We start from the raw sequence: 229143 nt of genomic DNA on the forward strand, positions 1-229143 counted from the left end.
GGTTAGCCGAGCCTTTCCTTGCTGGCGGGGTCGGATGAATGGGCGTAGATTCTGCGCTGTCGAAAAGTAGAACTCGTCCAAAGTTAGCTTTGGCTAAGCTATCCGGGGGCCCGCATGGCCATCATCGAAACCCAGGCCGCGCTGCACGAGGCGCACCGTGACAACCACACGCACCGCGACGTCAACGGCGGCTGGCTGCGCCCCGCCGTCTTCGGCGCGATGGACGGCCTCGTCTCCAACCTCGCCCTGCTGACCGGCGTGGCCGGCGGATCCGCCGGCCATCAGACCATCGTCATCACCGGGCTCGCGGGTCTCGCCGCCGGCGCCTTCTCGATGGCCGCCGGCGAGTACACCTCCGTGGCCTCCCAGCGCGAGCTGGTCGAGGCCGAACTCGATGTCGAGCGCCGTGAGCTGCGCAAGCACCCGCAGGACGAGGAGGACGAGCTGGCAGCACTGTACGTGGCCCGGGGCGTCGAGCCCGAGCTGGCCCGTGAAGTCGCCCGGCAGCTGTCCAGGGATCCCGAGCAGGCGCTGGAGATCCACGCCAGGGAGGAGCTGGGGATCGATCCGGGCGACCTGCCGTCGCCGCTGGTCGCCGCCGTCTCCTCCTTCGGGTCCTTCGCCCTCGGCGCGCTGCTGCCCGTGCTCCCCTTCCTGCTCGGTGCGGCCGCGCTGTGGCCCGCCCTGCTGCTGGCCCTCGTGGGACTCTTCGGCTGTGGTGCCGTCGTGGCCAAGGTGACCGCGCGGAGCTGGTGGTACAGCGGCCTCAGGCAGCTCGCGCTCGGCGGTGCGGCGGCCGGTGTGACGTACGCCCTGGGCGGCCTGTTCGGAACGGCCGTAGGATAGTGCGACCGGTACCTATGCGTTGGGCCGCATAAGTAGCCGTTACTCGCTGGTTTCGAATGCTTAACCACCGGGCATGAGCCGTAAGCGCTGCGGGCAATGACGCCTGCCGTACCCCCATGGGGCGAGTGAAGACGCTCTCCCCGCCCCCCTTGGGCCGACGGACGCCGATCCGACCGATCTTGTCCGCGACGGTCCCCGCATATGTCGCCGCCGCGTGCGGCACCCGCCGTCATCGCGCGGCACCCCGCCGTGACCTCGCGGCACCCTCGCCGTCTCGTGCGGCACCGTTGCCATGTACCCCGTGGCGTCCGCATGTTGGAACGCGGTATCCGGTTCCCGAGAATCGCTCCATCATGTAACCTGCACGAAATTTTGATCACACGCAGAGGGCCAACGTCGTCCCTCGGCACCTGCCACATGCCACATGACGACGACGGGAGAGCCGATGCGTACGCCGCGCCAGCCGTCCCAGCACTCCGCGAATGGCCGGAACTGGTCCTTCATGGATGCTCGCCCTGCTGCGCAGGGTATGTACGACCCCCGCAACGAGCGCGACGCCTGTGGCGTCGGCTTTGTCGCCACTCTCACCGGCGAGGCATCCCACACGCTGGTCGAACAGGCCCTCACCGTCCTGCGCAACCTCGAGCACCGCGGTGCCACCGGCTCCGAGCCCGACTCGGGCGACGGCGCCGGCATCCTCTCGCAGGTGCCCGACGCCTTCTTCCGTGAGGTGGCCGGATTCGACCTTCCCGCGGCGGGCTCCTACGCGGTAGGAATCGCCTTCCTGCCGGAGGAGGGGACCGACGACGCCGTCTCGCGGATCGAGACGATCGCCGAGGAGGAGGGCCTCACCGTCCTCGGCTGGCGTGAGGTTCCGGTCGCGCCCGAGCTGCTGGGTGCCACCGCCCGCTCGACCATGCCGGCCTTCCGGCAGATCTTCGTCACCGACAACGCCAGCGAGGGCATCGCGCTGGACCGCAAGGCCTTCGTGCTGCGCAAGCGCGCCGAGCGGGAGGCAGGTGTCTACTTCCCGTCCCTGTCCGCGCGCACGATCGTCTACAAGGGCATGCTGACCACCGGCCAGCTCGAGCCCTTCTTCCCGGACCTGTCCGACCGCCGCTTCGGCTCCGCGGTCGCGCTCGTCCACTCACGCTTCTCCACGAACACCTTCCCGTCGTGGCCGCTCGCGCACCCGTACCGCTTCGTCGCGCACAACGGTGAGATCAACACCGTCAAGGGCAACCGCAACTGGATGCGCGCCCGCGAGTCCCAGCTGGTCTCCGACCTGTTCGGCGACAAGAAGCTGGACCGGATCTTCCCCGTCTGTACGCCGGACGCCTCCGACTCCGCCTCCTTCGACGAGGTGCTGGAGCTGCTGCACCTGGGCGGCCGCTCGCTGCCGCACTCCGTGCTGATGATGATCCCGGAGGCGTGGGAGAACCACGACTCGATGGACGCGGCCCGGCGCGCCTTCTACGGCTTCCACTCCACGATGATGGAGCCCTGGGACGGCCCGGCCTGTGTCACCTTCACCGACGGCACCCAGGTCGGCGCTGTGCTCGACCGCAACGGTCTGCGTCCCGGCCGCTACTGGGTCACCGACGACGGCCTCGTCGTCCTCGGCTCCGAGGTCGGCGTCCTCGACATCGACCCGGCCAAGGTCGTCCGCAAGGGCCGGCTGCAGCCCGGCAAGATGTTCCTCGTCGACACCGCCGAGCACCGCATCATCGAGGACGACGAGATCAAGGCGACCCTCGCCGCCGAGCAGCCGTACGCCGAGTGGCTGGAGGCCGGCGAGATCGAGCTGGGCGACCTGCCCGAGCGCGAGCACATCGTCCACACCCACGCCTCGGTCACCCGCCGCCAGCAGACCTTCGGCTACACCGAGGAGGAGCTGCGCGTCATCCTCGCGCCGATGGCCCGCACCGGCGCCGAGCCGATCGGCTCCATGGGCACGGACTCGCCGATCGCGGCCCTCTCCGAGCGCCCGCGCCTGCTCTTCGACTACTTCACCCAGCTGTTCGCGCAGGTCACCAACCCGCCGCTGGACGCGATCCGCGAGGAGCTGGTCACCTCGCTGCGCTCCTCGCTGGGCCCGCAGGGCAACCTGCTCGACCCGACCGCCGCCTCCTGCCGGTCCGTCGTGCTGCCCTTCCCGGTGATCGACAACGACGAGCTGGCCAAGCTCATCCACATCAACGCCGACGGCGACATGCCCGGCTTCAAGGCCGCGACCCTCTCCGGCCTCTACCGGGTCTCCGGCGGCGGTGACTCCCTCGCCGCGCGCATCGCCGAGATCTGCGCCGAGGCCGACGCCGCCATAGACAACGGCGCCCGCCTGATCGTCCTCTCCGACCGGCACTCCGACGCCGAGCACGCGCCGATCCCGTCGCTGCTGCTCACCGCGGCCGTCCACCACCACCTCATCCGCACCAAGCAGCGCACCCACGTGGGCCTGCTGGTCGAGGCCGGTGACGTCCGCGAGGTCCACCACGTCGCCCTCCTCATCGGCTTCGGCGCCGCGGCCGTCAACCCGTACCTGGCGATGGAGTCGGTCGAGGACCTGCTGCGCGCCGGCACCTTCCTGGACGGCATCGAGCCGGAGAAGGCCATCAAGAACCTGATCTACGCCCTCGGCAAGGGCGTGCTGAAGGTCATGTCGAAGATGGGCATCTCCACCGTCGCCTCCTACCGCGGCGCCCAGGTCTTCGAGGCCGTCGGCCTGGACGAGGCCTTCGTCGAGAAGTACTTCAACGGCACCGCCACCAAGATCGGCGGCGTCGGCATCGACGTCATCGCCCAGGAGGTCGCCGCCCGCCACGCCAAGGCCTACCCGGCCTCCGGCATCGCTCCCGCGCACCGCGCGCTGGAGATCGGCGGCGAGTACCAGTGGCGCCGCGAGGGCGAGCCGCACCTGTTCGACCCGGAGACGGTCTTCCGCCTCCAGCACTCCACGCGCACGGCCCGCTACGACATCTTCAAGAAGTACACGGACCGGGTGAACGAGCAGTCCGAGCGGCTCATGACGCTCCGCGGGCTCTTCGGCTTCAAGTCCGACCGCGCGCCGGTCTCCATCGACGAGGTCGAGCCGGTCAGCGAGATCGTCAAGCGCTTCTCGACGGGCGCGATGTCGTACGGCTCCATCTCCAAGGAGGCGCACGAGACCCTCGCCATCGCCATGAACCAGCTGGGCGGCAAGTCCAACACCGGTGAGGGCGGCGAGGACCCGGAGCGCCTGTACGACCCCGCGCGCCGCTCGGCGATCAAGCAGGTGGCCTCCGGCCGCTTCGGCGTCACCTCCGAGTACCTGGTCAACGCGGACGACATCCAGATCAAGATGGCCCAGGGCGCCAAGCCCGGCGAGGGCGGCCAGCTGCCCGGCCACAAGGTCTACCCGTGGGTCGCCAAGACGCGTCACTCGACGCCGGGCGTCGGCCTGATCTCCCCGCCGCCGCACCACGACATCTACTCCATCGAGGACCTGGCCCAGCTGATCCACGACCTGAAGAACGCGAACCCGCAGGCGCGGATTCACGTCAAGCTGGTCTCCGAGGTCGGCGTCGGCACGGTCGCCGCGGGCGTCTCCAAGGCGCACGCGGACGTGGTCCTGATCTCCGGCCACGACGGTGGCACCGGTGCCTCCCCGCTGACCTCGCTGAAGCACGCCGGCGGCCCCTGGGAGCTGGGCCTGGCCGAGACCCAGCAGACCCTGCTGCTCAACGGCCTGCGCGACCGGATCGTCGTCCAGACCGACGGCCAGCTGAAGACCGGCCGTGACGTGGTCATCGCCGCGCTGCTCGGTGCCGAGGAGTTCGGTTTCGCGACCGCTCCGCTCGTCGTCTCCGGCTGCGTGATGATGCGCGTCTGCCACCTGGACACCTGCCCGGTCGGCATCGCCACCCAGAACCCGGTCCTGCGCGACCGCTTCGCCGGCAAGGCCGAGTACATCGTGAACTTCTTCCGGTTCATCGCCGAGGAGGTCCGCGAACTGCTCGCCGAGCTGGGCTTCCGCTCCATCGAGGAGGCCGTCGGCCACGCCGAGATGCTGGACGTCGAGCGCGCGGTCGACCACTGGAAGGCGCAGGGCCTGGACCTGGAGCCGCTGTTCCACGTGCCGTCGCTGCCCGAGGGCGCCGTCCGCCACCGGATCGTCGCCCAGGACCACGGCCTGGAGAAGGCGCTCGACAACGAGCTGATCAGGCTCGCCGCCGACGCGCTCGCCGCCGACGACGCCACCGAGGCCCAGCCGGTGCGCGCCCAGGTCGCCATCCGCAACATCAACCGCACGGTCGGCACCATGCTCGGCCACGAGGTGACGAAGAAGTTCGGCGGTGCGGGCCTGCCCGACGACACCATCGACATCACCTTCACCGGCTCGGCCGGCCAGTCCTTCGGCGCGTTCCTGCCGCGCGGTGTCACGCTGCGCCTGGAGGGCGACGCCAACGACTACGTCGGCAAGGGCCTGTCCGGCGGCCGGGTCGTCGTCCGCCCGGACCGCGCGGCCGACCACCTCGCCGAGTACTCGACCATCGCGGGCAACACCATCGGCTACGGCGCCACCGGCGGCGAGCTGTACCTGCGCGGCCGCACCGGTGAGCGGTTCTGCGTGCGCAACTCCGGCGCGCTGGTCGTCTCCGAGGGCGTGGGCGACCACGGCTGCGAGTACATGACCGGCGGTCACGCGGTCGTCCTCGGCCCGACCGGCCGCAACTTCGCGGCGGGCATGTCCGGCGGTGTCGCCTACGTCATCGACCTCGACCGCGACAACGTCAACGCCGGCAACGCCGACGCCGTCGAGGCGCTGGACGAGGCGGACAAGCAGTGGCTGCACGACGTGGTGCGCCGCCACGCCGAGGAGACCGGCTCCACGGTCGCCGGGAAGCTGCTCGCCGACTGGGACACGGCCGCGGCCCGGTTCAGCAAGATCATCCCCAGCACGTACAAGGCAGTGCTCGCCGCCAAGGACGCCGCCGAGCGAGCCGGTCTGACCGAGACCGAGATCACCGAGAAGATGATGGAGGCGGCGATCAATGGCTGACCCGAAGGGCTTCCTGAACCACGGCCGCGAGGTCGCCAAGACCCGTCCCGTCGGTGAGCGCGTCAAGGACTGGAACGAGGTCTACGTCCCCGGCTCCCTGCTGCCGATCATCAGCAAGCAGGCCAGCCGCTGCATGGACTGCGGCATCCCGTTCTGTCACAACGGCTGCCCGCTGGGGAACCTGATCCCCGAGTGGAACGACTACGCCTACCGCGAGGACTGGGGCGCCGCCTCCGAGCGCCTGCACGCCACGAACAACTTCCCGGAGTTCACGGGCCGCCTGTGCCCCGCTCCCTGCGAGTCGGCGTGCGTCCTCGGCATCAACCAGGCGCCGGTCACCATCAAGAACGTCGAGGTCTCGATCATCGACAAGGCGTGGGAGACCGGGGACGTCGCCCCGCAGATCCCCGAGCGCCTGTCCGGCAAGACGGTCGCGGTCATCGGCTCGGGCCCCTCGGGTCTCGCCGCCGCCCAGCAGCTGACCCGGGCCGGCCACACGGTCGCCGTCTACGAGCGCGCGGACCGCATCGGCGGCCTCCTGCGCTACGGCATCCCCGAGTTCAAGATGGAGAAGCGGCACATCAACCGCCGTATCGAGCAGATGCGCGCGGAGGGCACCCGCTTCCGCACCGGTGTCGAGGTCGGGCGCGACATCAACGCGCGCGACCTGAAGAAGCGCTACGACGCGATCGTGATCGCCGCCGGTGCGACCATGGCCCGCGACCTGCCGGTCCCCGGCCGCGAACTCAACGGCATCTACCAGGCGATGGAGTACCTGCCCCTGGCGAACAAGGTCCAGGAGGGCGACTACGTCACCACCCCGATCTCGGCCGAGGGCAAGCACGTCGTCGTCATCGGCGGCGGCGACACCGGCGCGGACTGCGTCGGCACCGCCCACCGGCAGGGCGCGGCCTCCGTCACCCAGCTGGAGATCATGCCCCGTCCGAACGACGACCGGCACCCGACCGACCAGCCCTGGCCGACCTTCCCGATCCTGTACAAGGTCACCTCGGCCCACGAGGAGGGCGGCGAGCGGATCTACTCCGCCTCCACCACCCACTTCGAGGGCGACGAGGACGGCAACGTGCAGTGGCTGCACCTGGCCGAAGTGGAGTTCGTCGACGGCAAGCTGACCTCCAAGCCGGGCACCGAGCGCAAGATCCCGGCCCAGCTGGTCACCCTCGCCATGGGCTTCACCGGCACCGACCGGGAGAACGGCCTGGTGGAGCAGTTCGGCCTGGAACTCGACGCACGCGGTAACATCGCCCGCGACGCCGACTTCCAGACCAACGTGCCGGGTGTGTTCGTCGCCGGTGACGCCGGCCGCGGGCAGTCCCTCATCGTGTGGGCGATCGCGGAGGGCCGCTCGGCCGCCCGCGGTGTCGACCGCCACCTGACCGGTGCCAGCGACCTGCCGGCCCCGATCCGCCCGACGGACCGCGCACTGGCGGTCTGACGGCGCGACCCGAGACGTCCCGTACAACGGCGTACGGAACACTGACGACGCCTGCCCGACTGTCCCCGACCGGACGCAGGGCAGGCGTCGTTGCATGTCCGCACAGCCGAGGGGGAAGCATGGCCGCGATCAGTCTGCGCAAGGTGGAGGAGACCGCGCCCGCGCTGGTCAGCCTGTACAAGAGCGCCGGGGCGTCTCTGCGCAGGCACGGGCTGGAGGAGGTGCGCGCCGCCGTCTACCTCGTGGTGGACCACTCCGGCTCGATGAAGCCGTACTACGAGGACGGCAGTGTGCAGACGCTCGCCGACCGGGTGCTGGGCCTGTCCGCGCACCTGGACGACGACGGGCGGGTGCCGGCGGTGTTCTTCTCGACAGACGTCGACGCGGTCACCGACATCGCCCTCGACAGCCATGCGGGCAGCGTCGAGCGGATCGTGGCCGGGCTCGGACACATGGGCAGGACCAGCTACCACCTGGCGATGGACGCCGTCATCGACCACTACCTCGACAGCGGCGCCACCGCCCCCGCCCTGGTCGTCTTCCAGACCGACGGCGGCCCGGTCAGCAGGCCCGCCGCCGAGCGCTATCTGTGCAAGGCGGCGAAACTCCCGCTGTTCTGGCAGTTCGTCGGCTTCGGCGACCCGGACAGCCGGCAGTTCGACTTCCTGCGCAAACTGGACGAGCTGGCCGTGCCCGGCAAGCGGATCGTGGACAACGCCGGCTTCTTCCACGCAGGTGAGGACCCCCGGTGCATATCCGACACCGAGCTGTACGACCGGCTCGTCGGCGAGTTCACCCAGTGGCTCGCCGCCGCCCGCGCCGCCGGGATCGTACGGCCGACCGCCGCCTGAACCGGCCGCCGGTCAGGGCGAGTCCGAGGGCGCCGACGTCTTGAGCGCGTCCTCCAGAAACACCTCCCGGCACTGTTCGGGCGTGCCCCACGCGGTCCGCAGGGCAAGGGCCTTGGTCAGCCACAGCGACAGGTCGTACTCCGCGGTGTAGCCGATCGCGCCGTGCAGCTGCAGCGCCGTACGGGCCGTGCGGTACGCCGCCTCGCACGCCTTGAGCTTGGCGGCGGCCACGTCCGCGGGCCGGAGCGACACCGCCGCGCCGAGGACCAGCGGGCGCGCGAACTCCAGCGCGGTCCTGGCGTCGGCGAGGCGGTGCTTGACCGCCTGGAAGGAGCCGACGGGGACACCGAACTGGGTGCGCCGGCGGACGTATACGACCGTGCGGTCGAGGAGCGCGAGCCCGACACCGAGCGCCTGGGCGGCGGTGGCCAGGCGGGCCCAGGTGAGGGCGAGGCCGTACGGGGCGTGGGGAGTGAGGAGTTCGCCGTCCGGGGTGAGGGGGGTCAGGCGGCGGGCGGGGTCCAGGGACGGGCGCGCCGTCCCTGCGGCGCGGGCCAGGCGGAGTCCGTCGGGGGCGAGCGCGAGGCGCAGGGAGGCCGCGTCGGCGTCGAGCGCGAGGAGCGCCGCATCGCTGTCGAGTGCGGGCCCCGCGACCGTCACGAGGTCCGTCCCCGCCAGGAGTCCCGGCAGGAACCGGCCGGCCGGCCCGGGCACCGCGTTCCGGGGCACCGCCGCGGGGGGCGCGCCGAGCAGGACGGCCGCGACCACCGTCTCCACCAGCGGACCCGGCACCGCGTGGCGCCCCAGCTCCTCGAAGGCGAGCGCCAGTTCCACCGGATGCCGGCCGAGCCCGCCGCACTCCTCGGGCACCGCCAGGCCGAACACCCCCGCCCCGGCGATCCGCGCCCACAGCGCGCGTCCGCTCACGCGGTCGCCGTCGCTCCAGTCCCGGATCACCGCCGGGGTGTCCGCGGCCGACAGCATCGCGTGCAGCGAGCCCGCGAAGGCGCGCTGCTCGGCATCGGGCAGGAAGCGCATCAGCGGCGTCCCTTCGGCAGGCCGAGCAGCCGCTCGGCGACGATGTCCCGCTGGATCTCGTTGGTGCCCGCGTAGATCGGCCCGGCCAGCGCGAACACATACCCCTCGGACCAGAGCGAGTCCGTCAACTCGCCCTCCTCGCCCAGCAGATCGAGTGCCGTCTCGTGCAGCGCGAGGTCCAGCTCGGACCAGAACACCTTGTTCATGCTGGACTCGGGGCCGAGCCGCTCGCCCTCCAGGAAGCGGGAGGCGGCCGCGTAGGTGAACAGCTGGTAGGCGCGGGCGTCGATGAGGGCGTCGGCCACGCGGGCGCGTGCGTGGTCCGGGCAGCCGCGCTCCCGCCACAGCCCGGCGAGCCGGTGCGCCGAGGCGAGGAAGCGGCCCGGTGAACGCAGGGTGAGCCCGCGTTCGTTGCCGGCCGTGGACATCGCGATCCGCCAGCCCTGGCCGGGCTCGCCGAGCACGTCCTCGTCCGGCACGAACACGTCGTCCAGGAACAGCTCCGCGAAGGCCGGTCTGCCGTCCAGGCGCCCGATCGGGCGGACGGTGACACCGGGGGCCCGCAGGTCGAACATCAGGTACGTGAGCCCCTGGTGCGGTTTCGGCGCCCCGGGATCGCTGCGGAACAGGCCGAAGGCCCGGTCGGCGAAGGCCGCCCGCGAGGACCAGGTCTTCTGGCCGCTGAGCAGCCAGCCGCCGTCCGTCCTGACCGCCCGGGAGGTGAGCGAGGCCAGGTCGGAGCCCGCCTCCGGCTCGGACCAGGCCTGCGCCCAGACCACCTCGCCGGTCGCCATCGGGGGCAGTACACGCGCGCGCTGCTCCTGCGTGCCGTGGTCGAAGAGCGTCGGCGCGAGCAGGCTGACGCCGTTCTGCCCGACCCGGCCCGGCGCGCCCGCCGCCCAGTACTCCTCCTCGAAGACCAGCCAGCGCAGCAGACCGGCGTCCCGGCCGCCGTACCGCTGCGGCCAGGAGACCACCGACCAGCGGTCCGCGGCCAGTTCGGCCTCCCACGCGCGGTGGGCCGCGAAGCCCTCCGCCGTTTCCAGAGACGGCAGCGGCGTGCGCGGCACATGCGCCTCGAGCCAGGCGCGGGCCTCGGCGCGGAACTCCTCGTCGGCTTCGGAGTGGGTCAGGTCCACGGTCGCCGCCGCCCCCTTCTTCCGTTGGCCTTCCCTAACAAGTGTTTGGTAGGTTAGCGTGGCCCTATGACAGGCGTCGAGAGCCCGGCCTACGTCACCGGGCACGGACTGCTCAGGGGCCGCACCGCCGTCATCACCGCGGCGGCCGGCGCCGGCATCGGCGGAGCGACGGCGCACCGCTTCCTGGAGGAGGGCGCGCGCGTGCTGATCAGCGACGCGCACACGCGCCGGCTCAAGGAGCACGAGGCGGAACTGGGCCGCAAGTTCCCGGGCCGGGTGGCGGCGGTGCCGTGCGACGTGACCGACGAGGCACAGGTGCACACCCTGTTCGAGACGGCCGTCCGGGAGCACGGCAGGATCGACATCGTCGTCAACAACGCGGGACTGGGCGGCACTTCGCACCTCGTCGACATGACCGACGAACAGTGGTCCCGCGTCCTCGACGTCACCCTGAACGGCACCTTCCGCTGCACCCGCGCCGCCCTGCGGGCCATGCGGGAGACCGGCGGCGGGGTGATCGTCAACAACGCCTCCGTCGTCGGCTGGCGCGCCCAGGCCGGGCAGGCGCACTACGCCGCCGCCAAGGCCGGGGTGATGGCGCTGACCCGGTGCGCGGCGGTCGAGGCCGCCGCCTACGGCGTCCGGGTCAACGCGGTGGCCCCCAGCCTCGCCATGCATCCGCATCTGGTGAAGGTCACCTCGGCCGAACTGCTGGAGCAGCTGACCGAGCGGGAGGCCTTCGGGCGGTACGCCGAGCCCTGGGAAGTGGCCAACGTGATCGTGTTCCTGGCGTCCGGCTACTCCTCGTACATGACCGGCGAGGTCGTCGCCGTCAGCAGCCAGCATGCCTAGGCCGGCCTGGCCGGGGACCAGAATGGATCCGTGCCGACCAAGAAGAAGCCCCAGGTGACCCCGGCAGCGGCCCGGCGCGGCGAACTCCTGACCACCGCCGCCGAGGTCTTCGCCGAGCACGGCTACAACGCCACCACCGTCCGCAAGATCGCCGACCACGCCGGGATGCTCGCGGGCAGCCTCTACTACCACTTCGACTCCAAGGAGTCGATGCTCGAGGAGATCCTGCGGACCTTCCTCGACGAGCTGTGGGACGGCTACGACACCGTCCTGGCCTCCGGGCTCGGGCCCCGCGAGACGCTGGAGGCGCTGGTGACCGAGTCCTTCCGGGAGATCGACCGGCACCGCGCGGCCGTCGCGATCTACCAGAAGGAGAGCCGGCAGCTCGTCGCCCAGGACCGGTTCGCGTTTCTCGCCGAGTCCCAGCGCCGCTTCGAGAAGGCCTGGCTGTCCACGCTGGAGCGCGGGGTCGCCGAGCATGTCTTCCGCGCCGACCTGGACGTCCGCCTCACCTACCGGTTCGTCCGCGACACCGTCTGGGTCGCCGCCTCCTGGTACCGGCCCGGCGGACAGCACAGCCCCGAGGAGATCGCCCGCCAGTACCTGTCGATGGTGCTGGACGGGATCGCCGTACGCGAGTGACACCGTACGCATAACGCCCCTTTCCTGTGAGGGAGTTGCCATGGCCGAGGCCTATGTCGTCGAAGCGGTCCGCACGCCCGTCGGGCGGCGCGGGGGAGGGCTCAGCGCGGTCCACCCGGCCGACCTGGGCGCGCATGTGCTGACCGCGCTGGTGCAGCGGGCCGGGATCGACCCGGCCGCCGTGGAGGACGTGGTCTTCGGCTGCCTGGACGCGGTCGGGCCGCAGGCCGGGGACATCGCCCGCACCTGCTGGCTGGCCGCGGGCCTGCCCGAGGAGGTGCCGGGCGTGACCGTCGACCGGCAGTGCGGCTCCTCCCAGCAGGCCGTGCACTTCGCGGCGCAGGCCGTGCTCTCCGGCACCCAGGACCTGGTGATCGCCGGCGGTGTGCAGAACATGTCCCAGATCCCCATCGCCTTCGCCTCCCGGCAGGCTGCCGCCCCCCTCGGCCTGACCGACGGACCCTTCCTCGGCAGCATCGGCTGGCGCGCCCGCTACGGCGACCAGCCCGTCAACCAGTTCGCCGGCGCCGAGATGATCGCCGCCAAGTGGGGCATCAGCCGGGAGGACCAGGAGGAGTTCGCCCTGCGCTCGCACCGGCGTGCCCTGCGGGCCCTCGACACCGGCCGTTTCGAGCGCGAGACCGTCCCCTGCGGCGAGGCCGCCGTCGACGAGGGCCCCCGCCGCGACACCTCGCTGGAGAAGATGGCCACGCTGAAACCCGTCCTCGACGGCGGCACCATCACCGCCGCCTGCTCCTCCCAGGTCTCCGACGGCGCCGCGGCCATGCTGCTCGCCTCGGAGCGGGCCGTACGCGACCACGGACTGCGCCCCCGCGCCCGCGTCCACCACCTCTCCGTGCGCGGCGAGGACCCCATCCGCATGCTCTCCGCGCCCATCCCGGCCACCGCACACGCCCTGAGGAAGACCGGCCTGACCATCGATGCCATCGACCTCGTGGAGATCAACGAGGCCTTCGCGCCGGTCGTCCTGGCCTGGCTGAAGGAGACCGGCGCCGACCCCGGCAAGGTCAACGTCAACGGTGGCGCGATCGCCCTCGGCCACCCCCTGGGCGCGACCGGCGTCCGCCTGATGACGACCCTCCTGCACGAACTGGAGCGCACCGGCGGCCGCTACGGCCTCCAGACGATGTGCGAGGGCGGCGGTCAGGCCAACGTGACGATCATCGAGCGTCTCTGAGTCCCGCCAGGTGGGTCAGCACCTCCTCCGCCTCCTTCACGATCCGTTCCACCAGCTCCGCGCACGACGGCAGGTCGTCGATCACCCCGGCGACCTGTCCGGACGCCATCACCCCGAGATCCGTACGACCGTCCACCATCGCGGACTTCAGCAGCATCGGCGTGTTCGCCGCCAGCAGCACCTGGCTCCAGGTCAGCTCCTTTCCGCGCTTCATGGCCAGGCCGTCCCGGACCATCGCCCGCCAGCTGAGCCCCGACAGCCGCCGGAATCCGGCCGCCTTCCGCACCGCGTGGGCCAGGACCCGGATCCGGCCCGACCGCTCCAGCGCGTCGACCAGGTCCGTGCGCAGCATCCGGTGCGGCAGGCCGTCCACCGCCCGGGTGACTGTGACATCCCGGACCGTCGCGGCCAGATACCGGGCCTTCACCGCGTCCGGCACGGTCGAGTCGGAAGTGAGCAGGAACCGCGTGCCCATCGCCACTCCGGCCGCCCCGAACGCCAGCGCCGTCACCAGACCGCGCCCGTCGAAGAACCCGCCCGCCGCCACCACCGGTATGTCCACCGCGTCCACCACCTGCGGCAGCAGCACGCTCGTCGCCACCTCGCCGGTGTGCCCGCCGCCCTCGCCGCCCTGCACGATCACCGCGTCCGCGCCCCACGCGGCCACCTTCTCGGCATGTCTGCGCGCCCCGACGGACGGGATGACGACCACACCCTCCTCCTTGAGCCGGGCGATCAGCCCGGGCGAGGGGGCAAGCGCGAAGCTGGCCACGCGGACGCCCTCCGCCAGCATGATCTCCACCCGGTCGGCCGCGTCGCCCGCGTCGGCGCGCAGGTTCACTCCGAACGGCGCGTCGGTGCGCGAACGCACCTCCCGTATCGCCTCGCGCAGCCGGTCCGGTGTCATCGTCGCGGAGGCCAGGATGCCGAGCGCCCCCGCGTTCGCCGCCGCCGAGACCAGCCGTGGGCCGGCCACCCAGCCCATCCCCGTCTGCACGATCGGCTGCCGCGTGCCGACCAGCCGGGTCAGCGCCGTCTCCATCACGCCCTCACCTCCTCGCCGCCCCGGGCACTTCACGGTCCCGTGCCCCGTCCGGGTCCAGCACCTCACGGATCAGCCGCAGCTCCGCCGGATCGGGGTCCCGGGTGCGGGGCACCCCGTCCGGTACGGCGAGCGCGAAGCCCGTCGCCTCCCGCACCTGCTCCGCGCTCACCCCGGGATGCAGCGAGGCCGGCCGCATCGAGTGGTCCGGGGTCGCGAAGTCGAAGACGCCGAGGTCGGAGACCACCCGGGCGAGGTGGTGGAAGCGGGCCGTGCTCCCCAGCCCGGCCGCCCGGTCGTACCCCACCCCGCACACCACGTCCACCCGCTCCACGAACACCCGCCGGGAGTGTCTCGGGATCCAGTAACTCGTCGGGTTGTTGAGCGTGTTGAGCGGTGCACCGCGCATCCCGAGCAGCTGGCGGCGGGGGTGCGCCCAGTCGCCGATGCAGGAGATGTTCTGGTTGCCGAACCGGTCGATCTGGCTGGCGCCCATCATCACGTGCCGGCGTCCGCCCGCCACCAGCTCCAGGTGCTGCCGGTAGGGCAGCCAGCCCTCGGGCGTACCGTCCGGGCCGATGAGCAGCGCCTCACCGTCGGTCAGCAGCAGGTCCGGCGCGAAGGTGAGCCGGGCCAGCCGCGCACCCAGCGAGGGGATCAGACCCATCGGGCTCGCCAGGATCTCCCCGGCCCCGCGCCAGGCGTCGGCACAGGCGATCACGCAGTACTCGGCGCGGGTGGGCGGGGGAAGAGGGGCCCGCGTGACCGCCTTCTCCGGTGTGCTCATCCCGCCTGCTCCTTCCGCCACTCCCGCACCGCCGACCGATAGGCCTCCTCGCCCCCGCCCAGGAACCTGCCGGCGAACTCTGGCCAGGGCGTGGACGCGTAGAGCCGCTGGAACGCCTCCTCCCTGCCGTAGTCCGGGGCGCAGGAGGTGAAGTGCGCGCCGTTCGGGGCCTCCACCACACCGGTCACCGCGAGGCGTTTGAGCAGGAGTGACTGCGCGGGAGCCTCCTTCGTCAGCTCGGCCGTGTCCACGATCCGCTCGCAGGAGACGTAGGCAGCGTCCGCCGCCGCGCAGAACAGGTCGTCGAAGTACGGGTCCGGGCCCAGGCACTGCCCGTTGCCCAGCCGGTCGGCGCGGTTCACGTGGACCAGGGCCGCGTCCAGCCGCAGGGCCGGCATCGCCACGAGGGTCTCCGCGTCCTCGTACGGCGAAGTGACCGTTCTCAGGCCGGGGTTGATCCGCATGACGTCGGAGCCGAGGCCCGCCCGGACCGGCAGGAACGGCAGCCGGTGCGCCGCCGCGCGCAGGCCCGACAGGAACATCCCCTCGTCGACCTCCGTCAGCTCGAACGCGGCCCGCTCGCGCGCCGACCGGTAGTGCGGCTCCAGCGGGATCGAGTCGAGGGTGACGAAGGCGGTGACCAGCTTGCGGATCCGGCCGGCCGCGGCCAGCATCCCGACGTCCGGGCCGCCGTACGACACGACCGTCAGGTCCGTGATGCCCGTCTGCAGCAGGGCTCTGACCAGCGCCATCGGCTTGCGCCTCGAACCCCAGCCGCCGATGCCGAGGGTCATGCCGCTCCGCAGCCGGGAGGCCACCTCGTCGGCGGTCATCGTCTTGCCGCCCATCTACGCCCCCTCCTTGCCCGAGGTGTCGTCCTTCCCGGACGTGTCGTCCTTCCCGGACGTGTCGTCCTTCCCGGACGTGTCGTCCTTCCCGGACGTGTCGTACTTCCCGAACGTGTCGCGGACCCGGTCCGCCAGTCCGCTGAGGTTGGCCTCGAAGGTGAAGCCCTGCTCGAAGCGGTAGCTGCGGCGCACGTCGATGGGGTCGATGCCGTTGATCGCGGCCTTCGCCATGCGCAGCAGCCGGCCGTCCTTCACGGCGATCTCGTGCGCCAGCTCCAGTGCCGCGTCTCTCAGTTCCGCACGCGGCACCACCCGCCACACCGAGCCGTGGCGGTGCAGTTCGGCGGCGCTCGCCGTGCGTCCCGTGTAGTAGAGGGCGCGCATCAGGTGCTGGGGGACCAGCCGGGCCAGATGGGTCGCGGCGCCCAGCGCGCCCCGGTCCAGCTCGGGCAGGCCGAAGACGGCGTCCTCGCTCGCCACGATCGCGTCCGCGTTGCCCACCAGGCCTATCCCGCCGCCCAGGCAGAAGCCCTGTACCGCCGCGACGACGGGGACCGCGCACTCGTACACCGCCGCGAAGGCCTCCGCGCAGCCGTGGTTGGCGCCGATCAGGGCGCCCTGCCCGGCCGCCTGTATCTCCTTGATGTCCACGCCCGCGTTGAACCCGCGGCCCTCGGCGGCCAGCACGACGCACCGGACGCCGGTGTCGCGGCCGGACTCACGCACCGCGTCGGCCAGGTCGGACCAGCCGCGAACCGGGAGCGCGTTCACCGGTGGAAAGTCAACGGTGATGACGGAAATCCCTTTTTCCGGGGACGAACGGGAGACACCCATGGGCGCATCAGCTACCTTTCCACCAAACATTTGTTAGGTGTGAGGCTTCGAAGCTAGCAGTCGGCGCAGACAAGCGGGAGGGCCTGTGGATAACTTGCCGCGCGACACCACCGTGGTCGTCACCGGCGGCACCCGGGGCGTCGGAGCGGGGATCGCCCGGGCGTTCGCCGAGGCCGGGGCCCGTGTCCTGGCCTGTGCCCGACGGCCGCCCGAACACCCCCTCGACGGCGTGGAGTTCGCCTCACTCGACCTGCGTGACCCGCCCGCCGTACGGGACTTCTTCGCCGCGCTGCCCCGGCTCGACGTGCTCGTCAACAACGCCGGCGGCACGCCGTACCGGCTGCTCGCCGGCGCCGACGCCGAACGGCACGCCAAGGTCGTCGAGCTGAACCTGATCACCCCGCTGACCGCGTCCCTCGCCGCGTACGAGCACCTGCGGCGCAGCCGGGGCTGCGTCGTGATGGTCGGCAGCGTCAGTGGCGCCCGACCCTCGCCCGGCTCGGCCGCGTACGGGGCCGCCAAGGCGGGCCTGGCCAGTCTGGCCGCCTCCATGGCCGTGGAGTGGGCGCCCGAGGTCCGCGTCAACACCCTCGTGGTCGGCATGGTCCGCACCGAACTGTCCCACCTGCACTACGGCGGTCCGGACGGCGTCGCCGCCGTCTCCCGCACCGTCCCGCTCGGCCGGCTCGCGGCCCCCGCCGACATCGGCGCCGCGGCCGTCTTCCTGGCCTCCGACGCGGCCTCCTACATCAGCGGGGCGAGCCTGCACGTGCACGGCGGCGGGGAGCGGCCCGCCTTCCTCGACGCCGCGACAGCCAACCGGGAGAAGTGAGATGAGCGCACTCTGCGACGGCCGGGTCGTCGTCGTCACCGGCGCCGGCCGCGGGCTCGGCCGTGCCCATGCCCTCGCCTTCGCGGCCGAGGGCGCCCGGGTCGTCGTCAACGACCTGGGCGTGGGGCTGGACGGAGCCCCCGACGCCAGGAACCCGGCCGAAACCGTCGTCGCGCAGATCCGGGCCGCCGGCGGCGAGGCGGTCGCACACGGCGGGGACATCGCCACGGCCGAGGGCGCCGCGTCCCTGATCCGGGCGGCCGTGGAGACGTACGGCCGGCTCGACTCGCTCGTCAGCAACGCCGGGTTCCTGCGCGACCGCATGCTGGTCAATCTCGACGAGGACGACTGGGACGCCGTGATCCGCGTCCACCTCAAGGGGCACTTCCTGCCCCTGAAGCACGCCGCCGCGCACTGGCGGGCCGAGGCCAAGGCCGGGCGCACGCCGGTGGCTCGGGTCGTCCACACCAGCAGCGGGGCCGGTCTGCTGGGCTCGGTGGGACAGGGCAACTACAGCGCCGCCAAGGCCGGGATCGTGGGGCTGACCCTGGTCGCGGCGGCCGAGCTGGCCCGTTACGGCGTCCAGGTCAACGCCGTCGCGCCCGCCGCCCGCACCCGCATGACCGAACGTGCCTTCGCCGAGACGATGGCGGCCCCGGCCACCGGCTTCGACGCCATGGCGCCGGAGAACGTCTCCCCGCTCGTGGTCTGGCTGGGCTCGGCCGCGAGCGCGGGCGTGACGGGCCGGGTGTTCGAGGCGGAGGGCGGGCGGATCACCGTCATGGAGGGCTGGCGGCCCGGCCCCACCGCCGACAAGGGGGCGCGCCGGACTCCGGCCGAGGCGGGGGAGACGGCACGTGAACTGCTGACGGCCGCGGAGCCGCCGGGCGCGGTCTACGGGGCCTAGGTGTGCCGACCGTGCTCACCGGACAGGGCCTGGTGGTACGGGAGTTCAGCCGGCGAGCCGGGCCGCGACGCCGGGACGATCCGAACACACCCCCTAGGTGTCGCACTCCAGCACCGTGCGGCACAGCCCGCACCGCGCCCGGACGCGCCCCCGCACCGGCACCCGGATCCGCTGGTGGCAGGTGGGGCAGGGGAAGGTGACACGGAGGTGGCCGGCGGGGTCGGGGGTGAAGGCGTAGGGTGCTCCCGGCAGGACGGCGGACGCGTGCCGGCGGTCGTGGGCGTAGCGGCGCCGGCCCGCCCAGCCCGCGCCGGTCAGCGGCGGCTGCTGCTCGTCCCGGCGGGCCCGGGCCATGCCCTTGGCGTAGGCGGTGTAGGCCTGCGGGCTGGTGAACCACACGGACGGGTCCTCCTGGAAGAGCAGCGCCCGCTTGGCCAGGACGTAGCCGAATTCCTCGGGGGTGAGATAGCCGAGCTTCTGGGAGGAGACGCTGTCCTCCCGGTAGGCGTCCAGCAGCAGCCAGCCCGCGCCCAGGTAGGCCGTCACCGTGTCCGTGAGGATCTCGTTCTCCGCCGTGGTGGGGAAGGCGAGGTCCAGACGGTGCAGATAGACGTGCGCCACCTCGTGCGCGAGCGCCGCGCCGATGTCCCGGCGATGGGTGCGGAAACGGTCGTTCAGTTCGACGAAGTACTCGGGGCCCGCCGCTAGTTCGACGTTCGCCGCGTGGCTCATCTCCCGGAAGCCGACGATCAGCCGCGCGTCCGGCAGCCGGAAGTGCCGCACGATCTCGCGGGCCACGCGCTGCGCGCCCAGGTGGAGGTCGTCGGTGTCGCAGAAGGCCACGTCGGCGGGGGCCAGGCTGGTCGAGAACGTCTGCACCGTGTCGCGGGACAGACGCCTGTACAGCGCGTTGACCGCGTCCCGCACCGTGTCCAGGTGCGGGAAGCCGTGCTCGACGGGTCCGCCGTTCGCCACGTTCGCACCCCCAATGACGCCGGAACTCCTCTCCACTGTAGGCGCGCGGGGCCGCCGGTCACACGGGCAGCAGGCGGGGCGCCGGCCGGTGCGGGCCGGTCTCCTCCAGTTCCAGCACCCACAGCTCGTTCCCGCCCTCCCGCAGCACCGGGCCGGGGACGTACAGGGACCGCTGGGGGCCCGCCGTCCAGTAGCGGCCCAGGCCGAATCCGTTGATCCAGACGAAGCCGCGGGTCCAGCCGGGCAGCTCGAGCCGGGCGTCCCCGGCCCCGAGCACGGTGAGCGTGCCCCGGTACAGCCCCGGGGCGTCCTGCCGGGGCGGCGCGCCGAAGGGCACCGCGTCCACGCCGGCGTCGAAGGCGTCCAGATCCAGCCCACGCGCGCGTACCCCGTGCAGATACTGCCGCTCGTGCAGGACGCCACCGGTGACGCCCTTCGTCTCGCCGAGGCGCGGCCCGTAGTTGACCCGCCCCAGGGACTCCACCCACAGCTCCACGCGCGCGGGGCCCGCGACGGGCTCCGTCAGCTCCGGCTCCTCCTCGGTGAGCACCCCGGCCCGTACGCCGTCGACGTACACCACCGCCAGATCGCGCAGCCCGCGCACGCGCAGCGGATACGGCTGCCGCGGCCCCGGCACCTCCACCTCGTAGCGCACCAGCCCCCGGGTGACCCCCAGCTCCTCGAAGGCGGGCGGCACCGGCGTCACGGTCTCCTCGCCGCCCAACGCCGCCAGTACGTCGCCCAGGGGCGCCCAGCCGGTGAGCGCCGCCTCGGCCGGGGCGCCCAACACGGCGGGCCGCGGCGGCGGTTCGGGCAGCGGCCCCCGGTGGTACTCGGAAAGGACCTCGCGAAAGCGCCGGAACTTCTCCGTGGGGCGGCCCTGTTCGTCCACGGGCGCGTCGTAGTCGTACGAGGTCACGTCCGGCTCCAGCGGACCCTCGTGCAGGGCGCCGCCGGCCCGGTTGGCGCCCGCCCAGCCCCCGAAACTCGTGCCGCCGTGCGCCATGTACAGATTCACCGACGCCCCGGACTCCAGGATCTCGCGCAGCGTCCCCGCGGCTTCACCGGCGTCCCGTACGACGTGCTCGCCGGCCCAGTGGTCGAACCAGCCGCACCAGAACTCCATGCACATCAGCGGGCCCTTGCGGCGGTGCCGGCGCAGCGTCTCGAAGGCCACGCGCGCGCGGGAGCCGAAGTTCACCGTGGCGAGCACCCCGGGCAGCGAACCGCCGGTCAGCATGTGGTCCTCGGGCCCGTCCGAGGTGAACAGCGGGACCGTGATCCCCCCGGCACGCAGCACACCGGCCAGCTCCGTCAGATAGCCGGTGTCACTGCCGTAGCTGCCGTACTCGTTCTCGACCTGCACCATGAGCACCGGCCCGCCGCGGTCGATCTGCCGGGGCACGATCTCCTGCAGCAGGTGGTGGAACCAGGCGCGCACATGACCCAGGTAGCGTTCGTCGCGGGTACGCGCGCGCGTGCCCAGCTCGTGCGTCAGCCACGCCGGCAGACCGCCGTTCTCCCACTCGGCGCAGATGTAGGGACCCGGCCGCACGATCGCCCACAGGCCCGCCTCCCGGACCGCGTCCAGGAACCGGCCGACGGCCTGCACGTCCCGGGCGGCGCCGGGGCGCGGCTGGTGCAGATTCCACGGGACGTACGTCTCCACGCAGTTCAGGCCCATCGCCCGCAGCATCGCCAGCCGGTGCCGCCACTGCGCCTCGTGCACCCGGAAGTAGTGCAGCGCCCCGGACAGCAGGCGCACCTGCCGCCCGTCCAGCAGGAAGTCGGATTCCCCCACCGTGAACTCGCTCATGCGGCCCAGCCTCGCCCCTTCCGGTGATCAGTGCCATGGACGAAGATCGGCGTTGCTTGGACAAAAGTCGGCGGGCGACGGCGCCGGGAGGAGTGCCGATGTACCAGACCTGGATGCGGTTCTTCAGCCCCCATCCCGTCCACCACCGCCTCGGCCTGGTCTGCCTCGGCGTCGGCCTCCAGCACGGCGCGCTGCCCACGGTCGGCCCGCGCGTCCTCGACCACCACGTGGCCGTCGTGATCAGCTCGGGCGGCGGCTGGTACCGGGGCGCCGACGGCCGCCGTACGGCCGTCACCGCGCCCGCGCTGCTCTGGCTCACCCCCGGAGTGCCCCACCACTACGCGCCCGACGCGGACACCGGCTGGGACGAGGGCTTCGTCGACTTCGCCGGGCCCGCCGCCGCCACCTACGCCGAACTCGGCTACATCGAACCCGAGCGGCCCGTCGTCCCGCTCTCCGACGCCTCCGGACCCCGCGCGGTGATCGCCCGCATCGTCCGCGCCGCCCGCCGGGGCAACCCGCTGCTGGAGGTGGAGACCGGCGCCGCCGTGCACGAGCTGCTGGTCGCCCTGCGCCGGGCCCGCGCCGACCTCGCCCCGGACGGCGACCATGTGCTCGAGGCCCTCGCCCGGGACGCCTGCGCCCCGATGAGCGTCGCCGACCACGCGCGCGTGCACGGCATGACCCCCGCCGAACTGCGCAGCGCCGTCCGCCGGGCCGCCGGATGCAGCCCCAAGGACTATCTGCTCGGCATCCGTCTGGCCCGCGCCAAGGAACTCCTCGCCGCCACCGAGCTGCCCGTCGCGGCCGTCGCCCGCCGGGTCGGCTACGACGACCCCGCCTACTTCTCCCGGCTGTTCACGCGCCGTGTGGGCCTCGCCCCGGTCCGCTTCCGCGCCCAGCAGGGCCGCAGCGTCCCCGGCGGCTGGAGCGACCGGGTCCCGGACCCCGACGATCCCCCGGTGATCCACTCTCCGGACACCCCGTGGACGTGGCCCGCCGACCGCATAGGGTTGACGGCCATGACCACCAGCAATACCGGCACCGGTGACATGGAGCCCCAGGTCCGCCAGGAACTGGAGCGGCTGCGCGAGAGCATCGACAACATCGACGCGGCCGTCGTCCATCTGCTCGCCGAGCGTTTCAAGGCCACCCAGCAGGTCGGCCGGCTCAAGGCGGTGCACCAGCTGCCGCCCGCCGACCCGGCCCGCGAGGCACGCCAGATCGAGCGGCTGCGCCGCCTCGCCGAGAACGCCAAGCTCGACCCGGCCTTCGCCGAGAAGTTCCTGAACTTCATCATCGCCGAAGTCATCAGGCACCATGAACGGATCGCGGACGAGGCTCTGACCGGCGACGGAACCTCGGACGCTTGATGCGTCCCGATCAGTAACCGATCGGTCAGCAGAGACCTGGGGAGCGGACGGGGCGACGGGGAAGCGGGCGCGCGCCGGATCAAAGATCCGGACATAAGCCGTGAAACCGTCCACCCCCTGTGCGCTGTCAGTGCGATCGGGCAGCATGGCCTGCATGTCCGTACTCACGCGCGACGAAGCGCAGCTCCGAGCACAGCTCCTCGACGTCCACCGCTACACGGTCGAACTGGACCTCACCACCGGGGACGAGACCTTCGACTCCCGTACCGAGATCCGCTTCACCGCGCGTTCGGCCGGGGACACGTTCGTCGAGCTGAAGCCCGCCGAACTGCGCGCGGTCACGCTCGACGGACAGCCGCTCGACCCGGAGTCGCTCGACGACGGCCGGCTCGCCCTGCGGAACCTCACCGCGGGCGAGCACGAGCTGCGCGTGGACGCCGCCATGCGCTACTCCCGCACCGGCGAGGGCATGCACCGCTTCACCGACCCCGGCGACGGCGAAACCTACGTCTACACGCAGATGTTCCTCGACGACGTCCAGCGTGTCTTCGCCGCCTTCGACCAGCCCGACCTGAAGGCCGTCTTCGAGGTCCGCGTCAGGGCGCCCGAGGACTGGACCGTCCTCGCCAACGGCGTCACCGAGCAGCGCGCCGACGGCGTCTGGCAGGCCGCGCCCACCCCGCTGATCTCCACGTACCTCGTCGCCGTGGCCGCCGGCCCCTGGTACTCCGTGCGCACCGAGCACCGCGGACTGCCCTTCGGCATCCACTGCCGCCGCTCCCTCGCGCCGCACCTCGAGGCGGACGCCGAGGAGATCCTCGACGTCACGCGCGCGTGCTTCGACCGCTACCACGAGAAGTTCGAGGAGCCGTACCCCTTCGACTCCTACGACCAGGCGTTCGTCCCCGAGTTCAACGCGGGCGCCATGGAGAACCCGGGCCTGGTCACCTTCCGCGACGAGTACGTCTTCCGGTCCGCCGTCACCGAGGCCGAGCGCCAGGAGCGCGCCCTGGTCATCGCGCACGAGATGGCCCACATGTGGTTCGGCGACCTCGTCACCCTCAAGTGGTGGGACGACATCTGGCTGAACGAGTCCTTCGCCGAGTACATGGGCTACCAGACCCTCCTCGAGGCGACCCGCTTCACCGATCCCTGGGTCGAGTTCGGCGTCGACCGCAAGGCCTGGGGCTACGACGCGGACCAGCGGCCCACCACCCACCCGATCGCCCCCGAATCCATCGCGGACACGGCCGTCGCCCTGCTCAACATGGACGGCATCACCTACGCCAAGGGCGCCTCCGCACTGCGCCAGCTGGCCGCCTGGCTCGGCGAGAAGGACTTCCTCGCGGGCATCAACGCCCACTTCGCCCGGCACAGGTTCGGCAACGCCACCCTCGCCGACTTCCTCGACTCCCTCGCCTCGGCCACCGAACGGGACGTGCACGCCTGGGCGCACAGCTGGCTGGGCACTACCGGTGTCGACACCCTCACGCCCAAGATCGCCGCCGCCGACGGCGCCTGCACCCTGACCGTCGACCGCGCGGGCAGCCGCCCGCACCGCCTCACCATCGGCCTGTACGACCACGACGTCGCCGACGAGGGCCGTCTCGTGCTCCGCGAGCGCCTCGGCCTCGACGTCCCGCAGACCGGCCCGCAGCCCATCGGCAAGCGCCCCGCGCTGCTCCTGCTCAACGACGGCGACCTCACCTACGCCAAGGTCCGCTTCGACGCCGGGTCCTTCGAGGCGGTGCACACCAAACTGTCCAGGCTGCCCGACCCGCTCACCCGCGCGGTCGTCTGGAACGCCCTGCGGGACGCCGTACGCGACGGCGAACTGCCGCCCGCCGCCTACCTGGAGACGGCCCGCGCCCATCTCCCGCGCGAGACCGACCTGGCCATCGCCCAGGGCGTCCTCGGCTTCGCCTCCGGCCAGCTCGCCGACCAGTACCTGACACCGCAGGGCCGCACGGCCGCCCTGTCGACGCTCACCTCCCTCTGCCGCGACCTGCTGCGCCGTACCGAGGACGGCGACCAGCCCGGCCTGCGCCTGATCGCCGTACGCCACCTGATCGGGGCCGCCGCCCACCCCGACACCATCGCCGCCTGGCTCGCCGACGGCACGGTGCCCGGCGGGCCGGAACTCGACCCCGAGCTGCGCTGGCGCATACTCGCCCGGCTCGCCGTGCTCGGCGCGACGGACGAGGCCGCCATCGCCGCCGAGCTGGAGCGCGACGTCAGCGCCACCGGCCAGGAGGGCGCCGCCCGCTGCCGCGCCGCCCTGCCCGACCCCGAGGCCAAGCGGGCGGCCTGGGACGCGATGTTCACCGGCGACGACCTGTCCAACTACCTCTTCACGGCCACCGCGCAGGGCTTCTGGCAGCCCGAACAGGCCGATCTGGTACGGCACTACGTGCCGCGCTTCTACCCGGACGCGGTCGCCGTCAGCGCCCGCCGCGGCCCCGCCATCGCGCGCGCCGCCGGCCGCTCGGCCTTCCCGGCCCACGCCGTCGACCCGGAGAACCTGCGGCTCGGCGAGGCCTGTCTGCGCGAGGCCGACCCGACCCCGGCCCTGCGCCGCGCCCTCGCCGACCGCCTGGACGACCTGTCCCGGGCCCTGCGCGTGCGCGGCGGGCAGGACGCGCCCGAGGAGGTGCGGGAGGCGTAGGACGCAAGACGCAGGACTAGGGCGGGCGACGTAGGACGCGGATGCTGCTTGCCGACGATGCGGCGCGCAGGCCCCCTTCCTAGGCTCGGTCACGAGTGTTCGACCGAGTCTTCGAAAGGCGGCATCGTGATCGTAGTGACCGGCGCGACCGGCAACGTCGGCCGTGCCCTAGTCGACCGTCTCCTCGCCGCGGGACGGCCCGTGCGGGCGCTGACCCGTGACCCGCAGCGGGCCGTACTGCCCGAGGGCGCCGAGGTGGTGCGGTTCCAGCCGGACGACCCGGCCGCCCTGTTCGACGGGGCGAGCGCCCTCTACCTGTACGCCCAGGCCACCACGCCCGCGCTGCTGGAGGCGGCCCGCACGCACGGGGTGCGGCATGTCGTCCTGCTCTCCAGCAGCATCATCCAGGAGGGCGCCGACGAGACCCACCCCATCCACGTCATGCACGCCACCGCGGAACGGCAGATCCGCGACAGCGGGCTCGCCTGGACCTTCCTGCGCCCAGGCGCCTTCGCCACCAACGCCCTCGCGTGGGCCCCGCAGATCCGCGCCGGGAACACCGTCCGCGGCATCTACCCGGACGGTCTGTCCGCACCCATCCACGAGGACGACATCGCGGCCGTCGCCGAACGGGCCCTGCTCGACGCCGGCCACGAGGGCGCCGTCCATCGGCTGACCGGACCCGCGGCGACCAGCAACGCCGAGCAGGTCGCGGCCATCGGGGCGGCCGTGGGCCGGGAGCTGGCCTTCGTGGAGGGGGACCCGCGCGAGGTGGCCCCGGAGCTGTTCCCGGACCTGCCGCCACAGATGCTCCAGCGGCTGCTGCAGACCTTCGCGGACACCGTCGGCGTGCCCCCGGAGATCACCGACACGGTGGGCAAGCTGACCGGTGCCCCGGCCCGCACCTTCGCCGAGTGGGCCCGCGACCACGTCGGGGACTTCGGCGGACAGGCATAATCCCAACGCATTTTCCCCGCACGGCAGTACCCACTTTCGGGTTCTGATCGTCGGTCTTTCGGGACACACGGGCTGCTTCCCGTACAAGCTGGATGTCCACCCATAAGCCGGAAGCACACCGGTGCCGGACACGCCCGAAGGGCAGCCCATGAGCGGAGGACAGCCGATGCGCGGTGCCGACCCGCTGCCCGTCCCGCCCCTCGCCTCGGGCCCCGGCGGCCCCCGCGCCGCCGGGGCCCTCGCCCCCCTGCTCGACACCGTCCTCGACGCGCTCGCGGCCGGCGGCCGGGCGCGCGGCGGGCCGCCGCCCGCCGGGGCCCCGGGTCGATCGCCGCGCGCGTCGCCGACGTACTGGGCGACGTCCTGCCCGACCACGGCGACCCGGACGCCCTGCGCGCCCTCGTGCACGCCCTCGCCGAGGGCGCCGCAGACCCCGCGGACCCGCTCTGCGCGGCCCATCTGCACTGCCCGCCGCTCGCCGTGGCCGCCGCCGCCGACCTCGCGGTGAGCGTCCTCAACCCGTCCCTGGACTCCTGGGACCAGGCCCCGGCCGCCTCCGCCCTGGAGGCCGCGGTCACCCGCGCGCTCGCCCACGCCGCCGGTCTCGCCGACGCCCTGGTCACCACCGGTGGCACCGAGTCCAACCAACTCGCCCTGCTGCTCGCCCGCGAGACCCGCGGCGCCGGCGTCCGGCTGGTCTGCGGGGCGAACGCCCACCACTCGCTGACGCGCGCCGCCTGGCTGCTCGGCCTGCCCGACCCGGTCGTCGTCCCCGCCCCGAGCGGCATCCTCGACCCGGCCGTCCTGGACGAGGCCCTCACCACGCTCCCCGGTCCGCTGCTCGTCGCCGCCACCGCCGGCACCACCGACGCCGGCCTCATCGACCCGCTGCCCGAGATCGCGGGCCTGTGCGCCGCCCACGGCGCCCGGCTGCACATCGACGCCGCCTACGGCGGAGGCCTGCTGTTCAGCGACCGCCACCGCGAGCGGCTCGCCGGACTCGAGGCCGCCCACACCGTCACCCTCGACCTGCACAAGCTCGGCTGGCAGCCGGTCGCCGCCGGCCTCCTCGCCGTCGCCCGCCCCGCCGAACTCGCCGTACTCCACCACGGCGCCGACTACCTGAACGCCGACGACGACACCGAGGCCGGATTCCCCGACCTGCTCGGCCGCTCCCTGCGCACCACGCGCCGCCCCGACATCCTCAAGATCGCCGTCACCCTGAAGACCCTGGGCCGCACCGGACTCGGCGCCCTGGTCGACCGGGTCTGCGCCCACGCGCGCGAGTTCGCCGCCCTGGTCGACGGGCATCCCGGTTTCGAGCTGTACGACCGGCCCGTGATCAGCACGGTGCTGTTCCGGCCCGCGGGCGCCGGCGACGACGCCGTGGCCGCCGTACGCCGCCGGCTGCTGCACGAGGGCCGGGCCGTCCTCGGGCGGGCCCGGCCCGACGGCCGGCTCTGGCTCAAGGCCACCCTCCTGAACCCCCACATCCGGCCGGACGACCTGGCCCGGCTGCTGAAACTCGCAGAAGAAGGCACCCCCGTATGACCAACCCCGCGCAGCACGAGTCCGCGTCCCCCCGCGACCTGGTCGGTATCGGCATCGGACCGTGCAACCTCTCCCTGGCCGCCCTCGCCGACCCGCTCGCCGAACTCGACGCCGTCTTCTACGAACAGCGCCCCGGTTTCGACTGGCACCCCGGCCTGCTCATCAAGGGCGCCACCATCCAGGTGCCCTTCCTCGCCGACCTGGTGACCCTCGCCGATCCGACCAGCCCCTGGAGCTTCCCGAACTACCTGAGGACCCGCGAGCGGCTCTTCCCCTTCTACTTCGCCGAGCGCTTCCACATCCAGCGCGCCGAGTACGACGCCTACTGCCGCTGGGTCGCCCAGAGCCTGCCCGGGCTGCACTTCCACCACCAGGTCGACTCGGTGCGCTGGAACCCCGAACAGGACGTGTTCGAGGTCGACTTCACCCAGCTCGACGCCGACGGCGAGGTCCAGGCCCTGGGCCGTACCCACACCCGCAACATCGTCCTCGGCGTCGGCACCGCCCCCCATGTCCCCGACCCGCTCAGGCCCCTGGTGGACGCGCCCGGCGTGCCCGTCATCCACGCCGCCGACTATCTCGACCACCGCGACAGCCTGCTCGCCGCCGAGCACGTCACGGTCGTGGGCTCCGGGCAGTCCGGCGCCGAGGTCTTCCTCGACCTGCTCCGCCACCGCCCGGAAGGCCGCGAGAGGCTGCACTGGATCGGCCGCAGCGAGGCGTTCTCGCCGATGGAGTACTCCAAGCTCGGCCTGGAGCACTTCACCCCCGACTACACGCGCTATTTCCACGCCCTCGCCGAGCCCGTCCGCGACCGGCTGACCGCCGCCCAGTGGCAGCTGCACAAGGGCATCGACGCGGGCACCCTGGCCGCCATCCACGACGAGCTGTACCGGCGCGCTCTCGGCGGCTGGCCCGACGCCGTCCTCACCCCCGGCGTCCGGGTCCGCACGGCCGGCCGGATCGCCACCACCAAGGTCGAACTGCACCTGGAGCACCTCCAGCAGGGCAGCCGCTCCCGGCTCACCACCAGCGCCGTCGTCCTCGCCACCGGCTACCGCGAGCGCCCGCTCGACCGCATCCTCGCCGGGCTCGACCCCTACATGCGCCGCGACAGCAGCGAACGCCCGCGCATCGACGAGGAGTTCCGGCTCGTCCTCGACCCCTCGGTCATCGGCTCGGTCTACGTCCAGAACGCTGAGCTGCACACTCATGGCGTCGGCGCCCCCGACCTCGGCCTCGCCGCCTGGCGCAGCGCCACCATCCTCAACTCGCTCACGGGGAAGAGCCCTTACCCGCTGCCCGCCCGGACCGCCTTCACCACCTTCGGACTTCAGGACGCCCTGCCCCTGGTTCGGCCGGCCCGCCAGGCTCCCCGGCAGCTGACGCCTCTCGCCGACGGACGGTGAGAAGCGTGCAAGGCCGGAAGAACCGCGCCGTCGGCAGTGTTGGCGCATTCCATGACCACGACTTGGATCGCCGCCCACCGCACCGCCGTCATCGACCCCCACGAGGCCTTCGCCCTGTTCCCGAGCCGGGGTTTCGCCGATCAGACCGTACGGCAGACCCTGCGGCTGGCCGGCGGGGGTGAGGCGGTACGGATCACCCTCAGCAACCGATATGGCAAGGAGCCCCTGGAGATCGGCGGCGCGCACCTGCGCACCGACGAGGCCGGCACCCCGCTCACCTTCGACGGCGCCGCCCACGTCATCGTCCCCGCCGGCGGCGAACTGATCTCCGACCCGGTCGAGCGGCCCGTCACCGCGGGCCAGGTGCTCACGGTGAGCCTCTACCTGCCGGGTGACACCGGCCTGACCACCTTCTCCGCGGTGCCGTACGACATCGGCCACGCGGCCCCCGGCGACCAGCTGACCGCGGCGACCCTGCGGGACGCCGAGGAGGTGCCCACCGGCCACTTCGGGATCGGAGCCGACGTCCGCGCGCCCGAGGACACCCGGATCACGGTCGCCTTCGGGGACTCCTGGATCGAGGGCGCGGCCACCACGCCGGGCCTCGACAACAGTTTCCCCGCCCAGCTCGGCCGCCGTCTGGACCGCGGCTGGATCGTCAACCAGGGCATCTCCGGCAACCGCCTGCTCACCGACGAGATCGGCGAACGCCTCCTCGCCCGCGTCGACCGGGACGTCCTCGCGGTGCCGGGCGTCAGCCACGTCCTGATCCACATCGGCCTCAACGACCTCGGTCTGCCCGGCCACATCGCCTTCCCCGAGCCCGGAGAGCCGCCCACGGCCGATGCGTTCATCGCCGGGCTCACGGCTCTCGCCGACCGGCTGCACGCCGCCGGACTGACCGTCGTCGGCTCCACCATCGGCCCGTACCGCGGCACGGTCTACGACGGCTACGACAGCGAGTCCGGGCAGGCCGTACGGAGCGCGGTGAACGCCTGGCTGCTGAGCGGCGAGCACCCCTTCGACGGCATCGTGGACGTCGCGGCGGCCGTCGCGGATCCGGCCGAACCCAGCCGGATCCGAGAGGAGTTCAACAGCGGCGACGGCCTGCACGTCAACGACGCCGGCGCGAAGGCCATCGCCGACGCCGTCGACCTGTCACTGCTGGCCATCAGCCGATGACACGCGTAGATTCCGGCCTGACCACGCATGTCTCGTTCCGCCGGGCTTTCCGGGAGGGGAATTCGCTCATCGGAGCGAGTGACCGCACAATTCAACACTTGTCAACAACCCTTTACTCAAAGGTTGTTGAGTGGTCATGTGAGGCCGATTCTCTACCGGCGGGTAAGGCCTAGGCTCGACGTATGCGCCGAGCAAAGATCGTCTGTACTCTGGGGCCCGCCACCGACTCGTACGACCAGATCAAGGCACTGGTCGACGCCGGAATGGACGTCGCCCGGTTCAATCTCAGCCACGGCACTCATGCCGAACACGAGGAGCGTTACCGGCGGGTGCGCAAGGCCGCCGATGAAACCGGCCGCAGCGTCGGCATTCTCGCCGACCTTCAAGGTCCGAAGATCCGGCTCGGCCACTTCGGCGAAGGCCCCGTACTCCTTGAACGCGGTGACGAGTTCACCATCACCGTCGAGGAGGGCGTCGAGGGCGACCGCCACCGGTGCGGCACCACCTACGCCGGCCTCGCCGCCGACGTCACCCCCGGTGAGCGCGTCCTCGTGGACGACGGCAAGGTCTGTCTGGAGGTCACCGCCGTCGACGGCCCGCGTGTGCACACCCGGGTGGTCGAGGGCGGCATGATCTCCGACCACAAGGGCCTGAACCTCCCAGGTGTGGCCGTCTCCGTCCCCGCCCTGTCCGAGAAGGACGAGGACGACCTGCGCTGGGCCCTGCGCACCGGCTTCGACGTCATCGCCCTGTCCTTCGTGCGCAGCGGCAAGGACGCGGAGGACGTGCGGCGCATCATGGCCGAGGAGGGCCGCCGCCTGCCGGTGATCGCCAAGGTCGAGAAGCCGCAGGCCGTGGAGAACCTGGACGGCATCGTGGCCGCCTTCGACGGCATCATGGTCGCGCGCGGCGACCTGGGCGTGGAGATGCCGCTGGAGCAGGTGCCGATCGTGCAGAAGCGCGCGGTCAAGCTCGCCAGGCGCAACGCCAAGCCGGTCATCGTCGCCACCCAGATGCTGGACTCGATGATCGAGAACTCCCGCCCGACCCGCGCCGAGGCCTCCGACGTGGCCAACGCGGTCCTCGACGGCACGGACGCGGTGATGCTCTCCGGCGAGACCAGCGTCGGCAAGTACCCGGTCGAGACCGTGCGCACCATGGCGAAGATCGTCGAGGCGGCCGAGGAGGGCATGCTCGCCGCGGGCCTGCCCCCGCTGACCGAGCGGAACAAGCCCCGCACCCAGGGCGGCGCGGTCGCCCGGGCCGCCGCCGAGATGGGAGACTTCCTCGGCGCCAGGTTCCTGGTGGCCTTCACCCAGTCGGGAGACACCGCCCGCCGGCTCTCCCGCTACCGCTCGCCGATCCCGCTGCTCGCCTTCACCCCGGAGCAGGCCACCCGCTCCCAGCTCAGCCTCACCTGGGGTGCTGAGACCTTCCTCGGTCCGCACGTGGACTCCACCGACGCCATGGTCGACCAGGTGGACGAGCTGCTGCTGAAGTATGGCCGCTGCGAGAAGGGCGACGTCGTGGTGATCACGGCCGGCTCCCCGCCCGGGGTCTCCGGCTCGACCAACATGGTCCGGGTGCACCACATCGGCGAGGACGACAGCCCGAAGTAATCAGAACAGGGCCCCTCAGCGCGAGGGGCCCCTTTTGCATACTTCTCTTTTGCGTGTCTTTGGTGACCTTGGATTACAAGGAAAAGTGCCCCGGGTCGGACTCGAACCGACACTGTACGGGTTTTGAATCCGTTGCCTGCTGCCAATTGGGCTACCGGGGCTCGCAGAATCCAAGGTTTCCCCCGACCCTCCGCGCGTCCACCATACCGTAGCTAGGTAGGCTCTTGTCAGCAGTACCCCTGCCCTGAACGAGGAGCCCCCGTGACCGCCGAGTCGCCCCAGCCCGTAGACGCGCCCGACGACGACAAGTCGCACGTGCCTCCGCTGACGACCCGTGTCGTCATCGCCGAGGACGAGGCCCTGATCCGGCTCGACCTGAAAGAGATGCTGGAGGAAGAGGGGTACACGGTCGTCGGCGAGGCCGGGGACGGCGAGCAGGCCGTCGAGCTGGCCCGCGAGCACAAGCCGGACCTGGTCATCCTGGACGTGAAGATGCCCAAGCTGGACGGCATCTCCGCGGCCGAGAAGATCGCCGAGGAGTCCATCGCCCCGGTCCTGATGCTCACCGCCTTCTCCCAGCGCGACCTCGTGGAGCGTGCCCGGGACGCCGGTGCCATGGCGTACCTGGTGAAGCCGTTCAGCAAGAGCGACGTCGTCCCGGCCATCGAGATGGCCGTCTCCCGCTTCACCGAGCTGAAGCAGCTGGAGCAGGAGGTCGCCGACCTCACCCAGCGTCTGGAGACCCGCAAGCTGGTCGACCGGGCGAAGTCCATCCTCCAGACCGAGTACGGCCTGACCGAGCCGGCCGCCTTCCGCTGGATCCAGAAGACCTCCATGGACCGCCGCATGTCGATGCAGCAGGTCGCCGAGGCGGTCATCGCGGACAGCGAGGAGAAGAAGGCGGGCAAGAAGGGCTGAGCGTTCCCGCGCCCCGCAAGGGGCGCGGGAAACCCCCTCGGTTCAGTCCTCGCCCAGGTACGCCTTGCGCACGGACTCGTCGTGCAGCAGGTTCTGCCCCGTGCCGGACAGGGCGATCGTGCCGACCTCCATGACATGCCCCTGGTCGGCCAGTGACAGCGCGGCCTGGGCGTTCTGCTCGACCAGCAGGATCGTCGTGCCCTGGGACTTCAGCTCGGCGATCGTCGCCATGATCTTCTGCATCATGATCGGCGACAGACCCATCGACGGCTCGTCCAGCATCAGCAGCTTCGGCTGGGACATCAGCGCCCTGCCCATCGCCAGCATCTGCTGCTCACCGCCGGAGAGGGTGCCCGCGGCCTGCTTCCTGCGCTCCCCGAGGATGGGGAAGAGGTCGTAGGCGCGCTGGATGTCCTTCTCGATGCCCGGCTTGTCGCTGCGCAGGAACGCCCCGAGGCGCAGATTGTCCTCGATGGTCATGCGCGGGAAGATGTGCCGCCCCTCGGGGGAGTGGGCGAGCCCCAGCGCGACGATCTGGTGGGCCGGGACCTTCTTCAGCGACTTGCCGCCGAACCGGATCTGCCCGCCGACCGGCTTCAGCAGACCGGACAGCGTGCGCAGGGTGGTGGTCTTGCCGGCCCCGTTGGTGCCGATGAGGGTGACCACCTGACCGGCCTCGACCGTGAAGGAGATGCCCTTGACGGCCTCGATCTTGCCGTAGGCGACCCTCAGGTCCTCGACTTCGAGCAGTGCGGTCATCGGTCGTTCTCCTTGCCGGGCGCGGCGTCGGTCGTGTTCTCGGTGTCCGCCTCGGCCGCCTCTGCCTGTGCCTCGGCGGCCTCGACCTCGGCCACCTCCTCGTCGCCGGGCGCGTCCTCGAAGGGTTCGCCGAGGTAGGCCGCGATCACACGCTCGTCGCCCTGGACGGTCGCGCTGTCGCCCTCGACCAGCTTCTCGCCCTGCACCAGGACGGCCACCCGGTCGCAGAGGTTGAAGATGAAGCGCATGTCGTGCTCGATGACGAGGACGGCGATCCCCTGGTCCCGGATGGCGAAGACCAGTTCCTCGGTGGCCCGGGTCTCCTGCGGGTTCATGCCGGCCGTCGGCTCGTCGAGCAGCAGCAGACCGGGCTCGCTGGCCAGGGCGCGGGCGATCTCCAGCTTGCGCTGCTCGCCGTAGGGGAGGTTGCGGGCGAGGTGCTCGGCCTTGCTCTCCAGGCCCACGAACCGCAGCAGTTCCAGGGCCCGTTCGCGGGAGGCCGCCTCGGCGCGGTGGAATCCCGGGCCGCGCAGCAGCGCCGACCACAGGCCCTCCTTGGTGCGGGTGTGCCGGCCGACGAGGACGTTCTCCAGCACGGTCATGTTCGCGAACAGCCGGATGTTCTGGAAGGTCCGGGCGATGCCGGCCGCGGTGACCTTGAAGGACTTCGGCGGCAGCACCTGGCCCTGGTAGCGGACCTCGCCTTCGGTGGGCACGTACAGGCCGGTCAGGCAGTTGAAGAAGGTCGTCTTCCCGGCGCCGTTGGGGCCGATCAGGCCGACGATCTCGCCGCTGTTCACGGTCAGGTCCACATTGCGTACGGCGGTCAGGCCGCCGAAGCGCATGGTCACGCCGCGGGCGTCGAGGACGGCCTCGCCGGGGGCGGAGGCGCCGGGGGCGGTGCCCTGGGTGGTGGTGTCGGTGGTCATCGTGGTCAGGCCCCTGCCTTGGTGAGGACGGCGGGCGCGTCGGCCTCTTCGTGGAACTCGAGCTGGCGGCGCCGGTTGGGGATGAGACCCTCCGGGCGGAAGCGCATCAGCAGGATGAGGGTGACGCCGAAGGCGAAGAGCTGGTAGTCGCCCAGGAACTGGAGCTTGGCCGGGATCAGGTACAGCAGGGACGCGCCGACCAGCGGACCGGAGATGGTGCCCATGCCGCCGAGGACCACCGCGGCCAGCAGGAAGGCCGAGTTGGGCGGCACGGCGTAGGCGAACTGGTACTGCTCCGGGGTCACCGTGTAGGTGACGTGGCCCTGGACGGAGCCGGAGAGCCCGGCCAGGCAGGCGCCGAGCGCGAAGGCGATGAGCTTGACCCGGAAGCCGTTGATGCCCATGGCGAGCGCGGCGGTCTCGTCCTCGCGGATGGCGACCCAGGCGCGGCCGATGCGCGAGTCGCTGCTGCGCCGGAACACGACGACCACGATGAGCGTGATGACCAGCATCAGCAGCAGGTAGTTGGCGAACCTGCCGATGGTGGAGCCGAGGATCTGGTGCTCCTGGCCGAAGTCGAAGCCGAGGATGTTCAGGTTCGGGATCGAGGAGATGCCGTTGGAGCCGTTGGTGACGTCCGGGCCCGAGGTGCCGTCCATGTTGAGGACGGTGATCCGGAAGATCTCACCGAAGCCGAGCGTCACGATGGCCAGGTAGTCGCCGCGCAGCCGCAGGGTCGGGGCGCCGATGATGACGCCGAAGACCATGGCGACGACCGCGCCGAGCAGCGCCGAGGCCCAGAACGGCCAGTGCACGTGCAGCGGCGAGGACGGCGAGCCGGAGACCAGGGCCGCGGTGTAGGCGCCGACACCGAGGAAGGCGACGTATCCGAGGTCGAGGAGGCCGGCGAGGCCGACGACGATGTTCAGGCCCAGCGCGACGGTCGCGAAGATCAGGATGTAGACGCCGATCGTCGCGTACTGGTCGTTGGACTGGGTGAACGGGAAGGCCGCGGCGGCGACGAAGGCGCCGGTCATGGTGATGTTCCGGTGCTTCGTGGTGATTGCCGAGACGCGGGCCACGAGTCCGGCCTTGGAGAGCGCGGCGAAACCGAAGCCGGCGATGATCAGGAAGCCGACGAACAGTTCGTCGTACGGCGTGCCGACGCCGTAGCTGAAGACGATCAGGCCCACGGCCATGGCCGCGATGATGACGAGGATCTCGGCCCAGGAGGGCAGCGGGCGGGCCGGCGCCGGGGCCTCGCTCGCGAAGGCCGCGCGGAACGTGTTCCAGTTCTGCCGGGCGTTGTGCCTGAACAGCTCCCAGCCGGTGTCGTCCGGGTCGACCGGGTCCGGCTCCGGCCGCGTGAACGGCAGGGCCAGCGCGCCGAGCAGGGCGACGAGCGTGGCGACGGCGACGACGAAGCCGCCCGGGTCCAGGTTCACCAGGCCGCCCAGCTCCGCGCTGATGGCGATGACGGTGTACCAGGCGGTGCCGAAGGTGCCGAGTGCGGCCATCTTCAGCGCGGCGTCCGCGTTGCCGGGCGTCAGGTGGCCGAGGCCCTTGACGCCGTAGGAGGCGAGGCCGAACAAGGTGGTGAGGACGCCGCCGATCAGCACCAGGACCTGCAGGCCGCCCGGGTAGCCGTAGACCGTGAGGTCGCCGGGGAAGTTGGTGGTCCAGGTCCAGGACATGAACGTGGAGACGATGGCGAGGACGCCGCCGCCGGTGGCGAGGGCCCGCCCGAGCGGGGCCGGCAGGCCGATCAGGCCGCGCGGAGCGGCCGCGGGGGTGCTCGAAGCCGCCGTCGTCCCGGGCGACTTGGGGGACTCGGACGGTGTGGTCTGTGTGGTCATCGCTGTCACGCCCTGTCCGCCACGCGCTCGCCGAGCAGGCCCTGCGGCCTGAACAGCAGCACGAGGATGAGGAGTACGAACGCCCAGACGTCTGCCCAGGACTGGCTGCCGAACTTGTCCATGCCGGGGATGTCCGAGATGTAGGCGGTGGACAGGGCCTCGGCCACACCGAGGACGAGACCGCCGAGCATGGCGCCGTAGATGTTGCCGATGCCGCCGAGGACGGCCGCGGTGAAGGCCTTCAGCCCGAGGAGGAAGCCGATCTTGAAGTCGATCTGGCCGTACTTGAGACCGTAGGCGACACCTCCGACGGCCGCGAAGGCGGCACCGAGGGCGAACGCGATCACGATGATGCGGTCGGTGTTGACGCCCATCAGCTTCGCGGTGTCCGGATCCTGGGCGGTGGCCTGCATGCCGCGGCCGGTACGGGTGCGCATCACGAAGTAGGCGAGGAACGCCATGCTGAGCGGGGCCGCGGCCACCAGGAAGATGTCACCGGTCTGGATCGTGACGTTGCCTATGGTGAAGGGGCCGCCCGGAATGGTCGGGAACGTGCGGGCGGACTTCGCCTGCGGGTACCAGGCCCACACCGCCTGCTGCAGCGCCAGGGACAGACCGATGGCGGTGATGAGGGGCGCGAGGCGCGGGGCGGTGCGCAGCGGGCGGTAGGCGAACCGTTCCGCTCCGACGGCGACGGTGACGGAGACGAGGATCGCGCCGATCAGCATCAGCGGCAGGGCGACCCACATCGAGGTGCCGTCGGGAAGGATGTACGCGTAGACCGTGAGTGCGCCGAAGGCGCCGGTCATGAAGATCTCGCCGTGGGCGAAGTTGATGAGCTGGACGATGCCGTAGACCATTGTGTAGCCGATGGCGACCAGCCCGTACATGGATCCTAGGAGCAGGCCGTTGACCAGCTGCTGCGGCAGTTCGTTCACCGCATGTCCTCCGAGATGTTCGGAACGTTCGACGGATGGGGCCGGATGCGAGTCCGCGCGGGGCGCCAGTGGAACAGCGCCCCGCGCGGCTCGGCTGGTGCGGGTGGGGTGGGGTCAGCCGCCGTTGTAGGTGCCGGACTCCACGGCCTTCCAGGCGCCGCTCGTCACGGAGTAGACAGTGAGCTGCTTGTTGGTCGCGTCACCGTACTGGTCGAAGGAGACCTTGCCGGTCACACCGTCGAAGGACACGTTCTGCACCGCGGCGGTGACCTTCGCGCGGGCGTCGGACGGCAGCTTGCCGCCGTTGTCGTCGACGACCTTCTTCACGGCCTCGATGATCGCCCAGGCCGAGTCGTAGGAGTAGCCGCCGTAGGCCGCGTAGTCGTCCTTGTAGCCCCCCGCCTTGTAGTTGGCGACGAAGTCCTTGGCGGAGGCCAGGGTCTCGACCGGCGCGCCGACCGAGGTCGCGAAGTCACCGGTGGCGGCGGGGCCGGCCAGCTTGATGAAGGTGGGGTCGTAGATGCCGTCGCCGCCGATCAGCGGGATGTTGGCGCCGGCGGACTTGATCTGCTTGCTGAGCGGGCCGGCCTGCGGGTACTCGCCGCCGTAATAGACCACCTCGGCACCGGAGTTCTTGACCTTGGTGGCGACCGCGGAGAAGTCCTTGGTGTCGGGGTTGATGTGCTCGGTGCCGACCACCTTTCCGCCGAGTTTCGTGAACTCGTTGGTGAAGGTCTTGGCGAGACCGGCGCCGTAGGTCTTCTTGTCGTCGATGACGAAGACCTTGGTCTTCTTGGCCTTGTTGTAGATGTACTGGGCGGCGAACGGGCCCTGGATGGCGTCCGTGGTCGCGGTGCGGAAGTACGACTTGTACGGGCGCTGCTTGCTGGTCTGCCAGTTGGTGCCCTGGGTCAGGTCCGGGCTGGTGTTGGCGGGTGAGACCTCCACCAGTTTGTTGTCGTCGAAGACCTTCTGCATCGACTGCGCGACGGAGGAGTTCAGCGGGCCGACGACGCCGAGGACGGAGGAGTCGGAGACGAACGCGGAGGCGTTCTGCTGGCCGGAAGAGGGCTGCGCCTGGTCGTCCTTGGCCGAGATCTTGAACGTGATGCCCTTGACGAAGTTCTGCTTGTTGGCCGTGTTCACGGCCAGGTCCACCGAGTTCTTGATACCCAGGCCGAGCGCGGACAGGTCGCCGGTCAGCGGGGCGTCGACACCGATGACGACGGTGTTGCCGCCACCCTTGTCGGAGCCGGAACCCTTGTCGCCGCTGTCGCGCGAGCCGCAGGCGGTGAGGGTGAGTGCTCCCGCTGCCAGCGCGGCGGTGATGGCGATGAGCGAACGTTGACGCACGATCAGTCCTTTCCCCTGGACGACCGTCTCCCGCTGGAAACGGTCGAGCCGCGCGCCTGCCCGAAGTGACAAGCCCAAAAGACAATCCGTCGGCGCGGTGACTGGCGGTGACTCTAAGCGTGTGCAGGGAACGTGGAGGAGACTCTGACCGAGGCTGTGACGCTCTTGTTATGACACGACGTAATGCAGAGCGGTACGCCCTGGGGGGAAGGTCGGAATTCCGCCCGATTCGCTCCGTCCGCATGATGAGAACCCGCAGGATTCACCATGATCAATTCAGGCGTCTCGAGGGTTTTGGTGATGTCATGATCTTGTTGCCGCAGGCGGCTTTCAGTGCCTGGGAGAGGTGTTGCGCGTAGCGCGCGCCGAGGATGTAGCTCTGAATCTGCATTGCACGCGTATTACGCAGAGTTACGTCCAGGAAAGGAAGTCCGGCGTCCTTAGGTACTTTTCCGCATTCCGTCACGTGCATGGTTATGGTGATCTTGCGGTCGGATCCCGCCTTTGTCCGGAAGGGGGTTCGCGGGTCCGTCACCAGCGACAGTCCCGCGTACGGCTGGGTCACCCGGGTCACGGTGACCGGCGGCCCGGACTCCACGCTCAGTAGCACCGCGAAGCTGAAGCTGCGCGGCGGAGCACCGGCCGCGGTGGGCCGTCCGCCCGCGTAGGCGACGTCCACCGCCTGGGCGGGATACGGCGTCGGGGGCGGCGGAGGCGACGGCGGCCGCTGGGGCCGGGTGGCGTAGAGGTAGCCGCCCGCGCCGAGGAGTGCGGCGGCCGTGGCGAGGGCGAGGCTGGCACGGCGGTGGCGGGCGTAACGGGTCACCAGTGCCGTGCGGATCCGCTCTGTGCGGTGGGCAGTTGGGGGTGCCTCCCCGGTGTCCCACGCGTGCGTGCCCTCGCCGGGCTCCAGGGGGCCGATGCCGCTCACTGCCAGGGGCTTTCGCTCGGAGCCCCGTGCCGGTAGCGCCCGTCGCAGGCGGCACTGGCCCGACGGACGATCAACTCATCGGCGGCACTGGTCCCTTGACGCCGTCTCACGGGCCGCGCCGCGTCCACGACGCCCCGCAGGATCTCGTACTCCCCGTTGGACAGCCCCATCGACTGGTAGTCGCCGTAGGTGGTGCCGTCGAGCACCTCGCGCGACCAGTGTGCGACGAGCCGGGCGCACAGGCCGGCGGGGGAAGTGGGGGCGGGGGAGGGCGGGGTGGCGTGAGGGGGGTCCGGGGCGGCGTGGTGTCCGGTGCCGCCGGGCGCGCCGCAGGCCGTTGTCAGCACGAGCGCGCACATCGCCGGCCCGAGCAGCAGGAACCTCGCCCCCGGCCGGGGGTCCCCTCGCCGTCCCATGTCCCGAAGCTAAGGGCCGGGACGGCAGGGGGCAACGGCCCGGGACGAGCCGGTCAGCCCGCGGCGGGCGGCACCTGCGCCGCGCCGCCGGACGGCACGTCCCGCAACAGGCAGGTCAGCCGGGCGCTGCACACCCGGCGGCCCTCCTCGTCGCTGATCACGATCTCGTACGTCGCCGTCGACCGCCCCCGGTGCACGGGCGTGGCCACACCCGTCACCAGGCCCGAGCGGACCCCGCGGTGGTGTGTGCAGTTGAGGTCCACACCGACGGCGATCTTCGAGCTGCCGCCGTGCAGCATGGAGCCCACCGAGCCCAGGGTTTCCGCCAGCACCGCGGAGGCGCCGCCGTGCAGCAGCCCGTACGGCTGGGTGTTGCCCTCCACCGGCATGGTCCCGACGACCTTGTCCGCCGAGGCCTCAAGGATCTGCACACCCATCCGCGTGCCCAGGTGGCCGGCCGAGAACAGCGCGGGCAGGTCGACACCGAGCGCCGCGTACTCGTCGATGACGTCCTGCGGGAACTTCACTTGCTGCTGCTCGCCCATGGGCCCGGCTCCTTCGTCGTACCACTGTCTCCTCGCTGAGCAAACGCTCAGTCGGTCGCCGATTGTTCCAGACGGTCCGCCCTGCTCCCCGTGTGATCTTCGAGACGTACGACGACGGACTTGCTGGCCGGGGTGTTGCTGGTGTCGGCGGTCGCGTCGAGCGGGACCAGGACGTTCGTCTCGGGGTAGTAGGCCGCCGCGCAGCCCCGGGCCGTCGGGTAGTGCACGATCCGGAAGCCGGGCGCCCGCCGCTCCACGCCGTCCTTCCACTCGCTGACCAGGTCGACGTACGCCCCCTCGGTGAACCCGAGCGCCCGGGCGTCCTCGGGGTGCACCAGCACCACCCGGCGGCCGCCCGTGATGCCCCGGTAGCGGTCGTCGAGGCCGTAGATCGTGGTGTTGTACTGGTCGTGCGAGCGCAGGGTCTGCAGCAGCAGCCGGCCCTCGGGCAGGTCCGGGTATTCCACTGGCGCCGCCGTGAAGTTCGCCTTGCCGGTGGCGGTCGGGAAGCGGCGCTCGTCGCGCGGGGCATGCGGCAGCGCGAAGCCGCCGGGGTGCGCCACGCGCGCGTTGAAGTCCTGGAAACCGGGGACCACACGCGCGATGCGGTCACGGATCGTCGCGTAGTCCTTCTCGAACTCCTCCCAGGGCACGACGCTCCTCTCGCCGAGCACCCGGCGCGCCAGGCCGCAGATGATCGCGGGCTCGGAGCGCAGCCGCGGGCTCGCCGGCGCGAGCCGCCCGCGCGAGGCGTGCACCATGCCCATCGAGTCCTCCACGGTCACGAACTGCTCGCCGGAGGCCTGCACGTCCCGCTCGGTGCGGCCCAGCGTGGGCAGGATCAGCGCCCGCGCGCCGGTGACCACGTGCGAGCGGTTGAGCTTGGTCGACACATGCACGGTCAGCCGCGCCCGCCGCATCGCGGCCTCGGTGACCTCGGTGTCGGGGGAGGCGGAGACGAAGTTGCCGCCCATGGCGAAGAACACCTTCGCCTCCCCGTCGCGCAGCGCCCGGATGGCCCGTACGACGTCGAAGCCGTGCTCGCGCGGCGGGGCGAACCCGAACTCCTTCTCCAGCGCGTCCAGGAAGGCCGGGGCCGGCCGCTCGAAGATGCCCATCGTGCGGTCGCCCTGCACGTTGGAGTGGCCGCGCACCGGACACACGCCCGCGCCCGGCCGGCCGATGTTGCCGCGCAGCAGCAGGAAGTTGACCACCTCGCGGATGGTCGGCACCGCGTGCTTGTGCTGGGTGAGGCCCATCGCCCAGCAGACGATCGTGCGCTTCGAGGCGAGCGCCATGCCCAGCGCCTGCTCGATCTCCGCGCGCGTGAGGCCCGTCGCGGCCAGCGTCCCGGCCCAGTCGGCGGCGCGGGCGGCCTCGGCGAACTCCTCGAAGCCGTGGGTGTGTTCGCGGACGAACTCCTCGTCGACCGCGCCCTGCGTCTCGAGGATCAGCTTGTTGAGGAGCCGGAAGAGCGCCTGGTCGCCGCCGATGCGGATCTGCAGGAACAGGTCGGTGAGGGCGGCGCCCTTCAGCAGCCCCTGGGCGGTCTGCGGGTTCTTGAACCGCTCCAGGCCGGCCTCGGGCAGCGGATTGACGCTGATGATCTTCGCGCCGTTCGCCTTGGCCCGCTCCAGCGCGGAGAGCATGCGGGGATGGTTTGTGCCCGGGTTCTGGCCGGCGACGATGATCAGGTCGGCCTTGTACAGGTCCTCCAGCAGGACGCTGCCCTTGCCGATGCCGATGGTCTCGCTGAGCGCCGACCCGGACGACTCGTGGCACATGTTGGAGCAGTCGGGCAGGTTGTTCGTGCCCAGCTCGCGCGCGAAGAGCTGGTACAGGAACGCGGCCTCGTTGCTGGTGCGGCCCGAGGTGTAGAAGACGGCCTCGTCGGGGGAGCCGAGGGCCGCGATCTCCTCGGCGACGATGCCGAAGGCGCGCTCCCAGGTGACCGGCTCGTAGTGCGTGCCGCCCTCGGGGAGATACATGGGGTGCGTGAGCCGGCCCTGCTGGCCCAGCCAGTAACCGCTCCTGGTGGCCAGGTCGGCCACCGGGTGCGCGGCGAAGAACTCCGGTGCGACCCGGCGCAGGGTGGCCTCCTCGGCGACCGCCTTCGCGCCGTTCTCGCAGAACTCCAGGGTGTGCCGGTGGTCCGGCTCCGGCCAGGCGCAGCCCGGGCAGTCGAAGCCCTTCTTCTGGTTCACCTGCAGCAGCGTCAGGGTGGTGCGCCGCACACCCATCTGCTGCTGGGCCATGCGCAGGCTGTGGCCGATGGCCGGCAGCCCCGCGGCCGCGTGCTTCGGCTCCGCGATCTGCGGCGCATCCTGGACCGGATCACCCTTCGGCGGCTTCGTCGCCATCGCACGCTCCCCTTCGACTGCGTGTGCCCGCTGGACGGTCGATCCTCCCACGGCCCGGTGACAACGCCACCGTCGCCCGTGTGCTTCTCACCTTCACTCCGCCCTTCACCCCGCCCGCCTTCCTCCGCCGCGTCACCACCGGCACGTCGCGTGACCGGGCGACGACCCTCGGCGCCCCGGACCGGAGTGTCAGTGCGGCGTGGCAGGATCGGGGACGTGGCAGAGACAGCATCGAAGAAGACCGACAAGACCCCCGGCGGCACCCGTCCCCGGCTGATGCTCATGGACGGGCACTCGCTGGCCTACCGCGCGTTCTTCGCGCTGCCCGCGGAGAACTTCACGACCGCGACCGGCCAGCCGACGAACGCGATCTACGGCTTCGCGTCGATGCTGGCCAACACCCTGCGTGACGAGGAGCCCACGCACTTCGCGGTGGCCTTCGACGTCTCGCGCAAGACCTGGCGCTCCGAGCGGTTCACCGAGTACAAGGCGAACCGCTCCAAGACCCCGGACGAGTTCAAGGGCCAGGTCGAGCTGATCGGCGAGCTGCTCGACGCGATGCACGCCCCGCGCTTCGCCGTCGAGGGCTTCGAGGCGGACGACGTCATCGCCACGCTCGCCACCCAGGCCGAGGCCGCGGGCTTCGAGGTCCTGATCGTCACCGGCGACCGCGACTCCTTCCAGCTGGTCACCGAGAACATCACAGTGCTCTACCCGACGAAGGGCGTCTCGGAGCTGACCCGGTTCACCCCGGAGAAGGTTTCCGAGAAGTACGGCTTGACGCCCGCCCAGTACCCCGACTTCGCGGCCCTGCGCGGCGACCCGTCCGACAACCTCCCCGGCATCCCCGGCGTCGGCGAGAAGACCGCCGCGAAGTGGATCAACCAGTTCGGCTCGTTCGCCGAGCTGGTCGAGCGGGCCGACGAGGTCAAGGGCAAGGCCGGGCAGAACCTGCGCGACCACCTGGAATCGGTCAAGCTCAACCGCGTCCTGACCGAGCTGGAGCGCCAGGTCGAGCTGCCCAAGACGGTCGCCGAGCTGCAGCGGGGCCCGTACGACCGCAAGGCCGTCGCGATGGTCCTGGACACCCTGGAGATCCGCAACCCGTCCCTGCGCGAGCGTCTCTACGCCGTCGACCCGGGCGCGGAGGAGGCCGAGACCACGCCGATCGCCGCCGAGGGCGTGGCGATCGACGGCACGGTCCTGGGCACCGGCGAGCTGGCCCCCTGGCTCGCCGAGCACGCCGGCCAGGCCCTGGGCGTCGCCACCGTCGACACCTGGGCGCTGGGCACCGGCTCGGTCGCCGAGGTCGCCCTCGCCGCGGCCGGGGGAGCGGCCGCCTGGTTCGACCCGGCCGAGCTGGACGAGGCCGACGAGAACGCGTTCGCCGCCTGGCTGGCCGACGCCGCCCGCCCCAAGGTGTTCCACAACGCCAAGGGCGCCATGCGCGTCCTCGCCGAGCACGGCTGGAGCGTCGAGGGCGTGACCATGGACACCGCGCTCGCCGCCTACCTGGTCAAGCCGGGCCGCCGCTCCTTCGACCTGGACACGCTGTCCCTGGAGTACCTGCACCGCGAGCTGGCGCCCGCCGCCGCGGCCGACGGCCAGCTCGCCTTCGGCGCGGACGACGGCGCCGAGGCCGAGGCCCTGATGATCCAGGCCCGCGCGGTCCTCGACCTGGGCGAGGCCTTCGAGGCCCGCCTCGAGGAGGTGGGTGCGGCGGACCTCCTGCGTGACATGGAGCTGCCCACCTCCACCCTGCTCGCCCGTATGGAGCGGCACGGCATCGCGGCCGACCGCGCGCATCTGGAGGCGATGGAGCAGACGTTCGCGGGCGCGGTGCAGCAGGCCGTGAAGGAGGCCCACGCCGCCGCCGGGCACGAGTTCAACCTGGGCTCGCCCAAGCAGCTCCAGGAGGTCCTCTTCGGCGAACTGGCCCTGCCCAAGACCAAGAAGACCAAGACCGGCTACACCACGGACGCCGACGCCCTCGCCTGGCTCGCCACCCAGACCGACAACGAACTGCCGGTCATCATGCTCCGCCACCGCGAGCAGGCGAAGCTGCGCGTCACCGTCGAGGGCCTGATCAAGACGATCGCGGGCGACGGCCGGATCCACACCACGTTCAACCAGACGGTGGCCGCGACCGGCCGCCTGTCCTCCACGGACCCGAACCTGCAGAACATCCCGGTGCGTACGGACGAGGGCCGGGCGATCCGCCGTGGCTTCGTGGTCGGCGAGGGCTTCGAGTCGCTGATGACCGCCGACTACAGCCAGATCGAGCTGCGCGTGATGGCCCACCTCTCCGAGGACGAGGGCCTGATCGAGGCGTTCACCTCCGGCGAGGACCTGCACACCACGGTCGCCTCCCAGGTCTTCGCGGTCGAGCGGGACGCCGTGGACGCGGAGATGCGCCGCAAGATCAAGGCGATGTCGTACGGCCTCGCCTACGGCCTGTCCGCATTCGGCCTCTCCCAGCAGCTGAACATCGACGCGGGAGAGGCACGCGCCCTCATGGACACCTACTTCGAGCGCTTCGGCGGGGTCCGGGACTATCTGCGCCGCGCGGTCGACGAGGCCCGGGCGACGGGCTACACAGCGACGCTCTTCGGCCGCCGCCGCTATCTGCCCGACCTCAACAGCGACAACCGCCAGCGCCGCGAGGCGGCCGAGCGCATGGCCCTCAACGCGCCCATCCAGGGCACGGCGGCCGACATCGTCAAGATCGCCATGCTCAAGGTGGACAGCGCGCTGCGGGCGGCGGACCTGAAGTCCCGCATGCTCCTGCAGGTCCACGACGAAATCGTCCTGGAGATCGCCCCCGGCGAGCGCCGGGCCACGGAGGAGATCGTCCGCCGCGAGATGGCGGGCGCCGTCCAGCTCAGGGCCCCCCTGGACGTCTCGGTGGGCGCGGGCCCGGACTGGGAGTCCGCGGCGCACTGACCCGCGGTGCGCAGACGAGGGGGCGCTGCCGGCGAAGGCCGAGGACAGCGCCCCCGCGACGCGGACCGGCGGTGCCCGCCCCCCACGGCCCGCCCCGACCCCCACGGCCCGCCCCGACCCATCACGGCACCCCACCCCACCCCACGGCACCCCGCCCCACCAGCACACCGAACCGGCGTCCGCGACTGAACGCGGGCCGCGCCCCCGCAGGGCCCGTCACTCACGTGGCCCCCGTCAAAACGCCCCGCACCCCCCGCAGCCGCAACACTGCGGGCATGGGTATACGCACGCTTCACCGCCGGACGCCCGAGGCAGACACCCGGGCCTGGGCGGACACCGCCTCGGCGCAGGCCCTGCCGGCCTCGCCGGTCCCGGCCCTCGCGGCCGACGCAAGCACCGCCCGCATCCCCGCCGACCTGGCCGAAACCGTACGCACGGCCGCCACGGTCCTGCGGCGCAGACTCACCGGCCCGGCCGCCCGCACGGACCACGTCCCGGACTGGCGCCAGTGGGCCGACCTGGCCCGCGGCTATCTCGCCCTCGCGCTCACACTGATTCCGAGATCGCGCCCCCGGCCCACCCTCACGGTCTTCGTCGCGTCCCTCACCGAGCGGCCGGCCGCTCCCGACCCGCAGAGACCGCCTCACCGGGACCTCCGGGACCGCCGGGACCTCCAGGACCGTCCGGCGCCGGGCCCCGACGCAACACCCTGACCCCGCCGGCGTACAGCAGCAGCCCCGGGACCAGCCCCGCGCCCGCCCCGAAGCACAGCGCAGGCACCAGCTCCCACACCCGGGCCGACGCGCCCCCGCCCGGCCACTCCCGCGCCACCCGCTGCACCGCCCCGGCCACGGCGCACCCGCCGATGACCGCCATGGCCCGCCACCGGTCCCGCGCGGACAGCGCCGGCACCCCCACCGGTGCCCCGGCCGGCAGCCGCCGTAGCGCCCGCGCGGCGAACACCGCGAGCACGGCCGCGCCCGCCACGGACGAGCCGTACTGCAGCCACGAGAACAGCGGCACACCCATCGGACGGTCGCGTTCGACGGCCGGAACCAGCCGCGTCCCCCACCGGCCGTCGTGTGTGAACGCGTCCCACACCACATGCGTCAGCCCGCCCAGTACCGCGGAGACGTACCACCACCCCGCCTCGGCGGCCCGCACACGCGCGCGTGTCGCACCGCAGCGCAGCAGGGCGGCCGGCCGGCCCTGCCGGGAGGGGGGCAGCAGCGCGAGCAACGGCTCCCGGACCAGCAGCCAGAGCCCCACCAGCGCCCAGGCGATCAGCACATCGACCGTCACGACCCCGGCGAACGCGTGCGTGACCGCGCCGAATTCCATGCCGCCGGGCAGGACATTCGCCGCGTAGAAGGTCGTATCGGGCGCGAACGACCCCGCGACGAGCACCGCCGGCACCAGCGGCCCGCGGCCGGTTCCGTCCCGGCGGATGGCGGGCGGCATGGCCGCCGCGTGGCTGAGTGTGAACGGCAACGGGGCCCCCTCGGACGGTCGTCGGGCGGACCGCCGGAAGCCGGTGATCAGGCCCGTTCAGTATGCGAGGCCGGAGCGGGGCGCCAGGGCCGACGACGAAAGTCGGCCAACCGGTGAAAATCGGACGGGAACGGGTGCCCGGGTCAAGCAAGTTGCCGTAGGGTCACCTGCGGCGCCGGGCCGGCGCACGGTCGCACACGCGTTGCACAGAGGGAACTGCGCAACAGATGCAACCTGTGCACCGGGTCAACCGTCACACCAGAGCGAGGCAGGCGGACGGAGAGGGACGCAGGGGCGTCCACAGGAGGGGTTCACTCTATGGCGGCGCATTTCGGCAGGCGGCTGCGCAAGGGGGCGGCGACCACCGCCGTGGCCGCGGCAGCGGTCGCGGCTCTGTCCGCGTCCCAGGCTCCGGGAGCGACCGGCAAGGAACACGGCAGACAGGCGGCGGCCGGCGCCTCCGTCCCCGTACCGGGCACGGCCTCCGGCGGCAACGCCACCGGCAACTCGCCGTACTACACGGACCTCCCGCCGCTGAACAGCCCCAACCCCGGCCCGGGCCCCAGCTCTTCGCCGAGCGCCGGAACCCCGGTCGCCCAGGGGGACGGTGAGGCCGGTATACCGGCGACGGTCCTCGACGCCTACAAGAAGGCCGAGGCCGAACTGCGTTCCTCCAAGCCCGGCTGCAACCTGCCCTGGCAACTGCTCGCAGCCATCGGCGAGGTCGAGTCGGGCCAGGCCGACGGCGGCCGGGTCGACGCCGACGGCACCACGCTGACCCCGATCCTGGGCCCGGTGCTCGACGGCAACGGCTTCGCGCTCATCAAGGACACCGATCACGGGGTCTACGACGGCAGCTCCGAGTACGACCGGGCCGTCGGCCCGATGCAGTTCATCCCGTCGACCTGGGCCTGGGCCGGCCGCGACGGCAACGGCGACGGCAAGAAGGACCCCAACAACGTCTACGACGCCGCCCTCGCCGCCGGCCACTACCTGTGCCGCAACGGCTGGGACCTCTCCCGCGAGGACGGCCTGCACAGCGCGATCCTCAGCTACAACAACTCGCAGGACTACCTGAACACGGTCCTTAGCTGGCTGGAGTACTACCGCAAGGGCACCCACTCCGTGCCCGACGGCAGCGGCAGCGTGCCGGGCCACCGCAGCGACGACGGCACCCGGCACACCCAGTCCCCGACGCCGACGCCGTCGGATCCGCCGAAGACCAGGCCCACCCCGAAGCCGGACCCGAAGCCCAGCAAGCCCGGTACGCCCGGCGGCGGGAGCCCGAGCCCGACCCCGCCGAAGCCGCCCGTCCCGACGCCCACGCCCACCGACACGGTGGACCACCTCCAGGACGCGGGCACCACCCAGCTCACCGCGATGGCGGGCGACACCTTCACCGAGCGGATCTCCACCCGCGCCGAGACCAAGGCCGGCAAGTCCGTCGCCAAGGTGCGGATCCGGTTCATGATCAGCGATGACACCGACGCCACCTTCACCGGCGGCGAGAGCGTGGCCACGGTCGTCACCGACGCCCAGGGCATCGCGCACGCCCCCGCGCTCCAGGCGGGCGAGAAGACCGGCGACTTCAAGGTCACCGCGGCCGTCGTGGGCCGCTCGGCCAGGGGCGTCGCCTACACGGCCACCGTCACCCCCCGCGCCGCCGACACTCTGGCCCGCACCAGCGACACCCCGCTGACCTGTACCCCGGGCGGCGAGTTCGCCGACCAGGTCCAGGTGAAGGCGACGTACAAGGGCGCCGTCGCGGACAAGGTCGCGGCCACCGCCACCCTGATCAAGTCGTCCCTCGACCCCAGCGAGAACGACCAGGGCCCCTACTTCAAGGACAAGGACGGCAAGCCCGTACGCACGCTCACCGGTCTCCAGACCGACGCCAAGGGCCTGCTCACGCTGCCGAAGCTGTACGCCGACGATACGACCGGCACCTTCCTGCTCCGGATCACCACCACCGGCGGCGCGACGCTCACCGTCGAGCTGAAGGTCGCCGCCGACACCTCGGCGAGCCCGTCGCCGAGCCCGTCCCCGTCTTCCTGACACCACACGGTCCGGCAGGGCGCCCTTCCCGCAGCGGCGGGGAGGGCGCCCTCGTTCGTGCGTGCACCGCTGTTCTCATCTCGCCCGCCCGTTGCTACGGTGCCGAACCTGACGATCCATCAGGAACTGGCGGGGCAACGACCGTCAGGAACCGTGCCGTCCGCCGGGAGGCCCCGATGCGCGCCCTGATCGCCGCCGCGACCGGTCTCGCCCTCGCGTTCGCCCTGGTCCTCACGATCAGCGCGGTGGGCTCGCCGTCGGGCCGCACGTCCCCCAAGCCGCTGCTGACGACGGTGCCCGTGCACCCGTAGCCGCGCCCGTCCGGGAGGGAGGCCTCGAATGCGCCGCAAGGCAAGCCTGGTCCTGCTCGCCTGCGCCGTCTTCTGCGCGGCGCTGTCCCCGCTGATGCGCTGGTACGCCTTCCCGCGCCTGGCCAGGATCCCCGCGAACCAGTACCAGGACATGGTCCTGGAGGCCAGGGACGCCACCCTCCTCGACTACGGCACCATGCAGGCCAAGAAGGTCCCCAGGGTCACCATCGTGCAGACCCTCAAGGGCGACGTGGCGGCCGCGGAGAAGATCGAGAAGACGGCGGGGCGGCCGGTCGTCGTCTGGGACAGCCTGTCCTACGTCCAGGGCCCCGACGGCAAGATGGTCTCCAAGGTCCCCGAGCGCTACATCTTCGACGCCCACACCCAGGACCCCGTGCACGCCACCGGCGAGATGGTCGACGGCGACCCGGTCACCCGCCAGGGCATCGAGTTCAAGTGGCCCTTCCTGACGCAGAAGCGCGACTACGAGTACTTCGACGCCCAGACCCGCACCACCAGCCCCATCCACTACAAGGGCACCCAGACCTTCCGCGGCCTGAAGGTCTACTACTTCGAGCAGACCGTCCCCTGGACCAGGGTCCCCATGCCGAAGACCATGCCCGTCCAGGGCATCACCCCGGAGTCGGTCGCGAGGACGGGCACGACCCGCTGGTACAGCACGGTCCGTAAATTCTGGGTCGAACCGGTCACCGGCGCGCCCGTCTACGGCGAGGAACTCCACCAGGAGGAACTGCGCGGCGGCACCCTGCTCGGCGGCCGCGCCCGGGTCACGGCGTTCGCCGGGGACGTGAAGATGCGCGAGGACTACATCGAGCACACCGTCGCCCTGGTCAAGCACAACCGCACCCTGGTCCTGATGCTCACCTCGTACGTCCCCTGGGGCTCGCTGATCCTCGGCCTGCTGCTCCTGGCCCTCTCCCTCGGCCTGGAGGCCCGCTCCCGCCATCCCCAGGACCCGGCCCCCGCCCAGCCGGCGGAACCGGAACCGGTCACCGCCTGAGCCGCGCGTTGGTGTGCCGGGTGGGCTCGGCGGCCACCGGGTCCTCGGGCCACGGATGCTTCGGATACCGCCCGCGCAGCTCCGCCCGTACGCCCTTGTAGCCGTCCTTCCAGAAGGAGGCGAGGTCGGCCGTGACGGCGGCGGGCCGTCCGGCGGGGGAGAGCAGATGCACCAGCAGCGGCACCCCCGCCACGGCCGGCGTCTCCTCCAGCCCGAACATCTCCTGCAGCTTGACGGCGAGCACCGGCCGCTCCGGATCGTCGTAGTCGATTCGAATACTGGACCCGCTGGGTACGACGATCCGCTGCGGCGCCAGCTCGTCCAGCCGGCCGGCCTCCCCGCTCGCCCACGGCAGCAGCCGGGTGAGCGCCTGCCCGGCGTCGATCCGCGCGAGATCGGCCCGCCGGCGGGCCCGGCCCAGCTCCGGCTCCAGCCACTCGTCCACGCGCGCGTGCAGCGCGTCGTCGGACACGTCCGGCCACGGCTCCCCGAGATGCGCCCGCACGAAGGCCAGCCGCTGCCGCAGCGCCTTCGCCTCCGGCGACCAGCGCAGCAGCCCGAACCCCTCCCGGCGCAGCCCTTCCAGAAGAGCGCCGCGTACGAGCCCGGGACCGACGTCCCGCAACGGCCGTACGACCAGCTCGACGGCCCCCAGCCGCTCGACCCGCCGGGCGACGACGTCCCCGTCGGCCCAGTGCACCTCGTCCTGCTCGCTCAGCAGGGACCCGGCAGCGGCGAGTGCCACGTCCTGCGTCACGGCGGCCCCGAGCCGCACGCGCGCGTGCCCCTTGCCGGCGGGCCGGTCGGCAACGGCGACGACGATCCAGGGAGCACCCCGCAGAGCGGACCCCTCGGCCAGCTCGGCCCGGGTCCCGGAGGCCATGAGATACGACCCGCCGTCGAGCCTGGCGACCCGCTCGGGGAAGGCGAGCGCCGCGACGGCCCCGGCGAGCCGGTCGTCACCGGTGCCCTGCTCGGCCTCAGGGGCACCTTCTGGCCGGCAGTCATGGGCGGGCCGGTGGGAAGACTCCGTGGAGACGGCCCGCAGGCGCCGTACTTCCGCGGCCCATCGCGCCGCGTAGGCGTCACCCCCACGCCGGGCACGCCGCAAAGCACCGCCGAGATCATCCCCGTAGTCCCGGGGAACCTCTTCGGAGAGCAGCGCGACCACGTCCGCCCCCTGCCCGGCCGTGTCCAGCAGCGCCCGCCCCAGCCGAGGGTGCACACCCAGCCGGGCCAACCGCACACCGGCCTTTGTGGCCCTACCGGCGCGGTCCACCGCCCCCACGGCCGTCAGCGCGGAGCGCGCCGCCGCCATCGCCCCGCCCGGCGGCGGATCCAGCAACGCCAGCCCGGAGGCGTCCGGATCGCCCCAGCAGGCCGCCTGAAGGGCGAAGGCGGTCAGATCGGCCAGTCTTATCTCCGGCGCCGGAAAGGCGGGCAGACGTCCGTCCTCGGCCTCCGTCCAGCACCGGTACACCGCACCCGGCGCCTCACGCCCCGCGCGACCCGCCCGCTGCCGCCCGGCCGCCCGCGACGCCCGTACGGTGGTGAGCCCGCTCAGCCCGCGCGCGTGGTCCACCCGCGGTTCCCGCGCCAGCCCGGAGTCGACCACCACCCGCACCCCGGGCACGGTCAGCGAAGACTCGGCGACGGACGTGGCCAGCACCACACGGCGCCGCTCCCCGCCCGCCAGCACCGCGTCCTGCACGGCGGCCGGCGCGCGACCGTGCACCTGGAGCACCTCGACGTCGCCCAGATCCCCGAGCTGCCCGGCCACGCGCGCGATCTCGCCGACGCCGGGCAGGAAGCACAGCACGTCGCCCGCACGCTCGGCCAGGGCCCGCCGCACCACCGACGCCACATGCGCCAGCAGCGCCGGATCGACCCGCATCCCGTGCGGCGGCCGTACCGGGCGCGCCGGGGGCGCCCACACCGCCTCCACCGGATGGGCGACACCCGCCGCCTCGACCACCGGCGCCCCGCCGAGCAGCCGCGCCCAGCCCTGCGCGTCCGTCGTCGCCGACGCGGCCACGAGCCGCAGCTCCGGCCGCAGCGTCTGGCGCACGTCCCACAGGAAGGCGGCCGCAGTGTCGGCGTCCAGATGCCGCTCATGGCACTCGTCGAGCACCACGACATCGACGCCCGGCAGCTCCTGGTCCCGTTGCAGCCGCTGCAGCAGCACACCGGTCGTGACGACCTCCACGCGCGTGCGCCGTCCCACGGACCGTTCGCCGCGCACGGTGAAACCCACGCTCTCGCCGGGCTTCTCGCCCAGCAGCCACGCCATCCGGCGGGCCGCCGCCCGTGCGGCGATCCGCCGCGGTTCGGCCACCACGACCCGCCGCGCCGCACCGTCGCCGACCAGCCCGGCCAGCACCAACGGCACCAGAGTCGTCTTGCCGGTGCCGGGCGGCGCCACCAGGACGGCCGTGCCGTCACCCTCCAGGGCGTCGGTCAGGGCAGGCAGGGCGGAGCGCACGGGCAGCGCGTCCAGGGCGGCGTAACGGATCACGTCCCCAGTGTCGTACGACGGAAGACGCACCCCACGCGCGCGGGCGCCGACGCAATGCCGCCTACGCGCGCGTAGGCGGCAGGCAGGTCAGTCCCGCTCGCACACGAAGATGGCCGTGCCCGGGATCAGGTTTCCGCGCAGCGGGGACCAGCCGCCCCACTCCGAGGTGTTCCAGGCCGGCCACTCCGGCTCCACCAGGTCCACCAGCCGGAAACCGGAGGCCGCGACGTCCCGGACACGGTCGCCGAGCGTCCTGTGGTGCTCCACGTAGACCGCGCGGCCCTCCTCGTCCTGCTCCACATAGGGCGTGCGGTCGAAGTACGAAGCGGACACCGACAGGCCCTCGGGGCCCGGCTCGTCCGGGAACGCCCAGCGGATGGGATGCGTCACCGAGAAGACGAACCGGCCGCCGGGCCGCAGCACCCGGCGTACCTCGCGCAGCACCAGCCGCGGGTCGGCGACGAACGGCAGCGCCCCGTACGCGGAGCACGCGAGATCGAAGGAGCCGTCCGCGAAGGGCAGCGCCCCGGCGTCCGCGCAGACGAGGGGAAACGATCCGCCGATCCGCACGGCGTGCTGGAGCTGGCGGTGTGAGAGGTCCAGCGCGACCGGCCATGCCCCCCGGGCGGCCAGCCAGCGCGAACACTGGCCCGCACCCGCACCGATCTCCAGGACCGCCCTGCCCTTGAGTTCCTCCGGCGGACCGAGCAGCTCGGCCTCCACCTCGTCCAGCCCCTCCGGGCCCCACACGAAGCGGTCGTCGCCGAGGAACCTGCCGTGCTCGATCTGGTACTCGTCCGCGTTGCGGTCCCACCAGCCCCGGTTGGCCCGTGCGCTCTCCGCGACACCGGCGTCACGCCGCGTGGCTTCCGAGGTGGAATCCACGGCGTTGCCGGGGTCGTACGGTTCCGGCTCTTGGATGATCGGCTCCCTCGTCGTACTCTTCCGTCCAACCCGCCAGGGGTCCGACACGGAAGGGGACCTCCAGGCGTGCGTCGCCTTGCGGGACGTTTCTTCTGCCGGGAATGCGGTGAACCGCCCCCGGTGTGCGCGTTCGCGCATTGACCCTTTCCGGCTGCCCCCGTATGCTACAAGTTGCGCTGCGGGCCTGCGCACCTCAGACGTAGCAGGCTGCGCTCGCATCTGTTGTATGTCCCCTCGGTTGTCGAGGCGCCACCAGCGGTTTTGTGTGGCGCTTCCTTGGCTGTCCGGCTTCATCAGAGCGAAACGGGCTCCCGGCGTAAGCAGTACCTACGACTTCAATGTCCGTACCGGAGCCCTTTCCCACATGACGAGCAGCACCGAGACCACCGCCACCACCCCGCAGGTAGCGGTCAACGACATCGGTAACGAGGAAGCCTTCCTCGCAGCGATCGACGAGACGATCAAGTACTTCAACGACGGCGACATCGTCGACGGCGTCATCGTGAAGGTCGACCGGGACGAGGTCCTGCTCGACATCGGTTACAAGACCGAAGGTGTCATCCCGAGCCGCGAACTGTCGATCAAGCACGACGTCGACCCGAACGAGGTCGTCGCCGTCGGCGACGAGATCGAGGCCCTGGTCCTCCAGAAGGAGGACAAGGAAGGCCGCCTGATCCTCTCGAAGAAGCGCGCCCAGTACGAGCGTGCCTGGGGCACCATCGAGAAGATCAAGGAAGAGGACGGCATCGTCACCGGTACCGTCATCGAGGTCGTCAAGGGTGGTCTCATCCTCGACATCGGCCTCCGTGGCTTCCTCCCGGCCTCCCTGGTGGAGATGCGCCGCGTCCGTGACCTCCAGCCGTACGTCGGCAAGGAGCTCGAGGCCAAGATCATCGAGCTGGACAAGAACCGCAACAACGTGGTCCTGTCCCGCCGTGCCTGGCTCGAGCAGACCCAGTCCGAGGTCCGCCAGACGTTCCTCACGACCCTCCAGAAGGGTCAGGTCCGCTCCGGTGTGGTCTCCTCGATCGTCAACTTCGGTGCCTTCGTGGACCTGGGTGGCGTCGACGGTCTGGTCCACGTCTCCGAGCTGTCCTGGAAGCACATCGACCACCCCTCCGAGGTCGTCGAGGTCGGCCAGGAGGTCACCGTCGAGGTCCTCGACGTCGACATGGACCGCGAGCGCGTCTCCCTGTCGCTGAAGGCGACCCAGGAAGACCCGTGGCAGCAGTTCGCCCGCACCCACCAGATCGGCCAGGTCGTGCCCGGTAAGGTCACGAAGCTGGTTCCGTTCGGTGCGTTCGTCCGCGTGGACGAGGGCATCGAGGGTCTGGTCCACATCTCCGAGCTGGCCGAGCGCCACGTGGAGATCCCGGAGCAGGTCGTCCAGGTCAACGACGAGATCTTCGTCAAGGTCATCGACATCGACCTCGAGCGTCGTCGCATCAGCCTCTCGCTGAAGCAGGCCAACGAGTCCTTCGGTGCCGACCCGGCCTCGGTCGAGTTCGACCCGACCCTGTACGGCATGGCCGCGTCCTACGACGACCAGGGCAACTACATCTACCCCGAGGGCTTCGACCCCGAGACCAACGACTGGCTCGAGGGCTACGAGAAGCAGCGCGAGGAGTGGGAGCGCCAGTACGCCGAGGCGCAGCAGCGCTTCGAGCAGCACCAGCAGCAGGTCATCAAGTCCCGCGAGGCCGACGCCGCTGCCGCGGCCGAGGGCGGCGAGGCTGCGGCTCCGGCCGCGACCGGTGGCTCGTACTCCTCCGAGGGCGCCGACACCTCCGGCGCGCTGGCCTCGGACGAGGCGCTGGCCGCGCTGCGCGAGAAGCTGGCCGGTGGCCAGAGCTGATCGCCGCCGCTGAGGCTTAGCCGATAGCAGGCTGAGGGGCCGTACCTTTCGGGTACGGCCCCTCAGACGTGTGCAGGGACCAGCTCTCCCCTGAGATCCCTGATCAGCGGCGTGTCGCGGGAATGCCCGTGTTCCAGGGGGCGTTGTCCATGAGGAACACGAGGAGGAGCGGTCACAGTGCTTGATCCGCAGGGTTTGTACGCATGGGAGCCGAAGGGCCTGGCCGTCGTCGACATGGCGCTCGCCCAGGAGTCGGCCGGACTTGTCATGCTCTACCACTTCGACGGATACATCGACGCGGGCGAGACCGGCGACCAGATCGTCGACCGGCTGCTCGACTCACTGCCCCACCAGCTCGTCGCCCGTTTCGACCACGACCGGCTCGTGGACTACCGGGCCCGCCGGCCCCTGCTGACCTTCAAGCGGGACCGCTGGACCGACTACGAGATCCCGGCGATCGAGGTGCGCCTCGTCCAGGACACCACGGGCGCCCCCTTCCTGCTGCTGTCCGGACCCGAGCCGGACGTGGAGTGGGAGCGGTTCGCGGCGGCCGTACGACAGATCGTGGAGCGGCTCGGCGTGCGCCTGTCCGTGAACTTCCACGGCATCCCCATGGGCGTCCCGCACACCCGCCCGGTCGGCCTCACCCCGCACGGCAACCGCACCGATCTCGTCCCCGGCCACCGCAGCCCCTTCGAGGAGGCCCAGGTCCCCGGCAGCGCCGAGTCACTGGTGGAGTACCGCCTCGGCGAGGCCGGGCACGACGTCCTGGGCGTCGCCGCGCACGTCCCGCACTACATCGCCCGCTCCACGTACCCGGACGCCGCTCTGACCGTCCTGGAGGCCATCACGGCCGCCACCGGGCTCGTCCTGCCGGGCGTGGCGCACTCGCTGCGCACGGACGCCCACCGCACGCAGACGGAGATCGACCGCCAGATCCAGGAGGGCGACGAGGAACTCACCGCGCTCGTCCAGGGCCTTGAGCACCAGTACGACGCCGCGGCGGGCGCCGAGAGCCGGGGCAACATGCTCGCCGAGCCGGTGGAGATTCCCTCCGCCGACGAGATCGGGCTGGAGTTCGAGCGGTTCTTGGCGGAGCGCGAGGGCGAGAATTGACCTCGGCCGGTCGCGCTGTCAGTGGCAGGGCCTAAGCTTCCGGTCATGCTGAAAGTGGGCCTGACCGGTGGCATCGGCGCCGGCAAGAGCGAGGTGTCGCGGCTGCTCGTGGAGCACGGGGCCGTGCTGATCGACGCGGACCGCATCGCGCGCGAGGTCGTGGCCCCGGGCACCCCCGGCCTCGCGGCCGTGGTGGAGGCCTTCGGCGAGGGCGTGCTGGCCGCCGACGGCAGCCTGGACCGGCCCCGGCTCGGCTCGGTCGTCTTCGCCGACCCCGAAAAGCTCGCCGTACTGAACTCGATCGTGCATCCCCTGGTGGGCGCCCGCTCCCGCGAACTGGAGGAGGCCGCGGCAAAGGACGCCGTCGTGATCCACGACGTACCCCTCCTCGCCGAGAACGGCCTGGCGCCGCTGTACGACCTCGTGATCGTCGTGGACGCGAGCCCGAAGACCCAGCTCGACCGGCTGACACGGCTGCGCGGGATGACCGAGCAGGACGCACGCGCGCGCATGGCCGCGCAGGCCACGCGCGAACAGCGCCGCGAGATCGCGGACATCCTGATCGACAACGACATACCCCTGGACGCGCTGCACAAGCGCGTCACCGAGGTCTGGGACGACCTCGTACGCCGGGCACGCGAGGCGTCCGCGGAATAGCGGCCCCCCGGCCGGGCGTTGAACTGCCCGAGTGAGGGAAGGACTCTGCCGTGCCCGAGACCAGCGGTTCCACCGGACGTACGCCGGAGACGCATGTCATCGACTTCCGTGCAGCCGAGCATCTGCTCAACTCACGGGACCCGCGGGGCGCGGTGAAACTGCTCGACGGAGTCATCGCCGCACACCCGGAGAACACCGCAGCCCGACTTCTGCGCGCGCGTGCCTTCTTCGCCGCGGCGCAACTGCGGCCCGCCGAGCTGGAGTTCACCATCGTGCTGGAGCGTGAGCCGGACAACGCGTTCGCGCACTTCGCACTGGCCCGCACCTACGAACGTCAAGGCCGCTCCGACCAGGCCAAACGCCATTTCCGGCTGGCGGCCGCGCTCGATCCCAACCCGCACTACCTGAAGGCGGCGCGCTTCGACGACTGAGCGGTCGCCGGGGCCCGGGTGCGTCGGCCGCCCCGGTGCCGTGCGTGACGCGCTCACGGATGCCGTCGTCCCGGCGGGCGCAGGCCGCTCACGGATGCCGGTGTCCCGGCCGGTGGGGGTACGGCGGTCGGGCCGCCGGGGGCCGGTACGGCGGCCCGTCCTCCGGCGGCGGGTACGGCGGTACGTCACGGCCCGGCTGGTAGTGCGGGCCCTGCCGCATGTGTCTGAGGATCATGGTCATGTCGACGGTGACCACCAGCCACAGCACCCCGCAGGCCGCCGCCCAGCCGGGACGCCCGGCGAGCGCGAACGCGGCCGTGCCGAAGATCGCCCAGACCAGCCCCCACAGGCTCAGCCAGAAGCGCGCCCGCAGAGCACTGCGCGCGGTCGACGGTTCACTGCCCGTACGCATGGGACACCACTCCTTCCAGCAACGTACTCTTCGGTGACGCCGTCCACCAACGGCGCCCGCCTCTCGCCTGCGCCTCTCCTGCCTGTGGTGTGCCCGTCCTTCGTCCGATCTCACTCAGGGGGACCCGTTGCTGCCGGACGCCGACGATCTGCCCGGGCTGCTCCTCGACCTGGCCGTGCCGCACGAGGACATCAACGGCCTGGTGGCACAGCGGCGCAGGATCACCGGCGATCCGGGCCTGCTGCGGCTCGTCGAGGAGTGCGTCGAGGAACTGTTCCGCGGCCCGGAGGGGACCGGCCACCCGCCCGACCTCGCCGAACTCTTCGCCGCGGCGCCTGCCGACCTGGGCCGCACCTTCCCCGTGTACGTCTTCGTCGCCGCGGTCCCGCGCACCCTCGACCGGTACCGGGAACGCGGCATCCCGCCCGAGATCTCCCGGCGCACCCTGGCCGACCTGGGCCGGCACATGGCGGCGCACCGCAGACGGCACGGCGCGACCGGCCTGCGGACGGGGCGCTGGCTCGTCCGGCACTTCCGTGGTGAGCTGTTCCAGCTGGGCCGGCTGCAGTTCGAGCGGGCGCGGCTGGGGCAGCGCTCGGCACCGGTGCTCGCGGCGGCCGGAGTGGACGCGGTGCCCGGCACACCCTGCCTGAACCTGCACATCCCCGACTTCCACGGCCCGTTGACCCCGTCCGCCTGCGACCGTTCCCTGACGTGGGCCCGGGAGTTCTTCGCCCGGTACTTCCCCGAGGAACGGCCGGTGGCGGCGCTGTGCCACTCCTGGCTGCTCGACCCTCAGCTGAGGCGGTATCTGCCGGCCGACTCCAACATCATCCGTTTCCAGGACCGGTTCCGCACGGCCCGCGAGGACACCGAACCGGCCGACACCGAGCCCGTCCAGTTCGTCTTCGGCAACCCCGATCTCCCGGTGGCGGAGCTGCCACGGCGCACGTCAGTGGAGCGTGCGGTGGGGGACCACCTGAGGACGGGCGGTCACTGGTACATCGGGCACGGATGGTTCCCGTTCCAGGTCCGGTGAGCGCCGGTCTACCAGCCAGGCGTAACTCGAACGGGTGAACCAGCGGGGTACGGGAACGCCCGTGCGGGCACGGGCCGTTGTTCGGGCATGACGGCGGATATGCGTGAGGGACACGAGGGCACGGGACCCGGAGCGATCACCCCGGACGGCTGCGCGGTCGAGGTGTACGAGCGGCTGCCGGTGGGCGACGAGCCGGACATCATCGCCGCGGCCGTACCGGCCGGGGCACACATCCTGGAGCTGGGCAGCGGAGTGGGCAGGATGACCCACCCCCTGCTCGAACGGGGCTTCACGGTCACGGCGGTGGACGAGTCAGCGGAGATGCTGGCCCGGGTCCGCGGCGCGCGCACGATATGCAGCCCGATCGAGGAACTGGACCTGGGCGGCGAGAAGTTCGACGTGGTGATGCTGGCCTCGTTCCTGGTGCACGCCGGTGACGAGGAGGTGCGCAGGGGCCTGCTGCGCGCTTGTGCCCGGCATGTGGCGGAGGGCGGCTGCGTGCTCATCCAGCGGGAGGGCGAGGACTACCACACGAACGTGCCCAGGGAGCGGGTCGACCCGAGCGGATTCACGGTACGGATCGCGTCGGTCGAGCCCGTCGGAGAGGGCGTGAACGCGATCCGCGCCGAGTACGAATTCCCCGACGCGTTGTGGACCCAGACCTTCCTGGCCCGGCCCCTGACGAAGGAGCAGTTCGAGGCGGCACTGGCGGAAGCGGGACTGGAGGTGGACACGTATCTGACACCGGACCGGATATGGGTGCGGGCGGTGCCGAAGGGCATTTGACGGCAGGGCTTAGCGGGCACCCGGTCGGGCCGGATCGCCGCAGAGCGATGAGTTTCCGGGTCATGCACGGTCTACCTCGGTGAAAGCAAACCGCACCGCTTCCCCCAGGAGACCCTCATGTCCCAGACCACCGCTCCCGTCAGCTCCACGACGTCCGCGGCCTCCGCCGGTCCGCACACCGGCCGGACGCGGTGGGCCCGGGGCGCACTGCGCTCGGTGCAGGTGCTGCTCGCCCTGTTCTACGGCATCGCGAGTGCCCTGCCCAAGCTCATCGCGCACCCTTCGGCCGTCGAGTCCTTCGACAGGATCGGCTGGGGCAGCGGGGCCATGTACACCATCGGCACGCTCGAACTCGCCGGAGCAATCGCCCTGTTGATACCGCTGCTCCAGTCCGTGGCGGCGATCGCGCTCAGCGCACTCATGGTGGGCGCGTTCATCGTCCAGCTCACTGCCTTCGACGGTCAGAACGCGGCGACTCCGCTGATCCTGATGGTGCCGCTCATCGCGATCGCCTGGGCGCGCCGCGGGTCCAACGGGGAGTTGCTGCGGCTGGTGCGGCGGGGGTGAGCCTGGGCTGTGGCTGTGGCTGTGGCTGTGGCTGTGGCTGTGGCGCCGGCCGGGCGCGGGGGCCCGGCCGGGACCGTCGGGTGCGTGCCTGTGGGGGGCATCTCGCCCTCGGAGTCACCGACCTCGGGGACGGCCACCGGTCCCGTCGGACCCGGATCCACTGCGCCTGCCGGAACGGCCGGAGCCACCGGAACCGCCGGAATCGCCGGATCCACCGCGCCCACCGGACCCGCCGCGCTCGTGCGGCCCGGAACCACTCCGGCCCCCGGGACCACTCCGGCCCCCGGAACCACTCCGGCCCCCGGATCCACCGGGGCCGCCGAGTCCGGCGAAGCCGCTGGTGGCTCCGGTGCCCGCGGTGCCGCCGAAGGCACCGAAGCCGCCCGGGACGCCCGGACCCGCGAGGCCGCGAAGGCGTTCCATGTCGCGGCGGTCCCGCTTGGTGGGGCGGCCGGTGCCGCGGTCGCGGAGACCGGCGGGGGCAGCCGCCTCGCGGGGCGGGGGCGGAGGGGAGTTGTCGATGTAGCACTGGGCGGCCACGGGCGCGCCGACCCGCTTGCGGATCAGGCGCTTGACGACCACGATCCGTTCCCGGCCCTCGTTCCGCAGGCGCACCTCGTCGCCGATGTGCAGGGCGTAGGCGGGCTTGACCCGCTCACCGTTCACGTGCACATGACCGCCCCGGCAGGCGGTGGCACCAAGGGAACGCGTCTTGATCAGGCGCACGGCCCAGATCCAGCTGTCGATCCGGACCGTTTCGCCGGTCGCGGGCCCCGCGGCCTCGGCGGCGGCCACCGCGGCGGCGATCTTCGGATCGGGCGGCGACTGGCCGGCAGAGGTGCCGGAGCCGTCGGTGTCCCGGTCGGGGCTCGCTCCGTGGGGCCCGCCGGGGCCACGGTTCACGTTGTCGTCCGCATCCTCGGAAGCCATGCTCCGACCTTAACTCCCGGGGCCGGTCGAGTCGGACGCGTTTTCCGGGGCACCGAGCCGGCCGACATCGCCACCGTGTCCACGGCGAAGGGGGCATACGGTGGGCGTATGGACGACAGCAGCGCCCTCGCCCGGCTCGACCGGCGCGTCGCGGACTGCCGGGCCTGCCCCCGGTTGGTCGAGTGGCGCGAGGAGGTGGCGCGGACCAAGCGGGCCGCGTTCGCCGACTGGACGTACTGGGGGCGCCCGGTGCCCGGCTTCGGTCCGGCCGACGCCCGGCTGCTGATCATCGGGCTGGCCCCGGCGGCACACGGCGGCAACCGCACCGGCCGTATGTTCACCGGCGACCGCTCCGGAGACGTGCTCTACCAGGCGCTGTACGACGTGGGGCTGGCCTCGCAGCCCACTTCCGTCAGTGCCGACGACGGACTGGAGCTGTACGGCGTCCGCGTCAGCGCGCCGGTGCACTGCGCCCCGCCCGCCAACAGGCCGACCCCCGGTGAGCGTGACACCTGCCGTCCCTGGCTGGTCCAGGAGCTGAAGCTGCTGCGTCCGACGCTGAGGGCCGCCGTCGTCCTCGGATCCTTCGGCTGGCAGGCCGCGCTGCCCGCGTTCGCCGAGGCAGGCTGGACCGTGCCCCGGCCCCGCCCGGCCTTCGGCCACGGCACCCGGGTCGCGTTCGACGGACTGGACCTCTTCGGCTGCTTCCACGTCAGCCAGCGCAACACCTTCACCGGCCGGCTCACCCCCGGGATGCTCCGCGAGGTGCTGCGCACTGCGGCGACGGCGGCCGGGCTGCCGTAGCGCGCGTGGTCAGAGGGCGTCCTCCCCGAACAGGTGCCGAACCGTCGAGCGGTAGTTGGCGCGGACGTGGCCGAGGGCGTGGGCACGGGCGCGCTCGGGGTCGCCGGAGGCGATCGCGTCGTACAACTCACGGTGTTCGGAGAGGAGTTGGGGCCACTCCTCGTTCCGCCTGGTGAGCCAGCGCAGGCGGCCGTCGACCGGCTCCATGACCGAGATCAGCAGGCTGTTGCCGGCCAGGGCGCGGATGCGGTCGTGGAAGCGGGTGTTGATGTCCGTGATCGCCTCGGCATCGCCCTCCTTCGTCGCCCGCGCCGCCTGCTCCAGCAGCTCTCGAAGCTCCGCCAGGGCCTCGGAGGTCACCCGGGACGCCGCCAGTCCCGCCGCGTACACCTCCAACGCCTCGCGCAGCTCGAAGAGTTCCCGGACATCGGTCGGGGTCAGCCGGCGTACGACCGTGCGGCGCGCCGACTCGAACAGGACGAAGCCCTCGGCGACCAGCGCGCGGATCGCCTCCCGCACCGGTACCCGCGAGACGCCGAACCGCTCGGCCAGCTCCCGCTCGACGAGCCGGTCACCGGGTGCCAGGCGCCCGGCGATGATGTCCTCCCGCAGGCTCGCCAGCACTCGCTCGCGCACCGCGCCCAGGGGTTCGATCTTCGTCATGGGCCCATCTTCGCCGACGCGAGGCGACTTTTACGGGGCCGTAACGGCAACGACATCGGTCCGAACGCTTGACGACGGCACCATGTCGGCAGTTTGGTATACCAAACGCGGCCGCATCGCCGGCTTTCGGCCAGCGGTACGCCCGAGTTCTCGCATGAGCTGCGGTATGGCCCCTTCGTCCCCCTGTCCAGGAGGCCCCGTGTCCCTCGCCGACCGCGCCGAAGCCACCGGCGCCCCCGCGTTCGTCCCCGACCCCCGCCTCGTCAACGAGGACCTCGCCCCCGCCGAGCAGCGGAACTGGAAGGTCTTCGATCTGTTCGCCATGTGGATGTCCGACGTCCACAACCTCGGCAACTACACCTTCGCCGCCGGTCTGCTGGTCCTCGGCATGAACGTCTGGCAGGTCTTCACGGCCCTGCTCGCCGGCTTCGTGCTCATCTACGCCGGCATGAACCGGATGGGGAAGGTCGGCCAGCGCCACGGCGTGCCGTTCCCCGTGGTCAGCCGCATCAGCTTCGGCGTCTGGGGCGCCAACATCCCGGCGCTGATCCGGGCCGTGATCGCCATCATGTGGTACGGCATCCAGACCTATCTGGCCTCCGTCGCCGTCAATGTGATGCTGCTGGCCGCCTGGCCGGGCCTGAAGTCGCTCACCCACCACTCCTTCCTCGGTCTCGACGCGCTCGGCTGGATCTCCTTCCTCTCCCTCTGGCTGATCCAGGCGCTGATCATCAGTCAGGGCATGGAGTCCGTGCGCAGGTTCCAGGACTTCTGCGGTCCCGCGATCTGGCTGGTGATGATCGCGCTGGCGCTCTGGGTCCTGGCGAAGGCCCACTGGAGCATCTCGCTCACCTCGACCCCGCACCCGGTGAGCACGGGCGAGCAGTGGCGCCAGTGGTTCGGCGCGATCGGCCTGATCCTCGCCACCTACGGCACGCTGATGCTCAACTTCTGCGACTTCTCCCGCTTCGCGCCCGACTACAAGACCGTCCGGCGCGGCAACTTCTGGGGCCTGCCCATCAACTCCACCGCCTTCGTCGTCGTGTCGGTGATCGTCACGGCCGGCTCGCTGAAGGCGTTCGGACAGGCCATCACCGATCCGGCGGAACTGGTCGCCAAGGTCGGCAACACCTGGGTACTCGTCATCGCCGCGTTCACGTTCGCGGTCGCCACCATGGGCGTCAACATCGTCGCCAACTTCGTCTCACCGGCGTACGACCTCGCCAATGTCTGGCCGCAGAAGATCACCTTCAAGGTAGGCGGCCTGATCAGCACGGTGGCCGCACTCGCCGTCACCCCCTGGAACCTCTTCTCCAACCCGACCGTGGTCAACTACTTCCTCGGCGGCCTCGGCGCCTTCCTGGGCCCGCTGTTCGGCGTGATCATGATCGACTACTACTGGGTCAAGCGCGGCAGGATCGATGCCGACGCCCTCTTCGACGCCCGGCCGGGCAGCCCGTACCACTACCGCAAGGGCGTCAACCCCAGGGCGCTGTGGGCGTTCCTGCCCTCCGCCGCGGTCGCCGCCGTGCTGGCGCTGGTGAAGAGCTTCAGCGACGTGGCGCCGTACTCCTGGTTCATCGGTACGGCGCTCGCCGCCGCCCTGTACGCCGTGCTCAACCGCCGCGACCGCGCGGTCGGTACGGCGGAGGAGGTCTGACGGCCGTGCGGATCGTCGTCACCAACTGCAACACCACGCAGGAGATGACCGAGGAGATCGTCCAAGGCGCCCGGGCCGCCGCGGGCCCGGGCACCGCCGTGGCCGGCCTGACCCCCGCCTGGGGTCCTGTGTCCGCCGAGGGCTGGCTCGACAGCTACCTCTCGGCGGCCGCCGTCCTGGACGCGCTGCGCACCTACGACGGGCCGCCGTACGACGCCGTCGTGCTCGCCGGATTCGGCGAGCACGGCCGGGAAGGCGTACGGGAGTTGGTCGACGTCCCGGTCGTGGACATCACCGAGGCCGCCGCGCACCTCGCCTGCCTGCTCGGCCGCCGCTACGGCGTCGTCACCACCCTCGACCGCTCCCGTGGCCAGATCGAGGACAGCCTGGAGACCGCCGGCGTGGCGCGCAACTGCGCCGCCGTCGTCGGCACCGGCCTCGGTGTCCTCGACCTCGCCGACGACCCCGGGCGCACGGAGGCCGCGTTCCTGACGGCGGCCGAGCGGGCCCGGGACGCCGGCGCGGAGGTCCTCGTCCTGGGCTGCGCCGGGATGACGGGCCTGCAGCGCACGGTGGGCGAGAAGCTCGGGCTGCCGGTGGTGGACGGTGTGGCGGCGGCGGTCCGGCTCGCCGAGTCCCTGGTGGCCCTGGGCCTGACGACCAGCCGGGCAGGCAGCTACGACAAGCCGCTGCCGAAGGACAGGAGGTGGGGGCGGCAGCCGCGGTGACCCGGCAGCAAGGACGACCGGGTGTCAGTCCCGGGGCCGCCAGACGTAGCGCACATCCGGCTCCCGCTCCTCGTTGCCGCTCCCGTCGGTGAACTCGACGGCCGTGAAGCCGTGCCGCTCGTAGAACCGGTGGGCGGGCTTGTTGACCTGGAAGGTCCACAGGGCCAGCCCGCCCGGGCTGCGCTCCTTGGCCAGCGCTACGAACCGGTCGCCTATGCCCCGTCCCCGCCAGGCGGGATCCAGGTACAGCTGGGACAGCTCCTCCTCGTGCAGGACCATCACCCCGACGATCCCGCCGTCGGCCGCCTGAGCCACCCAGGTCTCCCGCGACGGCACCACGACGTCCCGGAAGTAGTCCCGGACGTCGTCGTCGGAGTGCGGCCGGACGACGCCGGGCAGCGCGGCGGCGAAGGAGCGCAGCCAGACGTCGGCGGCGGACCGGGCGTCCGCCCCCACGGCCCGCCGGAGCACGACCCCGGTCCCGTCCGGCCCGCCCGCCTGCGGCACCACTGCCGTGGCCGTGATCTCCACCAGCTGCCCGGGGTACCCGAGGCAGGAGACCCCGAGCAGCGTGGACGAGTGCGGTCCCGCGCTCAGCCCGGAGGCCTCCACGACGTCCCACACCGCCGACAGGTCGGCCGTCTCGCTGCTGACGACGTACACATCCGTCACGATCACATGCGCCAAGTCGCTTCCGACGGCGTGCAGTTGCTCGCGCAGATTGTCGATCACCCGCTCGGCCTGCCGCACGGGATCGCCCGGGCCGACGATCCTCCCGTCCGCGTCCAGCGGCACGGACCCGGCGAGAAAGGCAAGCCTGGTGCCCGCCTCCACCACCGAGGCGTGCGCATAGGTGGGCGGTGGGAAGAGACCGGGGGTGTTCACTCGGCGGATCACGGCGGCTCCTGGAGGGGCGGGAATCGGCAACTTCCGATCATCTGCGGCCAGTACGCCCCCGCGCATCCGGATTTCCGTCGTCCCCGCGTATCCGGACCCATGTCGTCCCCGTGCATCCGGACCCTTTGCCGTCCCCGTGCATCCGGACCCCTGCCGTCCCGCACGCATGTGCCCATGCGCCGCGCCGGCTTGCCGAGTCGCCGCACCCGCCGATCGGGCGAGGGCCCGTTTATCGTGTCGCCCCGCGTCCCGTCCGCGCCCTACGCTGCCTGCGCCCCGCCCCGCCCCGCCCCGCCCCGCCCCGCCCGCGCCCGCGCGCACGCCCGTGCTCCGCCCTCCCTCGCCCCGTCACCGTCCCCGTCCTCGCCCGCGCCGACCGGAAGTGCCGCTTCATGCCCAGCCTGCCCGACCCCGAGTTCCTCGCCGCCACCGCCGGCCGTCTCGCCGCCCTGCCCACCGTCCAGGCCGTCGCCCTCGGCGGTTCCCGGGCTCAGGGCACTCATCGCCCCGACAGCGACTGGGACTTGGCGATCTACTACCGCGGCCCCTTCGACCCCGACGACCTGCGAGCCGTCGGCTGGGAGGGCGAGGTGTCCGAGGTCGGCGGCTGGGGCGGCGGGGTGTTCAACGGCGGAGCCTGGCTGACCGTCGACGGGCACCGGGTCGATGTGCACTACCGCGACCTCGACGTGGTCGAACACGAGCTGGCGGAGGCGGAGGAGGGGCGGTTCCGGGTGGAGCCGCTGCTCTTCCACCTCGCCGGGATTCCCACGTACCTGATCGTCGCCGAACTCGCCGTCAACCACGTGCTCAGGGGCACCCTCCCGCGCCCGGCGGGCTACCCGGCCAAGTTGCGCGTGACCGCCGCCGAGCGGTGGCACGGCACCGCCGCCGTCACGCTCGCCTACGCCAAGGCCAACCACGCCCCGCACGGCCGCCTCACCGAGACCGCCGGGGCCATTGCCACGGCCGCCGCCCAGGCCGCGCACGGGGTGCTCGCGGCGCGCGGGGAGTGGGTGACCAACGAGAAGCGGCTGCTGGAGCGGGCCGGGCTGCGCGGGATCGACGCGGTGGTGAGTGCGCTGCGGGCCGAGCCCGAAGCGCTGATCCGTGCCGTCACCGAAGCCGAGCGGATCGTCGGGACATCGCGTTCGCATTGCGTTCATAAAGAAACCGGCCGCTCCGGGCACCTTTCATCTCCCTGAAACGTGATCGCCCCGATTGTCCGGCCGCCCCGCCCTACCGTGGAGGCGCGGTCCGCCGGCCACCGTCGTCCGAAGGCCCACCCCGCCGTCGTACGAACAGGAGTCCCGTGTCCCGGCCCGCTGTACCTCTCTGGCTCGCCCACGCCCTGCGCGCCCAGCGCGGTCCCGTTCCCTGGAGCGCGGTGACCCGGGGTGCGCTCGCCGCCGGGCCGCTGCTGCTCGCCGGTGTGCTGGCGGACCGGCTGCCCACGGGTGTCCTCGCCGCCATCGCCGCGATGCTCGCCGGCATCAACGACCGGCCCGGCAGCCGCCGTGCCAGCGTCAGGCGGCTCGGGGTGCCCGCGCTGGCCGGGGCGTTCGGGCTGCTCACGGGCACGTACGCCGGGCAGGCGATGGCCGCCGTACCGCTGACCGTGACGCTCACCCTGCTCGGGCTGGTCGCCGGTGGCATCAGCGCGGTCGGACCGGTCGCCTCCGCCGCCGGAACGCAGCTCCTCGTCGGTGCCGCGCTCGGTGCCGGGATGCCCGCGGCCGAGAGCGGCTGGCAGCGGGCGCTCGCCTTCCTCGCCGGGGCCGGCTGGCTGATCCTGCTGCGGCTCGCGCTGCCCACGCCCGGTTCGCTCGCCGGGGACTTCCGGTTCGACGGGGAGCGGCAGGCGGTCGCCGAGGTGTACGACGCCGTCGCCGGCCTCCTCGATGCCGTGGGCGGTGAGCAGGCGGCGGGGCGGCGCGCCGCGCTCACCGCCGCCCTCGACCACGCGCAGGACGCCCTGGCCGGACCCCGGCTGCGCTGGTACGCCGGCTCCGCCGCCGAGCGTCGGCTGCACGCCCAGTACGCGGCCGCGCTGCCCCTGGCCGAGGCCGCCACCGCCCTGTACTGGGCAGGGGAGCCCGTCTCCGTGCGGGCGGCGGAAGCGCCCCGGCGGCTCGCCGCCGCCGTCCGCGGCAACACCGGCACCGGCCCGCTGCCCGCCCCCAGCCGGTCCGTTCCCGCGCTGCGTGCCCTGGACGACGCCCTGCTGCGAGCCGCCGAGGCCTTCGACCGGGCCGACAGCGGTGACCACCGGCTGCCGGCCCGGCGGCGGAGCACGAAGGACGCGGCCCGGGCCGCGGTCGGCACCGGCGGACGCGAGTACGGGCTGCGCGTGGCCCTCTGCTTCGGGGCCAGCGCCGCCATCGCCCAGGCGCTGCACCACACCCGCTGGTACGGCCACCACCAGCACTGGTACTGGCTGCCCGCCACGGCCGTCTTCCTCGTCAAACCCGACCTCGGCCCGCTCGCCTCCCGCGTGCTGTGCCGGGCCGCCGGTACCGTGCTCGGCGCCCTGGTGTTCGCCGGACTCGCCGCGCTGCTGCCGCGCCCGGCGGGGCTGATCGCGCTGGTCGCGGTCTGCGGGGCGCTCGTCCCCGTCGCCACCCGGCACTTCGCCGCGCTGACCGCCGTCGTCACCGTGCTCGTCCTCGCCCTGATCATGGTCGGCGGCGAACCGCAGGCCTCGCTCAGCCGGATCGGCGAGACGCTGCTCGCGTGCGCGCTCGTGCTGGTCGTCGGGCATCTGCCGATGCCGGGGGAGCGCGGCGGCGGGGTACGGGCCCGGCTCGAGGCGGCCGGGAGCGCCGCGCAGGCCTACCTCGCGCATGTCCTCGGCGAGTTCGGCGAGTCCGGTCAGTGTGGCGAGCGCGGCAGGTCCGGCGAGTTCGGCGAGCGCGCGGAGCGCTGGGTGCTGCGCCGGGAGGCCTACCGCACCCTCGCCGAGGCCCGCACCGCCATCGCCCTCGCCGCCGCCGAACTGCCCGCTCTGGCCCGGCACACCGCGGGCACGGACGCGGTCGCGGACGTCCTGGAGCGACTTGTCGACGCGACCACCGCGTGCGCCGTCCACCTCGACGACACCGGTCGCCCGGCACCCCGGCACATGGACCAACTCGCCGAGCTGCTGGCCGAGTTGGAGAAGGGCCGGGAGCGGGCGGCGATACGGCTGCCCGCCCTGCCCCTTGCCGGGTGAGCCGGTCGGGCCGGTCGGGTTGGTCCAGCTGGTCGGGCTGGTCCAGCCGATCGGTGCGGCCGCCGGCGTTCCCGCGGACTGTGACCCACCTGCGGGTCAGCCGGGATCAACCCACCGCGGCGTTTCTGCGTCCGTGAGAAAGGTCCATGTTCCCCGCTCGGAGGAGAGGTTCATGCCCCGACTCACCCGACTCACCCGTCTCAGATGCGCGACCGGCGTCGTCACGGCCGTCGTGGCCGCCGGTGTCCTCATGGCGTCACCCGCGTCCGCCGGTGAACCAACCGTGTCCCAGCCGCACATCATCGCCCACTTCGACCTGGCGACAGGACAGTCGCCGGAGAACATCACGGTCGAGCCCGACGGCTCCGCCGACCTGACCTTCGCCTCCGCACGGCAGGTCGCCCACGTCGCCCCCGACGGGCACTACACGATCCGCGCGACCCTGCCCGACGAACCGAACGCGAACACCCCCAACCTGAAGGCCGCGACCGTCTTCGGCATCGTCCGCGCCCACGACGGCACGCTCTACGTCAACTACGCCACCGGCACGGAGAAGACCGGCATCTGGCGCATCGCCCCCGACGGAGGCGCGCCCCAGCAGATCGCGGAACTGCCGGCCACCGCACTGCCCAACGGTCTCGCCCTCGACGAGCGCCACGGAGTGCTCTACGCCGCCGACTCGGTGCAGGGGATCGTGTGGCGGGTCCCGCAGGCAGGAGGCACGCCGACCGTGTGGGCGCGGGACACCGCCCTCGACCCGGTCCCCGTCACGGGCGCCGGCTTCGGCGCCAACGGCGTCAAGATCCACGGCGGCGCCGTATGGGTGTCGAACAGCGACCGGGGGACCCTGCTGCGCATTCCCGTACGGCCGAACGGCTCCGCGGGGCCTGTCGAGACCCGGGCCACCGGGCTCGACCACGTCGACGACTTCACGTTCGCCGCACCGGACGGCGACACCGTCCTCGCGGCTCTGATCGGCGACGACGAGGTCGTCGAGGTGCACCCCGACGGCACCCGCACCGCGGTGCTCACGCGGGAGGACGGGCTGTCCAACCCGACCTCCCTGGCCGTGCAGGACGGGACGGTCTACGTCGACAGCGCCGCGTACTTCACCAAGAAGGACCCGAATCTGCTGCTGGCCCGCCTGAACTGCGAACCCGGGCACTGACAGGGCGGGCGGCGGGGCGCGTCCAGGCACTCGCCCCGCCCCGCCGCCCCTCCCCGCCCGACGGTCGTTCCGAAGAGGCGCCGAAAAATCTTCGCGCGCGGCGATGAGTTCCGCTCCCGCCGACGGTCACCACCCCGAACCGACCGGCGGACAGGAGGACCCATGGCGCTTCCGGAGATCGTCTCGCGTGAGCAGTGGCGCGCGGCGCGCGAGGAGTTGCTGCGCAAGGAAGAGGCGGTCAGGCGGGCGCGCGAGGAACTGGGCGCGCGGCGGCGGCAGCTTCCCATGGTCGAGGTCGACACGGAGTACGTCTTCGAGGGCGGTGACGGCAAGGCCACCCTCCTCGACCTGTTCGAGGAGCGCGCCCAGCTCGTCGTCCACCACTTCATGTTCGCGCCGGAGTGGGAGACCGGCTGTCCGTGCTGCGCGGCTTTCCTGGACCAGCTCGGTCACCTCGCCCATCTGAGTGCCCGCAACACCTCGTTCGCGTCCGTCTCCCGGGCCCCGTTCACGAGGATCCTGCCGTTCAAGGCGCGCATGGGCTGGGCGGTGCCCTGGTACTCCTCGTCCCACGGCGACTTCAACCGCGACTTCGAAGCCACCGTGGAGTCGGACAAGGGCCTGGTCGAGCGCCCGGGCATCAGCTGCTTCCTGCGCGACCACGACCGGGTCTTCCACACCTACTCGGCCTACGACGACGGGCTGGACGGGGCCTGTACCCTCGCGGGCCTGCTCGACCTCACCGCGCTGGGCCGCCAGCCGGACGACAGCGAAGGGCTCCGTCTTCACGACGAGTACGACAATTGACACAGAGTGTGCGGATGATGTCACAAGGTAAACGGATCCTTACGATCCACGCCGAACGGGTGTAGGTAATGTCTCAGTCCTGTCACTGAGCGAGGCGTTTCCCTTCTCCAGGGCGTTAACTCCTAAAAGAGCGAAGCTTTCTGGAGGTGCGAGATGGTGAACGGGCGAACGGTGCTCGAGCGCTTTCCCGCCGGTGGCCCGCGGGGCTCCTGGCCCGCGGAGGAGTTCGCACGCGCGCGGCGTCTGGAAGGCCTGCCCGCCGAGGTCGTCATGGACCTCGCGACGGACACGTTCCTGGTGATCGTGCGCGGCGGCGACGCCACGGAGTGAGCGGCTCCGGGCCCGCACGGAGCGAGCGGGCCCGGAGCCGCACGCGGTGAACTGCTCCAGGGCTGCGACGCGGGTGCGGTGCGGTGCGATGCGGCCCGGGGTCCGGGGCCCGACCGGTGGTGCTGCGGCCCGGATTACGCCGAGACCGCCCGTGACCAGTCCGGGGCCGTTCCGGTCGCCCGGCACAGGGCCAGGTACAGCGGGATCGGCGGAGTGTACGGGGCCGTGCCCTCGGGGCGGTGGATGAGCCGCGCGGTGCCGGCGACCAGCGCGCCAGGGGCGTACTGGGCGGGGGACGGCCAGGGAAGGGCGTAGTCGGAGTCCGACGGAACGATCCACCACCAACGCGTGCCGTCGGTGTACACGCAGCCCAGCCGGGGGAGCCGGGGGACGACGAGCGGGCCGAGGCGGTCCGGTACGGCCACGGCGTCACGGCCGAGCGGAGCCGTCATGCCCTCCGGCAGCGGCAGCCTGCGCGGCGCCTGAGGGGCGGGCCGGCGGCGCTGCAGGCGCACGAGGGTGTCGAGACCGATCGGGCGGTCGGGGCTGTGGGCAGGGACGGGGGTGGCGGCGAGGGTGCGGGCAGGGACGGGAGCCTGGGGAGCGCCGGCCGGGCCGGGTACGTCAGGACCGGTGCCGTAGTGGCGGCTGGCGCCATTGCCGCCTGCGCTCGCACCGGTGATGTCGTATCGGCTGGTCACGGGCGCTCTCCGGCACGGCGCTGCTCGGGGGCCCGGTGCAGCGGCTGGTGCCAGGGGCGGTCCGGGAGCCGGGGCCGATGGGGCTCCGGTCCGGTGGGGCGGTACGGCTCGGGTATTGCGTGGCGCAGCTGCTCGGACGCCAGGTGCGCGGGCTGCTCCGGCGTGGCGTACCGGTGCTGCCGCTCGGGCACCTGAGGCGGTGCCTGCCCCGGGACTTCGCGACGCACCTGCTTCGGAGCCCTGCGACCGTCGTCGTCCCGCACCGGAGCCCCGTGGGCGCAGGCCTGCTCCGTGCCCTCGTGGCTGGCCTCGGCCGACTCGTCCTCGTCGGAGGGGTCCGAGCGGCCCGGCTTGGGGCGGGCGCCCCACCCGAGGTCACCGCGCGGCTCGGCGGTGTCATGGGCCGGGTCGCTCTGCCGGTCCAGGTCGGCCCACACCAGCAGGCCGGGACCGTGCTCCTGTGTACCCCAGGCCCGGCACAGCGCGTCGACGAGAAACAATCCCCTCCCGTGCTCCTCGTCCGGTCGCTGCGGGGACGGGTGAGGCTCGCCGGGGGCACAGCCCTCGTCGCGGACGGCTATGCGCACGATGTCGTCGTGGTCGAGCAGCTCGCACACGACGTGGCTGCTCGCGGTGTGCACGATCGCGTTCGTGACCAGCTCGGATATGACCAGAGTCGCGCTGTCGCAGGTGTCCGCGCACACCGACCAGGCGGTCAGCCGGGCATGCGCCAGGCGTCTTGCCTGGGCGACGGAACCCGGATGTGCGGCCAGCTCGAAGCGGAACCGGCGCTCGGCAGCGCCCCACCGAGGAGCTGCTCCCTGCGCGGCACCGAGACCGGAACGGTCTGCGGCGGCGGCTGTTCCTAAGGGCGCGGACGGAATCACGCTTGCCACTATCTCCCCGCCGTGAACACTTGGCAAGTGTCACTCTGAAAATTGCAGAGTGCTGTGTGACTCGGTCAAAGGCCGTGGCACACTGCTCGCAACAGCACGTCGAGCGGCGCCAATTGGGGGCATCGGAGATCCGCCCCGGTCTTCGAATGAGTCTTCGAATGGCGCCGCAGGGCTGTCGGCAAGCAGTGCGGCAGAGGTTGTCCGGTAGGGGTTTTCGGTGGAGGTGGCAGCGTGAGCGAGCCGCGGTCCGCGCCGACGGTGGGCCAGGTGGTCCTCGGCCGGCGCCTGCTGGACCTGCGGGAACGCGCCGGGCTGAAGCGCGAGGAGGCCGCCCACGTCCTGCGCGTCGCCCCCGCCACCATCCGCCGTATGGAGATGGCCGAGGTCGCCCTCAAGGTCCCGTATCTGCAACTTCTGCTGAAGGCCTACGGCGTTCCCGACGACGAGGCCGACATGTTCGTCCAGCTCGCCGAGGAGGCCAACAGGCCCGGCTGGTGGCAACGGTTCCACGACATCCTGCCGGGCTGGTTCTCGATGTACGTGAGCCTGGAGGGCGCGGCCGCCCTGATCCGCTCGTACGAGCCGCACTTCGTCCCCGGCCTGCTCCAGACCGAGGACTACGCGCGCGGTGTGCTCAAGTCCGGCGCCGTCGGCCAGACCAGTCCGGACGACATCGAACGGCACGTCGCGCTGCGCATGCAACGTCAGGAACTGCTCACCCGTACCGACTCCCCCCGCTTCTGGGCGGTGATGGACGAGACCGCCCTGCGCCGCCAGGTCGGCGGACCGGAGGTGATGCGCGCGCAGATCGACAAGTTGCTGGAGGCCACGAAGCTGCCCCATGTGACGCTCCAGGTGGCCCCGTTCGCCAATGGGCCGCATCCGGGGACGTACGGGCCCTTCGTGCTGTTCCGATTTGCCATGTCAGAACTGCCGGACATGGTCTACAGCGAGTACCTGACCGGCGCCGTCTACCTGGACGCGCGCAATGAGGTGGCGACCCACCTCGAGGTCATGGACCGCATGGCGGCGCAGGCCGCTACGGCACAACGCACGAAGGAGATCCTCCAGGATCTCCGCAAGGAGCTGTGAATGGATCGCATCAAGCCGCGCGGACACGTCTACAACGGCATGCCCGCGCGGGAGCTGGGCAGCGAGGGGTGGCACAAGCCCTGGAGCGGCGGCAACGGCGGTAACTGCCTGGAGGCGATGAAGCTGGCCGACGGCCGTATCGCCGTGCGCCAGTCCACCGACCCGGACGGGCCGGCGCTGATCTACACCATGGACGAGATGACCGCGTTCATCGAGGGCGCCAAGGCGGGGGAGGCCGACTTCCTGCTGTCCTGAGTCCGCGCCTGCGCCTGCATCTGCGTTTGCGCCTGCGTCTGCTCATGTTTCTGCTTCTTGGCTGTCGCCCAACTCCCTGGTACTGGTGCCGGTCTTCGTCACCGCCGCCGGGCCCCATGCCGAGCCTCGCCCTCACCCCGGCGGCAGTACCCCGCACAGGGCCTCCAGTGCCGCGCCGTAGGCGTGCTCGGCAGGAGCCGCGTATCCGACCACCAGTCCGTCGCCCGATCCGCCACCCAGTCCGTCACCCAGCCCGGCGCCCGACGTCGTTCCGGCCTCCGGATGCCGGAACGCGGCCAGTCCGTCGAGGGCGATGCCCTGCCACGCGGCGGCCTTCACCGTGGACCGCTCGGTGCCCGGCGGCAGCCGCAGCACCGCGTGCAGCCCGGCCGCGAGACCCGTCACCGCGACGTGCGGCGCGTGCGCGGCGAGCGCGGCGACGAGCCGGTCACGCCGGTGCCGGTAGCGCTGCCGCATGCGCCGCACATGACGGTCGTACGACCCGGAGACGATGAACTCCGCGAGCGCCAGCTGGTCCAGGACGCTCGCCCAGCCCTCCCGTTCGCCCTTCGCCTCGAGCACGGGCCCGACATACCGCTGCGGCAGGAGCATCCAGCCCAGCCGCAGCGCCGGTGACAGGCTCTTGCTGACCGAACCGATGTAAATCACCCGCTCCGGATCGAGGCCCTGAAGCGCGCCCACGGGCCTGCGGTCGTACCGGAACTCGCCGTCATAGTCGTCCTCCAGCACCACCGCCCCGCGCGCGCGTGCCCAGTCGATCACGGCCGCCCGGCGCTCCGGGTGCAGCGGGCCGCCGGTCGGGAACTGGTGCGCGGGCGTGAGCAGTACGGCCCGCTCCCGCCCGAGCACGTCCACGCGCGCCCCGTCCCCGTCCAGCGGCAGTGGCACCGTGCGCACCCCGGCCGTCGCGAGCAGTCCTCGGTGGAAGCCCAGCCCGTACGCCTCCACGCCGAGCGGACCGCGCAGCACCCCGCCCGCGCCCTGGCCGAACAACAGCCGCAGCGCGTGCGCGAAGCCCGAGCAGACGATGATCCGGTCGGGCCCTGTCCGCACGCCACGCGCGCGTGCCAGATAGGCCGTCAGCGCCTCCCGCAGCTCCCGGCGCCCGGCCGGGTCTCCCGGCCCGAACGCCTCGCTCGGCGCCGCCTGCAGTGCCCGCCGGTAAGCCGCAGCCCAGGCGGCCCGCGGGAACGCCGAGGCGTCCGGCGTGCCCTGCCGCAGATCGTGCCGCGGCCCACGCGCGCGTGCGGGCGCCTTCAGCGGCGTCCGTACGGCATCCCGCAGTGGCGCCGTCCTTTCGGCCACCCGGGTGCCCGAGCCCTGGCGGGCGGTCAGCCAGCCCTCCGCGACCAGCTCCGCGTACGCGTCGGCCACCGTGTTGCGGGCCACGCCCAGATCGGCGGCGAGCGAACGGTACGGCGGCAGGCGTGTGCCGGGGGCCAGCCGTCCGCTGCGCGCGGCCTCCCGCAGCGCCCGGATCAGCGCGGCCCGCCGCCCGCCCGGACCCGACAGCTCCAGATGCAGGTCGGCCCCGATCCGCTCGGCGGAATTGACCCATGATTCCGTCATGGAAATGCACCCTACAACCGGTCTTTCCGGCCCGTAGGTTGAAGCCATGACGACGAACACGATCACCGCGGAAGCCGACGTCAACACCGCGATCAGCGACGCCGAGGCAGCCCGCACCCGACTCGATTTCGCCAAGTCCGCGCCGAAGGTCTTCCGCGCCATCGTCGGCTTCGACGCCGCCGCCCGCGAGGGCCTCGACCCCGCGCTGGTGGAGCTGATCCAGATCCGCGCCTCGCACCTCAACCACTGCGCCTACTGCCTCCACATGCACACCAACGACGCCCGCAAGGCCGGCGAGAGCGAGGACCGGCTCCACATGGTCGCCCTCTGGCGCGAGGCCCGGCACTTCTTCACCCCGAAGGAACAGGCCGCGCTCGCGCTGACGGAGGCAGTGACCCTGGTGGCCGACGGAGGCGTCCCCGACACCGTCTACGCCGAGGCCACCGCGCACTTCGACGATGAGGAACTGGCCCATGTCCTCGCCCTGATCCTCACGATCAACACCTGGAACCGGGTCGCCCTGTCGACAGGGAAGGTCGCGGGCACGGACGAACGCAACGGCTGACCGATCGCCCTCATGGCGTTGGCCGTCAGCCGTCAGCCGTCAGCCGTCGGACGTCCAAGGTCGACGGATGGCCGAAGGCGTCGGACGTTCAAGAGCTGACGGACGTCCAAGGCCGTCGGACGTTCAAGTGCTGACGGACGTTCAAGACTGACGGACGGCCACGCCACCCGTCGGCCGGTGGTTACACCCTCATCGGCCGATCCCTCGGAGAGACAGGCGCGGGCAGTTGTGAACTCCCCGTCAGATAGCGGTCGACGGCCGACGCCACCGCCCGTCCCTCCGCGATCGCCCAGACGATGAGTGACTGTCCGCGTGCCGCGTCCCCGGCCGCGAACACCCCGGGGACGTTGGTCGCGAAACCGTCGTCCCGGGCGATCGTGCCGCGCGACTCGAGCGCCAGCCCCAACTGCCCGATCAACCCGTCCTCCTGGTCCGGCCCGGAGAACCCGAGGGCGAGCAGCACCAGGTCGGCCGGGAGTGTCCGCCCGGTGCCCGCCACCGGCTGCCGCCGTTCGTCCACCTCCACCAGGTGCAGCGACCGCACATGCCCGCTGTCGTCCCCGGCGAAGTGGAGCGTGGACGCCGCGAACAGCCGCGCGTCTGCGTCCGCCGCCGGTGCCGTACGCAGGTCCCGCGCCTCCTCGTGTGCGGCCGACAACCGGTAGATCTTCGGGTACGTCGGCCACGGCTCGGTGTCCTCGTCCCGCTCGCCGCCCGGCTGTGCGTAGATGTCCAGCTGGGTCACGGACGCCGCCCCCTCGCGCACCGCCGTCCCCAGGCAGTCCGCGCCGGTGTCCCCACCGCCGATGATCACCACGTGCCGGCCGGCCGCCGACAGTGGCGAAACCTCCAGATCCCCCTCACACACCCGATTGGCCAGCGGCAGATACTCCATTGCCTGGTGTATCCCGTCCAACGCCCGGCCCGGCACCGGAAGTTCCCGCCACGCCGTCGCACCCGTGGCGACGACCACGGCGTCGTACCGTCCGCGTAGCTCCGCCGCCCCGACGTCCCGCCCGACCGTCGTCGACGTACGGAACTTCGTCCCCTCGGCCCGCATCTGCCCGATCCGCCGCTCCAGATGGTGCTTCTCCATCTTGAACTCGGGGATGCCGTACCGCATCAGCCCGCCGAGCCGGTCGTCCCTCTCGTACACGGCGACCGTGTGCCCGGCCCGGGTCAGCTGCTGGGCCGCCGCGAGCCCGGTGGGCCCGGAGCCGATGACGGCGACCGTCTTCCCCGACAGCCGCTCGGGGGGCCGTGCCGAGGTGAAACCTTCCTCCCAGGCCCGGTCGGCTATCGCGCACTCGACGTTCTTGATGGTCACGGCCGGCTGGTTGATCGCGAGCACGCACCCTGCCTCGCACGGCGCCGGGCACAACCGCCCGGTGAACTCGGGGAAGTTGTTCGTCGCGTGCAGCCGGTCGCTCGCTGCCCGCCAGTCCTCCCGCGAGACCAGGTCGTTCCACTCGGGAATCAGATTGCCCAGCGGGCAGGCCTCGTGGCAGAACGGCACGCCGCAGTCCATGCAGCGGTCGGCCTGTTTGCTGATGATGGGCAGCAGGGCTCCGGGGACATACACCTCGTCCCAGTCCCGCACCCGTTCCTCGACGGGCCGCCGCGGCCACTCCTGGCGCGGCGTGGTCATGAAACCCTTGGGATCGGCCATGATCGTCGCCACTCTTCCGGCACTCTTCCGGCCACGATACGTCCGTGGCGCCGACTGCGCAGAGTGGCGGACAGCGCTTTCTGGTGGGCTCCGGCAGGGGCGGGAGGGGCCAGAAGGATCAGAGGGGTCAGAGGGGTCAGAGGGGTCGGAGAGGCAGAGGGTCAGACGGTCACACGGTCAGAGGGGTCAGGTGAGGGCCAGGACGTAGACGACGGTGGCCGCTGCGGAGGAGACGGCGCGGACGTGGTTCCAGAACGTCCACTCGCGCACATACACCGGCCAGTACACCACCGCCTCCAACGTGCCCGGGCCCAGCCGGGCCAGCTTTTCGTTGCGAGGAACGTTCGTGACGACCGTCAGCCCGAACGAACCGACCAGATACAGCGCGCTGCCCAGCAGCAGCTCGGCCGCCCCGTCGTCCGGCCACACCACGAACGTCACCACCGCGATCATCGCGCTGAGCACAGCCGCGCCGGTGAACACCGTCATGAAGGCCGGCCGTAGCGCGGCGCCGTTGATCGCGTTCATCGCCGCGACACCCTGCGCGGGCGGCAGCGCGGCGAGCCCCCGCATCACGAAGACCGAGAAGGCACAGAAGACCCCGGCCATCAGCCCGGTGCCGAGCACTCCCGTCACGACCAGCACGAAGAACGGCCCGTCGATCATCTCCACGCCTCATCTCATCCCGCCCACCCGGGCCGGGCCCGGCGCCACCGCCAGTCCCAGTCCATGCCCAGGGCGGCGCGCCGACCATGACCGATTCACCTGACGCCCTGCGCCGGCGCCTGTTTCGCCCCCTGTCCCTTTACCTTCCCGTACGCTGTTCCCCCGCCCGGCTTCCGCTCAGCCGACATCCGCCCCGGCGCCCTGCCAGGCCCGCAGCACGCCCTCCACGGCCGGGGCGATCCGCCGCCGTGCCTCGTACCGCGGAACCCCGCTCATCAGCAGCTGGTCGTACGGCGTGTCGACATGCCGTACGGCCGCCACGACCGCCGAGGTCACCGCCCCCTCCGCCAGCCCCCGACCAGCCGCGCTGCGCCCCACGCGCCCGCTGCCCCGCACGGACGCGTGCGCCGCGATCGCCCGGGCCCGCTCGGCCGGGCAGCCGGGGAACAGCCGGACGACCTCGGCCGCGAACGCCGCCACGAACCGCTCGTCCTCCGCCGCCCTGCGCCGCGCGTCCCGCGCCCGCCGCCGACGCCGTGCCTCCGCGTCCGCCAGACAGCGCGCTTCGGCCCGGGCCAGCGCTGCCTCCTCCACGAGCACGCCCTGCCGCTCGTAGCGGCCCTTGCGCCGGTTGAAGCGCACGACCACCGCTGACAGTGTGCTCTCCTCCCGCGATCTGCGGGTCAGAGCCGTGTCACCGCGCGGCAGGAACACCAGGTGGCCGAGGTCGGCACAGTGCAGGCAGCGCGGTGCCCCCTCCTCCAGCACGAGCAGCGACAGCGGCCCGCGCCGACAAGCGGCACACCGCTTGCGCTTCGCACTCTGGACGACGACAAGCCGTCCGGGAACATGGGGAGTTGGCGCCACGGAAAGGGTCATACGCGGTACTTTCCCCACCACCGCCCGCTCCTCCCACGCCCCCTGCTCCTTCTCGGTGCCGCACCGGAGCCCGGATCCAGTCCACCTCCGCCACCGCGAGATCGGCGTACGGCAGAGGCCCGGCATGCCACCGCCGCGGCCGCCCTTGCGCCGGCCGGAGCGGACCCCGTCTCCGGCCGTAGCGGACCCCGTCTCCGGCCGTAGGGCACCCCATCTCCAGTCGTAGTGCACCTAGTCTGTGCTCCGGGCAACCCCTGTCTCTGACCTTGCTGCACCGGGTCTGGCCTGGGCACACCTTGTCCCTGGCTGCGGTGCACCTTGCCTGTGGCTCGGGCGGACCTTGTCTCTGGCCGCGGTGCACCTCGCCAATGGCCCGGGCGGGATCCCGTCTCCGGCCGCGGTGCACCTTGTCCGCGGCTCGGGCGCGACCCCCTGTCCCTGGCCGTAGCACACCTCGTGTGTCGCCGGAGCGGGCCTCGTCCCAGGCGCAGTCGGCCCTGCCCTCCCCGGCAGCCGCCGTCTTCGCACGCTCTCCCACCCGGCATCATGGGCCGTGTGCGACTCGAAGCGATCACCTGGGGCCGGCTCGCGGAACACTTGGCCGACCGGCTGGCCGGTCTGGAGCCGGCCGACGGGAGCGCCTGGCCGCGCGTTGGTTTCGACGGGGCCCCGGCCGCCCGTCCCAAAGACCTCGCCGAGCGGATCGCGGAGGCACTGCGCGTGCGCGGCCGGCCCTCTCTCGTGGTCGGCGCCGAGGGCTTCCTGCGTCCCGCCTCGCTGCGTCTCGAACACGGGCGGCGGGACGCGGAGTCGTACTACGGCGGATGGTTCGACACGGGCGCCCTGTGGCGGGAGGTCTTCGGCCCGCTCGACCCCGGAGGCAGCGGGCGCGTCCTGCCCGACCTGTGGGACCCGGCCACCGACCGCGCCACCCGCAGCCCCTACGTCCAACTCCCGCCCGGCGGAATCCTGTTGCTCCACGGCCCCCTCCTGCTGCGTCACTGGTTCCCCTTCGACCTGACCGTGCACCTCCAGCTGTCCCCGGCCGCTCTGCGCCGCCGTACCCCCGAGGCCGACCAGTGGACGCTCCCCGCCTTCGAGCGCTACGCGTCCGAGACCGACCCCGCCGGCACGGCGGACGTCCTCGTACGCACCGACGACCCACGCCATCCCGCCTGGAGCGGCTGACCGAACGCCCCGTCGACGGACGGGCCCGTTCTTGCAGGCGCCCGCCGAGACCTCCCCGCCCGGATCTCCCCGTCGAGACCTCTCTGCCGAGACCTCTCTGCTCAGGCCCGCTCGCTCAGACTTCTCCGCTCCGACTTCCCCGCCCAGCCCTCCCCGTTCAGAGCCACCCGTTGCGCCGGAAGCCCCGGTACAGCGCCAGGCACGCCACCGCCATGACGGTCATGACCAGCGGATATCCGAACCGCCAGTGCAGCTCCGGCATGTGGTCGAAGTTCATGCCGTACACCCCGCACACCATCGTCGGCACGGCGATCACCGCGGCCCAGGCCGTGATCTTCCGCATGTCCTCGTTCTGCGCGACGGTCACCTGCGCGAGGTGGGCCTGGAGGATGGAGTTGAGCAGCTCGTCGAAGGCGGAGATCTGCTCCTTGGCCCGGATCAGATGGTCGAGCACATCGCGGAAGTACGCCTGTATCTCCGGGGGGACGGCCCTGATGGGCCGGGTGGCCAGGTCCTCCACCGGGCGGCCCAGTGGCACCACCGCCCGCTTCAGCTCCAGCAGTTCACGCTTCATCTGGTAGATACGGCCGGGGTCGAGCCGTGCACCGTTCTCCGAGAACACGTCCGTCTCGACCTGGTCGATATCGGCCTGCACCGCGTCCGTGACGTTCAGATAGTCGTCCACGACGTGGTCGGCGATCGCGTGCAGCACCGCTGCCGGCCCCTTCGACAGCTGGTGCGGACGCGCCTCCAGTTCCTCGCGCAGCGGGCCCAGCGAGCCGTGCCGGCCGTGGCGCACCGTGATGACGAAGTCCTCACCGACGAACACCATGATCTCGCCGGTGTTCACCACCTCGCTGGTCGCCGTCAGCCGTTCGTGCTCCACGTAGCAGACGGTCTTGAACACCGCGAAGAGCGTGTTGCCGTAGTGCTCCAGCTTTGGGCGCTGGTGCGCCTCGACCGCGTCCTCCACCGCCAGCGGATGCAGGTCGAACAGCTCGGCGATGCCCGCGAACTCACGGTCCGTCGGCTCGTGCAGCCCCAGCCAGACGAATCCCTCTCCCGTCTTGCGCACCATCTTCACGGCGTCCACGAGGTCGGTGCAGGTCGGCACGCGCACACCGTCCTGATAGGTCACGCAGTTGACCACCGAGGATCCCAGCGGTGACCTGGCGGGATGACTCAGGTCAACACGCGGCCGCCGCCGGGCCAACTGCGCCACCTTGCGCAGGCCGCCGACCTTGCCCAGTCCGGTGACCTTCCGCAGATTCCCTGCCATGGACATCTGGGTCTCCTCGCATGGATCTCCTCGCGTGACGCTTCCGCGCCTTGCCCGGCAAGTCTGCCAGCCGAGGGCGAAACGCGGGCAAGCCTGTGGGAACGGGAAGTTCCGTTTGGTTCCCGCCTGTGGATAGAGCCCCTGACGCCCGGTCCTCTCCCGGCCCCCGGCCTCGCCAGGGTCCGGAGCGTCGGCCGATCCGGACCGATCGGGTGGCTGAGATGATCCCCACATGACGCGATCCGACGGGTACCTCCTGGCCAACCGGCAGAACGAGGCGGGCCGGCGCTTCGACGCCTTCGCCACCCTCTTCGATCCCGTGACCTTCCGGCACCTCGAGGGGCTTGGCATCGGGCCCGGCTGGCGCTGCTGGGAAGTCGGGGCGGGCGGCACCTCGGTGGTGTCCTGGCTCGCCGAGAAAGTCGGTCCCACCGGCGAGGTCGTCGCGACCGACATCGACACCTCGCTGCTCGGCACCACGCCCCATCCGCGGGTGGAGGTCCGCATCCACGACGTGGGTACCGAGGAACCGCCGGGCGAGGGATTCGACCTGGTCCACGCCCGGCTCGTCCTCGTCCATGTCCCGGACCGGGAACAGGCGTTGCGGTCCATGATCCGGGCGCTGCGGCCCGGCGGAGGGCTGCTCGTCGAGGACGCCGATCCCGCGCTCCAGCCGCTGATCTGTCCCGACGAGCACGGTCCCGAGCAACGGCTCGCCAACCGGCTGCGCCACGGCTTTCGCAAGCTGCTCGCCGAACGAGGCGCCGATCTGTCGTACGGCCGCAAGCTTCCGCGCCTGCTCCGTGAGGCCGGGCTGCACGAGGTGGAGGCGGACGCCTACTTCCCGATGACATCACCCGCCTGCACCGTGCTGGAGGCCGCGACGGTCCGCCAGATCCGCGCCCGCCTCGTCGCCGCCGGACTCGCCACCGACGAGGAGATCGACCAGCACCTGGCCAACGTCGAGGCCGGTTCGATGGACCTCGCCACCGCACCGATGATCTCGGCGTGGGGGAAGAAGGCCTGAGCGCCCACGATCAGGCACGCGGAACGGACGCGGAGGGCGCACCCGGTCCGCGCGGGCGGGTGCCACGCGAGGCATCCGCCGGGCGGGTGGGGCGCCCGGCACTCGAGCGCTGTCGCCGCGCGGCCGCTCACGGTGCCCGGCGCCTGACGGCGCCTGGCCGGGTGGTTGCGCTGCCTGGCTGCCGACGGCGATCGGCCTCGGCGTGTACTAGTGCTAGTGCCCCGGCAGGCAAGATCGCCCCGTCGCGACGCCCGACACATTCCCCAGAGGGCCCCACTCGCCGCACCGCCCGAAAGCCCAAGTGCGTCCAGTACGAGCGCATCCGGCCGGGGGACCCCCAAAGCACGCACCGGACGCCGCTCATTGAAAGGCAAACGCTGCTTGCCGGGGCACTAGCCGTCGCTCCCCGGACGCGGCGGTCTGGCGCCCACCCGTCGTACCGCCTGCGCGCCCGCCCGGCAGCCCTGGGCCGCCGCTTCCTCCGGATCCGCACCCCTGAGCAGCGCGGCGAGAAACGCACCGGTGAACGCGTCACCGGCGCCCGTGGTGTCCCGGGGGGCGGCAGGCGCCGCCGGGATCCGGGTCGGCGCCGCGCCGGAACGCGCCACCAGCGCCCCGTCCGCGCCCGCCTTGGCCACCACCAGCGGCACGAGACGGCTCAACTTGGCCGCCGCGTCCGCCGGATCCGGCAGCCCGGTCAGCAGACATGCCTCGTCGCGGCTGGGCAGCAGCACGTCCAGCCCCTCGGCGAACGCGAGGAAGCGGTCCACCCCGAACCGCACCAGGAAGCCCGCCGAAGCCGGATCCAGACTGACCGGAACACCACGCGCGCGTGCCGCCACGAGTGCCGTGCGCGCCAGCGCCCGGCTCGGCTCCGTGAACAGCAGATAGCCCGACAGATGCAGTCGGGCGACCCCATCGAGCAAGGCGTCCGACCAGTCGGCGGGCTCGAGCCGCAGGGACGCCCCGCTGTCCGTGAGGAACGTGCGCTCGGCCGCCGCCCCCGTGTCGACGAGACAGACCACCGTCCCGGTCGCCGCCTCCGGATCGACCACCAGCCGGGGTCGCACCCCGGCCGCGACCAGCTCCCGCTCGTGCCACGCTGCCGTGTCCGAGCCCACCCGCCCGAGCAGCCGTACGTCCGCACAGCCCGCGTGGGCTGCCCAGCAGGCCACGTTCGCTCCCGCGCCGCCGGGCAGCGTCCGGATCGCGGCGGCCGTGTCGGTACCGGCCGCGAGCGGCCCCCGGTGCCGGGCGACCACATCCGTGACCACGTCCCCCACGACCAGCAGGCCCCCGTCCAGGCCCCCGGTCACCCCCTGGTCCACGCCGTGGCGATCCGGGCCGCCAGCCGTACGTTGCCACGCACGGCCGCCAGATTGGCGCTCAGGGAGGCGCCGTCCGTGTGCCGGACCAGGTAGCCCAGCAGGAACGGCGTCACCGCCTGCCCGGTGACGCCCTGCTCCGCGCAGGCGCGCAGCGCGTCGGCGAGCACGCGTGCGTGCAGCTCGGGATCGAGCTGTTCCGCCTGCGGGACGGGGTTGGCGACGATCAGCGTCGACTCCGGGCCGCCGAGCCGGTCCTGCGCCCTCATGACCTGGGCAACCTGTTCCGGACTGTGCAGCGTCCAGTCGACGGGATGCCCCGAGTCGGACAGATAGAAGCCGGGGAACCGGTCCGTGCCGTACCCGGCTACGGCCACGCCCAGTGTCTCCAGCCGCTGCAGCGTCGCCGGCACGTCCAGGATCGACTTCACGCCCGCGCAGACCACCGTGATCCGGGTGCGCGCCAGCAGGCCCAGGTCGGCCGACTCGTCCTGCGTCACCGTCCACTCCCGGTGCACACCGCCCAGCCCGCCCGTGGCGAACACCCGGATGCCCGCGAGCGCGGCCAGCTGTGCCGTCGCCGACACCGTGGTCGCCCCGCTCACCCCCGCGGCCACGGCGAGCGGCAGATCGCGGTGGCCCAGCTTGCGGATGCCGTCCTCGTTCGCGATCCGCTCCAGCTGTTCCTTGTCCAGCCCGGCCCGGGGGCGGCCGTCCAGGACGGCGATGGTCGCCGGGACCGCGCCCTCCCGCCGCACCGCGTCCTCCAGCTCCAGCGCCACCTGCAGATTGCGCGGGCGGGGCAGGCCGTGCGCGATGATCGTGGACTCCAGCGCCACCACCGGCCGCCGTGCGTCGATCGCTTCCCGGACCTCTTCCGACACCACGAGCACCACGCGCACCGCCTCCTGTCCGTCGGCCGTTCCCGTCTCTGGATCTCTGGCGGGCGCCGGCCGCGGCTAAACGCTTGCGGCCTGTGGGGGACGCCACCAGCCTGGGCCGCATGACGAAGAAAAGCATGCGTCTCGACCACGTCGTCCTGTGGGTGTCCGATCCGGTGGCCGCGGCCCGCTTCTACACGGAGGCCGTCGGTCTGGAGCCCGTGAGGGTCGCCGAGTTCGTCGAGGAGAAAGTGGCGTTCCCTTCCGTGCGCGTCAACGAGGAGACCATCCTGGACCTCGCTCCGCACACCCTCGCGGAACGCATGAGGATGCTGCCGGGCGCGGCCGACAGCGCCGGCCACCCGGTCAACCACGTCTGCCTCTCCCTGCCCGCCGACGCCTTCGACGCCCTGCGCGCCCGGCTGGAGCACCACGGCGTGCCCTTGTCCGACATCGGCCACGACTCCTTCGGCGCCCGTGGCAACGCCCCGCGCACGTTCTACTTCCGGGACCCCGACGGCAATGTCTTCGAGGCCCGGCACTACGACGAGTAGCCCCAGGGCCGCTCAGAACAACGGCTCGGGCAGTACGCCCTCCAGCGCGAGCAACTGCCGCTTGGTCTCCAGTCCGCCCCCGAAGCCGCCGATACCGCCGTCGCTCTCCACCACGCGGTGACAGGGCACGACCACCGGCAGCGGATTGGCGCCCATCGCCGCGCCGACCGCCTGCGCCCCGCCGGGCTGTCCGACCCGCCCCGCGAGATCGCCGTACCCCACCACTGTGCCGTACGGCACCCCGGAGGCCAGCTCGCGCAGCACCTGGCGGTTGAACCCGGAGATCAGCGACCAGTCCAGCGGCAGGTCGAAGTCGTGCCGCTCGCCCGCGAAGTACGCGCGCAGCTGCCGTATCGCCTCGGCCAGCAGCGGCGAGTCCGGATCCTCGACGGGTGTGCCGCCGAGCCGGGACGCCAGCCGCTCCAGGGCGCGGTCGCGCACCGCGTCCGTGGCATGGAAGACGACGTTGACCAGGCCGTCGTGGGTCGCGGCCAGCATCAGCGGGCCGATGCCGCTGTCGACGAGGGCCCACACGACCCGCTGCTCATCCTGCCCTTGGCTGTCCATGCGACCACGGTACGGCCCGCCACTGACAACGCCTGCCCGGCTCAGTCCGAGCGCAGTGCCGCCCGCACCATGTCGGGCTTGTTGCTGATGATCCCGTCGACGCCGCGGTCCGCGAGCGCGCGGGCGGTGGCCGCGTCGTTCACCGTCCAGGCGAACACCCCGAGCCGCCTGCCGTGCGGCCCGTCGACGGTGTGTACGGCCGCGACGTAGCCCAGGGAGAGCGACCCGTACGAGGGATTGATGAGATCGGTGTAGCGCGCGTACCTGGGCAGCTGGGCCACCTTCGGCGAGCCCAGCAGAGCCGTTGTGACAGCGGGCTTCAGTTCGTGGACGGTCCGGATGCTGTCGGCGCTGAAGCTCTGCACGATCAGCCGCTCCAGATGGCCGGGATCCAGCCAGCCCTCGTTGCCGAGGAGCTTCAGGGTCTGCTGCTCGATGCCCGGGTACAGCTCGGGGTTCTTGATCTCCAGGAGCAGTTTCTCGTGGTTGTGCTCGATCCGGCGCATGTACTGCGCGAGCGTCGGCACGCGCGTGCCCGCGTAAGCGGGGGAGTACCAGCTGCCCGCGTCCAGCCGGGCGATCTCGGCCGCCGTGAAGTCCTTCACCTTCCAAGGAGCCCGGTCGGGGAAGACCTGCGCGACGTTCGTGGTGCGCTTCAGGCTGTCGTCGTGGATGACGACCAGCTCGCCGTCCTTGGTGCGCTGGACGTCGTTCTCGACCCAGGTGATGCCCAGCTGCGCGGCCTTGTCGATCGAGGGCAGCGTGTTCTCGGGGGCGTAGGCGGCGGCACCCCGGTGACCGATCACCGTCGGCTCGTCGGCCCCGCCGGCCCGGGCGTCGGAGGTGGGACTCAGCAGGACCGCCGCGATACCCAGGACTGCTACGGCCGTGGTGGCCACTACGCGCGCGTGCATGCAGACTCCTCGCGTCGAGCGAATACCGACTGCCACCAGACTGACAGCAGACGGCAAACGGCACGCGGGCGCACGACGGCCACAGACAGCAGGCAGATGTCCAAGTCCGCTCACCGGGAACGCACAAGTGCGGCAAGGCCGTGTTTCTTTGCCGGAAAATCGTTCGACCATTCCGGTGGGAGTCATACTCTCTGCGACAACCCTGACCGCCCGCGCGGTCCTGGGGATGGGGGAACATTTCGGAATTCCGGGACGCAAGAGGGCGGAAGGGCAGCCGCGGATGCAAGGCACGGTCGACGGATTCAGCTACGGGGCCGTCACCCCATTGGTGGCCTATCTGATGGCCTGCCTGGGCGGTGCTCTCGGCCTGCGCTGCACCACGCGGGCGCTGCTGGTCACACACTCCCGGCGGCCCGCCTGGCTGGCCCTCGGCGCCGCCGCGATCGGCTCCGGCATCTGGACCATGCACTTCGTCGCCATGATGGGCTTCGCCATCAAGGAGACGCCGATCCACTACGACAAGCCGATCACCTACGCGAGCCTCGGCCTCGCCGTCGTGATGGTCGGCATCGGCATCTTCATCGTCGGCTACCGCGGTGCCACCGGCACCGCGCTCTTCACCGGCGGCACGATCACCGGGCTGGGTGTCGCCTCGATGCACTACCTCGGCATGGCCGGCGTCCGCTTCCACGGGCGATTCACCTACAGCACGCTCACCGTGGCCGCCTCCGTCGTCATAGCGGTCGTCGCCGCCACCGCTGCCCTGTGGGCCGCCGGACGCGTCCAGGGCTTCCTGTGGAGCGTGGGTGCGAGCCTCGTCATGGGGCTCGCGGTCAGCGGTATGCATTACGTGGGCATGGCGGCCCTGGGCGTCCACCTCGACGGCCACTCCCACGCCGCCGGCGGCGCTCCGGAGCCGTCCGTGCTCGCGCCCATGCTGATCGGCCCGCTCGCCTTCCTGCTCCTCGCGGCCGTCGTCGTGGTCTTCGACCCGATGATGATCATGGGTCGGCCCGTCCGCATGCCCGTCGAACACAAACCGGGTGTCCCGGCCGCCGCGGTCCCCTCCCACCTGGACCGCCGTCCCGAGCACCACGGCTCCCGGACCCGGTAAAACCACTGATCCGGGCCCGTTGTCAGTGGGGGGTCGTACGGTTGATGGCATGCGGCCCGTTTCCCACATCGAACGCACGGTGGCGCCCTTCGAGGTCGTCAGCCCCTACCAGCCCAGCGGCGACCAGCCGGCGGCCATCACCGAGCTGGCCAAGCGCATCGAGGCCGGTGAGAAGGACGTCGTCCTGCTGGGCGCGACCGGCACCGGCAAGTCCGCCACCACGGCGTGGATGATCGAGAAGCTCCAGCGCCCCACGCTCGTCATGGCGCCGAACAAGACGCTGGCCGCCCAGCTGGCCAACGAGTTCCGCGAACTGCTGCCGAACAACGCGGTCGAGTACTTCGTCTCGTACTACGACTACTACCAGCCAGAGGCCTACGTCCCGCAGTCGGACACCTACATCGAGAAGGACTCCTCGATCAACGAGGAGGTCGAGCGCCTGCGCCACTCGGCGACGAACTCACTGCTCACCCGCCGTGACGTCGTCGTGGTCGCCTCGGTGTCCTGCATCTACGGCCTCGGTACTCCGCAGGAGTACGTGGACCGGATGGTTTCCCTGAAGGTCGGCGACGAGATCGACCGGGACGAGCTGCTGCGCCGCTTCGTCGACATCCAGTACACACGCAACGACATGGCCTTCTCCCGCGGCACCTTCCGCGTGCGCGGCGACACCATCGAGATCTTCCCGGTCTACGAGGAGCTGGCCGTCCGCATCGAGATGTTCGGTGACGAGATCGAGGCGCTGTCCACGCTGCACCCGCTCACCGGCGAGATCATCAGCGACGACCAGCAGCTGTATGTCTTCCCCGCCTCCCACTACGTCGCCGGCCCCGAGCGCTTGGAGCGGGCCGTCAACGACATCGAGAAGGAGCTGGGCGAGCGCCTGGCCGAGCTGGAGAAGCAGGGCAAGCTCCTGGAGGCCCAGCGCCTGCGGATGCGCACCACGTACGACATCGAGATGCTCCGCCAGATCGGCAGCTGCTCCGGCGTGGAGAACTACTCGATGCACTTCGACGGCCGCTCGCCCGGCTCCCCGCCCAACACCCTGTTGGACTACTTCCCGGACGACTTCCTGCTCGTCATCGACGAGTCGCACGTCACCGTCCCGCAGATCGGCGCCATGTACGAGGGCGACGCCTCCCGCAAGCGCACCCTGGTGGACCACGGCTTCCGCCTCCCGTCCGCCCTGGACAACCGTCCCCTGAGGTGGGAGGAGTTCCAGGAGCGCATCGGCCAGACCGTCTACCTGTCGGCCACCCCGGGCCCGTACGAGCTGTCCCGCTCCGACGGCGCCGTCGAGCAGATCATCCGCCCCACCGGCCTCGTCGACCCGGAGGTCGTCGTCAAGCCCACCGAGGGCCAGATCGACGACCTGGTGCACGAGATCCGCAAGCGCACCGAGAAGGACGAGCGCGTCCTCGTCACCACGCTCACCAAGAAGATGGCCGAGGACCTCACCGACTACTTCCTGGAACTGGGCATCCAGGTGCGCTATCTGCACAGCGATGTCGACACCCTGCGCCGCGTCGAGCTGCTGCGCGAGCTGCGCAGCGGCGAGTTCGACGTCCTGGTCGGCATCAACCTGCTCCGCGAAGGCCTCGACCTGCCCGAGGTGTCCCTGGTGGCGATCCTGGACGCCGACAAGGAGGGCTTCCTGCGCTCCGGCACCTCGCTGATCCAGACCATCGGCCGCGCGGCGCGCAACGTCTCCGGCCAGGTCCACATGTACGCCGACAAGATCACCCCGGCGATGGAGAAGGCCATCGAGGAGACCAACCGCCGTCGGGAGAAGCAGGTCGCGTACAACAAGGCGAACGGCATCGACCCGCAGCCGCTGCGCAAGAAGATCAACGACATCGTCGCGCAGATCGCCCGCGAGGAGGTCGACACCGAACAGCTCCTCGGTACCGGCTACCGCGCGTCCAAGGACGGCAAGGGCGCCAAGGCCCCCGTCCCGTCGCTCGGCGACAAGGCGGCCAAGGGCGCGAAGGCCAAGAAGGCAGCAAAGTCCGCCAAGGGCCAGGCGGTGCCCACGGACCGCCCGGCGGCCGAACTCGCCGAGCAGATCGAGGAGATGACCGAGCGGATGCGTGCCGCTGCCGCGGAGCTTCAGTTCGAGATCGCGGCCCGGCTGCGCGACGAGGTCTCGGAGATGAAGAAGGAGCTGCGCCAGATGCGCGAGGCGGGCCTCGCCTGAGCCCCCGACACCCCACCGGACCTCGGCATACGCGCCAAGTGTTGCAACACCGACACAAAGCGCGGGCCGGGGTTCGGCACTGTCGGTGCCCCTGCGTAGGGTTTTGGGCAACCGCGCATTGCGTGGCAACAGGGGACCATCGAGAGGGGAATTCAGCGGTGTCCGTCAACTTGAGCAAGGGTCAGGCCATCAGCCTGGAGAAGAAGGACGGGGCCACCCTGACCGCGGTCCGCATGGGGCTCGGCTGGCAGGCGGCGAAGCGGCGCGGCCTGTTCGGCTCCCGCACCCGCGAGATCGACCTGGACGCCTCGGCGGTCCTCTTCGCCGAGAAGCAGCCGGTCGACGTCGTCTTCTTCCGCCACCTGGTGAGCGACGACGGATCCGTCCGCCACACCGGTGACAACCTCGTCGGCGGCGCCGGACAGGGCGGGGACGACGAGGCGATCCTGGTGGACCTCCAGCGCGTTCCGGTCCACATCGACCAGATCGTCTTCACCGTGAACTCCTTCACGGGGCAGACCTTCCAGGAAGTGCAGAACGCGTTCTGCCGCCTCGTGGACGAGACCAACGGCCAGGAACTCGCCCGCTACACGCTGGACGGCGGCGGCGACTACACCGCCCAGATCATGGCCAAGGTGCACCGCGCGGGCTCGGGCTGGACGATGACCGCCCTGGGCTCCCCGGCCAACGGCCGCACTTTCCAGGACCTGATGCCGGCGATCCTGCCGCACCTGTAGGACAACCCGCTCAACCGGCGGGGCGCGCACGACACGACAACACGGGGGGCGACGGCGATGACGGCCGAGCTGGTGCGGGGGCAGAACCACCCGCTGTCCCAGGTCCGGCTGACGATCCGGATCTCGGCCGGGGTGCCGGTCCTGGCCGGAGCCACACTCGGCGACGAGAACGGCACGGTGCCCGGTTCCCAGTGGGTGGCCCATCCCGGCGCTGCCGCCCTGCCCGGCGTCGAGGTGTCCCGGCGGGCCGCCGCCGAACACCGGCTGGCCGTCGACCTGGACGCCCTGCCGCAGGCCGTGCACCGCGTCGATGTGTTCCTCGCGTTGCCCACCGGGTCCGCAGGCCCGCCTCGGTTCGGTGCCGTCGCCGCCCCGCACACCACGGTCGAGGGCCCCGACGGCGCCGAACTCGCCTGCTACACCCTGACCGGCCTGGACGCCGAGACGGCCGTGATCGCCCTGGAGCTGTACTGCAGACAGGGCGCCTGGAAGGTCCGCGCGATGGGCCAGGGCTACGCGGCCGGTCTTCCGGCTCTCCTGGCCGACCAGGGGCTGCGCGACGCGGGCGGGCTGGCGGCCGCCATCCAGCACACGACGGCCTCCGCACCGGCGCCTTCGTCCCTGCGGCCGTCGCCCGACGGCCCCGCGTCCCAGGACACCCCGGGCCACGGCACGGCTGAACCGACGCGCTCGTACGCCCCGGAGCACAGGGAGCATCCGGAACCGGCGCCCTCGTACGACGTGCAGGACCTGTACGACGCCCAGGCGCCCGGCGCCGCTTCCGCCGGCGCCCCGGTGGACTACACGCACCCCCGGCGCGCGCATACCGCCCCGCAACCGCCGTCCCCGGTTCCTCCGGCCGTCGACGACAGCCCCGCGCAGCCGGTCGCGGGCGACGCCGTGGGCTGGTCGATGGAGGAACGGCTGTTCAACCAGGTCTGGGGCATGTTCGAGGACCTGGCCCGCACCACGGCCGCGTACCGCAGCGCCGTCGAATTCGCCGACTCCCGCCTGGAGAAGGAGCTGGACCAACTCCTCGCCGACCCCCGTGACCGGCTCGGCGCGGAGGGCGGCGCCGCCCGCGAGGCGGCCCACGCCCGCCGGACGCAACTGGTCGACCAGGCGCGCGCGGCTTTCGACCGCGACCTCGCCCAGCTCGCCGCCGAGTCCGACGTGGTGGAGCCCGCGCTCCCACCCGCGTACGCCCGCTGGGACAACCCCGTTTGGCACGGCTACCGGGTGCCAGCCGAGCCGCCGATGGCCCTGCGGCTCGGTGATCTCCATCTGCCCGAGAGCGCGCCGCTGCGCATCCCCATGCTGGTCAGACTGCCGCTGGAACAGGGGCTGTGGTTCGACAGCGGCCCGGCGGCGTCAGCCGACGGCTTCCCGGACTCCGCCGAGCTGCGGCACCTGGCCATGGAGGCGGCGGTCGCACTCGCGGCGCGGCTGCTCGCCGTGCATCCACCGGGTGACCTCGCCCTGCAGGTCATGGATCCGGCCGGAGCCGGCGCCACCGCGCTCGGTGTGCTGACCCGCACCGGGGCGCTCGCCGCGCCGCCCGCGACGGGAGCGGCGGGCGTGGCGGAGGTACTGGAGAGGCTCACGCGGCGGGTCGACCTGGTGCAGATGGCGCTGCGCGGCGGCACCCCCGACGCGCTCCCGGCCGATGTCGACACCGCGCGACAGCTGTTGATCATCAACGACTTCCCGCACGGTTTCGACGAGCGCGCGGTGACGCGGCTGCGCTATCTCGCCGACGAGGGGCCCGCCGTGGGCGTGCACCTTCTGCTGGTGGCGGACCGGGAGGACGCCGCCGCCTACGGCCCCTTGCTCGATCCGCTGTGGCGTTCGCTGGTGCGACTCACGCCCGTCCCCGACGACCATCTCGCCGACCCCTGGGTCGGACACGCCTGGACCTACGAACCCTCGCTGGTACCGCCCGGCAGCCACATCGTGGAGCACGTCCTCACCGAGGCGACCAAGGCCAGGACCAAGCATAGGTAAAGGCGGTCCGACCAGTGAATTTGGAACGTTCTTTACTTCGCACTTTACCTTTCCTTGGGGATTGGGTATCGTCTTCCGCACGGAGGGGAGTACTCCCCGCCTGCGGCGCACTCGTCAGTACGGACCGGTTCCGGTCCCGGGGCGTCGGCCCCCGAGCGGGTGGAAGAGACCTCCGGCAGCGACAACGCTGAAAGTGTTTGCCGTTACGTAATGCCGGAGGTGCAATGGACGTTTCCGTGACCCTGTGGGTCCTGACCATCGTTGGCCTGTCCGCCCTCATCGCCGTCGACTTCTTCATCGGCCGCAAGCCGCATGAGGTGTCGATCAGGGAAGCCGGTATCTGGACCGTCGTCTGGATCGTTCTGGCCGGGCTCTTCGGCCTCGGCCTCCTCGTCTTCGGCGGCGGGCAGCCGGCCGGTGAGTTCTTCGCCGGATACATCACCGAGAAGTCGCTGAGCGTCGACAACCTCTTCGTCTTCGTCCTGATCATGGCGAGGTTCGCGGTGCCCAGCCAGTACCAGCAGCGCGTCCTGCTCATCGGCGTGCTCATGGCCCTGGTGCTCCGGGCGATCTTCATCGCTGCGGGAGCTGCCATCCTCGCCAGCTTCTCCTGGGTGTTCTACCTCTTCGGCGCCTTCCTGATCTGGACCGCCTGGAAGCTCATTCGGGAGGCCCGCGCGGACGAGGAGGACGAGGAGTTCGAGGAGAACAAGCTGCTGAAGGCCGCTGAACGCAGGTTCGGCGTGGCCGACCGCTATCACGGCACCAAGCTGTGGATCCAGGAGAACGGCAAGCGGGTCATGACCCCGATGCTCGTCGTGATGCTCGCCATCGGCACCACGGACGTCCTGTTCGCCCTGGACTCCATCCCTGCGATCTTCGGTCTCACCCAGGACACGTACATCGTCTTCACCGCCAACGCCTTCGCTCTGATGGGTCTGCGCCAGCTTTACTTCCTCATCGGCGGCCTGCTGAAGAAGCTGGTCCACCTCTCGTACGGCCTGTCGATCATCCTCGGTTTCATCGGCGTCAAGCTGGTGCTGCACGCCCTGCACGAATCCGGGGTCCACGTGCCCGAGATCAGCATCCCGGTCTCGCTCGGTGTGATCTGCGCCGTCCTGGCCGTCACCACCGTCACCAGCCTGATGGCGAGCAAGAAGCAGGCGGCGGGCATCGGCGGCGAAGGCACCGCGAAGGACAGCGTCGACGCCTGACCCGGCCGCAGGCGGAGCGACCCGGGCGGGAGCGCAACTGCGTGGAGCGGTTCCCGCTCCTGTCGGTGCGTGAGCGCAACGGAGAGGACAGGAAGGGCAAGCAGAAAGGACAAGAGGCATCCGAAAAGAGCAGAATGCGAATCCTGTACGTCTCTGCGACCATCACCGCATGATCACTAGGCTTCGGTCGCTCGCCTGGCAATGGACGGCACTCGTGCCGGTGCTCGCGATCGTCCTCCTGATCTTCACCTGGGGCCGTGGCCTGCCGGGTGCGGTCGTCGCCCTGGTCACCCTCGTGCTCGCCGGTTCCGTCCTCGCGGCGGTCCACCACGCCGAGGTCGTCGCCCACCGCGTCGGCGAGCCCTTCGGCTCCCTCGTGCTGGCCATCGCCGTCACGGTCATCGAGGTGGCCCTGATCGTCACCCTCATGGCCGACGGTGGCGCCAAGAGTTCCACCCTGGCACGCGACACCGTCTTCGCCGCCGTGATGATCACCTGCAACGGCATCGTCGGGCTCTGCCTGCTCGTCGCCTCCCTGCGGCACGGCACCGCGATCTTCAACCCCGAGGGCACCGGCGCCGCCCTGGCGACCGTGGCGACGCTGGCCACGCTCAGCCTGGTGCTGCCGACCTTCACCACCAGCAAGCCCGGACCCGAGTTCTCCCCGGTGCAGCTGACATTCGCCGCGCTGTCCTCACTGATCCTGTACGGCCTGTTCGTGGCCACGCAGACCGTGCGGCACCGCGACTACTTCCTGCCGATCACCCGGCAGGGCGAGGTCATCACCACCGACGGCCACGCCGAGCCCCCGTCCGTGCGCACCGCCGGGATCAGCCTCGGCCTGCTGGGGCTGGCCCTGATCGGCGTGGTCGGCCTGGCCAAGGGTGTGTCGCCCGCCATCGAGTCCGGTGTGGAGGCTGCCGGCCTGCATCACGCGGTCGTCGGTGTGATCATCGCCTTGCTGGTGCTGCTCCCCGAGACGATCGCCGCGCTGCGCTCCGCCCGCCGTGACCGGGTCCAGACCAGCCTCAACCTCGCGCTCGGCTCGGCCATGGCCAGCATCGGCCTGACCATTCCCGCCGTCGCCCTCGCCTCGGTCTGGCTGTCCGGCCCACTCGTCCTCGGCCTCGGCGCGACCCACATGCTGCTGCTCGCGCTGACCGTGGTGGTCAGCTCCCTGACGGTGGTGCCGGGCCGGGCCACAGCGCTGCAGGGCGGTGTCCATCTGGTGCTCTTCGCGGCCTACCTGGAGCTGGCGGTCAACCCGTAGCCGGCTCCACCACGGGCACGGGCACCGGGCGGGTCTCGGGCAGCAGTGAGAAGCACACCAGACTGAGCAGGGCGACACCCGTGAGGTACACGCCCACGCCCCAAGGGACCCGCCCGCCGCGCTCCGCGAGCGCAGTGGCCACGATCGGGGTGAGGGCGCCGCCCAGGACTCCGCCGAGGTTGTAGCCCACCGCGGCGCCCGTGCAGCGCACCCTCGCTTCGTACAGCTCCGGCAGGTAGGCGGCGATCACCGCGAACATGGTGATGAAGGAGATCAGGGCGCCCAGGATGCCGAGGAACATCAGCAGCGGCCGGCCGGTGCCCAGCAGCGCGACCATCGGCAGCATCCACAGCCCGCAGGCCGTGCACCCGGTGAGGCACATCGTGCGGCGCCCGTAGCGGTCGGCGAGCAGCGCCATGAACGGCGTGAGGGACGCCTTCACCAGCACCGCGGCCATGACACAGGTCAGCATGACCGTCCTGCTCACCCCGAGCCGCTGCGTCGCGTACGCCAGTGACCAGGTCGTCACCGCGTAGAAGACCGCGTATCCCGCGGCCAGCGCCCCCGCCGTCAGCAGCACCAGCCGCCCGTGATGCCGTACGACCTCGACGAACGGCACGCGCGCGTGGTCGTCGATCTCCAGGAAACGGGGGCTCTCGGCGAGCGACGAGCGCAGCCACAGCCCGCCCAGTGCCAGTGCACCGGCCGCCCAGAACGGCACCCGCCACCCCCACCGCGCGAACTCCGCGTCGGACAGCGTCGCCGACAGCGCGAGCACCACACCGTTGGCGAGCACAAAGTCCAGCGCGGGCCCCACCTGCGGAAAGCTCGACCACAGGGCGCGCCGGCCGGGTGGCGCGTGCTCGGCGGTCAGCAGCACCGCCCCGCCCCACTCCCCGCCGAGCCCCAGACCCTGCAGGAAACGCAGGACGAGCAGCAGCACGGGCGCGGCGACGCCGATCGTCCCGTACGCCGGCACACAGCCCACCGCGACCGTCGAGGCGCCCGTGAGCAGCAGCGAGAGGACCAGCACCGGCCGCCGCCCGCGCCGGTCGCCGAGATGCCCGAACAGCACCGAACCCAACGGCCGGGCGAGGAACCCCGCCCCGAACGTCCCGAACGCCGCCAGCGTCCCCGCGAGCGGCGAGAACGTCGGGAAGAACAGCGGGCCCAGGATCAGGGCCGCCGCCGTCCCGTAGACGAAGAAGTCGTAGAACTCGATCGCGGTGCCCGCCAGCGAGGCCGCCGCGAGCCGCAGCATCGAAGGTGTGCTTACGGTGCGTACAAGGTGCATGCCGCGTCAACTACCCATGGTGATCAAGGGTTACGGGGGCGCACGGGGGTGGCCGGGTGACCGGTGTGTGCGCCGAGGCGACGGCGTACACGGCTCATCGTCCGCTCCGGGCACCGTGATAGACCGGGTGGGAGCGGCGGTCGTCGACGCACCGCCCCGAACGGACCGGAGGAAACGTGCCCCGCACCCTGGCCAACGCCCCGATCATGATCCTCAACGGGCCCAACCTGAACCTGCTCGGCCAGCGCCAGCCCGAGATCTACGGCAAGGACACACTGGCCGACGTGGAGGCGCTGTGTGCCAAGGCGGCGGCCGCGCACGGCGGCACGGTGGACCTCCGGCAGTCCAACCACGAGGGCGAACTGGTCGACTGGATCCACGAGGCGCGCTTGAACCACTGTGGGATCGTCATCAATCCCGGTGCCTACTCGCACACGTCGGTCGCGATTCTGGACGCACTCAACACCTGCGACGGCATGCCCGTGCTGGAGGTGCACATCTCCAACATCCACCAGCGCGAGGCGTTCCGGCACCACTCCTACGTCTCGCTGCGTGCCGACGGGGTGATCGCGGGCTGTGGCGTGCAGGGTTACGTCTTCGGCGTCGAGCGGGTCGCGGCCCTGCTCGGGGCCGCGCAGACCGAGGCCTAAATCGTCGCGGACGTGCGGGGCGGTCACCCGCCCCGCACCAGGCTTCACAGGCGGCCGGCCTCCACGATCCGCCGCAGGAAGCGCCGTGTGCGCTCCTGCTGCGGATCGCCGAAGACCTGCCCGGCGGTGCCGCGCTCCAGCACCACGCCACCGTCCAGAAAACAAACCTGGTCGGCGACGTCCCGCGCGAAGCCCATCTCGTGCGTCGCGAGCACCATGGTCATGCCGTCGTCCTTGAGTCCACGCACCACTTCCAGCACCTCGCCCACGAGTTCGGGGTCGAGCGCCGCCGTGATCTCGTCCAGCAACAACAGCCGGGGCCGCACGGCGAGCGCCCGTACGATCGCCACACGCTGCTGCTGACCGCCGCTGAGCCGGTCCGGGTAGGTGTTTGTCTTGGTCCCCAGTCCCAGGCGCTCCAGCAGCTCCCTGGCGCGCTCCTCGGCCTCGTCGCGGGAGACTCCGTGCACCCGCCGCGGTGCCAGCGTCACGTTGTCCAGCACGGTCATGTGCGGGAAGAGGTTGTAGGACTGGAAGACGACGCCGATCCTGCGCCGCACCGCGTCCTGGTCGGCGCGGGGATCGGTGATCTCCTCGTCGTCCAGCCAGATCGCGCCGTCGTCGATCTCCTCCAGCAGGTTGGCACAGCGCAGCAGCGTCGACTTGCCCGAGCCGGAGGCGCCGATCAGCGCTGTCACCGTGTGCGGGGCGACCTCCAGGCTGACATCGCGCAGGACCACGGAGCCCGCGAAGGTCTTGCGGACGGACTCCATGCGCAGCACGGGCGCGTCGCTCATAGGGATCCTCCCTGGGCCTGCCGCCGGTCCATCCGGGCCGTCACCCAGTCCGTGAAGCGGGTCATCGGAATGGTCAGTGCCACGAACACCAGCCCGGCGACGATGTACGGCGTGTAGTTCAGACTCCGGCCCACGATGATGTCGGCCGCGCGCACGGCATCCACCGCGCCGCCGATCGACACCAGACCGGTGTCCTTCTGCAACGACACCAGGTCGTTGAGCAGCGGCGGCACCTGACGTCGCACCGCCTGCGGCAGCACGACGTAGCGCAGCGCCTGCCGGTTGGTCAGGCCCAGCGAGCGGGCCGCGGCGCGCTGCGAGGGGTGCACGGACTCGATACCGGCCCGGAACACCTCGGCCACGTACGCCGAGTACGTCAGCGTCAGCGCCGTACCGCCGAGCAGCACCGGATCGACCGTCACGCCCTGCAGCCGCAGCGCCGGCACGCCCAGGACGACGATCATCAGGTTGATGATCAGCGGAAGGCCGCGGAAGAAGTCGGTGTACGCCGCCGCGAGCACGCGCAGCGGGAAGAACACCGGGCCGCGCAAGGTGCGCGCGATGGCGATCAGCATGCCGAGGACGAGGACGGCGGCGCCGCAGATCACCAGCAGGCGGACGTTCAGCCACAGACCTTCGAGGACCTTCGGGAACGCCTCGCGCGCGTACTGCGCGCTGAAGAACGTCTCCTTGGTGCGCGGCCAGCCCGGCGCGCTGACGACGACCAGGTAGAGCACGACGGCCGTGACGAGCGTCGAGAGCGCCGCGACGGCCATGGCGCGACGGGCACGCGCGCGCTTGAGGCGTTCGCGCTCCAGCCGCCGTTCGGAGGGCACGTAGCCGTCGTCGGCGCCGCCGGTCATGTCTCCTTCGCCGCCGGCTCCCTCCGGGACCGACTCGCCCTTGGTGACCGTCACTTGAGCACCGGGGCGTCGACGGCGTCCGAGAGCCACTGCTTCTCGAGCCGGGCCAGTGTGCCGTCCTTGCGCAGGGCGTCGACGGCACCGCTCACGCACGGCGTCAGCGCGCTGCCCTTGTCCAGCACCAGCCCGAACTGCTCTGGTGTACCGCCCCTGTTCTCGAACTGGCCGACGATCTTCGCCTCCGTCACCTCGGCCCCGGTGATGTAGAACGCGGTCGGCAGATCGACGACGATGGCATCGACCTGTCCGTTCTTCAGCGCGGACTTGGCCTGGTCGTTCTTGGCGAACGCGGCTGCCTCCTGCTTCGGCTTCACCACGTCGGTGATGTAGTCGAGGCTCGTGGTGCCGACCTGGGCACCCAGCTTGAGGCCCTTCAGATCCCCGACGCTCGTCGCCTTGGCCGCCTTGCTGCCCTTCAGGGCCACCACGGCCTGGCGCACGTCGTAGTAACCGGAGGAGAAGTCCACGGCCTTTTTGCGCTCGTCGCTGATCGACACCTGGTTGATGTCGAAGTCGAAGGTCTTCACGCCGGGCGCGAACGCCTTGTTGAACGGCACGCTCTGCCACACCACCGCGCTCTCGCCGTACCCCAGTTGCTTGGCCACGGCGTAGGCGACCGCCGACTCGAAGCCCTTGCCGTTGGCGGGCTTGTCGTCCTTGAACCAGGGCTCGTACGCCGGTTCGTCCGTCGCGATCGTGAGCTTTCCGGAGGCCTTGGTGGCCAACTTGCCCCGGGCACAGCTCTTCCCGGCGGTGCCGGACGGAGCGTCCGACGCCTTCCCGTCGGGCTGCGGAGCGCAGCCGACAGCGGTGGCGAGCAGAGCGATGGTGGCGGCGGCTACCGCGCGGCGCAGGGTGCGAGGGGCAGGGTACATGGCGGGAGATTGGCAGCGAACCCTCCGTTTGTCCAGGTCAGAGCAGTAACTGTCTGCATGCTGGGAACGGGTGTTGCGGGTGCGTGAACAACTTCCGGACCGTGCGCCGCCGGCCCGGGCCGCCGGCCGAGGGCGGGGTGGGAAGACCGGCGGCCCCTGCGCACAGGAGCCGTCATCCCGTGCGGGGCTGTCACCAGTTGACTGCGCGACGGCGACGGTCGGGAGCGTGCGCGGGGGACCGGCGCGTGTGAAGCGTTCACACGGGGCGCGCGCAATGCAACGCGCGCCGGGCGCACGGGGAAAGCGTGCGCGCGGCGCGCGGAATCCTGACTACGGGTCGTCCGGCCTCTCACCACTTCCGCGAACGCCGACGACGCCCGCGTGCGTCCTCACCACCCGCGCGCGTGCCACTCCGGAAGTTGCGGCCGCTCCGCGCCCAGCGTGGTGTCGTTGCCGTGCCCGGGATACACCCAGGTCTCGTCGGCCAGCACGTCGAAGATCTTCGTCTCCACGTCGTGGATGAGGCTGGCGAACGCCGCAGGATCGTGGTGCGTGTTGCCGACGCCGCCCGGGAACAGGCAGTCGCCGGTGAACACGTGCGGGTGGCCGTGCGGGTCGTCGTAGATCAGCGCGATCGAACCCGGAGTGTGCCCGACCAGGTGGCGCGCGGTGAGTTCCACGTGCCCCACCCTGATGACGTCGCCGTCGTTCACGAGGACGTCGGTGGGGACCGGGATGCCGGACGCGTCCTCCCGGCCGGCGTACGTACGCGCGCCTGTGGCCGCGACCACCTCGGCGAGCGCCTGCCAGTGATCACCGTGCCGGTGTGTGGTGACGACGGACGCGATGCCGTCGCCACCGATCATGCCGAGGAGCGTCTCCGCCTCGTTGGCGGCGTCGATCAGTAGCTGCTCGTCGGTGGCGCGGCAGCGCAGCAGATAGGCGTTGTTGTCCATCGGGCCGACCGCGATCTTGGTGATCATCAGGTCTTTCAGCTCGTGCACGTCCGCCGGTCCGCCGACCTTGACCTCTCCGGTGTACGTCATGGTGATCAGCCTATAGCGGGGCCGGGGCCGGCGGGCCGCCGTCGGCCTACAACGGAGGCAGCTTCGGCAGAGCGCCGTTCACGGTCAGGCCGGAGCCGTCGCGCCGCCCGGCGAGCCAGCCCAGCAGGTCGGCGGGCGTACCCTCGGCCGCGACCGGTGCGCCCTGTGCACCACCGCCCGTGGTCCAGGCCCGGCCGTCGCCGGCGGACAATCCGGTCGGAGGCACCGCCTCGTGCCCGGCGAAGCGCTGCGCCAGGAAGTCGATCTCCCGTTCCGTGAACTCCGCCGGAAGATCCTCCAGCTCGTACCCGATCCCGAGGTCCACGTGGTGCAGCTCCACCTCGGCCCACCGGCGGAACGGCACCCGGGACGCGGAGTCCGTGACACCGTTGCGCAGCTCTACGGTGCGCGACCAGTCCGCGGGCGCCTCCCCCAGCGCCTGGAAGCGGGCCGCGCTCTCGCGCAGGTCGGCGGCCTGGGTCTCGATGTCGCGCGGGGCGTCGCGCTCGATGTCGGCGTTGCGCGCCTCGGCGCTCGAGTACATGGGCCGGCCTTCGAGAACGTTCACGAGCGCGTCGGCGTTGCGGGCGAGGTGGGCGAGGACGTGACCGCGGCTCCAGCCCGGAAGCCGTGACGGCTCGGCGAGCGACGCGTTGTCCAGTTCGGCGACCGCGTCGAGGAGTCGTTCGGTCGCGTCACGTACACATGCCAGGTCATGAGCGTGATCATTCATGAGGCCGACCCTAGCCCCGCCACACGTTCGGGTGAAGCTGGTGAACCTCGCCCGCAAATCGAAAGTGAGTGCTATATCGTCGAGGGTGGCGTCGGGCATGCTGGATGGCCGGGGGTTGTTATGCAACCGGGAAATCCGACCGGCGTTGTCAGTGGCTCCCCCTAGTCTGAAGAAGCACGGGGGCCCCGCCCCTGTCACTTCTCTCAAGAAAGGTGCGGACCGGCGTGGCCGACCGTCTCATCGTCCGTGGCGCGCGCGAGCACAACCTCAAGAATGTCTCGCTCGACCTGCCTCGTGACTCGCTCATCGTCTTCACGGGCCTGTCCGGGTCGGGCAAGTCCTCCCTGGCCTTCGACACGATCTTCGCGGAGGGCCAGCGTCGCTACGTGGAGTCGCTCTCCTCGTACGCCCGGCAGTTCCTCGGCCAGATGGACAAGCCGGACGTCGACTTCATCGAGGGCCTGTCCCCGGCGGTCTCCATCGACCAGAAGTCGACCTCGCGCAACCCGCGCTCGACGGTCGGCACCATCACCGAGGTCTACGACTACCTGCGTCTGCTCTTCGCGCGCATCGGCAAGCCGCACTGCCCCGAGTGCGGCCGCCCGATCTCGCGCCAGTCGCCGCAGGCCATCGTGGACAAGGTCCTGGAGCTGCCGGAGGGGAGCCGCTTCCAGGTGCTGTCGCCGCTGGTGCGTGAGCGCAAGGGCGAGTTCGCCGACCTCTTCGCCGACCTCCAGACCAAGGGCTACTCCCGCGCGCGTGTGGACGGCGAGACGATCCAGCTCTCCGACCCGCCCGCACTGAAGAAGCAGGAGAAGCACACCATCGAGGTGGTCGTCGACCGCCTCACGGTCAAGGACTCCGCCAAGCGGCGCCTCACCGACTCCGTGGAGACCGCCCTCGGTCTGTCCGGCGGCATGATCGTGCTCGACTTCGTCGACCTCCCCGAGGACGACCCCGAGCGCGAGCGCATGTACTCGGAGCACCTGTACTGCCCGTACGACGACCTGTCCTTCGAGGAGCTGGAGCCCCGCTCCTTCTCCTTCAACTCGCCCTTCGGCGCCTGCCCCGAGTGCACCGGCATCGGCACGCGCATGGAGGTCGACCCCGAGCTGCTCGTCCCGGACCCGGACAAGTCCCTGGACGAGGGCGCCATCCACCCTTGGTCGCACGGGCACACCAAGGACTACTTCGGCCGCCTGATCGGCGCCCTCGCCGACGCGCTCGGCTTCCGCACGGACATCCCCTTCGCGGGCCTGCCCCAGCGCGCGAAGAAGGCCCTGCTCTACGGCCACAAGACCCAGATCGAGGTGCGTTACCGCAACCGGTACGGCCGCGAGCGCGTGTACACCACGCCCTTCGAGGGCGCGGTGCCCTTCGTCAAGCGCCGGCACAGCGAGGCCGAGAGCGACGCCAGCCGCGAGCGCTTCGAGGGCTATATGCGCGAGGTGCCCTGCCCCTCCTGTGAGGGCACGCGTCTGAAGCCGATCGTCCTCGCGGTCACGATCATGGAGAAGTCGATCGCCGAGGTCTCCGCGATGTCGATCAGCGACTGCGCGGACTTCCTGGGCGAGCTGAAGCTGAACGCCCGCGACAAGAAGATCGCCGAGCGGGTGCTGAAGGAGGTCAACGAGCGGCTGCGGTTCCTGGTCGACGTCGGCCTGGACTACCTCTCGCTCAACCGTGCGGCCGGCACCCTCTCCGGCGGCGAGGCCCAGCGCATCCGTCTGGCCACCCAGATCGGCTCCGGCCTCGTCGGCGTGCTCTACGTCCTCGACGAGCCGTCCATCGGCTTGCACCAGCGGGACAACCACCGCTTGATCGAGACCCTGGTCCGGCTGCGCGACATGGGCAACACGCTCATCGTCGTGGAGCACGACGAGGACACCATCAAGGTTGCCGACTGGGTCGTGGACATCGGTCCCGGCGCGGGTGAGCACGGCGGCAAGGTCGTGCACAGCGGCTCCCTGAAGGAACTGCTCGAGAACGCCGAGTCGCAGACCGGCGCGTATCTCTCGGGCCGCAAGTCGATCCCGCTGCCCGACATCCGCCGTCCCCTCGACCCGTCCCGCCAGCTCACCGTGCACGGCGCCCGTGAGAACAACCTGCAGGACATCGACGTGTCCTTCCCGCTGGGTGTGTTCACGGCCGTCACGGGCGTGTCCGGCTCCGGCAAGTCGACGCTGGTCAACGACATCCTGTACACGCACCTGGCCCGCGAGCTGAACGGCGCGCGGAACGTCCCCGGACGGCACACGCGCGTGGACGGCGACGACCTGGTCGACAAGGTCGTGCACGTCGACCAGTCGCCGATCGGCCGCACCCCGCGGTCCAACCCGGCGACGTACACCGGAGTCTTCGACCACATCCGCAAACTGTTCGCCGAGACCACCGAGGCGAAGGTCCGCGGCTACCAGCCCGGCCGCTTCTCCTTCAACGTCAAGGGCGGCCGCTGCGAGAACTGCGCGGGCGACGGCACGATCAAGATCGAGATGAACTTCCTCCCGGACGTCTACGTCCCGTGCGAGGTCTGCCACGGCGCCCGGTACAACCGGGAGACCCTGGAGGTCCACTACAAGGGCAAGTCCATCGCCGACGTGCTGAACATGCCGATCGAGGAGGCCACCGACTTCTTCGAGGCAGTCCCGGCCATCTCCCGGCACCTGAGGACTCTGAAGGACGTCGGTCTCGGCTACGTCCGCCTCGGTCAGTCCGCCACGACTCTCTCCGGCGGTGAGGCCCAGCGGGTGAAGCTGGCCAGCGAGCTGCAGAAGCGGTCCACCGGACGCACGGTCTACGTCCTGGACGAGCCGACCACTGGTCTGCACTTCGAGGACATCAGCAAGCTGCTGAAGGTCCTCGGCGGCCTGGTCGACAAGGGCAACACGGTCATCGTCATCGAGCACAACCTCGACGTGATCAAGACCGCAGACTGGATCGTGGACATGGGCCCGGAGGGTGGCGCCGGCGGTGGCCTCGTGGTCGCCGAGGGCACTCCCGAGGAGGTCGCCGGGGTTCCGGCCAGCCACACCGGCAAGTTCCTGCGTGAGATCCTCGGTGCCGACCGCATCAGCGACGCGGAACCGGTGAAGGCCCCACGCGCCACCACGACCCGGAAGACGGCAGCGGCCAAGTCGGCGGCGAAGAAGACGGTGACGGCCAGGGCCAACAACACGGCGACCAAGAAGGCCGCCACGGTCACGAAGAAGGCCACACCGGCGAAGAAAACGACACGGGCCCGCAAGGCCTGACACAACATCGAAAAAACGGCGCCCCGCGGGAACTTCCCGCGGGGCGCCGCTCGTTCCACCAACAGCCCGCCCGGTTCAGCGTTCGGACGAGTCCCCGGGCACACCGCAGTTCCGGCTGTACCTTGTCAACAGCACAGGGAAGAAAGACCGTTCACCACTCACCCAGCTCGGCCGCGTACGGCGGCTCCGCCCCCGCCCGCGAGCAGGTGATCGCCGCGGCGCGTGCCGCGAAGCGCAGCAGCCGTGTCCAGCCCTCTGTCCCGAGGGAGGCGAGCGCTTCGGCGGACAGCGCATCCTGTGCGGACAGACCGTGCAGCAAGGCCGCGTTCACCGTGTCACCGGCGCCGATGGTGTCCACCACGGCGACCTTCTCACCTGGCACGGAGTGCTCCGCGCCATCCCCGGTGAACACGGTCAGACCGTCCCCGCCCCGGGTCACCACGACGGCCGACGGTCCCGAGGCCAGCCACTCCCGCGGGGTGCCACCCAGCCACTCCGCGTCCTCCGCGGAGAGCTTCAACAGCGCCACCGAGGGCAGCCAGCTCTTGAAACGCGCCCGGTAGGCGTCCGCGTCCGGGATCAGACCCGCCCGGATATTGGGGTCGAGCGCGGTGAACAGCCCCTGCCCGGCCGCCGTGCGCATCAGCTCCTCATACGCGCTCGCCCCCGGTTCCAGGACGAGCGAGCAGGTGCCGAAGGACACTGCGCGCGTGCCGGACGGGAGAGCGGCGGGAGGGGTGAACAGGCGGTCGGCGGTGCCGTCGACATAGAAGGAGTAGGCGGCGGAGCCGCCGGTGTCGAGTGTGGCCACCGCGAGGGTCGTCGGCTCCGGCCCGCGCTGAACGCCGGACACATCGACCCCTGCTCGCCGCAGCCCGTCGAGCAGGGCCTCGCCGAAGGCGTCGTCCGAGGTCCGGGAGCAGAACGCGGTGCGGGAGCCGAGTCGGCCCAGCGCCAAGGCGGTGTTGTACGGGCCGCCGCCGAGCGCCGGCTTCAGGTCTGCGAGGGCGCCGGGGCCCTGCGGTACCAGGTCGATCAGTGCTTCACCGGCGACGACGATCACGAGACGGGTCCCTTCTCGGACAGCGTGGATGGTTCGGGGTGCTCGGGCCGCTCGGCCCCGCCCGGCTCCTCGGGACAGCCGCAGGACGTGCGATGCACGAAAGCGCACGGCAGGCGCACCGTCCGGGCCGGCCGCCGCGGCTGGCCCAGCCGGTCGAGGAGGACGCGGACGGCCTGCGCGCCCAGCTCCCTGCTGGGCTGGGCGATGGCGGTGAGCCGGGGCGAGAACAGATCGGCCCAGGCGAAGTCGTCGAAGCAGCACAGGGCGACGTCGTCCGGGATGGACAGACCCCGTCGGCGCAGAGTGCGCAGGGCGCCGATCGTCATCGCGTTGTTGGCGGTGACGAGGGCCGTGGGCGGGTCGGGCAGTGCGAGCAGGGTCGCCGTGGCCTGCTCGGCGCCGGCGGACTCGGAGCTGCCCGAGACGACGAGCCGTTCGTCGTGGGCCAGACCGGCGGCGGTGAGGCCGTCCAGATAGCCAAGAACGCGTTCCTCGGTGGTGCTGAGCCCGGGCAGGCCCGCGACCATGCCGATCCGACGGTGGCCCAGCGCGGCGAGATGGGTGACGAGAAGGGCGGTCGGTGCGACGCTCCCGGTACAAACCTGGTCGCACCACGGCGCGTCCCCGCCGGCAGCGGCACCCCCTTCACCGGCCACCGGGGTGCCGGCCAGCACGCGCGCGTCGATCACCCGGTCCAGGAACACGGTGGGTACGGCGTGGCGGCGCAGGTAGCCGACGAGGTCCTGCGGACGCGCCGAGGGGGCGACGATCATGCCGTCCACCCGGCGCTCATGGAGGAGCTGTGCGACCTTGCGTTCGTGCCCGGGGTCGTCGTGCGGATCGGCGATCAGCAGGCTGTACCCCGCCTCCAGGGCGGCGGCCTCGACGCCCTGGAGGATCTCCGTGAAGTACGGGTTGCTGATCGCCGACACCGCGAGCCCGATGGAGCGGGTGCGGGAGGTCACCAGGGAGCGGGCCAGGGTGTTGGGCGTGTAACCGAGGGTGTCGATGGCGTCCAGTACGGCCTGGCGGGTGTGGGGCAGTACCGGGCGAGTGCCGTTGAGGACGTGGGAGACGGTCGCCACGGAGACGCCTGCGCTCCGGGCCACGTCCGCCATGGTGGCCATCGCGTTCCCCTCCCTGAGCCGACGAGGCCGGTCCCCGCGGAGGCTCCGGCCGGGAACGTATCTCATCGACCACCCTCGCGTAAACGCTTACGCAAACGTTTACGCCACGGCCTCGGCCCACCTCCCGCTGCATGGGCCCCCTCCGCCACCCAGCCCGCCCACTTCCCGGGCCTTCTCCGCGGCCTCCCGTCCGCCCCGACCCGCGGCCCCCGCCGCCACGCCCTCCGTCCTCCTGTGCGGCCGCCGCCCCCGCCGCGGGGCCTGTCCTTCTGCCCGGGTATGGTCGCCCTGCACAGCCCTTGACCAGTGGAGTCCCAGATGCCCGACCGACCCTCCGCGAGCCGTCGTACCGTCCTTCGAGGGGCCGCCGTGGCCCCGGTCGCCGGGCTCGGCCTGGCCGCGTGCTCGGCGCCGGGCGGTGCCTCCGCCGCGGCGACCCCGACCGCGCCGGTCGACCTCGGTGCCGAGAGTGAGGTCGCGAAGGGCGGCGCCAAGCTCTACCGCGATCACAACGTGGTCGTCAGCCGCGACAAGAACGGCGCGCTGAAGGCGTACAGCACGATCTGCACGCACGCGGGGTGCCCGATCAACAAGTTGCAGGGGACGACCCTGATCTGCCCCTGCCACGGCAGCCAGTTCGACGCCACGACGGGCAAGGTGGTCCAGCAGCCGGCCACCGAGCCCCTCGCTGAGCTGCCGGTGAAGACGGCGGGCGGCAGGATCATCGCCGGCCCGGGCGCCTGAGCGGATAGCCGGCCGGCATCGTTCCGGCCGACGTCAACGGGCCGGCACCGACGGGAACTTCACTCCCAGTCCCATGCGATCCCGACGATACCGGGCCGGATCCGTGGCTCGACCACGTGGACGCAGTGGTGCGGCCCGGTGAGCGGCAGTGCCTGCCGGCCGCTGCGCGGCGCCGCCTCCGAGGGCTGGGCGAAACGGTGGCAGCGGACCGGGAGCGCGGCTGTGTTGAAGCGCACCTGGAGCGCGTACTGGCCGCCGGGGGTGCAGAAGCGATGGAGGTGTTCACGGGAGGGGCCGGCCGTGCCGTCCTCGATGCCGTAGCGGAAGAGGAAGGTGTCGCCGGAGCGCAGCCGGGTGCCGAAGAGCAGCTCGGCCACCAGTACCCCGGTGTCCTGGTCCCAGCGGACGCGTCCCGCCTGGCAGTTCTCCAGCGCTCGCACCCTGATGTCCTGCGGGCGGCAGCCGGGGTCGCCGTGGTGCACGGCGAGGAAGCGGTCGACGCCGTCGCGGTGGGCGCGCACGATGTGGTGGGCCTCACGGCTCGCCAGTTCACGCCGGGCGCCGATCCGGACGTATTCGTGGTGGCCGAGGGTGTGCAGCCCGCCGTCGGGGGACCGGCCCAGGTCGGCCCGGAGCCGGTCCAGGACGTCCGAGGCCGCGACCAGCGAGCGGTAGGAGCGGGTCGCCGGATGGCCGCTCACCGTGTGCTCCTGGGACTCGGCGAGCAGCCGGATCAGCGACTCGTCCGGCAGCTGGAGGATCTCCTCCAGCGCCCGCACGGCACGCAGCGACTCGGGGCGCTGAGGGCGACGGGCGCCCTGCTGCCAGTAACTCAGGCTGGTCACGCCGACCTTGACCCCGTGCCGGGACAGATGGTGCTGGACGCGCTGGAGCGGCAGCCCGCGCGCGGCGATCGCGGCGCGCAGCGCCACATGGAAGGGGCCGCCCCGCAGGGCCGTGTCCAGTTCCGCGGTGGGGACATCCGCGTGCTCGGTGGCATGCCGCATGCCGAGGCGCCTTTCTATGAGGTGTCGCTACGGTTGGTCAGACCGTCTGCGCTGGTGTGCGGGGCCACCCCCGTGGACGCTGTGGACGCCCCTGACTGAGCACACCGCGTCCCGTATGCGGGCGTGCCCGGCCCCGAGTTCCCCCGCATTGAAGCGTGTTGACCAGACCCCGACAACACCCCGAACCCGCCATGGCCCCGGTCCGCCGGTCCACGGCGCGACGCCGGCACCCTCGCTCACGGGAACGGTCTCGGCGTCCGCCAGGCACATGGGGAGGATCCGCGTGCGACGCAGACCTGGGAGTTCGCCGGTGACGACACCGCCGTACCGCCCGAGGAAGCGGTCGCCCGGCTGCGGCGGCGGATCGCCGAGGAGTGTCCGGAGGCCTGGTTCACCAGCTCCGCCGGGCGCCGGCTGAGCGTGCTGGGCAACACCGAGCGAGCGCTGGTGATGCTCCTCGACGGGGACGGCGATCCGGGCGGGCAGGCGGTCACCGCCGGAGCCGGGGCCCTGAGCGGGGGCTTCGCGCTCGCGCACGGGCAGTGCGACACGTATCCCGACGAGGACACCGCGCCGTTCGACGAGGCGCTCCGGATCGTCCGGCACCTGATCGCCACCGGCGTGCCGCCGGCCGACGCCGGATGGTGCGGGGGCGGGTGAGCGGCGCGGGCGTGGGCGTTGTCCACAGGCCCGACGCGGTGTCGGTGCTCGCCAGTAGGGTGTGAGACATGGCCGACCCCTCCAGCTACCGCCCCAGGCCGGGTGAGATCCCGGACTCTGCGGGGGTGTACAGGTTCCGTGACGAGCACCGCCGGGTGATCTACGTCGGAAAGGCGAAAAGCCTGCGCCAGCGCCTGGCGAACTACTTCCAGGACCTGTCGAACCTGCACCCGCGCACCCGGACGATGGTGACCACCGCCGCGTCCGTGGAGTGGACCGTGGTGTCCACGGAGGTCGAGGCGCTCCAGCTGGAGTACTCCTGGATCAAGGAGTACGACCCCCGGTTCAATGTCAAGTACCGCGACGACAAGAGCTACCCGTACCTCGCGGTGACGATGAACGAGGAGTTCCCGCGCGTGCAGGTGATGCGCGGTCACAAGAAGAAGGGCGTGCGGTACTTCGGGCCGTACGGACACGCGTGGGCCATCCGGGACACGGTCGACCTGCTGCTGCGCGTCTTCCCGGTGCGTACCTGCTCGGCCGGCGTGTTCAAGAACGCCGCCCGCACTGGCCGCCCCTGCCTGCTCGGCTACATCGGCAAGTGCTCGGCCCCTTGCGTCGGCCGGGTCAGCCCCGAAGAGCACCAGGAGCTGGCCGAGGAGTTCTGCGACTTCATGGCCGGCCGCACCGGCACCTACCTCCGCCGTCTGGAGAAGCAGATGATGACGGCGGCCGAGGAGATGGAGTACGAGCGGGCCGCCCGGCTGCGTGACGACATCGAGGCCCTGAAGAAGGCGATGGAGAAGAACGCGGTCGTGCTCGCCGACGCGACCGACGCCGACCTCATCGCCGTCGCCGAGGACGAGCTGGAGGCGGCCGTCCAGATCTTCCACGTGCGTGGCGGCCGGGTGCGCGGCCAGCGCGGCTGGGTGACCGACAAGGTCGAGGACATCACCACCGGGGCACTGGTCGAGCACGCGCTCCAGCAGCTGTACGGCGAGGAGAGCGGGGACGCGGTCCCCAAGGAGGTCCTGGTTCCGGCCCTGCCCGAGCCGGTCGAGCCGGTCCAGGAGTGGCTGACCGGCCGCCGCGGCTCGAACGTGTCGCTGCGCATCCCGCAGCGCGGCGACAAGAAGGCGCTCATGGAGACCGTGCAGCGCAACGCCCAGCAGGCCCTGGCCCTGCACAAGACCAAGCGCGCCTCCGACCTGACCACGCGCTCGCGTGCCCTTGAGGAGATCGCCGAGGCCCTCGACCTGGACAGCGCCCCGCTGAGGATCGAGTGCTACGACATCTCTCACCTGCAGGGGGACGACGTGGTCGCCTCCATGGTCGTCTTCGAGGACGGCCTGCAGCGCAAGAGCGAGTACCGCCGCTTCCAGATCAAGGGCTTCGCGGGTCAGGACGACGTCCGCTCCATGCACGAGGTGATCAGCCGCCGCTTCAGGCGCTATCTCGCCGAGAAGGAGAAGACGGGGGAGTGGGCCGACGGCGAGGACGCCGCCGCCGGCGGCGAGTCCGTCGTCACGGGTGGCGAGTCCGTCCTCACCGGCACGGACGAGATCACCAACTCCCTCAAGGACGACGACGGCCGTCCCAGGAAGTTCGCCTACCCGCCGCAGCTCGTCGTGGTCGACGGCGGTCAGCCGCAGGTCGCGGCGGCCCGGCGCGCCCTGGACGAGCTGGGCATCGACGACATCGCCGTCTGCGGCCTCGCCAAACGCCTGGAGGAGGTCTGGGTGCCCGGCGAGGACGACCCGGTGGTCCTGCCACGCACCAGCGAGGGTCTCTATCTGCTCCAGCGCGTGCGGGACGAGGCCCACCGCTTCGCGATCACCTACCAGCGCACCAAGCGGGCCAAGCGTTTCCGCGCCGGCCCCCTGGACGAAGTCCCCGGCCTCGGCGAGACCCGCAGACAAGCACTCATCAAGCATTTCGGCTCGGTGAAAAAGCTCCGGTCCGCCACAATCGAACAGATCCAGGAGGTGCCCGGGATAGGCCGGAAGACGGCCGAGACCATCGCCGCGGCCCTCGCCCAGGCGGCTCCGGCCGCACCCGCCGTGAACACGGCGACCGGAGAGATCATTGAAGACGAGGAACCCGATACGACGGGCGGTTCCTCGGGGGAGCCCGTGACCGCGGGTCTCCCGGACGAACGACGGGGGCAGGAGAGATGACCGAGCACGAGACACAGCCCACAGCAGAGCGAGATCCGGCGCACGAGGAAGCGGGCCGGGACCGGCCCCAGCCCGCGGCCGGCGATCAGCAAGCGGTCCAGGAAAACGGAGCACAGGTGAGTACGGACGTCACGGCGGCCGCGGCCCCCGAAGCGGCCATCCCCGAGCTGGTGATCATCTCCGGCATGTCCGGAGCGGGCCGTTCGACGGCGGCGAAGTGTCTGGAGGACCTCGGCTGGTTCGTCGTGGACAACCTCCCGCCCGCCCTCATCCCCACCATGGTCGAGCTGGGCGCCCGCTCGCAGGGCAACGTGGCGCGGATCGCCGTCGTCGTGGACGTGCGCGGCCGCCGTTTCTTCGACAACCTCCGGGAGTCCCTCGCCGACCTGGACACCCGGGGCGTCACCCGGCGGATCGTCTTCCTGGAGTCCTCCGACGAGGCGCTGGTGCGCCGCTTCGAGTCGGTGCGCCGTCCGCACCCGCTGCAGGGCGACGGCCGCATCGTGGACGGCATCGCCGCCGAGCGCGAGCTGCTGCGCGAGCTGCGCGGGGACGCCGATCTGGTGATCGACACCTCCAGCCTCAATGTGCACGAGCTGCGCGCCAAGATGGACGCCCAGTTCGCCGGCGAGGAGGAGCCCGAGCTGCGGGCCACCGTGATGTCCTTCGGCTTCAAGTACGGCCTGCCGGTCGACGCCGACCTGGTCGCGGACATGCGGTTCCTGCCCAACCCGCACTGGGTGCCGGAGCTGCGTCCGTACTCCGGCCTCAACGAGGAGGTCGCCGCCTATGTCTTCAACCAGCCCGGCGCCAAGGAGTTCCTCGACCGGTACGCCGAGCTGCTGCGCCTCATCGCGGCCGGCTATCGCCGTGAGGGCAAGCGGTATGTGACCATCGCCATCGGCTGTACCGGCGGCAAGCACCGCTCGGTGGCGATGTCGGAGAAGCTCGCCGCGCGCCTCGCGGCCGAGGGTGTGGAGACGGTGGTCGTGCACCGGGACATGGGACGGGAATGACGGAACGTACACCGCGGCTGAGCAGGCTGCGCCGGATGGTGCCCGAGTCGCGTGCCGGGCGCCCGGCCGAGCCCCGTGGCGGCCGGCCCCGCCGCCGGGGCACGCAGCCCAAGGTCGTCGCGCTCGGCGGCGGCATGGGCCTGTCCGCCTCGCTCGCCGCGCTGCGCCGGATCACCGGCGACCTCACCGCCGTCGTCACGGTGGCCGACGACGGCGGTTCCAGCGGCCGGCTACGGGACGAGCTGGGCGTGCTGCCGCCCGGCGACCTGCGCAAGGCGCTGGCCGCGCTCTGCGGTGACGACGACTGGGGCCAGACCTGGGCCCGGGTCATCCAGCACCGCTTCCAGTCCAAGGGCGACCTGCACGAGCACGCGGTCGGCAATTTGCTGATCGTCGCCCTGTGGGAGCAGCTCGGCGACCATGTGCAGGCCCTGGACCTGGTCGGCAAGCTGCTCGGCGCGCACGGCCGTGTGCTGCCCATGTCGGCCGTGCCGCTGGAGCTGCAGGCCCTGGTCAAGGGGCACGATCCCGAGCGTCCCGACGAGGTGGACACCGTGCGCGGACAGGCCACGGTCGCCCTCACGCCGGGCGAGGTGCAGTCGGTGCACCTCGTGCCGAACGACCCGCCGGCCGTCCCGGAGGCCGTAGCCGCGGTGCTGGACGCGGACTGGGTGGTGCTCGGCCCCGGCTCGTGGTTCTCCTCGGTGATCCCGCACCTGCTCGTCCCCGAGCTGCTGGACGCCCTCACCGAGACCAAGGCGCGCAAGGTGCTGTCCCTGAACCTCGCCCCGCAGCCGGGAGAAACCGAGGGCTTCTCCCCGCAGCGTCATTTGGAGGTTTTGGGCCGACACGCCCCTAAACTCGCCCTGGACGTGGTGCTGGCCGACGTGGCCGCCGTGCCCGACCGCGACTCGCTCACCGAGGCCGCCGAGCGGCTGGGAGCCGCGGTCGAGCTGGCGCCGGTGGCCCGGACCGACGGTTCCCCGCGGCACGACCCGGAGCTGTTGGCCGCCGCGTACGACCGTATTTTTCGGATGCATGGAAGGATCGGCCCATGGCGATGACGGCAGCGGTGAAGGACGAGATCTCCCGGCTCCCCGTCACCCGGACCTGCTGCAGGAAGGCGGAGGTCTCCGCCATTCTGCGGTTCGCCGGCGGCCTTCACCTGGTGAGCGGGCGCATCGTGATCGAGGCGGAGCTGGACACGGCGATGGCGGCCCGCCGTCTCAAGCGGGACATCCTGGAGATCTTCGGCCACAGCTCCGAGCTGATCGTGATGGCGCCCGGCGGGCTGCGACGCGGCTCGCGCTATGTCGTGCGGGTCGTTGCGGGCGGGGACCAGCTGGCCCGCCAGACGGGTCTCGTGGACGGCCGGGGCCGCCCGATCCGGGGCCTGCCCCCGCAGGTGGTCTCCGGGGCCACCTGTGACGCGGAGGCGGCCTGGCGCGGGGCCTTCCTGGCGCACGGCTCGCTGACCGAGCCCGGCCGCTCCTCCTCCCTGGAGGTGACCTGCCCGGGCCCGGAGGCCGCGCTCGCGCTGGTCGGCGCCGCCCGCCGGCTGTCGATCGCCGCGAAGGCCCGTGAGGTGCGGGGCGTGGACCGGGTGGTCGTCCGTGACGGCGACGCGATCGGCGCCCTGCTGACCCGGCTCGGCGCGCACGAGTCGGTGCTGGCCTGGGAGGAGCGCCGGATGCGCCGCGAGGTGCGGGCCACGGCCAACCGGCTCGCCAACTTCGACGACGCCAACCTGCGCCGCTCCGCCCGCGCGGCCGTGGCCGCAGGCGCCCGGGTCCAGCGCGCGCTGGAGATCCTCGCCGACGAGGTCCCCGAGCACCTCGCGGCGGCCGGCCGGCTGCGCATGGAGCACAAGCAGGCCTCGCTGGAGGAGCTGGGCGCCCTCGCCGACCCGCCGCTGACCAAGGACGCGGTCGCGGGCCGGATCCGCCGTCTGCTGGCGATGGCCGACAAGCGCGCCGCCGACCTGGGCATCCCGGGTACGGAGGCCAACCTCACCGAGGAGCTGGCGGAGAACCTGGCCGGCTGACCGCGTGACGCCAACGACCCGGTGCCGAGGCCCAGTTGAGGCTTCGGCACCGGCTTTCGTGTGCCTTCCGTATGCCTGACGGGCATTCATTTGCGTGGCCATGAAGCGCTCTTGACTCGATCAAGAAGTGACATGAACCTGGCCAAGCGTTCGCCGCTGCGGCGAACCACCGCTAGGGGGGTTCATGAGACACAGAGCGAGATCGATCCTCGCTGTCGGCGCGCTCCTGATCGGCGGAGCGAGCCTCGCACCCGTAGCCCAGGCACAGGGCGGAAATCCGGCGAAGTCCACCCCGGACGAGATCAGGGTCTTCCGCGCCGACGTCACCAAGGCGCAGATTCCCCTGCTCCTCAAGGCCGGCCAGGACGGTGACGAACTCGGCGGGCAGATCACCGGAAGCGGAAAGTCCGAGGTCGAGGTCTATCTCACCGGACAGCAGGCCGCGAAACTCCGCAAACAGGGCGTCACCCTCACCGAGCACACCGTGTCGGCCAAGGCTCAGGCACGCGTGGAGAAGGCGTCCCAGGGCGTGTTCCGCCCCTACGGCGGAAGCGGCGGACTCAAGGAGGAGATTCTCCGGACCGCCCAGGCCAACCCCGGCCTGACCAAGGTCGAGTCGATCGGGAAGACGGTCGACGGCCAGGACATCCTCGCCCTCAAACTGACCAGGAACGCCAGGAAGACGCAGGACGGATCCAGGCCGCCCGTGCTGTATCTGTCGAACCAGCACGCACGCGAGTGGATCACCCCGGAGATGACCCGGCGTCTGATGCACTACTACCTGGACCGCTACAAGTCCGACAAGCGCATCCGGAAGATCGTCGACTCGACCGAGCTGTGGTTCGTCATCTCGGCCAACCCCGACGGCTACGACTACACGTTCAAGAACTCCGAGACCCGCCTGTGGCGCAAGAACCTGCGGGACGTCAACGGCGACGGCGTCATCGGCGCCGGCGACGGCGTCGACCTCAACCGCAACTTCCCCTACAAGTGGGGCTACGACGACGAGGGTTCGTCCCCGAACCCCATCAGCGAGACCTACCGCGGCGCGAGCCCCGAGTCCGAGCCCGAGACCAGGGCGCTGGACGGCTTCGAGAAGCGTGTCGGGTTCAGGTACGCCATCAACTACCACTCGGCCGCCGAACTCCTCCTGTACGGCGTGGGCTGGCAGGTCGCGACCCCCACGCCCGACGACGTCCTCTACAAGGCCCTCGCCGGGACCCCGGACAACCCGGCCGTCCCCGGCTACCGTTCGCAGGTCTCCTCGGAGCTGTACACCACCAACGGTGAGGCGGACGGGCACGCGTCGAACGTCAACGGCATCGCGATGTTCACCCCCGAGATGTCGACCTGCCAGACGGCGTCGAACGTCGACCCGAACGACGCGTGGAAGCCCGAGGACTGCCAGTCGGTCTTCAACTTCCCCGACGACGAGAAGCTGATCCAGCAGGAGTTCACCAAGAACATCCCGTTCGCGCTCTCCGTCGCCGAGACCGCCGTACACCCGGACCGGCCGGTCTCCTCGGTCGGGCTGAGCGCCGCCGACTTCACCCCGGCCACGTTCTCCACGTCGTACTCCCGGGGCGCCGGCCAGGAGGTGTCCGTCGTCGTGCGCAGGGCGATCCGGGACAAGGAGCTGAAGTACCGCGTCAACGGCGGCCGCGTCCTCGACCAGACGCTGCGGCCCTGGAAGGGCGGCAGGACCTACGGCGGCAAGGACGACCTGTATTTCGACGAGTACCGGGCCATGGTGCAGGGCGGCGAGCCGGGCGACAGGGTCGAGGTGTGGTTCACCGGCGAGACGGACAGCGGCAGGAAGGTGTCCAGCCCGCACTTCACGTACACGGTCGCCGAGCGGCCCAAGGCCGACACGCTCGTCGTCGCCGAGGAGGGCACGGCCGCCGCACAGGCGCAGAAGTACGCGGACGCGGTCAGGGCGGCCGGGCACAGGGCGCTCGTGTGGGACGTCGCCACCCAGGGTGCCCCGGACGCGCTCGGCGTGCTGAAGCACTTCCGGACCGTCGTGCACTACTCCGGCGCGAACGGCCCCGGCAACGCCACCCAACTGCAGCTGCGCGCCTATCTGAACGAGGGCGGCAGGCTGATCGAGGCCGGTGAACTGGCCGGCGGCAGCGTCGACCTCGGCGACGGCACTCTCTCGGACGACTTCAGCCAGTACTACCTGGGTGCCTACAGCCGTACGTCGACCACGGGAGCCACCGGCTTCACCGGTTCCGGCGCCCTGGACGGCTACGGCGGCGCCCTCGGCGACGCGCCCGGCAACCCGCTGGACAAGGCCGGCACCTACGCCGTCACCTCCGACGAACTGCCCGTGGCCGCCTACCCGCAGTTCAAGAGCGCGGGCGCGGGCCGGTTCGCCGGGACCGTCAACCCGTACGGGCCGTACTCGGGCTCGTACATGGCCGCCGCCGTGCACACCGACGACGCCTACAAGCGCCTCACCCGCACCATCGACCTGAGCGGTGTCAGCGCCGCCGACAAGCCGGCCCTCAGCACCCGGCTGCTGTGGGACACCGAGCCGGGCTACGACCACGCGGTGATCGAGGCGCACACCGTGGGCGCCGACGACTGGACGACCCTGCCGGAAGCCGGCGGCGCCACGAGGACGGCCGTACCGGCGGACTGCGGCCAGGGGTTCCTGATCGCCGAGCACCCGTGGCTGAAGCACTATCTGACGCTCGCGGACAACGCCTGCAGCGCGACCGGTACGACCGGCTCCTGGAACAGTCTCACCGGCAGCTCGGGCGGCTGGCGGCAGGTCACCTTCGACCTGAGCGCGTACGCCGGCAAGTCCGTCGAGGTCTCGATCAGCTACGTCACCGACCCGGGCACCGGCGGACACGGTGTCCTCGCCGACGACGCCTCGCTCGTCGTGGGCGGCGTGGCGAAGGAGACCGAGGGATTCGAGTCGTCCCTGGGCGCCTGGCACGTGACCGGACCGCCCGCGGGCAGCCCGCCCGTGCTGAAGGACTGGGCGCGCACCGGGACGCTGTTCCAGACCTATGGAGCGGTCACCACGGACGACACCGTGCTGCTCGGTTTCGGTCTGGAACAGGTGCCGTCGGCGGCCGATCGGGGGGCCCTGCTGCGGAAGGCGTTCGCGGCGCTCGGTGCGTGAGGGCCGACACGTTGACAGATCCCGCTCACCTTGTTCCAACAGGTGAGCGGGAGCCCTCTCAACGGTGCGCGAAAGGGGCCCTGATCAAGTGAGCCGACCCGCTCACGAACGAGTGAAGAAGGCGCCAAAAGTGCCTGGCATTCAGTAGTAAATACGGGTGAATCCACTGCCGATCCGGGACGGTCCGTACCTCTACTGGTGGGTAAGGAACGCCTGCCCGTGTATGGGCCATCTCGATGTCACCCCGGGGCTCGCAGAGAGGTAGGGTCGGTGGTGGTCGGGGACATCCCAAATAGAGCTCGCCGGCACCGCATGGCCGGCGTACCAACGAGGAGATCGGTTCGTGACGATCCGCGTAGGCATCAACGGCTTCGGCCGCATCGGTCGTAACTACTTCCGCGCGCTGCTGGAGCAGGGTGCTGACATCGAGGTCGTGGCTGTCAACGACCTGGGTGACACCGCGACCACCGCGCATCTGCTCAAGTACGACACGATCCTGGGCCGCCTCAAGCAGGAGGTCTCCCACACCGCCGACACCATCACCGTGGACGGCCACACCATCAAGGTGCTCTCCGAGCGCAACCCGGCCGACATCCCCTGGGGCGAGCTGGGCGTCGACATCGTCATCGAGTCGACCGGCATCTTCACCAAGAAGGAAGACGCCGCCAAGCACATCGCCGGTGGCGCGAAGAAGGTCCTCATCTCGGCTCCGGCCAAGGACGAGGACATCACCATCGTGATGGGCGTCAACCAGGACAAGTACGACGCGGCCAGCCATCACGTCATCTCCAACGCCTCCTGCACCACCAACTGTGTGGCGCCGATGGCGAAGGTCCTCGACGAGAACTTCGGCATCGTCAAGGGTCTGATGACCACGGTGCACGCGTACACCAACGACCAGCGCATCCTGGACTTCCCGCACAAGGACCTGCGCCGCGCCCGCGCCGCCGCCGAGAACATCATCCCGACCACCACCGGTGCCGCCAAGGCCACCGCCCTGGTGCTCCCGCAGCTCAAGGGCAAGCTGGACGGCATCGCCATGCGCGTCCCGGTCCCCACCGGCTCGGTCACCGACCTGGTCGTGGAACTCGGCCGCGAGGTCACCAAGGAAGAGGTCAACGCCGCCTTCCAGAAGGCCGCCGAGGGCGAGCTGAAGGGCCTCCTCGACTACACCGAGGACCCGATCGTCTCCTCCGACATCGTCAACGCCCCGGCGTCCTGCACCTTCGACTCCTCCCTGACCATGGTCCAGGAGGGCAAGAACGTGAAGGTCATCGGCTGGTACGACAACGAGTGGGGCTACTCCAACCGCCTCGTGGACCTCACGGTCTTCGTCGGCAACCAGCTCTGATCGCCGAAGCAGGACCTTGAAGTGAGAGCAGGGCTCGGGCAGCGCAGCGTCGCGCTGTCCGGGCCCTGTCTCGCGTACGGACCACGTCCTCTTACGATCAGGTGCACCACGAGCCCTCCCTTGGAGTCCACTCAATGAAGACGATCGACGAACTTCTCGCCGCCGGCGTGAGCGGCAAGCGGGTCTTCGTCCGCGCCGACCTCAACGTGCCGCTGGACGGCGCCACCATCACCGACGACGGCCGTATCCGCGCCGTCCTGCCCACCGTCAAGGCCCTCGCGGAGGCGGGCGCCAAGGTGGTCGTCGCCTCGCACCTGGGCCGCCCCAAGGGCGCCCCGGATCCCGCTTTCTCGCTGCTGCCCGCGGCCGAGCGCCTCGGCGAGCTGCTCGGCGCCCCGGTCGCCTTCGCCCAGGACACCGTCGGCCCCGCCGCGCACGAGGCCGTCGACGGCCTGCAGCCCGGCCAGGTCGCGGTCATCGAGAACCTGCGCTTCAACGCCGGCGAGACCTCCAAGGACGACACCGAGCGGGGCGAGTTCGCCGACCGGCTGGCCGCCCTCGCCGACGTCTACGTCGGTGACGGCTTCGGTGCGGTGCACCGCAAGCACGCCTCGGTCTACGACCTGCCCAAGAAGCTGCCGCACTACGCCGGCCACCTCATCGCCACCGAGGTCGGCGTCCTGAAGAAGCTCACCGAGGACGTCAAGCGCCCCTACGTGGTCGCGCTCGGCGGCGCCAAAGTCTCCGACAAGCTCGCCGTCATCGACGAGCTGCTCGGCAAGGCCGACCGCCTGCTCATCGGCGGCGGCATGGCCTACACCTTCCTCAAGGCCAAGGGCCACGAGGTCGGCATCTCCCTCCTGCAGGAGGACCAGATCCCGGCCGTCACCGAGTACATGGAGCGTGCGGAGAAGAACGGCGTCGAGCTGGTGCTCCCCGTCGACGTCCTTGTCTCCACGCAGTTCCCGGACCTGAAGACCAAGGCCCCCGCGAACCCCACGACCGTCGCCGCGGACAAGATCCCCGCCGACCAGGAGGGCCTGGACATCGGTCCGGAGACCCGCAAGCTGTACGCCTCGAAGCTCGCCGACGCGGCCACCGTCTTCTGGAACGGCCCCATGGGCGTCTTCGAGCACCCCGACTACGCCGAAGGCACCCGGGCCGTCGCCCAGGCCCTCGTCCAGTCGGACGGCTTCACCGTCGTCGGCGGCGGTGACTCCGCCGCGGCCGTGCGCACGCTCGGCTTCGACGAGAACGCGTTCGGACACATCTCGACCGGTGGCGGCGCCTCCCTCGAATACCTCGAGGGCAAGACGCTCCCCGGCCTCGCCGCACTGGAGGACTGACCCCGTATGACCACCCGCACGCCGCTGATGGCGGGCAACTGGAAGATGAACCTCAACCACCTCGAGGCCATCGCCCACGTCCAGAAGCTCGCCTTCGCCCTGGCCGACAAGGACTACGAGGCCGTCGAGGTCGCCGTCCTGCCGCCCTTCACCGACCTGCGCTCCGTGCAGACCCTGGTCGACGGCGACAAGCTCAAGATCAAGTACGGTGCCCAGGACATCTCGCAGCACGACTCCGGTGCCTACACCGGCGAGATCTCCGGCCCGATGCTGGCCAAGCTGAAGTGCACGTACGTGGTCATCGGCCACTCCGAGCGCCGCCAGTACCACGACGAGACCGACGAGCTGATCAACGCCAAGGTCAAGGCCGCCTACAAGCACGGCCTCACCCCGATCCTGTGCATCGGCGAGGAACTGGAGGTCCGCGAGGCGGGCAACCACGTCTCCCACACCCTCGCCCAGCTCGAGGGCGGTCTGAAGGACCTCCCGGCCGAGCAGGCCGAGACCGTCGTGATCGCCTACGAACCCGTATGGGCCATCGGCACCGGCAAGGTCTGCGGTTCCGGGGACGCCCAGGAGGTCTGCGCCGCGATCCGCGCCAAGCTCGCCGAGCTGTACTCGCAGGACGTGGCCGACAAGATCCGCATCCAGTACGGCGGCTCCGTGAAGTCGGGCAACGTCGCCGAGATCATGGCGCAGGCCGACATCGACGGCGCCCTGGTCGGCGGTGCCTCGCTGGACGCCGACGAGTTCGTCAAGATCGTGCGTTTCCGCGATCAGTGACGCACGCTGTGAGTAGGCGGTAGCGACGATACGTCGTACCCTTGCGGGGGCACAGCCGGTGTGCTGTGCCCCCGTCGTCCATCCGAATCCGAGGAAGTTGGTCCAGCCGTGGTTTTGGGGTTCTCGATCGCCCTGATCATCTTCAGCCTGCTGCTGATGCTGCTGGTGCTGATGCACAAGGGAAAGGGCGGCGGCCTCTCCGACATGTTCGGTGGCGGCATGCAGTCCTCCGTCGGCGGCTCCTCGGTCGCCGAGCGCAACCTCGACCGGATCACCATCGTGATCGGCCTGCTGTGGTTCGCGTGCATCATCGTTCTCGGCATCCTGATGAAGTCGAACGGCTGAGACTCCCGCACAGCACGCACATCACGCATATTCGGTACGTAAGGCCCCATGTTCGGTACGCGCTCCTGAGCGCGGCCTATCATGGGGCTTGCGTCTGGGTGTGAGGGCTTGTAACTCCAATCACTGGACGCGCGTTGGGCCTTACGTAGACTGAGGCGCTCGCAGCGAAGCGGAACGCCGACTCGCTTCGCGGCACCATCACGCAGGGAGTTACGACCGTGGCAAGTGGCAACGCGATCCGAGGAAGCCGGGTCGGGGCGGGGCCGATGGGCGAGGCCGAGCGTGGCGAGTCCGCGCCGCGTCTGCGCATCTCCTTCTGGTGCTCCAACGGGCACGAGACGCAGCCGAGCTTCGCCAGCGACGCTCAGGTTCCGGACACTTGGGACTGCCCGCGCTGCGGCTTCCCGGCCGGCCAGGACCGGGACAACCCGCCGGACCCGCCGCGCACCGAGCCCTACAAGACGCACCTCGCCTATGTGCGGGAGCGGCGCAGCGACGCGGACGGCGAGGCGATCCTCGCTGAGGCGCTCGCCAAACTGCGGGGCGAGATCTAGGGATTGTGACCGGCCGGGCGCCTCAGGGTGCCGGGCCGGAGCCATTTCCGCCCGCGCGCACGACCCGTTGTCAGTGGTGCCCTCTACGGTTGTGTGCATCAGGCGGTGCGCCGATGCACCGGTGCATCGTGAGGGGGGGGCGGATGGCTGCGATCGGGGCGGTGAGCGCGGGGGCACCCGCGTGGCGCGGGGGATTCGGCCGGCTGTGGACGGCCGCCGTGGTCTCCCGGTTCGGGGACGCGTTGCGCGCGGCCGCACTTCCGCTGCTCGCCGTGCGGCTCACCGACGACCCACTGGTCATCGCTTCGGTGACGGCCTGCGGCTACGTGCCCTGGCTGCTGTTCGGGCTGCTCGGCGGAGCCGTGGCCGACCGCGTGGACCAGCGGCGGGCGATGTGGGCCGTGGACACCGTGCGCGGGCTGCTCGTCGCCTCGTTCGCCCTCCTGGTGGGGGTGGGCCTCGCCTCGGTTCCCCTGCTGCTCGCTCTGGCCTTCGCTCTCACCACGCTCCAGACGCTGTTCGACAACGCCGCGACGGCCCTGCTGCCGTCGCTGGTGCGGCGCGAGGCCCTCGGCGGGGCCAACGCCAGGCTGATGACCGGCCAGCAGCTCGCGGGCGGGCTGCTGGCGGGCCCCTTCGTGCCCCTGCTGCTGTCCGTCGGCGTGTTCCTGCCCTTCGTCGCCGACGCCGGCACCTTCGTCCTGGCCGCCGCCCTGGTCGCCTCCTTGCGGATACGGCCTGTGGACCGGGAGCCCCGTCCGGCCGGCGGCACCCTGCGCGCCGAGATCGGAGCCGGTCTGCGCGCCCTGTGGCGAGACCGCGTGCTGCGGGCCGTGTGCCTGGCCACCCTGCTCTGCAACATCGGCATGGGCGCCCTGATCGGCACCCTGGTGCTGCATGTGACGCGCTGGCTGCACGGCGGCGACGGGGCCTACGCGGCAGCCATGACGGCCTACGCGGCCGGCAGCCTGACCGGCGGTTTCCTCGCCCAGCGCATCGCGCGCCGCACCGGGCGGGCCCGCGCCCTCCTGGTCGCCGGGACCGTCCAGACGGCCTCGCTGATCCTCATCGGCTCGCTGCGGCACCTGGCCGCCCTGCTCGCCGGCATGCTGCTGCTCGGCGCGATGAACATGGTCTGGAACGTCAACCAGGTCACGCTGATGCAGGAGCGCAGCCCCGCCGCCATGGTGGGCCGCGTCTCCGCCGCCTTCCGCACCTCCTCCACCTCCGGCGTCCCGCTCGGCGCGCTCCTCGGCGGCGCGGTGGCCGGCGCCGTGGGGCTGAACGGCCCGGCCCTGCTCGCCGCCGCCCTGTTCACCCTGGCGGTCACCTCGCTGATACCGGCCCGTCAGCCGGACGTACCTGTTGTTGCGCCGCACGACGACGCCGCGACGGCTCGCACCGCGCGGTGATCAATTAGGTTGGAACAGCTGGGACAGGCACGAAAGAAGGCGGAAGTCGGAAATGAACGCAGACGGCCGTACCAGGCTCAACCAGACGCCCGAATGGGCCGCTCTCGCCAAGCACCGCGAAGAGCTGGCCGACACCCATCTGAGGGAACTGTTCGCCGCCGATCCCGGGCGCGGTGAGGGGTACACGCTCCAGGTCGGTGACCTGTACATCGACTACTCGAAGCACCTGGTCACCGACGAGACGCTGCGGCTGCTGCGCGAGCTGGCCGCCGCCACGGACGTGTTCGCGCTGCGCGACGCCATGTTCCGCGGCGAGAAGATCAACGTCACCGAGAACCGCGCGGTGCTGCACACCGCGCTGCGCGCCCCGCGCGACGCGGTGATCGAGGTCGACGGCGAGAACGTCGTCCCGAAGGTGCACGCCGTGCTCGACAGGATGAGTGACTTCGCCGACCGCGTCCGCTCCGGCGCCTGGACCGGCCACACCGGCAAGCGCATCAAGAACGTGATCAACGTCGGCATCGGCGGCTCCGACCTGGGTCCCGCGATGGCCTACGAGGTGCTGCGCAGCTTCACCGACCGAGGGCTGACGGTCCGCTTCGTCTCCAACGTGGACGGCGCCGACCTGCACGAGGCCACCCGGGACCTGGACCCGGCCGAGACGCTGTTCATCATCGCCTCCAAGACCTTCACCACCATTGAGACGATCACCAACGCCACCTCCGCGCGCTCATGGCTGCTGGACGCGCTGGGTGACGATTCCGCGGTCGCCAAGCACTTCGTGGCCCTGTCTACCAACGCCGGGAAGGTGGCCGAGTTCGGCATCGACACGGCAAACATGTTCGAGTTCTGGGACTGGGTCGGCGGCCGGTACTCGTACGACTCCGCGATCGGCCTGTCCCTGATGATCGCCATCGGCCCGGACCGCTTCCGCGAGATGCTCGACGGCTTCCGGCTGGTCGACGAGCACTTCCGCACCGCGCCCGCCGAGGCCAACGTCCCGCTGCTGCTCGGCCTGTTGGGCATCTGGTACGGCAACTTCCACGACGCCCAGTCGCACGCCGTCCTGCCCTACAGCCACTACCTCTCCCGGTTCACCGCCTACCTCCAGCAGCTGGACATGGAGTCCAACGGCAAGTACGTGGCGCGCGACGGCAAGCAGGCCGACTGGCAGACCGGCCCGGTGGTGTGGGGCACGCCGGGCACCAACGGGCAGCACGCCTACTACCAGTTGATCCACCAGGGCACCAAACTCATCCCGGCGGACTTCATCGGCTTCGCCGAGCCGGTGGCCGAGCTGAGCGGTGGACTCAAGGCGCAGCACGACCTGTTGATGGCGAACTTCTTCGCCCAGACCCAGGCCCTCGCCTTCGGCAAGAGTGCCGAGGAGGTCCGCGCGGAGGGTGTCGCCGAGGAACTGGTCGCGCACAAGACCTTCCAGGGCAACCGGCCCACGACGACCATCCTGGCGAAGGAACTCACCCCGTCCGTCCTCGGCCAGCTGGTCGCCCTCTACGAACACAAGGTGTTCGTGCAGGGCGCCGTGTGGAACATCGACTCCTTCGACCAGTGGGGCGTCGAGCTGGGCAAGGTCCTCGCCAAGCGGGTGGAGCCCGCGCTGACCGAGGGAGCGCAGGTGCCCGGCCTGGACGAGTCGACCAGGGCGCTGGTCGCCAAGTACCGGGAGCTGCGCGGCCGTAGCTGAGCGGGCCCCCGCGGGAGCCGGGTACGGCCCGGCCGTCCGGCTCCCGCGCAGGCCGGCCGTCCGGCTCCCGCGCATGCCCGGTGCTCACGGGTGCCCCGCACGGCAGGGCCCCGGCTCAGGCCACCGCGCTCAGCGTGTCCGCGAGCCGTCTGCGTGCCGCGCGGGCAGCGGGCAGCGCGGCGAGCGCGGCCGCTCCCAGCACGGCGGCCGAGCCCAGCACAAGCAGCAGCCCGGGCGAGGGGGACTGGGCGATCCCCGCGCCGATGCCGCTGGAGGCGCCCTGGGCGTCGATGAGCCGGCGGGCCAGCGGCAGGCCGAGCACCGTGGCGGCAAGTGCCGCGGCCAGCGCCGTACAGCTCGTGGCCGTGACGGTGATCGCGGTGATCTGCCGCGGGGACATGCCGATCGCCCTGAGGGCGAGCACGTCCCGCTCGCCCTCGCGGACGCTCCCGCCGATCGCGGTCAGCAGCTCGACCAGCCCGATCAGGGCGAGCACCGCGATCAGGCCGGCGACGACCGCGCGCAGCGGGGACAGCCCGTCGGCCGGGTTCGGCACGGCGTGCACGTCCAGATGGCCCCGGCCGGCCGCGGTGAGCGCGGCGGACACGCGGTGCGGGTCGGCGCCCGGGCGCAGTCGCAGCTCGTAGAAGGCCGGGGCGAGCTGCGGGTCGTTCTCGCGGAGGGTGTCCAGGGAGGTCGTCACCACCCGGCCGGCGTTCTGCGGTTCGATGCTGCGGCCGACGATGTGGAGGATCTGCGGCCGGTCGCCGACCATCATCCGTACCCAGTCGCCGACCCGCGCGTGCAGCAGGTCCAGCAGCCCCTGCCCGGCCACCGCCTCGTCCGGTCCGCGCGCGGCCCGGCCCTCGGCGAGGGCACAGGGGTAGGGCCGGGCGTCGGTGCCGAGGCCGCGCAGGGCGATGGTCCCGGTCTGCCCGGGCACCAGCGCGGCCAGCTCGACTCCCGGATAGGCGGCGGCCACGCGGGAGTCGCCGGTCAGCAGGGACCGTAGGTCCGCCGGGGACGGTTGGCCGTCGGTGCGGACCGTGAGCGAGGTGGGCAGACCGACCCGGGCCGGGCTGGTGTGGAAGCGGTCGATCGTGGTCCAGGCGCTGAGCGCCACCACGATCAGCAGCATCGGCAGGGCCAGCCGGGCCACGGTGGCCACCGAGCGTCCGCGCCCCGTGACCACTTTGTGGCAGCCGAGGACCAGCGCGGCCGGCAGCCGCAGCCCGAGCGCCCGCCGGGCCGCGCCGGTGAGCCGTCCGCCGGCCGCCGCGGCCGGGCGCGGCACCGGAACCGGCGGCACCCGGCCGGCCCGCCAGGCCGCGAGGCCCGTGGTCAGGCCGATGAACAGCACCGCTCCCGTGGGCACCGCCAGCAGTGCCACGGTGTGCCCCGGCAGGCCCTGCCACACACCGACGGCGTCACCGAGCCGCCCCGGGACCCGGCTGCCCAGGGTCTGGGTGAGCGCGGCGGTGGCCACGGCTCCGAGCAGGGCGTAGGCGAGGTGCTGGAGCAGGAAGATCCGTACGACCTGGCCGGGGGTGAAGCCGATCGCCTTCAGCACCGACAGGTCCCGCAGATGGCCGCGGATCCGGGTGGCGATCGCCCCGTGCACGGCGAACCCGGCCGCGATCAGCGCGCCGAGACCGAACAGCCCGAGCACCTGCCCGAGCAGCCGGTTGTCGCCCTGTGCCTGGGCGCGCGCCTGCTGCCAGGTGGAGACCTCGCCGACCGCGCCCGCGCCGAGCACGGTGACGGCGCGCTGCACCGCGTAGTCGGTGTCCGCCGGTTCGCGCAGCCGCAGCCCGATGACCTGGCCGCCCGGCGCCCGGACCGCGGCCGGCAGGGCCCAGACCAGCCCCGGCTGTTCACCGGGGCTGTAGGCGGGTTCGGCGCTGTCCGCGATGCCCTCGACGGTCAGGGTGCGGGCGGTGCCGGGCAGTGTCAGGGTGTCTCCGGGCTCGGCCAGCAGGGCGCGGGCCAGGCCGCTCTCCAGCACCACCCCGTCCGGCTCGGCCGGATCCAGCCAGTGCCCGGCGGTGAGCAGCGGGCGGCCGACGGAGGGCAGGTGCGCGGTGCCGCGCAGTTCCACGGAGGCACGGGTGCCGCGTGCGGCGACGGTGGCGGACTCGGTGCGATAGGGACCGGCGACGGACGTGACGCCGTCCAGCCCGGCGAGCCTTGCGGTGTCCGCGGACTGTGCCGTGTGGATCCACACGTGGGCCCCGCGCGCCTCGGCGAAGGTCCGCTGCCAGGGATTGGTCGCATAGCCGAACAGGGCGGTGGCCAGCAGCAGTGAGGCGACGATGCCGGCGGTGGCCAGCACGAGGAACAGCGCCTCGCCGCGATGCGTGCGCAGATCGGAGTGCGCCCAGCGCAGGGTGGCCCGCACGGTCAGTCCTTCAGCTCCAGCACACCGGAGATGCCGGCCCGGCGCGGCGGCGCACCGTCCAGCACGGCATCGTCCGCTATCCGGCCGTCGAAGAAGCTGATCACCCGGTCCGCGGCGCTGGCCAGCCGGGCGTCATGCGTGACGAGCACGATCGTCTGGCCGCGTCCGTGGAAGCGGGACAGCAGCCGCATCACCTCGCGGGTGCCCTTGCTGTCGAGACTGCCCGCGGGCTCGTCCGCGAGCAGCAGCGGCGGATGGTTGACCAGGGCTCGGGCGAGGGCGACCCGCTGCTGCTCACCACCGGACAGTTCACCGGGCAGGCTGCGCTCCTTGCCCTGAAGACCCAGCTCGGCCAGGAGCGCCTCGCGCTCGGCACGGGCCTTCTTCGGGGGTGCACCGGCCAGCAGGGCGGGCAGTTCGACGTTGTCGGCGACGGACAGGCTGGACACCAGGTTGAAGAACTGGAAGACGATGCCGATGGCCCGGCGGCGCTCCACCGCCCAGCGTGCCTCGCTGAAGGAGTCCGTGCAGCGGCCGTCCAGCCAGATGCTGCCCGCGTCCGGTCGCTGCAGTCCGCCCAGCAGGTGCAGCAGCGTCGACTTGCCGGCGCCGGACGGGCCGGTGATCGCGACGAACTCGCCCCGGGCGACGCTCAGGTCCACCCCGCGGACGGCGTGCGCGGGCGCGCCCTCGCCGTGGTGGGTCTTCACCAGCCCCTCGGCGCGGAGCACCGGAACACGGTCCTCGCTCATTCCAGTTCCTCCTGGCACCGCTCCAGCCAGTCGAGGTCGGCCTGCAGGTGCAGCATCGCGCCCTCGATCAGCAGGTGGGCGATTCGGTTGTCCCGGTTCTCGGCCGCGGCCAGTTTCGACAGGCTGCGCATGGTGTTGAGGTACTGGCGCCGCTGCTTGTTGATGAGGGCGATCTGGTCGGCGAGACCGGTCTGCGGGGCGAGGGCCAGCTTCATGAAGAACTCGTCCCGCACCCGCGGCTCGTCCTCGGTCTCCTCGAACCAGGCGTGCAGCGCCTCCCGCCCGGCGTCGGTGAGGTGGTAGACCTTCTTGTTGGGCCGGCTGGACTGCTCGACGTCCTCGCCCTCGATCAGCCCGGACTTCTCCAGGCGGCCGAGAGTGACGTAGATCTGGCCGACGTTCGGCTGAGGGTACGCGGAGCCCAGCAGTTGCTCAAGGTCCTGCTTCAGCTCGTAGCCGTGGGCGGGGCCGCGGGCCAGGAGTGCCAGGAGGGCAAGGCGCACTCGTGCTGTCCTCCTGTCTGCTCACAATGTGCTCCAGGCCCTAGTATCGCCCATACCTAACAGGTATACATGGCCCTGACTCCCGGGGCGAGGGCGCCCGGAGCCGTGTGTACGTGTTCAAGGAGGAACCTATGCGGTGGATACGCGCCGCCGGTAGGGGCCTCCTCGTTCTGGTCGTGATCATCGCCGGGTACGTCACCTCCGGCGCCCGCGCCGAGGAGGGTACGGGCGGTGGGCGCGGCCCGCTCACCCTGGCCACCGCCGGCGACCTCACCGGCTATCTCGGCCCGCTGCTCCAGGGCTGGAACCGCACCCACCCCGGCGAGAAGGTCACCCTCGTCGAGCTGCCGGACTCCTCCGACGAGACGTACGCGCAGATGACGACCGACCTGCGCGGCGGCGACCGGAGCCGCTTCGACGTCCTCAACATCGACGTCAACTGGACCTCTCAGTTCGCGGCGGCCGGCTGGATCCGCCCGCTGCCCCCGGGGCGCTTCCCGCTGAAGAGCTTCCTGCCGCCGGTCGTGGACACGGCCACCTACGACGGGCGGCTGTACGCGGTGCCGTACGTCACGAACGCGGGTCTGCTGCTGTACCGCAAGGACGTCCTCGCCAGGGCGGGCGTGCCGCCGCCGCGCACCTGGGCCGAGCTGGAGCGTGCTGCCAGGACCATCGCGCCCAGGTACGGACTGGGCGGTTACGCCGGTCAGTTCCTGCCGTACGAGGGCCTCACCGTCAACGCGGCCGAGGCCGTGTACTCGGCGGGCGGCAGCATCCTCGGCGACGAGGGCACCCGGGTCACCGTCGACTCGGCCGCCGCCCGTGAGGGCATCGGCTTCCTCGCCCGCGGTGTCCGCGAGGGCTGGATCCCGAAGGCGGCGCTGACGTGGAAGGAGGAGGAGTCCAAGCAGGCCTTCCAGGACGGCAGACTGCTCTTCCTGCGCAACTGGCCCTACGCCTACGCCGTCGCCTCCGCCAGGGGCTCCAAGGTCGCCGGCCGGATCGGCGCCGTACCGCTGCCCGGACCCGACGGACCGGGGACGAGCGTCCTCGGCGGCTCCAACCTCGCGGTCAACACCCATGCCCGGCACCCCGATTCCGCCGCGCGCCTGATCGCCTACCTCACCAGCGAGCAGGTCCAGCGCCAGGTGCTCACCCGGGGCGCGCTGCCGCCCGTACGCGCCGCGCTCTACCGGGATCCCGCACTCGTCCGGCAGTTCCCCTATCTGCCGACCCTGCGCACCGCCGTGCTCACCGCCGCGCCGCGCCCCAAGAGCGCGCACTACGACCAGGTCAGCCTGGTGGTGCAGGCGGTGGTGTACGGCGCGCTGACCGGGCGCGAGACGCCCGAGCAGGCGGTGCGACGACTGGCGCGCGAACTCGACGCCATCGCCCGTCGATAGTCTCCGGATCCTCCCGACAGCCGCCTCTCTAGTTACATGTTAGGTAACGCGGACATCTCATCTCAGTTCGCGATGTCCTATTAGTTCCTGGTTTGCTCACTCAACTCCTCGGTAGCTTCCGTTCTTTTCGTTGACACCTTCGCGATACGCCTACCTAACATGCATGCATGTTGAGTAAGCACGGCTGGTGGCGTGACGCGGTGATCTACCAGGTCTACGTCCGCAGTTTCCTGGACAGCACCGGCGACGGCATCGGCGATCTCGCCGGGGTCCGCGCGGGGCTGCCGTATCTGAAGAAGCTCGGCGTCGACGGGATCTGGCTGAGCCCGTTCTACCCCTCGCCGCAGCACGACCACGGCTACGACGTGGCCGACTACTGCGGAGTCGACCCCCTCTTCGGCGACCTCGCCGAGTTCGACCTGCTGATGGCGGCCGCCCGCCGGCTCGGCATCAAGGTGCTCCTCGACATCGTCCCCAACCACTGCTCCAGCGAACACCCCTGGTTCCGCGAGGCCCTGCGCGGCGCACCCGGCAGCCCGGCCCGCGCCCGCTTCCACTTCGCCGACGGCCGTGGCCCGGACGGCGCCGAGCCGCCCAACAACTGGCACGCCATGTTCGGCGGCCCGGCCTGGACCAGGGTCGGCGACGGCCAGTGGTACCTGCACATGTTCACGTCGGAACAGCCCGACTGGAACTGGCGCGACCCCGAGATCCCCGCCGAGTTCGACCGCGTCCTGCGCTTCTGGCTGGACCGCGGCGTGGACGGCTTCCGCATCGACGTCGCCGCCGGCCTGTTCAAGCACCCCGAACTGCCCGACTCCGACGACCCCGAGGCCGACGCCCGCACCCGCGACTCGGTCAACCCGCTCGCCTGGAACCAGCCCGAGGTGCACGAGGTGTGGCGGCGCTGGCGCTCCATATGCGAGGAGTACCAAGAGCGCGACGGCCGCGAACGCCTCCTCGTCGGCGAGGTCTCCGTCCCCACCGCCCGCGAACACGCCCTGTACGTCCGCCCGGACGAACTCCACCAGGCCTTCTTCTTCGACCTGCTCGGCGCCCCCTGGGACGCCGACGCCTTCCGCAAGGTCATCTCCGAGGCCATGCAGGACATCGCCGGCACCGGCTCCACGGTCACCTGGGTCCTCAACAACCACGACCAGGTCCGCACCGTCACCCGCTACGGCGAACCCGCCACCGAGGGCAGCGGTCTCGGCGCCGTCCGCGCCCGCGCCGCCGCGCTGCTGATGCTGGCGCTGCCCGGCGCCGCGTACATCTACCAGGGCGAGGAGCTGGGGCTGCCCGAGGTCGTCGACCTGCCCGACGACGTCCTCACCGACCCGATCTTCCACCGCACCGGCAGCCGCGCCCGCATCCGCGACGGCTGCCGGGTGCCGCTGCCCTGGTCCGGCCAGGCCTCCCCGTTCGGCTTCACCTCCGGCGCCGAGGGGGCCAAGCCCTGGCTGCCGCAGCCGGAGTACTTCGCCGAGTACGCCACCGACCGCGCCCTCGCCGACACCCGCTCCTTCTGGCACCTGTACCGCGATGGCCTCCAACTGCGCCAGTCATTGCCCCAGTTGGGCGAGGGAACGCTGCGCTGGCTGGACAGCCCGCCCGGTGTCCTCGCCTTCGCCCGCGGCGACGGCCTGGTCTGCGCCGTCAACTTCACCACGGCCCCCACTCCCGCGCCGGTCTCCGGCACCCCCCTGCTCTCCAGCGGCCCCTGCCCGCCCGGCGTCCTGCCCGGCTCCACGGCCGCCTGGTGGCTGAACGACCTCTGAACCCCCGCCCAACCACCTCCACGAAAGGCCCGTCAGCGATGATGAGACGACGTACCACCCTGCTCACCGGCTGCACCGCCCTCGCCCTCGCGCTCGGCGCCACCGCCTGCGGCGGCGGACCGGTCTCGGCCGGCGGCGGCGACAAGTCGCTCAGCGGCCAGACCGTCACCGTGGCCGGTGTCTGGTCCGGCAGCGAGCAGAAGAACTTCCAGAAGGTGCTGGACGCGTTCACCGCGAAGACCGGCGCCAAGACCCAGTTCGTGTCGACCGGCGACAACGTCTCCACCGTCGTCGGCAGCAAGATCGAGGGCGGCAACGCCCCCGACGTCGTGATGGTCCCGCAGGTCGGCGTCCTCGACCAGTTCGCGAAGAAGGGCTGGCTCAAGCCGCTCTCGCCGACCGCCGAGCAGACGATCACCGCCGGCTACGCGCCCGTGTGGAAGAAGTACGGCAGCGTCGACGGCACCCTGTACGGCCTCTACTTCAAGGCCGCCCACAAGTCGACCGTCTGGTACAGCCCCGCCGCGCTCGCCCAGGCCGGGGTCAAGCCGCCTAAGACGTACGACGAGATGCTGAAGGACGGGCACACCGTCTCCGACTCCGGGCTCGCCGCCTTCGCCGTCGGCGGTGAGGACGGCTGGACCCTCACCGACTGGTTCGAGAACATCTACCTCTCCCAGGCCGGACCCCAGAAGTACGACGCCCTCGCCGCCCACAAGCTCAAGTGGACCGACCCCTCCGTCGTCAAGGCGCTCACCACCCTCGGCAAGCTGTTCAAGGACAAGCAACTCCTCGCGGGCGGCCAGAAGGAGGCCCTGAACACCGACTTCCCCGGCTCGGTGGAGAAGGTGTTCGGGCCCAAGCCCGAGGCCGGCATGGTCTACGAGGGCGACTTCGTGGCCGGCGTCGCCCACGACCAGTTCGGCAGGACCATCGGCAAGGACGCGAACTTCTTCCCCTTCCCGGCGGTCGACGGCGGCACGGCACCGGTGGTCAGCGGCGGCGACGCGGCGGTCGTCCTCAAGGACGGCAAGAACGCCACGGCCGGCATGAAGCTCCTGGAGTACCTGGCCACCCCCGAGGCGGCGGCCGTGTGGGCGAAGGCCGGCGGCTTCCTGTCCCCGAACAAGAAGCTGGACCTCGCCTCGTACGGCGACGACGTCACCCGCGCCACCGCCAAGTCCCTCATCGACGCGGGCGACTCGGTCCGCTTCGACATGTCCGACCAGGCCCCCGCCGCGTTCGGCGGCACCAAGGGCGCGGGCGAGTGGAAGCTGCTCCAGGACTTCCTGCGCGACCCCTCGGACCCGAAGGGGACCGCGGCCCAGCTCGAAGCCGCGGCCGCCAAGGCCTACCAGAACTGAGCCGCAGCACCATGACCGCCACCACTCTTGTGAAACAGCAGGCGGGCCCGCGGGCCGCCGGCACGGCGCGCGGGCGCCGCGGCCGGCGGCGCGCCCGGCTGATCGCCCTGCTCTTCGTCTTCCCGGCGCTGCTCCTGCTCGGCGCGCTCGTCGTCTACCCCGTGCTGTTCTCCGTCGGCCGCAGCTTCTTCGACGCCTCCGGCAGCCGGTTCGTCGGCGCCGGCAACTACACGGAGATGTTCCGCGACCCGGCCACCCTGAAGGCCATCCGCAACACCGCCATCTGGGTGGTCGTGGCCCCGGCGCTGCTGACCGGTCTCGGCCTGATCCTGGCCGTGCTCGTGGAGAAGGTCCGCTGGGCCACGGCCTTCAAGCTGCTGCTCTTCATGCCGATGGCCGTGTCCTTCCTCGCCGCCGGCATCATCTTTCGCCTCGCCTACGACGAGGACCCGAACAAGGGCGTGCTGAACGCGGCCGTCGTCTCCGTCCACGACGCCTTCCAGGGCACGTCGGCGTACCCGACGGCCCGGGGGCGCGCGGGCCTGCTGACCGAGGACCGGGACGGCTCCTGGCGCACGACGGCCCGGGCGGGCCAGTCGGTGACCCTCCCCATGGTCGGCGTCCTGCCGGGGGACCTGCCGAAGAACGCCTCGCCCGCCTACCCGGCCGCCGCGCGCAGGGCCGCCCCCGGCGAACTGCGCGGAGTCGTCTACCTGGACTTCACTCCCGGCGGGGGCGGCAGACAGGGCAAGGTCGACCCGACGGAGAGCGGCCTGCCCGGCATGACGGTCCAGGCGGTGCGCGACGGGAGGACGGCCGGGAGCACGACCACCGCGGCCGACGGCTCCTTCCGCTTCTCGGGGCTGTCCGCCGGTTCGTACACGGTGAAGCTGCCGCAGTCCAACTTCGCCCAGCCCTACCAGGGCGTCTCCTGGCTCGGCCCGGCCCTCGTCACGCCGGCGATCATCGGCGCGTACCTGTGGATCTGGACGGGCTTCGCGATGGTGCTCATCGGCGCGGGGCTCTCCACCCTGCCCCGGGACGCGCTGGAGGCGGCCCGGATGGACGGCGCGAACGAGTGGCAGATCTTCCGCCGCATCACCGTCCCGCTGCTGGCCCCCGTGCTGACGGTCGTCTTCGTGACCCTCGTGATCAACGTGATGAAGGTCTTCGACCTCGTCTACATCATCGCGCCCGGGCCGGTGCAGGAGGACGCCACCGTCCTCGCGACCCAGATGTGGCTGGTGTCCTTCGGCGGCGGCAACAACCAGGGCCTCGGCAGCGCCCTCGGCGTCCTGCTCCTGCTTCTGGTGATCCCCGCGATGGTCTTCAACGTCCGCCGCTTCCGCAGCAGTCAACGATGAGGAGTCAGCGATGAACGTGATCAGACGCGGCCTGGGCAACGGTCTCGTCCAGGCGTTCCTGGTGGTGATCGGCCTGGTCTGGCTGACCCCGCTCGCGGGCCTCTTCGTGTCCTCCCTGCGGTCGGCGCAGGACACCGCGAAGGGCGGCTGGTGGACGGCCCTGACCAGCCCCGGGCAGCTGTCCTTCGACAACTACTCGGCGCTGCTGAAGAACTCCGGCATGACGCAGGCCTTCTGGAACACGGTCCTGATCTCGGTGCCGGCGACCACACTCGTGGTCGTCATCGCCGCCCTCGCCGGATACGCCTTCGCCTGGCTGGACTTCCCGCTCAGGGAGCCGCTCTTCCTGCTGGTGGTGGCCCTGTTGGTGGTGCCGGTGCAGATCGGCCTGCTGCCGGTGGCCAAACTCTTCGGCGCGCTGGGCCTGTTCGGCACGATCCCCGGGGTCGTCCTCTTCCACGTGGCGTACGGGCTGCCGTTCGCGGTGTTCCTGCTGCGCAACTACTTCGCGGAGATGCCGAAGGAGATGCTGGAGGCGGCCCGGATGGACGGCGGCAGCGAGTGGCGCATCTTCACCCGGCTGGTCCTGCCGGTCGGCCGCCCGGCGATCGCCTCGCTCGCCATCTTCCAGTTCCTGTGGGTCTGGAACGACATGCTGGTCGCGCTGCTCTTCGCCGACAGCTCCTCCCAGCCGCTGACCGTGGAACTCCAGTCCCAGATCCGGCAGTTCGGCAGCAACATCGACGTCCTGGCCCCGGGCGCGTTCCTCTCCCTGATCGTGCCGGTGGTGGTGTTCTTCGCGTTCCAGCGGCACTTCGTCCAGGGCGTGATGGCAGGATCCGTGAAATGAGGGGCGGCGGGGACCGAAGCCCCCGCCGCCCCTACGCACAAACGGTCTTCACGGTGACGACGGCGGATACAGCGACCGGGGGAGCTGCGAGGCCGCCGCGGCGTCCAGCAGCCACAGGGTGCGCTGCCGGCCGTACGCGCCCGCCGCCGGGGCCTGGATCTCGCCCGCGCCCGACAGGGCGATGGCCGCGGCCTCCGCCTTGTCCTCGCCGGCCGCGAGCAGCCACACCTCGCGGGCCGCGCGGATCGCGGGCAGGGTCAGGCTGATCCGGGTCGGCGGCGGCTTGGGCGCGCCGTGCACGCCGACCACCGTGCGCTCGGTCTCCCGTACGGCCGGCAGCTCCGGGAAGAGCGAGGCCACATGGGTGTCCGGGCCGACGCCCAGCATGAGCACGTCGAAGGTGGGCACCGAGCCGTGGTTCTCCGGCCCGGACGCCTTCGCCAGCTCCGCCGCGTACGCCTCCGCGGCCGCCTCGACGTCCGCGCCGAACGGGCCGTCGGAGGCGGGCATGGCGTGCACGCGTTCCGGGGCCAGCGGCACGGAGTCCAGCAGGGCCGCGCGGGCCTGCGTGATGTTGCGCTCGGGGTCGCCCTCGGGGAGGTAGCGCTCGTCGCCCCACCACAGGTCGAGCCGGCCCCAGTCGATGGCGTCCCGGGCCGGTGCCGCCGCCAGCGCGGCCAGCAGGCCGTTGCCGTTGCGGCCGCCGGTGAGGACCACGGACGCGGTGCCCCGGGAGGCTTGCGCGTCCACGATCTTCGTGATCAGGCGGGCCGCGGCGGCCTGCGCCATCAGTTCCTTGTCACGGTGGACGACCAGCTGCGGAGTGCTCACTTCGCCGCCGCCTTCCTCGCGGGAGTCTTCTTCGCGGTCCTGGCCGCCGCCTTCTTCGCGGGCGCCTTGGCCGCTTCCGCCACCGGCTCCGGCTCGGCCGCCGCGGGCTCTGGGGCCGGGTTCAGCCGCTCCACGCCGTAGCGCAGCGCCGACGCGTAGGTGTCGTCCGGGTCGAGCCGGCGCAGCTCCTCCGCGATCAGCTCGGCGGTCTCCCGCCGCTTCAGCGCCACCGCGCGGGCCGGCTGGCCCTCGATGGACAGCGTGGCCAGCGAGCCGTCCGCACGGTCCAGGACGATCGGGCCGCAGGTGGTCTCCATGCGCACGGCCGTCAGCCCCGGGCCGGACGACCGGGAGCGCTTGACGGGGACGTCCAGCCGGTCCGCCAGCCACATCGCCAGCAGCTCACAGCTCGGGTTGAACTCCTCGCCCTCCACCTCGATCGCCCGCACCTCGCAGGTGACCTGGTCCAGGGCGGCCGCGAGCATCGAGCGCCACGGCGTGATCCGGGTCCAGGACAGGTCGGTGTCGCCGGGCGTGTAGGCGTCGGCGCGGGCGGACAGCTCCCGCACCGGCTGCTCGGCGGCATAGGTGTCGGTCACCCGGCGCTGGGCGAGCGCGCCCAGCGGGTCCCCCGCCGGGTCCAGCGGAGCGTTCACCGGCCACCACACCACGACCGGGGCGTCCGGCAGCAGCAGCGGCAGCACGACCGAGTCGGCGTGGTCCACGACCTCGCCGTACAGCCGCAGTACGACCGTCTCGCCGGTGCCCGCGTCCGCGCCCACCCGCACCTCGGCGTCCAGCCGGGACGTCGTACGGTCACGGGGGGAGCGGGAGACCCGCCTGATGACCACGAGCGTGCGCGAGGGGTGCTCGCGCGACGCGTCGCCCGCGGCCTTGAGCGCGTCGTAGGCGTTCTCCTCGTCGGTGACGATGACGAGGGTCAGGACCATGCCGACGGCAGGGGTGCCGATGGCGCGGCGGCCCTGGACGAGCGCCTTGTTGATGTCGCCGGCGGTGGTGTCGGTCAGGTCTATCTTCATGGCCGGCGCCAGCTCCGTCCGTCTCGTGCGAGCATCTCGTCCGCCTCGGCGGGGCCCCAGGTGCCCGACGGGTACTGCGCGGGCCTGCCGTGCTTGTCCCAGTACACCTCGATCGGGTCGAGGATCTTCCAGGACAGCTCGACCTCCTCCGTGCGCGGGAAGAGGTTGGCGTCGCCCAGCAGCACGTCCAGGATCAGGCGCTCGTACGCCTCCGGGCTGGACTCCGTGAAGGACTCGCCGTAGGCGAAGTCCATGGAGACGTCCCGGATCTCCATCGAGGTGCCCGGCACCTTGGAGCCGAAGCGGACCGTGATGCCCTCGTCCGGCTGGACGCGGATGACGATCGCGTTCTGGCCCAGCTCCTCGGTCGCCGTGTGGTCGAAGGGGGAGTGCGGGGCCCGCTGGAAGACGACCGCGATCTCCGTCACACGGCGGCCGAGGCGCTTGCCGGTGCGCAGGTAGAAGGGGACGCCCGCCCAGCGGCGGTTGTCGATCTCCAGCTTGATCGCGGCGAAGGTGTCGGTCTTCGACTTCGGGTCGATGCCCTCCTCTTCGAGGTAGCCGATGACCTTCTCGCCGCCCTGCCAGCCGCCCGCGTACTGCCCGCGCACGGTGCTGCGGCCCAGGTCCTTCGGCAGCCGTACGGCGCCGAGCACCTTCTCCTTCTCGGCGGCCAGCGCGTCCGCGCCGAAGGAGGCGGGCTCCTCCATGGCCGTGAGGGCCATCAGCTGGAGCAGGTGGTTCTGGATGACGTCACGGGCGGCGCCGATGCCGTCGTAGTAGCCGGCCCGGCCGCCGATGCCGATGTCCTCGGCCATGGTGATCTGCACATGGTCCACGAAGGACCGGTTCCAGATCGGCTCGAACATCGTGTTGGCGAAGCGCAGGGCCAGGATGTTCTGGACGGTCTCCTTGCCGAGGTAGTGGTCGATCCGGAACACCTGGTCCGGCTCGAACACCTCGTGCACGACCTTGTTCAGTTCCTCGGCCGACTTCAGGTCGTGGCCGAACGGCTTCTCGATGACCGCGCGCCGCCAGGAACCGCCGGTCTGGTCTGCCAGCCCGTGCTTCTTCAGCTGCTGGATGACCACCGGGAAGGAGCGTGGCGGCACCGACAGGTAGAAGGCGAAGTTGCCGCCCGTGCCCTGGGCCTTGTCCAGTTCCTCGATGGTGGCGCGCAGCCGCTCGAAGGCGTCGTCGTCGTCGAAGGTGCCCTGGACGAAGCGCATCCCCTGGATGAGCTGCTGCCAGACCTCCTCACGGAACGGCGTACGGGCGTGCGCCTTGACGGCGTCGTGGACCTCGGCGGCGAAGTCCTCGTTCTCCCACTCGCGGCGGGCGAAGCCCACCAGCGAGAAGCCCGGCGGCAGCAGACCCCGGTTGGCGAGGTCGTACACCGCGGGCATCAGCTTCTTGCGCGACAGGTCGCCCGTGACGCCGAAGATCACCAGGCCCGACGGCCCCGCGATGCGCGGGAGCCGTCGGTCGGCGGGGTCACGAAGCGGGTTCGCTCCGGATCCGACGAGGGGTGACAAATCAGCCCTCCGAGGGGGCGAGGCGCTTGAGTTCCGCCTCGGTCGACTTCAGCAGGTCGTTCCAGGACGCCTCGAACTTCTCGACGCCCTCGTCCTCCAGCACCTGGACCACGTCGTCGTACGAGATCCCGAGCTTCTCGACCGCGTCGATGTCGGCGCGGGCCTGCTCGTAGGTGCCGGTGATCGTGTCGCCGGTGATCTCGCCGTGGTCCTCGGTGGCCTCCAGCGTGGCCTCCGGCATGGTGTTGACCGTGTTCGGCGCGACCAGGTCGGTGACGTACATCGTGTCCTGGTACGCCGGGTCCTTCACACCGGTCGACGCCCACAGCGGACGCTGCTTGCGGGCGCCCGCGTTCTCCAGCGCCTGCCAGCGGTCGGAGGAGAAGACTTCCTCGTACGCCTGGTAGGCGAGGCGCGCGTTGGCGACGGCGGCCTTGCCGCGCAGCGCCTTGGCCTCGTCGGTGCCGAGGGCGTCCAGGCGCTTGTCGATCTCGGTGTCCACGCGGGACACGAAGAACGACGCCACGGAACGGATGAGCGACAGGTCGAGGCCGCGCTCCTTCGCCTTCTCCAGGCCGGAGAGGTAGGCGTCCATGACCGCGCGGTAGCGCTCCAGCGAGAAGATCAGCGTGACGTTGACGCTGATGCCGAGGCCGATGACCTCGGTGATCGCCGGCAGACCCGCCTTGGTGGCCGGGATCTTGATGAGGGTGTTGGGGCGGTCCACCAGCCAGGCCAGCTGCTTGGCCTCGGCGACGGTCGCCTTGGTGTTGTGGGCGAGGCGCGGGTCGACCTCGATGGAGACCCGGCCGTCCTGGCCGTCCGTGGCGTCGAAGACCGGGCGCAGGATGTCGGCGGCGTCGCGGACGTCCGCCGTCGTGATCATGCGGATGGCCTCTTCGACGGTGACCTTGCGGGCGGCGAGGTCGGCGACCTGCTGCTGGTAGCCGTCGCCGCCGCTGATCGCCTTCTGGAAGATCGTCGGGTTGGTGGTGACGCCCACGACGTGCTGCTGGTCGATCAGCTCGGCGAGGTTGCCGGACGTGATCCGCTTGCGCGACAGGTCGTCCAGCCAGATCGCGACGCCTTCCTCGGAGAGGCGCTTGAGTGCGTCTGTCATGGAATTACATCTCCTACGTGTCGTATATGAGCGTCAGCGCTGGGCGGCGGCGAGGGATTCCCGGGCCTTGGCGGCCACGTTCTCGGCAGTGAAGCCGAACTCGCGGAAGAGCACCTTGCCGTCGGCGGAAGCACCGAAGTGCTCCAGGGAAACGATGCGGCCCGCGTCCCCGACGTACTTGTGCCACGTGAGACCGATACCCGCCTCGACCGACACACGTGCCTTGACGGACGGCGGCAGCACGGAGTCCCGGTACCCCTGGTCCTGCTCCTCGAACCACTCCACGGACGGCATCGACACGACGCGCGTCGGGATGCCCTCGGCCTGGAGCTGCTCACGCGCCTCGACGGCCACGTGCACCTCGGAACCGGTGGCGATCAGGATGACCTGTGCGTCGCCGCCCTCGGCGTCGAACAGCACGTAACCGCCGCGCGCGGCATCCTCGTTGGGCTCGTACGTCGGCACGCCCTGGCGGGTGAGGGCGAAGCCGTGCGGCTGGCCCTTGCCGAACTCCTTGGTGTAGCGCTTGAGGACCTCGCGCCAGGCGATGGCGGTCTCGTTGGCGTCGGCCGGGCGGACGACGTTCAGGCCAGGGATCGCGCGCAGCGAGGCCAGGTGCTCGACCGGCTGGTGGGTCGGGCCGTCCTCGCCGAGACCGATGGAGTCGTGCGTCCACACGTACGTCACCGGCAGATGCATCAGGGCCGACAGGCGCACCGCGTTGCGCATGTAGTCGGAGAAGACGAGGAACGTGCCGCCGTAGACACGGGTGTTGCCGTGCAGCGTGATGCCGTTCATCTCGGCGCCCATGGAGTGCTCACGGATGCCGAAGTGGATGGTGCGGCCGTAGGGGTTGGCCTCCGGCAGCGGGTTGCCCTCCGGCAGGAACGAGCTGTCCTTGTCGATGGTCGTGTTGTTCGACCCGGCGAGGTCGGCCGAGCCGCCCCACAGCTCCGGGATGACCGCGCCGAGCGCCTGCAGCACCTTGCCGGAGGCGGCACGCGTCGCGACGCCCTTGCCCGGCTCGAAGACGGGGAGCTTCTCCTCCCAGCCGGCGGGCAGCTCGCCCTTGCTGATCCGGTCGAACTCGGCGGCCCGCTCGGCGTTCTCGTCGCGCCACACCTGGAGCGACTTCTCCCACTCGGCCTTGGCCTGCGCACCGCGCTCCAGGGCCTTGCGGGTGTGGGCGATGACCTCGGGCGCGACCTCGAAGGACTGCTCCGGGTCGAAGCCGAGGACGCGCTTGGTGGCCGCGACCTCCTCCTCGCCCAGCGCCGAGCCGTGCGCGGCCTCGGTGTTCTGCGCGTTCGGGGCCGGCCAGGCGATGATCGAGCGCATCGCGATGAACGACGGCCGGTCGGTGACCGCCTTGGCCGCCTGGATCGCGGCGAAGATCGCCGCCGGGTCCAGGTCGCCGTTGTCCTGGGCCTCCACCCGCTGCACGTGCCAGCCGTAGGCCTCGTACCGCTTGACGGTGTCCTCGGAGACGGCCGTCTCGGTGTCGCCCTCGATCGAGATGTGGTTGTCGTCCCACAGCAGGATCAGGTTGCCGAGCTTCTGGTGGCCGGCCAGCGAGGACGCCTCGGCGGAGATGCCCTCCTGCAGGCAGCCGTCACCGGCGATGCAGTACACGAAGTGGTCGAAGGGGGACTCGCCCTGCGGCGCGTCCGGGTCGAACAGACCACGCTCGTAGCGGGCGGCCATCGCCATGCCCACCGCGTTGGCGACACCCTGGCCCAGCGGGCCGGTGGTGGTCTCCACACCCTTGGTGTGCCCGTACTCGGGGTGGCCGGGGGTCTTCGAGCCCCACGTCCTGAAGGCCTTCAGATCGTCCAGCTCCAGGCCGAAGCCGGCCAGGTAGAGCTGGGTGTAGAGGGTCAGGGACGAGTGGCCGGCGGACAGCACGAAGCGGTCGCGTCCTGCCCACTCGGGGTCGGCCGGGTCGTGCCGCATCACCTTCTGGAAGAGGGTGTACGCGGCCGGAGCCAGGCTCATCGCCGTACCGGGATGGCCGTTGCCGACCTTCTGTACGGCGTCTGCGGCCAGGACACGGGCGGTGTCGACGGCCCGCTGGTCCAGCTCGGTCCACTCGAGGTCTGTGGTGGTCGGCTTGGTGCTCACCCTGAGTCAGGGCTCCTCTCCACATGTCGGTCGCCGGTCTTCGGGGCGTGCGCCCACCCGGCCGCCGGCGTGCTTCTGCCCGCCGGCCGCTGACGAGCCTACCCCCGTGAGGACGTGCGTTTTTTCGCCTCATTCCAGACTGCCGGGACTCCGCGCGATCCGCCTCCCGACTGGCCGACACGGCATTTGGCACATGAATACGGAGCCGGTCATCTGAGCGCTCAATCGAGGGGTGCGTCACCTCTTATGGGGGCCTGTCCGGGGTCCGCTCACGAGGGGCCGCCAACACGACCCCACCCCCGCGAAGGCCGGGGTATGGGCAACGTCTAAAGTGGCGTGGTACGCGCGAGCCTTTACCGGTACTTCACACGGGAGAGGCTTGCTGGGATGTCTCTGTCAGGGGTGTGCGTGACGGCCGTCGAATCCCGTCCAGCGGGCTCGCTCGGTGCTGCGAGCCAGGGCCCGGTTCACCGGCCGTTCGGGGCCCGTGTCAAGGCGTTCGTGGCTCTGACGAAGCCGCGGATCATCGAGCTGCTGCTAATCACCACCGTTCCGGTGATGTTCCTGGCCCAGCGGGGCGTGCCGGACCTCAAACTGGTCCTGCTCACCTGCATCGGCGGGTACCTGTCCGCGGGCGGCGCCAACGCGCTGAACATGTACATCGACCGGGACATCGACGCCCTGATGGACCGCACCTCGCAGCGGCCCCTCGTCACCGGCATGGTCAGCCCGCCCGAGTGCCTGGCCTTCGGCATCACCCTCGCGGTCGTCTCGACGCTGCTGTTCGGGCTCACCGTCAACTGGCTGAGCGCCTGGCTCTCCCTCGGGGCGCTCCTCTTCTACGTCGTCGTCTACACGATGCTCCTCAAGCGGCGCACGTCGCAGAACATCGTGTGGGGCGGCATCGCCGGCTGCCTGCCGGTGCTGATCGGCTGGTCCTCCGTCACGGACTCGATGTCCTGGGCGCCGGTCATCCTCTTCCTCGTCATGTTCTTCTGGACACCGCCGCACTACTGGCCGCTGTCCATGAAGGTCAAGGAGGACTACGCGCGCGTGGGCGTGCCGATGCTCCCGGTGATCGCCTCCAACAAGGTCGTCGCCCGGCAGATCGTCATCTACAGCTGGGTGATGGTCGCGGTCTCCCTGCTCCTCACGCCGCTCGGCTACACCGGCTGGTTCTACACGGTGGTCGCCCTCGCGGCCGGCGGCTTCTGGCTCTGGGAGGCGCACGGCCTGCAGAACCGGGCGAAGGCCGAGGTGACGGGCGTGAAGCTCAAGGAGATGCGCCTCTTCCACTGGTCGATCACCTACGTGTCGATCCTCTTCGTCGCCGTCGCGGTGGACCCGTTCCTGCGCTGACGCCCCCGGAGTTCTTCCGACGGGAGGGTGCGTGGCCAAGGCCACGCACCTCCCGTCGCCGTTTGATCTACTCGTGGGTAGCATCCTGGCCATGGCAGACACGCAGCAGGTTGACGCGCGGGCCGAGCGCAAGGTGTCCCGGCTCGCCCACCAGATCAGCGCCTTCGCCAAGGCGCACGGCGGCGCCGAGGGCCAGGTGGCCTACATCGGCGAACGCGGCGCCCGGATCGTCCTCGTCGGCGAGGACGGCGGCTGGGGCGACCTGGTGGCCCCCACGTACGCCATCGCCGAGCAGGCGGTGCAGAAGGCCGGCATCACGGTCCACGAGTCCTTCGACGGCGAGTTCGCGGCGAAGGTGAAGACCGGGTCGTACGAGTGGAAGAGGATGGCCGGGATCCAGCTCGGGGGCTGAGCACCGCCGCCCGCCGAGCCGATCCGCGACCTCCGGCCCCGTTGCTCCGTTAGGACGTGTAAGGCAGCACACGTCCTCACGGGGAGTCCGGATGATCGAAACGCCGTCCCTGGTGGACCAGTACTGCCACGGAGTGCTCCGCACCGAGCTGGGCCTTGGCACCTTCGAGGCCCAACTCGCCCGCACCGAGGGCCCGCCGGCCCCCGGCACCACCCTCTTCGACACCCAGACGGGCTTCGCCGTACGGCGCTGGTGCCCGCCCCTGCTCGGCCTGGAACCCCACTGCCCGCCCGCGCGCTATCTGGCCCGGCGCCGGGAACTGGGCGTCCTGGAAGCGGACCGCAGGCTGCTGCGCGGCAGCGGCATCACGACGTACCTGGTCGACACCGGACTGCCCGGCGATCTCACCGGCCCCGCCGAGATGGCCTCCGCCGGGTTCGCCGAGGCCCACGAGATCATCCGGCTCGAGCTGCTCGCGGAACAGGTCGCCGACACCTCCGGCACCGTCGAGTCCTTCCTCTCCAACCTCGCCGAGTCGGTGCACGTCGCCGCCGCGAACGCCGTCGCCTTCACTTCCGTCGCGGGACTCCGGCACGGCCTCGCCCTCGCGCCGGAGCCGCCGGGGCCCGGTGAGGTGCGCGGCGCGGCGGGCCGCTGGCTGGCCGGGCGCCGGGTCGGCGGGGCGCTCACGGACCCCGTGCTGCTACGGCACCTGCTGTGGATCGCCGTCGCCTCCGGACTCCCGCTCCAGCTGCACGCGGGACTCGGCGAGCCGGGCTCCCGCATCGACCGTACGGACCCGGTGCTGCTCACCGACTTCGTGCGGGCCACGGCCGGACTCGGCACCGATCTGATCCTGCTGCACGGCTATCCGTACCACCGCCACGCCGCCCACCTGGCCGGGGTCTTCGCGCACGTCCACACCGACTCCGGCGCCGCACTCGTCCGCACCGGAGCCCGTGCCGCCACGGTCCTCGCCGAGATCCTGGAACTGGCCCCCTTCGGCAAGATCCTCTTCTCCACCGGCGCCCATGGCCTGCCCGAACTGCACGTCGTCGGCGCCCGGCTCTTCCGCGAGGCCCTCAGCCGTGTCCTGGGCACCTGGGTGGCCGAGGACGCCTGGTCCCTGGAGGACGCCCAGCGGGTGGCCCGGATGGTCGCGGCGGACAACGCGCGCCGGGTCTACGGGCTGGGGTGAGCAGGCCGGACGCCGCTCACCACGCACGGCGCCGAGGCGGCTCAGGCGCGCGTGCCCACCGTCACCTCGGCGGCCGGCCCCGGCAGGTCCACGACGGTCTCGGGGCGTTCGCGCAGGGACAGCAGGATGCGCAGGACGCCGGTCCACACCAGGCACGAACCCAGCATGTGCAGGCCGACGAGCATCTCGGGCAGGTGGGTGAAGTACTGGACGTAGCCGATGACGCCCTGAGCGAGCAGGATCACGAACAGGTCCCGCGTCCGCTCCAGCGGGCCCTTGGGGGCGTCGACCGCCTTGAGGACGAACCACAGGGCGAAGGTGAGCGTCACCACGATCCAGGCGAGCACGGCGTGCAGCTTGGCGACCGTCTCCCAGTCGATCGGGATGCGCTTGACGTCGCTGGAGTCGCCCGCGTGCGGGCCCGCACCGGTGACGACCGTGCCGGCCGCGATCAGCACCGCGGAGGCGGCGACGAGGAACCACACCAGCTGCTGCACCGCCTTGCCGACCAGCGGCCGGGGCGCGCCGTCGCCCTCGCGGGTGCGCTGCCACATCACCACGGCGACCGTGATCAGCGCCGTGGCCAGCAGGAAGTGGGCCGCGACCGTGTACGGGTTCAGGCCGACGAGCACCACGATGCCACCCAGCACCGCGTTGCCCATCACCAGCCAGAACTGCGCCCAGCCCAGCCGGGTCAGGCTGCGCCGGTACGGCTTCTCGGAGCGTACGGCGATGATCGCCCAGCCGACCGCGGCGCACAGCACGTACGTCAGCATGCGATTGCCGAACTCGATGGCGCTGTGATAGCTCAGCGCGGTCGTCGGCGTCAGCGATCCGTCGGTGCACTCGGGCCAGGTCGGGCAGCCGAGGCCCGAGCCGGTCAGGCGCACGGCACCGCCGGTGACCACGATGACCACCGACATGACGAGCGCGGCGAGGGCCGCCCGCTGCACGGTCCGGGGCTCCGGAGTCCAGCGTTCGGCGATGAAGGCGAGCGGGTTGCGCAGGGCGGCTACGGCGTCGGCGCGGGTCAGCTTTGGCACGCGCACCATGGTAGGCCGCCGCTTGTGCACACTTTCACGAGGGTCCGCCATCCCCTCACTCCCAGCGGAAGAACCGTCCGGCCGCGGCCAGTGCGACGACCGCCCACGCGGCCAGGATCCCCAGGTCGCCCCACGGCATCCCGGCCCCGTGCTGGAGCACGTCCCGCAGCCCGCCCGACAGCGCCGAGATCGGCAGCAGCCCGAGGACGTGCTGCCCGGCCGGGCCGAACTTGTCCAGCGGGACGATGACCCCGCCGCCGACGAGCAGCAGCAGGAAGACCAGGTTGGCCGCGGCCAGCGTCGCCTCCGCCTTCAGGGTGCCCGCCATCAGCAGCCCGAGCCCGGAGAACGCGGCCGTGCCGAGGATCAGCAGGAGCAGGACGGCGAGCACGCTCGTGAACGTCCCGGCGCCGTGCGGGTGCCAGCCCAGCGCGAACGCGATCACCGTCAGCAGGATGACCTGGAGGACCTCCGTGACCAGCACGGACGCCGTCTTCGCGGTCATCAGGCCCCAGCGGGGCAGCGGCGAGGAGGCGAGCCGCTTGAGCACGCCGTAGCGGCGTTCGAAGCCGGTCGCGATGGCCTGCCCGGTGAACGCCGTCGACATCACGGCGAGGGCCAGGATGCCGGGAGTGAGGAAGTCGACCGCCTTGCCCTTGCCGGTGTCGACGATGTCGACGGAGCTGAAGAGCACCAGCAGCAGGGTCGGGATGACCACCGTGAGCAGCAGCTGCTCGCCGTTGCGCAGCAGCATCCTGGTCTCGAGCGCCGCCTGCGCCCCGATCATGCGGGGCAGCGGCGCCGCACCCGGCTTGGGGGTGTACGTACCCGTGGCGGTGGTCATGAGCGCAGCTCCTTGCCGGTCAGCTCGAGAAAGACGTCCTCCAGCGTGTGCCGCTCGACCGAGATCCGGTCGGGCATCACGCCGTGCTGGGCGCACCACGAGGTGACCGTGGCCAGCAGCTGCGGGTCGACCTTGCCGACGACCCGGTAGGCGCCCGGGGTCAGCTCGGCGGCCGTGCAGCCGTCCGGGAGCGCCTTGAGCAGGGAGCCGACGTCGAGGCCGGGGCGGCCGGTGAAGCGCAGGGTGTTCTCGGCGCCGCCCTTGCACAGCTCCTCCGGGGAGCCCTGGGCGATGACCTTGCCGCCGTCGATGATCGCCACGTCGTCGGCGAGCTGTTCGGCCTCTTCCATGTAGTGGGTGGTGAGGATCACCGAGACGCCGTCAGCGCGCAGGTCCTTCACCAGGTCCCAGGTGGCCCGGCGGGCCTGTGGGTCGAGGCCGGCCGTCGGCTCGTCCAGGAACACCAGCTCCGGGCGGCCGACGACGGCCATGGCGAGCGCGAGCCGCTGCTGCTGGCCGCCGGAGAGCCGGCGGTAGCTCGTCCGCCCGCAGCTGCCGAGCCCCAGGCGCTCGATCAGCGCGTCCACGTCCAGCGGATGCGCGTGCAGCCTGGCCACGTGCCACAGCATCTCGTCGGCCCGGGCACCGGAATACACGCCCCCGGACTGGAGCATCACACCGATACGGGGGCGCAGCTCGGCGGACTGCCGCACCGGGTCGAGGCCCAGGACGCGCACCGTGCCGGAATCCGGCTTCCGGTACCCCTCGCAGGTCTCGACCGTGGTCGTCTTCCCCGCACCGTTGGGACCCAGGACGGCGGTCACGCCCGCCCCGGCCACCAGGTCGAGGCCCTCCACCGCGGTCTTCGTGCCGTACCGCTTCACCAGGGCCTGGACCTGGACCACAGGGTCACTTCGCATGGATCCAGAGTCTAGGGAGAGCGCGGGGCGCTCCGGAGCCGGGGTGCTAGATCTCCTCCGCACGGGGACGGTGCAGCGGCAGCCAGCGTTCGGCGTAGGCCACCGCGTCCGCCACCGGGAACAGCCGTGCCTGCGCCGCGCCCACCCTGCCCCGTACGACGTCCCGGTCCCGTTCGAAGTCGTGGCCCAGCTCGTCGAACCGGTCGGAGGTGATCGAGATCTCGGTCACGGATTCCCAGCCGCCGCCCGGAGCGGGCCGCCCGACCTGCACGAGGGGCGAAGGTATCCGGTACTCGGCCAGGTGGAAGCTGGTGCAGGCGCCGTAGCCCGCGCCCAGCAGCAGGACCCGGGCGCCGAGCCTCTCCAGCCGGGCCAGCGGGCTTCGCTCGCCGAGCCGGCAGTCGGGCGCGTGGCCGTCGGTGATCTCGCGCGCGTGCGGGCCGACGGCGGCGAAGGAGGTCTGCGGGTGGGCGCTGCGCAGCGCGCCGGGCCAGGTCCGCACGGTCTCCGGGATCACGCCGACCCCGCGGGTGGGGGTGATCAGCGGGTCGTAGCCGGGCATGGTGGCCCGGATCCGGTCCCACCACTCCTCGGGCACGGGCGGGTTCGTCCACGCGGCCGGGTCGGACAGGTCGCCGGACTGGGCCGGGACGACCAGGGTGCCCTCCGGGCCGAGGGCGTCGAGGAGACCCTGGACGACGGCGACCGCGCCTCCGTTGACCCATCCGAGCGAGCTGAGCGAGGAGTGCGCGAGGAGGATCTCACCGGTCCTCACCCCCAGCAGCCGCAGCTGTGTGGCGATGGTGTCCCGGGTGACAAGTGGGCCGGTCGGAGGGGGTGCGGGCATGATTCGGGAGTCTTCCGGACGGGTCCGCGCGGTGCCACCGAATTGGCCGTGCGGCCTTTCCCGGATGATCGATCAAAGATCATTTCCGCAGGTCACGTTAGGTATGCCTAAGTGATGCAGGGCACCGTCCGATGATCCGGAGGGCGCTTGTCAGGCTCCGCCGAATTACGCAACAATGGCGTTGTGAAAAACGTCGGCGAGGCTCCGGAGGCCCCCCTGGGGGCCCCGCAGGAGGAACTCGCGACCGGTGAGCGCTCCACGCGCAACCGCGTCGCGCGGTCCATCCTGGACCACGGCCCGTCGACCGTCGCCGAGCTGGCCGGCCGGCTGGGGCTGACCCAGGCCGCCGTCCGGCGCCACCTGGACGCCCTGGTGGCCGACGACGTCGTGGAGGCGCGCGAACAGCGGGTGTACGGCACGCGCACGCGCGGCCGCCCCGCGAAGGTCTTCGCGCTCACCGACTGCGGCCGGGACGCCTTCGACCAGTCGTACGACAAGCTCGCCGCCGACGCCCTGCGCTGGATCGCCGAACAGGGCGGCGGCCCCGAGGCGGTCGCCGCCTTCGCCCGCGCCCGGATCACCGCGCAGGCAGGCGCCTACCGCAAGGCGATCGAGGCCGTCACGCCGGACAAGCGTGCCGAAGCCCTGGCCAAGGCCTTGAGCGTGGACGGGTACGCTGCTACGGCGCGCAGCGCACCGGTCGGCGAGCAGCTGTGCCAGCACCACTGCCCGGTCGCCCATGTCGCGGAGCAGTTCCCGCAGCTCTGTGAGGCGGAGACGGAGATCTTCGCCGAGCTGCTCGGAACACACGTCCAGCGACTGGCGACCATCGCGCACGGCGACGGCGTCTGCACGACGTTCATCCCCAAGATTTCCACTGACGCACCTGCAAGCACGGCCGGGAGGAACCCCGCATGACTCTCCCCACGGAGACTGCCCACCCTGAGCTCGAGGGCCTGGGCAAGTACGAATACGGCTGGGCCGACTCCGACGTGGCCGGTGCGTCCGCGCGCCGTGGCCTGAACGACGAGGTCGTCCGGGACATCTCGGACAAGAAGTCCGAGCCGGAGTGGATGACCAAGCTCCGCCTCAAGGGCCTGAAGCTGTTCGAGAAGAAGCCCATGCCGAACTGGGGCTCGGACCTGTCGGGCATCGACTTCGACAACATCAAGTACTTCGTGCGCTCCACGGAGAAGCAGGCGGAGTCCTGGGAGGACCTGCCCGAGGACATCAAGAACACCTACGACAAGCTGGGCATCCCGGAGGCCGAGAAGCAGCGCCTCGTCGCCGGTGTCGCCGCCCAGTACGAGTCGGAGGTCGTCTACCACCAGATCCGCGAGGACCTGGAGGAGCAGGGCGTCATCTTCCTCGACACCGACACCGCGCTCAAGGAGCACCCGGAACTCTTCAAGGAGTACTTCGGGACCGTCATCCCCGCCGGTGACAACAAGTTCGCAGCCCTGAACACCGCCGTGTGGTCGGGCGGCTCCTTCATCTACGTCCCGAAGGGCGTCCACGTCGAGATCCCGCTCCAGGCCTACTTCCGTATCAACACGGAGAACATGGGCCAGTTCGAGCGGACCCTGATCATCGTCGACGAGGGTGCCTACGTGCACTACGTCGAGGGCTGTACGGCCCCGATCTACAAGTCGGACTCGCTGCACTCCGCGGTCGTCGAGATCATCGTCAAGAAGAACGCCCGCTGCCGCTACACGACCATCCAGAACTGGTCGAACAACGTCTACAACCTGGTCACCAAGCGCGCCGTGGCCTACGAGGGCGCGACCATGGAGTGGATCGACGGCAACATCGGCTCCAAGGTGACGATGAAGTACCCGGCCGTCTACCTGATGGGCGAGCACGCCAAGGGCGAGACCCTGTCCATCGCCTTCGCGGGCGAGGGCCAGCACCAGGACGCCGGCTCCAAGATGGTCCACATGGCGCCGAACACGTCCTCCAACATCGTCTCCAAGTCCGTGGCGCGCGGTGGCGGTCGTACGTCCTACCGCGGTCTGGTCGAGATCGGTGAGGGCGCCGCCGGATCCAAGTCGAACGTGCTGTGCGACGCGCTGCTCGTCGACACCATCTCCCGCTCCGACACGTACCCGTACGTGGACGTCCGCGAGGACGACGTGTCCATGGGCCACGAGGCGACCGTCTCCAAGGTCTCCGAGGACCAGCTCTTCTACCTGATGAGCCGCGGTCTGAGCGAGTTCGAGGCGATGGCGATGATCGTGCGCGGCTTCGTCGAGCCGATCGCCAAGGAACTGCCCATGGAGTACGCCCTCGAACTCAACCGGCTGATCGAGCTCCAGATGGAAGGCGCGGTCGGCTAAGCCCCTGCCGCCGTTCCCATCAAGCCCTTACGTAAGAAAGCGAGCAGACCGACAGCCATGGCTGAGGCTCAGAACATCCCGGTGGGCTCCACCACCGCCGGCCAGATCGCGGTGGCCGCCGAGTCGACCGTCGCCACGCGCATGAGCGCGCCTCCGTCCTTCGACGTCGCGGACTTCCCGGTCCCGCACGGCCGTGAGGAGGAGTGGCGGTTCACCCCGCTGGAGCGGCTGCGCGGGCTGCACGACGGCACCGCCGTGGCGAACGGCGACGGCGTGAAGGTCGACGTCCAGGCCCCCGAGGGCGTGAGCGTCGAGACCGTCGGCCGCGACGACGCCCGGATCGGCAAGGCGGGCACCCCGGTGGACCGCGTCGCCGCGCAGGCGTACTCCGCCTTCGAGAAGGCCTCCGTCGTGACCGTCCCGAAGGAGACCGTCCTCGCCGAGCCGATCCGCATCGCGGTGCACGGCCAGGGCGGCACCGCCTTCGGCCACCAGGTGATCGAGCTGGGCGCCTTCGCCGAGGCCGTCGTGGTCATCGACCACACCGGTGACGCGGTGCTCGCCGCCAACGTCGACTACGTCCTCGGTGACGGCGCCAAGCTGACCGTCGTCTCCGTCCAGGACTGGGACGACAAGGCCGTCCACATCGCCCAGCACAACGCGCTGGTCGGCCGGGACGCCTCCTTCAAGTCGGTGGTCGTCACCTTCGGCGGTGACGTGGTCCGCCTGCACCCGCGCGTCGAGTACGCGGGCCCCGGCGGCGAGGCCGAGCTGTTCGGCCTGTACTTCACCGACGCCGGGCAGCACCAGGAGCACCGCCTGCTGGTCACCCACAACACCCCGCACTGCAAGTCGAACGTCGTCTACAAGGGCGCGCTGCAGGGCGACGACGCGCACGCGGTGTGGATCGGCGACGTGCTCATCGAGGCCAAGGCCGAGGGCACCGACACGTACGAGATGAACCGGAACCTGGTCCTGACGGACGGCGCCCGGGTCGACTCCGTGCCGAACCTGGAGATCGAGACCGGCGAGATCGTCGGTGCCGGCCACGCCTCCGCCACCGGCCGCTTCGACGACGAGCAGCTCTTCTACCTGATGGCCCGCGGCATCCCGGAGCACGAAGCCCGCCGCCTGGTGGTCCGCGGCTTCTTCGCCGAGCTGGTCCAGCAGATCGGTGTCGCCGACATCGAGGAGCGCCTGCTCGCCAAGATCGAGGAGGAGCTGGAGGCGTCCGTCGCATGACGACCTTCGTACGCGCCTGCGGGCTGAGCGAGCTGGAGGAGGACACCCCGAAGCGGGTGGAACTCGACGGCACGCCGGTCTCGGTCGTGAAGACCGAGGGCGAGGTGTTCGCGATCTACGACATCTGCTCCCACGCGAACGTCTCCCTCTCCGAGGGCGAGGTGGAGGACTGCCAGATCGAGTGCTGGCTGCACGGCTCCTCCTTCGACCTGCGCACCGGCAAACCGTCCGGCCTCCCGGCCACGCGTCCCGTCCCCGTATACCCCGTAAAGATCGAAGGGGACGACGTTCTCGTCTCCCTCACCCAGGAGTCCTGAGGCACCCATGGCAACGCTTGAAATCCGAGACCTGCACGTCACCGTCGAGGCCGACAACGCCACGAAGGAGATCCTCAAGGGCGTCGACCTCACCGTGAAGCAGGGCGAGACGCACGCCATCATGGGCCCCAACGGCTCCGGCAAGTCGACCCTCGCCTACTCGCTCGCGGGTCACCCGAAGTACACGATCACCGAGGGCACCGTGCTGCTCGACGGCGAGGACGTCCTGGAGATGTCCGTCGACGAGCGCGCCCGCGCGGGCCTGTTCCTGGCGATGCAGTACCCGGTCGAGGTCCCCGGCGTCTCGGTCTCCAACTTCCTGCGCACCTCCGCCACCGCCGTCCGCGGCGAGGCCCCCAAGCTGCGCACCTGGGTGAAGGAGGTCAAGGAGGCCATGGAGCGCCTCAACATGGACCCGTCCTTCGCCGAGCGCAACGTCAACGAGGGCTTCTCCGGCGGTGAGAAGAAGCGCCACGAGATCCTCCAGCTCGAGCTGCTCAAGCCGAAGGTCGCGATCCTGGACGAGACCGACTCGGGCCTCGACGTCGACGCGCTGCGCATCGTCTCCGAGGGTGTCAACCGCGTCCGCGAGACCGGCGAGGTCGGCACCCTGCTGATCACGCACTACACGCGCATCCTGCGCTACATCAAGCCCGATTTCGTCCACGTCTTCTCCGGCGGCCGGATCGTCGAGTCCGGCGGTGCCGAACTCGCCGACAAGCTGGAGGACGAGGGCTACGAGGCATACACGAAGGGTGGCGTATCCGCGTGACACAGCTGCCGGGCCTCCTCGACACCGAGGCGCTGCGCAAGGACTTCCCGATCCTGGACCGAGTGCTCCACGATGGCAAGAAGCTCGTGTACCTGGACAACGCGGCGACCTCGCAGACGCCGCGTCAGGTCCTCGACGTGCTCTCCGAGTACTACGAACAGCACAACGCCAACGTCCACCGCGGTGTGCATGTGCTCGCCGAGGAGGCCACGGCGCTGTACGAGGGCGCGCGCGACAAGGTCGCCGAGTTCATCAACGCGCCGAGCCGCGACGAGGTGATCTTCACCAAGAACGCCTCCGAGTCGCTGAACCTCGTGGCGAACATGCTGGGCTGGGCCGAGGAGCCCTACCGCGTGGACCACGAGACCGAGATCGTCATCACGGAGATGGAGCACCACTCCAACATCGTGCCGTGGCAGCTGCTCGCGCAGCGCACGGGCGCGAAGCTGAAGTGGTTCGGCCTCACCGACGACGGCCGGCTCGACCTGTCCAACATCGACGAGGTCATCACGGAGAAGACGAAGATCGTCTCCTTCGTGCTGGTGTCGAACATCCTGGGCACGGTCAACCCGGTCGAGGCGATCATCCGCCGGGCCCAGGAGGTCGGTGCGCTGGTCTGCATCGACGCCTCGCAGGCCGCCCCGCACATGCCGCTGGACGTGCAGGCCCTGCAGGCCGACTTCGTGGCCTTCACCGGCCACAAGATGTGCGGCCCGACCGGCATCGGTGTGCTCTGGGGCCGCCAGGAACTGCTGGAGGACCTGCCCCCCTTCCTGGGCGGCGGCGAGATGATCGAGACGGTCTCGATGCACTCCTCGACGTACGCCCCGGCGCCGCACAAGTTCGAGGCGGGCACGCCCCCGATCGCGCAGGCGGTCGGCCTCGGCGCGGCGATCGACTACCTGCAGTCGATCGGCATGGACAAGATCCTCGCCCATGAGCACGCGCTGACCGAGTACGCGGTCCAGCGTCTGCAGAAGGTCCCGGATCTGAAGATCATCGGCCCGACCACGGCCGAGGACCGGGGCGCCGCGATCTCCTTCACGCTGGGCGACATCCACCCGCACGACGTGGGCCAGGTCCTGGACGAGCAGGGCATAGCGGTCCGCGTCGGCCACCACTGCGCCCGTCCCGTCTGCCTGCGCTACGGAATTCCTGCGACCACGCGAGCGTCGTTCTATCTGTACTCCACGCCGGCCGAGATCGACGCACTGGTCGACGGCCTGGAGCACGTACGGAACTTCTTCGGCTGAGGGGCGTGCTGAAACGGTGAAGCTGGATTCGATGTACCAGGAAGTCATCCTGGACCACTACAAGAACCCGCACGGGCGTGGTCTGAGGGATGGCGACGCCGAGGTGCACCACGTGAACCCGACCTGCGGCGACGAGATCACCCTCCGAGTGAAGTACGACGGCACGAGAATCGAGGACGTCAGCTACGAGGGCCAGGGCTGTTCCATCAGCCAGGCCAGCGCCTCCGTCCTCAACGACCTGCTGGTCGGCAAGGAGCTGACCGACGCGCAGAAGATCCAGGAGACCTTCCTGGAGCTGATGCAGTCCAAGGGCAGGATCGAGCCGGACGACGCGATGGAGGAGGTGCTGGAGGACGCGGTCGCGTTCGCCGGTGTCTCCAAGTACCCCGCGCGGGTCAAGTGCGCCCTCCTGAGCTGGATGGCGTGGAAGGACGCGACGGCCCAGGCGCTGGGTGGCGCCGAAGCCGAAAGGAAGACCGCATGAGCGACACCCTCGAGATGAAGCCGGCCTCGGAGGAGGAACTCCGCGAGGCCCTGATGGACGTGGTCGACCCCGAGCTGGGCATCGACGTCGTCAACCTCGGCCTGATCTACGGCATCCACATCGACGAGTCCAACATCGCGACCGTCGACATGACCCTGACCTCGGCGGCCTGCCCGCTGACCGACGTCATCGAGGACCAGGCCAAGTCCGCCACGGACGGCCTGGTCAGCGAGCTGCGCATCAACTGGGTCTGGATGCCGCCGTGGGGTCCGGACAAGATCACGGATGACGGCCGCGAGCAGCTGCGGGCGCTGGGGTTCAACGTCTGACACCACCGCGTGCGTGAAACGGCGGCACCCGATGCGGGTGCCGCCGTTCTCTCATGTGTTCAGGCCAGTGCGTCCACGAGCAGGAACGCCGAGTCGGCCCGGTACAGATCGCTGTTCTGGTACGGGTCCAGCTTCAGCTGGAAGTTCTGGTGGCGCAGGAAGCGGCCGGGGTAGTTGACCGACTCCAGCATGGTCGCCCCGCCGAGGGGCGAGGGGCGGGGACAGAAGGTGGCGTCCTCGCGGAACAGCCCGGTGCCGTCGTCGTGTTCGGCGCGCAGCAGGAAGTTCCGGTGACGGAGGTAGCCGCCGTCGGCCGTGGCGAAGGAGTAACAGCCGCTGTCCGCAAGGCCCTTGACGACGGTGAAGCGCGCGGCGCGGCGGTCGGCCGGCGAGCTGACCGGGTCGAGCTTCACGTAGTCACCGCTGAGGTGCCAGTAGCGGTCCGGGTAGTTGACGGAGCGGACGGAGATGCCGCTCGCCGCCGGATCCGGTGTGCTCCGCGAACTTCCCTGGCTTGCCGGTGAGTTGGCGGGGGAGGGCTTCGCTGCGGCCGAGGGGGAGGAGAGCGCCCGCGGGGTCGTCCGCGTCATGGCGCTCCTGCCGTCCGCGGGAGCGGGCGTACTCCCCGACGGGGAGGCGAAGGAGAGCAGGCCGGGGCCGTGGTCCGTGGGGCCCGCGGCCGCCTCCGGGGTGGCTTCGGTCCTCGGGGGCCTGTCGTTCACGGCCAGGGCGGTGACGCAGGCGGCGACCGTCGCGAGGGCCAGCGCACCGGCCAGCCAGAGTCTTCGGGTGCCGGGGGGCCGGGAGGCGTCGGCACTCCAGCCGGTCTCCCAGGGATGGGGGGTGTGGTCGGGCATGAGCCCGCACATTAGTGGCCCGAGGGCCTCCAGCGAGCGGTTTCTATGAAAGTGAAACTTTCTAGTTGTGTACGCCCGTACGCATCCGTTGTGTACGCTCGTACGCATGGGATACCTCTTGCTCGTCGGCGCCATAGCCGCCGAGGTCGCCGCGACGACGGCGATGAAGTTCAGCGCGGGTTTCAGCCGGCCCGGGCCCTCGCTCGTGACGGCGCTCGGGTACGTCGTCTCCTTCGCGCTGCTCGCCCAGACGCTGAAGACCGTGCAGATCGGCACCGCGTACGCGATCTGGTCCGGGGTGGGCACCGCGACCATCGCCGTCCTCGGGCTGCTGCTGTTCGGCGAGGGGCTGAACGCCACCAAGGTCGCCGGGATCCTGCTGATCATCGGGGGAGTCGTGGTGCTGAACCTGGGCGGGGCGAGTCACTGATGCCCCGGCGCTACGACCCCGAGCGGCGGCAGCGGATCATCGACGCCGCGATCCGCGTGGCCGGCCGGGACGGCATCGCCGGGCTGAGCCACCGCTCCGTCGCCGCCGAGGCGGACGTCCCGCTCGGCTCCACGACGTACCACTTCGCCACCCTCGAAGAGCTGATGGTGGCCGCGCTGCGGCAGGCGAACGAGGGCTTCGGGCGGGTGCTCGCCGAGCGGCTGCCGGAAGGCGGCCAGGAGGACCTGGCCGCGGAGCTGGCCGGCGTGCTCGGTGACTGGCTCGGCGGCGAGCGCACCGGCGTGGAGCTGGAGTACGAGCTGTATCTGGCCGCGCTGCGCCGGCCCGCGCTGCGGCCCGTCGCCGCCGAGTGGACCGAGGCCGCCGCCGCGCTGCTCGCCCGGCGCACCGATCCGGTCACGGCCCGGGCGCTCGTCGCGCTCATGGACGGCATCTGTCTCCAGGTGCTGCTGACGGGCGGTTCCTACGACGAGGAGTACGCGCGCACCGCGCTCGCCCGTCTGATCCCCTGAAGCCGCGCCCGGCACGTGAGACGGCCCGGCACCGGTTCGCCTCCGCGACCCGGCTCACGTTAGGTTTTGGTACATGACCGACACTGCTTCCCGCACCACCGGCGCCGTCGCCGCCGGCCTCGCCACGATCGCCTCCGACGGCACCGTCCTCGACACCTGGTTCCCGGCCCCCGAGCTGGTCGAGCAGCCGGGCCCGGCCGGCACCGAGCGGCTGACCGCCGAGCGGGCGGCCGAGCTGCTGGGCGACGGCGCGACCAAGGCGGTCGGCCCGGACGCCCGCCGGGGCGTCGAGGTGGTCGCGGTCCGCACGGTCATCGCCTCGCTGGACGAGAAGCCGATCGACGCGCACGACACCTACCTGCGCCTGCACCTGCTCTCGCACCGCCTGGTCAAGCCGCACGGCCAGAGCCTGGACGGCATCTTCGGCCACCTCGCCAACGTCGCCTGGACCTCGCTCGGCCCGGTCGCCGTGGACGACATCGAGAAGGTGCGCCTGAACGCCCGTGCCGAGGGCCTGCACCTGCAGGTCACCTCGGTCGACAAGTTCCCGCGCATGACGGACTACGTCGCCCCGAAGGGCGTCCGCATCGCCGACGCCGACCGGGTCCGCCTCGGCGCGCACCTGGCCGAGGGCACCACGGTCATGCACGAGGGCTTCGTCAACTTCAACGCCGGCACGCTCGGCACCTCGATGGTCGAGGGCCGCATCTCCGCCGGTGTCGTGGTCGGCAACGGCTCGGACATCGGCGGCGGCGCCTCCACCATGGGCACCCTGTCCGGCGGCGGCAACGTGATCATCTCCATCGGCGAGCGCTGCCTGATCGGCGCCGAGGCGGGCGTCGGCATCGCGCTCGGCGACGAGTGCGTGGTCGAGGCCGGTCTCTACGTCACCGCCGGCACCCGGGTCACCATGCCCGACGGGCAGATCGTCAAGGCCCGCGAGCTCAACGGCGCCTCCAACATCCTCTTCCGCCGCAACTCGGTCACCGGCGTCGTCGAGGCCCGCCCGAACAACGCGGTCTGGGGCGGCCTGAACGACATCCTGCACAGCCACAACTGACGCACGCCACCTGGCGAAAGGGCCCTTCACCGCGCGGTGGAGGGCCCTTCCCGCGCTCCCGGCGTACGCCACGCTCGCCTCCGTCCTCCCGTGGACGCCGTCCGGGCGTTCGGCGACCAGGCCCCTGCGACGTCCAGGAACAGCAGGGGGCGGCTCACGGGGGGACTCCGTACGGTCAGGCGCGTGGTCCGGCCGGCGGAACTTCAGGCCGCCGCCAACTCCTCGTACAGGGCCAGCAGTCCGTCGGCCCTCTCGCGGCCGGCCGGCAGCAGCGGTGCGCGCACCGGGCCTGCGGGCAGCCCGAGGCGGGTGAGGAGGGCCTTGGCGGTGACCGTGCCCGGCAGGCCCGCGGCCATCATCGCCTCGATCAACGGCGTGGCGCGCAGCTGGAGTTCGCGCGCCCGGGCCGTGTCGCCCGCGTCGAAGGCCTCGAGGATCGCGGCGACGGGGCCGGGGACGGCGTTCGCGACCGTGCTGACACAGCCCGCCGCGCCGGTCGCGTACAGGGCCAGGACGTGCTCGTCGCAGCCCGCGTAGTACGCCAACTCCGTGTGCGCCAGCACCTTCTGGGTGCCGAGGAAGTCGTAGGAGCAGTCCTTGACCGCCACGATCCGCGGATGTTCCGCGAGCCGGATCACCGTGTCCGGTTCGATCCGGGTGCCGGTGCGGCCCGGAATGTCGTAGAGCATCACGGGCACCCCGCTCGCGTCCGCGACCTGGCGGAAGTGCGCCTCCACCGCCTCCTGCGGGGGCCGGCTGTAGTACGGCGTCACGACCAGCACCCCGTCGGCGCCCGCCTTCTGCGCCGCGAGCGCCAGCTCGACGGTGTGCCGGGTGTCGGCGCTGCCCACGCCCGCGACCAGGGGCACCCCGTCGCCGACCGCCTCCCGGACGGCCGCGACCAGTTCCGCCTTCTCCGCGTCCGTGGTGGTCGGCGACTCGCCCGTGGTGCCGTTCAGCACCAGGCCGTCGCAGCCCTCGGCCACCAGGTGCGCGGCCAGGTCCCGGGCCCCGTCCAGATCGAGGGCGCCCGCCTCGGTGAAGGGCGTGATCATCGCGCAGAGGGTGCGGCCGAAGGGCCGGGCGGGGGTGCGGGTGCTCGTCATAGGAGTAGTCTCGGCAGCATCACGGTGAAGCTCTACTTAATTCTTCTTAGAGATATTGATAAGCATTGCTGACGAGACCGGGTCGACGGCCGGTTGCCCTGTGTCCAACTCGGCCCCTCATGGGTCACTATGGCCGAAGGGTCACCGACGTCACTCATGGGAGGCACCATGAAGCTCGGCAAGGCACTGGCCACCGGGGTCGCCGAGGAGCGGCCGCTCATCCGGGAGGAGGCCGTTCGCGAAGAGGAGATCCCGCTCCGTGCGGACGCCGTCACCGTCGAACCGGCCGAGCCGGCCCGCGAAGAGGTCCCGGCCGCACGATGAGGCTGCGGCTCCCGGCGGAACGCCCGGCGGAGCCGCCGAACGGATACAAGATCGCCCACCCGGTGCTGTCCCAGGACGGCACCAGGGCCGGGTTCACCGGTGTGTCGCTCGGCGGCGCGCTGCCGTACGGCGTGCTCGACGCCGCCGCCTGCGTCTACGGCCGACGGCACCGCCCGCCCGCGCGGCTGTGCGACTGCGGTTTCCACTGCGTCCATGACCGCGCCGCCGCCGAGGCGATGCTGTGCACGGCCGAGCACCGCACGGCACTCCTGCTGGAGGTCACCGTGCTCGGCGCCTACATCCGTTTCGAGCGCGGATTCCGCTACGCCCGTCAGCGGGTGCGCACGGCCACCGCCGGTCCGTGCGCCTGCGGCGCCACCGCCGTCGCGCTGGCCGACGCCGGCTGGGGCCGCCCCGGCTGGCGTGCCCTCGTCCCCGTCTGCGCCGGCTGTGTGCGCGGCCGTACGTCCGTCTCGCTCGCCGGTTTCGCCCGGCTGGCCGGGGAGGGGCTGAAGGTCGTGGCGCGCGGCGGCGGTACGGGACTCCCGTCGGCCGGGCCGGCGTCCGGCGCGGAGCCGGGCGTGCCCGAACTCGTCGCCGAGGCCGCGCTGTTGCAGGCGCGCCTCGACTGGTTCCAGAGCCAGCTCGCCCGCCTCGGCGAACGCGGCCCCTGAGGACCGGACCCGGCCTGACGAGAGGGCGGTGTCCTCGCGTCGCGCACACCCTCGCACCGAAAACTCGATCCGTCTGGACAAAAAAAGTTTTCGGTGCGAGGGTGGACGCATGCTGGACGTGACCGTGATCGAGGACCCCGAGGCGGCGGCCGTGTCGCTGGACCCCATCAGGGCCCGGCTGCTCGCCGAACTGGCCGCCGCACCCGCGTCGGCGGCGATGCTGGCCGGCAAGGTCGGGCTGCCCCGGCAGAAGGTGAACTACCACCTCAAGGCGCTGGAGCGGCACGGCCTGGTCGAGCTGGCCGGAGAGCGCCGCAAGGGCAATGTCACCGAGCGGCTGATGCGCGCGACCGCCGCGTCGTACGTCATCTCGCCCGCCGCCCTGCCCGCCGTGCAGCCCGACCCGGACCGGTTCCGCGACCAGCTCTCCGCGCGCTGGCTGCTCGCGCTCGGCGCCCGCCTGGTGCGGGACGTCGGCGCGCTGATCACCGGCGCCGCCCGGGCCAGGAAGCGGCTGGCGACCTATGCCCTGGACGGCCAGGTCCGCTTCGCCTCCGCCGCCGACCGCGCGGCCTTCGTGCAGGAGCTGACGGCGGGCGTGAGCGCCCTCGTCCGCAAGTACGACGCCCCCGGCGCCGAGGGCGGCCGCGACCACCGGATCGTCGTCGCCCTCCACCCCACGGTCAAGGAGCCCACGGTCAAGGAGCCTGCGGCCGAGGACCCCGCGGCCGAGGACCAGCCCACCCCCGCACTGGACCAGTAAGCAGGAGCCCCGCCATGTCCAAGGAATTCGAGATCGTCCGCGAGTTCGAGGTCGACGTCCCGCCCGAGAAGGTCTGGGAGGCCGTCACCACCGGAACCGGTGGCTATTTGTGGCCGATGGACCCGCCCGAGCCCCGGGTCGGCGGCTCGGGACCCTTCGGATCCACCGTCACCGCCTGGGACCCGCCCCACCGCTACACCAACCGCAGCGAGGACGTCGGATTCCCGACCCAGTCCCTGAACCAGCTCGACTACACCATCGAGCCCCGCGACGAGGGCCGCCGCGCCTGGGTGCGCTATGTGCACAGCGGCATCTTCACCGACGACTGGAACAACCAGTACGACGGCGCGAGCAAGCACACCAACTTCTATCTGCACACCCTGTGCGAGTACCTCACGCACTTCGCGCCCCGGCCGGTCACCTTCGCCCAGCTGAACGGGCCCGCGGCCTCGGCGACCCAGGAGGCGCTCGCCGCCGTCGCCCACGCCCTGGGCCTCGCGGACGACGCGGCCGCCGGCGCGAAGGCCGCCGTCCAGGGACCCGCCGGGCGGACCCTGGACGCCGTACTCGACTACCGCAGCCCGTACTTCATCGGGCTGCGCACCGACAGCGCCCTCATCCGGTTCTTCGGGCGCGGCCACTGGGGCGCCCCGCTCGGCATCAGCATCCACGACTTCGCGCCGGACGCCGACGCCGAGACGAACGAGAGGGCGTGGCAGGCCTGGCTGAACGGGGTGTTCAGCCAGGCGTGACCACCCTGATCAGGGGCGGAAGCGCAGCACCTGCGGGTCGTGGTCGCTGATCTGGTCGTTGAACTCCGAGTTGATGTGCACGCTGTCGTACTCGAAGTCGCCGCCGCAGCGGATCGCCGGGCTGATCAGGATCTGGTCGAGGACCTGCTCGTTGCCCTGGTAGTCGTAGGTGTAACGCTCGCTCCTCGGCAGGGACTTGATCGCCGACCACAGCTCGCCGTCGCCCTCGAGGATCTTCGCGGTGCCGGAGAACTCGAAGTCGTTCATGTCGCCGAGCGCGATGACGTTCGCGTTCTTCTGGACCTTCAGGATGTCCTTCACGAACGCGTTGACCTCGGTGGCCTGCGCGTGGCGCTGGACCTCCGAGCTGCGCGCCGGCGGCTGGTACTGCGAGGCCAGGCCCTGGTCGCCGCCCTTGGAGACCAGGTGGTTGGCGATCACGAAGACGGTCTTGCCGTGGAAGACGAACTGGCCGGCCAGCGGCTTGCGGCTGTCCTTCCAGGCCGCGTTCGCCGGGTCGATCCGGCCCGGCGAGGCCGTCAGTTCGGCCTTGCCGTTCACCTTGGTGACGCCGACCGCGGTGGTGGAGTCGCCGCCGGGGCGGTCCACGAAGGACACCCGTGCGGGGTTGAACAGGAACACCTGGCGGATGTTGCCGCCCGGCTCGCCGCCGTCCTGGTCGTTGACCGGGTTGATCGAGCGCCAGTCGTACTTCGGGCCGCCCGCCGCGACGATCGCGTCGATCAGCTTGTTCACCGTCACGCTCGCGTCGACCGTGCCGTCGTCCGTGGCGCCGTTGTTGTCCTGGATCTCCTCCAGGGACACGATGTCCGGCGACTGCAGGTTGTTCACGATCGCCGCGGCGTGCTGGTCGAACGTGTTGTCCGACGGGTCGAGGTTCTCGACGTTGTACGTCGCCACCGCCAGCTCACGGCCCGACTGCTTGCGCGTGGTCTCGCGCTGCAGCCCGCCGCTCTTCAGCGTGCCGAGCTGGTTCGCGACCAGTGTGTAGCCGCCGAACTGGTTGTAGTCCAGCGGGCCGGTGGTGGTGCCCTGCAGCGTGTCGCCGACGTTCGCCTTCGGGAAGTCCGCGCTCGGGCCCAGCGACTGGATCTGGAGCCGGCCGGTGTTCTGCGAGTCGTAGGAGCCGTAGACCGTGCCGCCGCGGCGATTGCGGTGCTCGTGCGGCTTCACCGTCACCCACAGCTCGCTGTAGGGGTCGGTGCGGGTGACCACGCGGGTGTTCTCGACCTGGACGTTCATGCCCTCCAGGGACTCGTAGTAGTCCAGGGCGTACTGCGACGGCTGCAGGGTCAGCGCGTTGATCGAGCCGTTCGCGGCCGCGCTGCCGGCCGGCGCGTAGGCGCTCGGGACCGACTTCGCGTCGATGACGACCGGCGCCGGGACCGCGTTGCCGGTGGAGACGGTGGTGACCGCCGGCTTGGTGATCTCCGTCAGCGACTGGTTGCCGGAGGAGGTGCCGCCCGGGACGTACTCGGAGACCGTGCCGGTCACCGTCACCGAGTCGCCGACCGCGGCCTTCGGCGTGGAGCCGGTGAAGACGAACACGCCCTCGCTGGTGCGCGGGTCGTCGTCCGGGTTCGGGTCCTGCATCCAGAAACCTCTGGAGGAGCCGTACGTGCGCGTGGCCGTGACGATGCCGGGCACGTCCGTCACCTGCTGGCCCGCGAGAGGCGATATTCGGGTGGTGCCCTGGATGTCGTGGATGCGCACCGAGTCGGCGTGCGCGGGCGAGGTGAGCACGACGGCCGACGCCGCGCTGCAGACGGCGGCGACGGTGAGCGCGGCGAGGCGCGCGGAAGACCTGCTCGGCAAGGGATCCCTCCGGGGACGTGACGAAGCGCCGGTACGAGGTGGGACACGAGGGCGGAACGGGAGCGTGCGGGGCTCGTCGCCCTCCGTGACACGCGTAGAGCCGAGTGAACAGTTGTCCCCCGATTTCTACGCGCGTCAATCTCCAGCCTGCGTAGGGGAGTTGTCAAGGTTTCGGCCATGTACGGTGGCCGACGGAGAGATGAACCGGGCGGCATGGGTGGAAATCCGTCTAGGCTGAGCGGTCGAGCCCGTTCACGGTCCGAGGAGAACCAGCCGATGTCAGACAGCTCCCCCCTGCCGCCGGTGCGGCTGCACCCCGAAGCGGAGCTGGCGCGCGCCGCGCTGTCCACGCCGTTGCTCTCCCGCGCCGTCCGCCTCGCCCGCTGGGCCGGCCCCGCCACCCGCGTGGACGCCGGCGGCGCACTGGTCGAGGAACAGCTTCCGGCCGCCGCCGAACTGCTCGGACTGACCGGGGACGACGCCGCCGCGTGCGCCAGTGAGGCCTGGCGGGTCGCGGTGGACGCCGCACTGGTCGAGATCGTGGACGAGGAGGAGGGCACGGTCCGGGCGGGGGAGGAGCTGGCGCTGCTCACCGGCGGCTCCCCGCGCGATGTGCTCACCGTGTGGCTCGCCGCCCTGGAGACCGTCCTCGCCGATGCCGCCGTACCCGACCTGGACGACCTGGTCGACGCGCTGGAGGAGGGCGGCGAGGTCGATTTCTCGTCACTCGACTGGGACCCGGAGGTCGAGGCGGAGTTCCTCGACGGCGTCCTCGGCAACCTCTATCTGCTGACCGTGAGTGAGGACGGCCCCGGCGACGGTCCCGTTCCGCTGCCCGCCCTCGCCGCCTCGATGATCGTCCCCGACGACATGGGCGAGCCCACCAACGACGTCCTGGAGCAGGTCTCCAACGCGATGATGCGGCTCGACGACCAGTTCCGGGCGCTGGAGCCGATCGGGCTCGTGGCCTACCAGCCGGTGGACGAGGCACTCATGGCCGACGCCGACCAGGAGCCCGCCGCGCCGGTGGACGACACCGATGTCTCCCGCTACGGCATGGTCCGGCTCACCCCGCTCGGCGCGTACGGGCTGCGGGCACGGCTGCTGGACGCCGGGTTCGCGGCGCCGGCCGTCGGTGAACTCGCCGACAAGGGCGCGGACGTCCTGCTCGACGGCACGGCCGGATTCGGGCCGTCCGCCGCCCAGGCCGAGACCGAGCAGTGGCTGACGCGGCGTGAACCGCTCGCCGCGGCACGGGAGTTGCTCGCCGCCGCCCGGGGTGCGGACGAAGGGGCGCCGCTGCGGCGGCTGCGCTGCCAGCAGGCCCTGTCGCTGATCGGCGGGGAGGCCGAGCCGGCGCTGCGGGAGGTGCTGGACGATCCGGAGCTGGGAGGCCTCGCCCGGGTGTGGCTGACCGAACAGGGCGCCGCCGGGGTGCCGGCACCGTCCGAGGAGATGGTGTTCTGGCTGACCATCGACACGGTCGCCGCGCAGCTCGCGGCCGAGGGCAACTCCGAGGAACTGCAGGCCCTGGTCGAGGGGCTGGCCGCGCAGCACAGGGGGTTCTTCGCCGCGGCCTGGCGCGTGGAGCACCAGGCCACCGCCGATGTGCTCGAGGCGATGGGCCGGCTGCACCCGGACAAGAAGGTGGCGAAGGAAGCCAGGAAGGCGGCCTTCAAGGCACGCTCCCAGCAAGGGAGTTGAGAGGCCTCCTGGCAGGGCGGGAGTCCCCGAACCGGGTGGAGGTCACCGGCCCCGCGGGAGCGGTGATTAATTCGTTCGCCTGATCCGTGGTCGTACCCCTAGAGTGATCAACGTCCAGGTGCGACAGGCAGGACCTACTTCCACTCTTAATGGGGAGGCCGCGGGTTCGAGTCCCGCCACCGGCTCCGACAGGCCGGTGTAGCTCAGGGGTCAGAGCACCATCGTCGGTTCCGCCGGCCCAGATCTCTGGACACCGAAAACTTCACGCACCTCCCGGTGCGCGGGCAGCGGTTACTTCGTTGTGATCGAAATCAGAACCGCCGCCGACCAGATCTCGGGAGGCGCGGCACATGGTGGGTGCCCGGTGCGCAGGCAGCGGATACTTCAGGGCCCTGGTCCGTAAGGGTGCGGGTTCGAATCCCGTCACCGGCCCGGCGCCGGTGTGGCGGAACAGGAAGACGCGCCAGGTTACAGTCCCGTCGCCGACTCCCGATCTCGGGCACCCTCCTTTTGCCGTGCCTCCCTCCGAAACCGAAGTGAATTCGGGGGAGTTCACCATGGCGCGATTCAACACGCGTGCCGCCAAGGCGCAGCCGAAGTCGGCGGTCACCTCGACCGGCCGGGTCCTGCGGACCTACGAGGGCGGCCGGGGGCAGGAGCGCGAGCCGCGTTCCGAGCTGTTCCTGCTGGCGGTGTCCCACTTCCTCGGGGACACCTTCTACGAGAAGGCCGAGGACCGCGACGACCGCTTCACCCGTCTCGTCCGCGACCTCGCCGTCAGCGACCCGGACTGGACGGCCGGCCTGCTCGGCTGGCTGCGCGGTGAGGGCAACATGCGGACGGCGTCGATCGTGGGCGCCGCCGAATACGTACATGCCCGGCTGACGGCCGGCGCGACCGACGGCCCGTCGAACCGGCAGGTCGTGGCCGGTGTCCTCCAGCGCCCGGACGAGCCCGGCGAACTGCTCGCGTACTGGACGTCGACGTACGGCCGCGCGATTCCCAAGCCCGTCAAGCGCGGGGTCGCCGACGCCGTACGACGGCTGTACCACGCCAAGTCGCTGCTGAAGTACGACACCGCGTCCAAGGGCTACCGCTTCGGCGACATCCTCAACCTGGTGCACGCGGCGCCGGACCCGGACAAGCCGTGGCAGGGCGAGCTGTTCCGGTACGCGCTCGACCGGCGGCACAACCCTGACACGGCCGTGCCGCCCGCGTCGCTCCCGCAGCTCACCGCGCACCGCGAGCTGATGGCACTGCCGGTGCAGGAGCGGCGGGCGGTCGTCACCTCGCCCGGCGGCGCCGAGCGGCTGGCGGCGGCCGGCATCACCTGGGAGGCGCTGGCCGGCTGGCTCCAGGGCCCGATGGACAAGGCGGCCTGGGAGGCCGTGATCCCGTCCATGGGCGCGATGGCCCTGGTCCGCAACCTGCGCAACTTCGACGAGGCCGGAGTGTCCGACGAGGTCGCGGCCCAGGTGGCGGCGAAGCTGAGCGACCCGGCGCAGGTCGCGCGCTCGCGGCAGTTCCCGTTCCGCTACCTCGCCGCCCACCGGCACGCGCCGTCGCTGCGCTGGTCCTACCCGCTGGAGCAGGCGCTCGGCCACTCGCTGGCCAACGTGCCCGCGCTGCCGGGCCGGACGCTGGTCCTGGTCGACCGGTCGGGCTCGATGTTCTGGTCGCCGGTCTCCGAGCGCTCGCAGCTCACCCGGGCCGACGCGGCGGCGGTCTTCGGCACCGCGCTCGCGCTGCGGGCGGCGGACGCCGACCTGGTGGAGTTCGGTACGACGAGCCGTGCGGTGCGGTTCGGCAAGGGCGAGTCGGTGCTGAAGATCCTGGACCGTTTCGGCGACCTGGGCGGCACGGACACCACCGACGCGGTGCGCCGGCACTACCGGAGGCACGACCGGGTCCTGATCATCACCGACGAGCAGTACGCCCCGAACCGGCATGGCGACCCGACCGCCCAGATCCCGGCCGACGTGCCCGTCTACACCTGGAACCTGGAGGGCTACCGGGCGGGCCACGGGCCGTCGGGCGCGGGGAACCGGCACACCTTCGGAGGCCTTTCGGACGCGGCCTTCCGGATGGTGCCCCTGCTCGAGGCCGCCCGGGACGCGAACTGGCCGTGGCAGGCCTGACCGGCATGCGGACCTGAGCGGCGTCCGGACCTGAGTGCGGCCCGTGCTTCCACGGGGTGCGGGCCACACCCTTGCCCGGACCCGGTCCGCCGAGCCGACACGCGCGGCCGACGACCGCTTCGCCGCCGCACGGCGGCACGATCGGCCTGGTCCGGCGCGGGGAGACCGGCCGGGCCTCCACCGTGCTCCACGCCCACCTCGGCGGCCGGCCGGCCCTGAACGCCTGCAGCGCGCTGTTCCGGACGAACACGCGCGAGGGCGGCCCGGGGGGAGCGGGCCATGATGGAGGTGTGCCCGGTCCCTCGACGCCCGGCCCGGCGGCGGCCCCCGGCCGTCTCGAGTCGGGTCCCACACCCCGGACCGCCGTGGCGTGGCTGCCTCCGGCGGAGCTGTGGCCCGCCATCCAGCGCATCCGTGTCGCGCACGACCCGCAGATCCGCCGCTGGCCGCCCCATGTGAACCTGGTCTTCGGCTTCGTACCGGAGGAGGACTTCCCGGCGGCGCTCCCGCTGCTGGCCGCCGCGGCGGCGCAGTGCGAGCCCTTCGACATCCGGCTCGGCGGGGTCCGCTTCTTCCGCCACCGGTCCTACGCCACGGTGTGGCTCGACCCCGCGGCGGCCGGCGTGGCTCCCTGGCGGGAGCTGCGGCGCGTGCTGGCGGAGCCCTTCCCGTACTGCACGGACCGTTTCCCGCGTTTCACCCCGCACCTCTCGCTCGGGCGCACCTGCGTCCCGCGCGCCCTCGCGGCCGAATGCGCCGCCCGGCTCGGTGTGCTGCACGCGCGCGTGGCCGACGTCGCAGTGCTGGCCCGTCGCGAGGCCGGCCCCATGCGGACGCGCGCCACGATCGGCCTGGGCACCGGCGAGGTGCACCGGCGCCTGGGGCCGGACCCGGTGGACGGTGGATACGGGCCGCCGGAGCGGCACTGACCGGGCGAGGCGGGTCCCGATAGGATTCGGGGAGAATCCCCGGTCTGCGAGGAGTATCCGGATGCCGCAGGTCAGGCCCATGCGCGCGGACGCTCGGCGCAACTATGAGCGGTTGCTGCAGGTGGCGGCCCAGGCCTTCGCCGAGCATGGCGAGAACGCCTCGCTCGACGACATCGCCAAGCGGGCGGGCGTCGGCTCCGGCACGCTGTACCGCCACTTCCCGACGCGGCAGGCGCTGCTGGAGGCCGCGTACGTGGACCGCATCGAGGCGCTGGGGGCGCGGGCCGACGAGCTGGCCGGGGAGCTGGCGCCGGGTGAGGCGCTGATGGCGTGGCTGTACGAGCTGTGCGTCGGCACGATCCAGGTGCGCGGGATGAAGGCGCTGCTGGGGTCGGCGGTCACGGACGGCAGTACGGCGGCGGGGGCGGCGTGCGGGACGACGGTGCGCGGGGCGGCGAGCCGGTTGATCGAGGCGGCACAGGCCGAGGGCTCGCTGCGGGCCGACCTGGAGCCGATGGAACTGCTGCGGCTGGCCCACGGGGTGGCGAGGGCGTCGGAGATGGCGGACGCGCAGGGCAACCGGATCCGCCGCTATCTGACCCTGCTGACGGAGGGCCTGCGGCCGTAGCGGCCGCAGGCCCTCCGTCAGCGCCCGCGGCCTACAGCGCCTTCGCGCCCGGCTCCACCATGTTTCTGACCGTGCGGGCCTTGACGAAGTCGCCCAGTGCCGTCATGTCCCACTCGCCGGAGAACTGGCGGATGAGCTTGGCCATCATGACGCCCGTCTGCGGCTCGGCGTGGGTGAGGTCGAAGCGGACCAGCTCCTCGTCCGTGGCCGCGTCCACCAGGCGGCAGTAGGCCTTGGCGATCTCCGTGAACTTCTGGCCGGAGAAGGAGTTCACCGTGAAGACCAGGCCGGTGACCTCCTGCGGGAGCCGGCCGAGGTCGACCACGATCACCTCGTCGTCGCCTCCGCCCTCACCGGTGAGATTGTCCCCCGAGTGCTTGATCGCGCCGTTCAGGATCGTCAGCTTGCCGAAGTAGCAGCTGTCGATGTGGTTGCGCTGCGGGCCGTAGGCGATGACCGAGGCGTCCAGGTCGATGTCCGCGCCGTGGAACGCCGGCTCCCAGCCGAGGCCCATCTTCACCTGGGAGAGCAGCGGGCGCCCCGCCTTGACCAGGGACACGGTCTGGTTCTTCCGCAGGCTGACCCGGCCCTTGTCCAGGTTGACCTTCCCGGCGCCGGGAACCGGAGCCGGCGGCGCGGGCGGGGCCGCGGGGGCGGGGGGAGCCGACGGGGCGGACACCGGCGGGGCCACGGGCTGCTGGGGCGGGGCCGTCGCCGCGGGGGCCGGCTCCTGCACCGTCACCCCGAAGTCCGTCGCGATGCCGGCCAGGCCGTCGGCGTACCCCTGGCCCACCGCGCGGGCCTTCCAGGTGCCGCCGCGGCGGTAGATCTCCACGACGACCAGTGCCGTCTCCGTGCCGAGCTGGGGCGGGGTGAACGTGGCCAGCACGGCGCCGGCGGCCGCGTCGCGGATCGTGGCCGTCGGCTCGATGCCCTGGAAGGTCTGGCCGGCCGCGTCCGGGCTGGCGGTGACCACGATCTTCTCGATGTCCGGCGGGACGGCGGCGGTGTCGACCGTGACCGAGTCGGGGGCCGAACCCCCGCCGGACGTGTAGGTCACGCCCGGGCCCGCCGGCTGGTTGTAGAAGATGAAGTCGTCGTCCGAGCGCACCTTGCCGTCGCCCGTGAGCAGCAGGCCCGACACGTCGAGCCGCACGGGCGCGGCCACGTCCACCGTGACACGGGCGGCCGGAAGGGGGATGTTCGAGCCAGGGGTCATAGCTGTCATGCCGGTTGAACGAACGACACCGTTTTACCGTTCCCTTACCCAACCCCCGATCGGCTCAGGGCACCACGACGATCTTCCGCCCCACCCCCGCCGCGAACTGCTCCAGCGCCTGCGGGTAGCGCTCCAGCGGGATCCGGTCACTGATGAAGACCTGCGGATCCAGCACCCCGTTCGCGAACAGCTCCGCCGCCCGCTCGAAGCTGTGCAGCACCGCCATGGAGCCGGTGATCGTGATCTCCTGGTTGTAGATCCGGTACGGGTCGATGGTCACCCGGGTCGCGTAGTCGGCCACCCCGAACTGCAGGAACGTGCCCGCCTTCGCCACCCGGCCGAGGCCGTCCTGGATCGCGGCGGCGTTGCCGGTCGCGTCCACGACCACGTCCCAGCCCTGCGGGCGGTCCAGTTCGTCCGCGCTCGCCGCCGAGGCGGACACCCCCAGCTGCCGCGCCGTCTCCAGCCGCGCCGGGTTCACGTCCACCACGTCCACGCTCGCCGCGCCGGTCCGCTTGGCCAGCTCCAGCATCATCAGGCCCATCGTTCCCGAGCCGTAGACCAGGACATGGGCGCCGAGGCGGGACCGGAGGACGTCGTAGCCGCGCACCGCGCAGGACAGGGGTTCCACCAGGGCCGCGTCCTCGGTGCGCACGTGCTCCGGCAACTTCACGCAGTTGGCCACCGGCGCGACGGCGTACTGCGCCGCCCCGCCCGCCGTCGTCACGCCGATCGCGGCCCACCGCTCGCACAGGTTGTTGTGGCCGCTGCGGCAGTAACGGCACTCGTAGCAGTACAGGGAGGGGTCCACGGCCACCCGGTCGCCGGGCGCCAGCTCGGTGACCTGGCCGCCGACGCCGACCACCTCGCCCGCGAACTCGTGCCCGGGCACGATCGGCAGCTTGGGCGCGAACTCGCCCTGGAGGATGTGCAGATCGGTGCCGCACAGTCCGCAGGCCGCCACCTCGACGACGACCTCGCGCGGGCCCGGCGTCGGGTCCGGCACCTCGGTGACGACGGCGCGGCCCACGGACTCGATGACGGCGGCCTTCATTTCACGGCTCCAAGCGACAGGCCCTGGACCAGCTTGTCCTGGGCGGCGAACCCCGCGGCGAGCACCGGCAGGGAGATGACGAGCGACGCGGCGCACACCTTGGCCAGGAACAGGCCCTGGCTGGTGATGAAGCCGGTCAGGAAGACGGGGGCGGTCTCGGCGACCACGCCCGTCAGGACTCGGGCGAACAGCAGCTCGTTCCAGCTGAAGATGAAGCAGATCAGGGCGGTGGCGGCGATGCCGGGCAGCGCGATCGGGGCGACCACGCGCGCGAGGACGGTCGGCAGGCGGGCCCCGTCCACGCGCGCGGCCTCGATGACGGCGACCGGCACCTCGGCGAGGAAGGACTGCATCATCCACACCGCGATCGGCAGGTTCATGGCGGTGTAGAGGATGACCAGGAGCCAGATGTTGTCGAGCATCCCGGCGTTCTTGGCGAAGAGGTAGATCGGCAGCAGGCCCGCCACGACCGGCAGCATCTTGGTGGACAGGAAGAAGAACAGCACGTCCGTCCACTTCTTCACCGGCCGGATCGACAGCGCGTACGCCGCAGGCAGGGCCAGGAGCAGGACGCACAGGGTGGAGACCACCGACGCCACCGTGGAGTTGATCAGCGCCGGCCACGGGCTCGCCCCGCCGCCGCTGCCGAAGAACTCGCGGTAGCCGTCGAGCGTCAGCGACGCCGTGAAGGACGGCGGGTTGGTCGCCGCGTCGGACTCCGAGTGGAACGACGTCAGCGCCATCCAGGCGATCGGCAGGAAGAACACGATCCCGGCCAGCCAGGCCACGAGGCCCAGTCCGTGCCGGCGCAGTACGGCGGTCATGCGCGGGACACCTCCTCGCGGAACAGGGACGACACCACGCGCAGGGCGAAGGTCGCGATGACGATCGAGCCGATGACGACCAGGACGCCGGCGGCCGAGGCGAGGCCGTTCTCATGGGCCTGGTAGAAGCTCTGGTAGACGGTGTAGGGCAGGTTCGCCGTGCCCAGTCCGCCGGACGTGATCGTGAAGACCGCGTCGAAGTTCTGCACGATGTAGATCGAGCCGAGCAGGGCGCCCAGTTCGAGGTAGCGGCGCAGGTGCGGCAGTGTCAGATGGCGGAAGATCTGCCAGTCGTTCGCGCCGTCGACCCGCGCGGCCTCGATCTGCTGCTGGTCGCGGCTCTGCAGCCCGGCGAGCAGGATCAGCATCATGAACGGCGTCCACTGCCACACCAGGGAGGCCTCGACCGCGAGCAGCGGGGTGTTGGAGATCCAGTCCGGCTGCGGTCCGCCCACATAGTGCAACAACCCGTTCAGCAGGCCGTATTCAGGGTTGTAGAGCACATGCTTCCAGAGCAGGGCCGCGGCGACCGGGACCACCAGGAAGGGCGCGATGAGCAGGGTGCGGACGATGCCCCGGCCGCGGAACCTGCGGTCCAGCAGCAGGGCGAGCGCCAGTCCGAGGACCAGGCTGGCCAGCACGACCGCCACCGTGAGCAGCACGGTCGTCCACACCGAGTGGCGCAGGTCCGGATCGGTCAGCACCTGGTGGTAGTTGTCCAGGCCGGTGAAGTGGCGGGCCTTCGGGTAGAGGGCGTTCCAGTCGAAGAAGGAGATCACCAGCGTGGCCACGAACGGCAGCTGGGTCACGGCGATCATGAAGACGAGGGCCGGCAGCAGCGGGGCCCGGGTGGCCCAGGCGCGCAGCCGGGCCGAGGGTTGTTTCACCATGCGTGCGGGGGTGGCCGCGAGGGGGGCCGTGGTCGTCGCTGTCATCGTCCCTCGTACTCCTTGGAGATCTTCTCGGCGAGCGCCTGCGACTTCTTGAGGGCCGAGCCGACGGACTGCCGTCCGGCGATGGCCGCGCTGATCTCCTGGGAGACCTTGGTGCCGAGGTCGGTGAACTCGGGGATGCCGACGAACTGGATGCCGGGCGCGGGGCGCGGCTGCACGCCGGGATCGTTCGGGCGGGCGCCCTCGATGGCCTCCTTGGTCATCTCCTGGAAGGCGGCGGCCGACTTGCGGTAGTCGGCGTTCGTGTACGTCGAGGCCCGCTTGCCGGCCGGGACGTCCGGCCAGCCGCTGGTCTTGCCGACCAGCTGCTCATAGCCCTTGCTGGACGCCCAGGAGACGAACTTCCAGGCCTTGTCGGGGTTGCGGGACGCCTTCTGGATGCCCCAGGCCCAGGTGTAGAGCCAGCCGGAGGACGGCGTCTTCACGACGGGGGCCGGGACGTAGCCGAGCTTGCCCCTGACCGGCGAGCCCGCCGCCTCCAGCAGCCCGGCCGCGCTCGTGGCGTCGTACCACATGGCGACCTTGCCCTGGGTCATGTCGTTGAGGCACTCGGCGAAGCCGGACTGGGCCGCGCCGGACTCGCCGTGCGCGCGGACGAGATCGACATAGAACTTTGTCGCCTTCTCGAACTCGGGGGAGTCCAGGCGGGCCTTCCACTGCTTGTCGAACCAGGTGCCGCCGAAGGTGTTCACGACCGTCGTCAGCGGCGCCATCAGCTCGCCCCAGCCGGGCAGTCCGCGCAGGCAGATGCCCTTCATCCCGGGCCTGGCGCCGTCCGCCCGCGCGGCGAGGTCCGCGACCTGCTGCCAGGTGGGGTGGGCGGGCATGGTGAGGCCCTTCGCCGCGAACACGTCCTTGCGGTACATCAGGAACGACGACTCGCCGTAGAAGGGCTGCCCGTAGAGCCTGCCGTCGGCGGCGGTGAGGGACTGGCGCATGGGGGCGAGCACGTCCTGCTCGTCGTACGACGGGTCCTTCGCGGCGTAGGAGTCCATCTCGTGCAGCCAGCCGTTGCGGGCGTAGATCGGAATCTCGTAGTTGGACAGGGTGGCCACGTCGTACTGCCCGGCCTGGTTGGCGAAGTCCTGGCTGATCTTGTCGCGGACGTCGTTCTCGGGCAGGACCGTGAAGTTGACCTTGATGCCGGTCTCCTTGGTGAAGTGCGCGGCGGTCAGCTTCTGCAACTCGGTCATCTGCGGGTTGTTCACCATCAGGACGTTGATGGAGTCGCCGCCGGAACCGGACCCGCCCGCCCCGACCCAGCAGCCGGAGAGCAGCGGGGCGAGCAGCGTCCCTGCGGCGGCCATGGCGAGCGTGGCTCGCGGCCTCCGTCGGCTCTGGGTTCGCATGGATCGCTCCTGAAGATTTCTGAATATTCGGGATATAAGGGGCGGTTGAGGGTGTGGAGCACCCCGGAGGGGTGTGGTGGACTGTCAGACCCGGACGACCTGCGGGCCGAGCAGGGAGTAGCGGTGGGCCTCGGCGGCCGGGAGCTGGACGCTCGTCACGATCGCCTCCAGAGCGCCGACCTCGGCGAACCGGCAGAAGCTGACCGCGCCGAACTTGGTGTGCACGCCCGCGAACACGGTCCGCCGGGCGGCCCGTATCGCCTGCGCCTTGACCTCGCTGACCGCGGGGTCGGGCGTGGTCAGACCGTGTTCGCGGGAGATGCCGTTGGCGCCGATGTAGGCGAGGTCGATGACGAAGCCGGCGAGCATCTTCGTCGTCCAGTGGTCGACCGTGGCCAGTGTGCCGGCCCGGACCCGGCCGCCGAGCAGCAGCACCGAGATCTGCTCGGCCTCCGCCAGGGCGCCCGCGACCGGCAGCGAGGCGGTGACCACGGTCAGCGGCCGGCCGACGGGCAGGGCCTCGGCGATGAGCTGCGGGGTGAAGCCCTCGTCGACGAAGACCGTCTCGGCGTCCCCGAGCAGCTCGGCCGCGGCGGCCGCGATCCGGCGCTTCTCGGGCACATGGCTGGTGGCACGGAAGGCGAGCGTCGTCTCGAAGCCGGCGCTCTCCACCGGATAGGCGCCACCGTGCGTACGGCGGACCAGGCCGTGGTCCTCCAGGGCGCGCAGGTCGCGCCGGATGGTCTCCCTGGCCACGCCCAGCTCGGCGGCGAGCGCGGTGACGTCGACCGAGCCGGTGGCGCGCGCGGCCCGCACGATCTCGCGCTGGCGCTCTTCGGCCGTTCTCGTGCTCATGTCGTCACCCGCTTTCCCGTCGAGCTGCCCGTTCGGGCCCATGGGGGAAGTTCTACAGCGGGTGTGCGGCACTGACCAGGCCTGTTGCGGGTCCGATACTGCCCGTGTGTGCCCGTTTGCCGAGCGCTGCGCCCGGCTCGGACCTGCGAGGCCGTGCCCGGCCGGGTGGGAGCGGGCGGCCCGGATGCCCGAACACGGCTGCGGGCGGGCCCGTTCGGTGCCCGCCCGCGCGCGTGGGCGACTGTTTTCCGCCGTCCGCCGTCCGGCGATCGAGGAGAGATCAGTACGGCCAGATCGGCGGGTCGGTCACGAAGTGTCCGCCGAGGTGGCCGTGCGCAGGGTTCTCCGGGTCCAGCTCGCCCTGTTCGGCGATCAGCTTCGCGGCGTACGGCTCGGAGTCGTCCTGCGGCTCGTAGCCGAGCGCCCGCGCGGTGGTCAGGTCCCACCACAGCCGGGTGTTGGCGGAGGAGCCGTAGACGACCGTGTGGCCGACCTCCTCGGCGGTCAGGGCCGCGTGGAACAGGCGGGCGCCGTCGGCCGGGCTCATCCACACCGAGAGCATGCGCACGCCGGTCGGCTCCGGGAAGCAGGAGCCGATGCGCACGGAGACGGTCTCCAGGCCGTGCTTGTCCCAGTACAGCTGGGCGAGGTCCTCGCCGAAGGACTTGGACAGGCCGTAGAAGGTGTCCGGGCGGCGCGGGGTGTCGACGGGGATCAGCGGCTCGCCCGCGCGCGGGGCCGGGGTGAAGCCGACGGCGTGGTTGGAGGAGGCGAAGACGATCCGGGGCACGCCCTCCTGGCGGGCGGCCTCGTACAGGTTGTAGGTGCCCTCGATGTTCGACTTCAGGATCTTCTCGAAGGGGGCTTCCAGGGAGATGCCGGCGAGGTGGAGGATCGCGTCCACGCCCCGCACCGCCTCGCGCAGCGCCGCCGTGTCGGCCAGGTCGGCGGTGACCGCGTCCGGCTCGCCCTCGACGGGGCGCACGTCGAACAGGCGCAGCGCGTAGCCGTACTCCGGCAGAAGGGACCGCATCAGGGTGCCGAGCCCGCCGGCGGCGCCGGTGAGCAGAACGGTGCGGGGAGCGGGCATCCTCGGTTCTCCTTGTGTACGGCATTCACATTCATGGACACGCTAAGGAGGGTCGTCGTACACCGTCAAGTGTCGCGTGGCGTGCGTGAATTCGCTCCCTGGATGCCCATTCGGCTGCTTGACCTGCCACAAGAGGGCCCCGTAACGTGGGCGCGTTCAGAAATATGGACGTGGATCAGAAACATGCACTGGTGTGTGCCTCAAGGGAGAGCCCGTGACGCCTGCCCCTCTCACCGAACGGCTCAGCGATCCGCGCGGGCCGCTCTTCTTCCCCGTCACGGCCTACGGCCAGGGCGGCGCGCTCGACCTCGACGTCTACCGCACCCATGTACGCCGGGGCGTCGCGGCCGGCGCCGCCGCCGTGTTCGCCTGCTGCGGCACCGGTGAGTTCCACGCACTGCTGCCGGAGGAGTTCCAGGACTGCGTCCGGGTGGCCGTGGAGGCGGCCGAGGGCCGCGTCCCGGTGGTCGCGGGCGCCGGGTACGGCACCGCGCTCGCCGTGCGCTACGCGCGCCTGGCCGAGGAGGCGGGCGCCGACGGCCTGCTCGCCATGCCGCCGTACCTCGTCCAGGCCGGCCAGGAGGGCCTGCTGCGGCACTACCGCCGGCTCGCCGCGGCCACCGCGCTGCCGGTGATCGTCTACCAGCGCGACAACGCCGTCTTCACCCCGCCCACGGTCGTCGAACTCGCCCGCACCGACGGGATCACCGGCCTCAAGGACGGCCTCGGCGACCTCGACCTCATGCAGCGGATCGTCAGCGCCGTGCGCACCGAGGCCCCGGGCGACTTCCTGTACTTCAACGGCCTGCCCACCGCCGAGCAGACTCAGCTCGCCTACCAGGCCCTCGGCATCACCCTGTACTCCTCGGCCGTCTTCTGCTTCGCCCCCGAGATCGCCCTCGCTTACCACCGCGCCCTGAACACCGGCGACACGACGACCGTACGGCGCCTCCTGGACGGCTTCTACGGCCCGTTCGTGGAACTGCGCGCCCAGGGCCGCGGCTACGCCGTCTCCCTCGTCAAGGCGGGCGTACGGCTGCGCGGCCTGGACGTCGGCGAGGTCCGGCCCCCGCTCCACGAGCCGCCGGAGGACCACGTCAGACAACTCGCCCAGCTGATCGAACGGGGCTACGCGCTCCTGGAGGCGGACAAGTGAAGGCGTCGGCGTTCGTCTACCCCTGGGACGTCAACGGGGACCCCGGGGCGCCCGCGCGTCTGGCCGGGCTCGGGCTCGGGCAGGTGACGCTCGCCTCCGCCTACCACTCCACCCGCACCCTGACCCCGCGCCACCCCCGCCACCGCATCGTCACCGCCGAGTACGCGGCCGTCCTCTACCCCCCGGACGACCGCTGGGCCGGCCGGGACCTGAGGCCCTGCCCCGCCGGCCGCTGGGCCCCCGGCGACGCCTACGGCGAGGCCGCGCGAGCCCTTGCGGCGGCCGGTCTCCAGGTGCACACCTGGGTCGTCCTCGCGCACAACTCCCGCCTGGGCGCCGAGCATCCGGACACCTCGGTCGTCAACGCCTACGGCGACCGCTACCCCTGGGCGCCCTGCATCGCGCAGCCCGCCACGCGCGCGTACCTGGTCGACCTCGCCGCCGAGGCCGCCGTGCGCCCCGGTGCGCACGGCACCGAGCTGGAGTCCCTCGGCTGGTACGGGCTCCAGCATCTGCACGCCCACGACAAGACCGCCGGCGTCGGCCTCGGGGAGGCCGGACAGTACCTGATGTCCCTGTGCTTCTGCCCGTCCTGCCGCGCCGGATACGGCGAACAGGGCCTGGACCCGGACGAGTTGGCGGCCTCCGTGCGGGACGCGCTGGAGCCGCTGTGGCGGGGGCCGGCGGACGACGAGGGCTGGCCGACGGTCGGCAAGCTGCTCGGTGAGCGGACGGCGGCCCGCACGCGCGCGTGGCGCGAGGAGACCGCCGGCACCCTCCAGGAGGAAGCCGTCGCCGCCGTACGCGCCGCCGCACCGGCCGGCTTCCAGGTCCTGCTGCACGCCGACCCGGTGTCCCACCACTGCGGCGCCAACGCCGGTGCCGACCCCGCCCGCGTCCTCGCCGTCGCGGACGGCGTGGTGGTGCCCTGCACCGGCGGTACGGACCTGCTGGCGCCCTTCGCCGAGCACGCCCGCGAGCGGACGGTGCTGGCCGCCAACCTCACCGTGGTCTCCGGGATGGGCGGTAGTCCCGGCACCCTGGCGGCGGACGCGGCACGCGCGCGTGCGCGAGGCGCGACGGAACTGCGGCTCTATCACGCGGGGCTGGCGTCGGACGGCGACCTCGCAGCGGTGCGCGAGGCGCGTCATGCCTGGTCGTCGTGGGACTGAGAGGGGTGGGCGCGGACCGGCAGGGTGCCCTGTTCCAAGGCGGTGGGCCGCTGGCGGCAATCCGTCGGAACGTGTCGCTCGCGCCCCTGGGGCGCGGGCCGGCGCACACCTACGGTCGAGCGCATGCGCTACGTCGCCCCGATCGTCATCGGGCTCCTCTACGTCCTGCTCATGTCCCTCATCCCCGAACCCCACCGGCGCCGCTTCAACGCCGTCATGGTCGCCGGGGCGGGCGCGGCCTACCTCAGCGGCGGCGGCCTCGGCGGCTGGGAGTTCGCCTTCACCGCCCTGTCCACCTACGTCGCCTACAAGGGCCTGGAGTCCTGGGCCTGGATCGGCGTGGGCTGGCTGCTGCACACGGCCTGGGACGTCGTGCACTGGCTCAAGGGTCATCCGATCGTCCCGTTCGTCCACGACTCCTCGTTCGGCTGCGCACTGTGCGACCCGGTGATCGCCGTGTGGTGCCTCGGCGGCGGCCGGTCGCCGTGGACGCGGATCCGCTCGCGGACCCGTACGCACCGCACCGATGAGTTCGCGTACGCCGGCCGGTCTGCCCTTCGTACGGGTGACACGCCCCTGAAGGAGTGAGACAGGCATGACCACACTGGACCTCGGGCCCCAGACCAGGATCGTGGCACGGCTCGCCGAGTCCGTGACCGACGAGCAGCTGACGGGCCCGACCCCCTGCCCGGACCTGGCGGTGCGGAACCTGCTGGGCCATCTGCTCGGGCTGTCCGTGGCCTTCCGCGACGCGGCCCGCAAGGACCTCGGCACCACGACCGACACCAACCCGAACGCCGCCGTCCCGGACATCGGCCCCGGCTGGCGCGCGGAACTGCCCAAGGCGCTGGACGAGCTGGCCGACGCCTGGCGCGACCCGGCCGCGTGGACCGGTGACACCCGGGCCGGCGGCGTGGACCTGCCGGCCGAGGTCGCCGGCGCGGTCGTCGCCGACGAACTGGTCGTCCACGGCTGGGATCTGGCTCGCGCCACGGGGCAGGAGTACGTCCCCGACCCGGCGGCGCTGGGGGCGGCGCTCACCTTCCTGCGGGCCGCCGCCAATGATCCGGGCCGGGGAAACGGGCTGTTCGGCCCGGTCGTTCCGGTACCGGAGACCGCGACGCTGCTGGAGCGGGCGGTCGGCCTGAGCGGACGGGATCCGGGGTGGCGGCCGGTGACCGGCTGAACGCCCGCGGAACTCGCCTCCGCCCGGCTTCCTTTGTCAGAAGCATTGACGAATCGCAGGCCCCCTCCTACCTTCAACGCGTCGTACTTCGTACGTCATATATGAGACGCGATATGTGAGATCCGAGAGGGCCGCATGACCTCTGTGCCCATCCCGATCCCGTCCCGCACGCAGTTCGTGCTGGACGCGATCAAACACCGCATCCTGACCGGGCAGCTGACGCCCGGTCAGGCCCTGGTCGAGACGGAACTGGCCGCGCAGTTCGGGGTGTCCAAGACCCCGGTGCGCGAGGCGCTGAAGACCCTCGCCGGGACCGGTCTCGTCGTGATGAGCCAGTACAAGGGCGTCACGGTGCGCATGGTGGACGCGGACATGGCGCGCGAGGTCTACGACGTGCGGCTGCTGCTGGAACCGGAGGCGCTGCGCAGGTCCGTGCGGCGAGGGGCCTTGCTCGACGCCGCACGCGACGCGCTGACCCGTGCCGACGCCGCCGCCGACACCGCCGAACGCTCGCTGGCCAACCGCGAGTTCCACCGCGCCCTGTACCTGCCCTGCGGCAACCCGCTGCTCAGCCGGATGCTGGACGAGGTCCGCGACCAGGCCGCCCTCGTCTCCGCCGTCGCCTGGGCCACCGACCCCTCCTGGGACCGGGAGGCCGCCGAGCACCGGGAGATCCTGCGGCTCGCGCTCGACGGTGACGCCGACGGCGCCGCGCGCGCCCTGCACGCCCACATCGCGTCCTTCGTCGAGCGCGCTTTCCCCTCGGACACCGCCCCCCACCCAGAGGAAGGTCATCGATGAGCAGCGTGACGTTCGAGGCCGGGCGGGCGGCCCTGGCCGACGTGGTGGCCATCCCGGTGACCCCCTTCGCCGAGGACGGCTCCGTCGACACCGGCACCCACCGGGCCCTGCTGCGCCGCCTGCTCGACGCCGGGATCAGGACCCTCACCCCGAACGGCAACACCGGTGAGTTCTACGCCCTCACCCCGAAGGAGCGCCGCCTCGTCACCGAGACGACCGTCGATGAGGCCGGTGACCGCGCGGCGGTCCTGGTCGGCGTCGGCCACGACCTGCCCACCGCGATCGACTCAGCCCGGCACGCCCGCGACCTCGGTGCCGGGATGGTCATGGTCCACCAGCCGGTCCACCCCTACGTCTCGGCGGCCGGCTGGGTCGACTACCACCGCGCCATCGCCGAGTCCGTGCCCGAGCTGGGCGTGGTGCCGTATCTGCGCAACGCCCAGCTGCCCGGCGCCCGGCTCGCCGAACTCGCCGGACACTGCCCGAACGTCATCGGGGTCAAATACGCCGTCCCGGACGCCGCCCGCTTCGCCGCCTTCGCGCGCGACGCCGGCCTCGACCGCTTCGTCTGGGTCGCCGGACTCGCCGAGCCGTACGCCCCCTCCTACTTCTCGGCGGGCGCCACCGGCTTCACCTCAGGACTCGTGAACGTCGCCCCGGCCGTCTCGCTGAATATGGTCGAAGCGCTTCGATCCGGTGACTACCCGGCCGCCATGAAGGTCTGGGAGCAGATCCGCCGCTTCGAGGAACTGCGCGCCGCCCACGGCTCCGCCGACAACGTCACCGTCGTCAAGGAGGCCCTCGCCGCGCTCGGCCTGTGCCGCAGGGACGTCCGCCCGCCGAGCAGGCCCCTGCCCGAGGACGAGCGCGCCGAGGTCGCCGCCATCGCCGCCGGGTGGTCCATATGAACACCCCGCGCAAGAAGCCGGAGGAACTCCGCAGCCACCAGTGGTACGGCACCGACGGACTGCGCTCCTTCAGCCACCGCGCCCGTACCCGCCAGCTGGGCTACCTCCCCGAGGAGCACCTCGGCAAGCCGGTCATCGCGATCCTCAACACCTGGTCCGACATCAACCCCTGCCATGTGCACCTGCGGGACCGCGCCCAGGCGGTGAAGCGGGGTGTGTGGCAGGCCGGCGGGTTTCCGCTGGAGTTCCCGGTCTCGACGCTGAGCGAGACCTTCCAGAAGCCGACGCCCATGCTCTACCGGAACCTGCTGGCGATGGAGACCGAGGAGCTGCTGCGGTCCTATCCCGTCGACGGCGCGGTGCTCATGGGCGGCTGCGACAAGTCGACCCCGGCCCTGCTCATGGGCGCCGCCTCCGCCGACCTGCCGGCCGTCTTCGTCCCGGCCGGGCCCATGCTCCCGGGCCACTGGCGCGGCGAGGTCCTCGGCTCCGGCACCGACATGTGGAAGTACTGGGACGACAGACGGGCCGGCCTCGTCGGTGACTGCGAGATGGCCGAGCTGGAGAGCGGCCTGGCCCGCTCGCCCGGCCACTGCATGACCATGGGGACGGCATCCACGCTGACGGCCGCGGCCGAGGCGCTCGGCGTGACCGTGCCGGGCGCGTCCAGCATCCCGGCGGTGGACTCGGGACACGAGCGGATGGCCGCCAGGGCGGGCCTGAGAGCCGTCGAACTCGTCCACGGGGACCGGCGGTTGAGTCACATCCTGACCCGCGAGGCCTTCGAGGACGCCGTCACGACCGTCCTCGGCCTCGGCGGATCCACCAACGCCGTGATCCACCTGATCGCCATGGCCGGCCGGGCCGGGGTGAAGCTCACCCTGGACGACTTCGACCGGATCGCCCGGACCGTGCCCGTCCTCGCCAACGTCCGCCCCGGCGGCCGGAAGTACCTCATGGAGGACTTCCACTTCGCCGGCGGCCTGCCCGGCTTCCTTTCCCGGATCCCCGACCTGCTCCACCTCGAGCGGCCGACGGTGTCGTACGACACCCTGCGCGAGCAGCTCGACGGCGCCCGGGTGCACCACGACGACGTCATCCGGACCCGTGACAACCCCGTCGCACCCGAGGGCGGAGTCGCCGTCCTGCGCGGCAACCTCTGCCCGGACGGCGCGGTCATCAAGCACATCGCCGCCGAGCCACGCCTGCTCGAGCACACCGGCCCGGCTGTCGTCTTCGACGACTACAAGACCATGCAGCGCACCATCAACGACCCCGCGCTCGGCATCACCGCCGACAGCGTCCTGGTGCTGCGGGGCGCCGGACCCAAGGGCGGCCCCGGCATGCCCGAGTACGGCATGCTCCCCATCCCCGACCACCTGCTCAAGCAGGGCGTGCGGGACATGGTCCGGATCTCCGACGCCCGGATGAGCGGCACGAGTTACGGCACCTGTGTGCTGCACGTGGCCCCGGAGTCGCACATCGGCGGGCCGCTGGCGCTGGTGCGCACCGGGGACCTCATCACCCTGGACGTCGACGCGCGCCGCCTCCATCTCCACGTGGACGACGCCGAGCTGGCCCGGCGCAGGTCCCGGTGGACGCCCCCGCCCGGCCGGCACGAACGTGGCTACGGCGTCCTCTACAACGGGCAGATCACCCAGGCCGACACCGGCTGTGACTTCGAGTTCCTCGCCCGGCCCGGCAAGGTGCCGGACCCGTACGCGGGCTGAATCGCCCCCGGTATCACCCTCGGCATCGCCCCCGGCCCACAGCGTCGCACGGCCGAGATCTCGAACAACGATCGGAAGTCGCTTACTGCGAACGGAGAACAGTCATGGCCCAAGCCGCAGCCGTGGCGAAACCGCCCGCGCCACCCCGGCGGCGCCGTGCCTCCGCGACCCCGCGCAGGCTGCCGTACCTGCTGATCGCCCCGGCGGCCCTGCTGATGCCGGGCTTCATCGCCTACCCGGTGCTCAGCGTCTTCTACTACAGCCTGCAGAACTACAACCCGACCAAGCCGTGGCGGAACGGCTTCGCGGGCTTCGGCAACTTCACCCGGGCCTTCGCCCACGACCCCCAGTTCTGGGACACGCTGACCTTCAGCGCCAAGTGGGTCGTGGCCGAGGTCGGGCTGCAGCCGCTGTTCGGTCTGGCGCTGGCGCTGGTCGTCAACCAGACCTTCGCCGGCGGGCGCTGGGCCGGGCCCTGGTCTTCTCCCCGTGGGCCGTCTCCGGCGTGCTGACCTCCGGGATCTGGGTGCTGCTCTACAACTCCCAGACGGGCATCATCCGTTACCTCGCCGACCTGGGCATGGGGTCGTACGGCACCAGCTGGCTCTCGGACACCTCCACGGTCCTTCCGGCCGCGGTCGTCGCCGATCTGTGGCCGGGCGTGCCCTTCTTCGCGATCCTCATCCTCGCCGACCTCCAGTCCGTCTCCAAGGACCTGTACGAGGCCGCCGAGGTCGACGGGGCAAGCAGGATCAAGCAGTTCTGGCACATCACCCTGCCCCACCTGAGGGACGCCATCGTCCTGTCCACGCTGCTGCGCGCGGTGTGGGAGTTCAACAACGTCGACCTGCTCTACACCCTGACCGGCGGCGGTCCGGCGGCGGTCCGGCGGGGGAGACCACGACCCTGCCCCTCTACATCGCCCACACCAGCGTCGACGCCCACAACTTCGGCTACGCCTCCGCGCTGACCACGGTGGCGTTCGTGATCCTGCTCTTGGCTCGATCGTCTATCTGCGGCTGAGCAAGTTCGGAGGTGAGACCAAGTGATCACCGAGGTCGCTCCCGCGCCCGAGCGCACGGCGCCCGAGCCCGCCCGGCCCCGCGGAAGGCGCCGCGCCTGGGACGAGGTCCCGCGCTGGCAGATCTACGTCATCTCCACCGCGTCCTTCGTCTCCACGGACGCCACCACCGTCTACGACGCCCGCTCGTCGGACGGCTCCCTGCCGGGCACGACGTTCCTGACGACGGGCAGCACGACGATCGGCGCGACGATGAACTGACCGTCGGCGGCAAAAAGCGTATCGATCGGATAACAGCACTCGCAGGCACCGGTGTTATGCGCGTAGACAGTCTCCGACCTGGTACATCACTCTCATCCACCAGATCCGGAGAATCCATGCGGAAGTCCCACAGAGTCGTCGCAGCCGGTGCCGCCTGTGCTCTCGCCGGCGTCGCGCTGTACGGCGCGGGCGCGGCCACCGCCGGGCAGTCCACGGCGAACTCCACCCACGAGCCCTACAACATGGGGCAGTTGGTGAAGGACATAGACACCTACTACGGCACGACCGCTGACAGCAACGGCGTCTACCAAGCGTCCCCGGACAGCCCGTACGCCAAGGACCTGGCGCAGCTCGACGCCGACGCCAAGCGCTACATCGACAAGGCGGCCCGCAAGGCGCGCCGCCACGGCGAGAAGCCGGCCGTCATGTTCGACATCGACGACACGCTGCTGCTCAGCCTCGACTACGAGAAGCGCTACAACTACACGTACAACCCCACCACGTGGAACGACTACGTGAACCGCGCCGACCGGCCGGCCGTCTTCGGCAGCCCCGAACTGGTGCAGTACGCCGAGTCCAAGGGCGTCGAGGTCTTCTACAACTCGGGTCTGTCGGAGGCGCAGCGCGCCGCCGCCGTCGCCAACCTGAAGAAGGTCGGCGCCGATGTGAACCTCGACGCCGGCCACATGTTCCTCAAGGACAAGGCCAACCCGCCGGCCTACCTGAGCGACTGCGCCACCCCGGGCACCTGGAACTGCACGACCGTCCAGTACAAGTCCGGCACCCGCAAGCACATCGAGGACGACCTCGGGTACGAGATCATCGCCAACTTCGGTGACCAGTACTCGGACCTCGACGGCGGCTACGCCGACCACAGGTACAAGATCCCGAACCCGACGTACTTCGTCGGCTGACCTCAGCCGTACGTCCTGAGCAGGGGCTCGTACTGCGCCCCCGTCACCGGCAGCACCGTGCCGTGGCGGGGGCCCGCCGGCGGCGGGTCCCGGGCGAGCGCGGATCGAGCGGTCAACTGTGCGGTGCGAAGCCGCCCTTCACCGCGTACTGCTTGCCCTCCGCGGTGCCCGTGATCGTGTAGCTGTCGTCCTTCGCGTCCCGGCCGCCGCGTTCGTGGTCGTACTGCCCCGCGAACACCCACTGGCCCGCGGGGACGGTGCGGCCGTCCTCGAGGGTCCAGGTGTAGATGAGGAAGCCGTCCCGCTCCTGCACCGTCTGGGTGAAGTCCGTCTCCGGGAGGGACCGCCAGGCTCCCGTCGAGGACACCCCGCCGCTCTGCGCGACCTTCAACTCCACCGTGAGGGACGAAAGCCGCTCCGAGGTCTTCAGGGTCAGATCGCTCTGCGCCCAGAAGTCGTTGCTGTGCGGGTCGACCGAGCCGTCGGACCACAGCGGGCCGTCCTGCTCGCGGCGGGCCACGGGCGGCTGTACGGAGGCTTCCGGAGTCCGGGACGGTGCGGAGTCCGGTGCGGGCGTCGCCCGTGGGGCACCCGCGCTGGGGGCCGGGCCGGCGGAGTGCGCCGGTGGGTGGGCCGTCGCCGCGCCCGGTGACGGTGTGGGCGTCGGTGACACCGCCACCGTCTGCTGGGCCGGCGCGTCGTCCTTCACGGCCGACGCCACCGCGTACCCCCCGACGGCGAGCACCCCCGCGACGGCCGCCGTGGCGGCGACCACCCGCACCCAGCCGAGCACCGGCGGGCGCGTGGCCCGGTGCTCGGGGCGGGCGGCGCCGGAAGGTGCGGTCATGCCGCGTTCCACGCGGGCCAGGATGCGCGCGCGGTCGGGTTCGTGGGCCTTGGCCGCCTCCTGCAGCCGGGCGCGCAGCTCGTCGTGCACGTCCTGCTGCCTCATCGGTTCCTTCCTCCGCTCTCGCCGCCCCGGGCCGCCATCGCCGCGTGCATCCGCCGCGGATCGCCCTGGGGGCCGAGCAGTCGTTGCAGCTCGGCCATGCCCTTGGACGTCTGGCTCTTAACCGTACCCACCGACACCCCGAGCGCGAGCGCGGTGTCCTTCTCCGAGAGGTCGAAGGCGTGCCGCAGCACCACGCACGCCCGTTTGCGGAACGGCAGTCTGCGCAGCGCCTCCTGCACGTCCACCACGCCGGCCACGTCCGGGTTCTCGGTCTTCTCCTCGCGGTGCGACCAGAACAGCGCGATCCGGCGCCGCTCGCGCACCGCACTGCGGATCCGGGTGCGGGCCAGGTTGGCGACCACGCCCCGCGCGTACGCCACCGGATGGTCGGCGGCGCGCACCCGGTCCCAGCGGTGCCACAGGGCCAGCAGGGCGTCCGCCGCCAGGTCGTCGGCGGCGTCCGGCTCACCGGTCAACAGGTGGGCCAGGCGGGCGAGTTCGGCGTAGTGCCGGTCGAAGAAGGCATGGAACTCCACGGAGGCGGCGTCGTCGACGACTGTGCCCACGGGTGACCTCTTCTCGGTGCGGCGGCTGCGAGCGTCTGTGAGTGTCATGTGAATGACATGCGAGGGTCCCAAGGAGCCCCGGACGGAGATCCGGAGCGTAGCAGTGATCGTTTTGTGTGCCTCGTACGGGGGGTCGGACACCGTATGGTCCACCGAACTCGATTCCGTAACACGCAGAAAACCTGAATCAGGTTGAACAGGGGAACAATCCAGCCAGCATCCGCACAGCGCCCGTCAGGCAACGAGGAGTTGGACCATGTCCCCAGCGTGGCACGGCATCGACCGTCACTTCAGCATCTCCGCACGTGGATCCACGGTCGGCCGCGAGATACGCGGCGGTTTCGCCACGTTCTTCACCATGGCCTACATCCTTGTCCTGAATCCGATCATCCTGGGCAGTGCCAAGGACAAGTACCAGCACACCCTCGACACCGGCCAACTCGCCACCGCCACCGCGCTGGTGGCCTGTGTGATGACGATCGTCATGGGCGTCGGCGGCAACCTCCCGCTCGCCATCGCCGCCGGCCTCGGCCTGAACGCCGTCGTCGCCTTCCAGCTGGCGCCGCTGATGAGCTGGCCCGACGCGATGGGCCTAGTGGTCCTGGAGGGACTGATCATCTGCCTGCTGGTCCTCACCGGGCTGCGACAAGCCATCATGAACGCGATCCCGCAGCAGCTGAAGCAGGCCATCGGCGTCGGCATCGGCCTGTTCATCGCCTTCATCGGCTTCGTCGACGCCGGCTTCGTCAGCCGGATCCCCGACGCCGCGAACACCACCGTGCCCGTGCAGCTCGGCGCCGTCGGACGGCTCACCGGCTGGCCCGTGCTGGTCTTCTGTCTCGGCGTGCTGCTGACCATCGGCCTGCTCGCCCGGAAGGTGAAGGGCGCGATCCTCATCAGCATCGTGACGATGACCCTCGTCGCGATCGTCATCAACGCCGTCGCCGACATCAAGAGCTGGGGCCTGACCACACCCAAGGTCCCGGACAAGATCGTCGCCGCCCCGGACTTCGGGCTGATCGGTCACTTCAGCCTGTTCGGCGGCTTCGGCAAGGCCGGCGTACTCACCGCCGTCCTGCTCGTCTTCACCCTGATCCTGTCGGACTTCTTCGACGCCATGGGCACGATCGTCGGCATCAGCGCCGAGGCCGGGCTGCTCGACGAGAAGGGGCAGGTGCCCGGCATCGGCCGCGTGCTGTTCATCGACGGTGCCGCCGCCGTCGCCGGCGGTCTCGGCTCCGCCTCCTCCAACACCGCCTACATCGAGTCGGCGGCCGGCGTCGGCGAGGGCGCCCGCACCGGCCTCGCCAACCTCGTCACCGGCGGCCTGTTCGGCCTCGCCCTCTTCCTCACCCCGCTGCTCACCATCGTCCCGCTCCAGGCGGCGGCCCCCGCGCTGATCGCGGTGGGCTTCTTGATGATGACCCACGTCAAGCACATCGACTGGGACCGCTACGAGATCGCCATCCCGGCGTTCCTCACCATCGCGGCGATGCCGTTCACCTACTCCATCACCGACGGCATCGGGGCCGGGTTCCTGTCCTACGTCCTCATCAAGACGGTGCTGGGCAAGGCGCGGGAGGTCAACTGGCTGCTGTGGGCGGTGTCGGTGCTGTTCCTGGTGTACTTCGCCATCGATCCGGTGGAGCAGGTGCTCGGGGTGAAGTAGCGCCTCAGCTCTTCAGCGCCGCCCGCATCATCGCCTTCGCCACCGGCGCGGCCAGCCCGTTGCCGCTGACCTCCGACCTCGCCGCGTCCGACTGCTCCACCATCACGGCCACGGCGACCTCCTTGCCGGAGCTGTCGGACTTGCCGAAGGAGGTGAACCAGGCGTACGGCGTCTTGCTGTTGTTCTCGCCGTGCTGGGCGGTTCCGGTCTTGCCGCCGACGGTGACGCCGTCGATCAGGGCGTTCGTGCCCGTGCCGTCCTTGACGACCGTCTCCATGGCCGACTGGAGCTGCCCGGCGGTGGCGGAGCTGACGACCTGCCGGGTCCCGGCGTCGGAGTCGTAGTCGTGCAACACATCACCGCCGCTGTCGGTGAGCTGCGACACCATGTGCGGCGAGACCAGCTTGCCGCCGTTGGCTATGGCGGCTGAGACCATGGCCATCTGGAGCGGGGTCGCGGTCACATCGAACTGGCCGATGCCAGAGAGCCCGGTCTGCGCCTTGTCCATGTGGGAGGGGTACACACTGGCGTAGGCCCGCACCGGCACATCGAGCTGGTCGTCGTTGAAGCCGAACTTCTCGGCCATGGCCCTCACCTTGTCCTGCCCGAGGTCGACGGCCATCTTGCCGAAGACGTTGTTGCAGGAGTACTGCAGGGCGACCCGGATCGGGGCGTTCTCGCACGGGGCCGACGCGTTCTCGTTCGCCAGCGGCCGCACCGTGCCCGGCAGGGTGTACGGGTTGGGGCTGTCGGTGTGCTCGTCCACGTTCTTGTAGAGCCCGTCCTCCAGCGCGGCCGCCGCCACGACCAGCTTGAACGTCGAACCCGGCGGCAGCGGCTGGCGCAGCGCGCGGTTGGTGAGCGGCTTGTCCTTGTCCGCGCCCAGCTGCTTCCAGGCGGTCCCGGCCGTGTTGGCGTCCGTGAGCGAGGAGGGGTCGTACGACGGCGTCGAGACCACCGCGAGGATCTTGCCGGTCTTCGGGTCGATCGCGACGGCCGCGCCCTTCTTGCCGCCGAGGGCCTGGTAGGCGGCCTTCTGCACGGCCGGGTCGATCGTGGTGAGCACGTTGCCCGGGTCGGCGCGCTTGCCGGTGAGGGTGTCCAGCACGTTCTTCAGACGGGTGTCCGTGCCGTTGAGCAGGTCCTGGTAGATGCCCTCCAGCTGGGTGGGGGCGTAGGCCTGCGAGGCGTAGCCCGTCACCGCGGCGTAGAGCCTGCCGTCCGTGTACGTCCGTTTGTACGCGAGGTCGCTTCCCTTCGTCCGGGCCGAACCGGTGATCGCGTTGCCGGCCACGATGATGTTCCCGAGCGGCTGCGAGTACGTCTGGATCGCGTTCCGCCGGTTGTCGTTGTCGTCCGCGAGGGCCTTGCCGTCGTAGAACTGCACCCACGTCGCCCTGACCAGCAGAGTGAGCACGAGCAGCAGCGCGAAGACGGACGCCCGCCTGATCGTCTTGTTCATCCCGACCAGGAAGACGACCGGGAAGGGGCCGATCGTTCCCGTACGCCCGTTTTCTCATCGGACGCTCAGGAAAACCGGCCCCCGCGTGTCCCGCGCGGTCAGAGCCGGCGCGTCGCCAGCGCCAGCCGGTCGCGCGCGTCGAACAGCGCGTCCTTGATCATCTGCTCGTGGGCGGGGGTCAGCCGGGCCACCGGAACCGAGCAGCTGATCGCGTCCCGGGCCGGGGTGCGGTACGGGATCGCCACGCCGAAGCAGCGCAGGCCCAGCGTGTTCTCCTCGCGGTCGACCGCGAAGCCCTGCTCCCGGACCTGGTGCAGCTCCTCGATGAGCTTCTCGCGGTCGGTGGTGGTGTGCTCGGTGAGGGCCGGGAGGGTCTCCGGGAGCAGTTTGCGGACCTGCTCGTCGGAGTACGTGGCGAGGATCGCCTTGCCGAGGGACGTGGAGTGCGCGGGCAGCCGGCGGCCGACCCGGGTGAAGGGGCGCAGATAGTGCTGCGACTGGCGGGTGGCCAGGTAGACGACGTTCGTGCCGTCGAGGCGGGCCAGGTGGATCGTCTCCGTGGTGTCGTCCGACAGCCGGTCCAGTGTCGGGCGGGCCGCGGCGACCACCTCGTCGCCGTCGATGTACGACGTGCCGACCAGCAGCGCCCGCACCCCGATGCCGTACCGCGTGCCGGTCGCGTCCGTCTCCACCCAGCCCAGCTCCACGAGCGTGCGCAGCAGCATGTACAGACTGGACTTGGGGTACCCGACGGCCTCCTGGACCGCCGCGAGGGAGTGCATACCGGGCCGGCCGGCGAAGTACTCGAGCAGCTCAACGGTCCGTACCGCGGACTTGACCTGCGCGCCGCCCGCCGTGTCGCCTGCCGTCATCGCCCTTGACCCCTTCGTTCGACGAGGGCCTGGATATTCAGGACCCGAGATATGTAGTCTCCGAGCAGCGAATTCATCATCAGAGACAGTGTTCAGTATATCGAACGCGGCTGATGGGTGACCCAGTTGAGCACGGCCTTGTTTGGAGGGGACCCGCGGTGGCAGCAGCACCAGTCTGGAGTGTCGACCCGCGCACCGGGAAGCAGCGCGAACAGGTTGCGGTGGAGGCCACAGCCCAGGAGGTGGACGCGGCGGTCCGGGCGGCCCACGCCGTGCGCGGAGCGCTCGCCGACCGCGCGGTGCGCTCCGCGTTCCTGCGCACGGCCGCCGCGGGCCTGGACGCGGCGCGGGACGCCCTGGTCGAGACCGCCGACGCCGAGACCGCGCTCGGCCCGGTCCGGCTGACCGGAGAACTCGCCCGCACCGGCTACCAGTTGCGGGCCTTCGCGGACGTCGTCGACGAGGGTGCCTTCCTCGACGTCGTCATCAACCACCCCGACGACACCGCCACCCCGCCGATTCCGGACCTGCGGCGCTACAAGGTGCCGCTCGGTGTCGTCGCCGTCTACTCCGCCTCCAACTTCCCCTTCGCCTTCTCCGTCGCGGGCGGCGACACCGCGAGCGCGCTCGCCGCGGGCTGCCCGGTCGTCGTCAAGGCCCACCCCGACCACCCGGCCCTGTCCGAGCTGGTCGCCAAGGTGCTGCGCCGGGCCGCCGCCGAGCACGGCATCCCCGAGGGCGTCGTCGGCCTCGTGCACGGCTTCGAGGCGGGCGTCGAGCTGATCAGGCACCCGCTGGTCGCCGCCGCGGGCTTCACCGGGTCGGTCCGGGGCGGTCGCGCACTGTTCGACGCCGCCGCCGCGCGTCCGGTGCCGATCCCGTTCCACGGCGAACTGGGCTCGCTGAACCCGGTCCTGGTGACCGAGGCGGCCGTCGCCGAGCGGGCCGAGGCGATCGGCTCCGGGCTGGCCGGGTCCATGACGCTCGGGGCCGGCCAGTTCTGCGTGAAGCCCGGCCTCGTCCTCGTGCCGTCCGGCGCGGGCGGCGACCGGCTGGTGAAGTCCCTCACCGACGCCGTCAGCGACACCGACGCCGGGGTCCTGCTCGACCACCGCATGCGGGACAACTTCGTCGCCGGGGTCCGGGAGCGGAGCGGCCTGGCGGACGTCGAGACGCCGGTCACGCCGGGCGCGGGCGGTGAGCACACGGTCAGCGCGGGGTTCCTCACGGTGCCGGCGCAGAAGCTGACCGAGCAGGGGGCGTACGACCTGCTGCTCGAGGAGTGCTTCGGGCCGGTCACCGTCGTGGCCCGCTACGCCGACGAGGCGGAGGCGGCGGCGGTGCTGTCGCGGCTGCCGGGAAACCTCACCGCGACCGTGCAGCTGTCCGCCGAGGAGGCGGCCGGGCAGGGGCGCGGTGCGGAACTCCTCGCCGAGCTGACGCCGCTGGCCGGGCGGGTGGTCGTGAACGCGTGGCCCACGGGTGTCGCCGTGGCGCCGGCCCAGCATCACGGCGGTCCGTACCCGGCGACGACCTCCATGTCGACGTCCGTGGGCGGTACGGCCGTCGAGCGGTGGCTGCGGCCGGTGGCCTACCAGAACGCGCCCACCGCCCTCTTGCCGGCCGAGCTGAGGGACGAGAACCTCCTGGGGCTGCCCCGGCGGTTCAACGGGGTTCTGGAACGGTAGGGCACTGGCACAATCGGGCGATGGACGTGGAACTTCCCGAACTGCCTTTCCCCTTGCGCACATACGGACCCGAGGGGCACTGGTCCTACGAGGACGGCGTACTGACCGGATGGGCCGGGCCCCGGCAGGACCGGTTCGTCACGCCCACCGGTGAGGCCCTCGACCCCGCCGGTGACGCGCCCCGGCTGCTGGGGGCGCCCGAGGGGGACTTCCAGCTGATCGCCCGGGTGACCGTGGGCTTCCGGGCGGCCTTCGACGCCGGCGTGCTGTACGTGCACGTCGGCGAGCGGGCCTGGGCCAAGCTGTGCCTGGAGTACTCCCCGGACGTGCCCACCGTGTGCACGGTGGTCACCCGGGGACACTCCGACGACGCCAACTCCTTCACCGTGGACGGCAGTTCGGTGTGGCTGCGGGTCAGCCGGACCGGGCGGGCCATCGCCTTCCACGCCTCCCGGGACGGTGCGCGGTGGACCTTCGTCCGGCTGTTCACCCTGGGCGACGAGAAGGAGACCGACGCGGCCCTGGTCGGCTTCATGACGCAGTCGCCGATGGGGGAGGGGTGCGTGGTGACGTACGACCACATAGAGGTCAGGCCGAGCTGGCCCCAGGACCTGAGGGACGGGAGTTAGGGGGTACCTGCGACGTGCCGGCGGGTACGGAACCGCACCGCACGGAACCGCACCGCGCGGGCGCGCGTCCTCGACGGCATGATCAGTGACCGGATGACGGGCGCCCGCGTGATCCGCACGGCCGTGCCCGCCGAGGCCGAGGTGATCGCCGCACTGCATCACCGGGCGCGCTCGACGTACTACCCGGACGGCCTCCCGGACGACGGCATCGACTGGACCGCCGCCTGGCGCAGCGCCGTCGGACGGCCCGATGGGCAGGTGCTGTGCGTCGTCGACCAGGGCGCCATCACCGCCATCGCTTCCTTCCGGCCTCCGGCGGACGGCCCCGCCGACGTGGTCAGGCTGTTCCAGTTCCACGTCGACCCCGACCGCTGGCGCACCGGCATCGGTACCGACCTGCACGCGGCCTGTGTGGAGCAGTGGCGCGCCGATCGAATGCGGAGTGCGGTGCTCGACGTGCACGTGGACAACCGGCGTGCCCAGGCCTTCTACGCCCGCCTCGGCTGGGTCCCCGATCCGGAGAACCCGCCGGCCGACGGCGACCACCACCTGTTCCTGCGCTTCTCCGTGCCTGGGGAATGAACGGGGCTGCTTGAACGTTCACGTACTGGCGCGGGGAGAGTCCTCGCGCCCGTACGACCCGGAGAAGAGCCGTGAGCATGCGCGTCGAGATCTGGACGGACATCGCCTGTCCCTGGTGCTACGTCGGAAAGGCGCGGTTCGACAAGGCCCTCGCCGCCTTCCCGCACCGCGACGAGGTCGAGGTCGTGCACCGCTCCTTCGAGCTGGACCCGGGCCGCGCCAAGGGCGACGTCCAGCCGGTGATCACCATGCTCACCAAGAAGTACGGCATGAGCGAGGCGCAGGCCGAGGCGGGCGAGGACAACCTGGGCGCCCAGGCCGCCGCCGAGGGCCTGGACTACCGCACGCGCGGCCGCGACCACGGCAACACCTTCGACATGCACCGCCTGCTGCACTTCGCCAGGGAGCGGGGCGTCCAGGACGAGCTGATCCAGATCCTGTACCGGGCGAACTTCGCCGAGGAGCGGTCCGTCTTCACCGAGGGCGACGAGCGTCTGGTCGAGCTGGCCGTGGAGGCCGGGCTGGACGCGGAGGCCGTCCGCGCCGTGCTCGCCGACCCGGCCCGCTACGCCGACGAGGTCCGCGCCGACGAACGCGAGGCGGCCCAGCTCGGCGCGAACGGCGTGCCCTTCTTCGTCCTCGACCGCACCTACGGCGTCTCCGGCGCCCAGCCCGCCGAGGTCTTCACCCAGGCCCTCACCCAGGCCTGGGGCGAGCGGACCCCGCTGAAGCTGGTGGACCAGGACGGGGCACAGGCCTGCGGGCCGGACGGGTGCGCCGTACCGCAGCAGGACTGAAACCGCAGGCCAGGGCGGATGTATAAGGCTCGCTAAGCGAATCCACGTACATTTTCGCGATGGACGGGAGGTGCCGTGCCCCGCACAGTAGGGGCATGGAGACCTTCGAGAGCCTCGTCCGTGCCGAGTTCAGCCCGAAGAACACCTTTCTGAACACCGCGAGCAGCGGCCTGCTGCCCGCCCGTACCGTCACCGCCCTGCACGAAGCAGTGACGATCAGGGCCGAGGGCCGGCCGCTGGATCCGCTGTTCGAGGACGTGGAACTGGCCCGCGCCGCGTTCGCCCGGCTCGCCGGGGTGCCGGTGGCCCGGGTGGCGGCCGGGGCGTCGGTCGCCTCCCAGACCGGGCTGGTCGCCGCCTCGCTGCCCGCCGGCGCCGAAGTCCTCACCGCCGAGGACGACTTCACCTCCGTGATCAACCCCTTCTACACGCGGGGCGACCTCAAGGTCCGTGCCGTACCGCTGGAGCGGCTCGCCGAGTCCGTGCGGCCCGGCACCGCGCTCGTCGCGGTCAGTGCCGCCCAGTCCGCCGACGGGCGGGTCGCCGACCTGCCCGCCCTGCGCGAGGCGGCCCGGGCGCACGGCACGCGCACCTACATCGACTTCTCCCAGGCCGCGGGCTGGCTGCCGATGGAGGCCGGGGCCTACGACTTCACGGTCTCCACGACCTTCAAGTGGCTGCTCGGCCCGCACGGGGCCGCCTTCCTCGTCGTCCCCGAGGACTTCGGGGGCCTCGCCCCGCTGCTGGCGGGCTGGGTCGCGGCCGAGGAGCCCTGGGACAGCTGCTACGGCCCGGTGGCCGAACTCGCCCGTTCGGCACGGCGGTTCGACGTCAGCCCCGCCCTGTTCACCTACACCGGTGTGCGCCACTCCCTCGCCCTGATCGAGGAACTGGGCGTGACCGCCGTGCAGGCCCACGACCTGGCCCTCGCCGACCGGTTCCGGGCCGGACTCGGCTCGCTCGGCCACGCCCCCCTGCCCGCCCCCGGCTCGGCCATCGTCTCCGTCCCCGGACTGGGCGGGCGCCAGGGCGAGTTGAGCCGTGCCGGCATCGAGGTGTCCAACCGTGCAGGCAACCTGCGGGCCTCGTTCCACCTCTACAACACGCCCGCGGACGTGGACCGGCTGCTGGACGTGCTGGCCGGCTGACGAAACGGCCGGGCCGGAGCCCCTCGTCCCACACGAGGAGGCCCCGGCCCGGTGCTCGGGCGGGTTGCCGCGGGCTACCGCACCGGCGTGAAGTCCCTCGCCCCGATGAACTCCGGCCTGCGCACCGGTGCCGCGAACGGCTCGACGGCGGCGTTCTCCACGCTGTTGAACACGATGAAGACGTTGCTGCGCGGGAACGGCGTGATGTTGTCGCCGGAGCCGTGCATGCAGTTGCAGTCGAACCAGGTCGCCGAACCGGCCTTGCCCGTGAAGAGCTTGATGCCGTACTCGCTCGCCATCTTGGTCAGCGCCTCGTCCGAGGGCGTGCCCGCGTCCTGCATCTGCAGGGACTTCTTGTAGTTGTCCTTGGGCGTGGCGCCGGCGCAGCCCAGGAACGTCCGGTGCGAGCCCGGCATGATCATCAGGCCGCCGTTGGTGTCGTGGTTCTCGGTCAGCGCGATCGAGACGGACACCGTGCGCATGTTCGGCAGGCCGTCCTCGGCGTGCCAGGTCTCGAAGTCCGAGTGCCAGTAGAAGCCGCTCGCGCCGAAACCGGGCTTGACGTTGATCCGGGACTGGTGGACGTACACGTCCGAACCGAGGATCTGCCGGGCCCGGCCGACCACGCGCGGATCGCGCACCAGGCTCGCGAACACCTTGCTGATCCGGTGCACCTCGAAGACCGAGCGGATCTCCTGCGACTTCGGCTCGACGATCGAGCGCTCGTCGGCCCGGATCGCCGGGTCGGCGACCAGCCGCTCCAGCTCCTGCCGGTAGACCTCGACCTCGTCGGGGGTGATCAGCTGCTCGATCGCGAGGAAGCCGTCACGCTCGTACGACTGGAGATCGGCGGCCGGGACCGGGCCGGGCGTGTCCGGGGAGCCCCAGACGACCGGGTCCTGCCGGGGGACGGTGACCTCGGTGGCGCCGCGGCTGGGGTACAGATCGGTGTCGGTGGCAGTGGTCATCGTGTCTCACACCTCCTCGGGCTCGGTGAGCAGCGGGTAGACGCCGTTCTCGTCGTGGTCCTCCCGTCCGGTCACGGGCGGGTTGAACACGCAGACGCAGTGGAAGTCCTCCTTGACCCGCAGCGTGTGCCGCTCATGGCCGTCGAGGAGGTACATGGTGCCGGGCGTGATCGTGTACGTCTTCCCGGTCTCGTGGTCGGTGAGTTCGGCCTCACCCTTGGTGCAGACGACGGCCTCGATGTGGTTGGCGTACCACATCGATGTCTCCGTCCCGGCGTACAGGATGGTCTCGTGCAGGGAGAAGCCGACCCGCTCCTTGGCGAGGACGATCCGCTTGCTCTCCCAGGTACCGGACTTCGCCTTGACGTGCCGGTCGGTGCCTTCGATGTCCTTGAACGATCGGACGATCACGGTGCTGTCTTTCCTCCTTGCTGACTTGCTGACCTGCTGACCTGCTGATCAGGCGGTTTCGCGGACGGCGCGGGCGAGGACCCGGAGGCCCTCGTCCAGCTCGTCCGGCGTGATGGTGAGGGCCGGCAGCAGCTTGACGACCTCGCCCTCCGGGCCGGACGTCTCGATGAGCAGCCCGAGTTCGAAGGCCCGCCGGGCGATCTTCGAGGCCCGCGCCTTGTCGTGGAACTCCATGCCCCACACCAGGCCGCGGCCGCGGTACTCCTTGACGTCGGCGAGGTTCTCCTCGGTGATCGAGATCAGCGCCTGCTCGACCTGCTCGCCCCGGGCCCGGGTCTGCTTCTCCATCGCCGAGCCGTCGGCCCAGTACGTCTCCAGTGCCGCGGTCGCGGTGACGAACGCGGGGTTGTTGCCGCGGAAGGTGCCGTTGTGCTCGCCCGGCTCCCACACGTCCAGCTCGGGCTTGAACAGGCACAGCGACATCGGCAGCCCGTAGCCGCTGATCGACTTGGAGACGGTGACGATGTCCGGCGTGATGCCCGCCTCCTCGAAGGAGAAGAAGGCGCCGGTGCGGCCGCAGCCCATCTGGATGTCGTCGACGATCAGCAGCATGTCCTGCCGCTCGCACAACTCCTTGAGCGCGCGCAGCCATTCGGGCCGGGCCACGTTGATGCCGCCCTCGCCCTGCACGGTCTCCACGATCACCGCGGCGGGCTTGTTGAGCCCGGAGCCCTGGTCCTCCAGGAGCCGCTCGAACCACAGGAAGTCCGGGACCGTGCCGTCGAAGTAGTTGTCGAACGGCATCGGGGTGCCGTGCACCAGCGGGATGCCGGCGCCGGCCCGCTTGAAGGCGTTGCCGGTGACGGCGAGGGAGCCCAGTGACATGCCGTGGAAGGCGTTCGTGAACGACACGATCGCCTCCCGGCCCTTCACCTTGCGGGCCAGCTTCAGCGCCGACTCCACGGCGTTGGTGCCCGTCGGACCCGGGAACATGACCTTGTACGGCAGATCGCGCGGGCGCAGCACGAGGTCCTGGAAGGTCTGCAGGAACGACCGTTTGGCCGTCGTCGACATGTCCAGGCCGTGGGTGACCCCGTCGCGATCCAGATAGTCGATCAGCGCCCGTTTGAGTACGGCGTTGTTGTGGCCGTAGTTGAGTGAGCCGGCCCCGGCGAAGAAGTCGAGGTAGGCATGACCGTCCTCGTCGAACATCCGGCTGCCCTGTGCGCGGTCGAAGACCGTGGGCCAGCCGCGGCAGTAGCTGCGCACCTCGGACTCGAGGGTCTCGAAGACGCTGAGGTCGGGCTGGGTGATGGTCACGGTGAATCGCTCCTCAGTGGGGCTTCAGTGGGGGGTGACGTCGGTCAACGGGCCGATGCGGTACAGGACTTCGGGGTCGTGCGGGCCGTCCGGGAACAGCTCGGCGGGGAACAGCACCTCGCGTTCGAGGTGCGCCCCGTGCCGGGCGGCGAACGAGGTGAACAGCCGCTCGGAGGCGGTGTTGCCCGGCGTGATCGTCGTCTCCACGCCGGTGACGCCGCGCTCGGCGACCAGTCGTGCGGTCAGCCCGTCCAGCAGTGCGGCGGCGATGCCGAGGCCCCGGTGGGCGGAGTCGACGGCCACCTGCCAGACGAGCAGGGTGTGCGGGCGGTCGGGCCGCACGTAGCCGGTGACGAATCCGACCGGTTCCCCGTCCGCACCGCGCGCGACCGCCGAGGTGCCGGCGAAGTCCCGGCACCACAGCAGATAGCTGTACGAGGAGTTCAGGTCGAGGGTTTTCGAGTCCTTGGCGAGACGCCAGAGCGCGGCTCCGTCGGTCACCGCCGGATGGTCGATGAGCAGGTCTGCGGGTGCGGCAGTCATGCGGCACGAATTTAGCGAAGCGAATTAGGAAATGCACGGCCGTGGTCTCTGTGCGACACAGAAGGGGAGGCGGAATGTCCGGATCGACCCGCATCAAATCGGGGCAAAAGCACCGCGCTGTGGAGTGTGTCACACTATGGAAACCGTCAGAAAACCGCCAAGAAACTCACCTGTTTAGGCTCGCAAAAAGCGGGCAGAAGAAGATGGGAAGCTGTCACCCGGGAAATTGGCGGAAATTGTGAAACTAAATTGAATTCAGGCTCCGGTGGTCCTGTCGATTCGTTCACGCAGAATGTCGGCATGCCCGGTGTCACACGCCGAGGGCCGCCCCAATGGCCGCCAGGCACCTCTGCACCGTCTCCGGCGAAGCATCCGCCCCGTAATGGTTGACCCGGATCATCTCCTTGGCCAGCGCCCCACCGCCGGCGGCGATCGGCAACGTCGGGTCCTCGGCCAGCGCGCGCGCCACCAGCTCCGAGGCGACCACGCCCGACGGCACCCGCAGGGTCGTGGCGACGGGCGCCGCGTCCTTCTCCTCGTGGACGTACGGCTCAAGCCCGCCACCCAGGGCGACCGCACCGGCCCGCGTGGCCAGCGCGGCGCTCCGGTGCCGGTCCATCACCACAGCTGGCCCCACCGACTCGATCCGCTCCAGACACGCCTCCAGCGCCAGCATCTCCAGCTGGGCCGGGGCGTGCGGCAGGGCCTTGCGGCCGGCGTCGGTCCAGCGCTCCTTCCAGTCCAGCAGGGAGAGGTAGGAGCGGCGCGGCGCGTTCGGGTTGGCCGCCATCCGGGCCCAGGCCCGCTCGCTCACCGAGATCGCCGACACACCCGCCGGTCCGCCCATCGCCTTCTGCGCCCCGATCACGCACAGGTCCACGCCCCACGCGTCGGGCAGCACCGGCTCCGCGCCCACGGAGGCGACCGCGTCCAGGTAGAACAGCGCGCCGTGCGCCCGTACCACCTCGCCGATCTCCGCGACGGGGTTGGTGTTGCCGGTCGCCGCCTCGGCGTGGACGAGGGAGACGAAGTCGATCCCGGGATGCTCGGCGAGCGCCTCGCGGACCTGCTCGGCCGTCACCGCCGTGTGGAAGGGGACGGAGATGTCGTGGACGGTCGCGCCGCAGGAGCGCAGCCAGTGGCCGAAGGTCTGGCCGTACGGGCCCGTGATCACGTTCAGCGCCACCGTGCCCGGACCGGCCGCCGCGCGGATCGCGCCCTCCAGCGGCAGCAGTGCCTCGCCCTGGGTGATCAGCACGTCCTGGCGGGTGTCCAGCAGCCGGGCCACCCCGTCCTCGATGGCGGCGAAGCGCTCGGCACTCAGCGGGGGCAGGTCGAGGAAGGGGTGGGTCACGGCGCTCTCTCTTCGTTCAGCGGTCGGTTCGTGGCGTCGACTCCCCCGATCTTAGGTGCAACGGCTTCGTAACCATGGGTTTGATTTGAGAGACTCAAACTCATCCTTATAATCGGAAGCCACAGTTCCCCCACAGAGAAGATCACCCCCATGAAAACGTTCCTCGGGCGCCGGTCCCGCCTCCTGGCTGCCACCACTGCGACCGCCGCTGTGGCGCTCGTGGTCGCCGGCTGCTCCTCCAGCAGTTCGGGGAGCGGCCCGACGACCGTCAAGGGGGTCCACCTCGTCAAGGGCGGTCAGCTGACCACCTGCACCCACCTGCCGTACCCGCCGTTCCAGTCGGAGATCGACGGCAAGGTGCAGGGCTTCGACGTGTCCCTGATCGACCTCGTGGCCAAGAACCTGGGCGTCAAGCAGCAGATCCTCGACACCCCGTTCGAGAACTTCAAGACCGGCGCCTTCCTGAACTCCGGCCAGTGCGACCTGGCCGCCGCCGGCATGACGATCACCGCCGAGCGCAAGAAGAACGTCGACTTCTCCGACCCGTACTTCGAGGCCACCCAGGCCGTCCTGGTCGACAGGAGCAGCGGGATCAACTCGCTCGCCGACGTCAAGGCCAAGGGCAAGAAGCTCGGCGCCCAGGCGCAGACCACCGGCGAGGACTTCGCCCGGAGCAAGGGCCTCGACCCGGTCTCCTTCGCCTCCTCCGACGCGGTCCTCAACGGCCTGCGCACCGGTCAGGTCCAGGCCGTCATCATCGACTACCCGGTCGTCCAGGGCTGGCTGAAGGACAAGGCCAACGCCGGCAAGTTCAAGGTCGTCGACAACCTCAAGACCGGCGAGCAGTACGGCTTCACGGTCAAGAAGGGGAACAAGGCCCTGCTCGACGCCGTCAACAAGGCCCTGAAGGACGCCAAGGCCGACGGCACGTACAAGAAGATCTACGAGAAGTGGATCGGTCCGTACAGCGCCTCCGTCGCCTCCCCGGCCGCCTCCTGACCCCATGACCGACACGGACACACGCATCCAGCCGAAGCGGACCGGGCTGACCCGCCGGCAGAAGCGCCGGCTCTCGCGCGGGGCGCAGTACGTCGTCTTCGCCGCCGCGGTGATCGCGTTCGCGGCCGGCGCGGACTGGGCACGGCTGAAGAACCAGTTCGCGCAGGCCCACATCGCGCGGCAGATGTTCCCGGACCTCATCACGGTGGCCCTGAAGAACACCGTGCTGTTCACGCTGTCCGGGTTCGCGGTGGGCCTCGCCCTCGGCATGGTCATCGCCCTGATGCGCCTGTCGTCCGTGGGGCCGTACCGCTGGCTCGCCGGCGTCTACATCGAGATCTTCCGCGGCCTGCCCGCGCTGCTGATCTTCATCTTCGTCGGCACCGGCGTGCCGCTGGCCTTCCCGGACCTCCAGTACCCGGGCGGCATCTACGGCAAGGTCGCCGTCGCGCTCGGGCTGGTCTCCGCCGCCTACATGGCGGAGACCATCCGCGCGGGCATCCAGGCCGTGCCCAAGGGACAGACGGAGGCGGCCCGTTCGCTCGGGTTCTCGCCCGCGCGCGCCATGGTCTCCATCGTCCTGCCGCAGGCCTTCCGCATCATCCTGCCGCCCCTGACCAACGAACTCGTGCTGCTCTTCAAGGACTCCTCGCTGGTGCTGTTCCTCGGCGTCACCCTGGAACAGCGCGAACTGTCCAAGTTCGGCAACGACCTGGCCAGTACGACCGCGAACTCCACGCCGATCCTGGTCGCGGGCCTGTGCTACCTGCTGATCACGATCCCGCTCAGCCTCGTCGTGCGCCGAATGGAATCCAAGGCCCTGAAGGAGATCCGGTGACCCGCCCAGAGATCCGCGTCCAGGACCTGCACAAGTCCTTCGGCGACAACCACGTCCTGCGCGGCATCGACCTGGAGATCGGCCGCGGCGAGGTCGTCTGCGTGATCGGCCCCTCCGGCTCCGGCAAGTCCACGCTGCTGCGCTGCGTGAACCTGCTCGAGGAGCCCACCAAGGGCCAGGTCTTCGTCGGCGGCACCGAGCTGACCGACCCGGACGTCGACCTCGACGCCGTACGCCGCCGCATCGGCATGGTCTTCCAGCAGTTCAACCTCTTCCCGCACCTGAACGTCACCGAGAACCTCACGCTGCCGCAGCGCCGGGTGCTCGGGCGGGACAAGGCCAGTGCCGCGAGGACCGCCGCCGAGAACCTGGCCCGCGTCGGCCTCGCCGAGAAGGCGGACGCCTACCCGTCCTCCCTCTCCGGCGGCCAGCAGCAGCGCGTGGCCATCGCCCGCGCGCTCGCCATGGGCCCCGAGGTCATGCTCTTCGACGAGCCGACCTCCGCGCTCGACCCGGAGCTGGTCGGTGACGTCCTCGCGGTGATGCGCAGGCTCGCCGAGGAGGGCATGACGATGATGGTCGTCACCCACGAGATGACCTTCGCCCGTGAGGTCGCCGACCGGGTCGTCTTCATGGACGGCGGCGTGATCGTCGAGGACGGCACCCCCGAGCAGGTCATCGGCAACCCGCAGCACGAGCGCACCCGCCACTTCCTGTCCCGGCTCCTCGACCCGGCGATGGCCGAGGTGGAGGAGGAGACCTCCGACCAGGTGGGCAGGTCCGAGCCGTAGCTCATTAAGGTGCAGTACATGAGCGATGGCGCCGTACTGCACGTGAAGGGGCGGGTCCTCGTCGGGCCCGAGGACGTCCGCGACGAGCTGTGGGTGGTCGGGGGCAGGATCTCCTACGACCGCCCCGCCGGCGCGCGGGACGTCACCACCGTCGAGGGCTGGGCGCTGCCCGGCCTGGTCGACGCGCACTGTCACGTGGGCCTCGACGCGCACGGCCCGGTCGACGCGGAGACCGCCGAGAAGCAGGCGCGCACCGACCGGGAGGCGGGCGCCCTGCTGCTCAGGGACGCCGGCTCGCCCTCCGACACCCGCTGGATCGACGACCGCGCCGACCTGCCGAAGATCATCCGGGCGGGCCGGCACATCGCCCGCACCCGCCGCTACATCCGCAACTACGCGTGGGAGATCGAACCGGAGGACCTGGTCGCCTACGTCGCCCAGGAGGCCCGGCGCGGCGACGGCTGGGTCAAGCTGGTGGGCGACTGGATAGACCGCGACCTCGGCGACCTGTCCGCCTGCTGGCCGCGCGAGGCGGCCGAGGCGGCCATCGCCGAGGCCCACCGCCTCGGCGCCCGCGTCACGGCGCACTGTTTCGCCACGGACTCCCTGCGCGACCTGGTCGAGGCCGGCATCGACTGCGTCGAGCACGCGACGGGCCTGACCGGCGACCTGATCCCGCTCTTCGCCGAGCGGGGCGTCGCGATCGTCCCCACCCTCGTCAACATCGCCACCTTCCCGCGGCTCGCGGACGGCGGTGAGAGCAAGTTCCCGCGCTGGTCCGCGCACATGCGCCGGCTGCACGAACGCCGCTACGACACCGTGCGGGACGCCTACGACGCGGGGATCCCGGTCTACGTGGGCACGGACGCCGGCGGCTCGCTGGCGCACGGTCTGGTCGGGGCCGAGGTGGCGGAACTGGTCACCGCCGGCATCCCGCCCGTGGCCGCCCTCTCGGCGACGGCCTGGGGCGCCCGCGCCTGGCTCGGCCGCCCCGGCCTGGAAGAGGGCGCACCGGCCGACCTGGTGGTGTACGAGGGCGATCCGCGCGCGGACGTACGGGTGCTGGCGGTGCCGCGCCGGGTGGTGCTGAACGGGAGCATCGTGGAGTAACGGGAGCGTAGGGGCGCAGGGGCGCAGGAGCGGCACGGGGGAACGCATGTCCTTCACGATTCGAAGGGGCGTGCCAAAACTGCCCGATTGAGTGAAGTAACCGGGGAAGGCCGTGCGTTCACCCGTAGCGCGTACAAGGTTGACGGGTCCCAAGCATGTTCCTTCTGGGGGTCCCACCACCTTGAACAGCGAAAACTTCCGCATGCCCGCCCGCGGTCTCGCCGCGGTGGCGACGGTCACCGCCCTCGTCGCGGCGCCCTCGCTCCTCGGCGCGGGCGCCGCGCACGCGACCGGTGACCACGCTCGCGCCTCCGCCGTCGTCCTGCGCACCGGGCTCGACGTGTCCCTGCTCAACAAGACCGTCGACGTCCCGCTCGCGGTCTCCCTCAACGAGGTCCAGGCGCCGCGGAGCGCCGACAGGACCGCGCTGTCCGCCCGGCTCGACGGCGTGGCCGGCGGCAAGCCGTTCAGCGTCCTCGGCGCGGACGTCGCCTCGGCGAAGGCCACGGTGACCGCGCGGCGCGCCGAGGGCTCGGTCCGGCTCGCCCACGCCCGGCTGCACGTGCCCGGCCTGCCCCTGCTGTCCCTGATCGAGGCCGACGCCGTCACCGCCCGGGCCACCTGCGAGGCCGGCAGGGCGCCCGTCGCCTCCGCGAACGTCCTCGGCGGCGTCACCGTCCTCGGCAGGCGCGTCACGCTCACCGCCGACGGCCCGACCGAGGTGAAGGTGCCCGGCGTCGGCGAGGTCCGCCTCGACCTCGCCCAGCGGCGCACCACGACCCGTACGGCCGCCGCCACCGCCCTCGAACTCAAGGTCTCCGTCAACCCTCCCCCAGACTCCGTCCGGGGGGACCCCCAGCTCAACGTGGCCGACGTCGAAGGCACGGTCACGCTCGCCCGGGCGACCTGCGAGTCCCCGGCGGCCGCACCCGCCGGCGACCCGGTGCAGAGCCACGATCCGGCCGCCGGTGTGAAGGCCCAGGGCGCCCGGTCGGGCCTCGCCGAGACCGGTGGCAGCCCGGCCACCCCGTACCTCGCGGGCGGCGCGCTGGCCCTGCTGCTGGCGGGCGGGGGAGCGGTGGCGGTGGCCCGGCGCCGCAAGAGCTGACGGCACGCCCTGGTGCCGCTCCCTGCCCGGCCGTCACACCGGGAAGGGAGCGGCCCGGGGTGCATCGCCTCCCGGCCGGGGCGGTCCCCGGCTACCCGAGGGCGGCCGACAGTGCCTTCAGGAACCCGTTCGCCGTCCCCCGGTCCCGGACAGCCACCCGCACCCACTCCCCGCCGAGTCCCGGGAACGTGTCCCCCCGGCGCACGGCGTATCCGAACTCGCGCAACCGGCGTCGTACTGCGGCCGCCTCCGGCATACGGACCAGCACGAACGGTCCCTGAGCCGGACCGGCCACCGAGACACCCCGGCCGGCGAACGCGGCCAGTCCCGCCACCAGGTGGGCCCGGTCCGCCGCGATGCGATGTGCCGCGTGCCCCGCCTCCGCCAGCGCCTGCGGCGCCACGCACGCCCGGGCGGCGGCGAGGGCCGGCGTCGACACCGGCCACAGCGGCTGGGCCCGCTCCAGCGAGGCGATGATCTCCGGCTGAGCCAGGACGTACCCGATCCGCAGCCCGGCCAGCCCCCAGGTCTTGGTCAGGCTGCGCAGGACGACCAGCCCGGGCACGTCCGTCCGCCCGGCCAGTGCCTCCCGCTCACCCGGCACCGCGTCCATGAACGCCTCGTCCACCACCAACGTCCGTCCGGGCCGGGCGAGTCGGGCGATCCCGTCCGCCGGGTGCAGGACCGACGTGGGGTTGGTCGGGTTCCCGATCACCACCAGATCGGCGTCCTCGGGCACCGCCGCCGGGTCCAGCCGGAACCCGTCCGGCTCGCGCAGCAGCACCCGGTCCACGGTGTGCCCGGCGTCCCGCAGCGCGGCCTCCGGCTCGGTGAACTGCGGGTGCACGACGACCGGTCGGCGCACCTTCAGGGCGCGTGCCAGCAGCACGAACGCCTCGGCCGCCCCGGCGGTCAGCAGCACCCGCTCCACCGGCAGCCCGTGCCGCGCCGCCACCGCCGCCCGCGCGGCCCGCCCGTCCGGGTAGGCCGCGAGCGAGCCCAGCGACGCGGCGATCCGCTCCCGCAGCCAGGCCGGGGGAGTGTCCGCGCGCACGTTGACCGCGAGGTCGACCAGCGCCGAGCCGTCGTCACGGACCTCGGCATCGCCGTGATGACGCAGATCGTGCCCGGTGTCGTCAGTGCGCATGGCTGTGCGTGTGCCCCCCGTGATGGTGGTGCCCGTGACCGTGGTGGTGCCCGTCGTCGTCCGGGTGGAAGTGCGGCTGCTGCGGCAGTCCCACCTTGTCCTCGAAGCCCGGCAGCGCGATCCGGTACACGCACGAGTCGCAGTTCATCCGCAGATCGCCCTTGACCGCCTCCTCGTACCGCTCCATCACCAGGTCCAGCAGCTCCGGCTCGGGCCCGACGACCTCGGCGCAGCGCACCTCGGTCTCCGGGTGCGCGGCCGCCCACCCCTCGGTCTGCTGCCGCACGCGGTCCGGCAGGATCCCGGTGAACAGGAAGTAGGGCAGGACGACGATCCGCCTCGCGCCCAGCCTGGCGCACCGGTCCAGCCCGCTCGGCACGTCCGGCGCCGCCAGCGACACGAACGCCGTCTCCACACCGGCGTACCCACGGCCCTCCCACAGCAGCCGCGCCGCCTTGTGCACCTCGGCGTTGGCGTCCGGGTCGGTCGAGCCGCGCCCGACCAGCAGCACGGTCACATCGGCCCGGTCCTCGGGGGTGCGCACGGAAGAGCCCAGCGCCTCGTCCAGGCGCCGCTCCAGCACGCCCAGCAGCGACGGATGGGGGCCGAGCGGACGGCCGTAGGTGTACGAGATCCCGGGGTGCCGTTCCTTCTCACGGGCCAGCGCGGCCGGGATGTCGCCCTTGGCGTGCCCGGCGGACACCAGCATCAGCGGTACGGCCGCGAACCGTCGTACCCCCTTGCCGACCAGTTCGGTGACGGCCTCGCCGAGCGGCGGCGCGGACAGCTCGATGAAACCGCCCGCGACGGGCAGTTGGGGATGGCGGCGGCCCAGCTCCCGTACGAAGTCGCGGAACGCCTCGGCTCCGGCCTCGTCCCGGGTGCCGTGGCCGGCGATGAGCAGGGCGGGCGGCGGGGTGGTCACTGGTTCTCCTCGGATGAAGTGGGGTGGTACAGCAGGGCGTTGAGCGCGGCGGCGGCGACCGCCGAGCCGCCCTTCTCGGACACGTTGCTCACGGCGGGCAGCCCGCTCTCGCGCAACGCGGCCTTGGACTCGGCCGCCCCGACGAAGCCGACGGGCAGCCCGATGACGAGCGCGGGGGAGGCGTCCAGGGTGAGCAGCTCCTCCAGGGCGGTCGGAGCGCAGCCGATCACCCACAGGGCGCCGGGCCCGACCTCCTCGTACGCCAGCCGGACCGCGTGGGCCGAGCGGGTGAGACCCGGGCCCGGCAGGGCGTCCTTCAGCCGGCACACGGTCCCGCGCCGGGTGATCCCGGCCGCGACCATCTCCACGTCCACGACGACCGGTGCGCCGGCGTGCAGCGCGGCATGCGCCTTCACCAGGTCGTCCTCGTCGGTCACGAGGTCGCTCGCGTACTCCAGGTCGGCGGCGGAGTGGATGACCCGCTCCACGACCGCCCGGGTCAGCGGCGGGAAGTGCGAGGTGTCCAGGCGGGCGCGCAGCCGCCGGAAGGACTCCTGCTCGATGGGATGCACGATCCGGTTCACCGGGCCTCCTCCTGCGTGCCGTCCTGCGGGCCGCCCCGCACGCCGTCCTGCGCGCCGTCCTGCGCGTTCTCCTGCCAGCGGTAGCCGCGCGGGGTCACCATGCGGCCCGCGATGATCCGGGTCGCGGTGTTGCCCACCGTCACGACCGTCATCATGTCGACCGTCGCCGGGTCGAGCGCACCGAGCGTCGTCACCCGGCTCGACTCGTCCGGCCGGGACGCGTTGCGCACGACACCCACCGGCGTCGCCGGCTCCCGGTGCCCGGCGAGGATCGCGAGCGCCTCGGGCAACTGCCAGTCGCGGCCCCGCGAACGCGGGTTGTAGAAGGTGACGACGAGATCCGCCTCGGCCGCCGCCCGCACTCGCCGCTCGATGACCTCCCACGGCGTGTGCAGGTCGGAGAGGCTGATCGACACGTGGTCGTGGCCCAGCGGCGCACCCAGGATCGCCCCGGCGGCCAGCGCGGCCGTCACCCCGGGCACCCCGACCACGTCGATGTCGTCGGACGCCTCGGCCAGCGCCGGGGAGGCCATGGCGTACACGCCCGCGTCCCCGCTGCCGATCAGCGCCACCGCATGCCCCCTGCGGGCCTCCGCGACCGCCGTACGGGCCCGTTCCTCCTCGGCGCCGAGGCCCGACTCCAGCACCCGGGTGCCGGGCCGCAGCAGATCGCGGATCTGGTCCACGTACTGGTCGAGCCCCACCAGCACGGCGGCGCGCCGGAGTTCGGCCGTGGCGCGCGGGGTGAGCAGGTCCCGGGCGCCGGGTCCGAGCCCGACCACCGCGAGCCGTCCGCGCCCCGGACGCCGTACGACGGCACAGGTCGCCATGGCGGGCCCGCCGTCGGCGCGTACCGACTTCCGCTTGGGCACGAGGAGTTCACCGCCCCGGGCCAGCGCGGCGGCCTCCGCGACCGAGGGCGTGCCGACGGCCGCGAGCGGCGCGCCGGACGGGTTGGGCACCTCGACCCCCGCCAGCTCCTCGGCGGAGTACGTCACCAGGGGCACCCCGAGGCGCTCCGCGGCGGCCACGATGCCCGGCTCGCCGGACTTGGCGTCCACGGTGGCCAGTTCGGCGACCGACCTCGCCGAGAGCCCGGCCGCCCGCAGCGCGTCCTCGACCAGCCCGAGGACCTCCTGCACCGGTACCCCCTTGGACGCGCCGACGCCGACCACCAGCGACGGCGGCCGCAGCAGCACCTCGCGCTCGCCCGCCTCGACGGCCCGGTCCGTCAGCCGGATGGTGTACGCGCCCTCCGCGGCGGTGGGCAGCGGCGGCAGCGGCCAGGGCAACTCCGCCTCCAGCGCGACCGGTTCGCCGTCCAGCAGCGCCCGCGAGACCATGGCCACGGAACCCTCGTACGGCAGCCCGAGCGTGTCCAGTCCGGGCAGTCCGGCGCAGTCCGTCGCGGTCGTCACCACCGGCTCGGCGGCCAGCAACTCGCCGACCTCGCGGGCGAGTTCATTGGCGCCGCCGCCGTGCCCGCCGACGAGCGCCACCGCGTACCGGCCGCTCTCGTCCACGCACACCACGCCCGGGTCGGCCGTCTTGTCGCCGAGCAGCGGCGCGAGCAGCCGTACGGTCGCGCCCGTCGCGAGGAAGCACACCAGCTGCTCGCACTGGGCGAACGCGGCGCGCACCGCCTCCCCGACGGGACCCTCGTACACCCGCGTCCGCTCCGGCCACGCCGCGGCCAGCCGGTCCCGCGCCGCCGCCCCCGCCGCGGTGGCGGAAATGAGGCCGATCACTCGTCAACTCCCTTACTGAATGCCTGGGTTCGAACGCCCCAGAGCAGAAACACAGGATTGGTCGCCGCGAGCCGGGTCACCTCGCCCGGCAACGGCGCCAGCCGCGAGGACTGCAACAGCACTCCGTCGCAGCCGAACCCGGCGGCCGTGAGCGCCTCGCGCGCCGCCGGCACCCGGTCCAGCGCGGCCATGGCGACGACGACGCTGCGCCGCGCCCGCCGCGCACACGCGCCGATGATGTCCGTCAGCTCCCGGCCGCCACCGCCGACGAACACCGCGTCGGGATCGTCGAGCCCGGCCAGCGCCGCCGGCGCCGAGCCGTGCACCACGGCCACGTCGACGCCGTGGGCGCGGGCGTTGGCCCGGATCCGCTCCACGCCGTCCGCCGCCTTCTCCACGGCGACGACGGCCGCGCCGAGCCGCGCACACTCCACCGCCACCGAGCCCGAGCCGGCGCCGACGTCCCACACCAGGTCACCGGGGCGCGGCCCGAGCCGGGCCAGCGCCAGCGCGCGCACCTCGAACTTGGTGATCATCGAGTCCCGGTGCGCGAACTCGCCCTCCTCCAGCGCCCATTGCGCACGGCCCCGCGGCACACCGGCGACCGTGCGCGGCCCGCCGAGCGCCCTTGCCTCGTCCAGGCACAGCACCACGCTCACCGCCGTACCCCAGTCCCGGGCCGCCGCCTCGGCGGGCGTCACCCGCTCCACGCGCTCCCGCACTCGATCCCCGAGCGCGCTCGCCACGACCAGCACCCGGTCCCCGCCCAGCGCGGCGCCCAGCTCCGCGGGCCCGGCACCGGGCCCGGTCAGGACGGCCACCTTCGGGTGCGCCCGGCAGACGTTCACGGCCGTGCGCAGGTCACGGCCGTGCGCGCTGACCACGACCGCGTCGTCCCAGGGCAGCCCGATCCGCGCGAACGCCGTCGCCACGGAGGACACACCCGGCCGCACATCCAGCCGCCCGGCCCCGAACCGCTCGGCCAGCGCCCGCACGATCCCGAAGAAGCCGGGATCCCCGGAGGCCAGCACGAGCACCGGCAGCTCCTTGCCGACGTACTCGGCGATGGTGTCCAGGGCGGGCGCCAGCGGCCCGAGGACGACCCGCTCGGCGCCGCTGGGCAGGCGTACGGCGTCCAGGTGCCGCCGCCCGCCGACGACGAGCGCGGCCCCCTGCGCGACGGCCTCGGGGACCGGCGCACCCGTCCCCGCACCGACGACCGTGATCAACTCTTCGCCCTCTGCTCGCGCAGGGCCCGCCGGGCCTGAGGATCGGCCTTGCGGTAGCCGTGGAAGTGCCCCGGGTGGTAGAGGTGCGAGCGGGTGCCGTGCGCGTCCAGCGCCGGGCCGACCAGGAAGAGCGTGTGCTTCCAGAGCTTGTGCTCCTTGACCGTCTCCTCCAGCGTGCCGATCGTGCACTTCACGACCAGCTCCTCCGGCCAGGTCGCCTGGTAGGCGATGACCACCGGGGTGTCCGTCGGGTAGCCGCCCTCCAGCAGCTCGCGCACCAGCTGGCCGCTGCGGGCGGCGGAGAGGAAGATCGCCATCGTCGTACCGTGCCGGGCGAACTCGCGCACCTCCTCGCCGGGCGGCATCGGCGTCTTGCCACCGCCCAGCCGGGTGAGGACGACCGACTGCGCCACCTCGGGAATGGTCAGCTCACGCTGGGCGAGCGCGGCCACGGCGGAGAACGACGACACACCGGGGACGACCTCGGTCGCGATCCCGATCTGCGCGCACCGGTCCAGCTGCTCCTGCGTGCCGCCCCACAGCGCCGGGTCGCCGGAGTGGATCCGGGCCACCTTCAGGCCCTCGGCGTGCGCGCGCTGGTAGACGGCGACGACGTCCTCCAGGGACATGGCCGCCGAGTCCAGGACCTCGGCCTCCTCGCGCGCGTGCTCGAGGACCTCCGCCTGGACCAGGCTCGCCGCCCAGATCACCACGTCGGCGTCCGCGATCGCGCGCGCGGCGCGGAACGTCAACAGATCGGCGGCGCCGGGGCCGGCACCGACGAACGTCACCTTGCCGGTGGGGGCGTCACCCCTGGCGCCGGCAGTGGCATCGGCCATGGGAAAGGTCCTCTCGTACGGAAAACACACAGCGGAAGAAGTGAAATGTCAGGGTCTGGGCCGATATGGGAGGTGCCGGATGTGCGCGAAGGTGCCTCCATCGGATAGCAAGTGCTTATGGCGGTCTTCGTCGCGCTCGGCGCGTTCCTGATGACGCTGGCCGGCGGCTGGACGGCACAGCGCGTGACCGACCGTCGGCACCTGGTCCTGGGCCTGGCCGGCGGTCTGATGCTGGGCGTGGTCGGCCTGGACCTGCTGCCGGAGGCGCTGCACGCCGCCGACCGCGAGATCTTCGGCGTACCCGCCGCCCTGCTGCTGTTCGTGGCCGGCTTTCTGCTGGCCCATCTGGTGGAACGCACGCTGGCCGCACGCCAGGCCGCCCACGGCGGCGACGAGGGTCAGGGCCACCGGGCGCCCGAGGTGGGCTTGGCGGCGGCCGGCGCGATGGTGGGGCACAGCGCCATGGACGGCGTCGCGATCGGCGCGGCCTTCCAGGTGGGCGGCGGCATGGGTGCCGCCGTCGCGCTCGCCGTGATCGCCCATGACTTCGCCGACGGCTTCAACACCTTCACGATCACGAGCCTGTACGGAAACGCCCGCCGCCGGGCCGTGGCGATGCTGGTGGCCGACGCCTGCGCACCGCTGCTGGGCGCGCTGTCGACGGCCTTCGTCCACATCCCCGAACCGGTGCTCGGCGGCTACCTGGGCCTCTTCGGCGGCGTACTGCTCTACCTCGCCGCCGCCGAGATCCTGCCCGAGGCCCACCACGAGCACCCCGCACGCTCCACCCTGCTGTGCACGGTGGCCGGCGCGGCCTTCATCTGGCTGGTGGTCGGCATCTCCGGCGGCTGACCCGACGGCACGGTCACCTGGCCGGCTGGCCGTACGACTGCCCGTACGACTGGCCGGACCGCTGGCAAGGCCGCCGACCGGACGGCCCACGAGACTGCCGGCCGGTGGTTCGGCCGGGTCGCAGACGTGACCGCCGATGAGGCCGCCGACGTGACCGCCGACCGGATCGCCGACGTGACCGCCAGCCGACTGCCCGGCCGCATGGTTCACAGCTTCCCGCCCCGCCCGCCGTCGCGGCGCGGTGGCGCGATCAGCGTCGACAGATACGGCAACGGCGCCCCGTCCAGCTCGGCGGCCGGCCGCACGGACTCCTCCGGCAGGCCCAGCGCCGACCCCCACACGGCGTCCCCGAGCCGCCCGGTCTGCGCGAGTGCCTCGGCGACCTCGGCGGCCTGCCGCCCGAACTTGTACGCGACCACGGTCCCCGGCCCGGCCAGCGCGTCCTTGAGCACCGCCGAACCCGCCGTCACCGGCACCAGCGTCAGCGGCTCGGTGCCCTCGGTCAGCACGGCACCGGAGCGCGCCGCGAGATCCTGCATCGCGGTGATCCCGGGCACGGTCTCCACGACGACGCCCGGCACCAGCTCCATGATGGTCTGCGCGAGATACGTGAACGTCGAGTACACATTGGGATCGCCGATGGTGGCGAAGGCGACGGACCGGTGCCGCCTCAGCAGCTCGGCGACGCGGTCGCCCGCCGCGTCCCAGGCCGCCTCCCTGCGCGCCCGGTCGGTCCGCTCGTTCAGCGCGAACACCACGCGGACGACCTTCTCCTCGGGCACGTAGTGCAGCACGGTCGCCTCGGCCCGTCCCGGCTCACCGCCGTCCTTTCCGTCGGACGCAGCCATCACCGGTACGACGACGACGTCGGCGCCGCGCAGTGCGTTGACCCCCTTGACGGTCACCAGTTCCGGATCGCCGGGGCCGACCCCGATTCCGATCAGCCTGCTGCTCATGACGTCCGGCACCTCTCCACGAACCGACGGGCGACACCGGGCCGGGACGCCCAGTGCGTGTGCAGATAACTCGCGTGCACGCCCTGCTGTACGAAACCTTCCACCCGCCGCACCGGTGCGCGCACACCCCAGGCGGGAGCGGCGCCGGCGCCGGGCTCGACGACCGTGCGATGGAACTCGTGGCCCCGCATCCGAGTCCCGGCGACGGCCAGCACACTGTCCCCGACGGCAACGGCGTCCCGGTAGCCGAGGGTGAGCCGCCCGGTCATCCGGGCGGTGGCATCCAGCACCCCGCACATGGGCTGCCCGTCCAACTCCCGGCAGAGATAGAGCAGCCCGGCGCACTCGGCGGCCACGGGCGCGCCGGAGAGCGCGAGTTCGGCGACGGCCTTGCGCAGCGGCTCGTTGCCGGACAGCTCGGCGGCGTACACCTCGGGGAAGCCGCCGCCGATCACCAACCCGGAGGTTCCCTCGGGCAGTTGCTCGTCGCGGAGCGGATCGAAGGCGGCGACCTCGGCGCCGGCGGCGGCGAGCAGCTCGGTGTGCTCGGCGTAGGAGAAGGTGAAGGCGGGACCACCGGCCACGGCCACCACCTGACGCCGGTCTGTCGTGCTGACGGGCGGTTCCCAGGGGGCGCAGGTCAACGCGCCGGCGCCGCGCGCCAGTGCCCACAGGGCTTCCAGATCACAGCCCTGCCCGACCTGCGCGGCCATGGCCGCCACCGCGTCCGCGGCGTCGCTGCGCCGTTCGGCGACCGGCACGAGTCCGAGATGCCGCGAGGGCGTGTCCACCTGCGGGGACCTGCGCAGCACTCCCAGGACCGGCACCCCGGCCGAATCCAGCGCCTCCCGCAGCAGTTCCTCGTGCCGACCGGAGCCGACCTTGTTCAGGATCACGCCCCCGACCCGCACCTCGGGATCCCAGGAGGCGAAGCCGTGCACCAGCGCGGCCACCGACCGCGACTGCGACGACGCGTCGACCACCAGCACCACCGGCGCCCGCAGGAGCTTGGCGACATGGGCGGTGGAGGCCAGCTCGCCTTCCCCCGCCGCCCCGTCGTACAGGCCCATCACCCCCTCGACCACGGCCAGGTCGCAGCCGCGCGCCCCGTGCAGGAACAGCGGAGCGACCAGCTCCGGCCCGCACAGGTACGCGTCGAGGTTGCGCCCCGCCCGCCCGGTCGCGAGCGTGTGGTACCCGGGGTCGATGTAGTCCGGCCCGACCTTGTGCGGGGACACGACGAGCCCCCGCGCGGCGAACGCGGCCATCAGCCCCGTGGCCACGGTGGTCTTGCCGCTGCCCGACGAGGGCGCGGCGATGACCAGCCGTGGCACCGACGACATCACCACTCGATGCCCTTCTGGCCCTTCTGCCCCACGTCCATGGGGTGCTTGACCTTGGACATGTCGGTCACCAGATCCGCGAAGTCCACCAGCTTCTCCGGCGCGTTCCGCCCGGTGATCACCACGTGCTGGGTGCCCGGCCGGCCGCGCAGCACCTCGATCACCTCGTCGGTGTCGATCCAGCCCCAGTGCATCGGGTAGGCGAACTCGTCCAGTACGTACAGCCGGTACGTCTCGGCCGCCAGGTCCCGCTTGACCTGCTCCCAGCCCTCCCGGGCCTTCTCCTCGTTGTCCATCTGGGCGTCCCGCTGGACCCACGACCAGCCCTCGCCCATCTTGTGCCAGTCGACGGTGCCGCCCTCGCCACTGGCGCCGAGCACACGCAGCGCGTTCTCCTCGCCGACCTTCCACTTCGCCGACTTGACGAACTGGAACACCCCGATGGGCCACCCCTGGTTCCAGGCGCGCAGCGCGAGCCCGAACGCGGCGGTGGACTTGCCCTTGCCGACGCCCGTGTGGACGACGACCAGCGGACGGTTCCGGCGCTGACGCGTCGTCAGCCCGTCATCGGGTACGACACTCGGCTGTCCCTGCGGCATTACGCGACCCTCCTCGACGTACCCTTCGATCCCTGCACATCCCTGACCAGCCCGGCGATCGAGTCGGCCCGCAGCTCGTCCAGCGTCACCGCCGTACCGCCCAGCTCACCCGCGAGCCGCCCGGCGAGCCCCAGCCGCACCGGCCCCGACTCGCAGTCCACGACCACCGAGGCGACGCCCTCGGCCGCGAACAGCCGAGCCGCCCGCCCGGCGAGCGCGACCGGCTCCGGACCGCCCGTGGCCCGTCCGTCGGTCACCACCACGACCAGCGCCCGCCGCGCCGGATCCCGCAGCCGCTCCACGCGCAGCACCTCGTGCGCCTTGAGCAGCCCGGCCGCGAGTGGCGTACGACCACCCGTCGGCAGTGACTCCAGCCGTACGGCGGCGGCGTCCACGGAGGACGTGGGCGGCAGCGCGACATCAGCGCCGGAGCCCCGGAAGGTCACCAGGCCCACCTTGTCCCGCCGCTGGTAGGCGTCCAGGAGCAGCGACAGCACGGCGCCCTTCACGGCGCTCATCCGCTGCCGCGCCGCCATCGACCCCGAGGCGTCCACCACGAACAGCACGAGGTTGCCCTCGCGGCCCTCCCGGGTCGCCTGCCGCAGATCGTCCCGGCGGATCACCAGCCCCGGCCCGGACCGGCCGCGCGCCCGCTGGTGCGGGGCGGCGGCCTGCACGGTCGCGGCCAGGTGCAGCTTGGTCAGCGCCCCCCGGGGCCGGCGGGACCCGGTGGTCCGCCCGTGCTCGGTGCGCGCGCGGGAACGCCGGCCCGCGGCCCCCTCACCGATGCCGGGCACGCTCAGCACCTTGGTGCGGAACGGCTCGGCGGCCCGTGCGGCCGACTGCTCGCCCGCGCCGGACGCCTGCGGCTGCCCGCCCTCACCGGCCTCGGGCTGCGCGGCGCTGCCGCCGTCACCCTGGGGGCCGCTGTCGGGCGCGGGCTGCCCGCCGCCACCGCCGGGGCCGTCGGGATCGGGGTCGTCGTCGCCCTCGCCGGAGTTCTGCTCCAGCGTCTCGTCCAGCTTGTCCTCGTCCAGACCGGGAGCGTCGAAGGGGTTACGGCGCCTGCGGTGCGGCAGCGCGAGCAGCGCGGCCTGCCGTACGTCCTCGGCGAGCACGTCCGTGCGCCCGGCCCAGGCGGCCAGCGCGGTCGCCGTACGCGCCATCACGATGTCGGCCCGCATGCCGTCCACCTCGAAGGCCGCACAGGTCGCCGCGATCTGCCGCAGCGCACCGTCGCCCAGCCGCACCTGAGGCAGCAACTCCCGCGCGGCCACGATCCGCTGCCGTACGGCGGCCTCCTCGTCCGCCCAGCGGGCGGCGAAGGCGGTGGGATCGTCGTCGTACGCGAGCCGCCGCCGTACGACCTCCACCCGCTGGTCGGGCTCGCGGGAGGCGGCCACCTCCACCGTGAGCCCGAACCGGTCCAGCAACTGCGGCCGCAGCTCGCCCTCTTCGGGGTTCATGGTGCCGACGAGCAGGAAGCGCGCCGCATGCCGCACCGAGACACCTTCGCGCTCCACGTACGAGGCGCCCATCGCCGCCGCGTCCAGCAGCAGGTCGACCAGGTGGTCGTGGAGGAGGTTCACCTCGTCGACGTAGAGGATGCCCCGGTGGGCGTCGGCCAGCAGGCCCGGCTCGAAGGCCTTCACGCCCTCGGCGAGTGCCCGCTCGATGTCGAGCGCGCCGACCAGCCGGTCCTCGGAGGCGCCGACGGGGAGTTCGACCATGCGCGAGGGCCGCTGAGTGCCGGCCCCCGGCTCGTGCGGTCCGTCCGGGCAGGACGGGTCCGGTGCCGCCGGGTCACAGGAGAACCGGCACCCGGAGACGACGGCCACCTCCGGCAGCAGCGCCGAAAGGGCCCGTACGGCCGTCGACTTGGCGGTGCCCTTCTCGCCGCGCACCAGCACACCGCCGACGGCGGGACTGACCGCGTTCAGCAGCAGGGCGAGCCGCAGATCGTCCTGGCCGACAACGGCCGTGAAAGGAAAGGGAGTCGTCACTGGTCGTCGCCCTCCAAGTCGCCTTCCAGCTCCAGATAGGTGGCACGCAGCCGCTCCAGCGTGTCCGCGTCCGGCTCCGCCCACAGGCCCCGCTCGGCCGCCTCGAGGAGCCGCTCGGTGACACCCCGCAGCGCCCATGGGTTGGACTGCTTCATGAACTCGCGGTTCTCCGGGGCGAAGACGTACTCGCTGGCCAGCTTCTCGTACATCCAGTCGTCCACCACGCCGGCCGTGGCGTCGTAGCCGAACAGGTAGTCCACGGTCGCCGCCATCTCGAAGGCGCCCTTGTAGCCGTGCCGGCGCATGGCCGCCATCCAGCGCGGGTTGACCACGCGGGCGCGGAAGACGCGGTGGGTCTCCTCGCCGAGGGTGCGGGTCCTCACCTGGTCCGGTACGGCACTGTCGCCCACGTACGCCTCGGGGTTGGCGCCGGTCAGGTGCCGGACCATCGCCACCATGCCGCCGTGGTACTGGAAGTAGTCGTCGGCGTCGACCAGGTCGTGCTCGCGGGTGTCGACGTTCTTCGCCGCCACCGCGATCCGCCGGAACGCCGTCTCCATGTCCCCGCGCGCCGCCCGCCCGTCGAGCCCGCGCCCGTAGGCGTACCCGCCCCATACCGCGTACACCTCGGCGAGGTCCGCGTCGGAGCGCCAGTTGCGGGCGTCGATCAGCGGCAGCAGACCGGCGCCGTACGCGCCCGGCTTCGAGCCGAAGACACGGGCCGTGGCGCGCCGCCGGTCGCCGTGCTGTGCCGCGTCCTCCTCCACGTGCGCCCGCACGAAGTTGGACTCGGCCGGCTCGTCCAGCTCGGCAACCGCCCGCACCGCGTCGTCGATCAGGCCGACGACGTGCGGGAACGCGTCCCGGAAGAAGCCGGAGATGCGGACCGTGACGTCGATGCGCGGCCGGCCCAGCTCCGCCAGGGGCACGATCTCGAAGCCCGTCACCCGGCGCGAGGCGTCGTCCCACACCGGGCGGCAGCCCAGCAGCGCCAGGATCTCGGCGATGTCGTCGCCCTGGGTGCGCATGGCCGACGTGCCCCAGACCGTCAGGCCGACGGACTTCGGGTACTCGCCCGTGTCCTGCAGATACCGCTGCACCAGGGAGTCGGCCAGCGACTGGCCGACCTCCCAGCTCAGCCTCGACGGGATCGCCTTGGGGTCGACCGAGTAGAAGTTGCGGCCGGTCGGCAGCACGTTCACCAGGCCGCGGGTCGGCGATCCCGAGGGACCCGCCGGGACGTAACCGCCGTCCAGGGCCCGCAGGATGTGCCCGATCTCGTCGGTGGTGCGGGCGAGCCGCGGCACGACCTCGTCGCAGGCGAACTCCAAGACGGCCACGGCATCCGGGAGTTCGATGCCGAGGGCGTCACCCAGGACCGCCGGCACGGCCGCCCGCTCCCAGTCCCGCTCCTCCATGCCCTCCGCGATCCGCCGGCACAGCTGCTCCAGCAGGTCGATCGCGTCGGACGCCGTACGGGACGGGCCTGCCGCCAGGTCCGTCAGCTCCACCGGCACCTTCACCGGCGCGCCGGGCTCGGCCAGCAACTCCTTCTCGACGAGCCCGAAATGGTCCGCCAGACACGCGCGCAGCCCCGGCAGGGCGTTCGCCTGCCCGCCCCACACCTGGGACGCCCGCAGCACGGCCAGCACCAGGTTCACACGCGGCTCGCCCACCGGGCCGCCGCCCAGGACGTGCAGGCCGTCGCGGATCTGCACGTCCTTGATCTCGCACAGGTAGCCGTCGATGTGCATGACGAACTCGTCGAACGCCTCGTCGTCCGGCTGCTCGGCCACGTGCAGGTCGTGGTGCAGCTCGGCGGCCTTGACCAGGGTCCAGATCTGGGCGCGGACGGCCGGGGCCTTGGCCGGGTCCAGGTCGGAGACGAGCGCGTACTCGTCCAGCAGCTGCTCCAGCTTGGCCAGGTCGCCGTAGGTGTCCGCACGCGCCATCGGCGGCACCAAGTGGTCGACCACCGTGGCGTGACCGCGCCGCTTGGCCTGGGTGCCCTCGCCGGGGTCGTTGACGATGAACGGGTAGATCAGGGGGAGGTCACCGAGGACGGCGTCCGGAGCGCACCCGCGCGACAGACCCAGCCCCTTGCCCGGCAGCCACTCCATCGTGCCGTGCTTGCCCATGTGCACGATCGCGTCCGCGCCGAAGCTGTTCTCCAGCCAGCGGTAGGCGGCCATGTAGTGGTGCGAGGGCGGCATGTCGGGATCGTGGTAGATCGCGATCGGGTTCTCGCCGAAGCCGCGGGGCGGCTGGATCATGACGACGACGTTCCCGAACCGGAGGGACGCCAGCACGATGTCGTCGCCGTCGACGTACAGCGAGCCCGGCGGCTCGCCCCACGCCTCCACCATGGCTCCCTTGAGGTCCGGGTCCAGCTTCTCGAACCACGCCCGGTAGTCCGCCAGCGGCACCCGCGCGGGCGCGGCGGCCAGCTGGTCCTCCGTGAGCCACTCGACGTCGTGGCCGCCGGCCTCGATCAGCCGGTGGATCAACTCGTCGCCGCCGGACGGGTATTCGGTGAGCGAGTAGCCCGCGTCGCGCAGGGCGTCCAGGACACGCACCGCCGACGCGGGCGTGTCCAGACCGACCGCGTTGCCGACGCGGGAGTGCTTCGTCGGGTACGCCGTGAAGACCAGCGCGACCTTCTTCTCCGCGTTCGGCTTGTGCTTCAACTCGGCGTGCCGCAGGGCGATCTGGGCCACCCGCGCGGCCCGCTCCGGGTCGGCCACGTACACCGGGACCTCGTCCGGGCCCTGCTCCTTGAAGGAGAACGGCACCGTGATCAGGCGGCCGTCGAACTCCGGGATCGCGACCTGCATCGCCGCGTCCATGGGGGACAGGGCGGCGTCGGAGTCCTCCCACGCGGCCTGCGAGGAGGTGAGGCACAGTCCTTGCAGCACAGGGATGTTCAGGTCGGCGAGGGCGCCGATGTCCCAGGACTCCTCGTCGCCGCCGGCCGAGGCCTGGGAGGCGTGTGTGCCGCCGGCCGCGAGCACGGTCGCCACCAGCGCGTCGGCCCTGCCCAGCAGCTCGTACAGCCCGGCGTCCGCACCGCGCAGCGAACCGCAGTACACCGGAAGGGCGTTGGCTCCCTTCGCCTCGATCGCCTCGCACAGGGTGTCCACGAAGGCGGTGTTGCCGCTCAGTTCGTGGGCCCGGTAGAAGAGCACGCCCACGGTCGGCCGGCCGTCCCGTACCGCGTACGAGCCGTGGACGCCGTACTCCGGCATCTTCCGCGGCTCCTCGAAGCCCTCGCCGGTCAGCAGCACGGTGTCCGACAGGAACCGGGACAGCTCCAGCAGGTTCGCCGGGCCGCCCTCGACCAGGTACCTCAGCGCCTCCGCGACGACACCGGCGGGCACCGACGACTCGGCCATCAGCTCCGCGTCCGGCACGGCCTCGCCGCCCAGCAGCACGGTCGGGATCCCGGCCGCCTTCAGCGCGGCGAGCCCCTCCTCCCAGGCCCGCTTGCCGCCCAGCAGCCGTACGACGGCGAGGTCCGCGCCCGCCAGCAGCGCCGGCAGCTCCTGCCCGGCGTCCACCCGGGTCGGGTTGCCGATGCGGTAGTCCGCGCCGGAGGCACGGGCCGCCAGCAGGTCCGTGTCGGCCGTGGACAACAACAACACTGTGCTCATGCGGGCGCTCCCGGTGGAATGAAAGGCAGTCCTTGCGGCGCGCCCGACTCGATGAGCCGCCAGAGCGCGTCCGTGTCCGCGTGCTGTTCGATCAGGTCGCCGAGCCGGTCGAGCTGCTCCTCGCGCAGCGCGGCGAAGGAGGTGTCCGGCGCGGGCACGAAACGGCGGCCCGCGGCAGCGGCCACCTCGCGCAGGAAGGCCCGGCGGAAGCCGTCCGACTCCAGGGAGCCGTGCCAGTGCGTGCCCCAGGTGTGGCCGGCCCGGCAGCCGTCCAGGAACGCCTCACCGCCCTCTACGGAGGCGACCCCGTGGTGGATCTCGTACCCCTCGACCCGCTCCCCGAGGGCCTCCCCCCGCGGCCGGGTCAGGGTCTTCTCGCGGGCGAACCGCACCCGTACGGGCAGCAGCCCGAGACCGGGGACCGCGCCGGCCCGCGACTCGACCTCGTCGTCGATGTGCTCGCCGAGGATCTGGAAGCCGCCGCAGACGCCGAGGATCGGGCGTCCTTCGGTGGCCCTTGCGACGAGCGCCTCGGCCAGCCCGCGCTCCCGCAGCCACTCCAGCGCCCGTACGGTCCCGCGCGTGCCCGGGACCACCACCAGGTCGGCGTCCGCCAGCTCCTCCGGGCGGTCCACGAACCGCACCACGACGCCCGGTTCGGCGGCGAGCGCGTCCACGTCCGTGAAGTTGGACATCAGCGGGATCGCGCACACGGCGACCCGCAGTACGTCCTCACCGACGGGCGGAGTCACGGCCGACTCGCGGACCGTGCCGCGCAGCGAGACCCTCCCCCACGCTCGGCTTCGCTCGCGCGGGGGGACCCCCATCCCGTCCTCCTCGTCGATGCCGAGCCCGTGCCGGAACGGCAGGACACCGTAGGTGCGCCGCCCGGTGAGGCCCTGGAGCATCTCCAACCCGGGCTCCAGCAGGGAGACATCGCCCCGGAACTTGTTCACCAGGAACCCGGCGACCAGCTCCTGGTCCTCGGGCGAGAGCAGGGCGACCGTGCCGAAGAAGGAGGCGAAGACACCCCCGCGGTCGATGTCGCCGACCACGAGCACGGGCAGCCGCGCGTTCCGCGCGATCCCCATGTTCACGATGTCGGTCCGGCGCAGATTGATCTCGGCCGGGCTGCCCGCGCCCTCACAGATCACCGCGTCATACGTGCCCCGCAACTCGGCCAGGCAGTCCAGCACCGTGCCGAGCAGCCGCTGCTGCCGGCCGCCGTGGTAGCCGCGTGCGCTCAGCTCGCCCACCGGCTTGCCCAGCAGCACCACCTGGCTGCTCTGTTCGCCGCCCGGCTTGAGCAGCACCGGGTTCATCAGCGCGGTCGGCTCGATCCGGCACGCCTGGGCCTGCATGGCCTGGGCCCGGCCGATCTCCGCGCCCTCGCGGGTCACGAAGGAGTTGAGCGACATGTTCTGCGCCTTGAACGGCGCCACCTTCACGCCCTGGCGCACCAGCCACCGGCAGATCCCGGCCGTCACGACGCTCTTGCCGGCGTCGGAGGTGGTGCCGGCGACGAGGAGTCCCCCGTTCACTTCCCACGTCCCTTCGGGCTCTTGACGCTGCTGATGATCAGGCGCGCGGCGACCGTGGTGCCGAGCGCGAGCAGGCCGACGCGGCGGGAGAGCCGCACCGCCCGGTCGATGTCGGTGACCTGGACGGCCCGGCCCGTGTCGCCGCCCAGTACGGGCCGGTGCTCGACGCGGCCGCCGTAGGAGAGCGTGCCGCCCAGGCGCACGCCGAGCGCGCCCGCGAAGGAGGCCTCCACGGGCCCGGCGTTGGGGCTCGGGTGCTTGCGGGCGTCGGCCTTCCAGGCGCGCAGGGCGCCGCGCGGGTCGGGTCCGGCCACGGCGGCGAGTACGGCGGTCAGCCGGGCCCCCGGCCAGCCGGCCACGTCGTCGAGGCGGGCGGAGGCCCAGCCGTAGCGGCGGTGGCGCGGGGACTTGTGGCCGACCATCGCGTCCAGGGTGTTGACCGCCCGGAAGCCCAGCAGCCCGGGCACCCCGGCCACCGCGCCCCACACCAGGGCGCCCACGACGGCGTCGGAGGTGTTCTCGGCGACCGACTCGACCACGGCCCGGGCGATCCCGTCGGCGTCCAGCGCCTGCGGGTCCCGGCCGCACAGGTGCGGCAGCCGCGCCCGCGCCGCCTCGACGTCCCCGGCCGCGAGCGCCCGCCCGATGGTGCGCGCCTCCCGGGCGAGCGAGGTGCCGCCGACGACGGCCCAGACGGCTGTGGCGGTCAGTGCCGCGGAAGCGGTGGGCGAGGGGCGCACGGCGCGTGCGGCGACCGTGCCCAGCGCGACGGCGCCGCCCGCGCACACGACGGTGTGCAGGGCGCCCCAGCCGCGGTGGTCGTGCCACAACGCGCCTTCCAGGGCTCCGGCCGCGCGCCCGAACACGGCGACCGGGTGCCCGCGGCGCGGATCGCCGAGAAGCAGGTCGCCGAGAAGGCCGGCGGCGGCGCCGTACGCGTAGGAGCGATCGGCACCCATCGGCTCAGCCGGCCGTGGGAGCGGGAGCGGGCCTGGTACGGGTCCTTCGGCAGCAGCCGGGCATGGCGATCGATGTCCTCACTCAGGGTGTCCGCGCCCTGGTTCGACGAGATTCGGCGGTGAGAGTTCCTGGCTCCCGGGGGGTTCTTCCCCGGTGACAGTGGCGGGACCGCGCCGGATTCGCACCGGCTTCCTCTCTTGCCGCCGTACATGGCCCGGGCAGTCCACCACGTGCCCGGAACGGCCGTCAACCTGCCCTTGACCTGCAGGGGGAGAGTGTGCCGATCCCCACATCGCGGGGCGCCCGCGGCCCTTGGGCACGGCGAAGGCTCCCCTTCCGCGAGGAGCGGAGGGGGAGCCTTGGCGATGCCGGGTTCGCGGCGCCCCGGCCGGGTCACGCGGACGCTCGGGTCTGCGCGACGACGGCCAGGCCGCCGAGACGGTCAGGACTTGGAGACGATCAGGTAGATGCCGTACGCCACCGCCGCCGCGCAGGCCGCGAAGCAGACGTAGGCGCCGGTGACGGCGAGGGCGGCGGAGTCGCCCTCGGCCGCGGCCCGCTCGCGCCGGGTCAGGCCCCTGACGCCGAGGGTGAACAGGACCACGAGGCCCACCGTGGCCAGGAGGCTGACGCCGAAGACGGAGCCGATGGCCGCCCAGTCGATCTTCATGGGAATGCTTCCTTGTAACCGGAGAGGGTGCGGGTCAGACGGTGGCGGCCGGAGGCGTGGCCGAGGCGGCGGAAGCCGTGGACTCGGCGGCGGCCGGGACGGCGGCCGGGGCGGCGATGGTGGCCGTCAGGCCGTCGCCGATCGCACCCGCCGGCGGCGGGGTCACCGCGGCGATGGCGGTGGTCACCACGCCGGCCGGCTCATCGGCCGCGGCGACGACGTTGGTGTGGTCGACGACCTCGCGGCGGGAGAGCTTCCAGATCGCGGCGCTCGCGGCGATCAGGAAGACGGCGACCACGGCCGTGCCCCAGTCACCGAGGCCGGTGACGGACTCGGCGCCCGCGCCGACCAGCGCGGCGGCCGGGAGGGTGAGGACCCAGGCGATGGCCATACGGGTCGCGGTGGACCAGCGGACCACGCCGCCCTTGCGGCCGACGCCCGTGCCCATCACCGCGCCGGAGACGACGTGCGTGGTGGACAGGGAGAAGCCCAGGTGGGAGGAGGCCAGGATGGCGGTGGCGGCGCTGGTCTGGGCGGCGAAGCCCTGGCGCGGCTCCAGGTCGGTCAGGCCCGTGCCCATGGTGCGGATGATGCGCCAGCCGCCGATGTAGGTGCCGAGCGCGATGGCCAGGCCCGCGGAGAGGATGACCCAGGTGGGAGGGTTCGAGCCGGGAGAGACGGCGCCGCCCGCGACCAGCGCGAGGGTGATGATGCCCATCGTCTTCTGGGCGTCGTTGGTGCCGTGGGCGAGGGAGACCAGGCCGGCGGAGGCGATCTGGCCGACGCGGTAGCCCTTGCGGGAGGCCTCGCCCTCGGTCCTGCCGCCGAGGCCGTAGGACAGCCGGGTGGACAGCATGGCCGCGACGCCCGCGACGACCGGCGCGGCGACCGCCGGGAGCAGCACCTTGGTCACCAGCACGTCCCCGTGCACGGCACCGAAGCCGGCGGAGGCGACCGTGGCGCCGATCAGGCCGCCCATCAGGGCGTGCGAGGAACTGGACGGCAGGCCCACCAGCCAGGTCAGCAGGTTCCAGAGGATCGCGCCGACCAGCGCGGCGAAGATGACCTCGGGACGAATGCCCTTTTCGTCGACGAGACCTTTGGAGATCGTGTTGGCGACCTCCACGGAGAGGAAGGCGCCCACCAGGTTCAGGACGGCCGACATGGCAACTGCGATCTTGGGCTTCAGGGCGCCTGTCGAGATGGTGGTGGCCATCGCGTTGGCGGTGTCGTGGAAACCGTTCGTGAAATCAAACGCGAGTGCGGTTACCACCACAATCGCGAGGATCAGCGAGAAGCTTTCCATTTACCCAGGCAATCGTTCGAGGTCGTTGGGAGGTTGAACGTAGGCAACCTGGGTGAACGGAAGGTGAACTGGGGCGGGCTTGGGGGTGTCCGGAGAGGGTTGGCGGGATTCCGCTTGGCGTCGGTGTGATCCCGTTCGGTGCGCGCACCCCGGGCGCCCCTTGGCTACTTGCCCCGCGCGAAGCTCCGCAGCCGGCCGGCCGGGCCGTTGAAGAGATTCTGGTCACCCGGCAGGCCGCCCCGGATGTCGTACTGCCAGAACGTCCAGTACCGCCAGCCGCCCGGCAGCGGCCCCGGGCTCGAGTCGCCGTGCCGGGCGATCCACAGCGGGTTTCCGGAGGAGAACGCACGGCTGTTGCCGGTGCAGAGCTTCCACCACTGGCTCGTCGTGTAGATCACCGGGCGGCGGCCGGTCTCCTTCCTGACCTCGTCGCTGAAGGACCGGATCCAGCGGACCATCCGCTTCTTGCTCAGCCCGTAGCACTTGCGCTTCTTGTTGTACGGGTTGTACTCGACGTCGAGCGCGGGCGGCAGCGTCCAGCCGTCGGCCTGCCAGTCCCCGCCGTGCTGGACGAAGTACTTGGCCTGCCGGGCGCCGGAGGACTCGTCCGGCAGCGCGAAGTGGTACGCGCCCCGCACCAGGCCCGCCCCGCGCGCGCCGTCGTACTGCTCGGAGAAATAGGGGTTGCGGTACCCCGTGGACTCGGTCGCCTTGACGTAGACGAACCGCGCGCCCTTCGAGCGGGCGGCGGCCCAGTCGACGTGCTGCTGGTGCGACGAGACGTCGTGCCCCCGCAGAGATCCCGAAGCCAGTTCCGGGGGGCCGGCCGCCGCGGTCGCGGTGCCCGCGAGGACGAGCGCCGCCGTCGCCGCCGTGAGGACACCGGCGCGGCGACGGAGAAGGGTGCGTTCACTGGCCATGCGTCTCCCCGGGTCGGCGGACGCGGGGCGTCCGGCGAGCAAGAGGGATCATTCAAGGCCGGATGATCACCGAATTGGCGTCTCTTTACGGCGATTCGTGGCGACTTACGCCCATTCGGAGGGCGCTTCGGAGGGTCCTTCGGGGCTGCCCCGGGACTGCTTCGGGAGGCTGCTGCGGATGCCGCTCCGGAACCGCGCGGGCGCGCCCTGCCCGCGCCGCGCCTGGCGGCCCCCCGCCCCCGGCGGCCGCCACCTGGCAGGATCGCGGCATGGCTGAACAGCGGTGGGACGCGGAGCAGGGACGGTCGCCGGCGGAACTGGAACAGGCCTGGGCGGCAGTGGTCGCGACGGCGCGGCGCAGCGTAGCCGACGCGCTGGTGGTCGGCACCTCTGGCAATGTCTCGGCACGCGTCGGGGACGTCGTACTGGTCACCCCCTCGGGTGTCCCCTACGACCGGCTCGCCCCGGACGACCTCACCGGCGTCGACCTCAGCGGCCACCAGGTGCTGGGCACCCTCGTGCCGACCAGCGAGCTGCCCATGCACCTCGCCGTCTACCGCGCCACCGACGCCCGTGCGGTCGTCCACACCCACGCCGTGCACGCCACCGCGGT

Annotated in this window: 202 protein-coding genes, 1 tRNA gene, 6 pseudogenes and 1 riboswitch (1 of these 210 cut by a window edge); of the genes and pseudogenes, 116 read left to right on the top strand and 93 right to left on the bottom strand. The window is 71.5% G+C overall.

Translation table 11 applies throughout. The features are described from left to right. The first annotated feature begins 114 nt into the window (after nt 1-114). The 4 genes from A6P39_RS30580 to A6P39_RS30595 all read left to right on the top strand — a co-directional run bounded on the left by A6P39_RS30580 (nt 115) and on the right by A6P39_RS30595 (nt 8191). Nucleotides 115-846, top strand: coding sequence for a VIT1/CCC1 transporter family protein (locus A6P39_RS30580; RefSeq protein ID WP_067042728.1), 732 nt, complete (start codon nt 115-117; stop codon nt 844-846). Between the two features lie 445 nt (nt 847-1291). Continuing rightward, nucleotides 1292-5884, top strand: coding sequence for a glutamate synthase large subunit (gene gltB / locus A6P39_RS30585; RefSeq protein ID WP_199840744.1), 4593 nt, complete (start codon nt 1292-1294; stop codon nt 5882-5884). Further along, entirely contained in the window at nt 5877-7340 is a 1464-nt protein-coding gene (locus tag A6P39_RS30590; RefSeq protein ID WP_067042735.1) for a glutamate synthase subunit beta, read from the top strand. The genes gltB and A6P39_RS30590 overlap by 8 nt, the downstream gene beginning before the upstream one ends. Before the next feature lie 119 nt (nt 7341-7459). Continuing rightward, complete coding sequence (locus A6P39_RS30595) at nt 7460-8191, top strand: vWA domain-containing protein (RefSeq protein WP_067042738.1); 732 nt, start codon at nt 7460-7462, stop codon at nt 8189-8191. 12 nt (nt 8192-8203) lie between these two features. On the opposite strand, the gene A6P39_RS30600 is transcribed toward A6P39_RS30595, so the two are convergent. Both A6P39_RS30600 and A6P39_RS30605 read right to left on the bottom strand, forming a co-directional pair. After that, a complete protein-coding gene (locus A6P39_RS30600; RefSeq protein WP_067042741.1) occupies nt 8204-9229 on the bottom strand; it encodes an acyl-CoA dehydrogenase family protein in 1026 nt (341 codons plus the stop codon). After that, on the bottom strand, nt 9229-10368 hold the full coding sequence (locus A6P39_RS30605) for an acyl-CoA dehydrogenase family protein (RefSeq protein WP_067042744.1): 1140 nt from the start codon (nt 10366-10368) through the stop codon (nt 9229-9231). The genes A6P39_RS30600 and A6P39_RS30605 overlap by 1 nt, the downstream gene beginning before the upstream one ends. Before the next feature lie 66 nt (nt 10369-10434). Here A6P39_RS30605 and A6P39_RS30610 point away from each other — a divergent pair, with 66 nt between their 5' ends. The 3 genes from A6P39_RS30610 to A6P39_RS30620 are packed head-to-tail and all read left to right on the top strand — an operon-like array spanning nt 10435 to nt 13060. After that, the gene (locus A6P39_RS30610) at nt 10435-11220 is read left to right on the top strand and encodes an SDR family oxidoreductase (protein WP_067042746.1); all 786 of its coding nucleotides are present in this window, start codon (nt 10435-10437) and stop codon (nt 11218-11220) included. A 30-nt stretch (nt 11221-11250) separates the two neighbouring features. Further along, entirely contained in the window at nt 11251-11862 is a 612-nt protein-coding gene (locus A6P39_RS30615) for a TetR/AcrR family transcriptional regulator (protein WP_067042750.1), read from the top strand. Nucleotides 11863-11902: 40 nt separating this feature from the next. After that, a complete protein-coding gene (locus tag A6P39_RS30620; protein ID WP_067042753.1) occupies nt 11903-13060 on the top strand; it encodes an acetyl-CoA C-acetyltransferase in 1158 nt (385 codons plus the stop codon). Here the strand turns inward: A6P39_RS30620 and A6P39_RS30625 are convergent. Genes A6P39_RS30625 through A6P39_RS30640 form a run of 4 tightly spaced genes read right to left on the bottom strand, consistent with a single transcriptional unit; the run spans nt 13044 to nt 16571 of the window. Next, nucleotides 13044-14102: an NAD(P)H-dependent flavin oxidoreductase gene (locus A6P39_RS30625; RefSeq protein WP_067042755.1), complete on the bottom strand. Its 1059-nt coding sequence runs from the start codon at nt 14100-14102 to the stop codon at nt 13044-13046. The two genes, A6P39_RS30620 and A6P39_RS30625, sit on opposite strands and share 17 nt — an antisense overlap. A gap of 7 nt (nt 14103-14109) precedes the next feature. Further along, nucleotides 14110-14889 (bottom strand): CoA-transferase subunit beta, encoded by a 780-nt coding sequence (locus A6P39_RS30630; protein WP_067042758.1) that lies wholly within the window; start codon nt 14887-14889, stop codon nt 14110-14112. Beyond that, the gene (locus tag A6P39_RS30635) at nt 14886-15737 is read right to left on the bottom strand and encodes a CoA transferase subunit A (protein ID WP_067042761.1); all 852 of its coding nucleotides are present in this window, start codon (nt 15735-15737) and stop codon (nt 14886-14888) included. Before A6P39_RS30635 ends, A6P39_RS30630 begins: the two co-directional genes overlap by 4 nt. Further along, nucleotides 15738-16571, bottom strand: a complete 834-nt coding sequence (locus A6P39_RS30640; RefSeq protein ID WP_067042764.1) for an enoyl-CoA hydratase family protein — start codon at nt 16569-16571, stop codon at nt 15738-15740. A 94-nt stretch (nt 16572-16665) separates the two neighbouring features. Between A6P39_RS30640 and A6P39_RS30645 the strand changes: the two genes are divergently transcribed. Both A6P39_RS30645 and A6P39_RS30650 read left to right on the top strand, forming a co-directional pair. Further along, on the top strand, nt 16666-17403 hold the full coding sequence (locus A6P39_RS30645) for an SDR family oxidoreductase (RefSeq protein WP_067042767.1): 738 nt from the start codon (nt 16666-16668) through the stop codon (nt 17401-17403). 1 nt (nt 17404) lies between these two features. Continuing rightward, on the top strand, nt 17405-18310 hold the full coding sequence (locus A6P39_RS30650) for an SDR family oxidoreductase (RefSeq protein ID WP_067042770.1): 906 nt from the start codon (nt 17405-17407) through the stop codon (nt 18308-18310). A 93-nt stretch (nt 18311-18403) separates the two neighbouring features. Here A6P39_RS30650 and A6P39_RS30655 read toward each other — a convergent pair whose 3' ends face one another. Further along, complete coding sequence (locus tag A6P39_RS30655) at nt 18404-19285, bottom strand: hypothetical protein (RefSeq protein WP_067042773.1); 882 nt, start codon at nt 19283-19285, stop codon at nt 18404-18406. Nucleotides 19286-19343: 58 nt separating this feature from the next. Continuing rightward, entirely contained in the window at nt 19344-21101 is a 1758-nt protein-coding gene (locus A6P39_RS30660; RefSeq protein WP_067042776.1) for a glycoside hydrolase family 35 protein, read from the bottom strand. 98 nt (nt 21102-21199) lie between these two features. Here A6P39_RS30660 and A6P39_RS30665 point away from each other — a divergent pair. The 8 genes and pseudogenes from A6P39_RS30665 to pyk all read left to right on the top strand — a co-directional run. Next, nucleotides 21200-22072, top strand: a pseudogene (locus A6P39_RS30665) (helix-turn-helix domain-containing protein); the annotation flags it as partial. 51 nt (nt 22073-22123) lie between these two features. Continuing rightward, nucleotides 22124-22474: a chorismate mutase gene (locus tag A6P39_RS30670; protein WP_079133252.1), complete on the top strand. Its 351-nt coding sequence runs from the start codon at nt 22124-22126 to the stop codon at nt 22472-22474. Nucleotides 22475-22628: 154 nt separating this feature from the next. Then, nucleotides 22629-25139 carry an aminopeptidase N gene (pepN, locus tag A6P39_RS30675; protein WP_067042996.1) on the top strand — a complete coding sequence of 837 codons (2511 nt, stop codon included), beginning with the start codon at nt 22629-22631 and terminating at the stop codon, nt 25137-25139. Between the two features lie 126 nt (nt 25140-25265). Then, on the top strand, nt 25266-26096 hold the full coding sequence (locus A6P39_RS30680; RefSeq protein WP_067042780.1) for an NAD(P)H-binding protein: 831 nt from the start codon (nt 25266-25268) through the stop codon (nt 26094-26096). Between the two features lie 166 nt (nt 26097-26262). Beyond that, nucleotides 26263-27647, top strand: a pseudogene (locus tag A6P39_RS30685) (pyridoxal phosphate-dependent decarboxylase family protein). Next, entirely contained in the window at nt 27644-29056 is a 1413-nt protein-coding gene (locus A6P39_RS30690; protein WP_067042786.1) for a lysine N(6)-hydroxylase/L-ornithine N(5)-oxygenase family protein, read from the top strand. Before A6P39_RS30685 ends, A6P39_RS30690 begins: the two are co-directional and overlap by 4 nt. 51 nt (nt 29057-29107) lie before the next feature. Continuing rightward, the gene (locus tag A6P39_RS30695) at nt 29108-30238 is read left to right on the top strand and encodes a GDSL-type esterase/lipase family protein (RefSeq protein ID WP_067042789.1); all 1131 of its coding nucleotides are present in this window, start codon (nt 29108-29110) and stop codon (nt 30236-30238) included. Nucleotides 30239-30420: 182 nt separating this feature from the next. Further along, a complete protein-coding gene (gene pyk, locus A6P39_RS30700; protein ID WP_067042792.1) occupies nt 30421-31857 on the top strand; it encodes a pyruvate kinase in 1437 nt (478 codons plus the stop codon). A gap of 86 nt (nt 31858-31943) precedes the next feature. Here the strand turns inward: pyk and A6P39_RS30705 are convergent. After that, nucleotides 31944-32018: transfer RNA gene (locus A6P39_RS30705), tRNA-Leu, on the bottom strand. Nucleotides 32019-32118: 100 nt separating this feature from the next. Between A6P39_RS30705 and A6P39_RS30710 the strand changes: the two genes are divergently transcribed. Further along, complete coding sequence (locus tag A6P39_RS30710; protein ID WP_067042795.1) at nt 32119-32775, top strand: ANTAR domain-containing response regulator; 657 nt, start codon at nt 32119-32121, stop codon at nt 32773-32775. A gap of 42 nt (nt 32776-32817) precedes the next feature. Here the strand turns inward: A6P39_RS30710 and A6P39_RS30715 are convergent, their stop codons facing one another. The 9 genes from A6P39_RS30715 to A6P39_RS30755 form a co-directional block, all read right to left on the bottom strand. After that, nucleotides 32818-33534 carry an ABC transporter ATP-binding protein gene (locus A6P39_RS30715; protein ID WP_067042798.1) on the bottom strand — a complete coding sequence of 239 codons (717 nt, stop codon included), beginning with the start codon at nt 33532-33534 and terminating at the stop codon, nt 32818-32820. Next, a complete protein-coding gene (locus tag A6P39_RS30720; protein WP_067042802.1) occupies nt 33531-34463 on the bottom strand; it encodes an ABC transporter ATP-binding protein in 933 nt (310 codons plus the stop codon). Before A6P39_RS30720 ends, A6P39_RS30715 begins: the two co-directional genes overlap by 4 nt. A 5-nt stretch (nt 34464-34468) precedes the next feature. Then, nucleotides 34469-36319: a branched-chain amino acid ABC transporter permease gene (locus tag A6P39_RS30725; RefSeq protein ID WP_067042805.1), complete on the bottom strand. Its 1851-nt coding sequence runs from the start codon at nt 36317-36319 to the stop codon at nt 34469-34471. Nucleotides 36320-36324: 5 nt separating this feature from the next. Further along, nucleotides 36325-37257 (bottom strand): branched-chain amino acid ABC transporter permease, encoded by a 933-nt coding sequence (locus tag A6P39_RS30730; RefSeq protein ID WP_067042808.1) that lies wholly within the window; start codon nt 37255-37257, stop codon nt 36325-36327. 114 nt (nt 37258-37371) lie between these two features. Then, a complete protein-coding gene (locus tag A6P39_RS30735; protein WP_067042811.1) occupies nt 37372-38610 on the bottom strand; it encodes a branched-chain amino acid ABC transporter substrate-binding protein in 1239 nt (412 codons plus the stop codon). Between the two features lie 271 nt (nt 38611-38881). Further along, nucleotides 38882-39541 carry a Tat pathway signal sequence domain protein gene (locus A6P39_RS30740; protein WP_079133246.1) on the bottom strand — a complete coding sequence of 220 codons (660 nt, stop codon included), beginning with the start codon at nt 39539-39541 and terminating at the stop codon, nt 38882-38884. Beyond that, nucleotides 39538-39957, bottom strand: coding sequence for a hypothetical protein (locus A6P39_RS30745; RefSeq protein WP_234378802.1), 420 nt, complete (start codon nt 39955-39957; stop codon nt 39538-39540). The genes A6P39_RS30740 and A6P39_RS30745 overlap by 4 nt, the downstream gene beginning before the upstream one ends. Nucleotides 39958-40010: 53 nt before the next feature. After that, the gene (locus A6P39_RS30750; protein WP_067042817.1) at nt 40011-40502 is read right to left on the bottom strand and encodes a hotdog fold thioesterase; all 492 of its coding nucleotides are present in this window, start codon (nt 40500-40502) and stop codon (nt 40011-40013) included. Nucleotides 40503-40549: 47 nt separating this feature from the next. Next, complete coding sequence (locus tag A6P39_RS30755) at nt 40550-42862, bottom strand: FdhF/YdeP family oxidoreductase (RefSeq protein ID WP_067042821.1); 2313 nt, start codon at nt 42860-42862, stop codon at nt 40550-40552. Between the two features lie 216 nt (nt 42863-43078). Between A6P39_RS30755 and polA the strand changes: the two genes are divergently transcribed. Further along, on the top strand, nt 43079-45805 hold the full coding sequence (gene polA, locus A6P39_RS30760; protein WP_067042824.1) for a DNA polymerase I: 2727 nt from the start codon (nt 43079-43081) through the stop codon (nt 45803-45805). Nucleotides 45806-46080: 275 nt separating this feature from the next. Beyond that, entirely contained in the window at nt 46081-46518 is a 438-nt protein-coding gene (locus tag A6P39_RS30765; RefSeq protein ID WP_067042827.1) for a hypothetical protein, read from the top strand. Here A6P39_RS30765 and A6P39_RS30770 read toward each other — a convergent pair. Further along, nucleotides 46409-47296, bottom strand: a complete 888-nt coding sequence (locus tag A6P39_RS30770; RefSeq protein ID WP_067042830.1) for a DUF4184 family protein — start codon at nt 47294-47296, stop codon at nt 46409-46411. The two genes, A6P39_RS30765 and A6P39_RS30770, sit on opposite strands and share 110 nt — an antisense overlap. A 318-nt stretch (nt 47297-47614) precedes the next feature. On the opposite strand from A6P39_RS30770, the gene A6P39_RS30775 reads away from it, so the two are divergent. The 3 genes from A6P39_RS30775 (at nt 47615) to A6P39_RS30785 (ending at nt 50683) form a co-directional block, all read left to right on the top strand. Next, entirely contained in the window at nt 47615-49351 is a 1737-nt protein-coding gene (locus tag A6P39_RS30775) for a lytic transglycosylase domain-containing protein (RefSeq protein WP_067042833.1), read from the top strand. Between the two features lie 176 nt (nt 49352-49527). Beyond that, nucleotides 49528-49662 (top strand): SPW_0924 family protein, encoded by a 135-nt coding sequence (locus tag A6P39_RS30780; protein ID WP_107304287.1) that lies wholly within the window; start codon nt 49528-49530, stop codon nt 49660-49662. A 28-nt stretch (nt 49663-49690) separates the two neighbouring features. Beyond that, a complete protein-coding gene (locus A6P39_RS30785) occupies nt 49691-50683 on the top strand; it encodes a DUF3068 domain-containing protein (RefSeq protein ID WP_067042836.1) in 993 nt (330 codons plus the stop codon). Here the strand turns inward: A6P39_RS30785 and hrpB are convergent. Continuing rightward, nucleotides 50673-53198: an ATP-dependent helicase HrpB gene (gene hrpB / locus A6P39_RS30790; protein ID WP_067042839.1), complete on the bottom strand. Its 2526-nt coding sequence runs from the start codon at nt 53196-53198 to the stop codon at nt 50673-50675. The genes A6P39_RS30785 and hrpB overlap by 11 nt on opposite strands. A gap of 87 nt (nt 53199-53285) precedes the next feature. Continuing rightward, nucleotides 53286-54122, bottom strand: a complete 837-nt coding sequence (locus A6P39_RS30795) for a class I SAM-dependent methyltransferase (protein ID WP_199840749.1) — start codon at nt 54120-54122, stop codon at nt 53286-53288. Nucleotides 54123-54486: 364 nt separating this feature from the next. Between A6P39_RS30795 and rpsA the strand changes: the two genes are divergently transcribed. The 4 genes from rpsA to A6P39_RS30815 all read left to right on the top strand — a co-directional run bounded on the left by rpsA (nt 54487) and on the right by A6P39_RS30815 (nt 58181). Further along, nucleotides 54487-55977: a 30S ribosomal protein S1 gene (gene rpsA / locus A6P39_RS30800; RefSeq protein ID WP_067042841.1), complete on the top strand. Its 1491-nt coding sequence runs from the start codon at nt 54487-54489 to the stop codon at nt 55975-55977. Between the two features lie 177 nt (nt 55978-56154). After that, nucleotides 56155-57093, top strand: coding sequence for a PAC2 family protein (locus A6P39_RS30805; RefSeq protein WP_067042844.1), 939 nt, complete (start codon nt 56155-56157; stop codon nt 57091-57093). A gap of 45 nt (nt 57094-57138) precedes the next feature. After that, on the top strand, nt 57139-57750 hold the full coding sequence (gene coaE, locus A6P39_RS30810) for a dephospho-CoA kinase (RefSeq protein ID WP_067042847.1): 612 nt from the start codon (nt 57139-57141) through the stop codon (nt 57748-57750). A gap of 50 nt (nt 57751-57800) precedes the next feature. Further along, nucleotides 57801-58181 carry a tetratricopeptide repeat protein gene (locus A6P39_RS30815; protein ID WP_067042850.1) on the top strand — a complete coding sequence of 127 codons (381 nt, stop codon included), beginning with the start codon at nt 57801-57803 and terminating at the stop codon, nt 58179-58181. Between the two features lie 88 nt (nt 58182-58269). On the opposite strand, the gene A6P39_RS30820 is transcribed toward A6P39_RS30815, so the two are convergent. Continuing rightward, nucleotides 58270-58593: a DUF6343 family protein gene (locus tag A6P39_RS30820; RefSeq protein WP_067042853.1), complete on the bottom strand. Its 324-nt coding sequence runs from the start codon at nt 58591-58593 to the stop codon at nt 58270-58272. Between the two features lie 127 nt (nt 58594-58720). On the opposite strand from A6P39_RS30820, the gene A6P39_RS30825 reads away from it, so the two are divergent. The 3 genes from A6P39_RS30825 (at nt 58721) to A6P39_RS30835 (ending at nt 60985) form a co-directional block, all read left to right on the top strand. After that, nucleotides 58721-59632: an acyltransferase domain-containing protein gene (locus tag A6P39_RS30825; protein ID WP_067042856.1), complete on the top strand. Its 912-nt coding sequence runs from the start codon at nt 58721-58723 to the stop codon at nt 59630-59632. A 99-nt stretch (nt 59633-59731) separates the two neighbouring features. Then, on the top strand, nt 59732-60418 hold the full coding sequence (locus A6P39_RS30830) for a class I SAM-dependent methyltransferase (protein ID WP_067042859.1): 687 nt from the start codon (nt 59732-59734) through the stop codon (nt 60416-60418). Nucleotides 60419-60535: 117 nt separating this feature from the next. Continuing rightward, on the top strand, nt 60536-60985 hold the full coding sequence (locus A6P39_RS30835; protein WP_067042862.1) for a DoxX family protein: 450 nt from the start codon (nt 60536-60538) through the stop codon (nt 60983-60985). Nucleotides 60986-61099: 114 nt separating this feature from the next. Here the strand turns inward: A6P39_RS30835 and A6P39_RS30840 are convergent, their stop codons facing one another. Further along, nucleotides 61100-61915, bottom strand: coding sequence for an RNA-binding S4 domain-containing protein (locus A6P39_RS30840; protein WP_067042865.1), 816 nt, complete (start codon nt 61913-61915; stop codon nt 61100-61102). A gap of 108 nt (nt 61916-62023) precedes the next feature. On the opposite strand from A6P39_RS30840, the gene A6P39_RS30845 reads away from it, so the two are divergent. Further along, entirely contained in the window at nt 62024-62719 is a 696-nt protein-coding gene (locus A6P39_RS30845) for a uracil-DNA glycosylase (RefSeq protein ID WP_067042868.1), read from the top strand. A 9-nt stretch (nt 62720-62728) separates the two neighbouring features. On the opposite strand, the gene A6P39_RS30850 is transcribed toward A6P39_RS30845, so the two are convergent. Further along, complete coding sequence (locus tag A6P39_RS30850) at nt 62729-63382, bottom strand: GntR family transcriptional regulator (protein ID WP_067042871.1); 654 nt, start codon at nt 63380-63382, stop codon at nt 62729-62731. Nucleotides 63383-63581: 199 nt separating this feature from the next. Here A6P39_RS30850 and A6P39_RS30855 point away from each other — a divergent pair, with 199 nt between their 5' ends. Both A6P39_RS30855 and A6P39_RS30860 read left to right on the top strand, forming a co-directional pair. Beyond that, on the top strand, nt 63582-65042 hold the full coding sequence (locus A6P39_RS30855; protein ID WP_067042874.1) for an NCS1 family nucleobase:cation symporter-1: 1461 nt from the start codon (nt 63582-63584) through the stop codon (nt 65040-65042). Nucleotides 65043-65047: 5 nt separating this feature from the next. After that, the gene (locus A6P39_RS30860) at nt 65048-65770 is read left to right on the top strand and encodes an aspartate/glutamate racemase family protein (protein ID WP_067042877.1); all 723 of its coding nucleotides are present in this window, start codon (nt 65048-65050) and stop codon (nt 65768-65770) included. Nucleotides 65771-65794: 24 nt separating this feature from the next. Here A6P39_RS30860 and A6P39_RS30865 read toward each other — a convergent pair whose 3' ends face one another. Beyond that, entirely contained in the window at nt 65795-66277 is a 483-nt protein-coding gene (locus A6P39_RS30865; protein WP_067043006.1) for a GNAT family N-acetyltransferase, read from the bottom strand. A 9-nt stretch (nt 66278-66286) separates the two neighbouring features. Then, nucleotides 66287-66835, bottom strand: a pseudogene (locus A6P39_RS30870) (RidA family protein); the annotation flags it as partial. A gap of 224 nt (nt 66836-67059) precedes the next feature. Here A6P39_RS30870 and A6P39_RS30875 point away from each other — a divergent pair. The 5 genes from A6P39_RS30875 to A6P39_RS30895 all read left to right on the top strand — a co-directional run bounded on the left by A6P39_RS30875 (nt 67060) and on the right by A6P39_RS30895 (nt 72183). Continuing rightward, entirely contained in the window at nt 67060-67872 is an 813-nt protein-coding gene (locus A6P39_RS30875; RefSeq protein WP_067042880.1) for a nucleotidyltransferase domain-containing protein, read from the top strand. Between the two features lie 107 nt (nt 67873-67979). After that, entirely contained in the window at nt 67980-69878 is a 1899-nt protein-coding gene (locus tag A6P39_RS30880; protein WP_107304288.1) for an FUSC family protein, read from the top strand. Between the two features lie 172 nt (nt 69879-70050). After that, nucleotides 70051-71046 (top strand): SMP-30/gluconolactonase/LRE family protein, encoded by a 996-nt coding sequence (locus A6P39_RS30885; protein ID WP_067042886.1) that lies wholly within the window; start codon nt 70051-70053, stop codon nt 71044-71046. A gap of 162 nt (nt 71047-71208) precedes the next feature. Further along, nucleotides 71209-71853: a DUF899 domain-containing protein gene (locus A6P39_RS30890; protein ID WP_067042889.1), complete on the top strand. Its 645-nt coding sequence runs from the start codon at nt 71209-71211 to the stop codon at nt 71851-71853. A 153-nt stretch (nt 71854-72006) separates the two neighbouring features. Further along, the gene (locus A6P39_RS30895) at nt 72007-72183 is read left to right on the top strand and encodes a hypothetical protein (protein ID WP_199840745.1); all 177 of its coding nucleotides are present in this window, start codon (nt 72007-72009) and stop codon (nt 72181-72183) included. A gap of 134 nt (nt 72184-72317) precedes the next feature. On the opposite strand, the gene A6P39_RS30900 is transcribed toward A6P39_RS30895, so the two are convergent. Together A6P39_RS30900 and A6P39_RS30905 are read right to left on the bottom strand one after the other, a co-directional pair. After that, entirely contained in the window at nt 72318-72716 is a 399-nt protein-coding gene (locus A6P39_RS30900) for a hypothetical protein (RefSeq protein WP_067043009.1), read from the bottom strand. Nucleotides 72717-73180: 464 nt separating this feature from the next. Next, nucleotides 73181-73780 (bottom strand): annotated as a pseudogene (locus A6P39_RS30905) (ATP-binding protein); the annotation flags it as partial. A gap of 231 nt (nt 73781-74011) precedes the next feature. Between A6P39_RS30905 and A6P39_RS30910 the strand changes: the two are divergent. After that, nucleotides 74012-74872: a helix-turn-helix domain-containing protein gene (locus A6P39_RS30910; RefSeq protein ID WP_067042892.1), complete on the top strand. Its 861-nt coding sequence runs from the start codon at nt 74012-74014 to the stop codon at nt 74870-74872. Next, nucleotides 74873-75127 (top strand): DUF397 domain-containing protein, encoded by a 255-nt coding sequence (locus A6P39_RS30915; RefSeq protein ID WP_067042896.1) that lies wholly within the window; start codon nt 74873-74875, stop codon nt 75125-75127. 132 nt (nt 75128-75259) lie between these two features. On the opposite strand, the gene pdxR is transcribed toward A6P39_RS30915, so the two are convergent. After that, on the bottom strand, nt 75260-76717 hold the full coding sequence (gene pdxR, locus A6P39_RS30920; protein WP_067042899.1) for a MocR-like pyridoxine biosynthesis transcription factor PdxR: 1458 nt from the start codon (nt 76715-76717) through the stop codon (nt 75260-75262). A 46-nt stretch (nt 76718-76763) separates the two neighbouring features. On the opposite strand from pdxR, the gene A6P39_RS30925 reads away from it, so the two are divergent. Beyond that, a complete protein-coding gene (locus tag A6P39_RS30925) occupies nt 76764-77282 on the top strand; it encodes a carboxymuconolactone decarboxylase family protein (RefSeq protein ID WP_067042902.1) in 519 nt (172 codons plus the stop codon). A gap of 181 nt (nt 77283-77463) precedes the next feature. Here the strand turns inward: A6P39_RS30925 and A6P39_RS30930 are convergent, their stop codons facing one another. The 3 genes from A6P39_RS30930 to A6P39_RS30940 all read right to left on the bottom strand — a co-directional run bounded on the left by A6P39_RS30930 (nt 77464) and on the right by A6P39_RS30940 (nt 80496). Further along, nucleotides 77464-78951 (bottom strand): glutamate synthase subunit beta, encoded by a 1488-nt coding sequence (locus A6P39_RS30930; protein WP_067043013.1) that lies wholly within the window; start codon nt 78949-78951, stop codon nt 77464-77466. 186 nt (nt 78952-79137) lie between these two features. Further along, nucleotides 79138-79617: an anthrone oxygenase family protein gene (locus A6P39_RS30935; RefSeq protein ID WP_067043016.1), complete on the bottom strand. Its 480-nt coding sequence runs from the start codon at nt 79615-79617 to the stop codon at nt 79138-79140. Between the two features lie 177 nt (nt 79618-79794). After that, nucleotides 79795-80496, bottom strand: a complete 702-nt coding sequence (locus A6P39_RS30940; protein WP_079133249.1) for a DUF2293 domain-containing protein — start codon at nt 80494-80496, stop codon at nt 79795-79797. A 546-nt stretch (nt 80497-81042) separates the two neighbouring features. Between A6P39_RS30940 and A6P39_RS30945 the strand changes: the two genes are divergently transcribed. Then, nucleotides 81043-81684: a uridine kinase gene (locus A6P39_RS30945; RefSeq protein ID WP_199840746.1), complete on the top strand. Its 642-nt coding sequence runs from the start codon at nt 81043-81045 to the stop codon at nt 81682-81684. 157 nt (nt 81685-81841) lie between these two features. Here the strand turns inward: A6P39_RS30945 and corA are convergent, their stop codons facing one another. Next, entirely contained in the window at nt 81842-82969 is a 1128-nt protein-coding gene (gene corA, locus A6P39_RS30950; RefSeq protein ID WP_067042905.1) for a magnesium/cobalt transporter CorA, read from the bottom strand. Nucleotides 82970-83195: 226 nt separating this feature from the next. Here corA and A6P39_RS30955 point away from each other — a divergent pair, with 226 nt between their 5' ends. Further along, nucleotides 83196-83990 carry a methyltransferase gene (locus A6P39_RS30955; protein ID WP_067042908.1) on the top strand — a complete coding sequence of 265 codons (795 nt, stop codon included), beginning with the start codon at nt 83196-83198 and terminating at the stop codon, nt 83988-83990. A 392-nt stretch (nt 83991-84382) separates the two neighbouring features. Here the strand turns inward: A6P39_RS30955 and A6P39_RS30960 are convergent, their stop codons facing one another. After that, a complete protein-coding gene (locus A6P39_RS30960; protein WP_067042911.1) occupies nt 84383-85318 on the bottom strand; it encodes a carbohydrate kinase family protein in 936 nt (311 codons plus the stop codon). After that, nucleotides 85303-86211, bottom strand: a complete 909-nt coding sequence (locus A6P39_RS30965; RefSeq protein ID WP_199840747.1) for a pseudouridine-5'-phosphate glycosidase — start codon at nt 86209-86211, stop codon at nt 85303-85305. Before A6P39_RS30965 ends, A6P39_RS30960 begins: the two co-directional genes overlap by 16 nt. A gap of 107 nt (nt 86212-86318) precedes the next feature. On the opposite strand from A6P39_RS30965, the gene A6P39_RS30970 reads away from it, so the two are divergent. After that, nucleotides 86319-86750, top strand: coding sequence for a VOC family protein (locus tag A6P39_RS30970; RefSeq protein WP_067042914.1), 432 nt, complete (start codon nt 86319-86321; stop codon nt 86748-86750). 12 nt (nt 86751-86762) lie between these two features. Here the strand turns inward: A6P39_RS30970 and A6P39_RS30975 are convergent, their stop codons facing one another. Both A6P39_RS30975 and A6P39_RS30980 read right to left on the bottom strand, forming a co-directional pair. Beyond that, the gene (locus tag A6P39_RS30975; protein ID WP_067042916.1) at nt 86763-87317 is read right to left on the bottom strand and encodes a methylated-DNA--[protein]-cysteine S-methyltransferase; all 555 of its coding nucleotides are present in this window, start codon (nt 87315-87317) and stop codon (nt 86763-86765) included. 41 nt (nt 87318-87358) lie between these two features. Continuing rightward, complete coding sequence (locus tag A6P39_RS30980) at nt 87359-88231, bottom strand: glycerophosphodiester phosphodiesterase (protein ID WP_067042919.1); 873 nt, start codon at nt 88229-88231, stop codon at nt 87359-87361. Between the two features lie 280 nt (nt 88232-88511). Here A6P39_RS30980 and A6P39_RS30985 point away from each other — a divergent pair, with 280 nt between their 5' ends. The 6 genes from A6P39_RS30985 (at nt 88512) to A6P39_RS31010 (ending at nt 96767) form a co-directional block, all read left to right on the top strand. Next, nucleotides 88512-89345 (top strand): MHYT domain-containing protein, encoded by an 834-nt coding sequence (locus tag A6P39_RS30985; RefSeq protein WP_067042922.1) that lies wholly within the window; start codon nt 88512-88514, stop codon nt 89343-89345. Nucleotides 89346-89394: 49 nt separating this feature from the next. After that, a complete protein-coding gene (gene uvrB / locus A6P39_RS30990) occupies nt 89395-91542 on the top strand; it encodes an excinuclease ABC subunit UvrB (RefSeq protein WP_067042925.1) in 2148 nt (715 codons plus the stop codon). 158 nt (nt 91543-91700) lie between these two features. Next, complete coding sequence (locus tag A6P39_RS30995; protein WP_067042928.1) at nt 91701-92279, top strand: TerD family protein; 579 nt, start codon at nt 91701-91703, stop codon at nt 92277-92279. A 57-nt stretch (nt 92280-92336) separates the two neighbouring features. Continuing rightward, nucleotides 92337-94283, top strand: a complete 1947-nt coding sequence (locus tag A6P39_RS31000; protein WP_067042931.1) for a TerD family protein — start codon at nt 92337-92339, stop codon at nt 94281-94283. Between the two features lie 224 nt (nt 94284-94507). After that, nucleotides 94508-95497, top strand: coding sequence for a TerC/Alx family metal homeostasis membrane protein (locus tag A6P39_RS31005; protein WP_067042934.1), 990 nt, complete (start codon nt 94508-94510; stop codon nt 95495-95497). 169 nt (nt 95498-95666) lie between these two features. Beyond that, nucleotides 95667-96767, top strand: a complete 1101-nt coding sequence (locus tag A6P39_RS31010; protein WP_067042937.1) for a calcium:proton antiporter — start codon at nt 95667-95669, stop codon at nt 96765-96767. Here A6P39_RS31010 and A6P39_RS31015 read toward each other — a convergent pair. Continuing rightward, nucleotides 96757-98028 (bottom strand): MFS transporter, encoded by a 1272-nt coding sequence (locus A6P39_RS31015; protein ID WP_067042941.1) that lies wholly within the window; start codon nt 98026-98028, stop codon nt 96757-96759. The two genes, A6P39_RS31010 and A6P39_RS31015, sit on opposite strands and share 11 nt — an antisense overlap. Nucleotides 98029-98237: 209 nt before the next feature. Between A6P39_RS31015 and aroQ the strand changes: the two genes are divergently transcribed. Continuing rightward, nucleotides 98238-98711: a type II 3-dehydroquinate dehydratase gene (aroQ, locus tag A6P39_RS31020; RefSeq protein WP_067042943.1), complete on the top strand. Its 474-nt coding sequence runs from the start codon at nt 98238-98240 to the stop codon at nt 98709-98711. A gap of 44 nt (nt 98712-98755) precedes the next feature. On the opposite strand, the gene A6P39_RS31025 is transcribed toward aroQ, so the two are convergent. The 5 genes from A6P39_RS31025 to A6P39_RS31045 form a co-directional block, all read right to left on the bottom strand. Continuing rightward, nucleotides 98756-99508 carry an amino acid ABC transporter ATP-binding protein gene (locus A6P39_RS31025; RefSeq protein WP_067042946.1) on the bottom strand — a complete coding sequence of 251 codons (753 nt, stop codon included), beginning with the start codon at nt 99506-99508 and terminating at the stop codon, nt 98756-98758. Next, nucleotides 99505-100425 carry an amino acid ABC transporter permease gene (locus A6P39_RS31030; protein ID WP_067042949.1) on the bottom strand — a complete coding sequence of 307 codons (921 nt, stop codon included), beginning with the start codon at nt 100423-100425 and terminating at the stop codon, nt 99505-99507. Before A6P39_RS31030 ends, A6P39_RS31025 begins: the two co-directional genes overlap by 4 nt. Then, a complete protein-coding gene (locus tag A6P39_RS31035) occupies nt 100422-101306 on the bottom strand; it encodes an ABC transporter substrate-binding protein (protein WP_067042953.1) in 885 nt (294 codons plus the stop codon). The genes A6P39_RS31030 and A6P39_RS31035 overlap by 4 nt, the downstream gene beginning before the upstream one ends. Nucleotides 101307-101695: 389 nt before the next feature. Beyond that, entirely contained in the window at nt 101696-102352 is a 657-nt protein-coding gene (locus A6P39_RS31040; protein ID WP_067042956.1) for an MBL fold metallo-hydrolase, read from the bottom strand. A gap of 46 nt (nt 102353-102398) precedes the next feature. Next, nucleotides 102399-103085 (bottom strand): maleylpyruvate isomerase family mycothiol-dependent enzyme, encoded by a 687-nt coding sequence (locus A6P39_RS31045; RefSeq protein ID WP_067042959.1) that lies wholly within the window; start codon nt 103083-103085, stop codon nt 102399-102401. Between the two features lie 224 nt (nt 103086-103309). On the opposite strand from A6P39_RS31045, the gene uvrA reads away from it, so the two are divergent. Next, complete coding sequence (gene uvrA / locus A6P39_RS31050) at nt 103310-106336, top strand: excinuclease ABC subunit UvrA (RefSeq protein ID WP_067042962.1); 3027 nt, start codon at nt 103310-103312, stop codon at nt 106334-106336. 151 nt (nt 106337-106487) lie between these two features. Here uvrA and A6P39_RS31055 read toward each other — a convergent pair whose 3' ends face one another. Together A6P39_RS31055 and A6P39_RS31060 are read right to left on the bottom strand one after the other, a co-directional pair. After that, nucleotides 106488-107399 carry a carbohydrate kinase family protein gene (locus A6P39_RS31055; RefSeq protein ID WP_067042965.1) on the bottom strand — a complete coding sequence of 304 codons (912 nt, stop codon included), beginning with the start codon at nt 107397-107399 and terminating at the stop codon, nt 106488-106490. Continuing rightward, the gene (locus A6P39_RS31060) at nt 107396-108526 is read right to left on the bottom strand and encodes a LacI family DNA-binding transcriptional regulator (RefSeq protein ID WP_067042968.1); all 1131 of its coding nucleotides are present in this window, start codon (nt 108524-108526) and stop codon (nt 107396-107398) included. The genes A6P39_RS31055 and A6P39_RS31060 overlap by 4 nt, the downstream gene beginning before the upstream one ends. 318 nt (nt 108527-108844) lie before the next feature. On the opposite strand from A6P39_RS31060, the gene A6P39_RS31065 reads away from it, so the two are divergent. Continuing rightward, nucleotides 108845-109270, top strand: coding sequence for a Rieske (2Fe-2S) protein (locus tag A6P39_RS31065; protein ID WP_067042971.1), 426 nt, complete (start codon nt 108845-108847; stop codon nt 109268-109270). 59 nt (nt 109271-109329) lie between these two features. On the opposite strand, the gene A6P39_RS31070 is transcribed toward A6P39_RS31065, so the two are convergent. Then, entirely contained in the window at nt 109330-110277 is a 948-nt protein-coding gene (locus tag A6P39_RS31070; RefSeq protein ID WP_275883926.1) for a hypothetical protein, read from the bottom strand. A 420-nt stretch (nt 110278-110697) separates the two neighbouring features. On the opposite strand from A6P39_RS31070, the gene A6P39_RS31075 reads away from it, so the two are divergent. From A6P39_RS31075 to pgi, 13 genes are all read left to right on the top strand, one after another. Beyond that, the gene (locus A6P39_RS31075) at nt 110698-110937 is read left to right on the top strand and encodes a hypothetical protein (protein ID WP_107304397.1); all 240 of its coding nucleotides are present in this window, start codon (nt 110698-110700) and stop codon (nt 110935-110937) included. A 68-nt stretch (nt 110938-111005) separates the two neighbouring features. Continuing rightward, nucleotides 111006-113114: an excinuclease ABC subunit UvrC gene (uvrC, locus tag A6P39_RS31080; protein ID WP_067048509.1), complete on the top strand. Its 2109-nt coding sequence runs from the start codon at nt 111006-111008 to the stop codon at nt 113112-113114. Beyond that, nucleotides 113111-114130 carry an RNase adapter RapZ gene (gene rapZ / locus A6P39_RS31085; RefSeq protein WP_067048512.1) on the top strand — a complete coding sequence of 340 codons (1020 nt, stop codon included), beginning with the start codon at nt 113111-113113 and terminating at the stop codon, nt 114128-114130. The genes uvrC and rapZ overlap by 4 nt, the downstream gene beginning before the upstream one ends. Next, entirely contained in the window at nt 114127-115194 is a 1068-nt protein-coding gene (locus A6P39_RS31090; RefSeq protein WP_067048515.1) for a gluconeogenesis factor YvcK family protein, read from the top strand. The genes rapZ and A6P39_RS31090 overlap by 4 nt, the downstream gene beginning before the upstream one ends. Continuing rightward, on the top strand, nt 115185-116174 hold the full coding sequence (whiA, locus tag A6P39_RS31095; RefSeq protein WP_067048518.1) for a DNA-binding protein WhiA: 990 nt from the start codon (nt 115185-115187) through the stop codon (nt 116172-116174). Before A6P39_RS31090 ends, whiA begins: the two co-directional genes overlap by 10 nt. A 184-nt stretch (nt 116175-116358) precedes the next feature. Further along, nucleotides 116359-119313, top strand: coding sequence for a M14 family metallopeptidase (locus tag A6P39_RS31100; protein WP_199840854.1), 2955 nt, complete (start codon nt 116359-116361; stop codon nt 119311-119313). 343 nt (nt 119314-119656) lie between these two features. Beyond that, on the top strand, nt 119657-120664 hold the full coding sequence (gap, locus tag A6P39_RS31105; RefSeq protein WP_067048521.1) for a type I glyceraldehyde-3-phosphate dehydrogenase: 1008 nt from the start codon (nt 119657-119659) through the stop codon (nt 120662-120664). A 134-nt stretch (nt 120665-120798) separates the two neighbouring features. Then, nucleotides 120799-122010: a phosphoglycerate kinase gene (locus tag A6P39_RS31110; protein WP_067048524.1), complete on the top strand. Its 1212-nt coding sequence runs from the start codon at nt 120799-120801 to the stop codon at nt 122008-122010. 6 nt (nt 122011-122016) lie between these two features. Then, nucleotides 122017-122793: a triose-phosphate isomerase gene (gene tpiA / locus A6P39_RS31115; protein ID WP_067048526.1), complete on the top strand. Its 777-nt coding sequence runs from the start codon at nt 122017-122019 to the stop codon at nt 122791-122793. Nucleotides 122794-122907: 114 nt separating this feature from the next. Next, nucleotides 122908-123138 (top strand): preprotein translocase subunit SecG, encoded by a 231-nt coding sequence (gene secG, locus A6P39_RS31120; RefSeq protein ID WP_067048529.1) that lies wholly within the window; start codon nt 122908-122910, stop codon nt 123136-123138. 218 nt (nt 123139-123356) lie between these two features. After that, a complete protein-coding gene (locus A6P39_RS31125; RefSeq protein ID WP_003957010.1) occupies nt 123357-123692 on the top strand; it encodes an RNA polymerase-binding protein RbpA in 336 nt (111 codons plus the stop codon). A gap of 143 nt (nt 123693-123835) precedes the next feature. Continuing rightward, entirely contained in the window at nt 123836-125104 is a 1269-nt protein-coding gene (locus A6P39_RS31130; RefSeq protein ID WP_079133513.1) for an MFS transporter, read from the top strand. A gap of 52 nt (nt 125105-125156) precedes the next feature. Next, on the top strand, nt 125157-126809 hold the full coding sequence (pgi, locus tag A6P39_RS31135) for a glucose-6-phosphate isomerase (RefSeq protein WP_067048532.1): 1653 nt from the start codon (nt 125157-125159) through the stop codon (nt 126807-126809). Nucleotides 126810-126924: 115 nt separating this feature from the next. Here pgi and A6P39_RS31140 read toward each other — a convergent pair whose 3' ends face one another. Genes A6P39_RS31140 through A6P39_RS31150 form a run of 3 tightly spaced genes read right to left on the bottom strand, consistent with a single transcriptional unit; the run spans nt 126925 to nt 130462 of the window. Next, entirely contained in the window at nt 126925-129207 is a 2283-nt protein-coding gene (locus tag A6P39_RS31140; RefSeq protein ID WP_067048536.1) for an ABC transporter permease, read from the bottom strand. 2 nt (nt 129208-129209) lie between these two features. Beyond that, a complete protein-coding gene (locus tag A6P39_RS31145; RefSeq protein ID WP_067048539.1) occupies nt 129210-129959 on the bottom strand; it encodes an ABC transporter ATP-binding protein in 750 nt (249 codons plus the stop codon). Further along, nucleotides 129956-130462: a PadR family transcriptional regulator gene (locus A6P39_RS31150; RefSeq protein WP_067048542.1), complete on the bottom strand. Its 507-nt coding sequence runs from the start codon at nt 130460-130462 to the stop codon at nt 129956-129958. The genes A6P39_RS31145 and A6P39_RS31150 overlap by 4 nt, the downstream gene beginning before the upstream one ends. Nucleotides 130463-130593: 131 nt before the next feature. Here A6P39_RS31150 and A6P39_RS31155 point away from each other — a divergent pair, with 131 nt between their 5' ends. From A6P39_RS31155 to A6P39_RS31175, 5 genes are all read left to right on the top strand, one after another. Further along, nucleotides 130594-131865, top strand: a complete 1272-nt coding sequence (locus tag A6P39_RS31155; RefSeq protein WP_067048545.1) for an ABC transporter substrate-binding protein — start codon at nt 130594-130596, stop codon at nt 131863-131865. Nucleotides 131866-132032: 167 nt separating this feature from the next. Beyond that, nucleotides 132033-133643 carry a glycoside hydrolase family 13 protein gene (locus A6P39_RS31160; RefSeq protein ID WP_199840855.1) on the top strand — a complete coding sequence of 537 codons (1611 nt, stop codon included), beginning with the start codon at nt 132033-132035 and terminating at the stop codon, nt 133641-133643. A 38-nt stretch (nt 133644-133681) separates the two neighbouring features. After that, nucleotides 133682-135007, top strand: coding sequence for an ABC transporter substrate-binding protein (locus A6P39_RS31165; protein ID WP_067048548.1), 1326 nt, complete (start codon nt 133682-133684; stop codon nt 135005-135007). An 11-nt stretch (nt 135008-135018) separates the two neighbouring features. After that, nucleotides 135019-136371 (top strand): ABC transporter permease, encoded by a 1353-nt coding sequence (locus A6P39_RS31170; RefSeq protein ID WP_067048551.1) that lies wholly within the window; start codon nt 135019-135021, stop codon nt 136369-136371. 10 nt (nt 136372-136381) lie between these two features. Continuing rightward, nucleotides 136382-137221 (top strand): carbohydrate ABC transporter permease, encoded by an 840-nt coding sequence (locus A6P39_RS31175; RefSeq protein ID WP_067048554.1) that lies wholly within the window; start codon nt 136382-136384, stop codon nt 137219-137221. Between the two features lie 48 nt (nt 137222-137269). Here the strand turns inward: A6P39_RS31175 and pgl are convergent, their stop codons facing one another. The 5 genes from pgl to tkt are packed head-to-tail and all read right to left on the bottom strand — an operon-like array spanning nt 137270 to nt 143868. Continuing rightward, entirely contained in the window at nt 137270-138052 is a 783-nt protein-coding gene (pgl, locus tag A6P39_RS31180) for a 6-phosphogluconolactonase (RefSeq protein WP_067048557.1), read from the bottom strand. Next, entirely contained in the window at nt 138049-139092 is a 1044-nt protein-coding gene (gene opcA, locus A6P39_RS31185) for a glucose-6-phosphate dehydrogenase assembly protein OpcA (protein WP_067048560.1), read from the bottom strand. Before opcA ends, pgl begins: the two co-directional genes overlap by 4 nt. Continuing rightward, nucleotides 139089-140627 carry a glucose-6-phosphate dehydrogenase gene (zwf, locus tag A6P39_RS31190; RefSeq protein ID WP_067048563.1) on the bottom strand — a complete coding sequence of 513 codons (1539 nt, stop codon included), beginning with the start codon at nt 140625-140627 and terminating at the stop codon, nt 139089-139091. The genes opcA and zwf overlap by 4 nt, the downstream gene beginning before the upstream one ends. Nucleotide 140628: 1 nt before the next feature. Continuing rightward, entirely contained in the window at nt 140629-141747 is a 1119-nt protein-coding gene (tal, locus tag A6P39_RS31195) for a transaldolase (RefSeq protein ID WP_067048566.1), read from the bottom strand. Nucleotides 141748-141780: 33 nt separating this feature from the next. Next, nucleotides 141781-143868, bottom strand: a complete 2088-nt coding sequence (gene tkt / locus A6P39_RS31200) for a transketolase (RefSeq protein WP_067048569.1) — start codon at nt 143866-143868, stop codon at nt 141781-141783. A gap of 402 nt (nt 143869-144270) precedes the next feature. On the opposite strand from tkt, the gene A6P39_RS31205 reads away from it, so the two are divergent. From A6P39_RS31205 to A6P39_RS31215, 3 genes are all read left to right on the top strand, one after another. Next, nucleotides 144271-145227 (top strand): heme o synthase, encoded by a 957-nt coding sequence (locus A6P39_RS31205; protein ID WP_067048572.1) that lies wholly within the window; start codon nt 144271-144273, stop codon nt 145225-145227. Nucleotides 145228-145318: 91 nt separating this feature from the next. Further along, entirely contained in the window at nt 145319-145639 is a 321-nt protein-coding gene (locus A6P39_RS31210) for a hypothetical protein (RefSeq protein ID WP_067048973.1), read from the top strand. Nucleotides 145640-145730: 91 nt separating this feature from the next. Next, nucleotides 145731-146837, top strand: a complete 1107-nt coding sequence (locus A6P39_RS31215; RefSeq protein WP_067048575.1) for an amidohydrolase family protein — start codon at nt 145731-145733, stop codon at nt 146835-146837. Nucleotides 146838-146878: 41 nt separating this feature from the next. Here the strand turns inward: A6P39_RS31215 and A6P39_RS31220 are convergent, their stop codons facing one another. The 4 genes from A6P39_RS31220 to A6P39_RS31235 are packed head-to-tail and all read right to left on the bottom strand — an operon-like array spanning nt 146879 to nt 150491. After that, a complete protein-coding gene (locus A6P39_RS31220) occupies nt 146879-147889 on the bottom strand; it encodes a COX15/CtaA family protein (RefSeq protein ID WP_067048578.1) in 1011 nt (336 codons plus the stop codon). Nucleotides 147890-147935: 46 nt separating this feature from the next. After that, entirely contained in the window at nt 147936-148724 is a 789-nt protein-coding gene (locus A6P39_RS31225) for an ABC transporter permease (protein ID WP_067048581.1), read from the bottom strand. Next, nucleotides 148721-149644 carry an ABC transporter ATP-binding protein gene (locus tag A6P39_RS31230; RefSeq protein ID WP_067048583.1) on the bottom strand — a complete coding sequence of 308 codons (924 nt, stop codon included), beginning with the start codon at nt 149642-149644 and terminating at the stop codon, nt 148721-148723. The genes A6P39_RS31225 and A6P39_RS31230 overlap by 4 nt, the downstream gene beginning before the upstream one ends. A gap of 46 nt (nt 149645-149690) precedes the next feature. Continuing rightward, nucleotides 149691-150491: an aminoglycoside N(3)-acetyltransferase gene (locus tag A6P39_RS31235; protein ID WP_067048587.1), complete on the bottom strand. Its 801-nt coding sequence runs from the start codon at nt 150489-150491 to the stop codon at nt 149691-149693. 183 nt (nt 150492-150674) lie between these two features. Here A6P39_RS31235 and A6P39_RS31240 point away from each other — a divergent pair, with 183 nt between their 5' ends. The 8 genes from A6P39_RS31240 to A6P39_RS31275 are packed head-to-tail and all read left to right on the top strand — an operon-like array spanning nt 150675 to nt 157224. Beyond that, a complete protein-coding gene (locus tag A6P39_RS31240; protein WP_067048590.1) occupies nt 150675-151409 on the top strand; it encodes a helix-turn-helix transcriptional regulator in 735 nt (244 codons plus the stop codon). Then, nucleotides 151406-152827 carry a Fe-S cluster assembly protein SufB gene (gene sufB, locus A6P39_RS31245; protein WP_067048593.1) on the top strand — a complete coding sequence of 474 codons (1422 nt, stop codon included), beginning with the start codon at nt 151406-151408 and terminating at the stop codon, nt 152825-152827. The genes A6P39_RS31240 and sufB overlap by 4 nt, the downstream gene beginning before the upstream one ends. 57 nt (nt 152828-152884) lie before the next feature. Beyond that, a complete protein-coding gene (sufD, locus tag A6P39_RS31250; RefSeq protein ID WP_067048596.1) occupies nt 152885-154069 on the top strand; it encodes a Fe-S cluster assembly protein SufD in 1185 nt (394 codons plus the stop codon). Next, nucleotides 154066-154386, top strand: coding sequence for a non-heme iron oxygenase ferredoxin subunit (locus A6P39_RS31255; RefSeq protein WP_067048599.1), 321 nt, complete (start codon nt 154066-154068; stop codon nt 154384-154386). Before sufD ends, A6P39_RS31255 begins: the two co-directional genes overlap by 4 nt. A gap of 7 nt (nt 154387-154393) precedes the next feature. Then, nucleotides 154394-155158, top strand: coding sequence for a Fe-S cluster assembly ATPase SufC (gene sufC / locus A6P39_RS31260; protein WP_067048602.1), 765 nt, complete (start codon nt 154394-154396; stop codon nt 155156-155158). After that, on the top strand, nt 155155-156411 hold the full coding sequence (locus A6P39_RS31265) for a cysteine desulfurase (protein WP_067048605.1): 1257 nt from the start codon (nt 155155-155157) through the stop codon (nt 156409-156411). The genes sufC and A6P39_RS31265 overlap by 4 nt, the downstream gene beginning before the upstream one ends. Nucleotides 156412-156427: 16 nt before the next feature. Next, nucleotides 156428-156895, top strand: coding sequence for a Fe-S cluster assembly sulfur transfer protein SufU (gene sufU / locus A6P39_RS31270; RefSeq protein ID WP_067048608.1), 468 nt, complete (start codon nt 156428-156430; stop codon nt 156893-156895). Beyond that, complete coding sequence (locus tag A6P39_RS31275; RefSeq protein WP_067048611.1) at nt 156892-157224, top strand: metal-sulfur cluster assembly factor; 333 nt, start codon at nt 156892-156894, stop codon at nt 157222-157224. Before sufU ends, A6P39_RS31275 begins: the two co-directional genes overlap by 4 nt. Before the next feature lie 59 nt (nt 157225-157283). On the opposite strand, the gene A6P39_RS31280 is transcribed toward A6P39_RS31275, so the two are convergent. Then, on the bottom strand, nt 157284-158081 hold the full coding sequence (locus A6P39_RS31280) for an AbfB domain-containing protein (RefSeq protein WP_067048976.1): 798 nt from the start codon (nt 158079-158081) through the stop codon (nt 157284-157286). A 106-nt stretch (nt 158082-158187) separates the two neighbouring features. On the opposite strand from A6P39_RS31280, the gene A6P39_RS31285 reads away from it, so the two are divergent. From A6P39_RS31285 to dapD, 3 genes are all read left to right on the top strand, one after another. Next, on the top strand, nt 158188-158511 hold the full coding sequence (locus A6P39_RS31285) for a DMT family transporter (protein WP_067048614.1): 324 nt from the start codon (nt 158188-158190) through the stop codon (nt 158509-158511). Beyond that, nucleotides 158511-159044 carry a TetR/AcrR family transcriptional regulator gene (locus A6P39_RS31290; protein ID WP_067048617.1) on the top strand — a complete coding sequence of 178 codons (534 nt, stop codon included), beginning with the start codon at nt 158511-158513 and terminating at the stop codon, nt 159042-159044. The genes A6P39_RS31285 and A6P39_RS31290 overlap by 1 nt, the downstream gene beginning before the upstream one ends. Before the next feature lie 73 nt (nt 159045-159117). Further along, complete coding sequence (gene dapD, locus A6P39_RS31295) at nt 159118-160104, top strand: 2,3,4,5-tetrahydropyridine-2,6-dicarboxylate N-succinyltransferase (RefSeq protein ID WP_067048620.1); 987 nt, start codon at nt 159118-159120, stop codon at nt 160102-160104. A gap of 203 nt (nt 160105-160307) precedes the next feature. Here the strand turns inward: dapD and dapA are convergent, their stop codons facing one another. Further along, a complete protein-coding gene (gene dapA / locus A6P39_RS31300; RefSeq protein ID WP_079133514.1) occupies nt 160308-161210 on the bottom strand; it encodes a 4-hydroxy-tetrahydrodipicolinate synthase in 903 nt (300 codons plus the stop codon). 168 nt (nt 161211-161378) lie between these two features. On the opposite strand from dapA, the gene A6P39_RS31305 reads away from it, so the two are divergent. The 4 genes from A6P39_RS31305 (at nt 161379) to A6P39_RS31320 (ending at nt 163723) form a co-directional block, all read left to right on the top strand. Then, complete coding sequence (locus A6P39_RS31305) at nt 161379-161534, top strand: hypothetical protein (RefSeq protein WP_199840856.1); 156 nt, start codon at nt 161379-161381, stop codon at nt 161532-161534. Next, nucleotides 161531-162208: a hypothetical protein gene (locus tag A6P39_RS31310; RefSeq protein WP_067048623.1), complete on the top strand. Its 678-nt coding sequence runs from the start codon at nt 161531-161533 to the stop codon at nt 162206-162208. Before A6P39_RS31305 ends, A6P39_RS31310 begins: the two co-directional genes overlap by 4 nt. A 109-nt stretch (nt 162209-162317) precedes the next feature. Continuing rightward, complete coding sequence (locus A6P39_RS31315; protein WP_067048627.1) at nt 162318-162971, top strand: helix-turn-helix domain-containing protein; 654 nt, start codon at nt 162318-162320, stop codon at nt 162969-162971. A 14-nt stretch (nt 162972-162985) separates the two neighbouring features. Next, nucleotides 162986-163723: an SRPBCC family protein gene (locus A6P39_RS31320; protein WP_067048630.1), complete on the top strand. Its 738-nt coding sequence runs from the start codon at nt 162986-162988 to the stop codon at nt 163721-163723. Between the two features lie 9 nt (nt 163724-163732). Here A6P39_RS31320 and A6P39_RS31325 read toward each other — a convergent pair whose 3' ends face one another. Next, entirely contained in the window at nt 163733-165559 is a 1827-nt protein-coding gene (locus tag A6P39_RS31325) for an endonuclease/exonuclease/phosphatase family protein (protein WP_067048634.1), read from the bottom strand. Between the two features lie 276 nt (nt 165560-165835). Here A6P39_RS31325 and A6P39_RS31330 point away from each other — a divergent pair, with 276 nt between their 5' ends. From A6P39_RS31330 to A6P39_RS31350, 4 genes are all read left to right on the top strand, one after another. Then, complete coding sequence (locus tag A6P39_RS31330) at nt 165836-167263, top strand: hypothetical protein (protein ID WP_067048637.1); 1428 nt, start codon at nt 165836-165838, stop codon at nt 167261-167263. 557 nt (nt 167264-167820) lie between these two features. After that, the gene (locus A6P39_RS31335) at nt 167821-169401 is read left to right on the top strand and encodes a TROVE domain-containing protein (protein WP_067048640.1); all 1581 of its coding nucleotides are present in this window, start codon (nt 167821-167823) and stop codon (nt 169399-169401) included. A gap of 71 nt (nt 169402-169472) precedes the next feature. Beyond that, the gene (locus tag A6P39_RS31345; protein WP_234378994.1) at nt 169473-170330 is read left to right on the top strand and encodes a 2'-5' RNA ligase family protein; all 858 of its coding nucleotides are present in this window, start codon (nt 169473-169475) and stop codon (nt 170328-170330) included. A gap of 61 nt (nt 170331-170391) precedes the next feature. Further along, nucleotides 170392-170958, top strand: coding sequence for a TetR/AcrR family transcriptional regulator (locus tag A6P39_RS31350; RefSeq protein ID WP_067048643.1), 567 nt, complete (start codon nt 170392-170394; stop codon nt 170956-170958). Between the two features lie 31 nt (nt 170959-170989). Here A6P39_RS31350 and A6P39_RS31355 read toward each other — a convergent pair whose 3' ends face one another. The 7 genes from A6P39_RS31355 to A6P39_RS31385 all read right to left on the bottom strand — a co-directional run bounded on the left by A6P39_RS31355 (nt 170990) and on the right by A6P39_RS31385 (nt 178302). Beyond that, nucleotides 170990-172177 (bottom strand): TerD family protein, encoded by a 1188-nt coding sequence (locus A6P39_RS31355; RefSeq protein ID WP_199840857.1) that lies wholly within the window; start codon nt 172175-172177, stop codon nt 170990-170992. A gap of 64 nt (nt 172178-172241) precedes the next feature. Then, entirely contained in the window at nt 172242-173231 is a 990-nt protein-coding gene (locus A6P39_RS31360) for a zinc-dependent alcohol dehydrogenase family protein (RefSeq protein ID WP_067048650.1), read from the bottom strand. Beyond that, nucleotides 173228-174055 carry a carbohydrate ABC transporter permease gene (locus A6P39_RS31365; protein ID WP_067048653.1) on the bottom strand — a complete coding sequence of 276 codons (828 nt, stop codon included), beginning with the start codon at nt 174053-174055 and terminating at the stop codon, nt 173228-173230. The genes A6P39_RS31360 and A6P39_RS31365 overlap by 4 nt, the downstream gene beginning before the upstream one ends. Next, nucleotides 174052-174990 (bottom strand): carbohydrate ABC transporter permease, encoded by a 939-nt coding sequence (locus tag A6P39_RS31370; RefSeq protein ID WP_067048656.1) that lies wholly within the window; start codon nt 174988-174990, stop codon nt 174052-174054. The genes A6P39_RS31365 and A6P39_RS31370 overlap by 4 nt, the downstream gene beginning before the upstream one ends. Next, the gene (locus tag A6P39_RS31375; RefSeq protein WP_067048659.1) at nt 174987-176357 is read right to left on the bottom strand and encodes an ABC transporter substrate-binding protein; all 1371 of its coding nucleotides are present in this window, start codon (nt 176355-176357) and stop codon (nt 174987-174989) included. Before A6P39_RS31375 ends, A6P39_RS31370 begins: the two co-directional genes overlap by 4 nt. 84 nt (nt 176358-176441) lie before the next feature. Further along, the gene (locus tag A6P39_RS31380) at nt 176442-177212 is read right to left on the bottom strand and encodes a DeoR/GlpR family DNA-binding transcription regulator (RefSeq protein WP_067048985.1); all 771 of its coding nucleotides are present in this window, start codon (nt 177210-177212) and stop codon (nt 176442-176444) included. Between the two features lie 280 nt (nt 177213-177492). Continuing rightward, the gene (locus tag A6P39_RS31385) at nt 177493-178302 is read right to left on the bottom strand and encodes an NAD-dependent epimerase/dehydratase family protein (RefSeq protein ID WP_067048662.1); all 810 of its coding nucleotides are present in this window, start codon (nt 178300-178302) and stop codon (nt 177493-177495) included. Nucleotides 178303-178516: 214 nt separating this feature from the next. Between A6P39_RS31385 and A6P39_RS31390 the strand changes: the two genes are divergently transcribed. The 10 genes and pseudogenes from A6P39_RS31390 (at nt 178517) to A6P39_RS31435 (ending at nt 187451) form a co-directional block, all read left to right on the top strand. Next, the gene (locus tag A6P39_RS31390; RefSeq protein WP_067048665.1) at nt 178517-179458 is read left to right on the top strand and encodes a 5-dehydro-4-deoxyglucarate dehydratase; all 942 of its coding nucleotides are present in this window, start codon (nt 178517-178519) and stop codon (nt 179456-179458) included. Beyond that, nucleotides 179455-180630, top strand: a complete 1176-nt coding sequence (locus A6P39_RS31395) for a hypothetical protein (RefSeq protein ID WP_067048669.1) — start codon at nt 179455-179457, stop codon at nt 180628-180630. The genes A6P39_RS31390 and A6P39_RS31395 overlap by 4 nt, the downstream gene beginning before the upstream one ends. 123 nt (nt 180631-180753) lie before the next feature. Further along, nucleotides 180754-181218, top strand: a complete 465-nt coding sequence (locus tag A6P39_RS31400) for a DUF6010 family protein (protein WP_067048672.1) — start codon at nt 180754-180756, stop codon at nt 181216-181218. A gap of 7 nt (nt 181219-181225) precedes the next feature. Next, nucleotides 181226-181816, top strand: a complete 591-nt coding sequence (locus A6P39_RS31405) for a TIGR03086 family metal-binding protein (RefSeq protein WP_067048675.1) — start codon at nt 181226-181228, stop codon at nt 181814-181816. A 135-nt stretch (nt 181817-181951) separates the two neighbouring features. Further along, on the top strand, nt 181952-182617 hold the full coding sequence (locus A6P39_RS31410; RefSeq protein ID WP_067048678.1) for a GntR family transcriptional regulator: 666 nt from the start codon (nt 181952-181954) through the stop codon (nt 182615-182617). Beyond that, complete coding sequence (locus A6P39_RS31415; RefSeq protein ID WP_067048681.1) at nt 182614-183525, top strand: dihydrodipicolinate synthase family protein; 912 nt, start codon at nt 182614-182616, stop codon at nt 183523-183525. Before A6P39_RS31410 ends, A6P39_RS31415 begins: the two co-directional genes overlap by 4 nt. Further along, complete coding sequence (araD, locus tag A6P39_RS31420) at nt 183522-185255, top strand: L-arabinonate dehydratase (protein WP_067048684.1); 1734 nt, start codon at nt 183522-183524, stop codon at nt 185253-185255. The genes A6P39_RS31415 and araD overlap by 4 nt, the downstream gene beginning before the upstream one ends. A gap of 104 nt (nt 185256-185359) precedes the next feature. Then, nucleotides 185360-186304, top strand: a pseudogene (locus tag A6P39_RS31425) (carbohydrate ABC transporter permease). Between the two features lie 104 nt (nt 186305-186408). Next, nucleotides 186409-186537: pseudogene (locus A6P39_RS31430) on the top strand (right-handed parallel beta-helix repeat-containing protein); the annotation flags it as partial. Between the two features lie 116 nt (nt 186538-186653). Then, nucleotides 186654-187451: an HAD family acid phosphatase gene (locus A6P39_RS31435; protein WP_067048690.1), complete on the top strand. Its 798-nt coding sequence runs from the start codon at nt 186654-186656 to the stop codon at nt 187449-187451. A gap of 112 nt (nt 187452-187563) precedes the next feature. Here the strand turns inward: A6P39_RS31435 and A6P39_RS31440 are convergent, their stop codons facing one another. Further along, the gene (locus A6P39_RS31440; protein WP_067048693.1) at nt 187564-188403 is read right to left on the bottom strand and encodes a hypothetical protein; all 840 of its coding nucleotides are present in this window, start codon (nt 188401-188403) and stop codon (nt 187564-187566) included. Next, on the bottom strand, nt 188400-188969 hold the full coding sequence (locus A6P39_RS31445; protein WP_067048696.1) for a SigE family RNA polymerase sigma factor: 570 nt from the start codon (nt 188967-188969) through the stop codon (nt 188400-188402). Before A6P39_RS31445 ends, A6P39_RS31440 begins: the two co-directional genes overlap by 4 nt. Nucleotides 188970-189225: 256 nt before the next feature. On the opposite strand from A6P39_RS31445, the gene A6P39_RS31450 reads away from it, so the two are divergent. Then, nucleotides 189226-190638 (top strand): NCS2 family permease, encoded by a 1413-nt coding sequence (locus A6P39_RS31450; RefSeq protein WP_067048699.1) that lies wholly within the window; start codon nt 189226-189228, stop codon nt 190636-190638. A 4-nt stretch (nt 190639-190642) separates the two neighbouring features. Here the strand turns inward: A6P39_RS31450 and A6P39_RS31455 are convergent, their stop codons facing one another. Together A6P39_RS31455 and A6P39_RS31460 are read right to left on the bottom strand one after the other, a co-directional pair. Beyond that, nucleotides 190643-192100 carry a peptidoglycan D,D-transpeptidase FtsI family protein gene (locus A6P39_RS31455; RefSeq protein ID WP_067048702.1) on the bottom strand — a complete coding sequence of 486 codons (1458 nt, stop codon included), beginning with the start codon at nt 192098-192100 and terminating at the stop codon, nt 190643-190645. Nucleotides 192101-192198: 98 nt separating this feature from the next. Beyond that, nucleotides 192199-192972: an IclR family transcriptional regulator gene (locus A6P39_RS31460; protein WP_067048705.1), complete on the bottom strand. Its 774-nt coding sequence runs from the start codon at nt 192970-192972 to the stop codon at nt 192199-192201. A 158-nt stretch (nt 192973-193130) separates the two neighbouring features. Between A6P39_RS31460 and A6P39_RS31465 the strand changes: the two genes are divergently transcribed. From A6P39_RS31465 to A6P39_RS31485, 5 genes are all read left to right on the top strand, one after another. Further along, a complete protein-coding gene (locus A6P39_RS31465) occupies nt 193131-194660 on the top strand; it encodes an aldehyde dehydrogenase (NADP(+)) (protein ID WP_079133515.1) in 1530 nt (509 codons plus the stop codon). A gap of 20 nt (nt 194661-194680) precedes the next feature. Next, nucleotides 194681-195289 (top strand): DUF1349 domain-containing protein, encoded by a 609-nt coding sequence (locus tag A6P39_RS31470; protein WP_067048712.1) that lies wholly within the window; start codon nt 194681-194683, stop codon nt 195287-195289. A 78-nt stretch (nt 195290-195367) separates the two neighbouring features. Continuing rightward, the gene (locus A6P39_RS31475; protein WP_199840858.1) at nt 195368-195871 is read left to right on the top strand and encodes a GNAT family N-acetyltransferase; all 504 of its coding nucleotides are present in this window, start codon (nt 195368-195370) and stop codon (nt 195869-195871) included. A 77-nt stretch (nt 195872-195948) separates the two neighbouring features. Next, entirely contained in the window at nt 195949-196668 is a 720-nt protein-coding gene (locus A6P39_RS31480; RefSeq protein ID WP_067048990.1) for a DsbA family oxidoreductase, read from the top strand. Between the two features lie 95 nt (nt 196669-196763). Further along, nucleotides 196764-197816 (top strand): aminotransferase class V-fold PLP-dependent enzyme, encoded by a 1053-nt coding sequence (locus tag A6P39_RS31485; protein ID WP_067048715.1) that lies wholly within the window; start codon nt 196764-196766, stop codon nt 197814-197816. Between the two features lie 74 nt (nt 197817-197890). On the opposite strand, the gene thpD is transcribed toward A6P39_RS31485, so the two are convergent. The 5 genes from thpD to A6P39_RS31510 all read right to left on the bottom strand — a co-directional run bounded on the left by thpD (nt 197891) and on the right by A6P39_RS31510 (nt 202412). After that, entirely contained in the window at nt 197891-198784 is an 894-nt protein-coding gene (thpD, locus tag A6P39_RS31490) for an ectoine hydroxylase (protein WP_067048718.1), read from the bottom strand. Between the two features lie 6 nt (nt 198785-198790). Further along, nucleotides 198791-199195, bottom strand: coding sequence for an ectoine synthase (locus A6P39_RS31495; protein WP_067048720.1), 405 nt, complete (start codon nt 199193-199195; stop codon nt 198791-198793). Nucleotides 199196-199243: 48 nt separating this feature from the next. Continuing rightward, nucleotides 199244-200515, bottom strand: a complete 1272-nt coding sequence (gene ectB, locus A6P39_RS31500; protein ID WP_067048722.1) for a diaminobutyrate--2-oxoglutarate transaminase — start codon at nt 200513-200515, stop codon at nt 199244-199246. Between the two features lie 24 nt (nt 200516-200539). Continuing rightward, nucleotides 200540-201058, bottom strand: a complete 519-nt coding sequence (gene ectA, locus A6P39_RS31505; protein ID WP_067048725.1) for a diaminobutyrate acetyltransferase — start codon at nt 201056-201058, stop codon at nt 200540-200542. Between the two features lie 310 nt (nt 201059-201368). Next, nucleotides 201369-202412 carry a pyridoxal-phosphate-dependent aminotransferase family protein gene (locus tag A6P39_RS31510; RefSeq protein WP_067048728.1) on the bottom strand — a complete coding sequence of 348 codons (1044 nt, stop codon included), beginning with the start codon at nt 202410-202412 and terminating at the stop codon, nt 201369-201371. Nucleotides 202413-202562: 150 nt separating this feature from the next. Here A6P39_RS31510 and A6P39_RS31515 point away from each other — a divergent pair, with 150 nt between their 5' ends. The 5 genes from A6P39_RS31515 to A6P39_RS31535 all read left to right on the top strand — a co-directional run bounded on the left by A6P39_RS31515 (nt 202563) and on the right by A6P39_RS31535 (nt 207258). Beyond that, nucleotides 202563-203411, top strand: a complete 849-nt coding sequence (locus tag A6P39_RS31515; RefSeq protein WP_067048731.1) for a transporter substrate-binding domain-containing protein — start codon at nt 202563-202565, stop codon at nt 203409-203411. Between the two features lie 4 nt (nt 203412-203415). Next, nucleotides 203416-204249 (top strand): amino acid ABC transporter permease, encoded by an 834-nt coding sequence (locus A6P39_RS31520; RefSeq protein ID WP_067048735.1) that lies wholly within the window; start codon nt 203416-203418, stop codon nt 204247-204249. Further along, a complete protein-coding gene (locus A6P39_RS31525; RefSeq protein WP_067048738.1) occupies nt 204246-205040 on the top strand; it encodes an amino acid ABC transporter ATP-binding protein in 795 nt (264 codons plus the stop codon). Before A6P39_RS31520 ends, A6P39_RS31525 begins: the two co-directional genes overlap by 4 nt. A gap of 18 nt (nt 205041-205058) precedes the next feature. Then, complete coding sequence (locus A6P39_RS31530) at nt 205059-206150, top strand: amidohydrolase family protein (protein WP_067048741.1); 1092 nt, start codon at nt 205059-205061, stop codon at nt 206148-206150. A 181-nt stretch (nt 206151-206331) separates the two neighbouring features. Further along, a complete protein-coding gene (locus tag A6P39_RS31535) occupies nt 206332-207258 on the top strand; it encodes an SCO1860 family LAETG-anchored protein (protein ID WP_067048744.1) in 927 nt (308 codons plus the stop codon). A 91-nt stretch (nt 207259-207349) separates the two neighbouring features. Here A6P39_RS31535 and cobC read toward each other — a convergent pair whose 3' ends face one another. The 6 genes from cobC to cobM are packed head-to-tail and all read right to left on the bottom strand — an operon-like array spanning nt 207350 to nt 213730. Continuing rightward, a complete protein-coding gene (gene cobC / locus A6P39_RS31540; protein WP_067048747.1) occupies nt 207350-208405 on the bottom strand; it encodes an Rv2231c family pyridoxal phosphate-dependent protein CobC in 1056 nt (351 codons plus the stop codon). Then, nucleotides 208395-209330, bottom strand: a complete 936-nt coding sequence (locus A6P39_RS31545) for a sirohydrochlorin chelatase (RefSeq protein ID WP_067048750.1) — start codon at nt 209328-209330, stop codon at nt 208395-208397. The genes cobC and A6P39_RS31545 overlap by 11 nt, the downstream gene beginning before the upstream one ends. Next, on the bottom strand, nt 209327-209914 hold the full coding sequence (locus A6P39_RS31550; RefSeq protein WP_067048753.1) for a precorrin-8X methylmutase: 588 nt from the start codon (nt 209912-209914) through the stop codon (nt 209327-209329). The genes A6P39_RS31545 and A6P39_RS31550 overlap by 4 nt, the downstream gene beginning before the upstream one ends. Then, nucleotides 209911-211662: a precorrin-3B C(17)-methyltransferase gene (gene cobJ, locus A6P39_RS31555; protein ID WP_067048756.1), complete on the bottom strand. Its 1752-nt coding sequence runs from the start codon at nt 211660-211662 to the stop codon at nt 209911-209913. The genes A6P39_RS31550 and cobJ overlap by 4 nt, the downstream gene beginning before the upstream one ends. Next, complete coding sequence (locus A6P39_RS31560) at nt 211659-212891, bottom strand: bifunctional cobalt-precorrin-7 (C(5))-methyltransferase/cobalt-precorrin-6B (C(15))-methyltransferase (RefSeq protein ID WP_067048759.1); 1233 nt, start codon at nt 212889-212891, stop codon at nt 211659-211661. The genes cobJ and A6P39_RS31560 overlap by 4 nt, the downstream gene beginning before the upstream one ends. After that, nucleotides 212888-213730 carry a precorrin-4 C(11)-methyltransferase gene (gene cobM, locus A6P39_RS31565; RefSeq protein ID WP_067048762.1) on the bottom strand — a complete coding sequence of 281 codons (843 nt, stop codon included), beginning with the start codon at nt 213728-213730 and terminating at the stop codon, nt 212888-212890. Before cobM ends, A6P39_RS31560 begins: the two co-directional genes overlap by 4 nt. Nucleotides 213731-213847: 117 nt before the next feature. Here cobM and A6P39_RS31570 point away from each other — a divergent pair, with 117 nt between their 5' ends. Beyond that, entirely contained in the window at nt 213848-214582 is a 735-nt protein-coding gene (locus A6P39_RS31570; protein WP_067048765.1) for a ZIP family metal transporter, read from the top strand. Nucleotides 214583-214788: 206 nt separating this feature from the next. On the opposite strand, the gene cobI is transcribed toward A6P39_RS31570, so the two are convergent. From cobI to A6P39_RS31620, 10 genes are all read right to left on the bottom strand, one after another. After that, nucleotides 214789-215538, bottom strand: a complete 750-nt coding sequence (gene cobI / locus A6P39_RS31575; RefSeq protein WP_067048992.1) for a precorrin-2 C(20)-methyltransferase — start codon at nt 215536-215538, stop codon at nt 214789-214791. Then, nucleotides 215535-216881, bottom strand: a complete 1347-nt coding sequence (locus tag A6P39_RS31580) for a cobyrinate a,c-diamide synthase (protein ID WP_199840859.1) — start codon at nt 216879-216881, stop codon at nt 215535-215537. The genes cobI and A6P39_RS31580 overlap by 4 nt, the downstream gene beginning before the upstream one ends. After that, nucleotides 216881-217480: a cob(I)yrinic acid a,c-diamide adenosyltransferase gene (gene cobO / locus A6P39_RS31585; protein WP_067048767.1), complete on the bottom strand. Its 600-nt coding sequence runs from the start codon at nt 217478-217480 to the stop codon at nt 216881-216883. The genes A6P39_RS31580 and cobO overlap by 1 nt, the downstream gene beginning before the upstream one ends. Continuing rightward, entirely contained in the window at nt 217480-219483 is a 2004-nt protein-coding gene (locus A6P39_RS31590; protein ID WP_067048770.1) for a putative cobaltochelatase, read from the bottom strand. The genes cobO and A6P39_RS31590 overlap by 1 nt, the downstream gene beginning before the upstream one ends. Next, nucleotides 219480-223133 (bottom strand): cobaltochelatase subunit CobN, encoded by a 3654-nt coding sequence (gene cobN / locus A6P39_RS31595; RefSeq protein WP_067048773.1) that lies wholly within the window; start codon nt 223131-223133, stop codon nt 219480-219482. The genes A6P39_RS31590 and cobN overlap by 4 nt, the downstream gene beginning before the upstream one ends. Then, nucleotides 223130-224674 (bottom strand): cobyric acid synthase, encoded by a 1545-nt coding sequence (locus A6P39_RS31600; RefSeq protein WP_067048776.1) that lies wholly within the window; start codon nt 224672-224674, stop codon nt 223130-223132. Before A6P39_RS31600 ends, cobN begins: the two co-directional genes overlap by 4 nt. Then, nucleotides 224671-225633: a cobalamin biosynthesis protein gene (locus tag A6P39_RS31605; protein ID WP_067048779.1), complete on the bottom strand. Its 963-nt coding sequence runs from the start codon at nt 225631-225633 to the stop codon at nt 224671-224673. The genes A6P39_RS31600 and A6P39_RS31605 overlap by 4 nt, the downstream gene beginning before the upstream one ends. 101 nt (nt 225634-225734) lie before the next feature. Continuing rightward, a riboswitch (cobalamin riboswitch) is annotated at nt 225735-225877 on the bottom strand. A gap of 199 nt (nt 225878-226076) precedes the next feature. After that, nucleotides 226077-226304, bottom strand: a complete 228-nt coding sequence (locus tag A6P39_RS31610; RefSeq protein ID WP_067048782.1) for a hypothetical protein — start codon at nt 226302-226304, stop codon at nt 226077-226079. A 34-nt stretch (nt 226305-226338) separates the two neighbouring features. After that, nucleotides 226339-227610 (bottom strand): inorganic phosphate transporter, encoded by a 1272-nt coding sequence (locus tag A6P39_RS31615; RefSeq protein ID WP_067048785.1) that lies wholly within the window; start codon nt 227608-227610, stop codon nt 226339-226341. A 164-nt stretch (nt 227611-227774) separates the two neighbouring features. Beyond that, on the bottom strand, nt 227775-228530 hold the full coding sequence (locus A6P39_RS31620) for a lysozyme (protein WP_067048788.1): 756 nt from the start codon (nt 228528-228530) through the stop codon (nt 227775-227777). 269 nt (nt 228531-228799) lie between these two features. Here A6P39_RS31620 and A6P39_RS31625 point away from each other — a divergent pair, with 269 nt between their 5' ends. Continuing rightward, nucleotides 228800-229143 carry the 5' portion of a class II aldolase/adducin family protein gene (locus A6P39_RS31625; RefSeq protein ID WP_067048791.1) on the top strand. It continues 340 nt past the right edge of the window, so only the first 344 of its 684 coding nucleotides appear in the window; the start codon lies at nt 228800-228802; the stop codon falls past the right edge of the window.

Source organism: Streptomyces sp. FXJ1.172 (assembly GCF_001636945.3).
GTDB lineage: Bacteria > Actinomycetota > Actinomycetes > Streptomycetales > Streptomycetaceae > Streptomyces.

Bases quoted from the DNA above. Each gene is read 5' to 3' on its own strand.
- coaE (WP_067042847.1), top strand. From the start codon at position 57,139: ATGCTGAAAGTGGGCCTGACCGGTGGCATCGGCGCCGGCAAGAGCGAG.
- thpD (WP_067048718.1), bottom strand. From the start codon at position 198,784: ATGACCACTGCCACCGACACCGATCTGTACCCCAGCCGCGGCGCCACC.
- A6P39_RS31015 (WP_067042941.1), bottom strand. From the start codon at position 98,028: ATGCTGCGGCTCGCGGCGGCCTCGCTGGCGGGCACCGCGATCGAGTTC.
- A6P39_RS31485 (WP_067048715.1), top strand. From the start codon at position 196,764: ATGGAGACCTTCGAGAGCCTCGTCCGTGCCGAGTTCAGCCCGAAGAAC.
- A6P39_RS30895 (WP_199840745.1), top strand. From the start codon at position 72,007: ATGGTGAACGGGCGAACGGTGCTCGAGCGCTTTCCCGCCGGTGGCCCG.
- A6P39_RS30885 (WP_067042886.1), top strand. From the start codon at position 70,051: ATGCCCCGACTCACCCGACTCACCCGTCTCAGATGCGCGACCGGCGTC.
- A6P39_RS31410 (WP_067048678.1), top strand. From the start codon at position 181,952: ATGACCTCTGTGCCCATCCCGATCCCGTCCCGCACGCAGTTCGTGCTG.
- A6P39_RS31450 (WP_067048699.1), top strand. From the start codon at position 189,226: ATGTCCCCAGCGTGGCACGGCATCGACCGTCACTTCAGCATCTCCGCA.
- whiA (WP_067048518.1), top strand. From the start codon at position 115,185: ATGGCGATGACGGCAGCGGTGAAGGACGAGATCTCCCGGCTCCCCGTC.
- A6P39_RS31335 (WP_067048640.1), top strand. From the start codon at position 167,821: ATGGCGCGATTCAACACGCGTGCCGCCAAGGCGCAGCCGAAGTCGGCG.
- A6P39_RS31110 (WP_067048524.1), top strand. From the start codon at position 120,799: ATGAAGACGATCGACGAACTTCTCGCCGCCGGCGTGAGCGGCAAGCGG.
- A6P39_RS31320 (WP_067048630.1), top strand. From the start codon at position 162,986: ATGTCCAAGGAATTCGAGATCGTCCGCGAGTTCGAGGTCGACGTCCCG.
- A6P39_RS30850 (WP_067042871.1), bottom strand. From the start codon at position 63,382: ATGACGAAGATCGAACCCCTGGGCGCGGTGCGCGAGCGAGTGCTGGCG.
- A6P39_RS31470 (WP_067048712.1), top strand. From the start codon at position 194,681: ATGGACGTGGAACTTCCCGAACTGCCTTTCCCCTTGCGCACATACGGA.
- A6P39_RS30830 (WP_067042859.1), top strand. From the start codon at position 59,732: ATGCGTGAGGGACACGAGGGCACGGGACCCGGAGCGATCACCCCGGAC.
- A6P39_RS30780 (WP_107304287.1), top strand. From the start codon at position 49,528: ATGCGCGCCCTGATCGCCGCCGCGACCGGTCTCGCCCTCGCGTTCGCC.
- A6P39_RS30640 (WP_067042764.1), bottom strand. From the start codon at position 16,571: ATGGGTGTCTCCCGTTCGTCCCCGGAAAAAGGGATTTCCGTCATCACC.
- A6P39_RS30635 (WP_067042761.1), bottom strand. From the start codon at position 15,737: ATGGGCGGCAAGACGATGACCGCCGACGAGGTGGCCTCCCGGCTGCGG.
- A6P39_RS31530 (WP_067048741.1), top strand. From the start codon at position 205,059: ATGAGCGATGGCGCCGTACTGCACGTGAAGGGGCGGGTCCTCGTCGGG.
- A6P39_RS31370 (WP_067048656.1), bottom strand. From the start codon at position 174,990: ATGACAGCGACGACCACGGCCCCCCTCGCGGCCACCCCCGCACGCATG.
- A6P39_RS31275 (WP_067048611.1), top strand. From the start codon at position 156,892: ATGAGCGACACCCTCGAGATGAAGCCGGCCTCGGAGGAGGAACTCCGC.
- cobN (WP_067048773.1), bottom strand. From the start codon at position 223,133: ATGAGCACAGTGTTGTTGTTGTCCACGGCCGACACGGACCTGCTGGCG.
- A6P39_RS30955 (WP_067042908.1), top strand. From the start codon at position 83,196: ATGACGCGATCCGACGGGTACCTCCTGGCCAACCGGCAGAACGAGGCG.
- A6P39_RS30670 (WP_079133252.1), top strand. From the start codon at position 22,124: ATGACCACCAGCAATACCGGCACCGGTGACATGGAGCCCCAGGTCCGC.
- A6P39_RS31035 (WP_067042953.1), bottom strand. From the start codon at position 101,306: ATGTACCCTGCCCCTCGCACCCTGCGCCGCGCGGTAGCCGCCGCCACC.
- A6P39_RS31280 (WP_067048976.1), bottom strand. From the start codon at position 158,081: ATGCCCGACCACACCCCCCATCCCTGGGAGACCGGCTGGAGTGCCGAC.
- A6P39_RS30945 (WP_199840746.1), top strand. From the start codon at position 81,043: ATGGGCCGTGTGCGACTCGAAGCGATCACCTGGGGCCGGCTCGCGGAA.
- A6P39_RS30755 (WP_067042821.1), bottom strand. From the start codon at position 42,862: ATGGCGACGAAGCCGCCGAAGGGTGATCCGGTCCAGGATGCGCCGCAG.
- A6P39_RS30630 (WP_067042758.1), bottom strand. From the start codon at position 14,889: ATGAGCACACCGGAGAAGGCGGTCACGCGGGCCCCTCTTCCCCCGCCC.
- A6P39_RS30715 (WP_067042798.1), bottom strand. From the start codon at position 33,534: ATGACCGCACTGCTCGAAGTCGAGGACCTGAGGGTCGCCTACGGCAAG.
- A6P39_RS31365 (WP_067048653.1), bottom strand. From the start codon at position 174,055: ATGACCGCCGTACTGCGCCGGCACGGACTGGGCCTCGTGGCCTGGCTG.
- A6P39_RS31010 (WP_067042937.1), top strand. From the start codon at position 95,667: ATGATCACTAGGCTTCGGTCGCTCGCCTGGCAATGGACGGCACTCGTG.
- A6P39_RS30750 (WP_067042817.1), bottom strand. From the start codon at position 40,502: ATGGGCGAGCAGCAGCAAGTGAAGTTCCCGCAGGACGTCATCGACGAG.
- A6P39_RS31440 (WP_067048693.1), bottom strand. From the start codon at position 188,403: ATGAGGCAGCAGGACGTGCACGACGAGCTGCGCGCCCGGCTGCAGGAG.
- A6P39_RS31170 (WP_067048551.1), top strand. From the start codon at position 135,019: ATGACCGCCACCACTCTTGTGAAACAGCAGGCGGGCCCGCGGGCCGCC.
- A6P39_RS31580 (WP_199840859.1), bottom strand. From the start codon at position 216,881: ATGTCGTCGGTGCCACGGCTGGTCATCGCCGCGCCCTCGTCGGGCAGC.
- A6P39_RS30940 (WP_079133249.1), bottom strand. From the start codon at position 80,496: ATGACCCTTTCCGTGGCGCCAACTCCCCATGTTCCCGGACGGCTTGTC.
- A6P39_RS31310 (WP_067048623.1), top strand. From the start codon at position 161,531: ATGAGGCTGCGGCTCCCGGCGGAACGCCCGGCGGAGCCGCCGAACGGA.
- A6P39_RS31480 (WP_067048990.1), top strand. From the start codon at position 195,949: ATGCGCGTCGAGATCTGGACGGACATCGCCTGTCCCTGGTGCTACGTC.
- A6P39_RS31610 (WP_067048782.1), bottom strand. From the start codon at position 226,304: ATGAAGATCGACTGGGCGGCCATCGGCTCCGTCTTCGGCGTCAGCCTC.
- tal (WP_067048566.1), bottom strand. From the start codon at position 141,747: ATGACAGACGCACTCAAGCGCCTCTCCGAGGAAGGCGTCGCGATCTGG.
- A6P39_RS31060 (WP_067042968.1), bottom strand. From the start codon at position 108,526: ATGGCCACCATGGCGGACGTGGCCCGGAGCGCAGGCGTCTCCGTGGCG.
- A6P39_RS31160 (WP_199840855.1), top strand. From the start codon at position 132,033: ATGTTGAGTAAGCACGGCTGGTGGCGTGACGCGGTGATCTACCAGGTC.
- opcA (WP_067048560.1), bottom strand. From the start codon at position 139,092: ATGAAGATAGACCTGACCGACACCACCGCCGGCGACATCAACAAGGCG.
- A6P39_RS31520 (WP_067048735.1), top strand. From the start codon at position 203,416: ATGACCGACACGGACACACGCATCCAGCCGAAGCGGACCGGGCTGACC.
- A6P39_RS30930 (WP_067043013.1), bottom strand. From the start codon at position 78,951: ATGGCCGATCCCAAGGGTTTCATGACCACGCCGCGCCAGGAGTGGCCG.
- A6P39_RS31355 (WP_199840857.1), bottom strand. From the start codon at position 172,177: ATGACCCCTGGCTCGAACATCCCCCTTCCGGCCGCCCGTGTCACGGTG.
- A6P39_RS31360 (WP_067048650.1), bottom strand. From the start codon at position 173,231: ATGAAGGCCGCCGTCATCGAGTCCGTGGGCCGCGCCGTCGTCACCGAG.
- A6P39_RS31305 (WP_199840856.1), top strand. From the start codon at position 161,379: ATGAAGCTCGGCAAGGCACTGGCCACCGGGGTCGCCGAGGAGCGGCCG.
- pepN (WP_067042996.1), top strand. From the start codon at position 22,629: ATGTCCGTACTCACGCGCGACGAAGCGCAGCTCCGAGCACAGCTCCTC.
- A6P39_RS31460 (WP_067048705.1), bottom strand. From the start codon at position 192,972: ATGACGGCAGGCGACACGGCGGGCGGCGCGCAGGTCAAGTCCGCGGTA.
- A6P39_RS30650 (WP_067042770.1), top strand. From the start codon at position 17,405: ATGAGCGCACTCTGCGACGGCCGGGTCGTCGTCGTCACCGGCGCCGGC.
- A6P39_RS31330 (WP_067048637.1), top strand. From the start codon at position 165,836: ATGTCAGACAGCTCCCCCCTGCCGCCGGTGCGGCTGCACCCCGAAGCG.
- A6P39_RS31255 (WP_067048599.1), top strand. From the start codon at position 154,066: ATGACGACCTTCGTACGCGCCTGCGGGCTGAGCGAGCTGGAGGAGGAC.
- A6P39_RS31570 (WP_067048765.1), top strand. From the start codon at position 213,848: ATGGCGGTCTTCGTCGCGCTCGGCGCGTTCCTGATGACGCTGGCCGGC.
- A6P39_RS30765 (WP_067042827.1), top strand. From the start codon at position 46,081: ATGGGTATACGCACGCTTCACCGCCGGACGCCCGAGGCAGACACCCGG.
- pgi (WP_067048532.1), top strand. From the start codon at position 125,157: ATGAACGCAGACGGCCGTACCAGGCTCAACCAGACGCCCGAATGGGCC.
- A6P39_RS31285 (WP_067048614.1), top strand. From the start codon at position 158,188: ATGGGATACCTCTTGCTCGTCGGCGCCATAGCCGCCGAGGTCGCCGCG.
- A6P39_RS30690 (WP_067042786.1), top strand. From the start codon at position 27,644: ATGACCAACCCCGCGCAGCACGAGTCCGCGTCCCCCCGCGACCTGGTC.
- A6P39_RS30890 (WP_067042889.1), top strand. From the start codon at position 71,209: ATGGCGCTTCCGGAGATCGTCTCGCGTGAGCAGTGGCGCGCGGCGCGC.
- A6P39_RS31315 (WP_067048627.1), top strand. From the start codon at position 162,318: ATGCTGGACGTGACCGTGATCGAGGACCCCGAGGCGGCGGCCGTGTCG.
- A6P39_RS30975 (WP_067042916.1), bottom strand. From the start codon at position 87,317: ATGGACAGCCAAGGGCAGGATGAGCAGCGGGTCGTGTGGGCCCTCGTC.
- A6P39_RS31415 (WP_067048681.1), top strand. From the start codon at position 182,614: ATGAGCAGCGTGACGTTCGAGGCCGGGCGGGCGGCCCTGGCCGACGTG.
- A6P39_RS31435 (WP_067048690.1), top strand. From the start codon at position 186,654: ATGCGGAAGTCCCACAGAGTCGTCGCAGCCGGTGCCGCCTGTGCTCTC.
- A6P39_RS30935 (WP_067043016.1), bottom strand. From the start codon at position 79,617: ATGATCGACGGGCCGTTCTTCGTGCTGGTCGTGACGGGAGTGCTCGGC.
- A6P39_RS30835 (WP_067042862.1), top strand. From the start codon at position 60,536: ATGTCCCAGACCACCGCTCCCGTCAGCTCCACGACGTCCGCGGCCTCC.
- A6P39_RS31455 (WP_067048702.1), bottom strand. From the start codon at position 192,100: ATGAACAAGACGATCAGGCGGGCGTCCGTCTTCGCGCTGCTGCTCGTG.
- sufC (WP_067048602.1), top strand. From the start codon at position 154,394: ATGGCAACGCTTGAAATCCGAGACCTGCACGTCACCGTCGAGGCCGAC.
- A6P39_RS31220 (WP_067048578.1), bottom strand. From the start codon at position 147,889: ATGGTGCGCGTGCCAAAGCTGACCCGCGCCGACGCCGTAGCCGCCCTG.
- A6P39_RS30980 (WP_067042919.1), bottom strand. From the start codon at position 88,231: ATGCACGCGCGCGTAGTGGCCACCACGGCCGTAGCAGTCCTGGGTATC.
- A6P39_RS30875 (WP_067042880.1), top strand. From the start codon at position 67,060: ATGCCCAGCCTGCCCGACCCCGAGTTCCTCGCCGCCACCGCCGGCCGT.
- A6P39_RS30840 (WP_067042865.1), bottom strand. From the start codon at position 61,915: ATGGCTTCCGAGGATGCGGACGACAACGTGAACCGTGGCCCCGGCGGG.
- A6P39_RS31100 (WP_199840854.1), top strand. From the start codon at position 116,359: ATGAGACACAGAGCGAGATCGATCCTCGCTGTCGGCGCGCTCCTGATC.
- araD (WP_067048684.1), top strand. From the start codon at position 183,522: ATGAACACCCCGCGCAAGAAGCCGGAGGAACTCCGCAGCCACCAGTGG.
- A6P39_RS31000 (WP_067042931.1), top strand. From the start codon at position 92,337: ATGACGGCCGAGCTGGTGCGGGGGCAGAACCACCCGCTGTCCCAGGTC.
- A6P39_RS31290 (WP_067048617.1), top strand. From the start codon at position 158,511: ATGCCCCGGCGCTACGACCCCGAGCGGCGGCAGCGGATCATCGACGCC.
- A6P39_RS31350 (WP_067048643.1), top strand. From the start codon at position 170,392: ATGCCGCAGGTCAGGCCCATGCGCGCGGACGCTCGGCGCAACTATGAG.
- A6P39_RS30580 (WP_067042728.1), top strand. From the start codon at position 115: ATGGCCATCATCGAAACCCAGGCCGCGCTGCACGAGGCGCACCGTGAC.
- pyk (WP_067042792.1), top strand. From the start codon at position 30,421: ATGCGCCGAGCAAAGATCGTCTGTACTCTGGGGCCCGCCACCGACTCG.
- sufB (WP_067048593.1), top strand. From the start codon at position 151,406: ATGACTCTCCCCACGGAGACTGCCCACCCTGAGCTCGAGGGCCTGGGC.
- A6P39_RS30725 (WP_067042805.1), bottom strand. From the start codon at position 36,319: ATGACCACACAGACCACACCGTCCGAGTCCCCCAAGTCGCCCGGGACG.
- gltB (WP_199840744.1), top strand. From the start codon at position 1,292: ATGCGTACGCCGCGCCAGCCGTCCCAGCACTCCGCGAATGGCCGGAAC.
- A6P39_RS31045 (WP_067042959.1), bottom strand. From the start codon at position 103,085: ATGAATGATCACGCTCATGACCTGGCATGTGTACGTGACGCGACCGAA.
- A6P39_RS31385 (WP_067048662.1), bottom strand. From the start codon at position 178,302: ATGCCCGCTCCCCGCACCGTTCTGCTCACCGGCGCCGCCGGCGGGCTC.
- A6P39_RS30695 (WP_067042789.1), top strand. From the start codon at position 29,108: ATGACCACGACTTGGATCGCCGCCCACCGCACCGCCGTCATCGACCCC.
- A6P39_RS31210 (WP_067048973.1), top strand. From the start codon at position 145,319: ATGGCAGACACGCAGCAGGTTGACGCGCGGGCCGAGCGCAAGGTGTCC.
- A6P39_RS30745 (WP_234378802.1), bottom strand. From the start codon at position 39,957: ATGGGACGGCGAGGGGACCCCCGGCCGGGGGCGAGGTTCCTGCTGCTC.
- A6P39_RS30915 (WP_067042896.1), top strand. From the start codon at position 74,873: ATGGATCGCATCAAGCCGCGCGGACACGTCTACAACGGCATGCCCGCG.
- A6P39_RS31615 (WP_067048785.1), bottom strand. From the start codon at position 227,610: ATGGAAAGCTTCTCGCTGATCCTCGCGATTGTGGTGGTAACCGCACTC.
- A6P39_RS31605 (WP_067048779.1), bottom strand. From the start codon at position 225,633: ATGGGTGCCGATCGCTCCTACGCGTACGGCGCCGCCGCCGGCCTTCTC.
- A6P39_RS31145 (WP_067048539.1), bottom strand. From the start codon at position 129,959: ATGAGCGAGGACCGTGTTCCGGTGCTCCGCGCCGAGGGGCTGGTGAAG.
- pdxR (WP_067042899.1), bottom strand. From the start codon at position 76,717: ATGACGGAATCATGGGTCAATTCCGCCGAGCGGATCGGGGCCGACCTG.
- A6P39_RS30660 (WP_067042776.1), bottom strand. From the start codon at position 21,101: ATGAGCGAGTTCACGGTGGGGGAATCCGACTTCCTGCTGGACGGGCGG.
- A6P39_RS31225 (WP_067048581.1), bottom strand. From the start codon at position 148,724: ATGACCACCGCCACGGGTACGTACACCCCCAAGCCGGGTGCGGCGCCG.
- A6P39_RS31400 (WP_067048672.1), top strand. From the start codon at position 180,754: ATGCGCTACGTCGCCCCGATCGTCATCGGGCTCCTCTACGTCCTGCTC.
- A6P39_RS31040 (WP_067042956.1), bottom strand. From the start codon at position 102,352: ATGACGTACACCGGAGAGGTCAAGGTCGGCGGACCGGCGGACGTGCAC.
- A6P39_RS31230 (WP_067048583.1), bottom strand. From the start codon at position 149,644: ATGCGAAGTGACCCTGTGGTCCAGGTCCAGGCCCTGGTGAAGCGGTAC.
- uvrB (WP_067042925.1), top strand. From the start codon at position 89,395: ATGCGGCCCGTTTCCCACATCGAACGCACGGTGGCGCCCTTCGAGGTC.
- A6P39_RS31475 (WP_199840858.1), top strand. From the start codon at position 195,368: ATGATCAGTGACCGGATGACGGGCGCCCGCGTGATCCGCACGGCCGTG.
- A6P39_RS30925 (WP_067042902.1), top strand. From the start codon at position 76,764: ATGACGACGAACACGATCACCGCGGAAGCCGACGTCAACACCGCGATC.
- A6P39_RS31025 (WP_067042946.1), bottom strand. From the start codon at position 99,508: ATGAGCGACGCGCCCGTGCTGCGCATGGAGTCCGTCCGCAAGACCTTC.
- A6P39_RS30610 (WP_067042746.1), top strand. From the start codon at position 10,435: ATGACAGGCGTCGAGAGCCCGGCCTACGTCACCGGGCACGGACTGCTC.
- sufD (WP_067048596.1), top strand. From the start codon at position 152,885: ATGGCTGAGGCTCAGAACATCCCGGTGGGCTCCACCACCGCCGGCCAG.
- tpiA (WP_067048526.1), top strand. From the start codon at position 122,017: ATGACCACCCGCACGCCGCTGATGGCGGGCAACTGGAAGATGAACCTC.
- A6P39_RS31090 (WP_067048515.1), top strand. From the start codon at position 114,127: ATGACGGAACGTACACCGCGGCTGAGCAGGCTGCGCCGGATGGTGCCC.
- A6P39_RS30985 (WP_067042922.1), top strand. From the start codon at position 88,512: ATGCAAGGCACGGTCGACGGATTCAGCTACGGGGCCGTCACCCCATTG.
- cobM (WP_067048762.1), bottom strand. From the start codon at position 213,730: ATGGCCGATGCCACTGCCGGCGCCAGGGGTGACGCCCCCACCGGCAAG.
- A6P39_RS31005 (WP_067042934.1), top strand. From the start codon at position 94,508: ATGGACGTTTCCGTGACCCTGTGGGTCCTGACCATCGTTGGCCTGTCC.
- cobI (WP_067048992.1), bottom strand. From the start codon at position 215,538: ATGAGCAGCAGGCTGATCGGAATCGGGGTCGGCCCCGGCGATCCGGAA.
- A6P39_RS30845 (WP_067042868.1), top strand. From the start codon at position 62,024: ATGGACGACAGCAGCGCCCTCGCCCGGCTCGACCGGCGCGTCGCGGAC.
- A6P39_RS31375 (WP_067048659.1), bottom strand. From the start codon at position 176,357: ATGCGAACCCAGAGCCGACGGAGGCCGCGAGCCACGCTCGCCATGGCC.
- A6P39_RS31515 (WP_067048731.1), top strand. From the start codon at position 202,563: ATGAAAACGTTCCTCGGGCGCCGGTCCCGCCTCCTGGCTGCCACCACT.
- A6P39_RS30785 (WP_067042836.1), top strand. From the start codon at position 49,691: ATGCGCCGCAAGGCAAGCCTGGTCCTGCTCGCCTGCGCCGTCTTCTGC.
- A6P39_RS31130 (WP_079133513.1), top strand. From the start codon at position 123,836: ATGGCTGCGATCGGGGCGGTGAGCGCGGGGGCACCCGCGTGGCGCGGG.
- A6P39_RS30595 (WP_067042738.1), top strand. From the start codon at position 7,460: ATGGCCGCGATCAGTCTGCGCAAGGTGGAGGAGACCGCGCCCGCGCTG.
- A6P39_RS30625 (WP_067042755.1), bottom strand. From the start codon at position 14,102: ATGGAGACGGCGCTGACCCGGCTGGTCGGCACGCGGCAGCCGATCGTG.
- A6P39_RS31065 (WP_067042971.1), top strand. From the start codon at position 108,845: ATGCCCGACCGACCCTCCGCGAGCCGTCGTACCGTCCTTCGAGGGGCC.
- ectA (WP_067048725.1), bottom strand. From the start codon at position 201,058: ATGACTGCCGCACCCGCAGACCTGCTCATCGACCATCCGGCGGTGACC.
- A6P39_RS30720 (WP_067042802.1), bottom strand. From the start codon at position 34,463: ATGACCACCGACACCACCACCCAGGGCACCGCCCCCGGCGCCTCCGCC.
- A6P39_RS30600 (WP_067042741.1), bottom strand. From the start codon at position 9,229: ATGCGCTTCCTGCCCGATGCCGAGCAGCGCGCCTTCGCGGGCTCGCTG.
- A6P39_RS31175 (WP_067048554.1), top strand. From the start codon at position 136,382: ATGAACGTGATCAGACGCGGCCTGGGCAACGGTCTCGTCCAGGCGTTC.
- rpsA (WP_067042841.1), top strand. From the start codon at position 54,487: ATGACGAGCAGCACCGAGACCACCGCCACCACCCCGCAGGTAGCGGTC.
- rapZ (WP_067048512.1), top strand. From the start codon at position 113,111: ATGACCGAGCACGAGACACAGCCCACAGCAGAGCGAGATCCGGCGCAC.
- A6P39_RS31235 (WP_067048587.1), bottom strand. From the start codon at position 150,491: ATGCCCGCACCCCCTCCGACCGGCCCACTTGTCACCCGGGACACCATC.
- A6P39_RS31405 (WP_067048675.1), top strand. From the start codon at position 181,226: ATGACCACACTGGACCTCGGGCCCCAGACCAGGATCGTGGCACGGCTC.
- A6P39_RS31165 (WP_067048548.1), top strand. From the start codon at position 133,682: ATGATGAGACGACGTACCACCCTGCTCACCGGCTGCACCGCCCTCGCC.
- A6P39_RS30970 (WP_067042914.1), top strand. From the start codon at position 86,319: ATGACGAAGAAAAGCATGCGTCTCGACCACGTCGTCCTGTGGGTGTCC.
- cobO (WP_067048767.1), bottom strand. From the start codon at position 217,480: ATGCCGCAGGGACAGCCGAGTGTCGTACCCGATGACGGGCTGACGACG.
- dapA (WP_079133514.1), bottom strand. From the start codon at position 161,210: ATGACGAGCACCCGCACCCCCGCCCGGCCCTTCGGCCGCACCCTCTGC.
- corA (WP_067042905.1), bottom strand. From the start codon at position 82,969: ATGTCCATGGCAGGGAATCTGCGGAAGGTCACCGGACTGGGCAAGGTC.
- A6P39_RS30820 (WP_067042853.1), bottom strand. From the start codon at position 58,593: ATGCGTACGGGCAGTGAACCGTCGACCGCGCGCAGTGCTCTGCGGGCG.
- cobC (WP_067048747.1), bottom strand. From the start codon at position 208,405: ATGCGCACTGACGACACCGGGCACGATCTGCGTCATCACGGCGATGCC.
- A6P39_RS30775 (WP_067042833.1), top strand. From the start codon at position 47,615: ATGGCGGCGCATTTCGGCAGGCGGCTGCGCAAGGGGGCGGCGACCACC.
- A6P39_RS31070 (WP_275883926.1), bottom strand. From the start codon at position 110,277: ATGCGGCATGCCACCGAGCACGCGGATGTCCCCACCGCGGAACTGGAC.
- A6P39_RS31155 (WP_067048545.1), top strand. From the start codon at position 130,594: ATGCGGTGGATACGCGCCGCCGGTAGGGGCCTCCTCGTTCTGGTCGTG.
- A6P39_RS30590 (WP_067042735.1), top strand. From the start codon at position 5,877: ATGGCTGACCCGAAGGGCTTCCTGAACCACGGCCGCGAGGTCGCCAAG.
- A6P39_RS31620 (WP_067048788.1), bottom strand. From the start codon at position 228,530: ATGGCCAGTGAACGCACCCTTCTCCGTCGCCGCGCCGGTGTCCTCACG.
- uvrC (WP_067048509.1), top strand. From the start codon at position 111,006: ATGGCCGACCCCTCCAGCTACCGCCCCAGGCCGGGTGAGATCCCGGAC.
- A6P39_RS31215 (WP_067048575.1), top strand. From the start codon at position 145,731: ATGATCGAAACGCCGTCCCTGGTGGACCAGTACTGCCACGGAGTGCTC.
- A6P39_RS31380 (WP_067048985.1), bottom strand. From the start codon at position 177,212: ATGAGCACGAGAACGGCCGAAGAGCGCCAGCGCGAGATCGTGCGGGCC.
- dapD (WP_067048620.1), top strand. From the start codon at position 159,118: ATGACCGACACTGCTTCCCGCACCACCGGCGCCGTCGCCGCCGGCCTC.
- A6P39_RS30620 (WP_067042753.1), top strand. From the start codon at position 11,903: ATGGCCGAGGCCTATGTCGTCGAAGCGGTCCGCACGCCCGTCGGGCGG.